This is a genomic window from Rhizobium leguminosarum (assembly GCF_010668065.1).
Taxonomy (GTDB): Bacteria; Pseudomonadota; Alphaproteobacteria; order Rhizobiales; family Rhizobiaceae; genus Rhizobium; species Rhizobium leguminosarum_S.
The window spans coordinates 1-230,686 of record NZ_WUEN01000005.1 but is presented as its reverse complement, the minus strand read 5'-3'; the positions used below and the strand labels follow the sequence as shown (position 1 = coordinate 230,686).

The following is a 230,686-nucleotide window of genomic DNA, read 5'->3' as shown; positions in this document are numbered from 1 at the left end:
TGCGGTCGCAGCCGCTCAGCGACTTCAGCTTGTCGGCGGCCGCGCGGATCGAATCTTCCCAGGTTTCCAGCCTCGCCGGCAGTGCGTCGAAATTGAGCGCATCGCCGGTGCCACGATAGTCGAAGCGCAGGCTCGGCACGCCGATATCCGAGAAGTGCTCGGCCGCGACGCGGAAGAATTTGCGGCTGCACATCTCCTCGAAACCCCAGGGGCTGACGAAGAGCACGGCGGCCGAACGTTTCTTCACGAGCGGATTCTCAGGCATGAACAGCCCGATCGTGCCGTCGAAGACGACAGGCAGGGCAGCCTTGCGCCCCGCACCCTCGGCCGGTTCCAGCGAGAATTCGCCGGGCGCGACCTTGGCGCGATCGGGATCGCCGGGAAGCCGCGGCGCGATGAAATTGATCGCCTGGCCGACCGGTCGCCGCAGCAGGGACGGCATCTTCTCGAGAATGGAGCGCATGACTTCGACATCCTCGCCCGGCACGGCGCGCAGCACCCGGAGAGCTGCAAAATAGGCGAATGCGCCGGCGATGATCGCGCCGACCAATCCGGCCGGACCCTGGACGAATTCCAGCACGGAAGTCGCTCCGCAAGCACAGAGAACGGAGGCGAGCGTCACCTTCGTCAGGCTTGCGTAGAGACCCGAAAGCTGGGATCCGAATCCTGTCTGTCTGATCATCATCACCGACATCGCAACGAATACGAGGATGCGCACGAGTGCGGCACCCTCGGCCGCAAGCCTAGGTACGATCAGTAAACAACCCGCTACCATCAGTAGGCCACCTATCACACTGATGTTCAGGCGGGAGCGCGCCCTGTCCATCGACAGCAGATAGAGGCTGAGGATCTGCATGAAGGTATAGGCGGGCGCGACGAGCGCAAGCAGCGCCACCACCGTCCCGCTGCGGCGGAACGCTTCGCCGAACACGACGAGCACCAGTTCGCTGGAGATCGCGGCAAGCCCGAGGCTCATCGGCAGCACGATATAGGCCATGCTGCGGGTAACGGCGGTAAAGACCTCGACCGGCAATGTCGAATCGCCGCTGCTGTGCCGCCGCTCGGAATAATAGGGCAGCAGGCTGCCGGTCATCTGGATCGGCAGTTGCAGCGCGATATTGGCGATCGACAGACCGACGGCATAATAGCCGACCATTTCCACCGACCAGAACTGCTGCAGGAAGAGCAGCTCGAGCCGGTTGAGGAAAATGGAATCGATGATGAATTGGATCGACAGGATGACGGAGGAGGAGGCGAGATATTTCAGCGAGACCCCGCACCAGTCGCGCCGCGCCAGAAGGATCGGCAGTGTGGCGAAAAACAGCACGAGCTGGCCGAGCGCATAACCGACGAGAACGCCCTCGACGCCGTAGAAAACGGCGCCGACGGCAACGCCGGCAAGCTGCAAGATCGAGACGGCGACCGTCAGCTTAAAGAAGGCGCCCAGCTTCTTTTCGCCGATCAGGTAGAATTTGACGAAGGATCCGATCGCCTGGATGAAGAACAGCACCCCCGTGACCAGAGCGACGGATGGCGCGGTGTCGGCCCAGTGCATCTTTTCGGAGGTGAGGAAGAACAGCGCGTAGAGCGCCAGCAGCACGACGGTCGAGAACATCATGAAGCTGACGAGGATGGCGGCAAACCCCCGGCGGCGGCGCGCATCGAAGCCTTCCGCCGAAAGTTGCGGCAAGGTCTTCAGCAGCGTGATGCTGGAGCCGAGCTCGGCGATCGAGGCGCCGGTCACCACCAGCCAGAGCGAGAAGGCGACGATGCCGTTGGCTTCCGGCCCGAGCAGCCGCGCGGTTATGATCGATGACACAAAGCCCGTCAGAAGCAGCAGCATGCCTGCCGCCGCGTTCATCACCGAGTTTGCGATAATACCCTTCGACATCTGTCCATCCGTCAGGATCGGCCTACCGCCGCATACCCGCCATCTCTAATGCGAAAATGTTAAAATAAAGCGGAGTGACGACCTCAGCTTAGCTCGCCTGCATCGCCGGCAGCGTCTGAAGCGCCTTCTCGTAGCTGTTTTCTGCGAGGTAACGCAGCAGGAACTCCCGTGCCTTCTCGGCCTTCTCTCGTGCGCGCTCGGGTGTGCGGAAGATATCTTGCAGGTGCGCGGCGGCCGCTTCTGGAGAGGGATCGGCCCAGACCGCGCCTTCGAGCCCGGCAAATTCGGGATGGCTATCGACCACCGGAATGAGGGGAGAGGCAACCAGCCAGCTATTGTCGGGATCGCAGAAATCCACCGTGCCCGACCAGGCCGTGGAAATGACGGGCGTACGCTGCATGATCGCCTCGGCCACCGTCAGCCCGAAACCCTCGGAACGATGCAGCGAAAGATAGACGTCGGAACAGCGGATGAGGCCATTGATATCGGAATCCGACATCCTGTCGGTGACGATCCTGATCCGGGCATTGCCCTTAACCGAGGCGACCAGTTCGCGCAGGCCCTCATCCTTGTTGATATCGCCGCTGGCCTTCATCAACAGGAAGGCGCTGGGGCATTCGGCGGCAAATATCCTGAAGGCCTCGATGACGGCCTGCGGATTCTTCCGGTTGATCGAGGAGCCGGCGCTGAAGATGAAGCTGACGAGAAAGGCGTCTTCTTCGATGCCGAATTTCTGGCGCATGCCTTCCGTCGCCGGCTTCTCGGTGACGGGATGCGGAACGACGATGACCGGCGCCGCAGTGAGGGGCGCAATCGCCCGCCTGGTGAATTCCGACGGCACGAAGACGGCATTCATGTAATGCATCGCATTGCGCCACTCGGCCGGCACGACTTCGAGCTCCCAGGCGAAATAACCGATGTTGAAGGCGCGGGTGAAATTGGCAACGCCTTTCTTCAGGATGGCGCGCGGCAGCATCGGCGGATTGAGATGCCAGATCCGGCTCCCCGCAGGTTCGGTGGAGAGATGCGACGGCATCCATCCGGCGAAGGAATTCTCGTCAGGATGCGTGCTGACGTCGGAGAGCGAAATCGCCCGCCCAGCTTCCGACAATGCGCCGGCGCAGAGCCTTGCCGATTCGCCGACGCCGACCGCCATCGAGAGATAGCCGACGATTTCCACCGGCTTGCGCGGATTGAAGGCAAGACGCGACCGCGGGATCAGCCGCTGCAGGACATGGGCGCGCAGAAAGCGGTATATCGTTCTCAAATCACGGTCTTTCCCAATGGATCGGCACCATCCTTCGCAGCGGCGTCAGCCCTCGATTGCGACGCGATGCGAACTGCCTAGACTTCTGATTTCGCCCGCAGGCGGAATATCGCTTTCCACGCCGGACAGCGCGTGGAGCTTCACGCGCCGCATCGCGCCGGGGGCAAGGTGGAACCAGTCGTCGTCGGCCCGATAGCCTTCGACGTCGATATGCACAGATTGCGCCAGCCGGTCGGCCCTGAGGTCAACGAACCACTCGTTGCCGTCTCTGGTGAATGATGCTTCGATCCCTGCATCATGCAGCACCTTCCCCCGTCCGCAGGGGAAGTGGAAGCTCTCGGCGAGAATGGCGCCGTCCGCCAGCGAGCGCAGGCGCGCCACAGTTGCATCATGCGCCGGCGGCCCGAAACGAAAGGCATAGGTCGTATCGAAGAAGGCGCCGAACAGCGCGGTGCAGGCAAGGCGCTCCGTGTCTCTTGCCGCCAGCTTGAAGGCCCTGCTGCCGCTGACGACCTGCTGTTTTCCGCCGCGCAGGCAGACGACCTCGAGCTCGACATCGAGCGCTGCATCCGTCTCGTTGATGACATGCACGTCGAGACCGTTCGTTCCCTCGTCGGTGAAGACAACTTGCACCGGCCGGAATGCACGGCGCATCGCATACCAGACCGGCTTCGGCTCTCCGGTGGAGTCGATCACTCCCCAGCCGGGGCCGGGCAACAGATCCTGCAGCGTCCAGACGAGCGCGCCATTGCAGGCGGAGCCCTTGCGCCGCCATTCAGCAAAAGTCTCCTCGATCACCTCGCCGGTAACGGCGCGGGAGAGATCGAGATAGCGTTCCGGATCTTCGCGGCGCAGCTCAGCCGGATCGGAACCGTAGAGAAGCTGCAGGTAAAAGTCGCGAACATCCTCGAAATCCCACGATGCACTGCGGTCGCGGGGCACGCGGGCCTTCCACAGCGGGCTATGGACGGCGGGCACATCGAGATGACGCTGCAGCGTCCTTTGCTGCGGCACATGCGCGAAGGCGAGGCTTTCCGAGGCAAAACGCACATCGGCGCGGCGCGCATCGGCAATCGGCCGCATATAGGCGCCGACGCCGTAATAATGCGCAATACCGGCATTGGGCGAAAAGGGCATCGCTCCGCCATAGGGCGAGTTCGGCACATAGGGCACGTCGGGGCGCATGCGGGCGACGACCGCCGGGATGATTTCATCAGTGACCGGCCCGCTCCAGAATTCCGCCGGCAGGCCGAGCATTGCCGCCTGCTGGTGGACTTCGCTGCCGCCGCAGAGCACAGCCAGCGAAGGCGACGCCTGCACGCCGTGCAGGAATTCCTCGACCTCCGCATGCACGTGACCAAGAAAAGCCTTGTCGTTGCGTGGATAATCAAAATTGGCGAACATGAAGTCCTGCCAGACGAGCAGACCGAGTTCGTCGCAGAGCGTGAAGAAATCAGGCGTTTCATAGGCCATGGTGCCGCCGATGCGGATCATGTTCATGCCGGCTGCAGCGGCAAGCCGCAGGAACGGCTCATAATCCGCCCGCCCGCCCGGCAATCGCACGATATCGGCCGTCGTCCAAACGGCACCACGGCAGAAGATGCGTTCGCCGTTGACGAGAAGCGCGAAGTTATCGCCATCGGCACGACGGTCGACGTCGATACGCCGGAAGCCGGTCCTGCCGAGCGGATATTCCACCCCGTCGGAAACCAGCGTCAGCGCGTAGAGACGCGGAGCGCCATGCGTATGCGGCCACCAGGGCTCGATGTCGGAAAGCTTGAGGATAGCCGAGTAATGACTGTCGCCGACCTTTTCGAAGGGCTGCTCCATCCCACCGCAGCGCAGCAGCATTGCCGGATTCTCGGCATTGCTATGCAGGGAAACGCTGAGGCGGCCGACGCCACTCTCCTCCAATACGGCGCGGATGGAGACATTGTCGATCGAGACGGGATGACGCTGCACCATCGAAATCGGCCGCCACGGGCCGACGGCGTGGATATCGGGGCACCAGCCCGGCATATGGCCGAGCAGCGTCGTGCGGAAATTCTTCAAGCCCGCCGGCGTGATCATCTGCGGCCGCCAGCGAGCGCGCGGGCCTGGCTCCGACAAGCGGGGGCCGAGCGCCCGGAAGCACAGTGCCAGTTCGTCGCCGCCCGAAAGCGTCACCGGAATCTCGTGCGCCGTGAACATGCTCTCGGAAAACAGGATTTCCTGGCCGTTCAGGAAGACGTGGCAGAGCGTCGCCAGTCCTTCCAAACGCAGGATCGCGTCGCCGGGCTCGGCATCGAAAAGCCGGCAGAGATACCAGGCATCCCGCGTGTTGAGTGGCTCGGGATTTTCACGGTCGAAGAGCCCGGCTTTTTCGAGCGCTGCTGCGACGGTGCCTGGAACGGGTGCTGGAATGAACTGTGCGGAGAGCGGGATGTCGTGCGGCACGGCACAGGCGCCCGGCTCCGTCAGGATCAGGTTCCAGCCTTCGGAAAGTAGACTTTCCTCGGCACCGATGCTTGCCAAACGCCCCCGCATGGTCAGATCTCCGGCCTCAGATTCGCCCCGCAAGCGACGCCATCATGGAATCCCATGCATCGGCGGCCGGATCAAGTGCTGCCTGCAACGGCTCGAACTTCCTGCGGGTGACGGCGCGGGCAAGCTGGAACTGCACCGATTTCGCCACCTCCGAAATACGCCTGGCATGCTCGGCGGCAGCCGCGAATTCACCAGGGGAAAGCCAGGTGAGGTAATCGGCCGCCAGCTCGAAATTGGCGCCCACCTGGCGAAGCGTGTTGAAGGCGTATTTGTGGAAGAAGCCGAACGGCCGTTCCGCCACCGCTTCGACCTGTTGCGGAAAGACGCTGGCAAAGGCGCGGATCGGATTTTCTCGGGGACGCCGGGCAAAATGAAAGCCGGCAAGCCGCCGCGCGGTCGCGCGCAGATGCGCTTCGTCTGCCGGCCTTTCCGGGAACCGCGCAAATTCCGTGTAGGGCAGGAATGGCGGGTCGTTTTCCGTCAGATGCAGCTGGAACAGTCCGTCGAAATCCTCGCCTTCAAGACGGAAATAGCCGGCATTGTGGAAATAATCGACGCGCTTGGCCGCAACGTCCAGCCGATTGATCGCAACCGTCGTCTTGCCGTGCTCCTGCCGGTAGGCGGTGCCGCGGGTATCCGGCATGTAGAAGGAATCCATTTCGATCAGGCAGAGACGGGCCCGCGCGATCTGAACCTCGACATGGCGTTCGACACGGTCGTAGATGGCAAGTTCAGTCGCACGAATGCCGTAGAGCGCTTCGAGATCCTCGAGCGGCACTTTGAAGAAAGTGAACTGGTCGCCCTCGAAATCCTGCGTCAGGGTAAAACCCAGCATCGCCTCTGGCGTAACGCCTGATGTTGCCAGAACCTCGATCCAGAGATCGACATAACAATTGGTTTCCGGCCAGGCGCGCTCGCCGGAATGCAGCGCATGCGCCCGGTAGGTTTCCGGGTCGATTCCCGAAAATAACGACGTCATCGATTTGCTCAGCCCCACAGCGCTTTCCGTACGCTGGCCGGCCATTGCTTCACATCAAGCCCGTGATGATGGAAGAGGGCAAGGGCGATGCGCTCCAGTCCGAAGCCGACGCAAGCGGTGTGCGCGACACTGCCGTCTTCGAGATTGAGACCCCACTTCGTGCCGAAGGCATCCTGATGGTAGTTGAAGCTCATGCAGGCGGTCAGATTGGCAGCCGAGGTGATCGGGATCAGAAGCTCGAACTTCAGGTTCTGGTCGCGCTGATTATTGGCGAGCATCTTGCCGGCGCGGCCGAAGAACGGATCATTGGCAACGTCGATCGTCACCTCGAGGCCGACGGCCTTCATCATCTCGACGCCGCGATCCATCCAGCGCTGGCGGAAATCGGTGACGTGCAGCTCTGTGCCCATGCAGACATATTCGCGCATGCGGAACAGCTGCTGGCGGGCAGGATCTTTCGACGGCTCATGGCGGAAGCAATAGGATTGCAGGTCGAAGAGGCCGCCGGTCTTCGGCAGGTTGCCGCGCTTGGCGATCGTCGGATAAAGCGGATAGCAGGCAGCCGGCGTCAGCACGATGTCGGTCGCCTCCTGCCCCTTGGTCCAGTCTTCGCCGACTTCCATGCATTGCAGCAGGCTGACATGATCGAGCTCGCTGCCGCAGAAGCTGTGCACCGTGCCGGCGAGCTGCGGAAAGCTCTTCATGTAGCCGCTCTTCTCGAAGAAGGCGCGGTTCATGCCGGGCGGAAAGCGCATGGCTTCGGCACCATCGGCGCCGCCGAACGTGTCGATCAGGCGCTCGAAGGCAGCGATCACGTCTTCGAACTGGCCGCTGCGGCCGTAGAGCCCGTCGATGCCGGTATCGATCAGCAGACCGGATTCGAAAAGCCGGTCCAGAAACGAGGTCTGCATATCCATGACTGTCACCCCAGTAGGCTAGTGTCCTGCTTATGGACAAGAAGCATGCTCGACGTGTTGCCGAGGATGCGGTCATTCGAAATCATGAGCTGTGCGGAATGCGCGTCGCGCAGATGGCGTCCGAGGCTGAAGGGCGTGCCGTTCTTGTAGCCCATGATGCCGCAGATCAGCATGGCATGGTTGACGATTTCCAGGATCATCTCGGACGAGGCGATCTTGACGTTGTTCATTGCCACCGCAAATCCCATCGAAGACAGCCGGTCGGCATCGGCCTTGGCATCCTCATAGGCCTTGAGGCCGGCAACCACGTTGGATTTCACCATCTGCAGCAGGTTCGAAACCTCGGCGAGGCGCAGGGCACCCGGCGGCTGGGCATCCGGCGCCTTGCGGGCTGCGGCACGCACGAAAGCCTGGGCGCGCACAACGGCGTCGACGGCGATGCCGTACCAGACGCCGCTCCATAAGAGGTGCGAGGAGGCAAGCATGGACTGCGCCGCGATCTCCGCGAAAGGCTTCGGCAGGATCTGGCAAGCCGGCGCTTCGCCCTTGAACAGGAAGCCGTCGGAGCAAGTGCCGCGCATGCCGAGCGTATTCCAGACATGCGTTTTCTCGAGCGTGTACTGGTCCTTGAGGAAGGCCGTCAGCACCTGATCGGAGGAAGCCGCCTGCGCGTGGGCACGCGAGGTGATAAGGATGGCGTCGGCGTGCGAGCCATAGGAAATGACAGTCGCATCCTTTTCGAGGCGGCACGTGTCGCCATCGACCTCGACCGCGCAGATGCTGTTGCGCAGATTTCCGCCGATACCGCCTTCAGTGGTGGCGGATGCGATTAGCTGCTGTTCGGCGGCGATGCGGCGCATGAAACCGCGATGCCATTCGCTGTCGACGCCATGTTCAACGAGGCTCGACAGCTTGATGTGGTGCATGGCGAAGACCATGGCGCTTGCGGCGCAGGCCTGGCCGAGCATCGAGCACAATTCGGCGATCTCGGTGATCGAGGCGGATTCGCCGCCGAGATGGCGCGGCACCTGGATGCCGAGCAGCCTTTCGGCCTTCATCGCATCGACGGCTTCCCGAGGGAAGCGGGCTTCGGCATCAACGGTATCCGCGTATTTCGCCGCGATTTCGGCGACACGGGTCACCCTTGTGACAAGACCGTCCTGCATGATCTTGACGGGGAAATTCATCAGGCGACCTTCCGGCTGTCCCGGATGAGATCGACGGTCCTGGCGATCGCCGAGATGCTCGCGAAGGATTTGCGGTTCAGGAGATTGTCGGGAAATTCGATGTCGAAGGCCTCTTCAAGGCCAAGCATCAACTGCACAGAAGCAAAGGACGTCAAACCTGCCGCATAAAGATCGGCGTCGTCGGCGACCTGGTCGATCGACCCAGGAAGCTTGCCGAATTTGGCTACGAGGTCGCGGATTGCCTTATTCATCCCATCACTCCAAGATTCTCATGATCCCGAACCGGCGTTCATCGCCTTGTCATGAGCGTTCTTTTAGTGCGGAAAACAGAACATTCCGCTAATTTATTGAGTTAAATATGACTGAGGCTCACAGTTAGGATTTTAGCGATCATTCCCGCACCGTCGTAAACAACCACCTTATATCAATGACTTAAGGTAATTTCGATACTGCGACACACTCTGGTTTGTGCCGTGGAGAGTACAGAAATGACACGCAAAACGCCGCGTTTTGTCTCAATCGGCCGGCGGATAAGAATGCTCGTTGCCGCGATAATCGGTGACGGAATAACATCCGTCGCCTGTCGCCCGGATCGCGCTCCCACTGACGACCGCCTTGCCGTGACCGCCTGGGATATCGAGGATATAGGCCGGCTGGCAGAGACCGGAAATCCGCCCGCGCAGCGCCGCGACGATCTCCTGCCCCTCCTCGATCGTCACTCTGAAATGACTGGTGCCGGGCGCCAGATCCGGATGATGGAGGTAATAGGGTTTGACGCGGATTTCGACGAAGGCCTTCATCAGCTTCGCCAGCACGTCGGGATCGTCGTTGACACCCTTGAGCAGCACCGACTGGCTGACCATGGCGATGCCGGCATCGACGAGGCGGCCGCAGGCCGCCCGCGCTTCCGGCGTCAGTTCGCTGACATGATTGGCGTGCAGCGCCACATACACCGTCTTGCCGCTCGCCTTCAGCGCGGCGATCAGCGCCGCATCGATCTTCTCGGGGTCGACGACCGGAACACGCGTGTGGAACCTGATGATCTTCACATGTGCAATGCCGGCAAGCGCTTCCATGATCTCGCGGAGCCGGCGCGGCGAAAGCACCAGCGGATCGCCGCCGGTGAGGATGACCTCCCAGATCTCCTCATGACCGCGGATATAATCGAAAGCGGCCTGCATCGCCGCCGCATCGAGCGTGCCGAGGCCCTGCGGCCCCACCATTTCGCGCCGGAAGCAGAAGCGGCAATAGACTGGGCAGACATGCACGGCTTTGAGCAACACACGATCGGGATAGCGGTGAACGATGCCTTCGACGGGGCTGTGGGCATGATCGCCGATCGGATCGGCGCGTTCTTCCGGGGCGATCGTAAGTTCGGCTGCATCGGGCACGAATTGCCGAGCGATCGGATCATCGGGATCGGCTCGATCAATGAGCCTGCTGATCGCAGGCGTCAGCGCAACCGCGTAACGCGCCGCCACCTCCTCGAGCGCTTCGCGATCGGCAGGCGCGACCAGCCCCGCCTTCACAAGATCGTCGACGCTCTTGATCGGTTTGACGACATTCATCTTCCAACCTCCGCCACCGGCGCCCAGAGCACCTGGTCGATGCGCGATGCTCCCGTCGCCAGCATCACCAGCCGGTCGAAGCCAAGCGCGATACCGCTTGCCTCGGGCATCAGCGACAGCGCGGCGAGGAAATCCTCGTCGATCGGATAGGTCTCGCCGTAGACCCGCGCCTTCTCGGCCATCTCGATCTCGAACCGTCGCCGCTGTTCGGCAGCGTTGGTGAGTTCGCCGAAGCCATTCGCAAGCTCGACGCCGCAGGCATAGAGCTCGAAACGCTCGGCAACTCTAGGGTCGCGTGCCGAGGGACGGGCAAGGGCTGCCTCCGAGACCGGATATTCGTCGAGGATGGTGATGCGGCCGAAACCGAGATGCGGCTCGATCTTTTCGACCAGCACCCGGCTGAAGAGATCGGCCCAGCCGTCGTCATCGGCAACACGCATGCCGACGCGCTTCATCTCGGCGGCCAGATGGTCGCGATCGGTCGAACCGTCGGCGGCGACCGAGGCGAGAAGATCGATGCCGGCATGACGCTCGAACGCTTCGGCAACGCTGATTCGCTCCGGCCCGGCGAAGGGATCGCTCTCGGCGCCGCGATAAGCAAGCTTCCCGGTCTTCACCGTCTCAGTCGCCAGCGCCAGGATCCGCACGCAATCCATCATCAGGCTCTCGTAGCTTTCGCCGGCCCGATACCATTCGAGCATGGTGAATTCGGGATGATGCAGCGGCCCGCGCTCGCGGTTGCGATAGACATGGGCAAAACACGAGATGCGCTCCTCGCCCGCCGCAAGCAGCTTCTTGCAGGCGAATTCCGGCGAGGTGTGCAGGTAGAACGGTGCCTTTTGCCCATCCGTCGTCAGCGCTTCCGTCGCGAAGGCATGCAGATGCGCCTCGTTGCCGGGAGAGACCTGCAGCACCGCCGTATCCACCTCGATGAAATCCTCGCGCGCGAAAAACCCGCGCAACGCCGCCTGGATCGCATTGCGTCCGATCAGGAACGGACGGCGGTCGGCATGCACGGACGGGGTCCACCAGGGGGACGCTTTCGCCGAAGAGTTCATTCCAAGCTTTCTTCGCCGGAGAGGCCGGTATGGGGGGTGGCTATTTCCCGGATTTTAGGTTAGTTGCGCCCCAAAGAAAAACATTTGCGTCTTCGGAGCGTCTCGGCAGTCATCTACGACGCCGAAAGCCGAGTTACAAGGAAGTCTTATGGTCAAGGTCATCGCCTCTTCGGTCCGCAAGGGCAACGTTCTCGATGTCGACGGCAAACTCTACGTCGTTCTCACCGCCCAGAACTTTCATCCGGGCAAGGGCACGCCGGTCACCCAGGTCGACATGCGCCGCATCGTCGACGGCGTGAAGGTTTCCGAGCGTTGGCGCACCACCGAACAGGTCGAGCGCGCCTTCGTCGAAGACGTCTCCTTCCAGTTTCTCTATGAAGACGGCGAAGGCTTCCACTTCATGAACCCGGCGAGCTACGATCAGGTCGTCGTCGATGTCGCCACGATGGGTGACGACAAGGCTTATCTGCAGGAAGGCATGTCCTGCATCCTCTCGATGCATGAAGGTATTGCGCTGGCGCTCCAACTGCCGCGCCACGTCACGCTCGAAATCATGGAGACGGAACCGGTCGTCAAGGGCCAGACGGCATCGTCCTCCTACAAGCCGGCGATTTTGTCGAACGGCGTGCGCGCCATGGTGCCGCCGCACATCAATGCCGGCACCCGCGTCGTCATCGCCACGGAAGACAATTCCTACGTCGAACGCGCCAAGGACTGATCCTGGTTTCAGCCTATCGAAGAGGCCGGCTCACGCCGGCCTTTTTTGTATCCGCGTCTCAACTAAATAGTCAGAGCATGATGTCGTCCGAAAACCGCACACACTTTTGCGCGACATGCTTTAGAGATGCGGGTTGCGCGGCCGGTATTTCTTGACGAGCTTCTGGTTGATCTCGGCAGCACCCGGCATGTTGGCGCTGAGATAAATTGGAGCATCGCCGGATTTGGAAAGCTCCGAGGCGACTTCGGCGAAGATCGCATTGATCACCGTCACCCCGACCGCCGTCGAGACTGGCCCAACCCGAAGCCCCGTGCCTTCGAGATCGATAACGGCGTCACCCGGTGGCAGCCCGTTGTCGAGCACCACATCGGCCACGTCGGCGAGCCGCCGGCGGCCATTGGCGATCGCTGAGGAGTAGGCGATCGACGTGATGGCAATCACCTTTGCGCCGATTTCGCGCGCATAGTCGGCGGCCTCGATCGGCGCGGCGTTCACGCCCGAATTGGAGGCGATGATGATGACATCGCCCGGCTGCATGCCGTAACGCTCCAGCATCGGCCGCACCAGGCCCTGCGTGCGCTCATAGACCGAACTGATGACCGCGCCCTCATGCAGCATGGCCGAGCCGACGAGTACCGGCACGGTGAAGGCGAGCCCGCCGGCACGATAGTGCACCTCTTCCGCCAGCATATGCGAATGGCCGGTGCCGAAGACATAGACGCGCTTGTCGCCGCGGGCAGCATCGAGGATGACGGCTGCTGCCTGCGCCATCGGCTGGGCAAGCGTCTGCTTCAGTTCTTCCAGCCGACCGATAAGGTTTGAGAAATAGGCATCGGTAATGTCGGTCATCCCACTTCTCCTAGAGCATGTCGCGCAAAAGTGTGCCGCGGTTTTGCGATAACGACATGCGTAAAAACAAAGATCTAAAGCGCGAAGAGCGAATCTGAAAGATCGCGACGCGCCTTAGCGTTCAGGCCGCTTCGCCGCTGAGCCAGGTGGCGGTGACGGCAAGCGCATCGGTGAGATGCACGAGATCGGCACGCGCGCCCGGCGAGAGATGGCCGCGATCGCCAAGCCGGAGGAACCGGGCCGGATAAAGGGTCGCCATACGCAAAGCCTCGGCGAGCGTCAGGTCGAGATAGGTGACGCCGTAACGGATCGTCGAGATCATGTCGACATCGGAACCGGCCAGCGTACCGTCGGACAACACCAGCTTCGAGCAGAAGCCGCCCCTTTCGCGCCGGACGGTGCGCCCGTTCAGCGTGAACGAATCCTTCTCCGACCCGACGAGCGACATCGCGTCGGTGACGAAAAACAGCTTGCCTTCGCCGCGTTTGGCGCGCAGCGCCGTGCGCAGGGCCTTCGGATCGACATGATGGCCGTCGGCAATAATGCCGCACCAGGTCGAGGGATGATCGATCGCCGCGCCGACGAGACCGGGCGCCCGGTGTCCCAACTGGCTCATGGCATTGAAGAGATGCGTGACGCCCCGCGCGCCGGCATCGAAACGTTCTTCTGCCGCCTCGCTCGAACAATCGGAATGGCCGATGCTGACGGTGACGCCGGCTTCCGCAAGCTCGCGCACCTGGGCAACCGTCACCTGCTCGGCGGCCATGGTGACGAGCAGCGTGCCGATCGCCTCGCGCGCCCGGATGAAGGCCTTGACATCGCGGCCCTCCACCGGCCGCATCAGTTCGGCCAGATGCGCGCCCTTGCGCGCAGGCGCCAGATGCGGGCCTTCGAGATGCAGGCCGGCGACGCCGCGGTTCATTTTCACCGCCTCCTTGGCCGCCTCGATGGCGGCAATGGAGGCCTCTGATGTATCGGTGATCAGCGTCGGCAGCAGCGACGTCGTGCCATAGGGTCGGTGCCCGCCAGCGATAATGTCCATCGAGGCAACGGAAGGCTCGTCGTTCAGCATCCGCCCGGCACCGCCATTGACCTGCGCATCGATGAAACCGGCCGACAGAACGCCGCCGGCAAGCGTCACCACTTCGCCGTCCGGCAGATCATTTCTGGCAGCGATCGCTTCGACGCGGCCGCCGGCAACGATGAGGGCCTTGTCGTCATGGAAGCGCTCGCCGTCGAAAATGCGGGCGCCGAGGAAGATCTTTCGGGCCATCAGACCGTCTCCGTCACCTTGAGCAGGTTTGCCGGCTTGTCGGGATCGAAGCCCTTGCGGCGCGTCACCGACTCGATCAGCCGGTAATAGACAAGCAGCGACACCAGCGGATCGACGAGGCCGTTGCCCGTCGTCGGTACGCGCAGATGGACGCCAGAAAGCGGCTGCGTCGAGAAGCCGACGGTGGTGGCGCCGAGTTTCTGCAGGCGTTCCAGCGCCTGCACATTGTTGGCGAAGGCCGCGTCGTCAGGCGCAAAGGCGACGATCGGGAAGCCCGGCTGCACCAGGCGCATCGGACCATGCATCAGTTCCGCCAGCGAGAAGGCCTCGGCATGCAGGCCGGAGGTCTCCTTGGCCTTCAACGCCGCTTCGAGCGCGATCGCAAAAGCCGGGCCGCGGCCGGCGGTATAGAGCGAGGTCGCGTTGAAGAGCACTTCCTCGGCTGCCGCCGTGTCGATGCCGGCAGTTGCCGAAAGCGCCTCCGGCAGCTTGCCGAGCGCGGCCTGCAGATCGGGCGCGCCGCCGATCGCAGCCGTTACCCCGGAAAGGGCTGCGACCGAGGCGATGAAGGATTTTGTCGCAGCGACACTCTTTTCGGCACCGGCATTGAGGCCGAGAACGATATCGGCCTGTTTCGCAAGCGGGCTGTCGGTGACGTTGACGACGGCGATTGTCGTCGCTCCGCCCTTCTTCGCTGCGTCCTGCAGCGCGACGATGTCGGGGCTGGCACCCGACTGCGAGACGGTGAAATGGACACCGCCCTTCAGATGCAGCGCCGCGCCATAGACCGAAGCGATCGACGGGCCGACCGAGGCGACCGGCACGCCACAGGTGATCTCGAACAGATATTTGAAAAAGGTGGCGGCGTGGTCCGAGGAGCCGCGCGCCGCCGTCGTCACCACGCTCGGGCGGGCGGACGAAAACAGCCGGGCGATCTCGGCAAAGACCGGTTTTTCCTTTTCGAGCAGCGTGGCCACCACCTCGGGCGATTGGCCGGCTTCCTGCAGCATCAGTGACTGGTTGTCATTCATAGGTCATCTCCGATTCTCAATTCGGCAACGAAATCATAGGCATCGCCGCGATAATGCGAGCGGGTGTATTCGACGACGCGTTGGTCTTCCAGGCGCGACACACGTTCGATCAGGAGCGCCGGCGCGCCTGATTTGACGTTCAGGATCGCGGCTGAGGACGGGTCGAGCGTGACCGCCGTCAGCCGCTGCAGCGCGCGCACGGGCCTGTGGCCGCTGGCCGTCAGCGCATCATAGAGCGATCCCTCGCCGCCGGCATCGTGCCCCAGGAACTTGATAGGCACCACGGCGCGTTCGATCGCCAGCGGCAGGCCGTCGGCAAGGCGCAAGCGGTCGAGTCTCAGCACCGGCTCGTCGCCGCCGAGACCGAGTAGGAAGGATTCCTCCGGCGACGGCGTGTTGACCGCCCGCGACAATATCCGTGCGGCCGGCAGACGCCCGCGCGAACGCATGTCGGCAGAGAAGGAGGAAAGCCGCCACAGCGACTGTTCCATGCGTTCCACCCGGCTCGATACGAAAGTACCGCTTCCGTGGCGCGATTCCAGTGCGCCGGATGCCATCAGATCGCGATAGGCGGTGCGCACGGTGACACGGCCGAGCTTCAGAGCCTCGGCAAGGTCGCGCTCGCCCGGCAGCGCGGTGCCGGGCTTCAGCAGCCCTTCCTGAATGAGGCCGGTCAGCGTCTGCGCCAGCCGCTTGTAGAGCGGCCCGGTCAGCGCCTCGTCACGCAGGCCGCGGCTGTTCAGTTCCGCTATCAGACTGGTTCTATCCATGGGCACACAATAGAACCTATATAGAACCAATCGGCAAGGCAGAATCGAGCGCGGAACGAAAAAACCCTCGCCGACGGACCGGCAAGGGTTTCATAGCGCTCAAATTTGACAGCCGTGCGTCGACAGCGCCGCGCGTTTAGAAAACGCGCGGCGCTGGAGGATGCTCAGTTCTTGGTGAAGATATAATCCGTTTCCTGGCGCAGCACTTCGCCGGGGCGCAGGACCGCATTCGGAAAACCTTGGTGATTGATGGCATCCGGCCAGATCTGCGTCTCCAGGCAGAAGCCGGCGAATGGGCCGTATTTGCGCCCGCCGATGCCGGGCACCGCGACATCGAGCTTGAAGCCGGCATAGAACTGCACGCCTGGCTCCGTGCTACGCACTTCCAGCGACACACCGGAATACAGGCTGCGGGCAAGCGCGACGCTCCGCTTGGCGGTACGCTCGCCCGACAGGCAGAAATTATGGTCGTAAAACGCTTGTTGGCTTCCGACGAAACGCCTCATCGGCGCCATCTCGCGGAAATCGAATTCCGTGCCCTCGACGGGACGGATCTCACCGGTCGGCACCTGCTTCTCATCGGTCGGCAGATAGTGATCGGCTGCAATCATGATGTCATGGCCAAGTGCATCTTCGCGGCCGTCGAGGTTGAAATAGGCGTGCTGGCAGACATTGGCGAGCGTCGGCTGGTCGCTGGTCGATTCGTAGGTGATCGACAGTTCACCATTGCCATGCACCCAGAACGTCGCCTGGATGGTGCAATTGCCGGGATAGCCGGCGCGGCCATCGGGATCGACGATCTTCAGCACCACGCGGTCGACGTCATGCTCGACGATCGTCCAATTGCGTTTGGCGATATTGTCGCTGCCGCCATGCAGATGCGTGACGCCGTTTTCATTCGGCTCGAGCTGATAGTCCTTGCCGTCAAGCGTGAACCTGCCGCCGCCGACGCGGTTGGCGCAGCGGCCGGGCGTCGCGCCGAAGTAGGACGAATAAAGCAGATAGTTGTCGAAATCGTCGAAGCCGAGCTGCAGCGGCGCATCATGTCCCTCGAGACGCAGATCCTGGATGACCGCGCCCCAGCTGATGATCTTGGCCGTCAGCCCGCCGCCCTTGATCACGACGCGATAGACGGTCTCGCCCGCCTGCGTCTGCCCGAAAACGTCCCGCTCCAACTTATCCGACATGATCGACCGTCCATTCTGTCCCTGCTGAAAATTCCTCAATTCGGAATCGATTTGAGGAATGTGCAGCGATTGAAAGTGTGCATTGCACGTCCGACGAAGACGCGCGGTGTGGTAGGCTTCAGGACAGGAACCTGCCCGGATTTGCTTCGATCCGCAACCGGCGGATCAGAAAGAAAAGCCGCAGCAGTGGTGCGGCGGCATCGGCTCCCGGCGCGATCGGCAACGGTCAGAGATCGGTGCCGATCTCTTCCACATCAAAGGGCGTCGTCTGGTAGATTTCGTTGATCCAGTTGCCGAACAAGAGATGCGCATGGCTGCGCCAGCGGTTCTGCGGCGCAAGCGCCGGATCGTTATGCGGGAAGTAATTGTGCGGCATCTTGATCGGCACGCCGGCATTGACGTCGCGGAAATACTCGTCGGAAAGCGAGGTGGAATCATATTCGACATGGTTGAACATGTAGAGCCGCCGGCCTCTCTTCTCGTGCACGAGGCAGACGCCCATTTCGCTGGACTCCATCAGGATCTCCAGGCTTTCGGATGTCTCGATATCGGCGCGGCGCACTTCGGTCCAGCGCGACACCGGCACCTCGAAATTGTCGGAAAAGCCGTTGAGATAGATCGAGGAAGGCTTCAGATTCCGGTGGCGGTAGACGCCGAAGGCCTTCTCTTTCAGCTCGTATTTCGGAACGCCGTGAAAATGATAGACCGCCGCCATCGCGCCCCAGCAGACGTTCATCGTCGAATGGACATTCGTTTCCGTCCAGTCGAGAATCTCCTGCATCTCCGGCCAATAGGTGACGTCCTCATAGGGCAAAAGCTCGATCGGCGCCCCGGTGATGATGAAACCGTCGAACTTGCGGTGCTTTACCTCTTCCCAAGTCTGGTAGAAGGCAAGCAGATGATCCTCAGACGTATTCTTCGCCTTGTGGCCGCCGATACGGACAAGCGACAGCTCCACCTGCAGCGGCGAGGCGCCGACGAGACGGGCCATCTGCAGCTCGGTCTTGATCTTGTTCGGCATGAGGTTGAGCAGCCCGATCTGCAACGGTCGGATATCCTGACGGATCGCCAACGTCTCGGTCATCACCCGCACACCCTCCTGAACGAGGGTTTCGAAGGCGGGCAGCGTATCGGGGATCTTGATGGGCATTGCGGTCACTCGATCAAAAACAAAAAACCGGCGGCGACAAAAATCGCTACCGGTCCGCACGCGGCCCTTTAGCGACTTTTTTAACGTGGCTGCAAGCCGGCCGGCCAAATCACCACGGAGGCCTTAATTAGACCCAGTCTGATTGCGAATCAACTGGCGAATACATGCAGGAGAAACTCATGCAAGCATCATCACACTTTAATGACTGATAGAATCTGTTGATAGACCGGTAACGCCACCATGTTATTTATAGGGGCATGGGCGATTTGGAAAAGCGTAATGGCAGATAAGATCGAGAGGAGGCTGGGCATCGGAAGGCAGGATAGGGTAGGGTATGATTTAAGCCTGACATATCGCCTCGGCGTCATGTTCTCAGCATTCTGGAATTCGGAAGTGCGTGGCAAGGTGCTGTTTCTGGCGACCGTGCTGATCCTCGTCATCCTGGCGACATCCTACGGCCAGGTGATTTTGAACGAGTGGAATGCTCCTTTCTACGACTCGCTGGAGCGCCGCGACCTCGGCGAATTCTTCCACCAGCTCGAAATCTTCGCGATGATCGCCGGCACGCTGCTGCTGCTCAACGTGCTGCAGGCCTGGCTGAACCAGATGACCGCGCTCTATATGCGCGAAGGCTTGTCGCGCGATCTGGTTGACCAGTGGCTGAAGCGCAAGCGGGCGCTGCGGCTTGCCTCCAGCGGCCTGATCGGCGTCAATCCGGACCAGCGCCTGCACGAGGATTCCCGCAACCTCGCCGAAAGCACGACAGGACTGGTTCTCGGCCTGCTGCAGTCGACCATTCTCCTGGTGAGCTTCATCGGCGTGCTCTGGGAGCTTTCGAGCGGCTTCATCTTCCGCATCAGCGGCCACAGCTTCTCCATTCCGGGCTACATGGTCTGGGCGGCGATTTTCTATGCCGCTTCCGCCTCGGTGCTGAGCCAGGTCGTCGGCCGCAAGCTGGTGAAGCTCAATGCCGACCGTTTTTCGAAAGAGGCCGAACTTCGCTTCACGCTGATGCATGCCAATGAGAACATGCCGGCAATTACCGTTGCCCGCGGCGAGGAGAACGAGCGTCGGCGTATCAACACCGATATCAGCTCGGTCCTGACAGTCGTCAAGCGGCTTGCCATGGCCAATACCAATCTCACCTGGGTTTCGGCCGGCTATGGCTGGCTGGTGATCGTCATTCCGATCATCGTTGCCGCTCCCGCCTATTTCTCCGGCGGTCTCACCCTCGGCCAGCTGATGATGTCCGTCGGCGCCTTCAACCAGGTCAACACGGCGCTGCGCTGGTATGTGTCCAATTTCGGCCCGATCGCCGAATGGCGCGCCACGCTGATGCGCGTCACCGATTTCCGCCAGGCGCTGGTCGAGATGGAAGAGGACTTCGACCTGAAGGACAGCATCGCCTATGAAAACGCCGCGCCCGGCACGCTGACGCTGAAGGACGTGGTGATCGTCGCCAAGATCGGTGAAGACATCGAGGAATGCGGCGGTTTCCGTCTGCGTGAAACCGATGTCGTGATCAAGGCCGGCGAAAAGATCATGATCAACGGCGATCACAGCGTCAATCGCAAGCTGCTCTTCCAGGCGATGGCCGGCCTCTGGCCGTGCGGCAGCGGCACGATAGGCCTGCCGCCAATCGACGATATGCTCTTCGTGCCGCAGGTTGCCTATGTTCCCGGCGGCACGCTGCGCGAGGCGCTGGCCTTTCCCGAACGTCCCGAAGCCTACGAGAAAGCCGACGTCGAGGCGGCCCTCGACAAGGTTGGTCTGCATTCGCTGATCGCAAGGCTCGAAACCCGCGCCCGCTGGGACAAGCTGCTCGACAGCGACCAGCAGAAGGCGATCGGATTTGCCCGGCTGCTTCTCGTGCGCCCGCGCTGGATCATCTTCGACGAAGTGCTGGAAGGCATGGAGCCGGAATTGCAGGAAACAATGGCCAAACTTCTCACCTCGATGCCCGAAAGCGGCATGATCTATATCGGCCGCTCCGAGGCCTATCTCGAGGCGCTGAGGCCGCGCGTGCTGCATCTGCAGGCGCTGCCGTCAGCATCCGAGGAGCCGCCTGCCGTCCAGACCGGCGCCAGCGCCAGTGCGGGCGCTGCCGCCGTGCCCGCGCCCGCGCTTTAATGCATGCCGTCCAAAAGTGTGGAGCGGTTTTGGGATGTCGGCATGCATAAGACGAGGATTTGAGCCGCTGGTCACATCGGCGGTATGACGCCGTTGAGGCCGACGGCGATCTGGCTGGCCGAGATGCTGCCATCCGCCGCCTTCTCGCCGGTGACGACGACGCCGGCACCGGCCTTCATATCATCCTTGGTCGCAGGCGCCAACGTCACGATCGGCGTGCCATCGGCAATCGTGATGGTCTTTTCCTTGCCCTGATAGGTCAGCGTGATCGTGTGGCCGTCGACGGACTTGACGGCGTTGCTGACAGTCGCGTTGGTCATCTGGCTGTTCGGCTGCGCATCCCAGGGACGGTTGCCCTCACCGGTTCCCTTCATCGACGCCGGAAAGATCAGCACCTCGATCGCCCCGTCCGGGCCCGTGCCCTTCGGAAGCGAAGCGACGCCAACGAAATCGCCGGGTTTGATATCCTCGACGGAAGCTTTTTTGATGCCGCCGACCTTCCAGCCGGCTTTCAGCGCGACCGTCGCATCGCTGCCCTCGCGCGTCTTGACGACCAGCGTATCGCCACTGAGGCTTTCGATTGCGCCGCGAACACGAATGCGCTGGGCATCCTGCGCCTGTACGGCTTGCGACAAGGCAAGCGCGACGAGGCTGCCGGCAGTAAGTGCTGTGAAACGGGAATGAGGCTTGCGAGACATATGACTTTTCCTTGTCGCCATTGCGATCGGCAATATCCCCGGCTGCCGGACGGCACCTTATGCCGCAGGACGACACACTGACGAATCAAGGAAAAGTGAGCCTTCAGGTCTGAGAAAATCTCAGCCTTCCAGCTCTTCCCGCAGCATTTCGAGCTCCAGCCACTCCTCTTCCATGTCAGTCAGGCTGGCGCGCAGTTTTTCCATCTCGCCGGCAAGCCGGTTGAAGGCTGCGGGATCGCGCGTGAAAAGATTGGGATCTGCCATCACCTGTTCGCGCTTGGCGATTTCGGCTTCGGCCTTCGCCATTTCCTTTGGCAGGTTTTCCAGTGCGAATTTCTGCTTGAAGGAGAGCTTGACCTTCGCGCTGCCTGAAGCTGTTGCTTGCTGGGTCTTCGGCTTCTCCGCCGCCTTCTCGGCCCTCTTACGCTCCTCGAGCGCGCCCTTGCGCTGTACAAGCATGTCCGAGTAGCCGCCGGCATATTCGATCCAGCGACCATCAGGCGCATCCGGCACGGCCGGTGCGATCGTCGAGGTCACGGTGCGGTCGAGGAAATCGCGGTCGTGGCTGACGAGAATGACGGTGCCGGGAAAGCCGGCGACAATCTCCTGCAGGAGATCGAGCGTTTCGATATCGAGATCGTTGGTCGGCTCGTCGAGGATCAAGAGGTTCGTCGGACGCGAAAGGATGCGCGCCAGCATCAGCCGGGCGCGTTCGCCGCCGGAGAGGTTTCTGATCGGCGTACGCGCCTGTTCCGGCTGGAACAGAAATTCCTTCATGTAGCCGGTGACATGGCGCTGCTCGCCGTTGACCAGCAGGTTTTCGCCGCGCCCATCCGTGAGATAGTTGGCAAGCGTATCCTCGGGATCAAGATCCTCGCGTTTCTGGTCGAGCGTCGCAATCTCAAGATTGGTACCGAGCTTGACGATGCCGCTATCGGGTGAAAGCTGCCCGGTCAGCATCTTCAGCAGCGTCGTCTTGCCGGCGCCGTTCGGCCCGACCAGACCAATGCAGTCGCCGCGATGCACGCGGATCGAAAACGGCGTGACGATTGCCCGCTCGCCGAAGCTCTTGGTGATCTTGTCGGCCTCGATCACCAGCTTGCCGGATTCCTGCGCGTCAGAAACCGTCGCCTGCACCGTGCCCTGCGGCCCCTTGTGGCCGCGATAGTTCGAGCGCATCGTCTGCAGCTCGCCAAGACGGCGCATGTTACGCTTGCGCCGCGCCGTGACGCCGTAGCGCAGCCAGTGCTCCTCGCGCTCGATCGACTTGCCGAGCTTGTGCTGCTCCAACTCCTCGGCCTCCAGCACCTGATCGCGCCAGGCTTCGAAATGCGCAAAACCTCTGTCGAGCCGGCGCGAGGTGCCGCGGTCGAGCCAGACGGTTGCCGTCGAGACTCTTTCGAGGAAACGCCGGTCGTGCGAGATCAGCACCAAGGCGCTGCGCGTCTTTTGCAGCTCGCCTTCCAGCCATTCGATGGTCGGCAGGTCGAGATGGTTGGTCGGTTCGTCGAGCAGAAGAATGTCCGGCTCCGGCGCCATAACCCGGGCAAGGGCTGCGCGCCGCGATTCGCCACCGGACAGCATTCTGGGGTCTTCATCGCCGCTCAGACCGAGATGCGACAGCAGATAGGTGACGCGATAGGGGTCATCGCCCGGCCCGAGGCCCGCCTCGGCATAGGCCTGCACCGTGTTGAATCCGGCAAAATCCGGCGCCTGTTCGAGATAACGCACCGTCGAGGACGGATGGCGGAAGACCTCGCCGGACTGCACCTCGACCAGGCCGGCAGCAATCTTCAGCAGCGTCGATTTTCCCGACCCGTTGCGCCCGACGAGACAGATTTTGTCACCGGGCTCGATCTGCAGGCCAGCACCCGCCAGAAGCGGTGCGCCGCCAAAGCTCAGGAAGATGTCGTCGAGTTTCAGAATGGGAGGGGCCAAAAATCAGACTCCGGAAAGATCATAGGGCCGGGCGAGCACGATTGCCCGGCCGCTGCGGAGCGAAAAGCGAATCTTGCCTTCCGCAACATTGGAAATGGTGCGCGACGAGCCGAAAGGCAGATGGAAATCTGCCAGCGGATAACGCGCATTCTCGATGGTAAGCCCTCTCAGCTCGCTGAATCCGGGCACGGAAAACAGGCTGCCTTTGGGAAGGTCCAGTTCGATCGTACCAGCAACCAGCGGCACCGCCTCTTCCTTGCCGGAGGTCAGCAGTACGTCAAAACCCTCTTCCGCCAAGCTGACGGCCGATAGCAGATGTTGAAGCGCATGGTCGGAACGTTCGCCGCCGAGCGCGCCGGCCAGGATCAGCCGCCGCGCACCCCGCGCGATTGCTTCCGCAACTGCGATTTCACCGTCCGTCGCCGCCTTCGCTGCCGGATAAGGCTGTTTCGGCACATCGGGAAATGCATCCGCGAGATCATCAGGCGTCGAATCGAAATCGCCGACCCAGAGCTCCGGCGTAATACCGAGTGCTGCCGCATGCCGCATGCCGCCATCGGCCGCAATAAAGCGGCTGTCTTCGATGGCATCGCGCAGGCGCTCCGTCAGGCTGAGTTCGCCGCCAAGGAGAATGGTGAAGGTGGATTGGCTCATGGGCATTGCCCTTAGCGCAAACGAGGGGTCGAGGGGAAGGGCCGGCGAACGCCGGCGTCTGCCTCAGCCCGGCGTATCCTTGTCGCGCGACAGGAAAACCGCCTCGTAGCCGCCGATGAAGCGCTCGAAAAGCGCTGCGAAGCGCTCGACATCCTCCTGTGGCCAGTCGGAAACGATCTCGGAAATGATCGCAAGCTTCTGCGCGACGATCTCGGCAAGCAGATCCTGGCCGACCTCGGTCATGACGACGACGATCCGCCGCGCATCGGCCTGCGAGGCCTCGCGGCGCAGCACGTTACGCCCGACCATGTCGGCCACCACCCGGCTTGCCCGTGACGGATCGATGCGCAGCATCTCCGCGATCATGCCGACCGTGACCTCGCCGGCAGGCTGCGCCCTGCGCACGGCATCGAGCACGTCGAGATGCGAAAGCTCAAGGCCCGGTGCAGCACTCTGGATCGCCAGCCGGCCGATCAGCCGCCGCCCGGTCATCAGCCGCATGCGCGCCATGCTCCGGCCGATACGCGGCACGTTTTCACGATCCGGCTCGGCCGGCTCCGCAGAAGGGGTCTTGGTCAGGACGTCGCTCATCACAGGACCATAACAGAGCCGATTCAAAAATTGAATATGCCGATGTCATTAATGTGCCATTGACAACTATATGCTGTTAGCACATAAAAGTGCGTCAACCCGGAACGATGCCTCCCATGGACATGCAACTCGCGCCTGCGCCGCTCGTGACGGATCCTCGTCGCCGGCTTATCCTCTTCTTCTTCCTGATGACCGCCATGTTCATGGCGACGCTTGATAATCAGATCGTCTCCACGGCGCTGCCGACGATCGTCGGCGAATTCGGCCATCTCGAGCGCTTCGGCTGGATCGGCTCGGCCTATCTCCTGTCGCTGAGCGCCGTCATGCCGGTCTACGGCAAGCTCGGCGACCTGTTCGGCCGCAAATACGTGATGATGACGGCGATCATGATCTTCACTGTCGGCTCAGCGGTCTGCGGCCTTGCGGTCTCGATGAATACGCTGATCGCCGCCCGTGTGCTGCAGGGCCTTGGCGGCGGCGGCATCATGGTATCGATCTTCGCCGTCAACGCCGACCTGTTCGAGCCGCGCGAGCGGGCGCGCTACCAAAGCTATTCCAGCCTCGTGCTGATGGCATCGGGCGCGATCGGCCCGGTGCTCGGCGGTACGATGAGCGATCTCTTCGGCTGGCGCTCGATCTTTCTCGTCAACGTGCCGATCGGTTTCATCGTGCTCACCGGCCTTGCCTTCATGCTGCCGTACCGCAAACCGCATCGCCGCCCCAAGATCGATTATGCCGGAGCGCTTCTGCTTGCCATGACGACGACAAGCATCGTGCTTGCCACCGACAGCAGTGAACTGTTCGGTGCATTGATTTCGCCTGAGAGCATCGGCATCGTCATCTTCGGCGTCGTCTGCGCCGTCACCTGGGTGTTCGTCGAGCGCCGCGCGCCCGAACCGATCGTTCCCCTGCAGCTGTTTCGCAATTCGACCTTCAGCCTGCTCCTGGTGATCTCGATCATGGGCGGCGCCATCGCCATCGGCATGGTCAATTATCTCGCCCTCTTCCTGCAGACCACGACCGGCCTTTCGCCGTCTGCCGCCGGCCTGCTCTTCATCCTTCTGACCGGCGGCCTCGTCTGCGGGTCGCTTTCCGCAGGCCGCATCATCTCGAAGACGGGGCGCTACAAGCCCTTCGCCATCGCAAGCCTCACCTGCAGCGCCATCGCCTTTGCGCTGATGTCGCAGATCCACGCCGGAACGCCGATCGCCTTCATCGGCGCGGTCATGATGCTGCACGGCATCGGCATCGGCCTTGCCCAGCAGGTTCCCGTCATCGGCGTGCAGAATGCGGCACCCGCTCGCGACGTCGGCGCCGCCACCGGCTCGGTGACGCTGTCGCGCATGGGCGGCGCCTCGATCGCCATTTCCATCTACGGCGCCATCATCGCCTCTGAGCTCGGCAAGGTCGGCGTCTCCATTCCCGGCGTCGCCGATATCAAGCAGCTGACGCCGAAAATGATGGCCGCACTTCCCGAAGCGAGCCGCCAGGCCGTCGCCGATACCTATGCCGCCGCTTTCTCGCCGCTCTTCATGACTTCCTGCGCCATTGCGCTGATCGGCCTTGCTGCCGCCATCATGCTGAAACCCGTGCAGCTGCCCCGCGCCGGCGAGACGACGAAGCCGCAACCGGCGACGGCAGAAGCCGCCGAATAGTCGAATCGTTACCTGCGAGAGAATGCTTCATCAGGAGGCGTTCCCTCTCGATGCCTATATCAAGGGTTGCAATTTTCTCGTAGGACTGTCGCTATCGAGCCGGTTGCTTCAATCGGGCCGTTCTTTTTCCGCGCCGTCGACGAATCTCGGCTTTGTGACGGAACTTTCGCCATAATTTCATCCGAGCGAAAGGAAGCCTTAATGCCTGAGGCTTGCTAAAATGCAACGGCGCCACATTTAAACAGAGTCTCGCTATGCAACCGATGCGTAAATCAGCTACAGCAACGACTTGTATCGGCCGATTGTGCAGCGCGAGATCAGGGGTGCGCACCTGTTGAGTTCCCCTTGCCACGGTCGGTCCGAATCTGCGGCAAACCGGCAAAACAGCGACATGATGCGGAGAAACAGACTGGACAGCTTGACGACGTGGAAATCCCCCGCGCTTTCCAGTGATGCCATCTCCGCGCCGCGGCGCTTCGCGCGTCGCATGATGCTGCTTTCGACCCTCGCAATGGCGCTGAATGGCTGTCAATCGCTGATCGACCAATCCTATCAGCCCAGTGTTTCGCCTTCTTCCAATCCGCAGATCGTCGACGAGGTGCAGAAGAACGATCCGCGCGCGGCGATGGGCGCCCGTGAGCATCCGCGCATCGTGGCTAGCTATGGCGGCGAATACAAGGACGCCAAAACCGAGCGCCTCGTCGCCCGCATCGCCGGCGCGCTGACGGCGGTGTCGGAAAATCCGAGCCAGTCCTACCGCATCACCATTCTGAATTCGCCGGCGATCAACGCCTTCGCGCTGCCGGGCGGTTATCTCTACGTTACCCGCGGCCTGCTCGCCCTTGCCAACGACGCCTCGGAAGTCGCCGCCGTGTTGTCGCACGAAATGGGCCATGTGACGGCAAACCACGGCATCGAGCGTCAGAAGCGCGAAGAGGCTGAGGTCATCGCCAGCCGCGTCGTCGCCGAGGTCCTCTCCAGCGACATCGCCGGCAAGCAGGCGCTTGCCCGCGGCAAGCTGCGGCTCGCCGCCTTCTCCCGCCAGCAGGAGCTGCAGGCCGATGTCATCGGCGTGCGCATGCTCGGCGAAGCCGGCTACGACCCATATGCCGCCGCCCGGTTCCTCGATTCGATGGCCGCCTACAGTCGCTTCATGTCGGTTGATCCCGAAGCCGACCAGAGCCTCGACTTCCTGTCGAGCCATCCGAATTCGGCCCAGCGCATCGAACTTGCCCGCACCCACGCCCGCGCCTTCGGCCAGGAAGGCTCGGTCGGCGACAAGGGTCGCAATTATTATCTCGACGGCATAGACGGACTGCTCTACGGCGACAGCCCGGAAGAGGGCTATGTGCGCGGCCAGACCTTCCTGCATGGCGGTCTCGGCATCCGCTTCGACGTGCCGCCGGATTTCCACATCGACAACAAGGTCGAAGCGGTGATGGCCACCGGCCCGAACGACATTGCCGTCCGCTTTGACGGCGTCGCCGACAATCAGAACCAGAGCCTCACCAACTATATCTCCAGCGGCTGGGTGACCGGCCTCGACCCGTCGACCATCCAGCCGATCACCATCAACGGCATGGAAGCAGCCACCGCGCGCGCCAGCGCCGACCGCTGGGATTTCGATGTGACCGTGATCCGCAACAATTCGCAGATCTTCCGTTTCCTGACCGCCGTGCCGAAAGGCAGCGGCGCCCTTGAGCCAACGGCGAATGTGCTGCGCGCGAGTTTCCGGCGCATGACGCCGGCAGAGGCCGCCTCGCTGAAGCCGCTGCGCATCCGCGTCGTCACCGTTCGGCCGGGCGAGAACATCTCGACACTCGCCGCCCGCATGATGGGCACAGACCGCAAGCTCGATCTCTTCAAGCTCATCAACGCCCTGCCCACGGGTGCAGCCGTTGCAACAGGCGATCGCGTCAAGATCATCGCCGAATAAAAAAGGCCCGGCTTGCGCCGGGCCAGTCTGTGCTGCTGGAGGGGATAAACATCTGGCGCAAAACTGTGCGGCGGTTTTGCGACAATGACCGAAAGCGCGACGCGCTTTCGGTTCAGGCGTAGGCCGCCATATGCGGATCGGCGCTGACGAGCGCGCTGCGAAGTTTCTCCATCGCCCGGCTTTCGATCTGACGCACGCGCTCCTTGGAAATGCCGAGATCGGCACCGAGCTCTTCGAGCGTGGCACCATCTTCCGCCAGTCGCCGGGCGCTGATGATCTTCATCTCGCGTTCGTTGAGATGTTTCAGCGCCGAGGCGAGCCAGACGCGGCGGCGCTCGCCGTCGATCATGTTGGACACCTGCTCGTCCGGCAGGGGATCGTCGCTGACGAGGAAGTCCATCTTCTCCGCGCTCTCGGCATCGCCGGAGACCGAAGGCGCCTGCAGCGAGGCGTCGTTGCCGGAAAGCCTGGCATCCATCGTCTGCACATCCGAGAGGCTGACGCCGAGGGCCGCGGCGATTTCCTGGTGAATGGATTGCAGCGTCAGCTGCGTGTCGCCCTTGGCGAGCTTGGCGCGCAAACGGCGCAGATTGAAGAACAGCGCTTTTTGCGCCGAACTCGTGCCGCCGCGCACGATCGACCAGTTGCGCAGGATATAATCCTGGATCGACGCCCTGATCCACCAGCTTGCATAGGTGGAAAAACGCACGTCGCGTTCCGGCTCGAAGCGGGCGGCGGCCTCGAGCAGACCGACATAGCCCTCCTGCACCAGATCGCTCATCGGCAGGCCGAAATTGCGGAACTTGCCCGCCATGGATATGACAAGGCGCATATGGGCCATGGCGATCTGGTTGCGCGCGCCGCGGTCGTCGTGATCCTTCCAGCGGGTGGCGAGATCGTGCTCTTCCTGACGAGCGAGATAAGGCGCGGCCATCGCGATTTTGATCATGCGCCGATCTGCAGACATGTTCTTCATTTCGATCTCCCGAAACAGGCCTCTCGCCCTGAAATGAACAATAAAACTCATCTTCCGGAACATCGCTGTCCGGATTCAATGGGGTTCTGAATGCATAAAAACCTCGCCCCTGGACTTTTCAGGGGGAGGCCCTACTTTTCATCATGTGCCGGTAAGACGGCTGGGCAGGATCTGTTTCTTCACCTTGCCGGATGGGCAATATAGAAAAGGCATGATCCGCTCCTCATCGAACATTGACGGAATAGCAGTTCGCCCGTGAGGCCATTGCCCGACGAGCAGTCCGCAATTACGTGTGATAAACGCGGCAGTCGGGAAAAAGTTCCAATAAAAAAACCCGGCTCGAAGGCCGGGTTTTTTGACAGAAAAACAGGGTCGCTTTATGCGGCTTCGTCCTGTGAATCGTCTTCTTCGATCGCCTTGCCGCGCTTCGGACCCTTGTTGAGATTGGTCTCGACGAGGCGGACGGCTTCGGTTTCCGACATCTTGTTGACCGCGGCGATTTCGCGCGCCATGCGGTCGAGCGCAGCTTCATAAAGCTGGCGCTCGGAATAGGACTGTTCAGGCTGGTTCTCGGCACGATAGAGATCGCGCACGACTTCAGCGATGGAAATCAGGTCGCCGGAATTGATCTTGGCATCATATTCCTGGGCGCGGCGGGACCACATGGTGCGCTTGACGCGCGCCTTGCCCTGCACGACCTTCAAAGCACGCTCGACGAAATCCGTTTCCGAAAGCTTGCGCATACCAATGCTCATCGCCTTCGCGACCGGAACCTTCAGACGCATCTTGTCCTTCTCGAAATCGATAACGAAAAGTTCGAGCTTCATGCCGGCAACTTCTTGCTCTTCGATAGCGGTGATGGTACCGACGCCATGAGCGGGGTAGACGATCGATTCACCGGTCTTGAAGCCGTGACGTGCTGTAGAAGGTTTTTTCTGCTGAGTCGTCATTCTATTCAAAAACTCCCTGTTACGCTTCCGGCGGCGGCCGGAGCCGGGTCAGTCAGGCCCGGGTGAGACGGTAGTATCCGTCGGGTGACTTCACTCTGGTCCCATCGGGCAAAAGCAAAGACTTCTTGCGCACGATCTTGGGACCCGGCGCTCAAAGCGTTGATATGTCACGGAAACCGTGTACGGATTTGTTTTGCTTTCGTGATGGTTTTGGGCATGCGTTATGCCACAAATGGAACAGTAGACGAAACCTATCATAAAAATATGAGGAAATCAATAATTTGCTTCGCTTGAGTCATGCGGGCAACACATGTCACCCATATGCCTCACGCAGCTTTTAAAACGTTTTGCCCTACGGTCGCCCGAATCCGGAGGCCGAATGTGAGCGCTGTCTCAATCGCCGGAACCGGGCTTCTCCGAAAAATACTTCTCGAATTTTCCGGTCTCGCCATCCATGTCCTTGGCCTCGGGCAACGGGTCCTTCTTGACCGTGATATTCGGCCAGATCGTGGCATATTCGGTGTTGATTTTCAGCCATTTGTCGAGGCCCGGCTCGGTATCGGGCTTGATCGCCTCGGCGGGACATTCAGGTTCGCAGACGCCGCAATCGATGCATTCGTCAGGATGGATGACGAGGAAATTCTCGCCCTCATAGAAGCAGTCGACAGGGCAGACTTCCACGCAATCGGTGTATTTGCACTTGATGCAATTGTCGGTCACGACATAGGTCATGAAGAACTCCAGGATTTCCATGCGGATGGGGCCGGGCAACCTGGAACGTCGCGCCTATCCCCGTGCCGGAGGAAAGCGTGAGCAGGCTTGGGAGGCAAGCACGCTTCCGGCAGGTTGTCAGTGCACTATCGGCTTTAGCGCCGGATTTCAAGGATAAACGATCTGCAAAAGCCGCCGCCGCAGACAGAGTTTTCTAATCCTCGTCCGACATCAGCCTGTCGATCGCACGCCTTTCCTTTTTGGTCGGACGGCCGGCGCCGGTCGCCCGGATCGCCTGCTCGTAGGGCGTGAGACGTTTTGCCTCATCAGGCGGCGGGGATTGATCGTCGTAGAGCAGCCGCGCCTCCTCGTAAGGACCCCGCCGCTCGCCGGCAAGGCGCACGACGAGAACGACATCGCGCCGCTCCAGCGTCAGCTCGATACGGTCGCCCGGCTTGACCATCTGGCTCGGATGGCTGCAGCGCTCGCCGTTGATGCGCACATGGCCCGATTGGATATGGCTCTGCGCCACCGAGCGTGACTTCGCCATGCGCGCGAAGAACAGCCACTTGTCGATGCGCTGGCGCGAACCGCTTGTCGGCTGCGTCTCCCCGCTCATGACTACTTCTTCATCTGCTCCTTGAGAGCTGCGAGCTTGGCGAAAGGCGAATCCGGATCGATCGGCTTCTCCTTGCGGGGCGGCTTGGCCTCGAAGCGCAACGGCTGCGAGCCGCCACGATTGTTGTTGCGGTCGTTGCGATCGTTACGCTCGCCGCGATCCTTGCGATCGCCACGGTCCTGCCGGTCGCCGCGCGGCTGGTCGCCCCGTGGTTGGTTGTTGCGGTCGCCTCTTGCCTGCTGCGGCCGGCCACCATCGCGACCGCCGCCTTCCTTGCCACGATTCTGGCGATTGTTGTCGCGGCCGTCGCCGCCGCGATTGCCCTCGCCGCCTTCACCACCGCCCGGCCGGCGATTGCGGTCGCCGCGCTCCTGGTTTTGACCTCGCTCCTGGCCCTGGCCGCCACGGCGTTCGCCATGCCCACCGCGCGCCTGGCGCTGATTGTCGTTGCGGCCGCCGAGACGCCACAGAAGAACCGGCTTCGGTTCCGTCGGCTCGCCGGCTTCCCCAGGAGCAGATCCTGCTTCCTCGGAAGCCGATACCGCTTCCGCAGGAGCGGAGGTTTCTTCGGCAGCTGAGGCTTCCGCGGCAGCGGGTGCCTCGATCGGTTCGGCCGGAGGGGGGCTTTCGACCGCTTCCGTCACGGGCGCGTCGGCGACCGCCGAAGCCGCCTCGATTGCGGATGGCTCGGCAGCAGTCTCTTCCGCGGCGCCGTCGGCATCGTCGTGATCGGCCTTCTCGGCTGTCTCTTCCGCCGGCGTTTGTGCGCTGGCGGCAGGCACGGAGGCCGCATCCTGCGCCGCAAGATGGACTGATGCTTCTTCCGCCTTCACGGCATCGGCGCGATAGCCGAGACCCTTGAGGATTTCTTCCATGTCCTCGAGCGTCGCCCCGAGGATCGACAGCATCGCCGTCGTCGTCGTGAAGCGGCGGCCGTCATAGGCGCCCTCCGGACGGTTATTCTGACCGGGCTTCCACTGCAGCAGCGGACGGATGATATCGGCAAGCCGTTCCAGGATGTCGATGCGCACGGCACGCTTGCCAAGGAAACGGAAGCCGGCGAGCTTGTAGAACATCCGCTCATAGCTCGGATCGGTGACCACGGAGGTGCGGCCGGCGGCAAGCACCGGAATGAGATCGCCGTAGCCCGGCTTGTCGAGACCGTCGTTCTTCAGCGCCCAGAGCAGCGTGATGAGTTCGGCCGGCGCCGGCTTCAGAAGTGCGGGAACGAAGATATGATAGGCGCCGAAACGCACGCCGTAGCGGCGCATGGAGGCACGGGCCTCCTGGTCCAGCGACTTCACCTCCTCGGTCACGTCGCGGCGGAACAGCACTCCGAGATTCTCGACGAGCTGGAAGGCAAGCCCCTTGGCAAGACCCTGCAGGTCCTCGGCGCGCGACAGGTCGTCGAGCGGCTTCAGCACCGTGCTGATATGATGATTGACGAAGCGCTCGATGCGGGCGGCGACGTGATCGCGGGCATTGCCCGTCAGTTGTTCGTCGGCCAGCAGGATCACGCGCGGACGCATGATGTGATCGCTGCCCGAAAGCCGCGCCACCGGGTCGCCCAGCCAACGGATCAACCCATCCGAACCGATCACGAGATCGCTGTTGCCGGCAGCATGCATCCGGGCCGCGCGGGCTTCGAACTCGAGCCCGAGCGCCTTCTGCGACGCGGCCTGAACCGCCTTGGCATCCGGTCCGTCCGTTCCCGCCACCGGCGTGAAACGGAATCCGCTCAACTGCCCTACATGATGTCCTTCAACGAAGACATCGCCATTCACACTGATTTCAGCTTCCAGCATCGCATTCTCTCTCAGGCGCTTCATGAGCACAGATGTCCTGCGATCAACAAAGCGTTTCGTCAACCTTTCATGTAACGCGTCGGACAATCGATCTTCGATTTCCCGCGTCTTTTCCTGCCAGTGTGTCGGATCGGCAAGCCAACCGGGCCGATTCGAAACGTAGGTCCAGGTCCTTATCTGCGCGATTCGCGCCGAAAGCGTGTCAATTTCGCCATCTGTTCGATCGGAGCGATGAACCTGCTCCGCAAGAAACTGCTCATTCACCGTGCCATAGCGGACGAGATCGGAAAAGAGGGTCGAGATAAGATCGGCATGTTGTGCTGGGGTGATACGCCGATAGTCGGGAAGCGCGCAAGCCTCCCAGAGTTTTTCGACGCGCGCCGGCCTGTCGGCGAGGTTGATGACCTCGGGATAACGCGAAAGCTGTTCGAGCGCCTGCTGGTCGACCGCAGGCAGCGCCCGCGTCAGCCCCGGCACGCGCGGCCCCGCCTCAAGGCTGGCGCGCAGCGACGCGATTGAGGAGAAGTCCATCTCCGTCGTCCGCCACTGCAAAACCTTGACGTTGTCGAATTCGTGTCCTTCGATGCGCTGCACCAGCTCGTCGTCGAAGGGCGAGACTTGCCCGGTGACGCCGAAGGTCCCGTCCCGCACATGCCGCCCGGCGCGCCCGGCGACCTGGCCGAGTTCGCCCGGATTGAGATTGCGGAACTGGTAACCGTCGAATTTCCGGTCCTGGGCAAAGGCGACGTGATCGACATCGAGGTTGAGGCCCATGCCGATCGCATCGGTCGCCACCAGATATTCGACGTCGCCCGCTTGATAAAGCGCCACCTGCGCATTGCGGGTGCGCGGGCTGAGTGCGCCGAGCACGACCGCAGCGCCGCCGCGCTGCCGGCGGATGAGCTCGGCGATGGCATAGACCTCGTCGGCGGAGAAGGCGACGATGGCCGAGCGCTGCGGCAGCCGTGTGATCTTCTTCTGCCCGGCATAGAAAAGATGCGAAAGCCGCGGCCGCTCGACGATAGTGATGCCGGGCAAGAGCTGTTGCAGGATCGGCCGCATCGTCGCCGCACCGAGCAGCAGCGTTTCCTCGCGGCCGCGAAGATGCAGGATGCGGTCGGTGAAGATATGGCCGCGCTCAAGATCGCCGGCGAGCTGTACCTCGTCGATCGCGACGAAGGCGGCTCTGGTCTCGCGCGGCATCGCTTCGACAGTGCAGACGGAAAAACGCGCATTGGGCGGCGAAATCTTTTCCTCGCCGGTGACCAGCGCCACGTTGTGCGCGCCAACCTTCTCGACCACCCGCGTATAGACCTCGCGCGCCAGCAACCGGAGCGGCAGGCCGATGACGCCCGTCCCGTGCGCGACCATGCGCTCGATGGCATAATGGGTCTTGCCGGTATTGGTCGGCCCGAGCACCGCGGTCACACCGCGTCCACTCAGAATCATCGGCTGCGAAGTCAGAGTCATGGGTCCATGCAAATGAGGCGGGGTGGCCCCAGGAAAATCTTGGCTCCCGATGGAAGCTGGACAACACATGGACAGCTGCCGCCGCAAACGCAAGGGCAGATTTCAAAATGCCTAGGGGATTACGACCTTTGCGAGTCCCATGGAGCGCCCGAATTTCCGATTCGGAACAGCGTGAGAACGAATCAGCGACGAATCGGTGACTCCAGCTGGTTCAGCTTTTGTTCACGGCTAAGTATTGATTTTGAATCACTTTTTCCCACTAGATGCTGAATCATGAGACTCTATCTTGTTCGCATTCTCGCCATCGCGAGTGACCGATTCCCGCCGATCTTGAACAGGCGAAAATCCGCCCGAAATTAACCTCTCGACCAAAGCCGGAACGAATCGGAGACGAATCGATGACTCCGCCGTTTTCGCCTTTCGTTCGCGGCCACATCTGGTAGCGGCTTCGGGTGCGGGCGCTAGATGCGGATCGGCGGCAAGGGCCTTCATTCCACCTCGCCGCACCGGCATTAATCTTTCGGGAGCCGGATTCAGATCGCGTTAAACTGCGGCAGCCGATACGGGTGCCGAGTGCAGGCGCCGATCAAAGAGGGAACGAATCGCTGACGAATCGGCGACATCACGATTTTCCCGCTTTGTTCACCGCAACATATTGTATTTAAATGATTTTTTAACCATGCAGGTGATTTCCCGCAATGGTCGAATTCGACCGATGCTGCCGACCATTTGTGAAAGCGGCCGTGCTCCTCAGAAAACCGCAAACAAGGTTTCGTCACATTTCGAGAGCTTAGCCGGGAACAAAAATCGCCAATAAGTGTTTCTCGTCCATTCGAATTGCAGATGAAATGAAGGGAATACACCATGCTCGGCACGATACTTCTTGTTATCCTTATTCTGCTTCTGATCGGAGCCCTGCCGAATTGGGGTTACAGCCGTGGCTGGGGCTATGGACCTTCTGGCGGTTTGGGGCTAGTTCTCGTGATTATCATTATCCTTGTACTCATGGGCCGCGTCTAAAGGCCTACTAACCTGGGGAGTTACGACATGATGAAGAAGATTGTTCTTATTGGTGCCCTCGTCGGCGCCTTGGCATCCTGCACCGCGACCGAGCAAGGTACGGCGATCGGCGCCGGCACCGGCGCGGTTATCGGCGGTGTCGTTACCAACAGCTGGGGTGGTGCCGCCGTCGGCGCCGTTGCCGGCGGCCTGACCGGCGCTCTGATCGGCCAGTCGGTCGAACGACGCGGCTACTGCGTCTATCGCGACCGCTACGGCCGCCGCTACGAGGCTCGTTGCCGCTGATCGGCAAAAGCATATCGGACTCCCAACGGGCGCTTCAGCGCCCGTTTTCTTTTGGCCTGCCGCATCCGTCAACGAGACGTTGACAATCGGTTGCGAAAGTCAAACCTACCGCCGCCCAACGGGCAGGCACATATTTCCTTCACGAGCGCAACGGACAGGCAGAGCCGCCCGGCGCACCGGAAAGGAAACGCTTCCATGATTCATATTTTGCTGAATTCCCTCGTCGCCGTTCTCATCGCATCGGCTTTCCTGACGACCGCGATATCAGCTCTCAGCACCGATGATCCTTCGCTGCGCAAAGTTCCGGCCAGAGTTCGGCCACAGCGACGTCCGAACACAGACCGCCGCTCTTGATCTTCCCGAAAACGCACCACTACTCCGGTAACAAACCGGCATCACGAGAGACGTCCAAAAACAGCGATAGCGCGTCCTGTCGGACGCGCTATCGCTTTGAATCTAATCTCTACTGTCGACTCGAAGGCAGAAATACCTAGGCGAAGAACTGTCCGCCGTTGGCCGTAATTGTCGAACCAGTGATGAAGCCGGCGTCGTCGGAGACGAGGAAGGTGACGCAGCGCGCGATCTCTTCCGGTTCGCCGAGACGACCGACGGGGATCTGCGGAATGATGCGTTCGTTCAGCACCTTCTCCGGCACGGCAAGCACCATTTCCGTTCCGATGTAACCGGGGCAAATAGCGTTGACGGTGATGTTCTTATTCGCCCCTTCCTGGGCCAGCGCCTTGGTGAAGCCGAGATCGCCCGCCTTGGCCGCCGAATAGTTCACCTGGCCCATCTGGCCCTTCTGCCCGTTGATCGACGAGATATTGACGATACGGCCGAAGCTGCGGTCACGCATGCCGGTCCAGACCTGATGCGTCATGTTGAACAGGCCCGTGAGGTTGGTATTGATCACCTCGTGCCACTGCTGCTGCGTCATCTTGTGGAACATCGCGTCGCGGGTAATGCCGGCATTGTTGACGAGGATTTCGACTGGGCCGATCTCGCTTTCGACCCTGGCAATTCCCTCGCCGCAGGCGAGGTAATCCGAAACATCCCATTTGAACACCGGAACGCCGGTAACGTCGTGGAAGGCTTTGGCCTTCTCGTCGTTGCCGGCATAGCTGGCGGCGACCCTGTATCCGGCATTTTTCAGTGCCATGGATATTGCCGCGCCGATGCCGCGCGTACCCCCGGTGACCAAAGCCACTCTGCTCATGTTCCGCTCCCCTTTTGTTTTTTGCCCCGCCGCTCGGCGGGATCTTCAATCAAACATGGATCGTATGCTATTTAAAGCGCTTCAAAGCACATGGCCACACCCATGCCACCGCCGATGCAAAGCGTGGCAAGACCCTTCTTCGCGCCGCGGCGCTTCATTTCGAACAGCAGCGTGTTGAGAACGCGCGCACCCGAGGCGCCGATCGGATGGCCGATCGCGATCGCTCCGCCATTGACGTTGACGATCGACGGATCCCATCCGAGATCCTTGGTGACGGCGCAGGCTTGCGCCGCGAAAGCCTCGTTGGCTTCGACGAGATCGAGATCGTTGACCGACCAGCCGGCCTTCTCGAGCGCCTTGCGCGAAGCCGGGATCGGTCCGGTGCCCATGATCTGCGGATCGACACCCGCCGTTGCCCAGGAAACGATGCGGGCGAGCGGCTGGATGCCGCGCCGGACTGCCTCGGCTTCGCTCATCAGCACCGCCACAGCGGCACCGTCGTTGAGGCCGGACGCGTTCGCGGCCGTGACCGTGCCGTCCTTGTCGAAGGCCGGGCGCAGCTTCCCCATCGCCTCTATCGTCGCGCCGTGACGGATATATTCGTCGGCGTCGACCGTAACGTCGCCCTTACGTGTCTTGATCACATAGGGGATGATCTCGTCGGTAAAGCGGCCGGCCTTCTGCGCCGCCTCGGCCTTGTTCTGCGAGCTGACCGCGAACTGATCCTGGTCGTCACGCGAAAGCTGCCACTGCCGCGCGACATTCTCGGCGGTGATGCCCATGTGGTAGCCGTGGAAGGCGTCGGTCAAGCCGTCCTTGATCATCGTGTCGATCATCTTCATGTCGCCCATCTTGACGCCGCCGCGTAAGTGCGCGGCATGCGGCGCCATCGACATGGATTCCTGGCCGCCGGCAACGATGATCTTGGCATCGCCGGTGGCGATCTGCTGCATGCCGAGCGCGACCGCGCGCAGGCCCGAGCCGCAGAGCTGGTTGACGCCCCAGGCTGTCGCTTCCTGCGGAATGCCGGCCTTCATCGCCGCCTGGCGGGCCGGGTTCTGGCCCTCGCCGGCGGCAAGCACCTGGCCGAGGATCACCTCATCCACCTCGCCGGCATCGACGCCGGCGCGCTCGAGCGCGCCCTTGATGACGGCCGCCCCGAGCTCATGCGCGAGGACCGTCGCGAAAGCACCGTTGAAGGCGCCGACTGCTGTTCGCCCTGCACTGGCGATGACGATGGATGGATTGCTCATGGGGACGCTCCTCGTTTTCGTCTCACTTACATAAGTCGAAACTGGCAAAGCTTGGAGCACAAGTCAAACGCGAAGACCGGCCGCCGTCATTTTTAGGCAAAGCCCGTCAAAGCCCGATTCATCTGCTCTGTTAAAGGTTTGCCGCATCGCACAAAGAGATTGTCACCGGGCTTCTTTTGCGTTTACAGTCTCAAATGGAGGAATATCCATAAATCAGACGGGGGTTCAGGAGACTGATATGGCGAAGCATGAGGGTCAGATCGTTATCAAGAAGTACGCCAATCGCCGCCTATACAACACAGGCACCAGCACCTATGTGACGCTGGAAGACCTGGCGGAGATGGTGAAGAAGGGCGAAGAATTTAACGTACAAGATGCAAAAAGCGGAGATGACATCACCCATTCGGTGCTGACCCAGATCATCTTCGAACAGGAATCGAAGACCGGCAACACATTGCTTCCGATCTCCTTCCTGCGCCAGCTCATCACCTATTACGGCGACCAGATGCAGATGGTCGTGCCGAGCTTTCTCGAACATTCAATGCGCTCCTTCACCGAACAACAGGCCCAGATGCGCGAGCAGGTAAACCGCGCCTTCGGCGAAACGCCGCTCGGCAAGAACCTGCAGTTGCCGATGCAGATGGTCGAGGACCATGTTCGCCGCAACACCGAGCTGTTTCAGCAGGCGATGCAGATGTTCTCGCCCTTCATGACGCCGCCAGCCAAGGAAAGCCGCAAGGCCGAGGCCAAGGATATCGACGAGCTGAAGGAACAGCTCCGCGCCCTTCAGAACAAGCTCGACAACCTATAATCCGATCGAGACGTCCCGCCCGGCGCTCCGGATCGACACGGCAAAACCGCCGATGACATCGATCAGAGCGATCGTCATCAAAATGAAGAAGACCTGCGTCGCAGCATCCCGGACGAGCAAAAACTCGACCAGGAATGCGATGAACACCAGCATCGACAGCATGTGGTTGACGAGATTGCCGGGACCGGTTCTGGTCGCTTTGAGGATTTCGAAGAACAGCACGACAAGTGCGATGACGATGAAAAGATCGCCGAGAGCCATGCTCCAGATCGCGCCCGAGATCATCGACAGCACGATGATATCATGTTGCAGTGCCGGAATGCCGCCATCGCCCATCAGGCCCAGCATCGCAAGATTGTAAAGAATAAACGGGATAATCATTAGGGGCATGGCGGCTATCATCGGCAATCTCCCAGCGCATCATGGAAGAATACTGCCGCAAACCCTTACCCCACCGCAAGTCATTGCAAATATTATATTGTCGAAATGCAAAAGGCCGGCATGACGCCGGCCTTGAAACTTCGATCGGACAAGCCGAATCGGGAAATTATGCACTTTCCTTCGGCGTCAGAACCTGGCGGCCGCGATACATACCGGTCTTCAGGTCGATATGATGCGGGCGGCGCAGTTCGCCGGAGTTCTTGTCTTCGACATAGGTCGGAGCCTTCAGGGCGTCTGCCGAACGGCGCATACCGCGCTTGGACGGGCTTGTTTTTCTCTTCGGTACAGCCATTTCTCTTACTCCACTTGCGGGCAAAACATTCCCACGGCCACACCGGCGGCCGAAACGGACATGTCGCGATTTCGGAATTTGGCGCGCTTATACATGCAAGGGGTGACCTTGACCAGTCCCCATGCGTATTTTTTGCAAAGCCGATGATTCCAGGCTCAGACTTCGTCTTCCGGCACGATCCAGGGCTCGGCGCGGGCCGCCTCTTCCCATTTCCGCCAGGCCGGATGCGCCTTCATGGTCTCCATATAGGCCAGCGTATCGTTTTGGCTGACGAGATCATAGATTTCGAACCGGTTGACGACAGGCGCAAACATCGCATCCGCCCCGCTGAACGCGCCAAACAGAAACGGTCCGCCGGATTGCTGCAGGAGGTCGCGCCAGATCGTCTCGATGCGGCTGATATCGGCGTCGACACCGTCCGGCAACGCGATCTTGCCCTTCGGCCGGCGGATATTCATCGGGCAGGCACCGCGCAGCGCCCGGAAGCCCGAAAGCATTTCCATCGAAACCGAACGGGCGAGCGCCCGCTCGGCGCGATCCCTCGGCAGAAGGCCGGCGTCCGGATAAAGCTCGGCGACATATTCGATGATCGCCAGCGATTCCCAGATCTTCAATGCACCGTGCTTGAGAAGCGGCACCCGCCCGGTCGGCGAAATCGCCTTGATATCGGGATTGCCACCAGGATAGTCGAAGGGGATCAGAACCTCCTCGAAATCGACGCCGGCGCCCGTCAGCGCCATCCACGGCCGGAACGACCAGGAGGAATAATTCTTGTTGGCGATATAGAGTGTCGGTCTATCCATGGGCCTCTCCCGTTCAGGCTTCAAAATCGAAGATCAGCAATTCGTGGAAATGGTTCATGTCCTCGAACACGCAGAATGCCGGCGGGGTCAGCTCGAAAACAGGGGCCTTGCGGCGGACATCGTCGGCCACATTGTCGAGCATTGCCTGCCAGCGCGGCAAGGCTTCGTCCTCCAACCGTTCAATCGCATAGGCGAAGGTCATGTGGAACTTATACTCGTCATGGTTCGGCTGGCGATAGCCCAGAAGCTCGGCCAGCGCATTGCGCCAGGCGCGCATGACCTTGCGGTCGTTCTCCGTGGCCCCGTCGACGAGCAGGCCCGACGGGCGAGCTTCGACGATGGCGACCTTGAAGGGATCGGCCATCGAGAAGCCTTCGAGCCGGGCCGCCATCAGCGCTATCATGTCGTCGATCGGCGCATCGAGAGGGAGATCGCCCGGCCAGCAATCCTGCCGGCGCCTGGTCTCGATGACACCTTCGAAAAGCGTCATGTGAATGCTTGATATCGGCGTGAAGAGGAACTGCGGGGCTTCGGGCATCGCCAGATATTTCTCACGCGCCTCGATCAGCACCGCTTGCGTCTGCGAACCCTTCTCGAGATGGCAAACGATGGTGTTGCCGGCTTCCGGCAGAAAGCCGCCGACCTTGCGATAGCGGCTGCCGAGATGGGTGGGCGGGATCGGATTATGCGTCTTCGAGTAAAGGAGAAGCTCGGGCGAAAACGTCGTGATGGTCATGGGCGACTCGGGGGCTCTGGTTGGACTGCATTCGCCCATATGGCAGAACCAAGAATGTCAGATGACACTTGCCGCTCTAACTATATAATTTAGAACAGGATTCAGATTTTGGGCGGATCGGCCTAAAATCATCCTGTTCTAGCGACAAGTTCTGATCTCAGTCATAGATGCACTTGATGTAATCGCCCGAACCTTGTGCGCGTCTCTCGATCACGCCGGCGAGCCGGCGAAGACCTCGTCCGGGCTTGCCGGCATTGCGGTCGATGGGGTTCGGCAGCGAGACGGCAAGCAGCGATGCCTGGCGCCGCGTCAGCTTCGAGGCCGGCACCTTGAAATGGTGTCGGGCCGCCGCCTCGATGCCGTAGATGCCGGGACCCCATTCGGCGATATTGAGATAGATTTCCATCAGCCGCCGTTTCGACAGGACGAAATCCGTGGTCACCGCGAGCGGAAGTTCCAGCGCCTTGCGTACGAAGGAGCGGCCGTTCCAGAGGAAGAGGTTTTTCGCCGTCTGCATCGGGATCGTGCTGCCGCCGCGCGTCGCCTGACCTTTCAGCGTATCCTCGACCAGCATGCGCATTTCCGCCCAGTCGACGCCGCCGTGAAAGCAATATTGCCCGTCCTCCGACATCATCACCGACTGCACCACAACAGGGGCGATGTTATCAAGCGACACCCATTGTCTGTCGTAACCACGCAGCAGCACGAGATCGCGCAGCATTAGTGTCGAGACGGGATGAATGAACGGCAGCAGATAGAAAAAGATCAGCGCATAGGGAAGGATCAGCACGATCAGCACGGCAAGAACAATGCGTTTCAACACACGCCTGTCTTCGAACCATCGCCGACGAGCCGGCATGTCGACGCTGTCCTCTCTCTCTGGCGCTATATCCAATGTCCCCAGTCCGATTTCGCTCCTGTCGTTCTCATAACGCCTGTGCAGAGCTTATGCCAGAGTGCGCGGCGAATCTTGCTGCCGCCATCGACAATTCCGTTGCAAGCCCGGGGGCGCTCATGCCAAACAGCGCCCATGGACGCGAACCCGGACACTTTCGAGACGAGGCTGAAGAACAACGCCCGCGACATCGAGGCGCTGCTCGACGCATTGCTTTCACCGAGTGCCCTTTCCGATGAAATCGCCAGGCCCGAGAGGCTGCGCGATGCCATGCATTATGCTGTGCTCAACGGCGGCAAGCGGCTGCGCCCGTTTCTCGTCGTCGAAAGTGCAGCCCTTCTCGGCGGCGACGCTGAGGCGGCACTTCGCGTCGGCGCCGCGCTCGAATGCGTCCACTGCTATTCCCTCGTGCATGACGACCTGCCGGCCATGGACGATGACGACCTGCGCCGCGGCAAACCGACGGTACACATCAAGTTCGACGAAGCGACGGCGATCCTTGCCGGCGACAGCCTGCTGACCTATGCCTTCGACATCATCGCCGCGCCGGAAACGACCCTTGCCGATACGAACAAGGCATCGCTGGTGCTGGCCCTTGCCCGCGCAGCCGGTCTCGGCGGCATGGCCGGCGGCCAGGCGCTTGATCTCGCGGCGGAAAAGCAGGCCCCCGAAGAGGCCGGCATCATCCGCCTGCAGGCGATGAAAACAGGCGCGCTGATCCGCTTCGCCTGCGAAGCCGGCGCCATCATCTCGGCAAGCCTGCCGGAAGATCGCCGCCGCCTGCGCGCCTTCGGCGAAAAGATCGGCCTTGCTTTCCAGCTTGCCGACGACATTCTCGACCTGACTTCGGATGCGGCGACCATGGGCAAGGCGACCGGCAAGGATGCGGCCCGCGGCAAGGGAACGCTTGTGGCCCTGCGCGGCATGGAATGGGCCGAGACCCAGCTCCGTGAGCATGTCCGCGATGCCGAGGCGCTGCTGGCCCCCTATGGCCCCCGCGCCTCGACCCTCATCGCTGCAGCGCATTTCATCGCCGACCGGAAGAGCTGACCCCAGCAGGTCAGGCTGCCAGTATCTCCTGGAGAGCGGAGACCAGACGGGCACACTCGTCATCCGTGCCGATGCTGATCCGCAGGAAGTCCGAAATACGCGGCTTGGCAAAATGCCGGACGAGAATGCCGCGCTCCCGCAGAGCGGCTTGAAATGCTGCGCCAGAACGGCTTTGGTGCCTTGCGAAAACGAAATTCGCCTGGGACGGCAGAACCTTGAAATCCAGCGCTTCGAGTTCCCTAACAAGGCTTTCCCGGCTGGCGATGATGTTCCTTCGGCCTGTCTCGAACCACGCCTCGTCCTTGATCGCTGCCGTCGCGGCAAGCTGCGCCAGACGATCGAGCGGATAGGAATTGAAGCTGTCCTTGACCCGCTCCAGCGCCTCGATCAGCGGCCGCTGCCCCAGCGCAAAGCCGATGCGCAGACCGGCAAGTGAACGGGACTTCGACAGGGTCTGGATCACCAGTAGGTTGGGATAGGTTGAAACGAGCCCGGCGGCGCTCTCACCGCCGAAATCGATATAGGCCTCGTCTATGACGACGACCGCATCCGGATGGGCGGCAAGAAGTGCCTCGATGCCGGTGAGCGGCAGGGCAATGCCGGTCGGCGCGTTCGGATTGGGGATGATGATCGCGCCGCAAGGCCTGTCGTAATCGTCCAGCCGGATCCGGAACCCATCGTCAACAGGCACCTCGATCGCTTCGACGCCGTATAGCAGGCTATAGGTCGAATAGAAGGCGTAGGTCACATCAGGATAGAGAAGCGGCCGCTCATGTTTCAGCAGCGCCTGGAACGCATGCGCGAGAACCTCGTCGGAGCCATTGCCGACGAATACTTCCTCCGCCGTCAGGCCGAAACGGGCCGCGATCGTCTCGCGCAATTCCGTGGCAGAGGGATCGGGATAGAGCCGCAGACGATCGTCCGCCGCCTCCCGGATCGCCTCGATCGCCTTCGGAGACGGCCCGTAAGGATTTTCGTTGGTATTGAGCTTGACCATGTTCGCGATACGGGGCTGCTCGCCCGCGACATAGGGCCGAAGCTTGCTGACGATTGGCGACCAGTACTGGCTCATCCGAACTTGCGGGCGGTCATTCCGCCGCCGTCCGCTGGCCAAAACGCTTCTCGATATAGTCGACAACAAGCGCCTCGAAATCGGCGGCGATATTAGGACCGCGCAGCGTCAGCGCCTTCCTGCCGTCGATGAAGACGGGGGCGGCCGGCGTTTCGCCAGTGCCCGGAAGCGAAATGCCGATATCGGCATGTTTGCTTTCGCCCGGCCCGTTGACGATGCAGCCCATGACGGCGACGTTCAGCGCCTCGACTCCGGGATATTTCTCGCGCCAGACCGGCATGTTCTTGCGGATGTCGTTCTGGATGTTCTGGGCAAGCTCCTGGAATACCGTCGACGTCGTACGTCCGCAGCCCGGACATGCCGCAACCACGGGTATGAACTGGCGGAAGCCCATGACCTGCAGGATTTCCTGCGCCACCTGCACTTCGCGCGTGCGATCGCCGTTCGGCTCCGGCGTCAGCGACACGCGGATCGTATCGCCGATGCCGTGCTGCAGCACGAAGCCCATCGCCGCCGACGAGGCGACGATGCCCTTGGTGCCCATGCCGGCTTCAGTCAGGCCGAGATGCAGTGCATGATTGGAGCGTTCGGCGAGCATGGAATTGACGGCGATCAGGTCCTGCACCTGGCTGACCTTGGCCGACAGGATAATGCGGTTGCGCGGCAGGCCGATCTCTTCGGCAAGGGCTGCCGACAGCAGCGCCGACTGCACGATCGCCTCGCGCGTTACCTGCCGGGCCGAAAGCGGGGACCCGGCTTCGGCGTTCTGGTCCATCAGGGCCGTCAGCAGATCCTGATCGAGCGAACCCCAGTTGACGCCGATGCGCACCGGCTTGTCATAGCGGATCGCCATCTCGATAATCTCGGCGAACTGCTTGTCCTTCTTGTCCTTGAAGCCGACATTGCCGGGGTTGATGCGGTATTTCGCCAGCGCTTCGGCACAATCCGGATGATCGGCAAGTAGCTTATGGCCGATATAATGGAAGTCGCCGATCAAGGGCACGTCCATGCCGAGGCGCAGAAGCCGCTCGCGGATCTTCGGCACGGCGGCCGCACTCTCGTCGCGGTCGACGGTGATGCGCACCAGTTCCGACCCCGCCCGGTGGAGAGCGGCGACCTGCGCGACGGTGGAATCAATATCGGCCGTATCGGTGTTCGTCATGGATTGCACAACGACCGGCGCCCCGCCGCCGACGATGACGCCGCCGACATCGACGGCAACGGAAGCGCGGCGCGGTTTCGGATCAAAATCGGCGGCTGAAGACATGGAGAGTTCTTGCACCCCTAAAAACAGTGCTTTTCAGGTGGATCAAGGCCGGCTGCTTGTCAACCGCCCCTGATATCACTTTTGTTGGGAGGCGGCTCAGTGACCGCCTCCGGAGGTCTCATCGGCATAATGGGCCAGGTTGGACAGCAGCAGAACGACGATGAGCAGCACCGGCAGCGCCATGAAAACGACGGCAAAGCCGATATGCTCGGCGACGAAGCCGATCAACGATGGCGCAACCAGCATGCCGGAATAGCCCATGGTCGTGACCACCGAGATGGCGATGCCGGGCTTGAGGCCGGGTATGTTGCCCGCCGCCGAGAAGGCGATCGGCACCATGTTGGAAATGCCGATACCGCAAAAGGCAAAGCCCAGGATGGCAAGCTCGGCATTGGGCGCCAGACCTGCAAGCAGCATGCCGACAATGGCAAACAGCGTGCAGATGCGCAGCGTCTTGACGCCGCCCAGACGGTCGCGCACCAGGTCGCCGGCAAAGCGCATAGCTGCCATGGTCCCCGAAAAGGCTGCGAAACCAAGGCCGGAAAGTGCCACGGATGCACCCATTTCCTGCCGAAGATAAAGCGCGCCCCAATCCAGAACCGCGCCTTCCGGCACCATGCTGAACAGCGCCATCAGTCCGAGCAGCCACGGCAGCGGCACCATCGGCAGCTTCGTCTTTTCCTTCTTGGTGTCGGGATGCGGCGGATCCGCAAGGATCATCGGCCAGGCGACAGCAACGAAAATTGCCGCCAGCACCGTCGCCAGTTGCGCATGGCCGAGAATGCCGAGCTTGGAGATCACGATGCCGCCGAGACCGGAGCCGATCAGTCCGCCAAGGCTCCAGAAAGAGTGGCAGGACGACATGATGGCGCGGCGCATGGATTTCTCGACCGAGACCGCATTGGCATTCATCGCCACATCCATTGCGCCGATGAAGCCGCCGAACAGGAAGAGCGAGATCGCCCCGGTGAGCACATTTGGCGAGAGCGTCAATGCCAGCAGCAACGGCAGCACGCAGACAGCCAGGACTTGAACGACGATACGCGAGCCGTGTTTGGCGATCTGCGCACCGGCGATCGGCATCATGACCAGCGAGCCGACGCCGAAGACGAGGATCATCAGCCCAAGTTCGAACTTGGTCAGCGCCAGACGCTCGGCAAAATCCGGGATCTTCGGCGCCCAGCAGCCGACGACAAAACCGTTCATGAGAAAGAGCAGGGAAACCGCCGCTCTGCTTCTGGTAATGAAGCCGCTCCGGGCTTCCGGCGCACTTACATGACTGTCCATTTCGGTCTTTCCTCATTGCCGGGCTTGCTTGGCCCGGTTTCCCTAAACTCTATGACGTCGCCTCAGTTCGTTTTCTCGGCGAGAACAGTCCTGCATCCGCGTTCGCGGTAACGGGCGAGAATGTCCGGATCGGCATCGTGCTCGACGACCAGGCATTCGCAATGGGCAACCGGCAGGATGCTATGGGGGGCGGCAGTGCCGAATTTCTCCGAGGTTGCAGCCACCAACACCCTTTTGCTCCTGGATGTCGCAAACCGCTTGAACTCCGCATCCTCGAAGCCGAACACCGTGATGCCGGCCTCGAGATCAACGCCACAGGCGCCGAGAATGCAGAGATCAGGCGAAATCTGCTCCATGTCCCGCAAAGCCTTGGCGCCGAGCGCACCGCCCGTCTGCCGATCCACCATTCCTCCGATCAGGATGACGTTGACGGCAGGCTTCTCGATCAGCGCTGCGGCAATCGCCGGCGCATTCGTCGCAGCCGTCAGTGCAAGTTCGGCCGGCAATGCGTTGGCAATCGCCAGATTGGTGCTGCCGGCATCGAAGAACACGGTCGAGCCGGCGGCAATCTGCTTTGCTGCAGCGCGCGCCAGCGCCTGTTTCCGGTCAGCGGCAAAGCCGATGCGCTGCGTCAGGCTTCCGTGTGCCGGCGAGACCGGCAATGCACCGCCATAAACTCGCTCGCAGAGCCCTGCCGCCGCCATCTCGCGCAGATCCCGCCGTACCGTATCCTCGGAAACACCGAATTCGAGCGCCAGCTCGGTCGCCAGCACGCGGCCATTCAGCCGCAGCCTCTCGGAAATCACGCCTTGGCGCTCTCGTAACAAAAAATCCTGCATGTTCCTACCGGATCGAGACCTCATAAAACCGAAAACGTGCATAACCGCTTATGATCATGCAGGCAATATGCACGGTCACACGTTTTCTGACGTTTTGAAATAAAGCTCCACCGCCAGAGCAAATATGCCCTATTGACCGGTCCGAGAGGCGGGAATATCGATTGGACATTCCCGATTCCCGCCGGCATATCCGCCACCTGGTGTGTTCTCCCCGTGAAAAACTCCGTCAGCCTGGGCATCCTGCTCACGACCGTCGCCTATATGGCGTTCACCTTCCATGACGCGATCATCAAGATCCTGGTTTCAAGTATCCCCGTCTGGCAGATCCTGTTTTTCCGCAGTCTCACCATCCTCGTCGGTTGTCTCGCCTATGGTCGCGGCAAGCTCGTCCATCAGACGATTACATCACCGATCATCAAGCCGATGATCGCCCGCAGCATCCTTCTGCTCTGCGCCTGGCTTTCCTATTATTCCGCCGCGAGCCGCCTGCAGCTTGCCGAAGTGACCACGCTTTATTACGCCGCACCTGTCGTCGGCACCTTGCTTGCCTGGTTCATCCTGAAGGAGAAAGTCACGCCAGCGCGTTGGCTGGCCGTCGGCGTCGGCTTCGTCGGTGTCCTCATCGCCTGCAATCCGATCGGTCTCACCATCTCCTGGCCGGTCTACCTGGCGCTGCAGGCGGCCGTGCTCTGGGCCTGCGCCATGGTGCTGCTGCGCAAGACCTCGCTGCACGAAAAGACGATTATCCAGCTCGCCGTTTCCAACGTCTTTTTTCTTGTCATGACCGGCGTTGCCGTTCTCTACACTTGGCAGACACCCGATATGACGCAGCTCGCGCTTCTCATCGCCACCGGCGTCGTTGCCGGCTGCGCGCAGTTCGCCCTTTTCGAAGGCATGCGCCAAGCGCCCGTCTCCGTGCTTGCGCCATTCGAATACAGCTCTCTCATCTGGGCCTTCCTCCTGGGGTATCTGATCTGGGCCGATATCCCCACGCCCAATGTGGTCGTCGGCGCGGCGATGATCCTCGGCGCCGGATTAATCATCATCGTCAGCGAAAAACTGCGCCGCCGCATCGCGGCCTGATGCCTGTTTCTGCAGGTTTCATGGTTCGAGCGGCCGTTTGAGAAAAATATTTGCAGTTGCTGCTTTTATTCGCAGTTTTCTACGCTTCCTGCGCCATAATTTTCTGCCAACTATCCCCATCCGATAACAACCTCCCAAGGATGGATAAAACAATGAACTGGTTGAAAACCGTCGCCGCCGCCGCCCTCATTCAGGCTGCAGCCCTCCTGCCTGCCCATGCCGGTGAAAACCTCGCCGCCATCAAATCGGCCGGCGTCTTCAAGATCGGCACCGAAGGCACCTATGCGCCTTTCACCTATCATGACGAAAGCGGCAAGCTCGTCGGCTTCGATGTCGAGATCGGCGAAGCGATCGCCGCCAAGCTCGGCGTCAAGGCTGAGTTCGTCGAAGGCAAGTGGGATGGCCTGATCGCCGGCCTCGATGCCAAACGCTACGATACCGTCATCAACCAGGTCGGCATCACCGAAACCCGTAAGCAGAAATACGATTTCTCCGAGCCTTATATCGCCTCCAAGGCCGTGTTGATCGCCCGCGACGGCGACGACAGCATCAAGTCCTTCGCCGACCTGAAGGGCAAGAAGGCCGCCCAGTCGCTGACCAGCAACTTCGGCAAGCTCGCAACCGAAGCCGGTGCCGAACTCGTCGGCACTGACGGTTTTGATCAATCGATCCAGTTAGTGCTGACCAAACGCGCCGACGCCACGATCAACGACAGCCTCTCCTTCCTCGATTTCAAAAAACACAAGCCGGACGCGCCGGTGAAGATCGTCGCCGAGCAGGAAAATGCCGATTACTCCGGCATCATCATCCGCAAGAACGAGCCGGAGCTTCTGGCCGAAATCAACAAGGCGCTTGCCGACATCAAAGCCGACGGCACTTACAAGAAGATCGCCGACAAATATTTCGGCCAGGACGTTTCCAAGTAAGCTTCGTTCAAGAAAAAGTCCCCTCCCCAACCCCTCCCTACAAGGGGGAGGGACTTTGGCGGCGGAACGCCTCATCTCCAAATAACCGTTTCGGCCTGCCGCTCGGTCGCGATTTCTTGCGAGGCGGCACCTAGATAAGTCCCTCCCCCTTGTGGGGAGGGGTTGGGGAGGGGTATTTCGAGTATCACGACCCAACCGACGAGAGGGAACCCCCTTGCCGCACTGGCTCCAACTGATGGCGGAATCGCTACCCTCGCTCCTCTGGGCGGGGTTGATCTTCACCATTCCGCTGACCCTGCTATCCTTCGCCTTCGGGCTGACGCTCGGGCTCGCCACGGCGATCGGCCGGCTCTTCGGGCCGATGCCGCTTTCGGCCGTCGCGCGCTTCTATGTCTGGGTCATCCGCGGCACGCCGCTGCTCGTCCAGCTCTTTGTCATCTTCTACGGCCTGCCGAGCCTCGGCATCCTGCTCGATGCCTTTCCCGCCGCCCTCATCGGTTTCACGCTGAATATCGGCGCCTACAGCTCCGAGATCATCCGCGCCGTCATCTCTTCGGTGCCCAAAGGTCAGTGGGAAGCGGCCTATTCGATCGGCATGAGCTGGCGCCAGGCGATGAGCCGCACTATCCTGCCGCAGGCCGCCCGCGTCGCCGTGCCGCCTTTGTCGAATACCTTCATCTCACTGGTCAAGGATACCTCGCTTGCCGCCGCGATCACCGTACCGGAACTCTTCCAGGCCGCGCAACGCATCGTCGCCACCACCTACGAGCCGCTGATCCTCTACATCGAGGCGGCGCTGGTCTATCTCGTCCTGAGCTCCGTCCTCTCGCAGCTGCAGGTGCGGCTGGAACGCCGCTTCGCGCGGTATGGCGGCATGCTGGAGGCAAATGCATGATCGAGCTTTCCAACATCGAAAAGCGCTTCGGCGATGCCGTCATCCTCAAGGACATCAGCATCCGCATCCCCGAAGGCAGCGTTACCGCGCTCGTCGGTCCTTCCGGCGGCGGCAAGAGCACGCTGCTGCGCTGCATCAACCTGCTCGAAATTCCGACCGCCGGCTCCATCCGCCTCGGAGAGGAAACGCTGGCCTTTGCACCGGGCAAACGAACGAGCTGGCCGGCGATCCAGAAGATCCGCCGCCAGACAGGCATGGTCTTCCAGAACTTCCAGCTCTTTCCGCATCAGACCGCGATCGAGAATGTCATGGAGGGCCTGGTGACGGTGCTGAGATGGCCGAGGGAAAAGGCGCGCGAGCGTGCGATGGAATTGCTGACCAAGGTCGGCATGACCGACAAGGCCGATGCCTGGCCTTCGACGCTGTCGGGCGGCCAGCAGCAGCGCGTCGCAATCGCCCGTGCCCTGGCGCCCTCGCCGAGCGTGCTTCTCTGCGACGAGCCGACATCCGCCCTCGATCCCGAGCTTTCGGCCGAAGTGGTCGATGTGCTGGGCAAGCTTGCCAGCGAAGGCACGACGATGGTGATGGCAACCCACGATCTCCGGCTCGCCTCGAAGATCGCCAATGACGTGGTTTTCCTAGAAGCCGGCAGCGTGGTGGAAACGGGCAGCGCCAAGGCGATCTTCAGCGCGCCGGAGCGCGAACGCACCAAGCGCTTCATCTCGACGATCAACGCCGCCCATACTTACGATATTTGAGCTAGAGCATGATGCCGAAAAGTGTGAGCGGTTTTCGGACGACATCATGCTCTATTTCTTTGATTTAGATCCGGATTCAGATTTTAGGCCGACTTGGCCTAAAATCATCCGGATCCAGTGCCGGGATGCGAACATCCCGGCTGGCTGGAACTCCAATCAGGAGGCCGTGACAACGGCACGCGCCGCCTTCAGCGCATTGCCCCACCAGATAAGCTGGTCGAGCTGGTTCTTCGCCGCTTCGTTGAGATGCGCGTAATCGCTGAGGCTCTTGCCTTCCTTGAGGACGCCGAGATATTCGCCAAGCGCGATATGCACGCCGGTTTTCACCGAAGCCGCACCCATTTCCACGAAGATCAGCCGGAGATGCTCGACCGCACGTGCGCCGCCGACGCCGCCGTAACCGACGAAGCCGACCGGCTTGTGGATGAACTCGCCGAGGTCGATGGCGTTCTTCAGAACCGCCGTTGGAGCGTGATTGTACTCGGCGACGGTGAAAATGAAGCCGTCGAATTCACGCAGCTTCTTTTTCCAGCGCTCTGCCGTCTCGCTTTCAGCGGTCGTGGCACGCTGCTCACCGAAAAAATGCATGGGGTAGTCGAGCAGGTCGAGAACCTCGACCTCGATGTCCTGCCGCTCGGCGGCGATAGCGGCAATCCACTTGGCCGGATGCTCGGCAAAACGGCCAATACGCGTGCTGCCGACGATGACGGCAATCTTCAACTTGCTCATGGATATCATTTCCTGATGGGTCTCGGGGGCGGATGGTGGGAGCGCAAGTTTATGAGAAAGCCTCCGCGCCGGGCAAGGCGCGAAGGCTTCGAAAAATCAGCTTTTTGACAGGCCGATCGTACACAATCGAGTGAATGGAACCCGCTCACAAAGTCGTCTGATGGGCGCCTTCAACCTGCGTAGACGACGAGCAGGTCCTTGGCATCGATCTGATCGCCGGCCCGCACCAATACTTCGGAAATCGTCCCATCCTTTTCCGCATGCAGCGCCGTTTCCATCTTCATCGCCTCGATCGAGACGAGCACGTCGCCGGCATTGACGGCCTGGCCGGGCGAGACGAAGACACGGCTGATGACACCCGGCATCGGCGCGCCGACATGAACGGCATTGCCCGGTTCGGCCTTGCGGCGGACGGCGGCACCCGTCGCCCCATGGGCCCGGTCCGGCACCTTGATGCGGCGCGGCTGGCCGTTGAGCTCGAAGAAGATGGTCACCATGCCCTGGCTGTCGGTGGCGCTCATCGCCTGGTTGACGATGACGAGTGTCTTGCCGCGCTCGATATCCGCAAACAGCTCCTCGCCATCCTTGAGACCATAGAAATAGGCGGGCGTCGGCAGCACCGAGACCGGGCCGTAGGTATCGGAGGCGAGCGCGAAGTCGGTGAAGACCTTCGGATACATCAGGTAGGAGGCGAATTCGAAGTCGCTGACCTCGCGCTCGAGTTTCGTCTCGATGACTTTGCGCTCCGCATCGAGATCGGCCTCCTTGAGCAGCGAGCCAGGGCGCACGGTATAGGGCTTATCGCCCTTCAGCGCCTTCTTCTGCAGCGCTTCGGGCCATCCTGACGGCGGCTGGCCGAGATCGCCCTTCAGCATCGAGACCACAGATTCCGGGAAGGAGACTTCCTTGTCAGGGCTGACGACGTCGGCAACCGTCAGGTCCTGGGACACCATCATCAGCGCCATGTCGCCGACGACCTTGGAAGACGGCGTCACCTTGACGATATCGCCGAACATCTGGTTGGCGTCGGCATAGGCCTGCGCCACCTGATGCCAGCGGGTCTCGAGGCCGAGCGAGCGGGCCTGTTCCTTGAGGTTGGTGAACTGGCCGCCCGGCATTTCATGCAGATAGACTTCGGATGCCGGGCCCCTCAGATCGCTTTCGAAGGCGGCATACTGGTTGCGCGCCGCTTCCCAATAGAAGGAGATGCGGCGGATCCATTCCGGATCGAGGCCCGGATCGCGCTCCGTACCGCGCAGCGCTTCGACGATCGAGCCGAGACAGGGCTGCGAGGTATTGCCGGAAAGCGCATCCATCGCGGCATCGACGGCATCGACGCCGGCATCGACGGCGGCAAGAACGGTTGCGGCCGCAATACCCGATGTATCATGCGTGTGGAAATGGATCGGCAGGCTGGTCGCCTCGCGCAGCGCCTTGAACAACACCTTCGCCGCGGCCGGTTTCAGGAGACCAGCCATATCCTTCAGCGCGATGATATGGGCGCCCGCCTTTTCCAGCTCGACGGCGAGGTCGGTGTAGTATTTCAGATCGTATTTCGGCCGGGCCGAGTTCAGGATATCGCCGGTATAGCAGATCGCCGCCTCGCAAAGCTTGTTCTCCTCGGCAATGGCATCCATCGAGACGCGCATGTTCTCGACCCAGTTCAGGCAGTCGAAGACGCGGAAGAGATCAATGCCGCCCCTGGCCGCCTGGCGGACGAAATATTTGACGACATTGTCGGGATAATTGGTATAGCCGACGCCGTTGGCGCCGCGCAGCAGCATCTGCAGCAGAAGGTTCGGCGCGCCCTCGCGGATCAGCGCCAGGCGCTCCCACGGGTCCTCCGTCAGAAAGCGCATGGAGACGTCAAAGGTCGCGCCGCCCCAGCATTCGAGCGACAAAAGGCCTGGCAGCGCATGCGCATAGGTGTCGGCAATGCGGGCGATGTCATAGGTGCGCATGCGGGTGGCGAGCAGCGACTGGTGGCCGTCGCGCATCGTCGTGTCGGTCAAAAGCACGCGCTTTTCGTTGCGCATCCATTCGCCGAATTTCTTCGGGCCGAGCGTGTCGAGGAGCTGCTTCGTACCGTCCTTGACCGTATTGCCGTTGGCGTAGGGAACCACCGGCTCGGCAGCGTTTTCCAGCGGCCTCGGCCTATCCTTGGCTTCGGGATGGCCATTGACGGTGACGTCGGCGAGATAGGTGAGCAGCTTCGTGGCGCGATCCTGGCGCTTGACCTGCTGGAAGAGTTCCGGCGTCGTGTCGATGAAGCGCGTCGTGTAGCTGTTATCCCTGAACTTCGGATGGCCGATGATCGCTTCGAGGAAGGTCAGGTTGGTTGCCACGCCGCGAATGCGGAATTCGCGCAGCGCCCGGTCCATGCGGGCGATCGCTTCGGACGGATTGGGCGCCCATGCCGTGACCTTGACGAGAAGCGGATCGTAAAAGCGGGTGATGATCGCGCCCGAATAGGAGGTGCCGCCGTCGAGGCGGATGCCGAAACCGGACGCAGAGCGATAGGCGGTGATGCGGCCGTAATCCGGAATGAAATTATGCTCCGGATCTTCCGTGGTGATGCGGCACTGCAGCGCATGGCCGTTGAGACGGATATCCTCCTGGCGCGGCACGCCCGATTCCGCCGTGCCGATCGCAAAGCCGTCGAGAATGTGGATCTGCGCCTTGACGATATCGATGCCGGTGACGACTTCGGTCACCGTATGCTCGACCTGGATGCGCGGATTGACTTCGATGAAGTAGAATTTGCCGGTATCGGCATCCATCAGATATTCGACGGTGCCGGCGCCGATATAATCGGTCGCGGCTGCGATCTTCAGCGAATAGGCGGCGAGTTCCTGGCGCTGCGCCTCAGAGAGATAGGGCGCCGGCGCGCGCTCGACGACCTTCTGGTTGCGGCGCTGGATCGAGCAGTCACGCTCGAAGAGATGCACAACATTGCCATGCGTATCGCCGAGAACCTGGCTTTCGACATGGCGGGCGCGCTCGACGAGCTTTTCCAGGTAGACCTCGTCCTTGCCGAAGGCCGCCATCGCCTCGCGCTTGGCTTCCGTCACCTCGCGGGCGAGATCCTTTGGATCGCGGATCGCGCGCATGCCGCGCCCGCCGCCGCCCCAGGAGGCCTTCAGCATGACGGGGTAACCGATCCCGTCCGCCATCTTCGCCACTTCGGCCATGTCCTCCGGCAGCGGCCCGGTGGCCGGCACCACGGGAACGCCGACCGAGATCGCCAGGTTGCGCGCCGCAACCTTATTGCCGAGCTGGCGCATCGTATCGGCCCTCGGGCCGATGAAGATGATGCCGGCCTTGTTGCAGGCATCGACGAATTCGGGGCTTTCCGACAGCAGGCCGTAGCCGGGATGGATGGCATCGGCGCCGGAGAGTTTCGCAACGCGGATCACCTCCTCGATCGACAGATAGCTCTCGATCGGACCCATGTCCTTGGAAAGATGCGGGCCGCGGCCGACCTGGTAGCTCTCGTCCGCCTTGAAGCGGTGCAGCGCCAGCTTGTCCTCTTCCGCCCAGATCGCCACGGTTTTTATTCCAAGTTCGTTGGCCGCACGGAACACGCGGATGGCAATTTCAGAGCGATTGGCAACGAGAATCTTGGAAATGGGCAAAACGGTCTCCTCAGACGTTCAGACGCGGGAATGCTGCACCCGCGAAGGAAATTCTTAACTTCTTGTCACAGAAAGTTCAATTTATCTTGCGACTGCGAAATGCAATTTTTCGACATTCTAACTTATCAGGCCATGACGGAAGGCAAGCGCTACCGCCTGCTGCCTGTTTTTCGCCTTCAGCTTGTCCTGCAAGCCGTTCATATACCAGTCGACGGTGTGGTTTGAGATCTTCAGCATCTTGCTGATCTCCATCGAAGTCATGCCTTCGGCGAGATAATGCAGAATTTCCATCTCGCGCCGCGTCAGCGGCGTGTCGGCCGGCAGCACGATTTCCAGTGCCTGCGCCTCGCCTTTCAGATCGAGCAAGCGCCAGAAGGCCTTGCGCGCCACCGCCTCCAGCAATGCGATTTCCACCGGCGACAGCTCAATCGGCTTGCCGGCGAGACTAAGGCTGGCGAGAATGCCGTTGCGTCCGTGGATGGGAAAGATGTAGCCATCCTCCAACCCGTGCCCGAAGGCATCGACCATCATCTGCTCCATGCGGCGATGATAGGCGTCCTTGCGGAAGGCGGCCATCGCCTCCCGCCAGCGGAAAGGCCGCTGCGCATGAGCGAGATAGCGCACCATCGGATCGATCAGAGCATATTTTTTCGCGGTATATATCTGCGGCCATTGTTCCGGCCAGCGGCCGGCAAGCGCCGCAGCCCAGGGCTCCGGATTCTGCTGCATCGGGGTCTGCGGCAAATGGCGTGGCAGACCGTAATATTCGAAGCCACAAACGTGGAGGATCTGCTCCAGCTCGGTGACGACGGCTTCAGGATTTGAGCATTCTTCCAGAATTACAAGCAATTGAATTAACGAATTAATATTCACAAAAATGCCCCTTGCCCGGACCTGATGCCCGCATGAGGCCGTCGGCGGCTGGTCAAACTGGTCGCGAAACGGTCTTCAATAAATGCAGTCTGTAATTTTAATGCTGCGCTAAACATTTAATAAAATGCAAGCGCAAATTGTCGCGAGATATAGCCGAACGGCAATTTCGGCGCCATGGCCATCTCGTCGCGTCCTGCAATAGTACGATCGTATCAATCATCACATCGGTTGAACCCTGAATACTCCGTTAATCGCCCGTTCAGGTAGCCTTTTGTAGCATCGCATCATCCCGTTTTCGCAGATGCACAAGAGGTTCGACGTGACGCTATTCAAGGTCTATGCAAGAGCTCTGCGCTATCTTGGCGCCTACAAGCTGCGCGTATCCCTGGTCGTTGTCGCAAACATTGTTCTTGCGACGATCACCATCGCGGAGCCGATCCTGTTCGGTCGCATCATCGATGCGATTTCGGGCAAGGGTGAGGTCAAGCCCATCCTCTTCATGTGGGCGACTTTCGCCGTCTTCAACACCATTGCCTTCGTTCTGGTGGCCCGCGAGGCCGACCGGCTGGCCCATGGCCGGCGGGCGACGCTGTTGACGGAAGCCTTCGGCCGCATCATTTCCATGCCGCTTGGCTGGCACCATCAGCGTGGCACCTCCAACGCGCTGCATACATTGCTGCGCGCCTGCGAGACGCTGTTTGGCCTCTGGCTGGAATTCATGCGCAACCACCTGTCGACGGTCATCGCGCTTGCCCTTCTGATACCGACCGCAATGTCGATGGACCTGCGCCTTTCCGCCGTGCTCATGGTGCTCGCCATCGCCTACTGGCTGATCGGCCGCGTCGTGATGAGCCGCACCAAGGACGGCCAAGCTTCGGTCGAGAACCATTATCACACCGTCTTCTCGCATGTCAGCGACTCGATCAGCAACGTTTCTGTCCTGCACAGCTACAACCGCATCGAGGCCGAAACCAGAGCGCTGAAATCCTTCGCCGACCGTCTGCTCGAAGCCCAGTATCCGGTGCTCGACTGGTGGGCGATCGCCAGCGCACTGAACCGCATGGCGTCGACCATCGCGATGATGGTGGTTCTGATCATCGGCACCATCCTCGTCCAGGCCGGCCAGCTGCGCGTCGGCGAAGTCATCGCCTTCATCGGCTTTGCCAACCTGTTGATCGGCCGTCTCGACCTGATGCGCCAGTTCGCTACGCAGATTTTCGAGGCCCGTTCCAAGCTCGAGGAATTCTATGCGCTGGAAGACTCGGTGCGTGAACGTGAAGAGCCCGCAGGCAACGGCGAGATCAAGGACGTCAGCGGCGCAATCGAATTCCGCGACGTCTCCTTCGGCTTCGGCAACAGCTCGCAGGGTCTGCATAACGTCTCCTTCTCGGTGAAGGCAGGCCAGACGGTCGCGATCGTCGGCCCGACCGGCGCCGGCAAGACGACGCTCGTCAACCTGCTGCAGCGCGTCTACGATGCCCAGGGCGGCAAGATCCTCGTCGATGGCACCGATATCACCAAGGTGACCCGCAAGTCGCTGCGTCGCCACATCGCCACCGTCTTCCAGGATGCGGGTCTGCTGAACCGTTCGATCAGCGACAATATCCGCCTTGGCCGCGAGGGTGCCAGTGAAGAGGAAATGCGCCGTGCGGCCGAAGCCGCCGCTGCTTCCGATTTCATCGAGACCCGTGAGGATCGCTACGATACGCATGTCGGTGAACGCGGCAACAAGCTCTCCGGTGGCGAGCGCCAGCGCATCGCGATCGCCCGCGCCATCCTCAAGGACGCGCCGATCCTGGTGCTCGACGAGGCGACCTCGGCGCTCGACGTCGAGACCGAAGCCCGCGTCAAGGCCGCGATCGACAATCTGCGCCAGAACCGCACCACCTTCATCATCGCCCACCGCCTGTCGACGGTCCGCGAAGCCGATATGGTGCTCTTCCTGGATGACGGCCGCGTCGTCGAACAGGGTAGCTTCGACGAACTCAGCCACAGCAACGGCCGCTTCGCCGCCCTGCTGCGTGCCAGCGGCATCCTGACGGACGAAGAAGTCCGCAAGGCTCATGCGACCGAAGCAGCCTGATCTGTTCGGTTCGGGTTGAAGAAAAAGGCCGGAAGGGCAGTGCCCCTTCCGGCCTTTTTTTGTTTGCCAGAGCCCCTGGAGCGGCGCCTTACCATGCGATACCCCCTCTGCCCTGCCGGGCATCTCCCCCACAAGGAGGGAGATCGGCAAGGAGCTTGCCTCCCCGTAAAGCATCAACCGTCCTAGCTGCCGTGCCAAATCGCCTTCAGTTTAGATTCATATAACGGCCAGTTGTTTGGGGAAGCCGTCGCACTCAGCCAATCTCCCCACTTGTGGGGGAGATGCCCGGCAGGGCAGAGGGGGGCGACCACGGCACGCCGCCGCCTATACTCCAGGCTAACAAAAAGGCCGGAAGGGCAGAGGGGGGTATCACACGCAGCAACGTCTCCGCTTCCCAAGGCCGATTGATCACCTCGCCGATCTTCCCTAACCTTCGCCAGTCAACGGAGCATAGGGAGAAAACCCATGAAGGTCCTGCGCATCGTCGCCAATATCCAGGCAGAGGATATCACCCTGGCCCGGCGCTTCTATCAGGATATCCTCGGTCTTGACGTCATCATGGATCACGGCTGGATCACGACATTCGGCGCGGCGCGCTCGATGAACGTTCAACTGAGCATCGCCAGTGAAGGCGGTTCCGGAGCGGAGGTGCCGGACCTCTCGATCGAGGTTGATGATCTCGATGCCGCTTTCGAGGCGATGTCGGCCTCAGGCTTCCCGATCGAGTACGGCCCGGCCGACGAGCCCTGGGGCGTCAGACGCTTCTATGTCCGAGATCCCTTCGGCAAGCTGGTGAACATCCTCATGCATAGAAATTGAGCCGACGGCCATCGGCCACCGGCTCTTTCATGTCGGGCAAATCCGAGCCCTATTTCCGATCGTTCTGGCGATAGGCATTTGCCGTTCTGCCAATGCGGACGGGAACGGGGATAGAGGCGGTATCGGTGACGAGTTTCCCCTTGAGCCTGCCCTGCTGGCGCTTGCGTTCGAGATAATAGGCATAGGCGAATTGTATCGCGATCCCTGTAATCACGAAGAGCGGACCGACCAGTTGGTCCTTGTTGGTAATGTAGAGCACCACCTGGCCGATCATGGCGAGGATCGTGCCGGCGACGAAGATGTTCAGCGAATGGCGGCCGAGGATCGTCAGCGGATGGTCCGCAGGACGGCGCAGGATACGCGAGAGGGCCGGGATGCTGATGACGAGATAGGTCAGCGCCAGCACGTGCAGCAGCCGCGGCAGCGACAGGAAGGTCTTGTCGAAACCAGTGATAACAGTCGGCAGGCCGAGTGCTGCCAGCGAGTTGCCGAAAATCCAGAGATGGCCGGTCACCCAAATGAAGGACAGCACGACGTAACCGGCAGCGACCGTCAGCAGCAGCGGATGCTGCGGGATGGTGCCGCCACGCTTGATATGCAGCATCGAGACGATGCCGATCGCAAACAGGAACTGCCAGGAGAGCGGATTGAGGAACCAGTAGCCCTCGATCAACATGTTGTGCGGCGCCACCTCATAGATGCCCGCAAGCAGCCAGACCGTGGCCGATACGCCGAGCGCCAGCCAGGGGCTGCGCGCATTCAACAGCAGGATGATCGGCACGATCAGCATCAGCGCGCCATACATCGGCAGGATATTGTTGTAGCCGATCTGGTGGCCGAGCAGCAGCAGCGCCGGAATGCCTTCCTTCAGGTTCATCAGAACCGCCAGGATATTGATTTCGACCAGCAAGCCCGGCCGATGGAACAGCCAGGCACCGCAGATGAAGAGCGCCAGCGTCATGAAGGTGGTGATCATATGGGCGAGATAGAGCGTGAAGGCGCGCTTTACCGCCTTGATCGCCACTGTGAGCCGGTTGCCCGGCTGGAAGCGGGATCCATAGGCAAGGCCGACGGCGATGCCCGAGATCAGCACGAAGGCTTCGGCGGCATCGGAGAAACCGAAATTCTTCGTCGTCACATATTCAAAGATTTGTCCGGGAACATGATTGATGAAGATCATGATCAGCGCCACGCCGCGCAAGACGTCGAGCCTCGTGTCACGCACTGGCGCAGCTGCGGATAGGGAGCTGCGCCCCGTGACGATGGCTTGGGTCGGCGTGCTTGCCATTGGTCTCTCCTTATTATCCGATTTGCAAACGCGACGACGGCCAAAAGGGTTCCCTTTTGGCCGTCGCGAATCGCCGTGTTTTTCAGCGTGGAGAACGCTGTTATCCGAGCGGATATCCCTCTTCGGGATCGGTGACTTCGCGGCCGTTGATCGACAGAGTGTAGCCGCTGTCATTGGACGCTTTTGAGACCGAAATGCGGTATTTGCCGCCGCCTTGCTCCACCTCTGCCGCAAAACCGTCCCATTCCGACGGGAGCGACGGGCGCACATAGAGCCGACCGTCCTTCAGTCGGATACCGAGGATGCCCTCGACGGCGGCGCGGTAGAGCCAGCCGGCTGACCCGGTATACCAGGTCCAGCCGCCGCGTGACGTATAAGGCTCGTTTCCGTAGACGTCGGCCGCCACGACATAGGGTTCGACGCGGTATTGCTCCGCTGAAGCCTTGTCGAGCGCATGGGTGATCGGATTGAGGATCTGGAAGCAGCGGAAGGCATCGTCGCCCCGCTTCAGCTCCGCCAGCGCCATCACCACCCAGGTCGCCGCATGGGTATATTGCCCGCCATTTTCACGCACACCCGGCGGATAGGCCTTGATATAGCCGGGATCCCTGGCGGAATTGACGAAAGGCGGCGTGAACAGCCGGATGATGCGGGCATCCTCGTCGACCAGCTGATCGAGCACCGCATCCATCGCCGTAACTGCGCGGGCCGGATCGCCCTCGCCCGACAGCACGCTCCAGGACTGCGCGATCGAATCGATCCGGCATTCGGGGCTTTCCCTGGAGCCGAGCAGTGCACCATCGTCGAACGTGCCGCGGCGATAGTAGCCGCCATCCCAGGCCGCGGTTTCGAGTGCCTTCTTCAGCTCGGTGAGATGCGCCGACCAGCGCTCTGCGCGGGCCGTGTCGCCGCGCTCTTCGGCATAGGGAACGAAGGAGCGCAATGCCCCCGCCAGAAACCAGCCGAGCCAGACGCTGGTGCCGCGCCCGCCGATGCCGACGCGGTTCATGCCGTCGTTCCAGTCGCCGCCGAGGAACAGCGGCAGGCCGTTTGCCCCCTTGCGGACGATAGCGAGATCGAGCGCCAGCGCCGCGTGTTCGTAGACGCTCGCCTTGTCCTCGGAAATTTCCGGCTTGTAGAACGAGTCGTGCTGGCCTTCGAGCAGTACCGGCCCTTCCAGGAAGGCGATCTCCTCATCGAGGACGTTTTTGTCGCCGGTGACGCTGCAATAGTGATGGATTGCGTAAGCGAGCCAGACGACGTCGTCCGAGATCAGCGTGCGAACGCCCGCACCCGTTCCCGGCAACCACCAATGCTGGACATCGCCTTCACGGAATTGCCGCGAAGCGGCATTCAGGATCTGCCGGCGGGCAAGCGAGGGTTCGTGCAGCACGAAGGCCAGCGTGTCCTGCAGCTGGTCGCGGAAGCCGAAGGCGCCGCTTGCCTGGTAGAAGGCGGTGCGGGCCATGATGCGGCAGCCGAGGCTCTGATAGGGCAGCCAGGTGTTGACGAGATTGTTCATCCCGCGATCCGGAGTCGATATCTGCAGCCTGCCGGTGAAATCCCGCCAGAAGGCGCGGTTTGCCTCGACGGTCTCGTCGAACGAAGCCTTGCGGATATCGGCGATAACAGTGCGCGCTTCTTCTTCCGTCGGGGTATCGCCGAGGAAGAAGGTGAAGTCGCGCTCCTCGCCGGCGCCGAGCTCGATGTCGATCGCAAGCGCCGCGGCCGGATCACCGTCGAGTTCGGTCGCGCCGGAAAGGGCGGCGGCGGAAATGACGGCCTGCGGTGCCTGGATCGTCCCCGCCTTGCCGATGAATTCGCGCCGGCTTGCCGAGAAACTCGAAAGCGTCTCGCTCGCCGCAAAGAAGGCAGTACGGTTGGAAAAATCGATACTGTAGGGATTGGTGGCAAACAGCGCCCCCGTCTCCTCATCATGGCTCGACAGGATGAAAGGCACCGTGCGTCCCGGATTGCTGCCGAGGATCCACTCGACGTAACCATAAAGACGCAGCTTGCGACTGGTCGACCCGGTGTTGCGCAAGCGCAAGCGCTGCAGTTTCACCGGCTTTTCGCGGTCGATCGTCTGCGTCAGCTCGAGCGCGATATCGTGCTGAACGCTGGAGAAGACGGAATAGCCGAGCCCGTGGCGGGCCTCAAAACGAATGTCCGGCCGGCGGGAAAGCGCTGCGAACGGCGTCATGACAGCACCGCTGTCCAGATCGGTGAGATAGAACGCCTCGCCCGAACGGTTGACCACTGCATCGTTCGACCAGGAGGTCAGCTGATAGTCGCGCGAATTGACGCTCCAGGTGAAGCCCGAGCCCTCGGCCGACACGTGGAAGCCGAAGCTGTCGTTGGAAATGACATTGATCCAGGGCTGCGGCGTCGCATGACCTCCAGGCAGCCGAACGACATATTCGCGTCCGTCGCGGGCAAAGCCGCCGATGCCGTTCCAGAAGTCGAGATCGCCTTCCTCCTCGATGACGACGGCGGGCACAACAGGTGGTGGCACCGGCGCAATACGCTTGACCGGCGCCTTGTTGCGCTCGGCCCGTTCCATCTCCTGCAGTTCCTCCTTGGAGGGTGCAAACAGCGCGACGGCGCGATTGATCTGGTCGACCACCTTGCCGTTCTTGGTGTGCAGCGTGACGCGGGAAGCCGCGATCAGCGCATGGTAGGTACTTTCCTCCATCAGGTCCTTGCGAACCGCAAAAATATGCTGGCGCAACCCGTCGGCCTGGCCCATGCGGCGGACGTTTTCGCACATGGCGTCAAGCGCATGCTGCATGTCCTGCGCATAGGACGAAGCGCGTTCGTTCATGATGACGAGATCGGCGGTGACGCCCCGCGAGCGCAGATATTCCTGCGCCAGCAGCGCCTCGCGGGCGATGTCGAGATCCATGTCGTCGTTGATGCGCAGCGTGAAGATCGGGAAATCGCCGGAGATCGCCAGCGGCCAGAGCGCCGATTGCGACTGCAGGCCGGCCTCGACAGTCGCCTCGTCCTTGCGCAGTTGCATGTCGGGATAGACGAGATAGCGCCCGAGATGCTGGAAGGCGGCCGCCTGCTGGGAGGTGACGCCGACATGGCGCATCTGCACCTGCGTGCGTGTCCAGGCCTGGACGAGCTCGTGGGTGAAGGCGTCGGGATGACGATAGCGATTGACCGCCTTGTCGACTTCCTCGCGGCTTGGCGCCGCAATCGTCCAAAAGATCACGCTGACTTTCTTGCCGGCCGGTACGCGGACGGTGCGACGCAGCGACATGACGGCATCAAGCATGAAGCCGTCGCTGCCGGAAAGCGTCGCGCCCGGATCGAAGGCCGCCGCATCGGCAAGGCTGCGGCCACGGCCGATGAACTTGCGCCGGTCGGTCTCGAATTCGGTATGGCGGGTGTCGCCGGCATTGTCGACGATCAGATGTGCGATGCTGATGTTCGGCTCGTTCGGGTCGCGCTTGTTGCGTTCGGCGCGGATCACGTCGCCGCGCTTGCCGATCTCTGTCTTGACGAACATGCGGGCGAATGCCGGATGCGCGTTGTCGGTATCGTCGGAGGTGATCACCGGTTCGAGATAGGAGGTGACCTCGATGAAACGGTCCTCCGTGCCCATGTTGAGCAGCGTGACGCGGCGGGCTTCGGCATCATGCTCGGTCGCGACGATGCACTCCACCTCGCTTGTGAGGTCGCCGACGATCTTGGTGAACTGCGCCTTCTCGTCGGCGAATTCGACCTTGATCTTTTCGCCTTCGACGCCCTTCGGCTCTGATGTCGCTGACCACCATTCGTTGGTGGCGGTATCGCGCAGGAAGATGAAACTGCCCCAGCGGTCTTCAGTCGGATCAGGCTTCCAACGGGAAACGGAAAGATTGTTCCAGCGGGAATAACCGGCGCCCGTCGCCGTCAGCATCAGCGAATAATGGCCGTTCGACAGGAACACGAGTTCGCGGTCGCGCGAAGCCGGATCGCTGATCTTCCTGAGCTCCGGCCGCAGGAGATCGTCCTGGATGCTGGCCGGTGTGTCGGATTCATGCTTGCCGCTCATGACCGGAATGTCGCGCGGCGCCTTTTCCTGCAGCAGCAGCTCCGCTGCCTCGATGACGGGATCGGCGTGGAAGAGCTCGCGCAGATGACCGTTGAAGGCGACGTTGGCGACCGCCGCGATCGACATGCCGTGATGGTGGGCATAATAATTGTAGACCACGGCGCATTTCTTGCCTTCCGGCACGCGCGTCGGCGTGAAGTCGACGGCGTCGTGGAAGCCGAACTTGCCGAGCGCACCGACCTTGCGCAGTCTCTGTAGGTTTTCCAGCGCGGCCGGCGGGTCGTACTGGGCGGCAAGCAGCGAGGCATAAGGGGCGATGACGGCATTGTGGCCGAGACCGCGCTTCAGGCCGAGCGTCGGCACGCCGAAATTCGTGTACTGATAATTGAGGTTATGGTCGCGGGCATTGAAGGCCGCTTCCGAAATGCCCCAGGGAATACCGAGCTTGCGGGCGTAATTCATCTGCTCGACAACGACCAGATTGTTCGTCTGGTTGAGGATCCCCCCACCGCGCTCCTGCATGACGAGCGGCGGCATCAGATATTCGAACATCGAGCCGGACCAGGAAACCAGCGCGCCGCGCGACCCCACAGGCACGACCTGGCGGCCGAGGCGGTACCAGTGTTCCGTCGGCAGGTCGCCCTTGGCGATGCCGAAGAGGCTGGTCAGGCGGCATTCCGAGGCGAGAAGGTCATAGCAGGCCTGGTCGAGTTCACCGCTTTCGACGCGATAGCCGATCGACAGCAGACGCCGCTCCGGCCGGAACAGGAAGCCGAAATCCATCGAGAAGGCGAGATCGCGCGCCTTGTCGCGCAGCGCCACCAGCCGCGGCCTCAGCGCATCGACCTTGGAAAGATCGAAGGTGCTGTCGGAAATATGCGCCTCGCAGACCTTCACCAGCGATGCCGCCCACAAGGTGACCTCTTCGCTCTGCTTTGACTTGACCTCATGGTCGAGATTGGCGGCGAGCTTCTCGATATCGCGCGCGAGAACAGCGAGATTGATGATGCGGATCGAGGCGAATTCGTGCTCGCGCTTGACGGCGGCAAGCGCGTTCTGGAAGCCGACAATGCGCTCCTCCAGGCGCCGGCGCAGCGGGCGCACGGTCTTGCGATCGTCGGGCAGGTCCGCCAGCACTTCACCGAGAATGCCGGCCGTGTCGCCGACGCCGTCGAGATTGCCCTGCATATGAGCGGACGGCGCCTCGGCCCAGTTGCGGCAGGCCGACGAAATGGCGATCAGATGGCCGGCGAGATTGCCGCTGTCGACAGCCGAGACATAACGGGGACCAAGCGTCTGCAGCGTATCGGTGTGGTACCAGTTGAACAGGTGACCGCGGAATTTCTCCATTTTGTCGATCGTCGCGATCGTCTGCTCCAGCCGCTCGAGCGTCTCCTCGAAGGAGAACCAGCCGAAATGCCGGCCGGAAACGACGGAAAGCAGATAGACGCCGATATTGGTCGGCGAGGTGCGCGCCGCGATAATCACATGCGGCGTTTCCTGGATATTGTCCGGCGGCAGATAGTTCTGCTCGGCCGTCGTGAAGGTCTCGAAATAACGCCAGGTGCGCCGGGCGATCTTGCGCAGTTCGCTCGACACGGAATCGGCGACCTCGAGCCGGTCCTCGGTCTCCGCCGACTGGCTGACATACCAGGCGACAACAGGCGACAGGATCCACAGCAGCGCGAAGGGAATGCCGACGAGGAAGGCGTTGTCGCCGGGAAGGGCAGCAAAACCGAGCGCCAGCAGTGCCAGCACCGGCGCATGCCACATCGCCTTGTAATAGGAGATCAACGTACCCTGGCCGCCGGCCTGAACGCTGGCGGCGGTCCGCCACTGCAGCATCAGCTTGCGGCTGACGAACAGGCGGTAGAGCGAACGGCCGATGGCATCCGCCATCATGCAAGCCGAATCGGCGATGAAGACGATGCGCAGCGCAACCTGCGCATTGGCCGCCGTGATATCGGCCCAGACCGTATAGAGATGAGCGCGGGCGATGATATCGCTGGTGCGCGGGATGATGCCGTTGATGAGCGACAGCGTCGGCGCGACAAAGAGGCAGAAGATCAGCAGAATCTGCCAGATGAGCGCGCCGAGCGGCCCCATGAAATACCAGCCGAGCACCGAGGCGAAGAACCAGGCGATCGGCGTCAGCGAGCGGCGCAGATTGTCGAACATCTTCCAGCGGCCGAGTGCCGTGACGCCGTATTTCGGATTGAACATGTAGGGGAGAAGCTGCCAGTCGCCACGCGCCCAGCGATGCTGGCGCGAGGTTTCCACCTCGTAGCGGATCGGGAAATCCTCCACCAGTTCGAGATCTGTGACGAGCGCGCAACGCGCCATCGAACCTTCGAGAAGATCGTGGCTGAGCACGGAGTTCTCGTCGATCCGGCCCTTCAGCGACGCTTCGAAGGCGTCGACATGGTAAAGGCCCTTGCCGGTGAAGGTGCCTTCGCCGGCGAGATCCTGATAGACGTCGGAAACGGTGAAGACATAAGGATCGAGGCCGCGGTTGATCGAAAAGACGCGCTGGAAGACCGACGCGTCCTTGCCCGTCGTCAGCGACGGAGTGACCCGCGGCTGCAGCACACCATAGCCGCTTTCGACGCGGCCGGTTTTCGGGTTGATGACCGGGCGGTTGATCGGATGATAGAGCTTGCCGACGAGCTTGGTGACGGCATCGCGCATCAGGCGCGTATCGGCATCGAGCGTCATGACATATTGCACATTGGCCGGCACGGTATTGGCGCCCGGCAGGTAGGTCGTGTCGCGGTCGCCGCGCAGAAGCATGTTCAGCTCGTGCAGCTTGCCGCGCTTACGTTCCCAGCCCATCCAGACGCCTTCCGAGGGGTTGTAGAGGCGGCGGCGATGCAGCAGATAAAAACGCGTCTTGCCGTCATAGGCATAGCGAGCGGAGAGATTGGCGATCTCGCGCCTAGCATAATCGAGAACCTCGAGATCGGCAGGCGTTTCCTCGGCCTCGCTGTCTGGCCAGTCGCTGAGCATCGCGAAATAGATCTCGCCGCGCGGATTGGCGAGATAATGAACCTCGAGATTGCGCACGTGGTCGTCGACACTGTCGCGGTTCGAGATCAGGCAGGGCACGACGAGCAGCGTGCGCGCATCTTCTGGAATGCCTTCCTTGAACTCGTAGCCGACGAGGCGCGCCGGCGTCACGAAGAAGGACAGCAAGGTGTTGAAGAGGCCTGTCGCCCCCTCCGACGCCGGCACTGAGAACATGATCAGCAGCAGGGCGATTTCGACCGCACCCATTCCGGCATTCGCCATGAACTTGCCGACGATCGCCATGGCGATGATGGTCAGCAGCATGACGGGCACGGCAATCGCCAGCCAGTTGAACCGGCGCACGGCGCGCACGAAATGCTGGATGACCGTCGGGCGATAATTCGCCCGCGCCTCGAGCTTCGGCCGCTGCGCGCCCGACAGGAAGCCGCCGACATTCGGTTCATGCGGCTGCGGCTCGTCGGAGGCCTTGGCGGCATCGGTCATGTCGAGCGCCAGCTGGGCGATTTCCATTTCCGACAGCGGCGAGCGCTTGGCCAGCTTCTCGATCTGCTTGCGATATTTGTTGCGCGAGCCGGAATCGAGGATGCCGTAATCCGAATGCTCCCAGAGCAGCTTGTCGACATGGCTGACCTGCTCGACCCAGACCGACCATTCGGCATCGTCGATCTCGCGAAGGCTGCGGATGATGTTGCCCATCGTCACGTTGCCGGAGGAGAGCCGGCTGTGTTCGGCCGTCGTCGCCTCTTCGGTGTTGCGGCCGAGCTCTTCCAGCCGCTCGTCGAGCCAGGTGATCGCCAGGCTCGATGTTTGCGAGCCGTCGCGCAAGCGATAGAGGAACTGCGTCGAGAAGGTATTGTCCTCGGCAAGCGGTTCCAGCGTCTTCAGATAGGCGGCTGCCCCGGCCGGGTCGGTCAGGCGCACCAATTCGTCGGCCGCCTCGTTGGCGCGGCGGCGCAGCCGGCGGCTGGCTTCGACACGGCTCGAAATGCGGCGAAGGTTTTCCACGAGCACGTAGCGCACGAGAGAGGGCAACGCCCAGAGTTCGCCGATCCTGAGCGTCTCGCTGGCCTGGAAGCCGTCGACCAGCGCCGTCAGACTTTCCTGCGAGATCGTGCTGTGGGTATGGGCGACATAGAGCCAGGCAAGCACGAGGGTCCGCGGCACCTCGACGCCGCCGACGACCATGGTCGGCAATTCGCGATAGAAGCGCCGGGGGAAGTCGCGCCGCACCTCCTGGATCGCCTCTTCGACGATATAGTGATTGTCCAGCAGCCATTCTGCCGCCGGCGTGATAGTCTCGCCGGCCTCGACGTCGGTCGCCGTGGTCCGGTAGACACGCAGGATTTCCTTCTCGTTTTCCTTATGGCGCGCGAAGAAATCGAAGGGGGCGAAAGCCGGCAGCTGGTCGACGCCGTTGCGGGCGACCGCATCGCCCATCGCCTTGATGTCCTCGATCGACAGATAGGTCGAACGGATCGAACCGTTGTGATCGATCTGCTTCATATCGGGTTCGCGCGGAAGGCTCGGAGAAAGATGAGAAATAGACATGGGTTCGGTTCTGGATCCAAACGAAGTTATGGCTGTTTTGCTCAGCCTTTTGCACTGCTTATCATGACTGCTACATGAACGGAGCCCTATTCTTCAAAGATCGATGAAGCCGGGGTGAACGACACTCGGGCCAAGCGATGCAAACGGGCTAATCCCTGTTCAGGACGTGACCCGACGGGATCAAGACCATCGATACCCTCTCCGCGACAGCCATGTCGAAAACTTGGACATCCTCGGGAAAATTCAAGTCAAGAGGCATGCGCCGCCGCCCGGCGAGCTTGTCTGGGCAGTGGAAATGACGAAAATGCCGGCACCTGGTTCCGGCACTGCAAGAGCTCTTCGATTTCAGACAAACAAAGGGCGCATGATCGCCTGACCATGCGTCTGGCGGCGGTTTGGGCGGTTGTAGCCCATGCCGCTTCCGCTCGAGATCAAGGTCGCTCGGGCATGTTTTGGATGGCGTGAAAAAGTACGGAAGAATGATCGGGATCGGAATGCCGATCACCATAATAAAATGCCTCTCGTGACCATTCTCCTTTTGACGTTTGAGTGTCAGGAGAATGCCGAGACAAATTAAATGTTCCGGAATTCGATAAAGGCGGAAACCGCCGCAGCGCCGGCATCTGCCGACGCTTGATCACGCCGGATTACCCGACGACGCCGCAAACCATGGCGACGACGAACAGAAATGCCGCGGTGAAGATCGCGCCATGAAGCATCGTCTGAAGCCTGTGGCGCGTGGTGAGCGGCTTCTTGGTCGGTACGGAACCATATTGGTTCACGTGAGCATGCGAAATACCCAGATCTGCCATATGTCGCCTCCGTTGTTTCTCGTGCGGCCGGTTGTGCGGCTCGCGCTTATATTCTTATTTTCTCTATCAAGTAGGTAGAGATAAATTTCCGTCCAGAGCGAGCGGAAGAGAAAATTCAACCAGCCCTTTTAGCAGAGCGTGCGCCATGCCCAGATCAACGAGCGCTCGACGGCGTTCTCGGTCTGCGACGGGTTGGAGGAAGTCTCGATCAGCCGACGGTCCTTTTCCGCAGGAATGGATGCCGAAATCTGTTCCCGGCGATCGGCTTTAACAGGAGGATCGAGGTAACCCATGGTCATCCCACCGAGAAAGAACATGCAATCAACCTCCATCGATCACGAAAGCTAACAAACGTTAACGGGATCATGACAGAAGCAAGGCAGCTGTCAATAGTCTAGTCGAATGGTCGTCTTTTAGGGAAGCATTATCCTTAACGCCGCCGCCGGTCTTTTCCTTTCAATGGTTTGAAAAGATTGGCTTTCAGGCTTTGACAAAACCCTTGCTCGCGATCATCAAATTTCTCGTATAGTCCTCGTGAACCGCGCCTTGCGCCAGTTCCTGCGAGCTCAGCCGCTCGACGACGGCGCCGTTGCGCATCACGGCGAGCCTTTCACACATATGGGTGACGACCCCGAGATCATGGCTGACCATCACGAAGGTGAGCTTGCGGTCGCGTCGGATCTCTTCCAGCAGGTTCAGCACTTCGGCCTGCACCGAGGCGTCGAGCGCCGATGTCGGCTCGTCAAGCAGCAGGATCGACGGTTCCACGATCAGCGCCCGGGCGATCGCGACGCGCTGGCGCTGGCCGCCGGAGAGCTGGTGCGGGTAGCGGAAACGGAAACCATTGCCGAGGCCGACCTCGTCAAGCGCGCGGGCGATCCGCTTCTCGCTGTCGGCGATGCCGTGGATCGCAAGTGGTTCGAGCAGAAGCCGGTCGATCGTCTGACGCGGATGCAGCGAACCATAAGGATCCTGGAAGACCATTTGCACGCGCCGATAGAAGACTTTGCTGCGTTTCGAACCCTTCAGCGGCTCGCCATCGATGTTGATCGCGCCGCCGCTGACCGGCGCAAGTCCGGCAACGGCCCGCAGCAAGGTCGATTTTCCCGACCCGGACTCCCCGACGAGACCAAAGGATTCGCCGCGTTCGACAGTGATGCTGACATTCTTCAAGGCATGAAAATGGTCGTAAACGACACTGAGATCGTCGACTTCGAGAGCTGCGCTCATGCCGCCCACTCCGGCTTGCGGTCGAGCACCGGCAGCGGATGACGGTTCGCGCCGATCTCGGGCATGCAGTTCAGCAGCCCCTGCGTATAGGGATGCTGTGCATGTTTGAGATCGGCTGCCGCCAGCTCCTCGACGATCTTTCCGGCATACATGACGATGACGCGATCGCAGAAGGAAGAGACCAGCCTCAGATCGTGGGAGACGAAGATCAGCCCCATGCCGCGCTCGGACACCAGTCTGTCCATGATCCTCAGCACGTCAAGCTGCACCGTCACGTCGAGCGCCGAGGTCGGCTCGTCGGCAATCAGCAGTTCCGGTCCGGCAATCAGCATCATGGCGATCATCGCGCGCTGCCCCATGCCGCCCGAGACCTCGTGCGGATGCAGATCGAAGACGCGTTTCGGGTCGCGGATCTGCACCGCTTCCAGCATGGCGAGCGCGCGCTCGCGCGCCTCCGCCTTGCCGACCCTCTCATGCGTGCGCAGCGTTTCGCAGATCTGCCGGCCGATCGACATGACGGGATCGAGCGAATATTTCGGATCCTGCAGGATCATGGCGATGCGCTTGCCGCGCAGCCTGCGCCTTTCGCCGGCAGACGCATTGATGAGATCGATGCCGTTGAAATTAAGCCTGTCGGCCGTGACGATGCCGTGTTTCGGCGTCAGGCCCATGATTGCCCGTCCGGTCTGCGACTTGCCGGAACCGGATTCGCCGACGATCCCAAGCCTTTCCTTGCCGAGCGTGAAGGAGACGCCGCGCACGGCCTCGATCACGCCGGTGCGCGTGGGGTAGCTGACCTTGAGCTTGTCCACCGTCAGAAGTGTCGTCATTGGCCACTCTCCTTCGGATCGAGCGCGTCGCGCAGGCCGTCGCCGAGGAGATTGAAGCCGAGGCTGACGATGAGGATGGCGATGCCGGGCATCGCCGCGACCCACCATTGATCGAGGATGAAGCGCCGTCCCGAGGCGATCATCGCACCCCATTCCGGCAGCGGCGGCTGTGCCCCCAGGCCGAGGAAGCCGAGACCGGCCGCCGTCAGGATGATGCCCGCCATGTCGAGCGTCACGCGCACGATCAGCGAGGAAATACAGAGCGGCATGACATGGCGCACGATAATGCGAAGCGGCGAGGCGCCCATCAGCTTCACCGCCGAAATATAGTCGGAACGCCGGACCGTCAGCGTCTCGGCGCGCGCAATGCGGGCATAGGGCGGCCAGGAAGTGATGGCAATCGCGATGATCGCGTTCTGGATGCCGGGACCGAGGGCTGCGACGAAGGCGAGCGCCAGCACCAGCTTCGGAAAGGCGAGAAAGATATCGGTGATGCGCATCAGCGTCGCATCCACCCAGCCTCCGGCATAACCGGAGACCGTGCCGACAATCAGCCCGACCGGCGCCGAGATGACGGCGACGAGCACGACGACGAGCAGCGTCAATCGCGATCCGTAGATCAGCCGCGAATAGATATCACGGCCCTGGTCGTCCGAACCGAGCCAGAATTCCCCCGTGCCGGGCGGCAGCAGCCGAGCATTGCGCAGATCGCCGACAACGGGATTATGCGTGGCGAGCACATCGGCAAAGGCGGCGATGAAAAGCAGCGCCACGATGATCAGCAGGCCGACGACGGCGAGCCTGTTGGCCGTAAACTGCCGCCATGTGACATAGGTGCGGCCGAGGCGGGCCTGCAGGCGCGATTGCGGCCGGTCGGAGAGCAGCCATTCGCGGCGGCTCATCGGCTGGGATGGGTTGGCGGGAACCGTCATCGGTTTCGCGTCCTCGGGTCGAGCGTCCGGTAAAGAAGATCGGACAGAAGGTTGATGCCGATGAAGACCGTACCGATGACGATCGTGCCGCCGAGTACGGCGTTCATGTCGGCGTTCTGCAGCGAATTGGTAATGTAGAGCCCGATGCCCGGCCAGGAAAAGACGGTCTCGGTCAGCACCGATCCTTCGAGCAGGCCGGCATAGGAAAGCGCAATGACGGTGACCAACGGCACGGCGGCATTGCGCAGCGCGTGGCCCCATATCACCCGCGTTTCCGAAAGCCCCTTGGCCCGCGCGGCAACGATATATTCCTGGGAAAGCTCGTTCAGCATGAAGCTGCGCGTCATGCGGCTGATATAGGCGAGCGAGAAATAGCCGAGCAGCGAGGCGGGCAGGATGATGTGGCGGAAGACATCATAGAAGACGTCCCATTGCCCCTGCCAGGCGCTGTCGAGCAGGTAGAGGCCGGTGATCGGCGTGAACGTATATTCGAAGACGATGTCGATTCGGCCGGGAAAGGCCACCCAGCGCAGCCGCGCATAGAAGATGACCAGCGAGATCAGTGCCAGCCAGAAGATCGGCACCGAATAACCGACGAGACCGACGACGCGCACCACCTGGTCGGCGATGCTGCCGCGGCGCACCGCTGCGAGAACGCCGAGCGGTACGCCGACGAAGGCGCCGATCAGCGTTCCCAACGTTGCGAGCTCGATTGTCGCCGGCAGGACACGGCGGATATCGACCATGACAGGATTGGTCGTCAGCACCGAATTGCCGAAATCGCCGGACAGTATGCCTTTGATATAAAGGAAAAATTGCTGATAGAGCGGCAGATTGAAGCCCATTTCCTGGCGTACGCGCTCGACGACATGGTTGGGCGCGCGGTCGCCAAGAATGGCGAGCACGGGATCGATCGGCACGACGCGGCCGATGAAGAAGGTGACGGCCAGCAGGCCGAGATAGGTGGTGACGGCGGCAAACAAAAACCGCCCTAACGCCTTTGCAAAGGCCCTAGCACGGCCCTTTCGGGGCCGCGCCTCCTGCGTTGTGTCGACGGTGCTCAAGCGACCAATCCTGCCGGACTATTCCTTGGCGATCGGACCGACGAAATTGGTGTCAAAGCTCGGACCCAGCTTGAAGTCCTTCACGCTCTTGCGGTAGCCAGCCACCTCGGTCTGCTGGAAGATGAAGACGAAGGGGCTGTTTGCCAGATACTTCTTCTGGATGTCCTGATAAATGGCGGCGCGCTTGGCGGCGTCGCGTTCCAGAAGGGCTGCCTTGGCTTGCTTGTCGAGTTCCGGCGCTTCCCAGGTGTTGCGCCATGCGAGCGTCTTCACCGTGCCGGCATCGGAATTGTCAGGATTGCCGGTAAAGGTGTCGGCATTGGAATTCGGGTCGAAATAGTCCGAACCCCACTGGCCGATATACATGTCGTGCGTACGCGCGCGGTACTTGGTCAGCGTCTGCTTGCCGTCGCCGGGGATGATTTCCATCTTCACCCCGGCCTGCGCCAGCGTCTGCTGCATCGATTCGGCGATACCGGTCACCGGCTGGCTGTTGCGTACGTCCATGGTGATCGAGAAACCGTCGGGGACGCCGGCCTTGGCCAGCAGTTCCTTGGCCTTGGCGACATCGAGCTTGTAGGGATTCTCATCGAGTGCGCCGAGCTGACCCTTTGGCAGGAAGGTCTGATGGATCTCGCCGATACCCTTGATCAGCGTTGCGCTGATCGCATCGTAATCGACCAGATATTTGAAGGCTTCCTGGACTTCCGGCTTCTTCAGGTTCTCGTTCTTGTTGTTCAGGCTGACATAATAGATCGTGCCCTTCGGCGCACTCGTTGTCGCGAGATCTGCATTCTTCGAAACCGCGTCGATATCGCCGGGCTCGAGATTGCGCGCGATATCGATATCACCGGCTTCGAGCGCCAGGCGTTGGGCAGCACTTTCCTTCATGTAGCGGTAGATAACGCGGTTGAGCTTTGCCTTGTCGCCATAATAATTGTCGTTGCGCTCCAGCACGACGACTTCGTTGGCGCGCCATTCGCGCATCTTATAGGGGCCGGAGCCGGCATAGCCGGTCTTCAGCCATTCATTGCCGAAGTCGTTGTCGTATTTGTGGTCGGCATCGGGCGTCACCGCCTTCACATGCTCCAGCACCAGCTTCTGGTCGACGACGGAAGCGACCGTTGCCGTCAGGCAATTGAGCACGAAACTCGGCGCATAGGCCTTGTCAACCGTGAAGACGAAGGTGCCGGCATCGGCCGCCTTGGCCTTTTCCGTGACGTTGTCGCCGGTCAGGCCGAATTGGGTGAGGATAAAGGCCGGGCTCTTGTCGAGCTTGACGGCACGCTCGAACGACCAGGCGACGTCTTCGGCGGTGATTGGGTTGCCGGAGGCGAATTTCAGGCCTGACTTCAGCTTGAACGTATAGGTAAGGCCGTCATCGGATACACTCCAGCTCTCGGCCAGATCGCCCTTCACCTTGGACGTGTCGTCCATGTCGAGACGGACGAGCAGGCTGTAGCTGTTGGTAGTGATTTCGGCCGTCGAAAGCTCGAAAGCCTCGCCCGGATCCATCGTGATGATGTCGTCGATGGCGAAGCCCTCGACCAGCGTGTCCTTCGGCGTCTCGGCAAAGGCCGAGGGTGCGGCCATCATCAGCAGTGAAAGCGCAGCTCCCGCGGAAAGCATGCGGAAATTGCGGTTGAGCTTGGTCATCATCATGGTCTGTTCCCCTGTTTTTTGATTGGATATGAAAGGCTTAGGCGTGGTCCTCCCGCCAAGCCTGAGCCAGAATGCGAAGCCAGTTTTCACGGGCGAGTTTTGCCAGGTCGGCATCAGCATAGCCAACCTCTCTGAGAGCGGCAATCAGCTTCTGATTGCCGGCTGCATCACCGATTTCCTCGGGAATGGTGGCTCCGTCAAAGTCCGATCCGAGCGCCACGCAGTCGATGCCGATGCGGTTCACAAGATAGTCGATGTGGCGGATCATGTCGGCAAGCGGCGTATCACTGTCCGAGCGGCCGTCGGCACGCAGCATGGCGGTGGCATAATTGATGCCGACGAGCCCGCGGCTTTCGCGGATCGCATCGAGCTGCCTGTCCGTCAGGTTGCGCGCGACCGGCGTCAGGGCGTGGGCATTGGAATGGCTGGCGACCAGCGGCTGGTCCGTCTTCTTCGCCACGTCCCAGAAACCCTTCTCGGTGATATGGGCAAGGTCGATCAGGATACCGAGACGATTGCATTCCCTGACCAGCGCGAAGCCGGCATCGGTGAGGCCCGGCGCCGTATCCGGCGACATTGGGAAGGCGAAGGGCACGCCGTGACCGAAGACATTGTGCCGGCTCCAGACCGGCCCGAGCGACCGCAGCCCTGCCGCGTAGAATACCTCGAGCGCCGAGAGATCGGCGCCGATCGCCTCGCAGCCCTCCATATGCATGACGGCGGCGAAAATGCCGTCCGCCATAGCGCCGCGGATATCCTTCACCGTCCGGCAGAGCCGCCAGGCGCCGGCCTGGTCGAGCCGCAGCGCGATCGCCGCCATTTCATTGGCGATGGCAAGGGAAGGCAGCGGATCGAGAGGGGCCGCCATCGGCGTCACATAGCGGCCATCGGCATCCGGATCGGCGAAGACGAGATCGCCCGAAGGAATATAGATGGCGCAGAGACCGCCTGAAAGACCGCCCTCTCTCGCCCGATGCGCATCGATATGGCCGACCGTCGTGCCGTCTGCGAATTCCGCGATCGGGTCGCTGCCGTCTTTTGAATGTGTCCAGAGTCGAAGGAGAACGTCGTTGTGACCGTCAAATACGAATTGCATCTGTCTTCCTGCGCTGCCCTACTGCATAATTCCTTAAATCGGAATCGATTTAAGAATAAAATTATGCAGCATTCAAAGTGCTACAGCGTCCTTTGCGCGTCTTTTCAGACGCGCGGCGCTGTAGAGGGCGAATGAAGCGGCAGAATAGAAAAGCTGACGGAATTCGCCACTTCTTTTTTTAGAAATCCGTCGGCGCCGAAAATGAAACGGGGGCCGAAGCCCCCGCAAAAACCATCGGATCATACCGCCAGAGATCAGTGCTTGCGGCGTTTCTTCTGTCTGTAGACGTCGATGACGACAGCCGCGACGATGATGAGGCCCTTGACGATCTCCTGGTAGTAGGCGTCGATCCTGAGGAACGTGAAGCCGGAGGTCATGACGCCGAGGATGATGGTGCCGATGACGGTGCCGGTGATGCGCCCGACACCGCCGGTGAGCGAGGTGCCGCCGATGACGGTCGCAGCGATCGCGTCGAGTTCATATCCGACGCCCATGCTGGCCTGTGCGGTTTCAGCACGGGCCGCCGTGACGATACCGGCAAGGCCGGCGAGCAGTCCGGCAATCACATAGACCTTGACGAGATGCGCCTCGATGTTGATGCCGGAAACACGCGCGGCCTGCGGGTTCGCGCCGATGGCATAGGTGAACTTTCCATAACGCGTATAGCGCAGCGCAATGTGAAAGATCAGTGCAACGACCAGGAAGACGACAACCGGCCAGGCTTTCGTTCCGATGAAATGAAACTGTTCGGTGATCCCGGAAACCGGCTGTCCCTTCGTATACCACTTCGCGACACCTCTGGCCGAAACGAACATGCCAAGCGTGGCAATGAACGGCGGGATCTTCGTGTAGGCGATGAGTGCGCCGTTCGCGAGGCCGGCGGCCGCCCCGATCAGCAGACCAACGACGATCGGCACGAAAGCCGGCAGGTCGGTCAGCGAGGGAAAAACGGCCCGCCCCCAGGTCGAGGACTGGGCGAAGCTCGTTGCGATCATCGCCGTCATGCCGACGACCGAACCCGACGAAAGATCGATGCCGCCGGTAATGATGACCTGGGTGACGCCGACGGCGATGATGCCGATGACGGAGACCTGCAGGATCATGATCGTCAGACGCTGCGAATTCATCAGGAAGCTTTGGCCGATGAACATCCAGCCGAGCACTTCGTAAATGAGCGCGATGCCGACGAGCACGAGGAAAATGCTGAGTTCCGTCGGTATGCGCCGCCGCCTTTGCCGGGTTGCGAGCGGAGCCGCGCCCTCTGCTGCCTTGGTAGTCATGTCAAACCTCCCTTGGGCGATCGCCGTCTACGCATCACTGCGCAGCCAGCTCCATCACCTTGATCTGCGTTGCTTCGTCGCGATTGAGGAAACCGGTCACGCGTCCCTCGTGCATGACCATGATGCGGTCGCTCATCCCGAGAACCTCGGGCATCTCGGACGAGATCATCACCACCGCCACACCGTCTCGCGCCATCTCCGTGACCAACCGGTGGATTTCCGCCTTGGCGCCGACATCGATGCCGCGCGTCGGCTCGTCGAGGATGAGGATGCGCGGATTGGTGAGAAGCCAGCGCCCGATCAGCACCTTCTGTTGATTGCCGCCCGAGAGATTTTCCACCCGCTCATAAAGATTGGGCGTTTTCACGCGCAGCTTTTTTGCCATGTCTTCGCAGGTTGCCTCGACGGCGCCCTGCTGCACGAAGCCGCCCTTGACGTATCTGTCCTGCAGAACGGCGATCTGCATGTTCTCGAGAATATCGAGGATCAGCAGGCAGCCGGTATCTTTCCGGTCTTCGGTGAGGAACGCCATCCGATTGCGGATGGCCTCGGTCGGCGAAGAAATGGCCACCGGTTTGCCGTAGAGTTCGATCGAGCCGGAACTTGCCGGCGTCACCCCAAACAGCGTCTCGGCGACATTCGACCGGCCGGAGCCGACGAGGCCGGCCACGCCGAGGATTTCGCCGGCCCTGACTTCGAAGGAGACGTTCTTGAAGACGCCGTTGAGACACAAATCCTTGACGGAAAGCATGACCTCGCCGATCGGCACCTCTTCCTTGGGAAACATCTGGGTGATCTCGCGCCCGACCATCATGCGGATGATGTCGTCGCGGGTGACGTCGGTCGAGGCATGCGTGCCGATATATCGCCCGTCACGGAAGACGGAGAACTCGTCGGCGATCTCGAAAAGCTCGTTCATCTTGTGGGTGATGTAGACGATGCCGATGCCCTGGGCCTTGAGGTCGCGGATGATACGGAAAAGATGCTCAACCTCGCGCTCCGTCAGCGCCGAAGTCGGCTCGTCCATGATCAACACGTCGGAATTATAGGAAACCGCCTTGGCGATCTCGACCATCTGCCGGTTGGCGACCGACAGGAACCGGACCTCGATATCAGGATCGATTGCGATATTGAGCCGAGTAAACAATTCCTCGGTCATGCGGTGCATCACGCCGTGATCGATGAAACCGAGGCGGTTCTTCGGTTCGCGGCGAATCCAGATATTTTCTGCGACCGTCATGAACGGCATCAGGTTCAGCTCCTGATGGATCATGGCAATGCCGTTCTCCAGTGCGTCGAGCGGAGATTTCAGCTGGATCTCGATCCCTTTCAGGCGAATATCGCCCTTGTCGGGCGTATAGATGCCAGCGAGGATCTTCATCAACGTCGATTTGCCGGCGCCGTTTTCGCCCATCAGCGCATGCACGGAGGCGCGCTTCAGCCGGAACTGCACGTCGTCAAGTGCGACGACACCAGGAAATTCCTTGCGGACACCCTCGGCGCTCAAGAGATATTCCGCATTCGGGACTGCGCCGCTCGCGCGCACGGCGGCCATGGTTGTCGGGCTGACGGCCATATCATCTCCTCCGGATACGGGTAAGCGAAAAGGATGCGGGCAAAGCCCGCATCCTGTGTAGCATTCGCCTCAGTTCTTGGTGACGAAGTCCTTGACGTTAGCAGGCGTGACGAGCTGGAAGGGAATGTAGACCTTCTTTTCGATCTTCTCGCCCTTAGCGAGCTTGAGCGCTGCATCGAGCGAGCCCTTGCCCTGGCCGGCGGCATCCTGGAACACCGTGACGTCGAGATCACCCGCCTGCATGGCGGCAAGCGCGTCCTGCGTGGCGTCGACACCGCCGACGACGACCTTGGTCATATCCTTGCCGGCCGCCTTCAGCGCCTGGATGGCGCCGATCGCCATTTCGTCGTTGTTGGAGATCACGGCGTCGAATTCAATGCCGCTGGAGAGCCAGTTGGTCATCAGGTCGGCGCCCTGGGTGCGGTCCCAGTTGGCGGTCTGCTCTTCGACGATCTCCAGACCCTTGCATTCATCCGTCTTGATGACGTCATGGATGTCCTGCGTCCGCATGCGCGCAGCCTGGTTGGAAAGCTCGCCCATGATGACGACGGCCTTGCCCTTGCCGCCGAGAATACGGCAGATTTCCTTGGTTTCCAGCGTGCCGGATTCCAACTCGTTGGAAGCAACGAAGGCCTGATTGTCCGGCAGCGTGTCGACGTTGACGGGCTCGCGGTTGACATAAACCAGCGGAATGCCGGCATCGGCGGCGAGCTTCGACATTGCCGTGGTCGCATCGGTATCGACGGGGTTGACGATGATTGCATCGACCTTGGAGGCGATGAAATTCTGGATCTGGCTCTGCTGCTTGGAAACGTCGTTTTGTGCGTCTTCGACCTGCAGCGTCACGCCGCTCAGTGTCTTTGCATAATCGGTCATGCCGTTGCGCAGAACGGTCAGGAAATTGTCGTCGAATTTCGCCATCGAGACGCCGACCGTTTCTGCGTGAGCGGCCGTCGACATGACGAGCACCATCGCAGTGCCCAGGATAAACTTTTTCATTTTCACTTCCTCCACAAAGCGGTGCCCGGCTGCACCCTCCTCACGCCGGAGCTCCAGGCATTTGCTCTGAAGCCGCAATTCCCCGCGCCACCTCTCCCGCGGCGCTCCGCAAAACGGAACAAACAAACCGTCAAATCTGTTCTGCGGAATATTCATTCCATTTTCTGGGAACGACGTCAAGTATCTTTAGCGGCGACGAGATATGGAGGAGAGCGCAAAGCCATGCGGGCTTCACGACCGACGCCCGCATTCCCTCTGTTGTGAAAGACGAAACGAGCATCCATCTATGGGAGGGTCGAAGACGGGCTCACGGCCACAGACGCCCTCGACCTCTCGCCGCGACCCAATCATTTGAAGATTTTGGAGACAGGACAAATGTCCATTTCGATGTATCGCCTCACCGTTCCGATGTTCCAGCGCGGCCTCGCCAGCCTGAAAACCTACCTCGACAAGGCAGAAGCCTATGCGAAGGAAAAGAATATCGATCCTGCAATATTGGTCGCCGCTCGCCTGGCGCCCGATATGCTGCCGCTCTCCGGCCAGTATCAGCGCGCCAGCGACACCGGCAAATTTGCGCTCGCCCGCCTGACCGCGACCGACGCCCCGAAATTCGAGGACAACGAAACGACATTCGACGACCTGCGCGAGCGCCTGGCAAAGACCGAAGCCTATCTCGCCGGCTTCTCGGCGGAAGCACTGGAAGGCACGCAAACCCGCCAGATCACCCTGCCGGGAAAGAGCGGTATCGTGCTGCCGGGTGACGAATATATCGCCACCTTCGCCCTGCCGAACTTCTATTTCCATGTCGCGATGGCCCACGCCATCCTGCGTAGCCAGGGTGCTCCGATCGGCAAGCGCGATTATCTCGGTTGAGTGATTGAGTGAATATCAGGGCCGGTGCGTCACCGGCCCTCTTTCCGTCAGCTCGGTATAGGCGAGCGTCTGATCGAGATGGCGTGCTCGGAGCGACAGCAGCTTCTCGGCATAGTCGAGCCGTATCGCCGCATAGGCTGGATCCGCCGCGACATTGTCGAGTTCCATCGGATCGTCGGCAAGATTGAAGAGCAGCGGCGGCAAAGCGGTAAAATGCACATATTTGAACCGCGCGTCGCGGATCACCGCGAGATTGCATTCGTTGGACCGCAGCCGGAAATGCCGCTCGGCCTCGCCATGCGCAATGTCGCGGAAATCGAATTCCCAGAATGCCGCATCCCGCCAGCCTTGTCCGCTCGCACCCCTGACAAACGGCATCAGCGACCGGCCATCGAGCCCGTTCTTCGCTTCGATGCCGAGCCTTTGGCAAAGTGTCGGAAAAATATCCGCAGCGCTGGTGAATTTTTCGACGACCCCACCCGCAGCACTGCTTGCGGGATCGCGGATCACCAGCGGAATATGATAGCTGCCGTCGAAGAAGCCGCCCTTGCCGAGCATCCAGTGATCGCCCGCCATCTCGGCGTGGTCCGAGGTGAAGACAACAAGCGTATCATCCCAGGCGCCCGCATCCTTGAGAGCCTGCCAGATGCGGCCGAGCTGCGCATCGACCTCTGATATCATGCCGTAATAGATCGCCCGGATCGCGGCGAAGTCCTCACCGTTCCAGCCGCTGAGCGGCCCCGTTGCACCGTGGATGAAGTTGCCCTTGTCAGAGCGTGGCATGGCATAGGCGAGATAGGGATGACCGTCCTCTTCCGCTTCGCGGTTTGCCGCGCGTGCAAAAACCGGTCCGTCCCCCGGCGTGAACATGCGGTTGAACGGCTCCGGCACGGAGAATGGCGGATGCGGACGCAAGAAAGAGATATGCGCAAACCACGGCCTGTCCTGTTCGCCCACCCAGCGAATGAACTCGCCGGCCAGGAACGCCGTCTGGGTCTCGTCGCAGGAATAGGCCGGCGCCGCATTTGAAATGTCGCCTGCTTCCGCGCCGACGGGAATATGGATATCGCGGCTGACGGCATCCGCATGGCCACGGGACCTGAGCCAGGAGAGCCATTGCTTCTCATGCTCTGGCAGAAGCTGGCGGGCGGTAAACCCCGGCAGCACGCCTTCATAACTCGTCAGATGCGGATCGCCGGCATCCATCCCGCGCGGATCGGGCGCCGTATCCGTGTAGCCGAACAGCGTCGGGTCGTATCCCGCCCGCCGGGCGGCCAGCGCCAGATTGTCGAAGCGGGCATCGAGCGGCGAACCGTTGCGGCAGACGCGGTGGTTCATCTGATAGAGACCGGTATAGAGCGTGGCCCGCGCCGGCGAGCAGGGTGCCGCGCCGGCATAGTGCCGCCGGAAGAGCGTGCCTTCGCGCGCCAGCGCATCGACACCAGGCGTCTTTACGCAGGCATGACCGACAGCCGACAGGCAATCGCCGCGCCACTGGTCCGCCGTGATCAGCAGGATATTCGGCCGGCGAGCTTTCTTGATGCTGGTTGGCTCAATGCTGGTTGGATTTTGCATGCCAGTCCCAGGCGGAGCGGATGATCTCGGACAGATCATATTGCGGCACCCAGCCGAGCACGTCGCGCGCCTTGTCGTTGTTGGCGACCAGTGTATGCGAATCGCCTTCGCGACGGCCGATATATTCGACCGGGAAAGGCCGGTTCGAAACGTCCTCGATCGCGCCGAGCAATTCCTTGACTGTCGTGCCGGTGCCGGTGCCGAGATTGAGCGCGACGGAATCGCCGCCCTTCAACAGATATTCGACGGCGCGCACATGCGCATCGGCAAGATCGAGCACATGGATATAGTCGCGCACACAAGTGCCGTCACGGGTCTCATAATCGCTGCCGAACACCTTGAAACCCTGACGGCGGCCGAGTGCCGCGTCGATCGCCAGCGGTATCGCATGCGTTTCCGGCTGGTGCCATTCGCCGATCCGGCCCTCGAAATCGGCGCCGGCCGCATTGAAATAGCGCAGCACCACCGAGCGCAGGCTCCTGTACTGGTCGTAATCGGCAAGCGCCTGTTCGACGATATATTTCGTCCGTCCGTAGGGATTGATCGGCACCTGCCGGTGCGTCTCGTCGAGCGGCACGCTCTGCGGCAGGCCGTAGGTCGCGCAGGTGGAGGAGAAGACGAAGGCGTTGATGCCGGCCGCCTGTGCCGCCGAAAGCAGCGTCAATGTACCGATCACATTGTTCTCGTAGAAGGAAACCGGGTCCTTGACCGATTCGCCGACCTCGATCAGCGCCGCGAAATGCAGGATCGCCGCCGGCTTGTGTTTGGCCAGCACTTCATCCAGCCGGGCGCGATCGCGAATATCGCCTTCCTCGGCCGGCCCCCATCTGACGAACTCGCGATGGCCGTTCGAAAAATTGTCGAAGACGACAGGCGTATAGCCCTTGTTCGCCAGGTCGAGGCACGTATGCGAGCCGATATAGCCGGCGCCGCCGACAACAAGAACCGTTTCACCTGCCATGCACCACCCTTTTTTTTATTGAGAGATGGGAGAAACCTAGACGAGATACACGTCAATAAAAAGAAGGAACTGCGATCGACGTCAACGGGCAATACGTCAAATGCCGAAGCCACGCTCGACCGGTGCGATCCGCCGCCTGCGCAATTTGTGCCGGATCAGGAAGAAGCATTAATTATTCGCGTGATTTGCATAGCCGCCCAATCTAAGGGGCTTGCACCACCATATGATGATCAACGGTCTGCAGCCATCAGGCAGGGAGAGCGCGAATGAGGAAGGCATTGGTCGTTTGGGGCGGCTGGCAAGGCCATGAGCCGGAGCAATGTGCCGATATCGTCGCCGATCTCTTGCGCGAGGATGATTTCACGGTCGAGGTGACCGGCGATCTCGGCGTGTTCGGATCTCCGACGCTGGCGAAAGCCGATCTGCTGGTGCCGATCATTACCGGCGAAAAGCTTGAGAAGGAGCATGCCGCTGGCCTCGTCGAAGCCGTGCGCGGCGGGCTCGGACTTGCCGGCCATCACGGCGCGCTCGCCACGTCCTTCAAGGAAAGCGCGCCTTTCCGCTATATCTCCGGCGTCACCTGGGTCGCCCATCCCGGCAACATCATCGACTTTCGCGTTGCCGTCACCCGCCAGGACGATCCGGTCATGGAGGGCATTCCCGATTTCGACTATCGTTCGGAGCAATATTATCTCCATTACGATCCGACCGTCGAAATCCTCGCGACCACCACCTTCACCGGCGCCTACGATCCGGCGGCCCGCAATGTGGTGATGCCCGTCGTCTTCAAGCGCCATTTCGGCGCCGGCCGCATCTTCTATTCCGCCCTCGGCCATGTCGCTGCCGAATTCGACCATCCCTATATGCCGCTCATCCTGCGGCGGGGCCTGAACTGGGCCGCACGCCAGTAACGTCTGAACGAGCCGCACGCCGCGGATGAGGATCGGCAACGATATCCGGGCGATGTCGGCGGCTAAAGAACGCGCATTTCAGGCTGGAGGGCAGCCTCGCCTGATCGGCCTGCATGGGGCGACCGCTTGCCGATCCTCCGCCCGCGCCATAATTTGCCCGGATGCAGGATCGCTTCTCTTTCTTCCCCGCCACCGCCGACCGCCTGGCCGATATAGAAGCGGTCCTCGACGATTGCGCCGACGGCCGGAATTGTCGCTGCGCCTACTGGTATCTCCCGAATGCCGACTGCAAGGCAGGATGGGGCGAGGGAAATCGCAACTGGTTCCGAAGCCTACTCACCGAACCGCGCCCGCCCGGCATTCTCGGCTATCATGAGAACGAGCCGGCCGGATGGTGCGGTGTCGCGCCGCGCACCGTATTCGATCGGCTGCGCCGCTCAAAACCCTTTGCGCCGGTCGATGACAAGCCGGTCTGGTCGATCAATTGCTTCATCGTCCGCAAGCCGTTCCGGCGGCAGGGTCTGTCGCGATTGTTATTGAAACACGCCGTTGAATTCGCAAGCGCGAACGGCGCCGAATGTCTCGAAGCCTACCCTGTCGATCAGGCAGCCCGTGCTTCGAACGGAGCCGGGCTCTATCCGGGAACGCTATCGATGTTTCTGGATGCCGGTTTCGTCGAAGTTGCAAGACGCCTGTCGGCAAGACCTGTGGTCCGCCTGGAATGCCGCTGAATATTTCGGCAACCCAGGGATTGATAAATACGGCCTAGCGAGCTGCCTTGATCTGCCGGTCGTTCTCGACGGCCGGCGCCGCCTCGTCATAGATCCGCATCAGCCGCCCGGCCGCCTTCAGCTTCTCGATGAGATCGTTCCCATCAGGCGAGGCTTTCGTCAGCTCCAGCTGCTCGAACTCCCTCAGCGCCTGCGCCCAATGGCTTTCCCCACGCCCATCCGGCCTGCCTTCCGATTCCCATAGTGAATAAGCGCGCTGGCTGACCCAGGCGTCTTTATTATGACTCATAATCAACCCCAGCGAGAAATTTGGAAGCAATATTCGACAGCCAACAAGGTGCCAAAACCGGCTTTAGGAGTCGTTACGAGGCAGCGTTAGTTTTTAGCTAATACCAAGGTGCCAAGGGATTATCCCGTGCACACATTTCCAGGCCTTGGCCTCGTACCGCCTCCAGGATAGGGTCATCGCAGAAACGACAGCGATGACCGATGGCAGCCAAGACGACACTCAATGCGAAGAATCTCGAATCCCTTGGTGCGCAGCGCCTTGCCGAGCTGCTGATCGAGATCAGCATGGGCAGTGCTGCCCACAAGCGACGGCTTCGAATGGAGCTTGCCGGCAATCACGGAAGCGTCGAGGTGGCGCGTGAAGTGCGAAAGCGGCTTGCCAGCATTGCCCGCGCCCGCACCGTCATTAACTGGCGCAAAGTGAAAGCGCTGAAGAGCGATCTCGAAACCCAGCGCAAGACGATTGCAGAGACGGTTGCCGCCGATGATCCCCAGGAGGCGTTCGAACTGATATGGCAGTTCCTCGCACTGGCGAATCCGATTTTTGAGAGATCCAGCGACAGCAGCAGTTCTCTCATCCAAAGTTTTCATCAGGCTTGCGACGATGCTGCCGCAATCGCCGCGTCCACCAAGATCGACTCCAATGTGCTGGCCGACAAGGTGTTCAAAGCCGTGCAGGACGATGATTACGGCCAGTACGACAACCTGATTGCGGCGATGGCGCCAGCTCTCGGCAAGGATGGTCTCGATTACCTGAAAACGCTCTTCGTCCAATGGTCCAAGGAGCCGAAAGACAAGCCGGCTAATGACAAGCGCGAGGTCATCGGCTGGGGCAGTGCAGGCCCCCTTTACGAAGATGAGATCTACGGCACGCACCAGGATCTGACGGTGCGCATAGCCTTGCAGGAAATTGCCGATGCCCAGGGCGATGTTGATGACTACATCGCTCAGCAACCCGAGAAAACGCGCAAGATGCCGATGATTGCGGCCGACATCGCCAATCGCCTGGTCTCGGCGGGCCGGGCGGAGGAGGCACTTGAGATGCTGAATGAGGTCGATGCGACAGGCCAGGCCGGCATGCCATTCGAATGGCAGCTCGCGCGCGTCGAGACGCTCGAGGCCCTGGGGCGGCGAGAGGAAGCTCAAACCTATAGATGGACGTGCTTCGAGCAGTCGCTGCACGATCAGCATCTCCGCGCCTTCCTCAAGCGACTGCCGGACTTCGATGATCTGGAGGCAGAGGAGAAGGCATTCGCTTATGCCCAGGCTTTCCCGGAGGTCCACCAGGCGCTTACATTTTTCCTGAATTGGCAGGCACCCGCCGAGGCAGCGAAACTCGTGATGAGGCGGAAGGCGGAACTGGATGGCAATCTCTATGAGCTGATGCCGCCGGCGGCCGAAGCTCTGGCGGAGAAACATCCGCTTGCGGCAACCATCCTCTTGCGCTCCATGATCGATTTCGCGCTCGATAGCGGCCGGTCCAGCCGCTATAAGCATGCGGCGAGGCATCTTGCGGACTGCGCATCGCTTGCGCCTCATATCAATGACTTCGGCAACACAAGATCCCATGACGCCTATGTCACAGAACTCAAACGTCGGCACGGCAAGAGGCATGGCTTCTGGAGCCAGGTGACCTAAGTCGCTGCGGATGCTTTACCTTCAGAGAGGAATTTCATGACGACCATTTCCTGGCATGCAGATCCGCTCACTTGGGGCAACGGACCCCGCATCTTCGAAGCCTTTCTGGAACCGACTTGCCCCTATTCGGTCAAAACGTTCAAAAAGCTCGATGACCTGCTGAGCCAGGCCGGCGAAGACAAGATCACCGTGAAGATCCGCCTGCAGTCGCAACCTTGGCATATGTATTCGGGCGTCCTCGTCCGCTGCATCATCGCAGCCTCGACGCTGGAAGGTGGCAAGCAGACAGCAAAGAAGGTGATGGCTGCCATTGCCGCCCATCGCGAGGAGTTCGAATTCGAGCGTCATGCCGGCGGCCCGAATATGGATGTGACGCCGAACCAGATCATCGAACGCCTGGAAGCCTACAGCGGCGTCAAGCTGAAAGAAGCCTTCGCAATCCCGGATCTCGACCGGGAAATCAAATGGCACTGCAAATATGCCCGGCAGAACGGCATCCATGTCTCGCCGACCTTCATGATCGACGGGCTGGTGCAAGCCGACATGAGCAGCGGTGACGAGGTTGAGGTCTGGGCGAAGAAGGCGCTGGGCAACTGACGCTGGCTGAGCGACAGAAACTATCAAGGTGAGCCGTCTCGCCGATGCCCTTATTGTGTTCGCATGGGGGATGGAGTCAGTAATCAATCTGGGCTAATTGCTTTTTAAGGCATTGCTGATGAACTGCCGTCATGACAAAGCCGCCCCGCAAGCCTTCCAAGCCGCTGCTCGGTGAAGCCTACGAGCCGCTCCGCAGCCGACCGCGCCGGCGGCGAGATCCCGCTCAGCCTAATCTTCCTCTCGATAATCTTCCTCTCGATCCGATGACGGCGCGTATCGCGCCGCGTCGGGGGTCGGGGAGGACACGGTTCAGATGACCGACGACCCGAAATTGAATCGGGCCGAAGGTCAGCAATGTCAGCAGCAGACGACCGACCGGGACATGGTTGCTCGCAACTACCTGAGCCTCAACACGGCGATCTTGCTGGGAATCCTGTTTATTGCGATCGTCTTCAGGTTCCACAAGATCACCTTGCCGCTGGTCGACGGCTTCAGCTGGCGCGAGATAAGCACTGCAATGATGGCCGACAATTTCCAGCAGCGCAGCTGGAACATCTTCTTTCCAGAGGTCAGCTGGACCGGGCCCGGACCAAGCTATCAGGGCCGCGAGTTCCAGATCGTCAGCTATCTCACAGCCTTGCTCTACCAACTCTTCGGCTGGCACGACTGGTTCGGCCGCGTGGTTGCGGCATTCTTCGGTCTGGTGACGGTGTTTTCGCTACACAGGCTGACGGCGCTATGCTGGGGCGAGATGCACGCCCACGCGGCGGCGCTGGCCTACGCGCTGATGCCGGCGGCGATCATGATCGACAGCTCGTTTCTTCCCGATCCCGCGATGCTGGCCTTGGTCACTCTTGGTGTCTGGCTGTTCGCCAAATACTGGGCCGGCGGCAGCGGCTGGCTCCTGCCGCTCGCCACGGTCAGCTTCTCGCTCGGCGTGCTGTCGAAGCCGCCAGGCATCGCTGCCGGCGCCGCCATCTTCTATCTGATGGTCTGCTGGATTTTGGAGAAGAAGCGAAAGCAGGCGACCTGGGTTTTCCTGTCGGGGCTTTTGAGCCTGGCCATCATCTGCGCTTACTTCAGCTGGGCGATTTACCTCGGCCGCAGCTACCCGCCGTTTCATGTCGCCGGCACTGGCGGCTATATCTGGGATTACGGCTTCTGGACATATGTCAGGGACAGGTTCTACTTCAAATCCTTATGGAACACCTCGGTCTTGTGGTTCTACGGCTATCCGTTCCTGGTGCTGCTGGCCGTCGGCTTGTGGATACCACTCAGCCGCGCCGAAGACCCGAAGCAACGCAGCCTTTCGGCCATTCCCTATGTCTGGCTGACTGCGGCCATCATCCTCTATCTGGCGGCGGCGGGCGAGATCACCAGCAACGTATGGAACTTTCACATCTTCCATGTGCCGATCGCGATGTTCTGCGGCCACGGCGCGCTTCTTCTGGCAACGCTTGGGTCGAGAACCGTTCTGACGCCGGCGGTGGTGCTTCGCTCGATCTTCATCGTGGCCATCGCGCTTGCCTGGTCGACCTTGCCCCTCGTCAGAACGATGAAGAAGCCAATCGCCATGAACGGCAAGCTGCTTGGCGAGGAACTGGCGCGGTTGGCGCAACCGGGCGACCTTGTCGTCGCCATCGCCCCTGAGGTCGGCGATCCCGTCGCAGTCTATTACAGCAGGGCGCGCGGCTGGGTGTTCCCGCCTGGCGGAGGTGATGCGGAATGGTCGAAATTCGCTGCGGATGACGCCACCGCGATCGCGCAGATCGAGGAACTGCGCGCACAGGGCGCCGATCTGTTCGGCGTGGCCAAGAATGCCACCGACAAGGAGGGCCGGCTGTTCATCGAGCATCACGATGGGGTCATCGACTATCTGGACAGGACCGCAACCAAACTTGCGGATTTGAATAATTTGCTGATCTATAGAATCACCCGTCCATGAGCACCGTGACAGCCTGGCTCATGGGCCTTCAACCTCATCACGCCCGGCACTTTCGCGGTGAAGACGATCGCGTTTTTTCCTCACCTATATCTTGGGTGCGCTGCGCTTCTGCAATGGGCGACGTGGTGCACGGCCGTTTCGGCGCCGGCCGCAATCCGTCGCGCAACGCTCACATCAAGCGCCGGGCTGCAGCATATGGCTCTGACGAGCGCGGCTTGAGCCCGCGCGGCGTGTCAGCGCAGATGATCAAGGAGACAGCCGATCTCGACGTCCGCTTCTACGCAGGCTTCGCCGAAGATCGAAAGATAGAGGGAGGACGCGGACACCCATTACGGTCGAAGGCCGAATGGCGGAGAGGGTGGGATTTGAACCCACGATACCCTTGCAGGTATGCCGCATTTCGAGTGCGGTGCATTCGACCACTCTGCCACCTCTCCGCGGTCTGGTCGGCGCTTGTTCGGCGCGGGCGTTCTCATAACGGGCAAATGACAGGCTGGCAAGCCGAAAAGTCGAAGCATTCCATCCTTTTGCCTTGACACCTTTTTGTCACTCGCGTATCTCGGCTGCGCAATAGGTTTGGAGAAATCCGCGCCTTAGCCGTCCCGCGCTCGCGCGGGGCTTCACCGGCAGGAAGAGTTCGAGGATTAGACCTCTGAAATCCCTGCTTAACTTCGACTGATAAAAAGACAGCCACCTGCTGGATTAGCGGGGAGCGCTGGAACGAACATGAAAGGATAAAAAATGTTCGCAGTCATCAAGACCGGCGGTAAACAGTACCGTGTGGCAGCCAACGACGTGCTGACCATCGAAAAGCTGGAAGCCACCGCTGGCGACTCCATTGAATTCACCGAAGTGCTCGTGATCGGCGAAGGCGCCGACGCTGCGATCGGTGCGCCCTTCGTAACCGGCGCCTCTGTCAAGGCAGAAGTCGTCGAACAGAACCGCGGCAAGAAGGTCATCGCCTTCAAGAAGCGCCGCCGTCAGAATTCGAAGCGTTCGCGCGGCCATCGTCAGCATCACACGGTCGTCCGTATCACGGACATCGTGGCTGCCAAGTAAGATCAACGGGACAAGGTTTAAAGGAGAACTCCAATGGCACACAAAAAAGCTGGCGGTTCATCGCGCAACGGTCGCGATTCTCAGTCCAAGCGCCTTGGCGTGAAGAAGTTCGGCGGCGAAGCCGTCATCGCAGGCAACATCATCGTGCGTCAGCGCGGTACTGAGTGGCATCCGGGTTCCAACGTCGGCCTCGGCAAGGATCACACGATTTTTGCGCTTACCGCCGGCAATGTGAACTACCGAACCAAGGCCAACGGTCGCGTCTACGTGTCTGTCATGCCGAAAGCGGAAGCAGCGGAATAAGCCGGTAGCGCTCAAAAACAGCCGGCGTCTCATCGACCCGGCTGGCCGTATCAGGTTCAGTCTAGAAAACAGGGGAGATGGGGCGCCATCTCCCCTTTTTCTTTACCCCTCAAGGAGGACTGAACCATGCAAGGCGAATTGTTAAGGGTAGACCAATCACGGTCTCCCCAGGAAGACCAGCGGTCTTCCACGGAGCGGCTGAGGCCGGAACGGTTAAGGACCGATTGCCCTGTCTTGTTATCGGAAAGGCTCGTCATGCGCGCGCCCCACGAAGAAGACATCGACGCCCTTGCCCATCTCGCCAATAACGCCAAAGTCGCCACCATGGTATCGCGTATGCCGCACCCTTATACCGCCGATGATGCTGCTGACTTCGTGCGTCGCACGAAAAATGGCGAGATTGGCAAGTGCGTCTATGCGATCACCAAGGCCGAAAACGGCGCCTTTATCGGCTGCTGCGGCGTGGAACCGCAGACAGACGGCAAGACCGTCGAGATCGGCTATTGGCTGGGCGAGCCCTATTGGAACAAGGGTTATACGACCGAGGCCTGCCACGCCCTGGTCGATATGGTGTTCAGGACCCGTCAGGACGTCGATCAGATCGACGCCCGTTGCCGGGTAATGAACGTCGCCTCGCGCCGCGTCATCCAGAAGTGCGGCTTCCAGTTCCAGGGTTCGGGGCTCGCCGCCTCGCTGGCGCTCGGCAGCAACGTGCCGGTCGAATGGTACAGGCTCGACCGCAAGACCTGGATGTCCCTCAGAAGCTGGGGGAACATCGCATGAGCACGACTGCGCTGCAAAGGCCTGAGGTCAAGCCGATGATGCCCGGCCCCGCGCCTGTTATCTCGACCGCCCGGCTGACGCTCCGCCCCCATAGGCTGAGCGATGCGCCTGATATCGCGGAATCGCTCTCCGATTTCGCGGTCACGCGCATGCTGTCCCGCGTACCCGCGCCGTTCGACCGGCAGGATGCGCTGGACTGGCTGATCCCGGTCACCTCGGGCACCCTGCCCGACTGGCCGCTGGCGATTACCGGCAAGGACGATGTCCATATCGGTAACGTCTCGATCGAGTTGCGCCACGGCCGCTGGCACCTCGGCTACTGGCTGAACCGCTATTACTGGCGGCGCGGCTATATGAGCGAGGCGGTGACGGCGATCATCGAGCGCTTTTCGCGCCGCATGCCGGAGACGCCGATCCATTCCGGCGTCTTTGCCGACAACCCGGCTTCGCTGCGACTGCAGGAGAAGCTCGGTTTCCACATGACGGGCTGCGGCGAAATCTATTGTTTCGCCCGCAACACCATGGTGTCGCACATCGAAACCGTGCTGCAGCCTGGCATGCTGCAGCCGCGGAAGGTCGCCTGATAGAGCATGATGCCGAAAAGTGTATGCGGTTTTCGGACAACATCATGCTCTAGGACTAGAAAGGAGACGCCGCCATACAGGTGGCGTCTCCGTCAATCACCGATCTCGACCCAGACGGGGAAATGGTCGGAGCCGACGGACAGCGTATCGATCCGGGCGGATTTCAACCGGCTCTCCAGGCCGCAACTGACGAAGCAGTAATCGAGATGCATGCGTTTGCCGTGATCTTCGGGATCCATCCAGCTGTAGCTCTCCGGAGAGTAAGCCTCCAGCGCCGCAAAAGCGTCGACCGGCGTACCGATCCTCGCCACGCGGCCGTAATATCCGCCGCCGGCACCGGCAAGCGCGCAATATTCCGGCGATTCCGGCTCCAAATTGAAATCGCCCATGATGACGTAATCCTCCGGCAGCGGCGGCTCCGGCAGATCAAATTCGCCACCCCCGGTCAGCGATCCACCCTCCTGGACGAAGGCATTGATACGCGCGTTCAAGAATTGCAGCTGGCGAATGCGCTCGTCGGCGGAGACATGGTCGAGATGGATGCAGTAGACGCGGATCGCACCGCCGGGTGCGGCGATCACCGCCTCGGTTGCGCCGCGCTGCAGGTTGATCATGCCGATCGTCCGGCTGCGCGGCAGAAGCAAAGTCCGTGTCGAGAGGATCGGCCAGCGCGACAGCACCATGTTGCCGAACTGGAAACGGGTCCCGCGCACCGGCTGGAACCCGCCGTCATCAGCTTCGACATGCATGTCGCAGGCTGGCCCATACACCCAGAAATAGTCGGGAAAGAAGGCTGCAACATCGGCCACCATGTCGGCAAAACCGTTGCGGGAAAATCCGCGGGTCACCTCCTGCAGCGCGATGACATCGGCCCCCTCGAGACTCCGGGCAATGCGCGCCAGATCGTATCTGCCGTCGAGACCGAAGCCGTACTGTATGTTATAGCTCGCGAAATTCACGATAATCTTTGACCTCCGTCGGAACCGCCTATATCGAATGGGCCAAGACGGGCCGTCCAACCGCCACTGAATATTGGAAGTAAAATGAAATTTCTCGACGAAGCAAAGGTCTATATCAAGTCCGGGGACGGCGGCGGCGGCAGCGTTTCCTTCCGGCGCGAGAAATTCATCGAGTTCGGCGGCCCTGACGGAGGCGACGGCGGACGCGGCGGCGACGTCTGGGTCGAGGCCGTTAACGGCCTCAACACGCTGATCGATTTCCGCTTTCAGCAGCATTTCAAGGCGACGATCGGCACCCATGGCATGGGCAGGAACCGCACCGGCGCCAATGGAAGCGACGTGACGCTGAAGGTTCCGGTCGGCACCCAGATCTTCGAGGAGGACCAGGAAACGCTGATCTGCGACCTGACCGTGGAAGGCCAGCGTTACTGCCTCGCCCATGGCGGCAACGGCGGCTTCGGCAACGCCCACTTCAAGACCTCGACCAATCAGGCGCCGGATTGGGCCAATCCCGGCCTGCCCGGCGAAGAAAAAACCATCTGGCTTCATCTGAAACTGATTGCCGATGCCGGCCTCGTCGGCATGCCGAATGCCGGCAAGTCGACCTTCCTTGCCGCTGTCACCCGGGCCCGGCCGAAGATCGCCAACTATCCCTTCACCACGCTGCATCCCAATCTCGGCGTCGCCACCATCGACGAGCGGGAATTCATCCTTGCCGACATTCCGGGCTTGATCGAAGGCGCCCATGAAGGTGTCGGCATCGGCGACCGTTTCCTCGGCCATGTCGAGCGCACCCGCGTGCTGCTCCACCTCATCTCCGCCCAGGAGGAAAAGGTCGGCAAGGCGTATAAGACGGTCAAGCACGAGCTCGAAGCCTATGGAAACGATCTGACCGACAAGGCGGAGATCGTGGCGCTGTCGCAGATCGACGTGCTCGATGATGCCGAACTGAAGAAGAAGACCAAGGAATTGGCCAAGGCCTGCGGCAAGACGCCGTTCCAGATTTCGGCCGTCACCGGCAAGGGCATGACCGAGGTGCTGCGCGCACTCCGCGACATCATCGTCGAAGCCAATACCGAGGAGAAGCCGGCCAAGGTGCCGAAGCTGCGCCATCGCGACATGGTCGTCACCGATGAGGGCGAGGACAAGGGTGGGGACGAGGGCGATGACCAGCCGTAAGCCGCTTGGCCGCTACCGCCGCATCGTCATCAAGATCGGATCTGCGCTTCTGGTCGACCGCAAGGCCGGGCTGAAGAAAGCCTGGCTCGACGCCATGTGCGCCGATATCTCCGGCCTGAAGGCCAAGGGCATCGATGTGCTCGTCGTCTCTTCGGGCGCAATCGCGCTCGGCCGCTCGGTGCTCGACCTGCCGTCAGGCGCGCTGAAGCTGGAAGAAAGCCAGGCGGCGGCGGCCGTCGGGCAGATTGCGCTGGCGCGCGCCTGGTCGGAAAGCCTGTCACGCGACGAGATCGTCGCCGGCCAGATCCTGCTGACGCTCGGCGATACCGAGGAGCGCCGCCGCTATCTCAATGCGCGCGCCACCATCAATCAGCTTTTGAAGATCGGCGCCGTGCCGATCATCAATGAAAACGACACGGTTGCCACCAGCGAGATCCGCTATGGCGACAACGACCGGCTAGCCGCCCGCGTCGCGACGATGACCGGCGCCGATCTGCTCATTCTTCTCTCCGATATCGACGGTCTCTACACCGCGCCGCCGCATCTCGATCCGAACGCAACGTTCCTGGAAACGATTGCTGAAATCACCCCGGAGATCGAGGCAATGGCCGGAGGCGCGGCCTCCGAGCTTTCGCGCGGCGGCATGCGTACCAAGATCGATGCCGGCAAGATTGCGACGGCATCAGGCTGCGCCATGATCATCGCTTCCGGCAAGACCGACAACCCACTGTCGGCAATCGAAAACGGTGCGCGTTCCTCCTGGTTCGCGCCATCTGGCACACCCGTTACCGCCCGCAAGACCTGGATTGCCGGGCAGCTGCAGCCGGCCGGCGAACTGCATGTCGATGACGGCGCCGTCGCGGCCCTCGGGGCCGGCAAGAGCCTGCTTCCAGCCGGCGTTCGCAGCGTTTCCGGCCTCTTCAGCCGCGGCGATACGGTGGCGATCATCGGCCCGGCCGGCCGCGAGATCGCCCGCGGTCTGGTAAGCTACGATGCCGACGACGCCCGTCGGATTGCCGGCCGCAAGTCGGCGGAGATCGAAGCCATTCTCGGTTATGCCGGGCGCGCCGCCATGGTCCATCGCGACGACATGGTAATGACCGCGCAGATCGGATCGAAATCGGAAAGGCAGAAGAAGGACGCGAGCTATGCTTGATACCGTTGCGCCAGACCCTGACATTGACGTGCTGATGAACGACATCGGCCGCAAGGCAAAGGCTGCCGCACGACCGCTGGGCTTTGCGTCCACCGAGGCCAAGAACAGCGCGTTGAACGCCATGGCCGATGCGATCCTGGCGAATAAGACGCATATTCTTGCCGAGAACGCCAAGGACCTGAAAGACATCGAAGGCACCGATATGCTCGCTTCCTTCGTCGACCGGCTGACATTAAACGACAAACGCGTCGCCGAAATGGCCGAGGGAATCCGCGCCATCGCTGCCCTTGCCGATCCGGTCGGCGAGGTTATCGCTGCCTGGGACCGGCCGAACGGGCTGAAAATCAAGCGCGTCCGCACGCCGCTCGGCGTCATCGGCGTGATCTTCGAAAGCCGGCCGAACGTCACCGCGGATGCCGGCGCCCTTTGCCTCAAGGCGGGCAATGCCGTTGTCCTGCGTTGCGGCTCGGATTCGCGCCGTTCATCGCAGGCTATCCATGCGTGCCTGGTCGAGGGCCTGAAGGCGGCGGGACTTCCAGAGCATGCTATCCAGCTCGTGCCGGTCACCGACCGCGCCGCGGTCGGCGCCATGCTGCGCGGCTTGGACGGGGCGATCGACGTCATCGTGCCGCGCGGCGGCAAGAGTCTGGTTGCCCGCGTGCAGAGCGAGGCTCGTGTGCCGGTTTTTGCCCATCTCGAAGGCCTTTGCCACATCTATGTCGATGCCTCGGCCGATATCGAGATGGCGAAGAGGATCATCGTCAACGCCAAGATGCGCCGCACCGGCATCTGCGGCGCGGCCGAAACCCTGCTCGTCGATGGCGCCGCGATCGGCACGCATCTGACGCCGCTGCTCGAGGTTCTGACGGAGGCCGGCTGCGAGGTCCGCGCTTCGCCGACGGTGCTGAAGGTCGCCCCCGGCATGAAGCCCGCGACCGAGGAGGACTGGTCGACCGAATATCTCGACGCGATCATCTCCGTTGCCGTCGTCGACGGCATATCGGGCGCCATCGCCCATATCCAGACATATTCCTCCAACCACACCGAGGCGGTTATCGCCGAGGACCCTGCCGTCGTCGCGCGTTTCTTCACCGAAGTCGATTCGGCAATCCTGCTGCACAATGCCTCGACGCAGTTTGCCGATGGCGGCGAGTTCGGCATGGGTGCGGAAATCGGCATCGCCACTGGCAAGATGCATGCCCGTGGCCCCGTCGGCGTCGAACAGCTCACCTCTTTCAAATATCGGGTGCATGGTGCCGGACAGACGCGGCCCTGACGTGACGACCGAGAATGTGGACCGGCACTATCTCCGCATGCCGCACAGCGAGCGCGGCATGGTCGTGGGTCTGTTCGGCGGTTCGTTCAATCCGCCGCATCAGGGCCACGCCCTCGTCGCTGAAATCGCCCTCAAGCGGCTCGGCCTAGACCAGCTCTGGTGGATGGTCACCCCGGGCAATCCGCTGAAGAGCCGCAACCAGCTCGCTCCGCTTGCCGAGCGCATTGCCGAAAGCGAGCGCGTTGCCGCCGATCCGCGCGTCAAGGTCACCGCCTTCGAACAGACACTCGGCACCAGCTACACCGCCAACACGCTTGCCCGCGTCAAGGCGCGCAATCCGCATGTGCATTTCATCTGGATCATGGGCGCCGACAGCCTGCAGACCTTTCACAAATGGCAGAAATGGCAGGAGATTGCCCGCACCTTCCCGATCGCGGTGATTGATCGGCCGGGCGCGACGCTCTCGTTCCTGTCCTCGAAAATGGCCAGGACCTTCGATTTCGCCCGTGTCGATGAGGATGACGCGCGTGTTCTCTGGAAGAAGCGTGCGCCGGCCTGGACCTTCATCCACGGACCGCGCTCCGGCCTGAGTTCGACGGCAATCCGCAACGGCTCGTCGCACAGCGACGCCGAATAGCCCAATTTTCAGAAGATCCCGAAAACGAGAAAGCCCGACGGGGGAGGAGATCCGTCGGGCTTATAAACTCGATCGACAACTGGGAGGAGGAGTGTTGTCGACCCTATCGAACGGCTATGGGAGGAGGAGAAGCCGTTCGATGAGTGTGTTGTAGCATATTTCGCAGGAAGATGAATATCGATTGGTGCATTGCAGCAATGCATTGCGTGCAATCCTGCACAGTCTTGTGGCTTCGGCATTGCCGTTTTTCTTAGCAGAGACCGACGGGGCATGCGCCGCCGCCGGGAGACCTTGCGGTTTGCCAACCTGTCGCTCGGGTATTTCCACCCTATGGATCTCACGCTGCGGTTCAAGCCATGCACTTCAACAACGCGTAACTATGGGGTCGTTGCGGACACCGCAGTCCAATACGGTTATATTTTCCTGGATATATCCCTAGCCAAGATGCCTCGCCCGTTATATTCGTCGCAATATTTCGAACTCCGGGGAATGAATTATGCAGAACCGCCGCCGATGGATGAAACTGGCAACCGCCGCGATCGCAGCCCTCTGGCTTGGCGCAGCAGCGCTTCCGGCGCCTGCCGCCGCAGCCGAAAAACTTACAGTCTTTGCAGCGGCGAGCCTCAAGAATGCGCTCGACGCCGCCAACGCCGCCTGGGCAAAGGAAAGCGGCAAGGAAGCCGTCGCCTCCTATGCGGCGAGCGGCGCGCTGGCCAAGCAGATCGAAAACGCGGCACCCGCCGATATCTTCATCTCGGCCGACCTCGCATGGATGGACTACGTCGCCGACAAGAACCTGATCAAGGCCGATACGCGCTCCAACCTGCTCGGCAACAAGATCGTGCTCGTTGCCGAAAAGGCCAAGGCAAAGCCGGTCGAGATCAAGCAGGGCTTCGATCTTGCGGGGCTCCTCGGTGACGGCAAGCTTGCCATGGGTGAACCGAAATCGGTTCCGGCCGGCAAATACGGCATGGCCGCGCTCGAAAAGCTCGGCGTCTGGAAATCGGTCGAAACCAAGGTCGCCGGCGCCGAAAGCGTGCGCGCTGCCCTTGCCCTCGTTTCGCGCGGCGAAGCGCCTTATGGCATCGTCTACCAGACGGATGCCGCAGCCGATAAGGGTGTCGCCGTCGTCGGCACCTTCCCCGCCGAGTCCCATCCGCCGATCATCTATCCGATTGCAATCCTTGCCGAGAGCAAGAACCCGGATGCATCAGCCTATCTCGATTTCCTGAAATCCGACAAGGCAGCCGCCTTCTTCACGGCGCAGGGTTTCACCATCCTGAAATGATTGAGAAGTTGAGATGATTGCGGAATCGACAGTGACCGCTTAGCGTGAAGACTCAATAAGGCGAGCCGCAGATAGCAGTCTGGTTCGTGCCGATGTTGCCCCTCACCCCAACCCTCTCCCCGTAAACGGGGCGAGGGGACGTGCCCAGCGAGACGTTAGCGAGGGACGGAGAGGTTGCGGCTATTCCCCTTCGCCCCGCGAGCGGGGAGAAGGTGCCGGCAGGCGGATGATGGGCAGGCATCGGGTGATGCCGGATTTCCAGGGAGACCATCGCATTTGAACATATTGGGCTTGAGCAATGAGGAATGGACAGCGATCCTGCTCAGCCTGCGCGTCTCGATTGTCGCCATGTTGGCAAGCCTGCCCTTCGGCATCCTCGTCGCCCTGCTGCTTGCCCGCGGCCGCTTCTGGGGCAAGTCGGTGCTGAACGGCGTCGTTCACCTGCCGCTAATCCTGCCTCCGGTCGTCACCGGTTTCCTTCTCCTCATCCTGTTTGGCCGCCGCGGTCCGATCGGCAGCCTGCTCGACCAGTATTTCGGCATTGTTCTCTCCTTCCGCTGGACGGGCGCGGCCTTGGCCTGCGCCATCATGGCCTTTCCGCTGATGGTGCGCAGCATCCGCCTGTCAATCGAGGCGGTCGACCGTAAGCTGGAAGAGGCGGCAGGAACCCTCGGCGCCGGTCCTGTCTGGGTTTTCCTGACAATCACCCTGCCGTTGACCCTCCCCGGCATCATCGCCGGTATGATCCTCTCTTTTGCCAAGGCGATGGGCGAATTCGGCGCGACGATCACCTTCGTCTCCAACATTCCGGGCGAAACCCAGACGCTGTCGGCGGCGATCTACACCTTCACCCAGGTGCCGGGCGGCGATGCCGGCGCGCTGCGCTTAACGCTCGTCGCCGTCGTTATTTCCATGGCCGCCCTGCTCGCCTCCGAATTCCTCGCCCGTCTCGCCGGCCGGAGGATCGACCCGGAATGACGCTGATCGTCGAGGCAAAACAGAGGCTCGGCGCCTTTTCGCTCGATGCCGCCTTCACCTCCGAGCGCGGCGTCACCGCGCTGTTCGGCCGTTCCGGCTCCGGCAAGACCTCGATGATCCGCATCATCGCCGGCCTTGCCCGCCCGGACGAAGGCCGCGTCGTCCTCGACGGCGAGCCCCTGACCGAAACCGCAACCGGCATTCTCGTCCCGAAACATCGCCGCCGCTTCGGTTATGTCTTCCAGGAAGCGCGGCTTTTCCCCCATCTCAGCGTTCGCGCCAATCTGTTCTACGGCCGATGGTTTGCGGCGAGAACGGCGCGCGGCGAGAGCTTCGACCACATCGTCGACCTGCTCGGCATCGAGACGCTGCTGGAGCGCAGCCCCTCAAAACTTTCCGGCGGCGAGAAGCAGCGCGTCGCCATCGGCCGCGCGCTTCTCTCCTCGCCCCGCCTGCTGTTGATGGACGAGCCGCTCGCCGCCCTCGATGAGGCGCGTAAGGCCGAAATCCTGCCTTATCTCGAGCGATTGCGCGACGAAACCGACATACCGATCGTCTATGTCAGCCACTCGATCGCCGAGGTGGCGCGGCTGGCAAACCAGGTCGTCGTCATGCGTGACGGCAAGGTGGAAGCGACAGGCCCCGCCATCGACATATTGAGCCGCCCCTCCACCGCCTCCGACCGGCGCGAGGCAGGCGCACTACTGGAAGGCACGGTGGAAAGCTTCGATGCGCGACACTATCTATCGACGGTCGCGTTGAAATCCTGTCGGCTCCATATTCCGGGCGCGGCCCTTGCGCCCGGCAAATCGGTCCGCATCCGCATTCCCTCCCGCGATGTCATGCTGGCGACCGCAAGGCCTGAGGGGCTCAGCGCGCTGAATATCCTGGAAGCAAGGATAGACGGGATGTCATCGACCGAGGACGGAACGGTGGAAATCCGGCTCGATTGCGGCGGCGATATCATTCTTTCCCGGATCACGACACTGTCCTGCGAGCGTCTGGATCTTCGACAGGGAAGGGCGATCTTCGCCATCATCAAGACAGTTGCCCTGGAGGCCTGATCAGCCGCGCTCGCCCTGCTGCAGGTTGCGCTTGGCCTCGAGCCAGGCGAGGTCCTCAGCAAGGCTGGTCCGCACCGTCTTTTCCATCCGGCGGAAACGCTCGAGCAATTCCTCGCCGAACGGCGTCAGCGCCGCGCCGCCGCCCTTCTGCCCGCCGCGCTGCGATTCCACCACCTGTTCGTTAAACATCCGGTTCATCTCGCTGACCAGCAGCCACGCCCGCCGATAGGACATGTCCATCGCCCGCCCGGCCGCCGAGATCGATCCAGTCTGGCGGATATGCTCCAGCAGTTCCATCTTGCCATGGCCAAGACGATCCTCGTCCGGGAAGCTGATTCGCAGGACGGGCACGAGTGTTTTTGCGGCTGAGTCGGTCATTGAATCTGGAGATCGTGGAATTTGCCGCACTTTACGCTGCGGCATGGAAACTGTACACCGCCCGCACGAGGCCACCCCGAGCAGCCAAATACTTCAATTCGAACGGCAGATCGGATTTTCGGCCGTTCTGTACCTTAGCATGTCTTGAAACATTAATGGTTTGATGCCTATCTTAACCATGATCCGGTCGCGATCGGATCTGTGTTGTGCATAGTTTGTCATTCCAGGAAAGGGAAAGCACTGACAACAGTACACGCCAAGGGAAAAACGCTCGCCGTTATCCCGAAGAGTGCGGAACGTGGCGCCGATGCCGCCGCCCGTGCCCTAGAAACCGTCCTCGCCAGCCTCGAGGACTCCAAAGCTGAAGATATCGTCACCATCGACATTGCCGGAAAATCGGCGCTGGGAGACTACATGATCGTCGTCTCCGGCCGCTCGAACAGGCATGTCATGGCGATCTCGGATCACCTGCTCACCGACCTGAAGGACGACGGCCTCGGTACGGCCCGCGTCGAAGGTCAGGAAGGCGGCGATTGGGTCCTGATCGACACCGGTGACATTATCGTGCATGTGTTCCGTCCCGAAATCCGCGAGTTCTACAACATCGAAAAGATGTGGGCGGCTCCGGATATGGATGAAGAAACACGGCACTAACAGGCAAGCCGGCATTCTGTCCGGCGCCTGAGACGTGGCATTGGCTGGCCGGCAAACAGATAAGCCGGCCGGTGGCGCGGTGTGCGCCCGATGTGCCGCATGAGCGGGAGCGGATGAAATGCGAATAGGTCTTTTTGCGGTGGGACGGCTGAAGTCCGGCCCGGAAAAGGATCTTGCCGCCCGTTATTTCGACCGTTTCGCCAAGGCCGGCCCTGCCGTCGGCCTCGAATTGACCCGCGTTGCCGAAGTTGCCGAAAGCCGGGCCTCCAATGCCGAGACCCGCAAGCGTGAAGAGGCGGCGATGCTTCTGAAATCGCTTGGCGATGGCAGCATCCTCATTCTTCTCGATGAACGCGGCAAGGCGCTCGACAGCGAAGCCTTCGCAAACCTGCTCGGTTCCTATCGTGACCAGGGCAAGCGCGAGCTGACCATCGCAATCGGCGGTGCCGACGGCCTCGATCCCTCCCTTTACGACCGCGCCGATGCCACGCTGTGCCTGGGCAAGATGACCTGGCCGCACCAGCTCGTGCGCACGCTGATCGCCGAGCAGCTCTATCGTGCCGTCACCATCCTGTCTGGTCACCCCTATCACCGCGTCTGATGCCGCATCGGCCTGATGTGTCGGTAATCGCAATGTCACGCAGCCGTGTTTTGCTAGGCAGCCCGTTCTCCTTCAAACTTTCTGGCAAAGCGCACCAAATCAGCTTAGTCTCCGCGCGATTTGAGAAAGTGCCCCAACACGCATGACGAGAGCATCCACCAGGCGACACCGCATGATCCTGCCGGCTATCGCGGCCGGCGTCGGTGTGGCGGTGATTGTCATGTCGGCAAACCCGTTCATCGTCCGGGCGCAGGATGCCGCGCCCGAGGCGGCACAATCCGCACCGCAGCCGGCAGCCGAGCCCGCGCCACCGCCCGATCCGGCGGCCGAACTTGCCGCCAAGCGTGATCAGACCCGTGCCGAACTCGAAACCCTGTCGAAAACGATCAACCTCTCCACCGACAAGGTGAGCGCGCTTCAGCAAAGTATCGCCGATCTCGAAAAGAGCACGGAAAGCATCCGCCAGGCACTGATCGATTCCGCTGCCCGCCGCAAGGCGCTCGAAAAGCAGATCCTCGAAAGCGAGAAGAAGCTTGCCGATCTCGGCGTCAAGGAGGATGGCATCCGCCGTTCTCTGCACGAGCGCCGCGGCCTGCTAGCCGAGGTGCTGGCAGCGCTCCAGCGCATGGGCCGTAACCCGCCGCCCGCTTTGCTCGTTACCCCCGACGATGCGCTCGCCTCCGTGCGCAGCGCCATTCTGCTCGGCGCCGTCGTGCCCGGCATCCGCAAGGAGACCGACAAGCTTGCCGCAGACCTCGCAAGCCTCGCCGCATTGCAGACCGCAAGTGCTGCCGAGAAGACCTCGCTGACCGGGACGATGACTGATGGCATCGAGGAAGAACGGCGCATGGACCTGCTGCTTGCTGAAAACGACAAGCTCAGCCGCAGCAACGCCGCCGAACTCGGGGCCGAAAGGAAACGTTCCGAGGAGCTGGCGGGCAAGGCGACCAGCCTTGAAGGCCTGGTCGCCTCGATGGAATCCGAGATCGCATCGGTGCGGGATGCCGCCGCTGCCGCCCGTCAGGCGGAGGAGAACCGCAAGCTGCTGACGGACGAGCAGCGCGCCCAGGCCAAGGCGCTCGCCGACAGCGGCGTGCCCGATAAAAACCGCATTGCGCCCGCATATCCCTTCGGAGAATTGAAGGCGAAATTGGAGGTGCCCGTTACGGGCGATATCCTGCGCCAGTTCGGCGATGCCGACGGCACCGGGCACGAGGCCATGGGAATGACGGTCGCCACCAATCCAGAGACAGTGGTGACGGCGCCTGCGGATGGTCTGGTGGTTTTCGCCGGTGTATTCCGCAGTTACGGCCAGATGATTATCCTCGACGCGGGCGATGGATACCATCTGGTTCTCTCGGGAATGGATACGATCAATACCCGTCAGGGAAAATTCGTTTTCTCCGGCGAGCCGCTTGCCGTGATGGGCGCGAAAAGAGTGGCAAGCGCAACTGCATTGGCGCTGGAAACGAACCGGCCAACGCTTTACATTGAATTTCGAAAGGACGGTAAACCGGTCGATTCCCGGCCGTGGTGGACCGCCAAAGACACTGGAAAGGCACGCAATGATTCGTAGGGCTTCTCTTGTTCTGGTCGGCGCATTGATGGGTGCGACCGCAATGAGCGTCATTTACTCGGCGGGTGTGCCGGCAGAAGCGGCCGGATCCTCGACCTACAAGGAACTTTCGGTTTTCGGAGATGTCTTCGAGCGTGTGCGTGCGCAATATGTGACGCCGCCTGCGGAAGACAAGCTGATCGAGAACGCCATCAACGGCATGCTCTCCTCGCTCGATCCGCATTCGAGCTACATGAATGCGAAGGACGCCGAGGACATGCGCACCCAGACCAAGGGTGAGTTCGGCGGCCTCGGCATCGAAGTCACGATGGAAGACGAACTCGTCAAGGTCATCACCCCGATCGACGATACGCCCGCCGCCAAGGCCGGCGTTCTCGCCGGCGACTACATCTCCGAGATCGACGGCCAATCCGTGCGCGGCCTGAAGCTGGAAGATGCAGTCGAGAAGATGCGCGGCGCCGTCAACACGCCGATCAAACTGACGCTGATCCGCAAGGGTGCCGACAAGCCGATCGAGCTGACGATCGTCCGTGACGTCGTCGCCGTCCAGGCAGTCAAGTCGCGTGTCGAGGACGATGTCGGTTATCTCCGCATCATCTCCTTCACCGAGAAGACCTATCCCGACATGGAAAAGGCGATCAAGAAGATCAAGGACACCGTTCCGGCCGACAAGCTGAAGGGTTATGTTCTCGACCTGCGCCTCAATCCGGGCGGTCTGCTCGACCAGGCGATCAACGTCTCCGATGCCCTGCTGCAGCGTGGCGAAGTCGTTTCGACCCGTGGCCGTAATCCAGATGAAACCCGCCGCTTCAATGCCGGCCCGGGCGACCTGACGGATGGCAAGCCGGTGATCGTGCTGATCAACGGCGGTTCGGCTTCCGCATCGGAAATCGTCGCCGGCGCTCTTCAGGATCTGCGCCGTGCTACCGTTCTCGGTACGCGCTCCTTCGGCAAGGGCTCCGTCCAGACGATCATCCCGCTCGGCGAAAACGGCGCGCTGCGCCTGACCACGGCGCTCTACTACACGCCGTCGGGCCGCTCGATCCAGGGCACCGGTATCACCCCCGACATCAAGGTCGAGGAGCCGCTGCCGGAGGAACTGCAGGGCAAGATGGTGACCGAAGGCGAATCCAGCCTGCGAGGCCACATCAAGGGCCAGAGCGAGACGGACGAAGGTTCGGGCTCCGTTGCCTACGTCCCGCCGGACCCGAAGGACGACGTTCAGCTGAACTACGCGCTCGACCTTCTGCGCGGCAAGAAGACCGATCCGGCCTTCCCGCCGAACCCGGACAAGGCCGTCGTCGCCAAGTGATCGATCAACTCAAGGCCGGGCACTCGCCCGGCCTTGACCCTTTATGCTGTTTCCCGGTTTTGGAGCGGGCGAAAAATTGGGAACGGACCTGCATGCGCCTTTGGGCCGCAACCGCAAAACCGGCAGCCGGCGCCCAGGTATCCTGCGCCTCGGCCGTATCGCCGCCAGTCTCTGCCTTTTTGCGATAGGCGGCTTTTCCCTCTATACGGCATTTCGCGGCGATGAGTTCGAACGCACCAAACCGCCGGCGAACGAACAAGCCGCAACACCCCCTGCCAATACTCCTCAGCCGCCGACGGCCACCACGGGCCAAGCGGCAGACGGTATGCCCCGCGCCGACCCGCGCTCGGGCGCCAATGTCGAGCAGATGGTCACCGGCGACGGCTCGGTCGTCACCAAATACAGCCCCCGCCCGCGCGACGGCGGCGGGCCGGTGCTGGTCGACGCCATGCAGATCGGCCAGGATCCGCGCATGGCAGCCCAGCCCAATGAAGCACTGCTCGAAGAGACGCCTTTTGGCAGGCTGCCGATCGTCGGCCCCGATGGCCGGCGGCCGATGGATCAATATGCTCGCCCCTCGTCCGGCGCGCGCGGCGTCCGCATCGCCATCGTCGTCAGCGGCCTCGGGCTCAGCCAGACCGGAACGCAGCGCGCCATCGCGAAATTGCCGGAAGAGATCACCTTCGCTTTTGCCGCAAGTGGCAACAGCCTGCAGCGCTGGATGCAGGAAGCCCGCCGCGGCGGACACGAGATACTTCTGCAGGTGCCGCTTGAACCCTTTGATTATCCGGCAAACGATCCAGGCCCGGAAACGCTGCTGACCACGAAACCCGCTGCCCGCAACATCGAAAACCTGCACAAGGCGATGGGCGAGATCACCAACTATACCGGCGTCATGAATTATCTCGGCGGCCGTTTCCTGTCTGATGCCGCCGCCATGGAACCCGTCATGCGCGACATCGGCAAGCGCGGGTTGCTGTTTCTCGACGATGGCACATCGGCGCAGTCGAAGACGGCAGCGATCGCCAAGGGAGCCGAACTGCCCTATGCCTTCGCCGACCTGCAGCTCGACGGCCAGCTCGATATCAACGCCGTCCTGAAGAAACTCGACGAGCTCGAGCGCATCGCCCGCAAGAATGGCCAGGCGATCGGCGTCGCCTCGGCTTTCGATGAGAGCGTTGACGCCATCGCCAAATGGAGCGAGGAGGCCGCGATGCGCGGCATCGAGATCGTCGGCGTTGCCGCCCTTTCCAACGACCCCCGGAATCCTTGAGAAGAATCCTTGAGATGGATCCTTGAGAGGAATCCCTGAGAAGAATCCCAGAACGGAGAAGAAGATGAGCCAGGCGACCGTGAAAGCCGAGGATCTGCCCTACCGCCCCTGCGTCGGCGTGATGATCCTGAACCGCGATGGCCTCGTCTGGGCCGGGCGGCGCATCTCTGACGGCAATTCCGAATATGATGGCTCGCCGCAGCTCTGGCAGATGCCGCAGGGGGGCATCGACAAGGGCGAGGATCCATTGGACGCCGCCTACCGCGAGCTTTACGAGGAGACCGGCATCAAGACAGTGACGCTGCTTGCCGAAGCGAGACACTGGATCAACTATGATCTGCCGCCGGCACTGATCGGCATCGGGCTGAAGGGAAAATTCCGCGGCCAGACGCAGCGCTGGTTCGCCTTCCGCTTCGACGGCGACGACAGCGAGATCGCCATCAACCCGCCGCCTGGCGGCCACGAGCCGGAATTCGATGCCTGGGAATGGAAGCCGATGCAGCAACTGCCGGGGCTAATCGTACCCTTCAAGCGCGCCGTCTACGACCAGGTGGTGGCCGAGTTCCAGCACTTGGAAACGCTTCAATCGGAAGACTGATCAAGGCAGGATGACCGCCTCCGTTTGCGCTCAGATTGGGCACACCGGCCGCCATGGGCGGCCGGTATCTCGTTCGAATATTATTCGACTTCGTTGGCAGAATCGGCGTTGAGCTGGCCGTATTTGCTCTCGCCGATTTTCTCGAGCAGGTCGATCTGTGTTTCGAGGAAGTCGATATGACCTTCCTCGTCCGCCAGCAGCTCCTCGAAAAGTTTCATGGAAACATAGTCGCCGGCGTCATGACAGATATCGCGCGACTTTTTGTAGGCCGCGCGGGCGTCGTACTCGCCGGCAAGATCTGCTTCCAGAACTTCCTTGACGTTCTGGCCGATGCGCAGAGGTGCAAGGGTCTGCAGATTGGGATGGCCTTCAAGGAAGATGATGCGTGCAACAAGCCGATCGGCATGGTGCATCTCTTCGATGGATTCGGCGCGCTCCTTCTTGGCGAGCTTGGTGTAGCCCCAGTCCTCAAGAAGACGATAATGAACCCAGTATTGGTTGACCGCACCGAGTTCGAGGAACAACGCCTCGTTAAGCCGCTCGATGACCTTTTTGTCGCCTTTCAATGTCCGCTCTCCTGTTTTCCTCATGGAATTGTTTCAAGCGGGACATGAAATCAAATATTTCGGCCTCCGTCGAGTGGCGACGGGCGTGATACTCCTCGGTTGTCTGGATAATGAGGTCGACGACGTTGGGGAAACAGCCGCAGCAACGGCCGCGTTTCTCCATGGCGTGGTAGACTTTCGCAGGCACGATAAGCTGCCAACAGTCTTCATCGAGAAGGTTGGTGATAACCTCCCGGATTTCTTTATCGGTTATATAATTGCAGCTGCAGACGAGCACGTCTTCATTCCAAACATGACACTGACTATCGTGTTTTCTGCTAAAGAAGATGGTGGCTGTCAAGAAAAAATTCGAGTCCCGCAGCATCAAACAACGGTGTCCGGTGAGGCCTTCATGCATATCGTCCGGGATTATGCAGCGGTTTCAGGATGATGACGCCATAAGGCAAATGAAGGCGCGCCGCATGGTCTTGATCGGTGCAATGCATTTTTAATGAAAGTTGCGTCCGCGCGGCATCACCTCGGCGGTTTCCGCCGCGCCCGCATGGCGGCCTGTGGCAACCATCCGTTTTTCCAGCTCGGCCCTCTCCTGCACATTTACAAGCTTTTTCTGCCGCTGATCGGCGCCCGGCCTCAGCACCTCGTCTGCCCGCTCGCAGACGCCGAAACGCCGGGCCTCGCGTTGCAGGATACCCAGCGCCGGCGTCATGTCCTCGATATGCTCGACGACGGTATGGATCACCCCGCTCTGGCTTTGCAGCCTGCCGCGGATTTTCACCAACCGGGCGCCCATCACGACCGAGCGGTATTTGTCGAACATTTTCGACCAGACGATCGCATTGGCCACGCCGGTCTCGTCTTCCAGCGTCATGAAGATCACGCCTTTGGCCGAACCCGGCCGCTGGCGCACCAGCACGAGGCCCGCGATCGTCACCCGCTTTCCGTTCGCGACTTTCAACAGATCGACATTGCGCGTGATGCCGGCCTTGCGCAATTCCTCACGCAGGAAGGAGACGGGGTGCGCCTTCAGCGACAGCGAGAGATAACGATAGTCCTCGATGACCTGCTCTCCGGGCAGCATTTCCGGCAACTTCGCTACAGGCTCGGCCTGGAGGTCGACATGACGGACCCGCTCGAAAAGCGGCAGTTCCTCAGTAGCACTCCTCACATCCAGCGCCCGCACCGCCCAGAGCGCGTCGCGTCGTGACAGTTTGAGGGATCGGAACGCATCGGCATCCGCCAGTCGCTCGATGACCGATTTCTGCAGACCGGACCGCAGCCAGAGATCACGCACCGAACTGTAGCCTTCGCCTCGATGGCTGACGAGCCGTTCCATATCGTCTGTCGAGAGACCCTTGATCTGCCGGAAGCCGAGCCGCACCGCATGCCGGGTCTTGATGATCTCGCGCATCTCATAATGCCGAAAATCGACGGCATTCCGATCGAAAGCGGCCTCTTCCAGACCGCAATCCCAGTTCGATTCATTGATATCGACCGGCAGGATTCTTACCCCGTGCTCGCGTGCATCCCGCACCAGCTGCGCCGGCGCATAAAACCCCATCGGCTGGGAGTTCAGCATCGCCGCGCAGAAGACATCGGGATAATAGGCCTTGAGCCATGAGGAGGCATAGACGAGCAGCGCGAAGGAGGCGGCATGGCTTTCCGGAAAACCATATTCACCGAAACCTTTGATCTGATTGAAACACTGCTGCGCGAATTCCCGGGCATAACTCTTTGAGACCATTCCCTCGATGAACCGCTTTTCGAAGTTACCGATCGTACCCGTTCTCTTGAATGTCGCCATCGCTCTGCGAAGCTTGTCGGCTTCCGCCGGCTTGAATCCTGCCGCAGTGATGGCGATCTGCATGGCCTGTTCCTGGAACAGCGGCACGCCGAGGGTTCTTTCCAGAACCGTTTCCAGCTCCTTGCTCGGATATTTGATCGGAATGTTCTTGGCCCGCTGCTCCCGGCGCTTCAGATAGGGATGCACCATGTCGCCCTGGATCGGTCCTGGCCGCACGATCGCCACCTCGATGACGAGATCGTAAAACACCTTCGGCTTGAGACGCGGCAACATGCTCATCTGCGCCCGGCTTTCGATCTGGAAGACGCCGAGCGTATCGGCCCGGCCCATCATCTCGTAAACCGGCTCGCCTTCGTCCCCGTGCTCCTTGTTACCGAGGTCTGCGAGCGTCTTCTTCACATCGTAATGCAATTCAAGCAGCGAAAAGGCCTTTCGCAGACAGGTCAGCATGCCGAGCGCCAACACATCCACCTTGAGGATCTTGACGTTGTCGAGGTCGTCCTTGTCCCACTCGATCATGTAGCGATCCGGCATCGCCGTCTTCATGATCGGCACCACCTCGTCGAGCCTGTCCCGCGTGATGACGAAGCCGCCGACATGCTGGGTGAGGTGGCGCGGGAAGCCGAGAAGCTCGGAGGCATATTTCAGCACGTTCTGCGTCACCGGATCTTTGATGTCGAGGCCGGCAGCTTTTGCATCCCGTTCGGAAAGATTGTCCTCCGACCAGCCCCAGACGAGGCTGCTGATCGCCGACTGGACATCCTCCGACAGCCCAAAGGCCTTGGAAACCTCGCGGCCGGCCGAGCGCGTACGGTAGGTCGTCACCCCCGCCGTCAGCCCAGCATGTTCTATGCCGTATCTTTTATAGATGAACTGGATGACCTCTTCGCGTCGATCATGCTCGAAATCAACGTCGATATCCGGCGGTTCGTCGCGATCCATCGAAATGAAGCGGTCGAAGAGCAGTGTACTTTTTTGAGGGTCGACTTCCGTTATCTCGAGGCAATAGCAGATGACCGAATTTGCCGCCGATCCGCGCCCCTGGCACAAGATCTTAAGTTCATAGCGGGCGTGCTGGATGATCCTGTGCACCGTCAGGAAATAGGAGGCATATTTCTTTTTTTTAATGAGATCGAGTTCATACTCGATTTGCGGCGCCACCTTGGGCGGGATACCCTTGGGATAGCGTCTTGCCGCTCCCGCTCTCGTCAGCCTTTCGAGAGTCTCCTGCGGCGTTTCGCCGGGATCGTTTTCTGGCGGATAATTGTGCTCCAGTTCCTTCAGCGAAAAGGTCAGCCTGTCGAAAAATACCTGCGTATTTTCGATCGCACCAGGATAGTCCCGGAAGATCCGGATCATTTCACGTGAATCCTTGAGGTAGCGTTCGGCATTCGGCGCCAGCAAGAATCCGGCTTGCGCTATCTGTACATGCTCCCGGATCGCGATCACGATATCCGAAAGCGGCCGGCGTTCGGGATGATGATAAAGCGGCTGGTTGGTTGCAATCAGCGGCACGCGGTTTCGAGCGGCGAGCATGGAAAACACCGCAAAGACCTGCCTGTCGCGACCGTCATAGGCTGGCGCCAGCGCCATAAAAAAGGCCTTGCGGAAGCGTCTGCGAAACCGTTCCAGATAATCTTCCAGCGTCGACTGACCCGCCTGATGATCGACAAGGGTGCGATCCGGAACAAGGGCAAGCATCATCTCGTCCCCCCATTCCATGAGTTCCGCTTCCGTCAGGATGCAGCTTCCCTTGACCGCTTCCTCCTTCAGATTGCCGGCGGTGAGAAGACGGCAAAGGTTCGCCCAGCCTCGCCGGTTTTGCGGATAGGCAAGGATATCAGGCGTTCCGTCGGAAAAGACGAGACGAGCGCCCGGCTGAATCCGGATAGGATCGAGGATCTCCTCCTCTTTTCCTTCCTTCTTCGCCTGGGCCAGAATCTCGTCCCTGTTCTTGTATCTCTCCTCAAGCTGCTCCGCCTGCGCATGCGCTCGCACCACGCCGGCAACCGAATTCCGGTCCGCAATCCCGAGGCCCCCGAGCCGTAGACGAGCAGCCTGTACGACCATCTCCTCAGGGCCAGAGGCGCCTTCAAGAAACGAGAAATTCGTCCTTGTGCCGATCTCGAAGAATGCGCGCGCGGTTGTCATGCGAACACGCCATGCATGAACCAGCGAGGATCAAGCGCCTGACCATAAAAGCCCCGCCGATAGATCCAGAAGCGATGTCCGGTCTCGTCCTCGATGCGGAAATAGTCACGCGCCTCGGCATCACCCCCATCGATCCACCATTCCATGGCAATCCGTTCCGGTCCTTCACTTCTCGCCACCTGATGCTGCATGCGCCGCCAGCGGAAGATCTGCGGCGGACCATCGGGCACTTCGGCAAGTATGGTCTCGACGGGCTCCGGCGTTGCAAAGAGCCGCAGCGGGCGCTCTTCGCGGAAAGGAAGCTGGATGTCCTGCGCTGCCTTCCGCCTGGGAAGGCTCTCCATCACAGGAACCGTGATGACGGCGCGTTCCGGCACATGGCTCTCGCGGAGCTGAAAGCTTTGCAGGCAATCCGCACCAAGCCGGGCCGAGACCCGGTCGACGAAGGTCGAAAGCGAGATCTCTCCCTGACGGTCGCCCTCGAAATCACCCTGCGCCTCGTTGAAGGGATCGTGCCGCAACACATTCAGCCGCAGGATCTCGAAGCCATAGCCGGCATCGAGATCATCATAGACCGCCTGCAATCGCTCGGAAAAAAGCCCGGCGATGAACTTTGGTTCGCGAAGCGGCTGCGAAGCGCCGACGGAGATACGAAAGACCCTGCCGTCGACGCGGAACAGGACCAGTTCGAACACCCGTCCGCCAGCCCCCCGCGCCTCCAGCGACGGCTGCAGCGATAAGGCGACCTGCCTGGTGACGGCAAGGATCTGCTCTTCCGTCCCGATGGGCTCGATCAGCCGGCTTTCGGCCGAGAGGCTGGCAACAGGACGCCGGGGCGAGACCGGCTCCTCTTCACGTCCCAGCGCCTGGTCGAGACGCAGAAGCAGCTCCGGGCCGAACCGGCGGGTCAGCGGCGCTCGCGGCGCATCGATGACGTCGCCGATATATTTCAGACCGAGCTTCTTCAGGGCATCGACGGTTTGTCCTTCCAGCCGCAAGGCTGCAACCGGCAAGGACATCAGCACATGTTCCGTCTCTTCGTCCTCAATCACGCCGCCTTGCCCGAAGCGGGACGCGGCCCAGGAAAGGCCGGGCGACGATGAGACCGCGCCGCGAGCATCGAACCCCATATGAAAAAGCCGCGACAGCACATCCCTAAGAAGCGCCTTTTCACCGCCGAAAAGATGGGCGCAGCCGCTAATGTCGAGAAACAGGCCGTCCTTGCCGTCAAACGCCACCAGCGGCGTATAGCGGTCGCACCAGTCGGCAATTGCCTCCAGCAAGCGGCGGTCGGCCGCCGGATCCTCTTCCGCGACCTCGAGCATCGGGTACATGGCGCGCGCTTCGGCAACGCCCAGCTCCTTCTTCAGCCCCAGCCTTTCGGCCAACTCGTCCAGTGCCGTCAGCCGCATGGCATTGTTGAGCTTGCCGGAACAGACGATAGGCGGCGTCTCAGGACGCCCTTTCGAACGCCAGGAGAGCCCCCATCGCTTGCGGGCGATGCGGTCGGTTGGCAGATGCGGGAAGCTGAGCGCCAGAATGCGCTGACTGTTCGCCTGGAGGACGAACGAGGTTTGGTTCGGCGATAGGGAGAAATTCGCGTTCATGGGTGTTCCACTCCAGAAGAAAGGAGAGCGGGGCCGGATTGCGGCTCTTCTCCAGCGTGACATGGAAAATCGGATTGCCGAGGCTGCCGGAAAGTGTCGATCCATCCGGCAACGGCCGCAGAGCGGACGGGGCCGGTTCGACATGCAGGCGGAAGGCCGCACTGCTTGCCTCCTCCGTTCCGGCCTGGCGGACAAGAAAGAGCGGACGGCGGGCAGCATGCGCCCTGAGACTGAGCCGGCGGCTTTCGGTCAGGCCGAAATGGACGGGATTGCCCCGCACTTCGAAGATGACGGCCGAGAAGGCAGCGCTTTCCACCGCCACCTCCGCCAGCCAGAGCGCCTCGTCCAGCTTGCGCGGGGCGGCATGGAGAAACCGCTCCGGGCTCAGCCCGAAATCCCGAAGTCCGGGAGCATAGGGACGGCCGGCCTCCAGCGTGCCGACGGCATCGCCGATCCAGAGCAACGGCAGAAGGCGGCCGGCATCCGCCTCCCGTTTTTGCAGTCGCGCGGCAACAGCCATCGCCAGCCCGCTTGCAGCACCGGCATCGCGAGACAGAGCCGAGCGGAATTCGGTGATCGCATCGAGCGGCAGGCCGCCTTCCAGCGCCCCGTCGAGAAACTCCACCCCAAACGGCAGGGGCGGCAGCGTGCGCTCCTGGCGGGTCTTACGTCCTTCCGCCAGGGCTTCCTGTTCCGCTGCGGCAAGCGCCGGCGCGGGCCTTCCCTCTAGTCTGGCGATGGTTTCGCGGAGCGCAAAAAGCCGCTCGCGCGCCAGGGCGTGCTGCGCCATGGCGTTTCTCCGATCCGTCTTGTTCCTGTTATGTTCTTATAGATTCCAGAGAGCTAATGAAGAGTCAACGGCCATTTTCTATGAAAATATTCCTGCCTTTGATTCCGCACTCGAAAATCGGCGATAAAGGTTCTATATGGGCCCGCAAAGGAAGGAATATTCATGGCCCGCATAGACCAGAGCGATGATTGGCGGGACCGCCATGCGCCGACGATCAGCGCCTTCGAGTCGCTGGCGATGGAGGCCTACAGCCATCTCCCGGATGAATTCCGCCAGCTGACGACCAACCTCACGATCGAGATCGAAGATTTCCCCGATGACGACGTTTTCGAGGACATGGCGCTGGAAACCCCTTTCGATCTGCTCGGCCTTTTCGAGGGCAGGGGCATTTCCGAACGTTTCACGGTGGAAACCGGCGAGATGCCGAACCGCATCCGCCTCTACCGCCGTCCTATTCTCGACTACTGGGCTGAGAACGACGAGACGCTCGGCGATATCATCACCCACGTCCTGATCCACGAGATCGGCCACCATTTCGGGCTGAGCGACGATGACATGGAGCGGATCGAGGCAAGTGCCGAGGAAGCCGCCGAACGATAGAGCGCCGCGCGTCCAAGGACGCGCTAAGGACGCTCTATCACTTTCAATCACGCATAATCCTCACTGCTCGGAGAGCTTCATCTCAGGATCGTAGTCCTTGCCTTCGACATGCTTGACGACGGCCTGGCCGCACTGCATCGCACCGGTTGCGGCATTGAAGGCATAGCTCGGCGAGCCCTCCAGCGACCAGCCCTTGTTGAGGGCGGCGGTGACCTTGTGGCAGAAGGAAGCATCGTCGGGACCGGTCAGGAAGCGGTAGAGTTTCATCACATCGTCTTTCGTGCTGCAGCCTGGCGGGCTGCGATCAGGCGGGCTTTATGGACCAGACTTTCCGCCTGGACAAGATGCAGCCGCTCGACCATCCGCCCGCCTGCATTGATGACGTTCAGCCCATCGGAGGCGGGGTCGGCAAAGGCTGATATGATCGCCTCCGCTTCCGCAATCGCTGCCGGATCCGGACCGAAATGGCGGTTGGCGGGCTCGATCTGCGCCGGATGGATCAGCATCTTGCCGGCAAAGCCCATGGCCCGGCCCTGCAGACATTCGGCATCGAAACCCTGCTCGTCCCTGAAATCGTTGAAGACGCTGTCGATCGCATCGAGCCCATAGGCACTGACCGCAAGGACGACCTGCATCAGCCAGGGCACGAGATAGCTCCGCCCCGGCTGCGGCAGCACGCCGGTTTCCTTGCGCAGGTCGTTGAGCCCGACGACGAGACAATCGAGCCGTGAGCCCGCCGTGCGCCCGGCTTCGGCGATACCAGCCGCATTCAGGATGCCGCGTGGTGTCTCGATCATCGCCCAGATGCGCAGATCTTCCGGTGCATCGGCCTCGGAGAGAAGGTCACTGAGCGCCATGACATCCTGCGGTTCGTCGACCTTCGGCAGCAGCACGGCATCGGGACCAAGCGCCGTCACCAGCTCCATGTCCGCCAAGCCGAAATCGGTGGACAGACTGTTGATGCGGATGATCCGCTCCTTGCCTTGGAGCGGCCGAGCCGAAAAGAAATTCCTCAGGGTTTCCCGTGCTTCCACCTTCTTTTCCGGCGCCACGGAATCCTCGAGATCGAAGATCACCGCATCGCAATCGACAGCATGGGTTTTTTCGAGGGCGCGGGGGTTGATGGCAGGCACGCTCAACACCGAACGGCGCAGGCGGGCGGAGCGGGTCGTGGGGTTTCGGCTCATGGCGAATTAGTGCCAAGCTTTGAAAGCCGAAGCAAGCAGCCCACCCCAGAACATCGAGCAGAACAACAAAAAGCCATGCTTGCCTTGCAGAGAGGAAAGAGAAGGACCACATTCCTTTCCGAAGAAAGGTCTCTAACCATGCAGAACATTCGCTCCATCTTCCTCATGCTTGCCGGCGCCACCGTTTTCGTGGCCATGCTGCTTTTCACCTTCTCGGTGACGCTCGCCGTCGGCGGCATCCTGACCGTGCTCATGGTCGGACGTGCGCTTTCGATGAAGATGAAGCCCGCTCCCGTCCGCGCTAAGGCAAATAACGGCCAGCGCGAGATGCGCGTGTGGAACGACGGCCGCGGCACGATCATCGATCTCTGATCACCTTTTCGCTGAAAATTTTGGTTCGCTAAAAAATTTCGGCCGACACTGTCGGATCACGCTTCCATGTTACGTCCTTGAAGCAGCCAGGCATTCAGCCGGCGCTCAAAAACGAATGGAGGATAAGCATGGATGCGACGACAGAGAGCAACCCGACCAAGATGCCACCGGTCAAGAACGGCCTGCTGCCCTATCTGACGGTCGGCGGCGCGGTGAAAGCTGCGGAATTCTACAAGAAGGCTTTCGGCGCCGAAGAGGCATATCTCGTGCCGGTCGACGAGAGCGGCAGAACGATGCATGTGCATCTCTACATCAACGGCAGTTCCCTGATGCTGTCGGACGCTTATCCCGAATACGGCCATGCCTTCAAAGGCCATGAAGGTTTTGCCATCCAGCTGGTGATCGATGATATCGATTTCTGGTGGGATCGCGCGGTTGCCGCCGGCGCCGAAGTCGTCATGCCGGTCGAACTGATGTTCTGGGGCGACCGCTATGGCCAGCTTCGTGATCCGTTCGGCGTCCTCTGGGGGTTGAACGCACCATCCAAATAAGGGGACAGGCGCAATCGGCGGACCGCGCGAAACGTCGCGTGGCCGCCATCTGTGAAAGATTCTCCTTCATTTCGGCGAAAAACTGGACTAGATGCAAATTCAGGAAGTAGATTTGCTGAAATGGAGCATGGGTCATGGATAAATTCGTGAAGCTCACGGGCGTTGCAGCGCCCTTGCCGGTCGTCAACGTCGACACCGACATGATCATTCCGAAGGATTATCTGAAGACGATCAAGCGCACCGGCCTCGGCACCGGCCTCTTCGCGGAGGCTCGTTATAACGAAGACGGCTCAGAAAACCCGGATTTCGTGCTGAACAAGCCGGCCTATCGCGATGCCAAGATCCTGGTTGCCGGCGACAATTTCGGCTGCGGCTCCTCGCGCGAGCACGCGCCCTGGGCGCTTCTGGATTTCGGCATCCGCTGCGTTATTTCGACCAGCTTCGCCGATATTTTCTACAACAACTGTTTCAAGAACGGCATCCTGCCGATCAAGGTCAGCCAGGAAGACCTCGACAAGCTGATGGACGACGCCTCGCGCGGCTCCAACGCCGTCCTGACCGTCGACCTCGAAAATCTCGAGATCACCGGCCCCGATGGTGGTTTGATCAAGTTCGATCTCGACGAGTTCAAGCGCCACTGCCTGCTGAACGGCCTCGACGATATCGGCCTGACGCTGGAAAAGGGCAAGGCGATCGACAGCTTCGAAAAGAAGAACGCCGCTTCGCACCCCTGGGCAGCCTGAGCCCTATCCAATCGGTTACCGATCAAGCCGGCTTTTTGCCCGGCTTTTTCTTGGTGTGGGTCAAAGAAACTTCTCTTTCCAGGCCCTGAGTTTTTCGAGCGACACGCCGATGCCGCCGCAGACTTCGATAAGCGGATTGTCGAAGCGCTGAAGCAGCCCGGCATGCACATCGGCAACCGCAAGGGCCGCACCGCAAGCCGGCTCGACCAGAATGCGCTGCGCATCGGCAAATTTCAGGCAGGCGGCAACGGCATCGGCGTCGCTGACGAGAACACTTTCGATCGGATGCTGCTGCGGCAGGTCGAAGACATGCTCCGCCACCTGCCGCGCGCCGAGCGAATTGGCAATCGAGGTAATGGCGGGAAGGGTGATACGCTCATTCGCCTTGAGGCTGGCATGGAGCGAAGCCGCCCCTTCCGTTTCGACGGCGATAACAGGCACATCGGAAAGCCCGTTGCGCTTCAACCCCTCGACAATACCGGCAAGCAGCCCGCCACCGCCGACGCTGGTGACGACGCAATCGAATTTTGCCCCTTTCGCCACCACCTCGTCGATCAGCGTGGCATGGCCATCCCACAGAAGCGGATGGTCGAAGGGGTGCACATAGGTTGCCTTGCGGCTCCGGGCGAGTTCGACCGCATGAGCATTGGCCTCATCGAAAACCGAACCATGAACGAGGACATTCGCGCCCGTTGCGGCAATCGTCTGCCGTACGTCGGCCGCCGTCGTCTCCGGCACGACGATCGTGACCGGCACACCGACCGCCCGGCCGGCATAAGCGGCCGCAATGCCGGCATTGCCGCCGGAAGCGCAGAAGATTTCGCGCGCCCCATTTTCCACCTCATGCTGGCAAAGCCGGCCAACGCCGCGCAGCTTGAAGCTGCCGGAAGGCTGCAGCGCATCGAGCTTGAGCCAGAGCGGTTTGCCGCTGGCGCTGTAGCCAAGTGCGGTCTGGAGCAAGGGCGTGTCGAGGTGGAGGGGTGCGAAAGGCATGGGAACCATCCAGGATAAAGATAGGGTCATCGTTCTAATCCGTTTGCGGACACAGGAGCAACCGTCGCGGCTCGGAGCGAAGCGTACCGATTCACCGCTTCTGTCGCTTGAAATGCCCATTTCCGGGGTCTAAGAAACCGCAACTTGTTTTTCCCAGGAGGGTTTCATGACAGCGCGCAATCTTTTCCTGTTGCCGGGCGACGGCATCGGTCCCGAGGCCATGGGCGAGGTCCGCAAGATCATCGCCTATATGAACGAGGCGATGAATGCCGGTTTCGTCACCGACGAAGGCCTTGTCGGCGGCTGCGCCTATGATGCACATGGCGCTGCCATCTCGGAAGCCGACATGCAGAAGGCGCTTGCCGCCGATGCCGTTCTGTTCGGCGCCGTCGGCGGTCCGAAATGGGATAGCGTGCCTTACGAAGTGCGCCCGGAAGCCGGCCTGCTGCGCCTGCGCAAGGATCTGCAGCTCTTCGCAAACCTGCGCCCCGCCATCTGCTATCCGGCCCTTGCTGCGGCCTCGTCGCTGAAGCCGGAGCTGGTCGAAGGCCTCGATATCCTGATCATCCGCGAGCTGACGGGCGGCGTCTATTTCGGCGAGCCGAAGGAAATCATCGACCTCGGCAACGGCCAGAAGCGCGGCATCGACACGCAGGTCTACGATACCTACGAGATCGAGCGCATCGCCGGCGTCGCCTTCGAAATGGCCCGCACGCGGCAGAATCGCGTCTGCTCCATGGAAAAGCGCAACGTCATGAAGTCGGGTGTGCTCTGGAACCAGGTGGTAACCGAGACGCATAAGGCGAAATATTCCGACGTCCAGCTCGAACACATGCTGGCCGATGCCGGCGGCATGCAGCTGGTGCGCCAGCCCAAGCAGTTCGACGTCATTGTCACCGACAACCTCTTCGGTGATATGCTCTCCGACGTCGCCGCCATGCTGACCGGTTCGCTCGGCATGCTGCCGTCGGCCTCGCTCGGCGCGCCCGACGGCAAGACCGGCAAGCGCAAGGCGCTCTACGAGCCTGTGCACGGCTCGGCCCCTGATATCGCCGGCAAGGGCATCGCCAATCCGATCGCCATGATCGCCTCCTTCGCCATGTGCCTGCGTTACTCCTTCAATCTGGTGAAGGAAGCCGACGATCTGGAAAAGGCGATCGCCAACGTGCTCGACAAGGGCATTCGCACCGGCGACATCATGGCCGATGGCGCAAGGCAGGTCGGCACCGTCGAGATGGGCGATGCGATCCTCGCCGAGTTCAAGACGCTTTCCGCCTGATATTTCACGTGAAACAGTATCCAGCCCTTCGCATCGCGCATGCGGAGGGCTTTTTTCATTGAGGGCGGTGAAGCGCGTCCCGCTTGGTGGAATTATCCGAAACGGACTATTCTCAGCCACAATCTCGTGTATTTTTGCGCCGGATTTTAACGGGCGCATAATCCCGAAATCGGAAGCGATTTTCGACAAAGGATCATGCGTCAATTCAAAGTAATAGAGCGTCCTTAGCGTGTCCTGTTCGACGCGCGGCGCTCTGGGAAAAATTCGAACGGACGACGAAATGCGGGCATTTTGGGCTTCCCTGGACAGGCGCTGGCGCCGGAGCGCCGTCGGCATGCCGCCTTTGCGCTGGCAGGCCTGCCTCTTCGTCACGCTCAATGCCGTGATCCTTTCGATGCTGCTCTTCGACGCGCCGATCGGCGCCAGCGAAGTTCCCGCGCCGGTGAAACACCTCGGCGAGATGCTGACCGGTTTCGGTGATTCCGCCTGGCTGATCTACACCAGTATCCTGCTGTTCTTTCAGGGCAGGGCAGGCTACAAGCTTGTGAAGACGGCGCGTTCCAAGGCGCAGGCGCTGTATGTCAGCTGGATCGGTGCTTATCTCTTCTTCACGGTCGTCTTCTCAGGACTTCTCGCCAATCTGCTGAAACGTGCGATCGGCAGGGCGCGTCCCGATCATTTCCACGACTACGGCATGTTTTCCTTCACGCCCTTTTCGGGCCATTCCGCTTTCGAAAGTTTCCCGTCCGGCCACTCCACCACGGTCGGTGCCTTCTTCGCCGCCTTCGCCCTGCTATTTCCACGCTACCGCGTTGCCTTCATCGCCTGCGCCATCTGGCTCGGCATGACGCGTGTCATGGTCGGCGCCCATTATCCGAGCGATGTCATCGCCGGCCTCGCCTTCGGCGCCTGGTTCTCACTGCTGACGGCGATCGTCTTTGCCCGCTGCGGCCTGCTCTTCAAGCTGGCGCCGGACGGCTGGCCACTCTCGAAGCAGCTGTTTCGCTCGGCATAACTCCTTAAATCGGAATCGATTTAAGGATAAAATTATGCAGCAATTCAAAATATTACAGCGTCCTTTGCGCGTTCGAAAAGACGCGCGGCGCTGTAATATGGAAAAGCCCGGCGCCTTGTCAGCGCCGGGCCTTTTTTCTCAAGCAAGGATTGGCCTCAATCCACCGCTCAATCCATGGCGTGGATATCCCTGTTCTTCGTTTCCGGCAGGAAGATCAGGCCGATCACCAGCGTGATCGTCGCAAAGACGATCGGATACCAGAGACCGTAGTAGATATCGCCGGCGGCCGCGCTCATCGCGAAGGCCGTCGCCGGCAGCAGGCCGCCGAACCAGCCGTTGCCGATGTGATAGGGCAGCGACATGCCGGTGTAGCGGATGCGGGTCGGGAAAAGCTCGACCAGCAGAGCGGCGATCGGGCCGTAGACCATCGTCACATAGAGGACGAGGACGAACAGCACGGCGATCGTGCCGATCCAGTTGACGCGAGCCGGATCGGCGACCATGGCGAAGGTGCCGCCATTGGCGATGTTATAGACCACCATGTCGGTGACGCCATTGGCCTCATCCGCGGTCAGCAGCTTGGTCTCGACCAGCTTCGCCGCCGGTACGGTTTCCTTCTCGCCGGCGCGCACGGCATCGGCATTGAGCGACAGTTCCGGATTTGCTGCGATGAAGGCATCTAGCTTGGCATCCGGCACCTTGACGGCACCGCGCTTCAGCGGATAGCCGGCATCGTGGAGCGCGATGTTGACGCTCTTTTCGAAGCCGGCGGTCATCCCTTTGGCCTTGTCGCCAGCAGCGACGACATCGAAGCTTGGGATCGTCGCGTTGCCGACCTTCACCGTTGCCGGCTGTCCGGCGGTGCCGGGCACCACGTCGTAAGGCACCGAGTTCCTGGTCAGGAATGCCGTCGCCACGTCGCAAGAGCTGGTGAACTTCGCCGTGCCGGTCGGGTTGAACTGGAACCTGCAATCCGCCGGATCAGCTGTCACCGTTGCCCGAATCGAAGCCTGCGCTTCGGCAAGCGCCGGGTTCGCCGTCCAGGTCATCGCCTTGAACAGCGGATGATAGGTCACTGCCGCAATGAGAAGGCCTGCCATGATGATCGGCTTGCGGCCGATCTTGTCGGAGAGGCCGCCGAAGATGACGAAGAACGGCGTGCCGAGGAGAAGTGCGATGGCGACCATGACATTGGCCGAGAACAGGTCCACCTTCAGCACGTTCTGCAGGAAGAACAGTGCATAGAACTGGCCGCCGTACCAGACGACCGCCTGGCCCATGGTGGCGCCGAGCAGCGCGATGATCGCGATCTTGGCATTTTTCCATGTCCCGAAGGCCTCGGTCAGCGGCGCCTTGGAGCCCTTACCTTCCGCCTTCATGCGCTGGAAAGCCGGCGATTCGTTCATCTTCAGGCGGATCCAGACGGAAATGCCGAGCAGGACGAACGAGAGCAGGAACGGAATGCGCCAGCCCCAGGCGGCGAACTCAGCCGCACCCATCAGATATTGAACAAGGACGATGACGATCAGCGACAGGAACAGGCCGAGCGTCGCCGTCGTCTGGATCCATGAAGTGAAGTAGCCGCGGCGTCCGTTCGGCGCATGTTCGGCGACATAGGTTGCCGCACCGCCATATTCACCGCCCAGCGCCAGACCCTGGAGCAGGCGAAGCGCGATCAGGATGATCGGGGCTGCGATACCGATCGTGGCGGCACCCGGCAGGATACCGACGAGGAAGGTCGACAGACCCATGATCATGATCGTCATCAGGAAGGTGTATTTACGGCCGACGAGATCGCCGAGACGGCCGAACACCAGCGCGCCGAAGGGGCGGACCAGGAAGCCGGCGGCAAAGGCGAGCAGCGTGAAGATGTTACGCGTTGCCTCGGGATATTGGGTGAAATAGGTCGCGCCTATATAGGTGGCGAGCGAACCATAGAGATAGAAATCGTACCATTCGAAAACGGTGCCAAGCGAAGAGGCGAAGATAACCTTCTTCTCCTCGCCGGTCATCGGAGCGGCCTTCGCGCCGTCGATGCTTGCGACATTTGCCATTGTCTGTCCTCCACAGAGTGATGATCAACGCGCGCGGTCTACTTCTCCTCAAAGCATACCCCTGGCCGCGACACGCCTGACGGGAGTGTGCCAGAAACGACAGATCAAAAAGAGAGAGGCTTTCGGATTATGACTTTAGTCTAATGGCGTCACGCTTTGTCATGCACATCAAGCTCTCCGCCGCCCGTGACGATAGAGCTGCCGGAAGTTTGAAAGAAGGTTTCACAGCGATTTGTGATGTGGATCCGTTATGCTCTTAGCGCCTGCGCCGGCGATTGCCGGTAGGCGAGCACTGCCGGCAGCGCTGCGAGAATTGTGGCAAAGGCAAGCAGCACCGCCGCAAGCCCGGCGTCTTCACGGGCGAAGCCGACCGGCATGGTGATCCCGCTCGTCTGCGAGAACATGCCGGACAAGATGAGGGCCGCGGCATAACCAAGCGCGAATCCAAGTGCGATGCCGACCGCCACCAGGAAAAAGAATTCAAGCCAGACGATACCGAAAATTGCGCCGCGCGGAGCGCCGAAGGCCCTGAGTGCACCAATCTGACGGCGGCGCTGGCCGATATGGATGACCGTGACCAGCACCAGCGAGGCTGCGACGAGAGCTTGCGCGCCGGAGGCGACCGCAACGAGGATCTGTTTGGCGTCACCGAGCGTGGCGTAGAGATTGGTCAGTACCTCGCCGGGAAAGACGGCGACGGTATTGCCGCTGCGATAGTCCTGCCGCAGCTTGTAGGCATCGGCAATCGTCTTCGGCTTGACCAGAATGGCGGGAAGGCCGGGAGCGCCCGCAGTCCAGCTCTCATCAAGCGCGGCATCCGGATCGGCTTCCCCGTGATGCTCATGCCCACCGTGATCAGCGCCGGCTTTTTCATGCTCATGACCATGTTCAGCGCTATCCGTGCCAGACGCCACTTCATGCTCGTGCTCGCCGTCCCCCGCATGTTCCTCCGCCTCCATGCCATGGATGTGCCAGACGGCTTGGATGGGAACGAGAATCGCCCGGTCCCAGGCGGTGCCGGTCGGCCGCAAGCGGCCGGCGATATGATAGATGAGCTCGGTATGGGTCTCGCCGCCCTCTTCCAGCGACCCGTGCATCGGCTTGATCTCGCCGCCGAGCGACAGCTTAACAGCCGCGCCGATCACAGCTTCGCCCTCGCGCGCAAAAATCTTGCCTTCGGCCAAGCCGCCGCCGGACAGGTTCTGCGCCAGCATGGTCGTCGTGCCGATGATCGGATAGCCGGAGAAGGAATCGCCGAAGCCGATCGGAGCTGCCCAATCGACCCGTGGATCGGCGGCAAGCTTGCCCAGCACTTCGCCCGGCATCAGTGGCAAAGGCGAGGGCTGCAGGAAGACGGAGGACAGCACGAGCTGCGTCTCGCTGCCGCCAGCGCCGATGACAAGATCGAACTTGTCGGCAGCGCGTGCGGTGCCGAGACGAAGCGCCCGCTCCTGCAGCACGACAGAAACGCCGAGCGCGGTCGCAAGCGCCACCAGCAGCACGACCACCAGCGATCCCGCCCAGAGGCGACGAAGATCGGAAAGGATGAAGCGGATCATGCAGCTTCTCCCGCCGTTGCCGCGGAATCTTCGCTGATCCGGCCGGAACCGAAGGTGATGCGCCGATCGAGGCGGCCGGCCAAGCGCTGGTCGTGTGAAACGACGATCAGCGTGCTGCCTTCGGCAATGGCCAGATCGAGGATGAGATCGCCGACCGCCTCGCCGCTTTCGGCATCGAGGCTTGCGGTCGGCTCGTCGGCGATGATGACGCCGGGCTTACGCAGCAGCGCCCTGCCGATCGCCACACGCTGCATCTCGCCGCGCGACATGGTTTCGATCTTCTGGCCGGGGCGGGAAAGACCGACCGTGCTCAAAAGTGCATGCGCCCGCTCGATGACATCAGCCGTGGCAGCACCGGCAAGCCGCGCCGGCAGCAATACGTTCTCCAGCGCCGACAGGCCGGGGAAGAGATGGAACTCCTGCATGACCAGGCCGATATTGACGGCGCGGAACCGATCCCGCCGGCTTTCTGAAAAACCCGCGATATCCTCGCCGTTCCAGCGGATGCGGCCTTGCCGTGTCCGCTCCAGCCCGGCAACAATATTGACGAAGGTGCTCTTGCCGGAGCCGGACGCGCCTGTAATGGCGACCCTGCTGCCGGCATCGATCGACAGGCGGCCGATCGCCAGTGCCGGCGAGGACAGGCCCGGGAAGGCAACGGTCAGGTTTTCGATATCGAGAGCGAGCATATCGGTTCAGGCGGCGGAATATTCGGCCTGGCGGATCCGCAGCAGGCTGACGAAGCCCGTGTCCGGATCCGTCCACGAACCGTATTCAAGCGTACCGCGCACTTCGATCGTCTGGCGCGGCTGCACGAAGGTCTGCTTCTCACCGAGATAGACGACGACGATATTGTCCGGCCAGTCCGCATCCGAGGAGCAGAAGGGGCAGAGCGACATCGGCACCTCGGTGAGCACGAAGAACTGGGCCTCGGCCTTCAATGGCGGCGCCATGAAACCTTTCATGCTGATCCCTTTGCCGGCAAGGCGCTTCACCTTGTCGGAGAATTCGAGGCCGAGCACGCCGAACTTGCCGTAAAGCTCATCGAAGCTGATCAAGGAATCCGCAGCAGAACTCGGGCGAGCAACAGCGGCAAAGGCCAGTGTGCCGATGGCGCCGATCAGGCCGCGGCGGCTGAGATGCAGTGAAGGGAGCTTTTCCATGGCGATCTCCAAGAAATGAAGTCCCGGCCGCTGAGCGGCCGGGACCATGATCGATGAAAGAGGCAAAGCCGACAAGCGGCCTGGCCGGATCGGCAGATCAGTTCGTCTGCTTGGCGCCGAGAGCGAAGGTGTCGGCGAGCACGCGATAGACGTCGCTCTGTTCCATATAACCATGGAAAGCTTCAGCGCCCGGACCAGCCGATTGCAGGACGACGTCGTCGGCTGCGTGGACACCACTATCGCCGCTCTTCGGAATATTGCCCTGAACGAAGACCGCGCCGGGAACATCCTTATACTGCTCGTTGGCGACATATTCCTTCTTTTCGTTCTGGACAGCCGGAACGAACGGACCATCGAGCTTCGGACGGAAGGTCTCGTAGTGATCGGGGCCATTGTTGGCACTCAGGAACAGGCGGCGGCTGACGTCGACCTTATCGGGATAGCCGTCGCCGTTTTCGTCCTTGTAGTTCGGGAAGCCGGCTTCGGCATAGGTCCCGACCTTTTCGCGCATTTCCGTGCCGGGCTTTTCATCATCGACGGTACCGATGATCGATACGCCATGCGTGTGGTCGCCGGTGACGACGATCAGCGTGTCCGGATGGGCCTTCTGGAATTCGCGGGCAACGCCGATGGCCTGGTCGAATTCGATGGTTTCGTAGACGGCACGATCCCAATCGAGCGGATGGGACATTTTGTCGATCGAGGAGCCTTCGACCATCAGGAAGAAACCATCAGGATTCTTCGAGAGGCGGTCGAGCGCAACCTTGGTCATGGCGACGAGGCCCGGCTGGTTCGGGAACTTGTCGACGGTGCCCTTCTTCAGGAACTCGCGATCAAGCGTGACGTCCATATTGCCGGTGTGGAAGAGACCGAGGAGATTGCCTTCAGCCGATGCATTGGCTGCGAGCTCGTTCTTGTCGGTCGCAAGCTTGTAGCCGGCATCCTGGAACTGCTTGATGTAGTCCTGGTTGTCCTTGCGCTTGGAACCGGCGACTTCCTTGCCGAGGAAATAGGCCGAGCCGCCGCCGAGGAGGACTTCCGGCTTGACGTCGAGCAGCATGCCGACGACGTCGGCCTTGTCGTTGCGGTTGCGGGTGTGAGCAACGACCGCAGCCGGCGTGGCGTCTTCGACCTCGGCCGTTGCAACGATGCCGATCGACTTCTTGGTCAGGCGGCGAACGGCTTCTGCGAAGGTTTCAACACGCGGATCATCGAGGGAGGCCGGCGTACGGTCCGCATAAACGCCGATCGCGTTGACGGCCGTCTTGTGACCCGTCATGTAGGCCGACATGGTGTTGGCCGAGTCCGTATCGACGGCATTCGTCGCCGACGTGCCGATAAAAGCCATACGCTCGAGATCGTCCATATTCAGGCGGCCATTCGCCTTACCTTCGGTCATGCCCTTGGACATGATGCGGGCAGCGGTGCGATGCGCAACGGAAAGGCCGTCACCCAGCAGGAAGATGATGTTTTTTGCCTTCGGCTGGGCCGCTGTTTCGTAAACGTTCCAGGTGACGGACTTCGTTTCGTCGCCGGCAGCGACTTCGATCTTGTAGTCGCCAGGAGCGGAAATCTTCAGGCCGCGCAGCAGGATAGCGGAACCGAGAGCCTTGTCATCCTTGCCCTTTTCCAGTTCGACGAACTGCGCCTCGCCCCCAAGCACGGTCTTGTAGTCCTGGCCGTTGACGGTGATCTTCACGTCTTCGGGCTTGACCTGCTTGTTGAACTCGACCTTGAAATCGAACGGCGAACCGGTAAGGATCGTCGCGCGATCAAGCGGATAGACCGTCGTCGCCTGAGCGGCGCCCGCAAGGATGGTGGTGGCCGCAAAGGCGGCAAGAAGCGTACGCATGGAAAACCCCCGTTTTCGTTGCAGACATTAACAACCGCGCCGGGATACCTGCCGAGGGTGACAGCGGCATGACAAAACGTCGCAGCATTGCGGCCGCCGCTTTCGCCTGCCGGCTCTGAGCGCAAAAACCTTGACTCCTGTGGAAAACCTTCTAAGAGCAACAGCGGAAAAGGAATCTCCATGGTTCGCGACGAACACGCCATTGCTGATCGCAGTGACCGGGCACGAGTTGCCGGGGTGGACATTGCCGTTCCGGTTTCTTCCAAAACCAAGGCCAAAACGACGACGAAAACCGTCTGACGTCTCTGGCCTGCCGCTCTCTCCCCGGCTCGGCTGGGGACAGGAAGACGCGATTAGTCGCGCCTTTCCCCTCACCGGACAAGAGGAGAGAAGAGAAAGAGAGCTTGAGAAATGGGTTTCAAAGTAGCAGTTGCGGGAGCGACCGGAAATGTCGGCCGGGAGATGCTCAACATCCTCTCCGAGCGAGGCTTCCCCGCCGATGAGGTCGTGGCACTCGCCTCCTCGCGTTCGCAGGGCACCGAGGTTTCCTACGGTGACCGGACGCTGAAGGTCTCCAATCTGGAGAATTACGATTTCTCCGATACCGACATCTGCCTGATGTCGGCCGGCGGCGAGGTCTCCAAGAAGTACTCGCCGAAGATCGGCCAGCAGGGCTGCATCGTCATCGACAATTCCTCGGCCTGGCGCTACGACGCCGACGTGCCGCTGATCGTGCCGGAAGTCAACCCGGATGCCATCAGCCAGTTCACCAAGCGCAACATCATCGCCAATCCGAATTGCTCGACCGCCCAGCTGGTGGTGGCGTTGAAGCCGCTGCACGACTTCGCCAAGATCAAGCGTGTCGTCATCTCGACCTACCAGTCGGTCTCCGGCGCCGGCAAGGACGGCATGGACGAGCTCTTCAATCAGACACGCGCCGTCTTCGTCGCCGATCCGATCGAGAACAAGAAGTTCACCAAGCGTATTGCCTTCAATGTCATCCCGCACATCGACGTCTTCATGGAGGACGGCTACACCAAGGAAGAATGGAAGGTGCTGGCCGAAACGAAGAAGATGCTCGACCCGAAGATCAAGGTGACCTGTACCGCGGTGCGCGTGCCGGTTTTCATCGGTCATTCGGAATCGGTCAACATCGAATTCGAAAACGAGATCACCGCCGACCAGGCCCGCGACATCCTGCGCGATGCACCGGGTTGCCTCGTCATCGACAAGCGCGAGGATGGCGGCTACATCACGCCTTATGAATCCGCCGGCGAGGATGCGACCTACATTTCGCGCATCCGCGAGGATGCGACGGTCGAAAACGGCCTGAACATCTGGGTGGTCTCCGACAATCTGCGCAAGGGCGCTGCGTTGAACGCCATCCAGATCGCCGAGCTGCTCGTCAATCGTGGTCTCGTCAAGCCGCGCAAGCAGGCTGCCTGATACCATTTGTAAACCATAATATGCTAAAGCCCTGCTGATGATGAAGGCAGGGCTTTTTGCCGAGCCGTAGGCGCCCCTATCCATAAGCGCTTACTAAAAGGTGATCGTGACAAGATCGCCTTCGGCTGGCATTCTGCCCGGCGTCAGGCCAAGCTATGCCACCCGAAACCATGAAGCGGTTTTGGGACAAAGACATGGATAGAACGAAGATTTTAAGCGCGTCGCATGGTTCCAATCGGCCGCGGCGCGTTTCAGCAGACCGGAGCGGGGTTTCTCATGCGCATGACAACATTCCTTCTGGCCGCGTTTACGGCAGCCGGCGTTCTCCACGCGCTGCCGGCAGCGGCCCAAGGCGCCCAATGCGGCAATAATAGCAGCGGTTTCGGTGCATGGGTCGCCGACTTCAAGCAGGAAGCGGCGGCAAACGGCGTCAGCCGCTCGGTCCTCGACCGCGCCTTCGCCAATGTCAATTACAACAGGCCGACGATTGCCGCCGACCGCGGCCAGAAGAGCTTCAAGCTCTCCTTCGACGCTTTCATGCAGAAGCGCGGCGGTGCCACGATCATCTCCCGGGGTCGCAGCATGAAGGCAGCCAATCAGGCGCTTTTTGCCTCGATCGAGCGCCGTTACGGCGTTCCGGCCGGCCCGCTGATTGCGATCTGGGGCATGGAGACCGGTTTCGGCAGCTATATGGGCAACCAGCATACGCTGTCGGCTGTTTCGACCCTTGCCTATGACTGCCGTCGTTCGCAATATTTCACCGACCAGCTCTATGCAGCACTCCAGCTCGTCTCCGAGGGTTATCTGAGCCCGCAGGCCAAGGGCGCTGCCCATGGTGAAATCGGCCAGACGCAGTTTCTGCCGCGCAATGTCGTGCGCTTCGGCGCCGACGGCGACGGCAACGGCCGCGTCGACATGGTCGGTTCCCGCGCCGATGCACTGGCCTCGACGGCGAATTTCCTCAAGGGCCACGGCTGGCGCGCCGGCGCCGGCTATCAGCCGGGAGAGCCTAATTTCGTCGCCATCCAGGGCTGGAACGCCGCCAGCGTCTACCAGCAGGCGATCGCCTATATCGGTCAGCAGATCGACGGCAAATAGGGCCGATAGAATACGCCAAAACGCCGCTGCGATATGCGGCGTTTTTCATATTCGGGAATCAAAGCCGCCGCCGGACGCCGTCTTGCGTCGCTCCTCCTGCACCGGGGCCTGGATGATTGGTCCCGAGACGACGCAATTGCGGCCGGAGGCCTTGGCGGCGTAAAGCGCCAGGTCGGCGCGTTTGACCAGATCCTCGAAGTTCCGGTTGGTGGCTTCATTTGCCCGTCCGGCGCATCCGAAACTTGCCGTCACCTTGAGAACATCGCCGCTCGGCAGGGGGATTTCCGCCGCCTCGATCGCCAGCCGCACACGCTCGGCAACCATTGCAGCATCGTCAGGCGTCGAATCCGGCAGAAGCGCCAGGAACTCCTCGCCGCCATGGCGCACCAAGAGATCGAAGGAACGAAAATTCTCACGCGCGACGCCCGCGACATGCCGGAGCACGGCATCGCCGGCGTCATGCCCGTGAAGGTCGTTGATCTTCTTGAAATGATCGAGGTCGAACAGCACGACGGAAATCCAGCGTGATCCGTGCTCGGCCTGTGTGAGAAGTGCGGATGCGGCGACCTCGAAGCCGCGCCTGTTGTAAAGGCCGGTCAGAAGATCGGTCTGAGCGGCGCTGCGCAACTCGCCCACCAGCGTCTCCCGATCCTGGGTCAGCCGGTCGATCAGGCGCAGGCCCTTTGCCGCCAGCAGCAGCACCAATGTGGCGAGTATCAGCAGGCCGGCACACAGCGCCAGGATCCGTGTCAGGTGTATGTGCGAGCGCGTCGAAAGGCTTTCGCCGGTCTCGTGAATATCCTTTGCGGCCTCGATCATCTTCTGCTGCAGGAAGGTCATGCGCTCGCTCTGCGCGGCGGCCCAGACGTCATGCACGGCGGGTGTCGGCCGCGATCCGGCGAGAATGGCATCGGTGATCGCATTCGCCTTTACCTGGCTGCTGCGGCCGAGATAAGCAACGATGTGGCGCACGACCGGCGCGGAGGAATGGAAAACCATGTGATCCATGCCTTCGCCGAGCATGACCTTGCCCTGTACGAAAAGCTCCACCGGCAATCTGGCGGAAGCCCCTTGGTTGAGATAACGGGTGCCGATCCCGGTGATCAGCCTTTCGCCGTAATAGGTCAGCAGGATACCCATCAGCTGGTTGGATTTCTCAAGCAGCACCGGATCGCTGATCAGCGGCGAAAGCGCATCGACGACAGCAAGCTGCTTGAGAGCCGCATACCAGTAGATGGAACCGGGATCACTGCCGGTATAACGCCCCTGGTCGACGGCGCTGCGCGCCGCGACGATGCGGCTGTAGGCAAGGCTGAGAATCGATAATTCGCCGACGAGTCCCTCGTCGAGCGCATCGCGGGAGGGCAGGCTGGCATAAAAAGCGTGGCGTTCGCGATCGAGTGTCACCCGGCTTTGCTGCATGTCGATGGCAGTCCTGCTGCTGGGGTCTGCGAGGTAGCGGCGGGTGGCGCCGATCTCAGTCAGAATCTCCGTGGCGGCGATCGACCCGCCACGGGCAAGCACATCGGCGAACTGCCGGTCCTTTTCGAGGTTCCAGTATTGATTGACCGAAGAACGTATGACGACGACGCCTTCAATGAGCATGAAGACGAAGGGCAGCATGATAGCGGCCAGGATAACCCTTTTGATGGTTTCGAACTTCATCGCCAATCGCCACGGTGATCAAAACGTCGGTCGTGCGCGACCAATTGACGGCGAGCTTAACAACAATCCTTAAAAAACTGATAAACTGGCATGTCCCTAGATTTCGGGACGAATGAAGTCGCGTGTCTCGGCGTCCATGACCCAGAGTTCACCGGTCGAAATGTCGAACCAGGCACCGTGGAGATGAATCTTTCCCGCCTCCTCGAGCGCCTTGATATCGGGAAAGCTTCTGAGATTGTTGATCGAATTGCGGATGGAGACACGCTCCAGCGCCGTCTGCCGCTCGGCGGCCGTCATCACGTCGTTGCTCTGGATCTGCTCGGCAGCGGGTTTGACCAGCGACATCCAGCGGCCGATGAAATCGCCGGGCGACAATGGCTCGGCATTCGGATCGAGTGCTGAGCGGATGCCGCCGCAGCGGCCATGGCCCATCACGACGATATCCGAGACCTTCAGCACCTGCACGGCAAATTCGAGTGCGGCCGAGGTCGAATGAAAATGACCGTCTGGCTCGTAGGGCGGCACCATGTTGGCGACGTTGCGGATGACGAAGAGCTCGCCCGGGCCGGCATCGAAGATCAGCTCGGGTGCCGCGCGAGAGTCCGAACAGGCAATGACAAGCGTATGGGGATTCTGACCGTTTTCGGCCAGCTGCCGATACCTGTCCCGGGCGTCGGCATAACGCCCGTTCATAAAGTTGCGATAGCCGTCCAGAAGGGGATTTGGAAAACGCTGCATGCTTCTGGATTAGCGCGCGCCGAAGACAAGATCAACTGCTGCACTGCAAAATGAGCATATTGGCAGATGCGTCATTTTTTCCGCCGCTGCACCGGGTGCACAAGGCGGCGCATCTGCACCATGGCCATCGGCGTCGAAAGACTGGAAGCATCGCTTGCCAGCATCAACTCGTTGCTGCCGCGCTTGACGGCACGCGCAAGCACCTCGAAGACGCTGGCGGTGGCAAGCTGCAGCGCCTTTTCGTCCTCGATCCCGGAAAGCAGGCGCGACAGGAAGACGGCGGCGATGAGGTCGCCGAGACCATTCGGCGGGTTCTCGACAACACGATGCTCAGCAAGAAGCGCGTGACGGCCGGAAAGATAGAGATTGCCGGTACCACCCGCCATCATCGGCACCGCCGAAGTGACGAGCATGCGCGATGGTCCGAGCGCGAGCGCAGCCTCCATGATCGCGCTGTTGTCTTCGAGGGCTGCCCCCGAAAGCCATGCGAGCTCGTAGCGGTTCGGCGTTGCGAGCGAGGCGAGCGGAATGAGATGGTCGCGAATGGCCTCAGCGGTCGCTTCCGGCACGTAAAGGCCGCCGAGATCGCCCATGACGGGATCGCAGACATAGAGCAGCTCGGGATTGTTTTGCCTCAGCGCACCGATCAGCCGGGCGACGGAGCGCGCCTGGGCGGCATTGCCGAAATAGCCCGAGAGCACCGCCTTGACTTCGCCGATCCAGGGCGCGCGGATCAGATCGTCGATCGCCGCATCGAAATCCGTTTCCGCAAAAGTCAGCCGCGTCGAGCGGCCGTGGCCGGGATGCCAGGGCAGCACGATGGTCGGCAGGGCCCAGACCGGATGACCGAGTGTCTCCAGCGCAAAGACGGCTGCCCGGTTTCCGACCGAGCCCCGCACCACATGGCTGGAAATGACGATGACTGCGCCCGCTGCATTTTCCGACATGATATCCAAGATCCGAATGATGACCGCGTTTGATGATCTTTTTGACGCCACGCTGTCAACCATTCTTCATGCGGGCGTGGAAATGTTCGGCGCAACGAAAAACCGGAAGACGGGACTTTCGCTTACGCTTGGCGAAGAAAGCGAAAAATCTCTTATGATATCTCGTTTCCAGCGCCAAAAAAGCGTCAAAACAATCCTTCGGACCTCTCTTTTAGAGATTTTTTCGAAGAATCTTCTGCTAGCTTGCGAAAAATCAGACATTGAGGGAGGCGATCCATGGCTGCCAGAAACAATCCGAAACGGGAAAAGCAGATCGAAAGCGCGCGCAAGATCGCCAAGGCGACAGGCGAGGCGCATCTCGATCCGGAAATTCTCTTCGGCCGGGCAAGCAATGACGATCTCGAACTCTATACGCCGGAAATGCTGGCGCTCTCCGCGGTGCATTCGGCAAAGGAACTTGCTGCCTGGAACGGCAAAGCGCCCCGCGTCGGCATCGACACGATTGCCGATGTGACGCCTGATGGCATCGCCGTCTCGGTGCTTTCAGTCACCGACCAGAACATGCCTTTTCTGTTTGAATCGGTCATGGGCGAAGTGACGAGCACCTATCGCGATCTGTTCATGGCCGTGCATCCCATCCTGATCATGGAAAAGGGCAAAGCGCCGGCGATTTATTCCGCCGATCACCCGAGCGATCCGGCCAACCGCGTCAGCCATATCCAGCTTCATATTGCGCCCCTCAATTCCGCCCAGGCCACCGATCTCGTCAAACGCATCGAAAAAGTCCTCGAACAGGTCCGCCTGTCGGTTTCCGACTGGAAGCCGATGCTTTCCAAGATCGACGGAGTGATCGCCGAGCTTGCGGCCAATGGCGCCGGCCGGAAGAAGGTCGATCGCGACGAAGCCGTCGCTTTCCTGACCTGGCTGCGCGATGAGAATTTCACTTTCCTCGGCATGCGCGAATATGTCTATTCCGGCAAGGGGACCAATGCCAGGGTCGAACGCGACAAGGGTGCTGGCCTCGGCATCCTTTCCAATCCCGATGTTCTGGTGCTGCGCACCGGCAAGGACGCCGTGACGACGACGCCTGAGATCCTTGCCTTCCTCGACGGCCCCGACTTCCTGATCGTCACCAAGGCGAATGTGAAATCGATCGTCCATCGCCGGGCTTATATGGATTATGTCGGCGTCAAGCGCTTCGACGCGGAGGGCAACGTCACCGGCGAGCTGCGCATCGTCGGCCTTTTCACCTCGACGGCCTATACCTCGCTCGCCTCGGAAATCCCGCTGCTGCGTTCCAAGATCGAGAAGGTGAAGGAACATTTCGGTTTCGACCCGATGAGCCATTCCGGCCGCATGCTCGACAACACGCTGGAATCCTATCCGCGCGACGATCTTTTCCAGATCGACACGACGCTGCTTGCAAATTTTGCCGAACAGATCAACGACTTGGCCGATCGGCCGCGCGTCCGCGTCCTGCCGCGCATCGACCATTTCGACCGCTTCGTTTCGGTGATCATCTACGTGCCGCGCGAAGAATATGACTCGATCGTCCGCGAACGGATCGGCACCTATCTGAAGACTGTCTATGACGGCCGTGTCTCCGCCTATTACCCGGCTTTCCCGGAAGGCGGCGTGGCGCGCGTGCATTTCATCATCGGCCGCTCGGGCGGCAAGACGCCACGCATTCCGCAGGCAAAGCTCGAGCAGGTGATCCGCGAAATCACGGCCCGCTGGGACGACCGTTTCGAGGCGCTGGCAGGCGCCAAGGCCCCGAAGATATCCGTCGACCAAGCCTTCCAGGATTCCTTCACGCCGGAGGAAACCGTGGCTGACCTCGCCGATATCGGTGCCTGCGCCGCCGGCGAGCCGCTGCGCATTCAGTTTTACCATCGTCAGGAAGAACAGGGCCGCACCCTTTCCTTGAAGATCTTCCACGCTGGTGGCCAGCTGGCGCTGTCGCGCCGCGTGCCGCTTCTCGAGAATCTCGGCTTCAATGTCGTCAGTGAACGCACTTTCGACATCGGGGTGCCGATCGCCGATGGAGAAAAGAAACTCGTCGTGCTGCACGACATGGAGCTCGAGGCCCGCAATGGCGGCGAGATCGATCTGCAGCGTTACGGCGCCGCCCTCGAGGAAGGCTTCGTCGCCGCCTTCGCCGGCACGATCGACAATGACAGCTTCAACCGTCTGATCCTTTCGGCCGGGCTCTCGGCGCGCGAGACGAACGTGCTGCGCGCCTATGCGCGTTATCTCCGCCAGGCCGGCATCGCCTATTCGCAGGATTATATTGCGACGACGCTCGACAAATATCCTGGTGTCGCCGCCGCTATCTTTCGTCTCTTCCATGACACGCTCGACACCAGGCTTTCGGAGAAGGCCCGCGTCAAGAAGCTTGCCGAACTGCACCAGGCGATCGAGGCCGAGCTTGCCGAGGTGCCGAGCCTCGACGACGACCGTATCCTGCGCCGCTACGTCAACATCGTCGATGCGACGCTGCGCACCAATTATTTCCAGAAGAACCCGGATGGCTCGCCGAAACCGATGCTGGCCTTCAAGCTCGATCCGCATCTGGTAGACGGGCTGCCGCAGCCGAAACCCTTCCGCGAGATGTTCGTCTATGGCGTCGAGGTAGAAGGCGTGCACCTGCGCTTCGGCAAGGTGGCGCGCGGTGGCCTGCGCTGGTCGGATCGCGCCGAGGATTACCGCACCGAGGTGCTCGGCCTCGTCAAGGCGCAGCAGGTCAAGAACGCCGTCATCGTGCCGGTCGGCGCCAAGGGCGGCTTCTATCCGAAGAAGCTCCCCATCGGCGGCAGCCGCGACGAGATCTTCAATGCGGGCCGTGAGGCTTACAAGACCTATATCCGCACGCTGCTTTCGATCACCGACAATATATCGGGCGCCGATATCGTCCCGCCGAAGGATACCGTCAGGCTCGACGGTGACGATCCCTATTTCGTCGTCGCCGCCGACAAGGGCACCGCGACCTTCTCCGACACCGCCAATGCGCTGGCGCAGGAAGCCGGCTTCTGGCTGGACGACGCCTTTGCCTCCGGCGGCTCGGCCGGTTACGACCACAAGAAGATGGGCATCACCGCCCGCGGCGCCTGGGAAACCGCGAAACGCCATTTCCGGGAAATGGACATCGACATCCAGACGACGCCCTTCACCGTCGCCGGTGTCGGTGACATGTCCGGCGACGTCTTCGGCAACGGCATGCTGCTCTCCCCGAAGATCCGGCTCATTGCCGCCTTCGATCACCGCGACATCATCATCGATCCCGACCCCGATATGGAAAAGACGCTGACTGAGCGCCAGCGGCTCTTCGACCTGCCGCGTTCAAGCTGGCAGGATTTCGACAAGAGCGTTCTGTCGAAGGGTGCGATGATCATTTCGCGCGCAGCGAAATCGGTCACGCTGACGCCGGAAGCGGTTGCCGCGATCGGCATCGACAAGGCCGTGGCCACGCCCTTCGAGATCATGACGGCGATCCTGAAGAGCCCTGTCGACCTGCTCTGGTTCGGCGGCATCGGCACCTATGTGAAAGCGCCGTCCGAAACCGACACCGAAGTCGGCGACCGCGCCAACGACCCGATCCGCATCACCGCGGTGGAGGTGCGCGCCAAGGTGATCGGCGAGGGCGCAAATCTCGGCGTTACTCAGAAAGGCCGCATCGCCTACGGTCTGAAGGGCGGGCGCTGCAATTCCGACGCCATCGACAACTCGGCCGGCGTCAATACCTCGGACGTCGAGGTCAATATCAAGATCGCGCTGGCAGCCGCCATGCATGACGGACGCCTGACGCGCGCAAAACGCGACCAGCTTCTTTCCTCGATGACCGGCGAAGTGGCGACCCTGGTGCTGCGCAACAACTACCTGCAGTCGCTGGCGATCTCGCTGACGGAACGCAAGGGGACGGCAAACGCCTTGGAGCTCGGCCGCTTCATGAGCGTGCTCGAGGGCGCCGGCCAGCTGAACCGCAAGGTCGAGACGCTGCCGGACGAGCAGACCCTGGCCGAGCGGTATACGGCCGGCAAGCCGCTGACGCGGCCGGAAATCGGCGTGCTGGTATCCTATGCCAAGATCGTGCTCTTCGATGCGCTGGCCGCAAGCGATCTGCCCGACGATCCCTATTTCATCGCGACGCTTTCGAATTATTTCCCCGTGAAAATGCAGAAGTCGAATGCCGGCGATATCGCCGGCCACCGCCTGAAGCGCGAAATCGTCGCGACCGTGCTTGCCAACGAAGCGATCAACCGCGGCGGGCCGAGCTTCACCGTCGCCATGATGGATGCAACGGCGGCTTCGGCACCGGAAGTGGTGCGCGCCGCAATCGTCGCTAGAGACGGCTTCGACCTGACCAGCCTCTGGGCCGGGACGGACGCCCTGGACGGCAAGATATCAGGCGAGATGCAGAACCGCATCTACGAGGAGATCAGCCACAGCTTTATCGTGCTGACGCGCCTGCTGCTGAAAACGGGCATGACCAAGGCCGACATGGCAGAAGTGATTAGCCGGCTTCAGGCAGCCCTGAAGAAGCTGAAAACCGCCTTCGCCGGACAGGTGGCCGGCGAGGTCGCCGTGCGCCAGGCGGAGTACAGCCAGGCCGGCCTGCCCGAAAAACTCGCCGCCGACATCGCCAGCCTCCCGATCTTCGCACTGGTGCCGGAGATCATGCAGATCGCCGAGCGCACCGGCGAACCCCTGGTACGCGCCGCCGAGAACTACATCGCCGTGTCGCAGACCTTCCGTATCGGCAGGCTGCTGGCGGCGGGCGGGCGGATCCTCACCTCAGACCATTACGAGAATCTGGCGCTTGCCCGCAGCATCGATCAAATCGCCAGTGCAAGGCGCGACATCGTCATCTCGGCCCTTTCCGATCACGGCAAGGAAAAGCTTCCCGTTCAAGCCTGGCATGCGCAGGATCGTATCCGCATCAACCGTATCCTCGAGGAGCTTTCAACCCTCAGCGACGGCGGCGATCCCAATCTCGCGCGTATTACCGTTGCTGCCGGTATCCTGACCGATCTTGCGCGCGACCGGGTGAGGTGAGACAGTCCGCGTCAAAAGAAGGAGCGGATGTTGAATCGCATTGACTGGACAGGAACGCAACCGCCGAAGGCCACGGAGAAGGGCATCTGGGGGTGGATGTTCTTCGATTGGGCAGCACAGCCCTTCTTCACCGTGGTCACAACCTTTATCTTCGGACCCTATTTCGTTTCCCGCCTGACCGATGACCCGGTTTCCGCGCAGACGACGTGGAGCAACATGGCGACGATCTCCTCGGTGATCATCGCCCTTCTCTCACCCGTCCTCGGCTCGATCGCCGACCAGTCCGGCGCACGCAAACCCTGGATCGGCTTCTTCGCGATCATCAAGATCGCCAGTCTGTTCTGCCTGTGGTTCGCCGCACCGGGTTCGCCTGTTCTCTATCCCGTCATTTTCATGATCCTCGCCTCGATCTCGGCCGAGTTTTCGATCGTCTTCAACGATTCGATGATGCCGCGCCTCGTCGGCAAGCACGAGGTCGGCAGGCTCTCCAACACCGCCTGGGGGCTCGGTTATCTCGGTGGCATCATCGTGCTCATTGCCGTCGTGACGCTTTTGGCCGCCAGCCCTGAGACCGGCAAGACCATCCTCGGCCTTGATCCCCTGTTCGGCCTCGATCCTCAGACCGGCCAGGATGCACGGATCACCGGGCCGATCTCGGCCGTCTGGTATCTGATCTTCATCCTGCCGATGTTCTTCTTCACGCCCGATGTCGGCAAGGGTCTTCCCTTCGGCGCCGCGGTGCGCTCCGGCTTGCGGGAACTCAAAAACACGCTTGGCGAGCTCAGAGAGCGCCGCGGCATCCTGAAATTCCTCATCGCCCGCATGATCTATCAGGACGGCGTCAACGGCCTGCTGATCCTTGGCGGTATCTTCGCGGCCGGCATGTTCGGCTGGGCGACGATCGAGATCGGTCTCTACGGCATCATCCTGAATGTCATTGCGATCTTCGGCTGCCTGATCGCCGGCCGCATCGACAAGGGCGTCGGTTCGAAGGTGACCGTCGTCATCAGCCTCACCATGCTGCTTCTCGCCACCATCGGCATCATTTCGACGGGACCGGGCTACACCCTGTTCGGACTGATGCCGCTGCCGACGGCGGATTCCGGCAGCCTCTTCGGCACGGCGGCGGAGAAGGCCTATATCCTCTATGGCCTGCTGATCGGGCTCGCCTTCGGGCCGGTGCAGGCCTCGTCGCGCTCCTATCTCGCCCGCAGCGTCAACCTCGAGGAAGCCGGCCGCTACTTCGGCATCTACGCGCTTTCGGGGCGCGCCACCAGTTTCATGGCGACGCTGCTCTTCTCGCTGGTGACCTATATAAGCGGATCACCGCGGCTTGGAATGGCAACGCTGATCCTGTTCCTCGCCGGCGGATTGATACTCTTGATCCGCACACCCTATCCGGCCGATCGCGCATAGGGACGAACCTGCTGAGGAAGGGCGCCGGCCACCGCCGGCACCCGATCAGTGCCGGAAATGGCGCATGCCGGTGAAGACCATTGCGACGCCGTGTTCGTTGGCGGCATCGATGACTTCCTGGTCGCGCATCGAGCCGCCCGGCTGAATAACCGCCGTCGCCCCTGCGGCGATCATCGATAGAAGACCGTCGGCAAAAGGCAGGAAAGCTTCGGAGGCAACCGCCGAGCCATGCGTCATCGGCACGGCGAGGCCAAGCGCCTTGGCGGCCTCTTCGGCCTTCAGCGCAGCGATGCGGGCGGAATCGACGCGGCTCATCTGGCCGGCGCCGATGCCGGCCGTCTGGCCGTCCTTGGCATAGACCACGGCGTTCGACTTCACATGTTTGCCGACCTTGAAGGCGAACTTCATATCTTCCAGTTCCTGCGCCGTCGGCGCGCGCTTGGTGACGACCTTGAGTTCCAGATCCTCGACCATGCCGTTGTCGCGGCTCTGGACGAGCAGGCCGCCGGAAACGGTCTTTGCCGTCAGGCCCGCGACACGCGGATCGGGCAGGCCACCGGCAGACAACAGTCGCAGGTTCGGTTTGCGGGCAACGATCGCCTTTGCCTCCTCCGTGACATCCGGCGCGATAATCACTTCGGTAAAGAGCTTGACGATCTCTTCGGCAGTTTCGGCATCCAGCGTCCGGTTGAGGGCGATGATGCCGCCAAAGGCGGAAACGGAATCGCAGGCGAGCGCCCGCCGATAGGCCTCGACCAGGCTCGATCCGGTGGCGACGCCGCAGGGATTGGCGTGCTTGATGATCGCGCAGGCCGGCGCCTTCTCCGGCAGGAACTCGGCGACGAGCTCGTAGGCGGCATCCGTATCGTTGATATTGTTGTAGGAGAGCTGCTTGCCCTGGAGAAGAGCGGCCGTCGAAACACCCGGACGCTTCTCGCCGGTCACATAGAATGCGGCCTTCTGGTGCGGGTTTTCACCGTAACGCATCTCTTCCTTCAGCGCACCACCGATGACCCGGTGGCGCGGCGTGTCGATCGACAGCGCCTCGGCGAACCAGTTGGAGATCATTGCATCATAGGCGGCGGTACGGGCATAGGCCTTGGCGGCCATGCGCTGGCGGAAGGCGTAGGCCGTCTTGCCGTCATCTGCGGAAAGCTGCTCCAGCAGCTCGGCATAATCGGCCGGATCGGTCAGGGTCGTCACATAGGCATGGTTCTTGGCCGATGCGCGGATCATCGCCGGACCGCCGATGTCGATATTCTCGACGGTCGTCGGATAGTCGCCGCCGGCGGCGCGCACCTGCTCGAAGGGATAGAGGTTGATGACGGCGAGGTCGATGCCCTCGATGCCATGCTGTTTCATCGCTTCCTGGTGTTCACTGTCGTCACGGATCGCCAGCAGGCCGCCATGCACCGTCGGATGCAGCGTCTTCACACGCCCATCCATGATCTCCGGAAAACCGGTGATTTCGGAAACATCGGTGACGGCAAGACCGGCAGCGGCAATCGCTTTAAACGTGCCGCCGGTCGAAAGCAGGCGCACACCTCTGGCAGACAAGGCGTGGGCGAGGTCGACGATCCCGGTCTTGTCGAAGACGGAGATGAGCGCGGTCTTGATTTCGACCTTGTCGGGGGCGGGGATCTTCTTGGAAATGACGGCCATGAAACCTTCTCCGTTCGGGCCTCGGGAGGACATCCGCAAGGGATGTTCGCATGCTGGCGCCGCGTTAGCACAGCTTTGCCGCCGCGCAAACAGGCGTCAGCGCATGACGCCAAAAAGCACGAGCCATTTTTGGACGGCATCGTACTCTACTTCCTTGCTGTGGATGCGATCCCGATTTTGGCTGCTCGGCTCAAAATCATCCGCTTCTAGCCTTTGCGGGACAAAAACCAGCGGATTTCCGTCTTCTCGGCAAGATCGAAATCGATCTCGATCTGGTCCGAGCCGCAAATGCCGGAGCTGTCGGCAAAGAAGATATCCTCGGCGATCAGCACTTCATTGCCGGGTGCGGAAAACAGCCAGCTTTCGCCGTCCGGCGCCGTCAGCAGCACGGACTCCCCATCACTCTGATGCAGGACGATCGAAGGATGGATATGAAAACGGGCGACGGCCTTCAGCGGCTCGTCACTCTCATATCCTTCGCGGACGGCGAGCCGGTCGCGGCCGGTCACGATCGAACCTGCGGCATTGAGTGTCAGCTCGCGCTCGTGCAGCACCCCGAACACCCTGAGGTAACCGTCATGGCTGAGCTTGATGCCGTCGCGTCCGTCTTCGGTTTCGGCACGCTCGACGGTGATTGTCCTCACCGGTTCGGTGATTGCGTGGTTCAGGAAGGGCGAGGGCGAAAAACGGCTGGACGAGGTGTCGTTGAGGATGACGGTCGAATGTGCCGCCGTCGTGCGCGCCATCTGGACATAACGGTGCCCGGCAAATTTCGGCGAACCCGAATTGACGATGAAGCGATGGCGGCCGGACGACATCTCGAAGGAGAGGCTGCCGGCATGCACGGTGCGAAGCGCGCCTCCCGAAGGCGGCGTGCCGGTATCTGCAATAATCACCGTCTTGCCCCCCGAAAGCCGCTGATAGCGCGAATGCGGCAAAGCCTTGAATGGCTGACCGGCTGTCTCGTCATATCGCAGCACGGACATCAGCTCATTTGCAAGCGTCGAGGTCGCCCCGTTGAAGAGCGCCAGGTCTCCGTCCTGATGGCGAAAAAACCGCAATGCCGGATAAATGCGGTCTATGCCGGAGATCAGCTTCTGCGGCAGGTCATGGCCGAGATTGACATAGGTCTGCCGGAGCGGCAGCAGATCGAGCAGCAATTCCAGCCCGACGCGCGGATTGCGCGACACATGGCCACCATCCGGCAGAATCTGGCTATCGAATTCGCGGTCGAGCGCCTGCGCCGCCCTTCTGAGCGTAGAGGCGCGCGCCGGCATGGCGACGGAGGCCATGGCCAGCGCGATGCGCAGCCGAAACAACTCCAGGCCGCCGAGGGTGAACGGCGCCATCCGGTGCAGGAACCTCACCTGGAACGCCAGCGACTTCATGAAGCGGCGATAAAAGCCTCGGTCGGCGTTCTGCAGCACCACCGGCGAATGCGACAGCCAGGCGATAACGCGCTGGGCGGTGACGTCGGTTTCCCAGGCAATCCCCTCCATGCGACCGGCATGGATGGAAAGCCAGCTGTCGACGATCGCACGGGCGGCAGCCGAACTACGCTCCGTCTTGTTCGCCCGCATATGCCGCAGCCAGCCGAAGCTATGAAGACGGATCGCGAAGGGGCGTGAGGGCAGGGTGAAGGTGAAGGGCGACTTTTCGTTGGTTTCCAGCATGCGCCCGGCCAGGAGAAACCGTCCGTTGAGGATCTCGTCGGCCACATGCGGATCGATGCTGCGCAGATCGGTCGGCGCGACGATCAGACGCTCCGGCACCTTAATCGAATGACGAAAGAGCTTCAGGCGCAGCAACGCGACGCGGCGCAAGGCGCGCCGCCAAGCCTCCCGAACATACATGCTCGCAAAACGCCGACCGGACTGCATATTCTATTGTCTATTGACCCTCGTGGTTAAGAATAGGTGAAAAGTGGCCGATTTCATCGCCCGCAATGAATTAATTCGTGACAAAGTTCGAATATACGCACATTGACGCGTTTCACCTGAAATCATGCGAGCGGTTTTGGAGAACGGCATGCGTGACACGAGGCTATGACACCTCGTATAGGCCCAAGCCTTGCAATCAGGCCAGGCGCCGCAGCACCGCCGCATAAAAGCCGTCGAGGCCGGAGCCGATGCCGTCAGGCATTTTCAGCATGGTGGGAAGCGTGCGGAATTCGCCGAGCGGCGTGATCGCCGTCTCAAGGCCCGGCCAGTCACCGGCGCCGATCGGAACGCGCTCGACCGCATCCGTATCGGAAAGAACACGGGCGACGACGTCCTCACCCTCGACGGGATCGAGCGAACAATTCGAAAAAACCAGTGTGCCGCCCGGCTTCAGCAATGTCAGCGCATGACGCAGCAGCCGTTCCTGCAGCGCCGCCAGTCTGGCGATATCCTCAGGTCCCTTGGTCCACAACACGTCAGGGTGCCGACGTGTCGTGCCGGTGGAAGAGCAAGGGGCATCGAGCAGGATCGCATCGAAACGCTCAGTCGGCTCGAATGTCGTGAGATCTGCCGCAATCGTCTCCGCCTTGAGGCCGAGCCGATCGAGATTCGAGCGCAGCCGTCTCAGCCGGCTTTCCGACTGATCGAGCGCGGTGACCGCGCCGCCGGCAAGGATGAGCTGCACCGTCTTGCCGCCGGGCGCAGCACAGAGATCGGCGGCACGCCTGCCCGAGAGATCGCCGAAAAGCTTCGCCGGGATGCTTGCCGCCGCATCCTGCACCCACCACGCGCCCTCGTCGAAGCCTTCGAGCGAGGGGATGCCGCCGTCGAAGGCGGCGAGACGAATGCCGCCTGTGGGCAAAACAACGCCGTTCAGCCGCTTCGCCCAGCCTTCGGGGTCGGACTTGACGGTCAGATCGATTGCCGCCGGTTCGAGCTGGGATTCCGAAATCGCCAGCGCCGTTTCCCGGCCATAGGCCTTTTCCAGCCTGGCAATGAACCAGGCCGGCATCGGCGCGACCTTGCCGATGGCGTCGAGCACCTGCTCCTTCTCGCGGCCAAGCCGGCGGAGGATGGCATTGACCAGCTTGGCAAAACGGCGATTGCGTGGATCCAGATTGGCCTGCTCGACGGCGAGGTCGACAGCCGAATGATCCGGCACGTCGAGATAGAGAATCTGCGCCGCCCCGATTGCGAGCACGTGATGCAGCGCCCTTGCGCCCTCCGGCAGCGGTGAATCCAGCAGCCCGGCAATCGCGGCATCGATGCGCGGCAAATGGCGCAGCGTCGTGTTCAGGATGGCGCGGACGAGCGCCCGGTCGCTTTCGCCGAGCGCCCTATAGGCCGGATTGCCGTGTTCATGATCGAGAGCGCCGTCGAGCGGCAGCTTGCGGTCGACGACGGCAGCAAGAATTTTTGCCGCCGCGGCCCGGGCCTGCAGACCTGGCTTTGCCGGAGCAGATCGCTCAGTGGAGGGCTTATGCTTGCGGAATGGCTTCTTCGTGCCGTCTGAATTCAAGACCACGGACCTTTTGGCGGTTGCGAACCACCGCGACCAAGACCCGTATCCGGAACAGAGCGCGATTTGCGCGACGGATTAGCAGCACGAGCCGGCGACGTCGAGACATTCATGCCGCTTTGCGCCATGTCCTGCAGCGCGGCAATCCGGTTTTCCGTGTTCGGATGCGTGGAAAACAGATTGTCCATGCGCTCGCCGGAGAGCGGATTGATGATGAACATATGCGCTGTCGCCGGGTTGCGCTCGGCATCCTCGTTCGGCACGTGAGCAGCGCCGCGGGCGATCTTGCCGAGCGCCGAAGCGAGCCAGAGCGGGTTGCCGCAGATCTCGGCGCCGCGGCGGTCGGCCGAATATTCGCGCGTGCGGCTGATCGCCATCTGCACCAGCATGGCGGCGAGCGGCGCCACGATCATCGCGACGATGACGCCGACGAAGCCGAGCGGATTGCTGTTGTTCTCACGGTTGCCGCCGAAGAAGAAGGCGAAGTTGCCGAGCATAGAGATCGCGCCGGCAAGCGTTGCCGTGATCGTCATCGTCAGCGTGTCGCGGTTCTGAATGTGGGCCAGTTCATGCGCCATCACACCTGCGACCTCCTCGGCAGACAAGGCGCTGAGCAGGCCGGTCGAGGCGGCGACGGCGGCATTGGCGGGATTGCGGCCGGTGGCAAAGGCATTCGGCTGCGGGCTGTCGTAGAGATAGACCTTCGGCATCGGCAGGCCGGCATTGCGGGCGAGATCGCGCACGATCCGGAAGAATTCCGGCGCGTTGCGCTCGTCGACCTCCTGCGCGCGATAGGCCGAAAGCACCATGCGGTCGGAATTCCAGTAGGAGAAGAAATTCATGCCGGCGGCAATGACGAATGCCATCATCATGCCGGCCCGACCGCCGATCAGGAAGCCGACAAACATGAAAAGCGCCGTCATGAAGGCAAGCAACATGGCAGTGCGAACGAGGTTCATGGCGGATCTCCATCTCCGATTTCGGCGTCACAAGCTTTCAATCCCGGCACCGGCGCATTATGATTTGGTTATTCATCAGCGATTTTCAATATTTCCGGCAGGAGACGGCATGCAGGACGCCGATAACGACAACAGCGAAACGCCGACGGCCGAGGGATCGGAGCCGCCGCGCAAGATGCTGCCCCCGGCTGCCAGGCGCGCCCTTGCCGAAGCCGAAGAACGGCGAAAGAACCAGAAGCCACTGGAACTGCCGCCGGAGATCGGCGGCCGCGGCGGAGCCGAGCCGGCGCGCTTCGGCGATTACGAAATCAATGGCAGGGCGATCGATTTCTAAGCCAATATTTGTGTTGGCTTCCTCGGCCGCAGCAGAATGGAACCAAGACTCCGGCTAACGACATTTTGGCCGACAGGTATTTCAGCCGCATCCAGCGGGAGTGACCTCGCCGGCAATCTTCTTTCAGGGCTTCGCCCGTGAAGGGATACGGCAAACCAGGCATCGAATACGCGGAAGCAAGAGAGCCGCTCCGGAAGCCCTAAATGGGGCGGCCGGAGCGGCTCGACGTATCAGGCGGTCGCCTTGTTTTGCCGGTTGGCGATCAGATCGTCGACCACGGCCGGATCGGCAAGCGTCGAAGTGTCGCCGAGCGCACCGAAATCGTCTTCGGCGATCTTGCGCAGGATACGGCGCATGATCTTGCCGGAGCGCGTCTTCGGCAGGCCGGGCGCAAACTGGATCTTGTCGGGTGCGGCGATCGGGCCGATTTCGGCCCGCACATGTTTTACCAGTTCCTGGCGGAGCGTATCCGATCCCTCGTGACCGGACATCAGCGTCACATAGCAATAAATCCCCTGGCCCTTGATCGGATGCGGATAACCGACGACCGCGGCTTCCGAAACCAGATTGTGCGAGACGAGGGCGGATTCCACCTCCGCCGTGCCGAGCCGGTGACCGGAGACGTTCAGCACGTCGTCGACGCGGCCGGTGATCCAGTAATAGCCGTCCGCATCGCGCCGGCAGCCATCGCCGGTGAAATACTTGCCCTTGTAGGTGGAAAAATAGGTCTGGATAAAGCGCTCGTGATCGCCATAGACCGTACGCATCTGGCCCGGCCAGCTGTCGGTGATGCAGAGATTGCCGTCGGCCGCGCCTTCCAGCACCTTGCCTTCATTGTCGACCAGCTGCGGCTTGACGCCGAAGAACGGGGTCGTCGCCGAGCCGGGCTTCAGGTCGGTGGCGCCGGGCAGCGGCGTGATCATGTGACCGCCGGTTTCCGTCTGCCACCACGTATCGATGACAGGGCAGCGCTTGTCGCCGACGACATTGTAATACCACTCCCAGGCCTCGGGATTGATCGGCTCGCCGACCGTGCCGAGCAGCCGCAGCGAAGAGCGCGAAGAGCGCGTGACGAAGTCGTCGCCGGCACCCATCAGCGAGCGGATCGCCGTCGGCGCCGTATAGAAGATGTTGACCTTGTGCTTGTCGATGACTTCCCAGAAACGCCCCTGGTCCGGGAAATTCGGCACGCCCTCGAACATCAGCGTCGTCGCGCAGTTCGCCAGCGGCCCATAGACGATATAGGAGTGGCCGGTCACCCAACCGACATCGGCCGTACACCAGTAGACGTCGCCGTGGTGATAATCGAAGACATATTCATGCGTCATCGCCGCATAGACGAGATAACCGCCGGTCGTGTGCAGCACGCCCTTCGGCTTGCCGGTCGAGCCTGACGTATAAAGAATGAAGAGCGGATCTTCCGCCTTCATCTTCACCGGCGGGCATTCCGCCTTCACCGTGGCAATTTCCTGGTGATGCCAGAGGTCGCGGCCGGGCGCCCATCCGGTCTTGCCGCCGGTGCGGCGAACGACCAGAACCTTCTCCACGATCACGTGCTGGCGTGCCGCAATGTCAATTGCGGTATCGGTATTGTCCTTCAATGGCACCGGCTTGCCGCCGCGCAGGCCTTCGTCGCAAGTGATGACGAAGGTGGATTCGCAGTCGACGATGCGCCCGGCCAGCGCCTCGGGCGAGAAACCGCCGAAGACGACCGAATGTACCGCGCCGATGCGGGCGCAGGCGAGCATCGCATAGGCCGATTCCGGGATCATCGGCATATAGATGGTGACGCGATCGCCCTTCTTGACGCCGTGCTTCTTCAACACGTTCGCCATCCGGCAGACATGCTCGTAGAGCTCGTTATAGGTGACCTTCTTGTCGATATAGGGGTTGTCGCCCTCCCAGATGATCGCCACCTGGTCGCCATTCGTTTTCAGATGACGGTCGATGCAGTTGTAGGAGACGTTTGTCTGACCGTCCTCGAACCACTTGATCGAAACCTTGCCGGTAAAGGAAGTGTTCTTGACCTTGGTATAGGGCTTGAACCAGTCGATCCGCTTGCCGTGCTTGCCCCAGAACTTGTCCGGGTTCTCGACGCTTTCCTCATACCATTTCAGGTACTTTTCCTTATCGATCAGGGCGCGCGCCTTCACCGGCTTCGTGACCGGATAGATCTTCTCCGACATGCAACTCCTCCTCATGGGACATGCGACGGGCCGATTGAGCTAGGAAGGGCCCGGACTTGAAATCACGGCAATTCATAGCAGTTCGCATCGCCACGGCAATTAGACAAAGGTCATTTCATTTCGGAAGAATTGCAATTCTGCGACAGTGCGGTTATATAGCGCCATATTTCCCGGACATTGTGGTGACAATCCACGGACCGCGACCGGCGCGGACGATAGAAGGACTATATCCATGGCTCAAACACTGCTCATGCCGAAGGCGACAGCCATCTGGCTCGTCGACAATACGGCACTGTCTTTCGATCAGATCGCGCAGTTCTGCAAACTGCATCCGCTCGAAGTCAAGGCGATCGCCGACGGCGAAGCGGCGCAGGGCATCAAGGGCCTCGACCCGATCTCGACAGGACAGCTTTCCCGCGACGAGATTGCCCGCGCCGAGGCCAATCCGAACCACAAGCTGAAGCTTTCCGAACCGAAGGTGCGGGTGCCGGAATCCAAGCGCCGCGGTCCGCGTTATACGCCGGTTTCCAAGCGTCAGGACCGCCCGAACGCCATTCTCTGGCTCGTCCGCAACCATCCGGAGCTGAAGGACGCGCAGATTTCCCGCCTCGTCGGCACGACGAAATCGACGATCGAGCAAATCCGCGAGCGCACCCACTGGAACTCCGCCAACCTGGCGCCGATGGATCCGGTCACGCTTGGCCTCTGCAGCCAGATCGATCTCGACATGGAAGTGGAAAAGGCCTCCAAGGGCCGTCCGCTGCCGACCGCCGCCGAGCTTGGCGCGACGCTGCAATCGGCCCAGGACACCGAGCGCCTGACCCCGAGCTACGAGCGCGAGGAGGAAAAGGAAAAGGAAATCGACGCCGATGCCGTCTTCCGCAAGCTGAGCTCGCTGCGCTCGGCGCCGAAGGACGAGGACGACGATCAGTACTGAGACATCATGGATCTCATGAAAAACCCCGCCGGTATGAGCTGACCGGCGGGGTTTTTTGTTGCGGATGGCCTGTTTCGATTAGCTGCGGAACAGGGTGAGGATGTTCTGCGCCGAGCTATTGGCGATCGAAAGCGACTGGATGGCAAGCTGCTGCTGCGTCTGCAACGCCGTGAGCTTGCTCGATTCCTCCTCCATATCGGCATCGACCAGGCGTCCGACGCCGGAGTCGATCGAATCGTGAAGGCCGCTGACAAACGTTTCCTGCAGCTGGATACGGGTCGAGATCGAGCCGAGCGCCGAGCCGGCGGCGGTCATGGCGCCAAGAACCAGTTCAATACCGGCCAAGGCTGCGTCAAGCTGACCCTGGGTGAAACCGGTGATGTCGAGAGCATATATCGACGGCATGACGATGACGGTGCCGCCATAGGTTCCGTTGAAGGCCGTACCGATGATACCGCTGCTCGTCTCGATCGCACCGGTGCTGGTCATGCCGAAAAGCACGTTTCCAAGCGTGCCCGAATTGAGCACGTAGTCGGTCGTCTTGACTGAAACGGCATTGCTGCCATCACGCACGAAGGACGAAACGACGCTCTTCGTGCCGGAGGCGCCGGCAACCCAGTTTTCGCCGGAGAAGGACGCCGACTGGGCAATGCTGAGCAGCTGCTCCTGAAACTGGTCGAGTTCCTGCTGGATCTTCGTCTTGTCGACGCCCTTTTCCGTGGCGGCGACGATCTTGGCCTTGATTTCGCTGACGACATCGAGCGCGCTATCCATGGCCGAATAGGCGGTATCGACCTTGGCTGCACCAAGCCCGAGCGCGTCGGAGACGGCCGAAAGCGCCTTGTTGTCAGAACGCATGGTCGTAGCAATCGACCAATACGCGGCATTGTCAGCCGCCTTTTCGACACGATAACCCGATGAAACGCGACCTTGGGTGTCCTTGAGGCTATCGTTTACGCCGCGCAAAGTCTGCAGCGCTGCCATGGCAGCGTTGTTGGTGAGGATGCTTGTCATGATCCGTTCCACAATCGTTGAGAAAGGGGCAATCCGGACTAGGCCGGTAACGGCGACCGCGTCATGCAAAGCCTGCTATGCAAGCCATTGCCGTTAACAAATGCTTGCATCAACATGGTTAACAATTCCTCAATTAGGCTTACCGAAAGTTTAATTCACATCGGCAGGGAGCCTAAACCGCGGCCGCGCAGCGCCTCGGCAATTTCCTCTAAAATCGTTGGATCATCGATGGTTGCAGGCATTTTCCAGGGTATGCCGTCGGCGATCTTTTGCATGGTGCCGCGCAGGATTTTGCCGGAGCGTGTCTTCGGCAACCGGTTAACGGTGATGGCCGTTTTGAAGGCGGCAACAGGTCCGATCGAATCACGAATCATCGCCACGACCTCTGATTCGATCGCCATCGCATCACGGGAAACATGTCGCTTCAGCACCAGGAAACCACAGGGCGCCTGACCCTTCAGCGCATCGATCACGCCGATGACCGCGCATTCGGCGACATCGGGATGACGCGCACAGACCTCCTCCATCGCCCCTGTCGAGAGCCGATGCCCGGCGCAATTGATGATGTCGTCGGTGCGCGACATGATGAAGAGATAGCCGTCTTCGTCGACATAGCCGGCATCAGCCGTCTTGTAATAGCCGGGAAACTCATCGAGATAGGCCGAGCGAAAACGCTCGTCGGCGTTCCAGAGGGTCGGCAGGCAGCCAGGTGGCAGGGGCAGCTTCACGACGATATTGCCGAGCGTTCCCGCCTCGATCGGATGACCGGCATCGTCGAGCACCGCAATATCATAGCCGGGCATCGGCAGCGCCGGCGACCCGTGCTTGACGGGAAGGCCGCCGAGACCGAGCGGATTTGCGGCGATCGGCCAGCCGGTCTCCGTCTGCCACCAATGATCGATGACGGGTATGCCGAGCATGCGCTCGGCCCATTTCAACGTCTCCGGATCCGCCCTCTCGCCGGCCAGAAACAGTGCGCGCAAATCCGGCATGGGATATTGGCGCATCAGTTCACCGTCACCGTCCTCCCGCCGGATGGCGCGGAATGCCGTCGGCGCCGTGAAGAGCACCCGCACCTGATACTCTGAAACGATGCGCCAGAATGTGCCGGCATCCGGAGTGCCGACCGGTTTTCCCTCGAAGATCAGAGTGGTTACGCCTGATAGCAGCGGGGCATAGACGATATAGGAATGCCCGACGACCCAGCCGATATCCGAAGCCGTCCAGAAGACCTCGCCCGGCTTCAAGCCGTAGATATTCCGCATCGACCAATTGAGCGCGACCATATGGCCGCCATTGTCGCGCACGACGCCCTTCGGTTGGCCCGTCGTGCCCGAGGTATAGAGGATGTAGAGCGGATCGGTCGCCTTGACGGAGACACAGGCGATCTCATCGCCACGATGCTGCGCCACCGCCACCTCGAAATCCTGATCTCGACCGCTGACGAGATCTGCCCGAAGCTCCGGCCGCTGCAGCACCAGACAGTGCTTCGGCTTCGAATGCGCGATCTCGATCGCCTGATCGACCAATGGCTTGTAGGCGACGATGCGACCGGGCTCGAGCCCGCAGCTCGCGGTGATCACCAGCTTCGCACCGCAATCGTCGATGCGCGCCGCAAGTTCGCTGGCGGCAAACCCGCCGAAAACGACGGAGTGAACCGCACCGATGCGGGCGCAGGCGAGCATCGAAAAGACCGACTCCGGCACCATCGGCATATAAAGGATGACGCGATCGCCTTTGCCGATGCCTCGCTCGACCAACGCTGCTGCGATGGCCATCACCTCCCGAAGCACCTCATCATAGGTGAAACGGCGCTTTTCGCCGTTCATTGCGCTGTCGAAGATGACAGCTGTCTCGCCGCCGCAGCCGGCAGCCACATGCCGGTCCAGGCAATTGTGGCATGTATTGGTTTCGGCGTCTGGGAACCAGCGGCCATAGACGCCGTCATTGGGTGAAAAAATCCGCTCTGGCGGCTTGAACCAGTCGATGTCACTGGCCGCTTCGCGCCAGAAGGCTTCGGGATCGCGTTTCCAGGCCGCATAGGCCTGATGATAGCCGTTCCGCATCTGCTCCTCCCCAGGACATGCAAACCTCGATATCAATCTAGGCGGCATTAAGGGGAACAGGAAGCCCGACCAAAGCAGCGTTTCAGCGCGTACCGAAAATCGCTGACCCCACACGCACGCTGGTGGCGCCAAAGGCGATGGCTGTCTCGTAGTCGCCCGACATGCCCATGGAAAGTTTTTCGGCGCCGCATTTGAGCGCGAGCTTTGCCAGCAGGGCGAAATGCGGTCCGGGATTTTCCTCGGCCGGGGGAATGCACATCAAACCTTCGATCGAAAGGCCGAGTTCGTTGCGGCAGAGAGCGACGAAGGCTGGCGTGTCGTCTGGAGCGATGCCTGCCTTCTGCGGTTCGAGCCCGGTATTGACCTGGACATAGAGCCGCAGCGTCTTGGCTTGCCGCTTCATCTCCTCGGCAAGCGCGCGGGCGATCTTTTCCCGGTCTACCGTCTCGATGACGTCGAAAAATGCAACGGCATCCGCCGCCTTGTTCGATTGCAGCGGTCCGATCAGATGCAGCTCGATATCCTGATACTCTGCCTTCAGCGCCGGCCACTTGCCCTGGCTTTCCTGCACCCGGTTCTCGCCAAAGACCCGCTGCCCGGCTTCGATGGCCGGGCGGATCGCGTCCGCCTCGAAGGTCTTCGACACCGCGACGAGCTGAACGGAACCTGCCGGACGGCCTGCCGCGCGTTCCCCGGCCGCAATCCGTGATCGCACGTCGTTCAACCGCTCTTGAAGTTCCATCGTTCTGCCTCGACATACCAGCATGAAAGGATTGGCAATGAACTAACCAGCCAACCTGTGCTTGCCAAGACCCGCCTTCGCGAAATCGCTTGCGCGGGATCAAGATCGGACGCTTGCAGCGCCTGCAAAACTTGACGCTACGGTGGTTTCATGGTGAAGGTCTCGACCAACTCCCCTGATTTTCCGGAAATACGAATACCATGGCCACCGAACGTTATAATCCGCGCGATGCCGAGCCCCGCTGGCAGCAGAAATGGAATGAAGACAAGGTCTTCGAGACCGACAACGCCGATCCGCGCGAAAAATATTACGTCCTCGAAATGTTCCCCTATCCGTCGGGGCGCATCCATATGGGTCATGTCCGCAATTACGCCATGGGCGACGTCGTCGCCCGCTACAAGCGCGCCCGCGGCTACAACGTGCTGCATCCGATGGGCTGGGACGCCTTCGGCATGCCGGCGGAGAATGCCGCCATGGAGCGCGGCGTGCATCCCGCCTCCTGGACGTATCAGAATATCGGCTCGATGAAGGCGCAGCTGAAGGCCATGGGTCTTTCGCTGGACTGGAGCCGCGAATTCGCCACCTGCGACGTCGAATATTATCAGCACCAGCAGCATCTCTTCCTGGATTTCCTGGAGAAGGGCCTGGTCTATCGCAAGCAGTCGAAGGTCAACTGGGATCCTGTCGACAACACCGTGCTCGCCAACGAACAGGTGATCGATGGCCGCGGCTGGCGTTCCGGTGCGCTGGTCGAACAGCGAGAACTGACGCAATGGTTCTTCAAGATCACCGACTTCAGCCAGGATCTGCTGGACGCGCTGGATACGCTCGACCAGTGGCCGGAAAAAGTGCGCCTGATGCAGAAGAACTGGATCGGCCGTTCGGAAGGCCTGACGATCCGCTGGGAGATCGTGCCGGAAACGGCACCTGCCGGCGAGAGCGAAGTGACGGTCTATACGACCCGGCCGGACACGCTGTTCGGCGCTTCCTTCTTGGCAATCGCCGCCGATCATCCGCTGGCGAAGGATGCCGCCGCGAAGAACCCTGATATCGACGCCTTCTGCGACGAGTGCCGTCGCGCTGGCACCTCGCTCGCAGCACTCGAGACCGCCGAAAAGAAAGGCATGGATACCGGTATCCGCGTCCGGCACCCGCTCGATCCCTCCTGGGAGCTGCCGGTCTATATCGCCAATTTCGTCTTGATGGATTATGGCACGGGCGCGATCTTCGGCTGCCCCTCGGGCGACCAGCGCGACCTTGATTTTGCACGCAAATATGGCCTGCCGGTGGTGGCAGTCGTCATGCCGAAGGATGGCGATGCGGCAAGCTTCTCCGTCGGCGACACGGCCTATGACGGCGATGGCGTGATGATCAATTCGCGCTTCCTCGACGGCAAGACGACCGAGGAAGCCTTCAATATCGTCGCCGACCGGCTGTCGGCCGCTTCGCTCGGCAATGCGCCGCAGGGCGAACGCAAGGTCAATTTCCGTCTGCGCGACTGGGGCATTTCCCGCCAGCGTTATTGGGGCTGCCCGATCCCGGTCATCCATTGCGATGATTGCGGTGTCGTGCCGGTGCCGAAGGCGGACCTGCCGGTCAAGCTGCCCGACGACGTCACCTTCGACCAGCCGGGCAATCCGCTCGACCGTCATCCGACCTGGCGCCATGTCTCCTGCCCGAACTGCGGCAAGGATGCCCGCCGCGAGACGGATACAATGGACACCTTCGTCGATTCGAGCTGGTATTTCACCCGCTTCACCGCGCCCTGGGAAGGAAAGCCGACCGATCCGGAGGCGGCAAACCGCTGGCTGCCGGTCGACCAGTATATTGGCGGCATCGAGCACGCGATCCTGCACCTGCTCTATTCCCGCTTCTTCACCCGCGCCATGCGCGAGACCGGTCACGTCGCCGCCACCGAACCTTTCAAGGGTCTTTTCACCCAGGGCATGGTGGTCCACGAGACCTATAGCCGCGGCGCCGGCGCCGGCCGCGAATGGGTGGCACCCGCCGATATCCGCATCGACGAACTCGACGGCAAACGCCGGGCCTTCCTGTTGACGAACAATGAGGAAGTTGCGATCGGCTCGATCGAGAAGATGTCGAAATCGAAAAAGAACGTCGTCGATCCCGACGATATCATCGCCTCCTACGGTGCCGATACCGCCCGTTTCTTCGTTCTGTCTGACTCTCCACCGGAGCGTGACGTCATCTGGTCCGAGGCAGGCGTCGAAGGCGCCCATCGTTTCACTCAGCGTCTGTGGCGCCTGATTTCCGAAGCAGCGGACGCGCTCTCCGCCGTGGTACCAGCGCCGGCAACCGATGGGGAAGCCTTGTCGATCTCGCAGGCCGCCCACAAGACGCTGAAGGCTGTCGAGAACGACTATGACAAGCTCTGGTTCAACAAAGCCGTTGCCCGAATTTATGAACTGGTCAACGCGCTGGCCGCACCGATGACGAGGGTTGCGGCAGGCGAGGGTGATGCGACCTATCGCGCGGCGGTGCGCGATGCCGCCGAGATCCTGATTCAGCTTGTCTCTCCGATGACGCCGCATCTGGCTGAGGAATGCTGGACCGCGCTCGGCAATGAAGGACTGCTTGCCCGGGCAAGCTGGCCGCAGTACGACAAAAAGCTCGTCATCGAAAACGATGTCGTCCTGCCGGTACAGATCAACGGCAAGAAACGCGCTGAATTGACAATTTCTCGCGATGCAGATCAGAATGCCGTCACCGACGCCGTGCTGGATCTGGATGCGGTGAAGAACGCGCTGAACGGACAGGCACCGAAGAAGATCATCGTGGTTCCCCAAAGGATTGTAAACATTGTCGTTTGATATCGCTTGCAAGCTGGCCCGCAATGCCGGCATCGCCATGATCGTTGCCTCGGCGGCTTTTCTCTCCGCCTGCCAGGTCCGACCGCTTTACTCCGAGAGTTCCGGTGTCGTCGAAAAGCTTTCCTCGGTCGGCTTTTCCCCAGCAAGCAGCCGCGTCGAGCAGCAGGTGCGCAATCGCCTGATCTTCCTTGCATCGCGTGGTGCCGGTGAAGCGGTAAACCCGCAATATCAGGTTGAGATTCGCGCTACCACGTCTGTTGCCGACACACTCCTGACGGATTCGACGGATACGTCGCGCGCTGGCCGTGTGACCGTCAGCGTCACCTACACGCTGCGTTCGGCGACCGACAATCACGTCATCAAGGCCGGCAGCCGCTCTACCACCGCGCTGGTGGATTTTTCCGAACAGGAATTCGCCAAACAGCGGGCTATCCGCGATGCCGAAAACCGCGCGGCGGATCAGGTTGCGGAATTCGTGGGAGCCGATATCGCCGCTGCCCTCAGCCGCTGAGGGCGGAGATGTGGCAGAGATAAAATCCCACGAATTCGATACTTTCCTGCAGAAATCGGCACGGAACTATCGGATTTACGTCATCTACGGACCGGATCGCGGCCTTGTTTCCGAACGGGCAGGTCTGCTCGCCGGTAAGAGCGGTGTTGCTCTCGATGATCCCTTCTCGCTGACGAAACTCGATATCGGCGACCTGCAGAAAGACCCCGGTCGGTTGGTCGACGAGGTCCAGTCGATCGGTCTGTTCGGCGGTGAGAAACTGATCTGGATTCGCGGTGCCGCCAACGAGAAATACCTCGTCGATTCCCTGACGCTGCTGGCCGAAAAACCGCTCGAAGCCGCCTATCTGATCGTCGAGGCAGGTGACCTCAAGAAGGGTTCCCTGCTGCGTAAGACCGCGGAAGCCGCACGATCCGTCATGACGATCCCCTCCTACGCCGATGACAGCCGCGCCTTGAATGCGTTGATCGATACGGAGCTCAGTGCAGAAAAGCTCGGCATTACGCCGGCCGCGCGCCAGGCGCTGATCGCGTTGATCGGCGGCGACAGGATCGCTTCCCGAAACGAGGTGCGCAAGCTCGCTCTTTACTGCCGCGGCTTCGATACGGTCGAAGAACATCACGTTACCGAAATAATCGGCGACGCCAGCGCCATCTCAGTCGACGACGCGGTCGATGCCATCCTCGGCGGTGATCTCAACGCCTTTCTGCACGCCATGCAAAAGATCAGCAGCTCGAAAACTGCAATCTTTCTCGTGCTGCAGGCATGCCTGAAGCAATTTCAGCTTCTGGATTCGATGCGTGCCGAAATGGATGAAAAACGGCTGCAGCCACCTCAGATCATGCAGACGATGGGGCGGCATCTGCATTTCCGCCGCAAGCCGATCATCGAACAGGCGCTGCGCCAGTGGACCGCGGAAAGCATCGCCCGTGAATCCAATCGCTTACAGGCCGCTATTCTGCAAAGCAGACGGCGACAGGTGCTGGAGGATAGCGTCGCGATGCAAACGCTTCTGTCCACCACCCTTCAATCCAGCCGGAAATCCGCCTGACCAGCGCACGTCGGCCCAAAATCATGGGCGATTTTCGGAAAGCTTGATGCGTTGATTCCAGGAGTTGGAGCATCCTACGGCGCTCTAGCGCCTCTCGAGCAAGCGGCAGATTTCCTCGAGTTGCTCTAGCGACTTATAGGAAATTTTGATCTGGCCCCCGCTTGCCTTGTGATTGATCGCAACATCAAGGCCGAGCGCATCGGAAAGTGTCCGTTCCAGCGCCAGCGTGTCGGAATCTTTCTGATCTCGCCGCAAGGCCGCCTGCTGCGGCTCCGATTGGGCCTTGATATTGTTTTGCGCCAGCTTTTCCGCATCACGCACCGACATGCCCTTGGCAACGATCGTACGGGCAAGACCTGCCGGGTCGGATGTTGAAACCAGTGCGCGCGCGTGCCCAGCCGACAGGCTGCCGGCAGCAAGCAGATCGCGAACCGGATCAGGCAATTTCAACAGGCGCAACGAGTTTGCAACATGGCTGCGGCTCTTCCCGATGATTTCGCCGAGGTCGTTCTGGGTGTAGCCGTATTCCGCGATCAGCTGCTCATAACCCAGGGCCTCTTCGAGGGCATTGAGATCCGCGCGCTGCACGTTTTCAACAATGGCGATTTCCAGCGCCGTCTTATCATCCACATCACGGATAATGACGGCAATCTCGATCAGCCCGGCAAGCTGAGCTGCGCGCCAGCGTCGTTCGCCGGCGATGATCTCATATCGATCCCGCGACATCGTTCGCACAACAATCGGCTGAACGATACCGTGTTGACGAATGGAGCTTGCGAGATCATGCAGCTCCGAGTCATCGAAAAACCGACGGGGATTGCGAGGGTTACGGCTAACGAACTCGATCGGGATCATTCTGTCGGCGCTGATAGTCCGCTCTGCTTCCACCGGGACAGGCTGATCCATTTCACCAATCAGCGCCGCTAGGCCGCGGCCCAATCGCCTCTTTGATACATCGTCATTCATGATCTACACTCACCTACACCCTAAAATGATATCACGCGGCTAGTCTTTGGCGTTCTCGCTGGATGACCTCGGAGGCCAGCTGCAGATAGGCCTGACTGCCCGCGCACTTCAAGTCATAGAGAATAGCCGGCTTACCGTAGGACGGAGCCTCGGAAACCCGGACGTTGCGCGGAATTAACGTGTGGTAAACCTTGTCCCCGAGATGCGTACGCACGTCATTCACGACCTGCTGGGCAAGATTGTTGCGCGCATCGAACATCGTCAAGACGATACCCTGAATATCCAGACGCGGGTTCACTGTCCGCCGCACCTGGCTGACGGTCTCGAGCAGCTGGCTCAACCCCTCCAGCGCAAAGAATTCGCATTGCAGCGGCACTAGGACCGAATGCGCCGCCGCCATGGCATTCATCGTCAGCAGATTGAACGAAGGCGGGCAATCCAGAAGAATATAAGAAAACGCCATAGCTTCGGGCGAAGACAGCGCTTTCCGCAACTTGAACACCCGATCGCTCTGCTGCGAGATTTCCATCTCAAAGCCAAGCAGATCCATCGTCGAAGGGACGATAAACAGATTAGGAACTGCTGTTTCGAGGGTCACTTCGGGGATCCCGCGATCACCGACCATCAGATCGTAGGAGGACAGCTTGCGATCACGACGATCGATACCGAGGCCGGTGCTGGCATTGCCCTGCGGGTCGAGATCGACGATCAGGACGCGCTCGCCGATAGCAGCAAGCGCCGTTGCCAGATTGATTGCTGTGGTCGTCTTGCCAACGCCACCTTTCTGATTTGCGATGGTGATAATCCGATGTCGTTCGCCAGCCATTGCCGCAATATCCGATCTGTTAAACCAAGCGCCGGAGATTTGATACTTCTAAAATAACAGATTCCTGCTCGACGGCGCTCTTATGTTCTAACAGATCGAATTCCCACCGACCACGTGCTTTGTCAATTTCCCTCCGATAATCCCGGCCTTTATGAAAGAAGCCACGACAATTTTCCTTACCAAGCATCCAGGGGGATGAATATCCGATGAGCCCATCAAGATCCGTAAGGGCACGCGCTGAAATCGCGCCGCATTCACCAACCTCCGTATAAGCATCTTCGATTCGAATGCTATGGACGGTGCCGCGCGCATTTGTCTCCCGCAGCGCTGTCCGCAGAAACGCTGCCTTTTTATGGTTGCTTTCGACCAGATGGACCCATCCACCCTGCAGCTCGGCCAGAAAAATCGCCGTAATGACGCCAGGAAAGCCGCCCCCGCTGCCGAGGTCAGCCCAGGTAGTCGGTTGAGGATGAATCTGAAAGACTTGGCTGCTATCAGCGATGTGCCGGTGCCACAGATCATCAAGTGTCGACGGCGCCACAAGATTAATTGCTTTTGCCCACTTTTGAAACAGCGCTGCAAAGTGTTGCAACCGTTCCTGTGTTTCACGTGAAACACGCAAACCGTTTAATTCCATTCTGAAGGACTCTCAAATCTTGTAATCAAGCGCTATGGCGCTCGGCAGAGTAAAGTCGACGCAAGTGCACGAGCAGCAGCGCGATTGCCGCAGGTGTCATCCCTTCAACGATTGCAGCCTGGGCGATATTGAACGGGCGGGCAGTGCCGAGCTTGACCTTCAGCTCGTTCGAGAGACCGGACAGTGCGTCATAGTTGAAATCAAGCGGTATCTGCCGCTCCTCGTCCCGTTGCTGATCGGCAATCGCCGAGGCTTGTCGATCGAGATAAACCGAATACCCTGCCTCGATTTCCAGCGCTTCCGCGACTTTCCGTCCAATCATGCCGAGCTTCTCCGGCCAAACATGGCTAAGCGCGGCGAAATCATAATTCGGATAGGACAGTAAATCATACGCAGTTCGGCGCTGCCCATCGAGATTGATATTCAAGCCCGCGCGGCGCGCCTCATTCGGTGTAACCGCCAGCGACTGCAACAACGCCCGACTGGTTTCGATCTCTGCCTGATAGGATGTGAATCGCTGCACTCGCGCGTCGCTGACGCAGCCGAGCCGGATCGCCAGCGGCGTCAAGCGCATATCGGCGTTGTCAGCCCGCAACGTCAGCCGATACTCCGCACGCGATGTAAACATTCGATACGGCTCCGTAACGCCTCGCGACGTGAGATCGTCGATCATGACGCCAATATAAGAACTCGTCCGGCTGAAATGAAACGGATCCGAATCGCTGCTTCGCAACGCAGCATTCAGCCCGGCTGCTAATCCCTGTGCGGCGGCTTCTTCATATCCGGTGGTACCATTGATCTGGCCCGCCAGAAACAGGCCTCTCAGCCGTTTAACCTCCAGCGATGGAGCAAGCTCCCTCGGATCGACATGGTCATATTCGATCGCATAGCCCGGTTGCAGTATTCTTGCCGCTTCAAGGCCGGGGATCGTTTTGATGAAATCGGCCTGCACCTCCGCCGGCAGGGAGGTAGAAATCCCGTTCGGATAGACCGTGTCATCGTCCAGTCCCTCGGGTTCGAGAAAGACCTGATGTCCATCCCGCTCTCCGAATTTCACCAGCTTGTCTTCGATCGACGGGCAATAACGAGGCCCGACGCCCTCAATCTGCCCGGAATACATTGCCGAGCGCATGATGTTGTCAACAATGATGCGGTGGGTCGCTTCGGTCGTCCTGGTGACCCCGCATTCGATTTGTGGCGTGGTAATCGTATCTGTCATAAAGGAGAAGGGGACAAGCTCCTCGTCAGCTCCCTGTCGACCGACGGACTGCCAGTCGATCGTCTTTCCGTCCAGCCGGGCGGGTGTGCCGGTCTTCAGACGTCCCAGCCGCAGTCCAAGGCGGGCGAGGGTCGCAGCCAATCCGATCGACGGCGCTTCACCGACACGCCCGGCCGGTGTCTTTTCCGACCCGATATGAATAAGACCGCGCAGAAAGGTTCCAGTGGTCAAAACCACTGCCGGCGCTTTCAGGGTCCGACCATCCTTCATAATTACACCAGCAAGGCTACCATCGACAACGTCCAGATCAAACGCATCGCCTTCGATGATATCCAGGTTCGGCGTCGCTTCGATCGCCGCCAGCATTGCCAGGCGATAAAGCTTTCGATCGGCCTGCGTCCGCGGTCCTCGGACAGCCGCGCCTTTCTTCTTGTTAAGCATCCTGAATTGAATGCCTGCAACATCGGCGACGCGACCCATCAGCCCATCCATCGCATCGATCTCCCGAACAAGATGGCCCTTGCCCAGTCCGCCAATCGCCGGATTACAGGACATGACTCCGATCGTATCCCGCCTATGCGTAATCAGAACGGTTTTCGCCCCCAGCCGCGCAGCTGCGCTGGCAGCCTCCGACCCCGCATGGCCGCCACCGATCACAATCACATCGAAGACATTATCCGTCATTCAAGACTCCATATCCGGCAGGCGTTTCACGTGAAACCGTGCGGGCCTTTGGCTCTAAAGGTTTCACGTGAATCATTTGCCAATACAAAATTCGGAGAAGATCACCCCGAGCAATTGTTCGACATCCACTCGTCCGGTAATTCTGCCCAAATACTCAGCGGCAATTCGCAGCTGCTCGGTCCGCAGTTCAAGATTCACATCCGGCTGCGATATGGCCGCATCAACCGCCGCTAAACATTTCGCTAGCGAATCCTTATGCCGCTGCCGGCTGGGAATTGCCATAGACAGGCCGGCAAAACGGCTCTCGACGATGTTGCCGATCAACCTCCGTAGTTCCGGCAGACCGTCACCCGTCGCGGTGGAAATCTGCAGATCATACCGACTCGAAGCGACTTCGGTTAGATCCTTCTTTGTCCCGACAGTAACATGCGGAGAGGACTGCTCCAAGTCGTCGGGAATTAGCGGTTTCGTCATGTCGACCAGCAACAGGACAAGATCGGCGTCACGCAGTGCGACGCGCGCGCGTCGCACACCTTCCATTTCGACTTTGTCATCCGCCTCGCGAAGACCCGCAGTGTCATAGAGCTTGATCAGGTAACCATCAATATCGAGATCAACCTGCAGGACGTCGCGGGTGGTTCCGGCAATCTCCGTCACGATTGCGACGTCTCGACGCGCCAAAGCGTTCAACAGGCTCGATTTTCCAGCATTCGGAGCGCCGGCGATAACCACCTTGAAGCCGTCTCTGATGATCTCACCGGCCGAAGCCGCCGCCAGGTGATCCCCGATGTCGCTGCGAAGCTTCGCCATATCGGCCCAGACCGCATCCGATACCGACCCAGGAACGTCATCCTCGTCGGGGAAATCAAGCTCCGCCTCGATCAGCGCGCGGGCCTGCGTTAATCGTTCCGCCCACGAATCGTAAACTGCGGACAGCCCGCCTGCGCTATGTTCGACCGCAAGGCGCCTCTGCATTTCGGTCTCGGCGCCGATGAGATCGGCCAGCCCTTCTACCTCGACGAGATCAAGCTTGCCATTCTCGAAAGCCCGGCGGGAGAACTCACCCTCGACCGCCATCCGAACACCCGGAATATCGCCAAGCGCGTGAAACAGCGCCGCCAGCACGGCTCTGCTGCCGTGGATCTGCAATTCGGCAATATCCTCACCGGTAAACGAATTCGGAGCAGGAAAAAACAGCACCAGGCCGCTATCGATCGCCTGATTGTTACGAGTCCGAATCGTTCGGTGAGATGCATGCCGGGCTGCCGGAACAGATCCGACAAGCTTCACCAATATGTCTCTGGTCAGCGGGCCGCTGATTCGAACGACTGAAACACCCGACGGCAGGGCACCGCTCGATAGCGCATATATGGTATCATTCAACATGGCCATATCGCCTGGTTCATCGGTTGGAATCGAAATCGATTCCTCTCAAATAGAAAAGCTGGAGGCATCGTGACATGCCTCCAGCTTTAAAGGGGTGAATCCGGCTAAGGATTATGTGTTCATCGATTCGAAGAAGTCGGAATTGTTCTTCGTCTGCTTGAGCTTGTCGATCAGGAATTCGACCGCATCGGTCGTACCCATTGGAGCAAGGATGCGGCGGAGCACGAAGATCTTCTGCAGATCCTGGCGCGGAACCAGAAGGTCCTCCTTGCGCGTACCGGACTTCAGAATATCCATGGCCGGGAAGATACGCTTATCGGCGACCTTGCGATCGAGGACGATTTCCGAGTTGCCCGTGCCCTTGAATTCTTCGAAGATCACTTCGTCCATGCGGCTGCCGGTATCGATCAGCGCCGTCGCGATGATCGTCAAAGAGCCGCCTTCCTCGATGTTACGCGCCGCGCCGAAGAAGCGCTTCGGCCGCTGCAGAGCGTTGGCGTCCACACCGCCGGTCAGGACCTTGCCTGACGAGGGAACGACCGTGTTATAGGCACGGCCCAGGCGCGTGATCGAATCGAGCAGGATGACAACGTCGCGTCCGTGTTCGACAAGGCGCTTGGCTTTCTCGATGACCATCTCGGCCACCTGCACGTGACGAACGGCTGGTTCGTCGAAAGTCGAGGAGATAACCTCGCCGCGAACCGAGCGCTGCATGTCGGTTACTTCTTCGGGGCGTTCATCGATCAGCAGGACGATCAGATAGCACTCCGGATGGTTGGCGGTGATCGAATGCGCGATGTTCTGCAACAACACGGTTTTACCGGTACGCGGCGGCGCGACGATCAATCCACGCTGGCCCTTGCCGAGCGGCGCCACCAGGTCGATCACACGTGGCGACAGATCCTTGGTGGTGGGAATATCGAGTTCCATCTTGAAGCGCTCGTTCGGATAGAGCGGCGTCAGATTGTCGAAATGGACCTTGTGCCGGATCTGTTCCGGATCGTCGAAATTGATGGTGTTGACCTTGAGCAGCGCGAAATAGCGCTCGCCTTCCTTCGGTCCACGGATCGGGCCTTCGACGGTATCGCCGGTTTTCAGCGAGAAACGGCGGATCTGCGACGGGGAGATATAAATATCATCCGGGCCCGGTAGGTAGTTCGCATTGGGCGACCGCAGGAAGCCGAAACCGTCCTGCAGCACTTCGACGACGCCTTCGCCGATGATTTCGACATCCTGGCTGGCAAGCATCTTGAGGATCGCAAACATCAGCTCCTGCTTGCGCATCGTGCTCGCGTTCTCGACCTCGAGCGATTCGGCAAATGCCAGCAGATCCGTCGGGGATTTACTCTTAAGTTCCTGAAGCTTCATTTCAGCCATGAAGTGACCAATACTCTTTTTAATTTCAAAGGGGAAAGGCGATGTTGGGTCGTATTCGGTACCGCGAAAGGGCTCGCAGACGACTGAACTCTACACACATGCCACGTAGATGAGATGCGCGGAAAATAGCGACTCGCAATCGCTGCCGCAAGAGGGCTGCTTAAAATGAAGCAAATTTAACCTGAGGACGATTTTCCTCAGAACGGCTTCACCACGACGAGGATGACGATCAGGATCATCAGCACTGTCGGGGCCTCGTTCATGAACCGCCAATAACGCGCCGAGCGGCGATTTTCATCCCGCTCGAACGCTCCGACGGCGCGGCTGAAGAACATATGAACAGCGGTCAGCAATACGACGAGACCGATCTTGGCATGCAGCCAGCCGCCCTGGAATCCGTAAACCGACCAGGCGAGATAGAGGCCGAAAATCCACGTCAACATCATCGCCGGAGTCATGATGATTCGAAGCAGCCGGCGCTCCATTACCTTGAAGGTTTCCGACTGCACCGAACCCGGCTCCGCATCGGTGTGATAGATGAACAGCCGCGGCATATAGAACAGCCCGGCCATCCACGAAATGACTGCGATGATGTGTAGCGCCTTGATCCAGAGGTAGAGATTATCGGGGTTCCACGCAAAAAGCCCGATCGCCATCAGCGCAAAGAAGGCCAGCGCAAAATGAGCCCGGCGCCGGGCGTAAGCGCCAGATCTGCGATCGGTCTGTTTTTCCATCGTCACGCCCCGCCTCGCACGCGATCCACCAGCAGACGCACATGCTCGGGGTCGGCCTGCGGTGTAATGCCGTGACCGAGATTGAAAATCAGCGGACCATTGCCGAGATGCTGCAGAATATCGTCGATGCCGTCTTCCAGCGCCCGGCCGCCGGCAACGACACGCATCGGATCAAGGTTGCCCTGAACCGGTCCATCCTTTTGAAGTTCGGCGGCGAAGGCCAGCGGGACCGACCAGTCGAGGCCGATCGCATCTGCGCCGGTCTTCTGGCGATAGGTTTTCAGCTGGTAGCCGGCGCCCTTGGCAAAAGCGATGATGCGAGCATGCGGCCGTTGTGATTTGACCGAAGCGATCATCCGCGCAACCGGCCTGATCGCGAACGCCTCAAACTCCTTCTCGCCGAGAACACCTGCCCAGGAATCGAAGATCTGCACGGCATCGGCGCCGGCATCGATCTGGGCGACGAGATAGTCGGCCGATACGTCGGCAAGCAGCATCAGCAGATGCTCGAAAGCGCGGGGATGCCTGTAGGCGAAGAGACGGGCAGGGGCCTGATCCGGCGTGCCGTGACCGGCGATCATGTAGGTCGCTACCGTCCATGGCGCGCCGCAGAAACCGAGCAGCGTCGTCTCCGCTGGCAGTTCTTCACGCAGCCGCCGTACCGTCTCCAGAACCGGCCTGAGATAATCGACAACCTCTTCGCCGTTCAAACTGCCGATCCCGGCTTCATCGATCGGATCCATCTCCGGGCCATGGCCCTCGGTGAACCGGACATTCCGCTTCATTGCGTCTGGAATGACCAGGATATCGGAAAACAGAATGGCCGCATCGAAGCCATAGCGGCGGATCGGCTGCAATGTCACTTCGACGGCATGGTCAGGTGTATAGCAGAGATCAAGAAAACTCCCTGCCTTCGCCCGCGTCTCCCGATACTCCGGGAGATAACGTCCTGCCTGTCTCATCAGCCAGAGGGGAGGAGGGGAGAGGCTCTCGCCACTCAAAACCCTCATGATCTTTCGGCGCGTATCGCTCAAGCGCTTCTTCCCTATAAAATAACAAAGATATTTTAAAAGGTTTCTATTTCTTAGAGTCGGTGACTATCAAGGATTAAAATCCATCCACCGCCGATGCCATTTGTCGCGCGCCTGCAAAACAACATTGGGAAGATTTGTCCATCTCGTCCAAATTTCGGGGAGAAGCCGAATCCGGAAATGATTCCAAATCCTTCCGGATCGGCAATTTATCTCATAGCTGTGGACAGGCTGTGGACGAGCTTTCAAGAAGCCCAGCCCTTCCCCATCGTCCACAGGGCTAACCGAAACCGTTCGGCAAAATCCGAAATGTGGATAAGCAGGCATGTTTTCCCTTGCCGGAGACTGCCTCGCCGCCGTAGCTCTGTTTCATCCAGTGTTTTCAACAGGCAGCGGAAAATAGCGTGGAGAACAGAACGAACTTCTTTCATCTGCATCTGATTTCTGACTCAACGGGAGAGACTCTGATCTCCGCCGGACGCGCCGCGTCGGCGCAGTTCAGATCGGCGCAGCCGATCGAACATGTCTATCCGCTGATCCGCAATCGCAAGCAGCTGCTGCCGGTTCTGCAGGCGATCGATGACGCCCCCGGTATTGTGCTCTACACCATTGTCGACCGGGAGCTTGCAAGCCTGATCGATGAGCGCTGCATCGAGATGGGCGTCGCCTCGGTGAATGTGCTGGAGCCAGTGATGAATGCCTTCCAGATCTATCTCGGCGCCCCGTCGCGCCGTCGGGTCGGAGCTCAGCATGTGATGAATGCCGGCTACTTCGCGCGCATCGAAGCGCTGAATTTCACCATGGATCACGATGACGGCCAGATGCCCGACGATTACAACGACGCCGATGTCGTGATCATCGGCATCAGCCGTACGTCGAAAACACCGACCAGCATCTACCTCGCCAACCGAGGCATCAAGACTGCGAACATTCCGATCGTCTATGGCGTGCCATTACCGGAGAGCCTCTTCGTCGCGAGCAAACCGCTGATCGTCTGCCTGATCGCCACCACCGACCGCATTTCCCAGGTGCGGGAAAATCGTGTGCTCGGGGTGACGCAGGGCTTCGATCGCGAACACTACACCGATCGCGCCGCGATTTCCGAGGAGCTGAAATATGCCCGCTCACTTTGCGCCCGTCATAACTGGCCGCTGATCGACGTCACCCGCCGCTCAATCGAGGAAACAGCCGCGGCAATCGTTGCCCTGCGGCCGAAGCTGCGCTAAGCGCTGACGAAAAGCCGGCACGCCGAGGAACCCATGACGCCGAAACTCATCCTTGCATCGTCGAGCCCCTTTCGCCGGATGCTGATGGAAAATGCCGGTCTGTCCTTCGAGGCGCATGCCGCAAGGATCGATGAACGGTCCGTCGAAGCGCCGCTGGAAAAAGCCGGCGCCAAGCCTGATGCCGTGGCCCTCGTCCTGGCCAGGGCCAAGGCGGAGGAAGTCAGCAGCCGCTTTCCGGATGGCCTGGTCATCGGTTCAGATCAGACAATGTCGCTCGGCGACAGCGTCTTCCATAAGCCGAAGGACCTGGCCGACGCGGCTAGCCACCTTCAAGCTCTCTCCGGCGTAGCCCACCGATTGAACAGCGCCGTCGCGATCGTCAGCGATGGCGTGGTCTTGTGGGAATATCTTGCGCATGCGGAATTGACGATGAGGCCGCTAACGGTGGAGTTCATCGACAGGCATCTGGCGCGGGTTGGCGAACGGGCGCTTTCCAGCGTCGGCGCCTATCAATTGGAGGGGGAGGGCATCCAGCTCTTCGAAAAGATCGAGGGTGATTATTTCACCATTCTCGGCCTACCGATGCTGCCGCTCTTAAAAAAATTGCGAGAACTCGGAGCAATCGATGGGTGATTCACGTGAAACATTGGGGCCGAAAGCATTTGTCACGGGCTTTCCCATCAAGCATTCGCGCTCGCCACTGATCCACGGATATTGGCTGAAGACGCTCGGTCTGCCAGGCAGCTACCGTGCCCATGAAGTGGCGCCCGAGGCTTTTGCCGATTTCATTCACTCGTTGAAGGATGGCAGTTCCGGCTTTACCGGAGGCAATGTCACCATTCCCCACAAGGAATTGGCGTTCCGGGTCGCCGACAAGCCGGACGCGCTATCGCAAGAACTCGGCGCCGCGAACACGCTCTGGCTGGAGGATGGCGCCCTGCACGCGACGAATACCGACGGTCGTGGCTTCATCGCCAATCTTGATGAACGCCATCCCGGTTGGGACCGGCATGGCACGGCCGTTGTCTTTGGCGCCGGCGGCGCCAGCCGGGCGATCATCCAGGCGGTCCGCGATCGCGGGTTCAAGGAGATCCACGTCGTCAACCGCACCGTCGAACGCGCGCGTGAACTCGCGGATCGTTTTGGCCCGCGTGTCCAGGCTCATCCGGCCGGGGCGCTTGCCGAAGTCATGAAGGGTGCCGGCCTCTTCATCAATACCACCTCGCTCGGCATGGACGGCGAGGCCGCGCCGCAACTCGATTTCTCGCCCCTTGCAGCCGATGCTGTCGTCACTGATATCGTCTATGTACCCTTGAAGACGCCAATCCTGGCCCAGGCGGAAGAGCAAGGATTTCCCGTCGTCGATGGTCTCGGCATGCTCTTGCACCAGGCCGTGCCTGGATTCGAGAAGTGGTTCGGCCAGCGTCCCATCGTCGATGCGGCGCTGCGTGCGCTCATCATCGCGGATATGGACGCACACTGATGCTGAAGATCGGTCTCACCGGCTCCATCGGAATGGGAAAATCGACGGCGGCAAAGCTCTTCGCCGATGCCGGAATCCCGGTGAATGATTCGGATGCCGTGGTCCACGATCTCTATGCCGGCGAGGCTGCACCCCTGGTGAATGCCGCTTTCCCCGGCACGATGAAGGATGGAGCCGTCGACCGGCGTGAACTCGGCCGCCAGCTCGCTCTTGATCCTGACGGCTTCAAACGCCTGGAAGCGATCGTCCATCCGCTGGTTCGCAAACGCGAGACGGAATTTCTGAAGCGACAACGCGCCGCCGGTGCCGACATGGTATTGCTCGATATTCCATTACTTTTCGAAACCGGCGCCGAGGCAAGAGTGGATGTCATCGTCGTCGTCAGCACTGATCCACAGATTCAGCGCCAAAGGGTGCTTGCGCGCGAAGGCATGACCGAGGAAAAATTCGACATGATTCTCTCACGCCAGACGCCGGACACGGAAAAGCGGCGCCGGGCCGATTATCTGATCGACACCAGTCACAGTATCGCGACGACGAGGGAACGGGTGTTCGAGATCGTCGCCGACCTGAAAACGCGGATTGCCAAGGGGGATTTCCGGAATGCGTGAGATCATCTTCGATACGGAAACAACCGGCCTCGACAACCGCGCCGACCGCATCATCGAAATCGGCGGCATCGAGCTCTTCAATCATTTCCCCACGGGCAACACGATCCATATCTTCATCAATCCTGGAGATCAGAAGGTTCATCCGGATGCGCTCGCCGTGCACGGCATTACCGATGAATTCCTGAAGGACAAGCAGCCTTTCGCGGAAGTCGCCGAACAAATCCTTACCTTCTTCGGCGATGCGAAGTGGATTGCCCATAACGCCACCTTCGATATGGGCTTCATCAACGCGGAATTCGCGCGGATCGGTTTACCGCCAATCCTGCCGGAACGGGTGCTCGATACGCTGTCAATGGCGCGGCGCAAACACCCGATGGGGCCGAATTCGCTCGATGCGCTTTGCCGGCGCTACGGCATCGATAATTCGCACCGCACCAAACACGGCGCGCTGCTCGACTCCGAACTGCTTGCCGAAGTCTATATCGAGATGATCGGCGGCAGACAGGCGGCCCTTGGCCTCGGCATGGTCGGCAAATCCAACCAGTCAGCTCGCGGTGAGATGGGGATGGAAGACGACGTAGTGATTGCCGCCGTGCTCGAGCGGCCCCGGCCGCTCGCCCCGCGCCTCAGCCAAACCGAGGAGCAGGCGCATGAGGCGCTCGTCGCCAAGCTAGGTGAAAAAAGCGTCTGGGCGAAATACGCCAACCTCGATTAAACCAGTCCTCAATTGAAAATGCCCGGGACCAGCCCGGGCATCCGCATTTCAGACAAGAAAAACCTGGTCAGTTCGGAACGGCCTGAACCTTGGCGCGGGCCTGTTCTTCGGCAACGCGCTGAGCGAACATCTGCGTGAAGTCGATCGGGTCGATCATCAGCGGTGGGAAACCACCGTTGCGAGTGACGTCGGCGATGATCTGACGGGCGAAGGGGAAGAGCATGCGCGGGCACTCGATGAAGAGAACCGGCAGCATGTGTTCCTGCGGGAAACCGGCAACGCGGAAAACGCCGCCATAGGTGAGTTCGGCATGGAAAACCGTCTTGTCGCCGTCCTTGGCTTCGGCATTCAGCGACAGCACGACATCGAAATCCGTATCGGAAAGCGGGTTGGCGTTGACGTTCACATTGATGTTGATCGTCGGCGCCTTGTCGCGGGCCTGCAGCGAACGCGGCGCACCTGGATTTTCGAAGGACAGATCCTTGGTATATTGCGCAAGGATCGAAAGGGTGGGGTTAGCCGCACCGTTGCTGTTGTTATCGTCTGCCATTGGCTTTTCCTCGAGGGGCATGGGAATGGTGCCGCCATCTAACATTTCAGGGAAGGGCTTACAACCCTGGGCGCTTGGCTCGGTTGATCAGCCGCAGTGCCTCAATCGCCAAGATGCTTGCCGGACCACGGCGAGTTGCGATCCGGCTCTCTATGATAGTCCTCCTCATCGAGATCGACCACTTTCGAGTTCGGCTTGCGGTCGCGGAAATCGGGTTGCGGACCGGAGGAAGAGCCGCCCTTGGCATTGACGACGACGAAGCGTTTGGCGATCGCCCGCCAGACGAGATCGCGCACCGGCGGAATGAGAATGAGGATCGCGATGATATCCGTGAGGAAGCCAGGAATGATCAGGAGCAGCGAGGCGATAACGTTCATCGCCGGCCGTAGCAGGTCGCGGCCCGGCATCACCCCATTTCGTCCTTCGCTCGACATGCGGCGCAAAATACCGATTCCCTGCCGGCGCAGCAGAACCACGCCGAGAACGAAACCCAGCATGACGAGAACAAGCGTCAGCCACAATCCGATAGCCTGGCCGACGACGACGAAACCGGCAATTTCGGCGAACGGCAGCAGCAGAATGAAGGCTGGCAGGATCGAAAAACGCATGTCGGTCATGTCCCGGGCTCGCCGGTCTCCTCTTGGCGCCGGCGAAGATGCCAGCGATCATTTGAATCATCTGTATAGGCAGACTATATGGGAGTACAAATCAGAGATGTTAACGGCGGCTGCGATACGATATGAGTTCGAACGACTTCATCACATTATTTTTCCTGGTAGCGGCTGTGCTGATTTTCTTTCAGCTCCGCTCCGTGCTCGGGCGCCGTACAGGAAATGAGAAGCCGCCGCGCGATCTCTATACGCCGCGGGATGCGGCTCCGGCCGAAGCCGCTGATGCCGGCAAGGTCGTAACGCTGCCGCGGCGCGATGCAACGACGGAGGATGAGGATCGCTTCGCCGCCATCGATGCTTTCGCGGCGCCCGGAACACCGCTCAACGAATCACTGCGTGCGCTGAACAAGGCCGATCCCGCCTTCAGCCCGAAGGAGTTTCTGAACGGCGCCCGCATGGCTTACGAGATGATCGTCATGGCCTATGCGGATGGCGACCGGAAAACGCTGAAGAACTTGCTGTCTCGCGAAGTCTATGACGGCTTCGATGCGGCGATCGGCGAGCGCGAAGCCCGGGGCGAGAAGGTGAAATCCACTTTCGTCGGCATCGACAAGGCTGAGATCACCCATGCGGAGACCAAGGGCAGCGAAGCACAGATCACCGTGCGCATTGCCAGCCAGCTGATATCGGCCACCTACGACAAAGCCGACGTTCTGATCGAGGGCGACGCCGAAAACGTCGCCGAGGTCAACGACGTCTGGACCTTCGCCCGCGACACCCGCTCGCGCGATCCGAACTGGAAACTCGTGGCGACCGAATCGGAACATGAGTGACCACGCATCGGACTTCGTCCTGCAGGCCATAAGCTTCGACACTCTGGAAGGCTGGAAGGATGATGATCCCTCCGGCCTTTTTGAAGTCATGCGAAGCTGCCGGCGGCAGATCACCGATGTCAAACCGTACCGCACCGGATCGCTGGGCCTGAGCTCGGAAGACCTGCTTCCGCTTCTCGCCGCCGCCGAAGATTTCACCCCGTCATCTCCGGCATCGGCGCGCGCTTTTTTCGAGATGCACTGTCGGCCCTTTCTGATTCGCCGCAACGACGGCAATTCCGGCTTAGTCACCGCCTTCTACGAACCTGATATCGACGTGTCTGAGCGTCCGGACGAAATTTTCCGTTTTCCTTTCTACCGGCGTCCGGACGATCTGATGGATCTCGATGACGCCAATCGCCCCGCCGGGCTCGACAAGGCCTATGCTTTCGGCCGTCTGCATGAGGGCCACGTCACTGCCTACCCGGACCGCCGCGCCATCGATCAGGGGTTTCTCGAGGGCCGCGGCCTCGAAATCGCCTGGGCGAAGTCGAAGGTCGATGTCTTCTTCGTGCATGTGCAAGGTGCTGCCCGCCTGCGTTATCAGGATGGTCGTATCGGCCGCATCACCTATGCCGCGAAGGCCGGCCACGCTTTCTCGGCGATCGGCAAGCTGCTGATCGAGCGCGGCGAGATCGATCGGGCGGAGATTTCGATGCAGGCGATCCGGGCCTGGCTGGCGCGCAATCCCGAGCGCGTCGATGAAGTGTTGTGGCATAACCGCTCTTATATTTTCTTCCGTGATGCACCGGTTGCCGATCCGCAGGCAGGTCCGATCGCCGCCGCCAAGGTGCCGCTTCTCGCCGGGCGCGCGCTTGCGGTCGACCGGATGATCCATACCTTCGGCTTTCCCTTTTTCATTCGCGCCGAAAGCCTCACCCATCTCGACCAGGGCCGGCCGTTCCGCAGGCTGATGCTGGCGCTCGATACCGGTTCGGCGATCGTCGGGCCGGCGCGCGGGGATATCTTCACCGGCTCGGGGGATATGGCCGGGGAAAGTGCCGGCACCGTCCGCAACGACGCGGATTTCGCCATCCTCATTCCCAATGCCGCCGCCGGAAGATTCGACTGATGGCCAGGGATCGCAAGCTGAGTGCGGATGAGAGGATCCTCTGGGGCAAGGTTGCCCGCAGCACGCGGCCGATGCCCGGCAAGGCGGGAGCGTTGACCGAACTCGATGCCTTTCTGGCCGAGGCCGAGGCGGCGGCCGAAAGGGAACAGGAAAAGCAGACGCCCACCATTCTCATGCCGCTGCAGCCGACAGCACCGTCAACGGCAAAGCCATCGGCCGGGGTGCATCACCCGCTGGAAAAGCCGGTCAAGCGGAAGATCGCCAAGGGCCGGCTGGCGCTCGAAGCGCGGATCGACCTGCACGGGTTGGTGCAGAGCCAGGCCCATGCCATCCTTCTCGATTTCCTGATCCGCGCCCACGAGCGCGGCATGCGCCATGTGCTGGTCATTACCGGCAAGGGCAGCTCCATGGGCAGCGAGGGCGCGCTGAAGCGGGCTGTGCCTCTCTGGTTCTCGAAGCCGGAATTCCGCTACCTGATTTCCTCCTATGAGTCGGCTGCACAGCATCATGGCGGTGAGGGCGCGCTCTACATTCGCCTGTCGCGACGGCATGGGGAAAGGCCATGACACCCTTCGGAGAGGCGGTTCGCAGGTTGCGGGCGCGTAAGGGCGTCTCGCAGAAGGAGATGGCGGAAGCACTGAATGTCTCTCCTGCCTATCTCTCGGCGCTCGAACATGGAAAGCGTGGTTTGCCGACATTCGATCTGCTGCAGCGCATCGCCGGTTATTTCAACATCATCTGGGATGAGGCCGAGGAACTGTTCCTGCTCGCCCGCTCTTCCGACCCGCGCGTCGTGATCGATACCTCCGGCCTGCCCCCCGAATATACCGAATTTGCCAACCGGCTGGCCCGTCGGATTCGCAACCTTGACAGTGCGGAGATAGGCCGGCTATCGGCTCTTCTCGAAAATGGCGGTAAAGGCGACGGAAAAGCGTCATAATCCCCTGTTTTATGCCTTGTTTTAGGGGCTTGCCATTGGGAACTGGGTTCAAAAAACCTATATACGAGAGTGAAGAAAGCCGGTGATTCGCAAGGCGCGCCGCAGCTTTACGACAACAGGGAAAATATCGACAGAATGAGCGATACATCCGCGACGGAAAACGGCGTAAGCACCGAATATGGCGCAGATTCCATCAAGGTTCTGAAGGGCCTCGATGCCGTGCGCAAACGCCCCGGCATGTATATCGGCGATACCGACGACGGCTCCGGCCTGCATCACATGGTCTATGAAGTCGTCGACAACGCGATCGACGAAGCGCTTGCCGGCCATGCCGACATCGTCACCGTCACCCTCAATCCGGATGGCTCGGTGACCGTCACCGACAATGGTCGCGGCATTCCGACGGATATTCACACCGGCGAAGGCGTGTCGGCTGCCGAAGTCATCATGACGCAGCTCCATGCCGGCGGTAAGTTCGACCAGAATTCCTACAAGGTTTCCGGTGGCCTGCACGGCGTCGGCGTCTCAGTCGTCAACGCGCTGTCCGTCTGGCTGAAGCTGAAGATCCGCCGTCACGACAAGATCCATGAAATGAGCTTCACCCATGGCGTGGCCGATGCTCCGCTGAAGGTTACGGGCGACGCGCCGAATGAGACCGGCACGGAAGTGAGCTTCATGCCGAGCACCGGCACGTTCACGATGACGGAGTTCGACTACGGCACGCTGGAGCATCGCCTTCGCGAACTCGCCTTCCTGAATTCAGGCGTCCGCATCCTGCTGACCGACAAGCGCCATTCCGACATCAAGCAGGAAGAACTGCGTTATGACGGCGGCCTCGAGGCTTTCGTCGCCTATCTGGACCGCGCCAAGAAGTCGCTCGTCGACAAACCGGTTGCCATCCACGGCGAAAAGGACGGCATCACCGTCGAAGTCGCGATGTGGTGGAACGACAGCTATCATGAGAATGTGCTCTGCTTCACCAACAACATCCCTCAACGCGACGGCGGCACGCATATGGCCGGCTTCCGCGCGGCGCTGACGCGCCAGGTCGTTTCCTATGCCGACAGTTCCGGCATCACCAAAAGGGAAAAGGTAACGCTGCAGGGCGAAGATTGCCGCGAAGGGCTGACGGCGGTTCTGTCGGTCAAGGTGCCGGATCCGAAATTCTCCTCGCAGACCAAGGATAAGCTCGTTTCCTCGGAAGTCCGTCCTGTTGTCGAAAGTCTCGTCAACGAGGCGCTGAGCACCTGGTTCGAAGAACATCCAAGCGAAGCCAAAATCCTCGTCGGCAAGGTCGTCGAGGCAGCCGCCGCACGCGAAGCGGCCCGCAAGGCCCGCGAGTTGACCCGCCGCAAGGGCGCACTCGATATCGCTTCGCTGCCGGGCAAGCTTGCCGACTGCTCCGAGCGTGATCCGACAAAATCGGAAGTCTTCCTCGTCGAAGGCGATTCTGCCGGCGGTTCGGCCAAGCAGGGCCGCTCGCGCGAGAACCAGGCGATCCTGCCGCTGCGCGGCAAGATCCTGAACGTCGAACGTGCCCGTTTCGACAAGATGCTGTCGAGCCAGGAAATCGGCACATTGATCACCGCGCTCGGTACCGGCATCGGCAAGGACGAGTTCAACGTCGAAAAGCTGCGCTACCACAAGATCATCATCATGACCGACGCCGATGTCGACGGCGCCCATATCCGCACCCTGCTACTCACCTTCTTCTTCCGCCAGATGCCGCAACTGATCGAGCGCGGTCATCTCTATATCGCCCAGCCGCCGCTCTATAAGGTCTCGCGCGGCAAGTCGGTGCAGTATCTGAAGGATGAGAAGGCGCTGGAAGAATATCTCATCAGCCAGGGCCTGGAAGATGCTTCGCTGAGGCTCGGCAGCGGCGAAGTACGCGCCGGCCAGGATCTGCGCGAGGTCATCCTCGATGCGCTGCGCATGCGCGCGCTGCTCGACAATCTCCATTCGCGCTACAATCGTTCCGCCGTCGAACAAGCGGCGATCGCCGGCGCGCTCAATGCCGAGCTCGCCAGCGACCCGGCGAGAGCGCTGGCGCTGGCAAACGAAGTGGCTGGGCGCCTCGACATCATCGCCGAGGAAACCGAGCGCGGCTGGCGGGGCGATGTGACAACCGATGGCGGTCTGCGCCTCGAGCGCATGGTCCGCGGCGTCAGGGAACTCGTCGTGCTCGACATGGCGCTGATCGGCTCCTCGGATGCCCGTCATATCGACCAGCTGACGGCACGCCTCAAGGAAATCTATCAGACGCCGCCGTCGCTGCATCGCCGCGAAGGCGACGTCGAAATCTCTGGCCCGCGCGCCTTGCTGGATGCGATCTTCGCAAGCGGCCGCAAGGGCCTCACCATGCAGCGCTACAAGGGTCTTGGCGAAATGAATGCCGAGCAGCTCTGGGAAACGACGCTCGATCCGAACGTGCGCTCGCTGCTGCAGGTCAGGGTCAATGATGCCACCGATGCCGATGGCCTGTTTGCTCGCCTGATGGGCGATGAAGTCGAGCCGCGGCGCGAATTCATCCAGGAGAATGCGCTGAGCGTTGCAAACCTCGATATCTAATTGATATTTCAGGAATAAATAGCCCCGCTATCTTTAGGACGGCGGGGCTTTCGTTTGCCCGATATCTGCTTGACCCTTGGCTTCGCTCAATTCGCGACGAAGCGCCCATTGAAGGCGATCTCCGAGAGCGGCTTGCGCTGGCTAGGGATTTCGCGCGCCTGATTGCGTTCGGAAAGAACGCTCTTGTCGGCCAGGCGGCCGATGGCGACGCCTGCTTCGACCCGGTATCCCTCGGGAATGGCGAAAGCCTGCCTGATTTCTTCATGCTTGATGCCGCCCATGCCATGGGCGTAAAGGCCGGAGAGGCGCGCCTGGATCGCCAGATGCCCCCATGCTGCACCGGCATCGAAGGGATGGGTGTAGCTCGGCTTTTCCTCAGCTGAGCCGGCAGCCCCGGTAAAGGCGCGCGACACGACGAAGATCAGCGCCGATGCGTTCCTGGCCCATTCCTGGTTGGAATCGTTGAGCAAAGCGACGAATTTCTCCCAATGCTCCGAACCCTTGAGGCCATAGATGAAGCGCCAGGGCTGGTGGTTGGCCGAGGACGGCGCCCAACGGGCGGCGTCGAGCAGACCGAGCAGCTGCGTCTCCTCGATGATTTCGCCGGTGAAGGCGCGCGGCGACCAGCGGTCGAGAAACATCGGATCGATTGGATAGTCGGATTCGCGGTGATTGCTCTTCGTCATGCTTGTTCCACGGTTTGGGGCAGAAAATTTGGATCGGGGGCTGGGCTTAGTCCGACCAGACGATGTCGAGTTCTTCGCGAAAGGCGAAGCGCTTCAGATGATCGTCAATGACGTGCTGCATCCTTTCCTGTTGCGAGGGATCGGCGACGGAAAGTGTCATGGTCAGCGCCGCATCGTCGGCCGCAAACGTTACCTCGGCCGTATCGCTGAACGGCACCCGGCCCTTCAGAGGATCAAAATCGACGCTGAACTTGTGACTCCAGTGTTTGCAGAGCTGCTGGAGGTAGCGGCTTGCATGTTCGGTCCGCACAACGGCCTTCGAGAGATGCATTTCGAACTCCACGTCATTTTGTATAGCAGAGACATATTTCCTGCTTCACCGGCTTGGCAAGCGCAGCATCGTCGCAGTTTGGGTGTACAGACTGTCTTCATAAAAGCGGCCTCACGCCGGCGTCCAAGCAGGATAATGAACCATTTCGTCAATCGATCGGGGGAGGTGCGCATGCTGGTGAACGGAAAATGGACGGAAGACTGGCAGCCCGTTCAGGCAAAGGACGAAAAGGGCGGCTTCGTCCGCCAGACCTCGAGTTTCCGCAATTGGGTGACCCCGGATGGCAGCGCCGGGCCGACCGGCGAAGCCGGCTTTGCAGCCAGCGCCGGCCGTTACCATCTCTATGTCGCCTATATCTGCCCCTGGGCCTCGCGCACCCTGATCGGCCGCAAGCTCAAGGGCCTGGAAGACGTCGTCTCCGTCTCGGTCGTCGAGCCGCTGCTGGGCAAGCAGGGCTGGCGCTTCGGTGATTATCCCGGCGCGACGGAGGATCACGTCAACGGCGTAACCTATATGCATGAATCTATACCAGGGCAGCACCCGATTTCACCGGCCGGGCCACCGTGCCGGTTATCTGGGACAAGCAGAAAAAGACCATCGTCAACAATGAATCCGCCGATATTCTGCGTATGCTGAACAGCGGCTTCGGCGGTCTGGCAAAAAATCCGATCGATCTTTACCCGGCGGAGAGGCGTACCGAGATCGATGCTTTCAACGATCGCATCTATCCTGCCCTCAACAACGGTGTCTACCGCGCCGGTTTCGCCACCACGCAGATCGCCTACGAAGAAGCCTTTGCCGATGTCTTTGCCTGCCTCGACTGGGTCGAGCAGCAGTTCGAGGGCCGGTCTTTTCTCTTCGCCGATCATCCCACCGAGAGCGATATCCGGCTTTTCGTAACGCTCGTGCGCTTCGACGTCGCCTATCACGGCATCTTCAAATGCAATCTGCGCCGGCTTTCCGACTATGCCAATCTGCGCGCCGTCTGCCGCCGAATGCTGGATTGGCCGGGCATCGGTGAAACGGTGAATCTCGATCATATCAAGCGTGGCTACTATTCGATCGAAAGCCTCAATCCGACGAAGATCATTCCCTCCGGCCCGGATCTGGCGGAAATTTTTAGAGCATGATGCCGAAAGATACGGGCGGTTTTCGGCAGAAAATCATCCGAATCGCGGCAAAGCCGTACCGCTTCCCGACAAAGCCGTAATGACACCGATGAATAATTCGTTCATAGGTGGCTGCAAATCCGTTTTCGATGAGGAGGAATTCCATGAAGCTGATGCGTGTTGGCGAAGCAGGGAGTGAAAAACCAGCACTTCTCGATGCCGATGGCAAGATCCGCGATCTCTCCGGTCATGTCGCCGATATTGGCGGTGAAGCGATCGGACCGGCAGGCCTTGCAAAGATAGCGGCGATCGATCCGACGAGCCTTCCGGAAATCGCACCTGGCCGCATCGGTGCCTGCGTCGCGGGCACTGGCAAGTTCATCTGCATCGGCTTGAATTATTCGGATCATGCTGCCGAAACCGGTGCGACCGTGCCGCCCGAGCCGATCATCTTCATGAAAGCAACATCCGCAATCGTCGGACCGAACGACAATGTCATCATTCCCCGCGGTTCGGAAAAGACCGATTGGGAAGTCGAGCTCGGCGTCGTCATCGGCAAAACCGCCAAATATGTGACGGAAGCCGAAGCGCTGGATTATGTCGCCGGTTATTGCGTTTCCAATGACGTTTCCGAGCGCGCTTTCCAGACTGAGCGTTCCGGTCAGTGGACCAAGGGCAAATCCTGCGACACCTTTGGCCCGATCGGCCCCTGGCTCGTGACCAAGGATGAAATTCCCGAACCGCAGAACCTCGGCATGTGGCTGACGGTCAACGGCCAGAAGATGCAGAACGGCTCGTCGAAGACGATGGTTTACGGGGTTGCCTTCCTCGTCTCCTACCTCAGCCAGTTCATGTCGCTGCACCCCGGTGACGTGATCTCGACCGGCACGCCTCCGGGCGTCGGCATGGGCCTCAAGCCGCCGCGTTATCTCAAGGCCGGCGACGTGGTCGAACTCGGCATCGAAGGTCTCGGCACGCAGAAGCAGACCTTTGTAGCGGATCGTTAACGACCCTTCTTGCTGAGAAACTTAAGTTTTCAGGTCGATTATGATGCCGCAGGTCAATTCTACGGCATTTCTTGTGTGGGTCTGGTACGCCCATGTTGCTGTGCAACAAAAACCTGTTAGTCTGCGCGACGTGCCCGCGTTACGAAAAGAGTCGATGCCTCTCAATCGGTGTCATCTTTTCGATAGAGAAAGGTGGCGCCTTCCAATGTTTTATCAGCTTTATGAATTGAACCATGCCGCCATGGCGCCGTTTCGCGCCGCGGCCGATATCATGCGATTTGCCTATGCCAATCCGATGAACCCGTTCTCCCACACGCCGTTCGGCCGGACGATGGCGGCAAGTCTCGAAATGTTCGAACGCACGACGCGCCGCTACGGGAAACCGGAATTCGGACTGAAGCAGACGACGATCGGTGACAAGACGGTTTCCGTCCGCGAAGAGGTCGTCTGGTCGCGACCCTTCTGCAATCTTCTGCATTTCGCCCGCAGTGTTCCAGCCGTCCGCGGCAATGATCCACGCATTCTGATCGTCGCGCCGATGTCCGGCCACTATGCCACGCTGCTGCGCGGCACGGTCGAGGCGCTGCTGCCGAGTGCCGATATCTACATCACCGACTGGATCGACGCCCGCATGGTGCCGATGACGGAAGGCACGTTCGATTTCGACGATTACGTCGACTACGTCATCGAGATGCTGCATTTCCTTGGTCACGATACGCATGTCGTCGCCGTCTGTCAGCCTTCCGTTCCGGTGCTGGCAGCCGCTGCCGTGATGGAAGAAGCCAGGGATCCGCTATCGCCGGCGTCGATGACGCTGATGGGCGGCCCGATCGACACGCGCATCAACCCGACGGCGGTCAACAAGCTCGCTCAGGAGCGGTCGCTGCAGTGGTTCTCCGACAATGTCATCATGAACGTGCCTTGGCCGCAGCCGGGTTTCATGCGACCGGTCTATCCGGGATTCCTGCAGCTTTCGGGCTTCATGTCGATGAATCTTGATCGCCACCTCGTCGCGCATAAGGAGTTCTTCATGCATCTCGTGAAGAACGACGGCGAGCCGGAAAGACATCGCGATTTCTACGACGAATATCTCGCTGTCATGGATCTGACCGCCGAATTCTATCTGCAGACGGTGGAGGAGGTCTTCATCAAGCATTCGCTGCCGAAGGGCGAACTGATGCATCGCGGTAAACGCGTCGATCCATCAGCAATTCGCAACGTGGCGCTGCTGACCGTCGAAGGTGAGAATGACGATATCTCAGGGGTCGGCCAGACAAAGGCGGCGCAGACCATCTGCGTGAACATTCCCGAAGATATGCGCATGCACTATCTTCAGCCGGATGTCGGCCATTATGGTGTTTTCAATGGTTCGCGTTTCCGCCGCGAGATCGCGCCGCGCATCATCGATTTCGTCCGCCAGCATTCGCGTTCTGCCGTTAAGCCTCCGGTCCCGCGTGTCATCAAGGGCGGCCGGGCGGGCTGAATCATGGATAGCTGAATTAGCAAAACGGATTCAAGGCCTTGTCCGATTTCGCGGGCAATCGTCTTGAAGGCGGTTATTGCGGTAACCACATCGATTTCAGCGTTCGGTATTCTGCCGGGCGCGGAAAGCGAGGGATACCCGCACGATGAACCAGTCAGCATTGCTTCGACCGGATTGGACTCCGGCTACCATTGCCCTGATGATTCTCGGCTTCATGGTTTTCTGGCCTCTGGGTCTTGCCATGCTTGCCTACATCATCTTCGGCGACCGTCTGCGCGGCTTCAAGCGTGACGTCAACCAGGCGACCGATGGCTTCTTTGCCTCCTGCCGCCGCCCGCATGGCCGTCACCGCCCGCATTTTTCGACCGGCAACGTCGCCTTCGACGACTGGCGCAAGGCCGAACTCGACCGGATGGAGGAAGAGCGCCGCAAGCTTGACGAAATGCGCGAGGAATTCGACTCCTATCTGCGCGAGCTCCGCCGCGCCAAGGATCAGGAAGAGTTCGACCGCTTCATGCGTGACCGCAGGAACGCCAAGCGCGATGACAACGGTCCGGTCGCAGAATATCAGACGCCGTAAACGCCTGAACGATGAATTGATGACCGGCATCTCGCGATGCCGGTTTTTCCATGTCCGCCCTTCCGCCGATCATTTAGATTTGCCGGCGAATCGTATAGAAAACACGCATGTTCTCGCTTCTGAAAACAAGGTCGAAGGCGCTAAAGCCGGCTCCGCCCGAAATGCGGACGCTCGACGTCGCCGGCCGGCTCATGCCGCTGACGATCAAGCAGCATGACCGGGCGACACGCATCACGCTGCGCATCGAACCGGGTGGCCGCGCCTTGAAGATGACGGTGCCGAAAGGCCTTGCAGCGCGTGAGGTCAATGCCTTCCTCGATCGTCACCAGGGGTGGCTGCTCACCAAGCTTGCCAAGTTTTCGACCGATACCGGTCTGCGCGACGGCGGCGAAATCCTCCTTCGCGGCGTTTCCCATCGCATCCAGCATAGCGGCAGCTTGCGCGGGCTGACGGAGGCGGTGTCCATAGACGGCATCCCGGTGTTGCGCGTCAGCGGCATGCCGGAACATGTCGGACGGCGCATTGCGGCCTTTCTCAAGAAGGAGGCCCGCGCCGATCTCGCAAGACTGGCGACGATGCACGCCGCAACGATCCGGGCGCCGATCCGCTCGATTTCGATGAAGGATACCCGCAGCCGCTGGGGCTCGTGCTCGTCGGAGGGAAATCTGAGCTTTTCCTGGCGTATCGTCATGGCGCCGCCTTCGGTGATCGATTATCTCGCCGCCCATGAGGTCGCCCACCTCAAGGAAATGAACCACGGCCCGCACTTCTGGGCCCTCTGTCGTAAGCTTTGCCCCGGTATGGAGGAGGCGAAGTCCTGGCTCAAGCGGCATGGCAGCCAGTTGCATGCCATCGATTTCGACTAGCGCATAACCCCGAAAACCGGAATCGATTTTTCGGAAAGCATTATGTGCAGATTTAAAGTGATAGAGCGTCCTTTGGACGCGCGGCGCTCTAGCCGAGAGCCGCGCTAAATTCAGTGTCCGTCGCAAATTGGCTCGACTCTTTCCGCATTTCGTGTCACTTCGCTGCCATGAGACCGGATATCAAGATCTGTGGTTTGAAGACGCCTGAGGCTGTCGATCGCGCGCTGAAGCGCGGCGCGACGCATATCGGTTTTATCTTCTTCGAAAAGAGCCCGCGCTACATCGAGCCGGACCTGGCAGCAAAACTGGCCGAACCTGCGCGTGGCAAGGCGAAGATCGTCGCCGTCGTCGTCGATCCAACCAATGACGAACTCGACGAGATCGTATCGTTGTTGAAGCCGGATATGCTCCAGCTTCATGGTAACGAGAGCCCCGAACATGTGCTGACCATAAAGGCGCTCTATGGTCTGCCTGTGATGAAGGTCTTTTCGGTCCGCACGGCAGACGATCTGAAGCGCGTCGAGGCCTATATCGGCATCGCCGACCGTTTCCTCTTCGACGCCAAAGCGCCGAAGGGTTCGGAACTGCCTGGCGGCAACGGTATTTCCTTCGATTGGAGCCTTCTCAGCTGGCTTGACGGTAGCGTCGACTACATGCTTTCCGGCGGGTTGAACAAGGACAATGTCGCGGAGGCGCTTTTCATCACCAAGGCACCGGGTATCGACGTCTCGTCGGGAGTCGAAACTGCGCCTGGCGTGAAAAGCGTCGCGAAGATCGATGAATTTTTTGACGCGGTCGAAAAGGCGAATGCGCCGATGATGGCCTCAGGGAGTTGAGAGTGAACGAGACGCCTAAACCGAATTCCTTCCGTTCCGGCCCCGATGAAGATGGCCGTTTCGGCATTTATGGCGGTCGTTTCGTCGCCGAAACGCTGATGCCGCTGATCCTCGACCTGCAGGACGAGTGGAACAGGGCAAAGAACGATCCGGCATTCCAGGCCGAATTGAAGCATCTCGGCGCGCATTATATCGGCCGCCCGAGCCCGCTCTATTTCGCCGAGCGGCTGACGGCCGAACTCGGCGGCGCCAAGATCTATTTCAAGCGCGAAGAGCTGAACCATACCGGCTCGCACAAGATTAACAACTGCATCGGCCAGATCCTGCTCGCCAAGCGCATGGGCAAGACCCGCATCATCGCCGAAACCGGTGCCGGCCAGCACGGCGTCGCCTCCGCGACCGTTGCCGCCCGCTTTGGCCTTCCCTGCGTTGTCTATATGGGCGCCACCGACGTCGAGCGTCAGGCGCCGAATGTTTTCCGCATGAAGCTGCTCGGCGCGGAAGTCAAGCCGGTTACGGCGGGCAGCGGCACGCTGAAGGACGCCATGAACGAGGCGCTTCGCGACTGGGTCACCAATGTCGAGGATACCTACTACCTGATCGGAACGGCAGCCGGTCCGCATCCCTATCCGGAGATGGTCCGCGATTTCCAGTCGGTGATCGGCATCGAAGCGAAAGAGCAGATGCTGGCAGCCGAAGGCCGTCTTCCGGATCTCGTCATCGCTGCCGTCGGCGGCGGTTCGAACGCCATCGGCATTTTCCATCCTTTCCTGGATGATCCCTCTGTCAAGATCGTCGGCGTCGAAGCCGGCGGCAAGGGCCTGCAGGGCGACGAACATTGCGCCTCGATCACTGCCGGTTCGCCGGGCGTGCTGCACGGCAACCGCACCTACCTGCTGCAGGACGGCGACGGTCAGATCAAGGAAGGCCATTCGATTTCGGCCGGTCTCGATTATCCCGGCATCGGCCCCGAACATTCCTGGCTGAACGATACCGGCCGTGTCGACTATGTGCCGATCATGGATCACGAAGCGCTCGAAGCTTTCCAGACCCTGACCCGCCTCGAAGGCATCATCCCGGCGCTCGAGCCCTCGCACGCGATTGCCGAGGTGATCAAACGCGCGCCGACGATGGGCAAGGACGAGATCATCCTGATGAACCTCTCCGGCCGCGGCGACAAGGATATCTTCACCGTCGCTAAGATTCTGGGAATGGGACTGTAAGACATGACCGCACGCATGGACAAACGCTTTGCCGAGCTGAAGGCCGAGGGCCGTCCGGCGCTTGTGACCTATTTCATGGGCGGCGATCCCGATTACGACACCTCGCTCGGCATCATGAAGGCGCTGCCGGAGGCAGGCTCCGACATTATCGAGCTCGGCATGCCCTTTTCCGATCCGATGGCCGACGGCCCGGCGATCCAGCTGGCCGGCCAGCGCGCCCTGAAAGGCGGCCAGACGCTGAAGAAGACGCTGCAGCTGGCGGCCGATTTCCGCAAGACCAATGATGCGACGCCGATCGTGATGATGGGTTACTACAACCCGATCTATATTTACGGCGTCGAGAAATTCCTCGACGACGCGCTCGCCGCCGGCATCGACGGCCTGATCGTCGTCGACCTGCCGCCCGAGATGGATGACGAACTCTGCATTCCGGCCATCCGCAAAGGCATCAATTTCATCCGCCTGGCGACGCCGACGACGGATGAGAAGCGCCTGCCGAAGGTACTGAAGAACACTTCAGGCTTCGTCTACTACGTCTCCATGAATGGCATTACCGGTTCGGCGCTGGTTTCGGGCGCGGTCGAGCGTATCAAGCAGCATACCAAGCTGCCCGTCTGCGTCGGCTTCGGCGTCAAGACGGCGGAACACGCAAAGGTCATCGGCGGTTCGGCCGACGGCGTCGTCGTCGGCACCGCGATCGTCAATCAGGTTGCGACCAGCTTGACGCATGACGGAAAGGCAACGGCGGACACCGTTCAGGCGGTTGCCACGCTGGTGCGCGGCCTTTCCACGGGAACACGTTCGGCGCGCCTTGTTGCTGCCGAATAGTTTGCCCACACTGGAAAAAGTTTATCAGGAGTATTCGAGTTGAACTGGATCACCAACTACGTTCGCCCGCGGATCAATTCCATGCTGGGCCGTCGCGAAGTGCCGGAGAACCTCTGGATCAAGTGCCCGGAAACGGGCGAGATGGTCTTCCACAAGGACCTGGAAGGCAACAAATGGGTCATTCCGGCGTCCGGTTATCACATGAAGATGCCGGCCAAAGCGCGCCTTATCGATCTTTTCGACAATGGCGAGTTCGAATCGCTGCCGCAGCCGAAGGTCGCGCAGGATCCGCTGAAGTTCCGCGATTCGAAGAAATATAGCGATCGCCTGCGCGACAGCCGCCTGAAGACCGAACAAGAGGATACGATCCTCGCCGGTGTCGGAAAGGTGCAGGGACTGAAACTCGTGGCCGTTGTGCACGAATTCAACTTTATCGGCGGTTCGCTCGGCATGGCCGCCGGCGAGGCGATCGTCAAGGCTTTCGAGCGTGCGACGTCTGAAAAGTGCCCGTTGGTGATGTTCCCCGCTTCCGGCGGGGCACGCATGCAGGAAGGCATCCTGTCGCTGATGCAGCTGCCGCGCACGACCGTTGCCGTAGACATGCTGAAAGAATCCGGCCAGCCCTATATCGTCGTGCTGACCAATCCGACGACGGGTGGCGTCACGGCCTCCTATGCCATGCTTGGCGATATTCATCTGGCCGAGCCCGGCGCCGAAATCGGCTTTGCCGGCAAGCGCGTGATCGAACAGACGTTGCGTGAAAAACTGCCCGAAGGCTTCCAGACCTCCGAATACCTGCTGGAGCATGGTATGGTCGATATGGTCATCAAACGTCACGATATTCCGGAAACGCTGGCGCGCCTCTTGAAGATCCTGACGAAGAAGCCGGTTTCGGCAGCGAACGACATCAATGGCGGCGCGATTGCCCTGGCGGCGAGCGCCTGATAACCGACAAGCAGGCGGGGTGCCGAATTGATACCCAGAGGCCAAACCGCGGTGAGTGAGGCAGCGCAGGAGATCGACAAGCTCATGGGATTGCATCCCAAGGGTTTTGATCTGTCTCTCGATCGCATCACCCGTCTTCTCGATGTGCTCGGCAATCCGCACAGGAAACTGCCGCCGGTGATCCATGTCGCCGGCACCAATGGCAAGGGGTCGGTCACCGCCTTCTGCCGCGCCCTGCTCGAAGCCGGCGGCTACAGCGCCCATGTCCACACCTCGCCGCATCTCGTCAATTGGCACGAGCGTTATCGCATCGGCGTCAAGGGCGGACGCGGACAGCTTGTCGACGACGCCGTCTTTGCCGAGGCCGTGCGTCGCGTGGCCGATGCCAATGCAGGACAGCACATCACTGTCTTCGAAATCCTGACGGCGGTCACCTTCATCCTGTTTTCCGAACATCCGGCCGATGCCGCGATCATCGAAGTCGGTCTCGGCGGCCGGTTCGACGCCACCAATGTCATTTCCGATCCGGCCGTCTCGGTGATCATGCCGATTTCGCTGGATCACCAGCCCTATCTCGGCGACAGGGTCGAGCTGATCGCGGCCGAAAAGGCTGGCATCATGAAGCCGGGATTTCCCGTTGTCATCGGTCATCAGGAATATGACGCCGCACTCGACGTGCTGATGTCGACGGCCGAACGGCTGCATTGCCCGAGCACCGTCTTCGGGCAGGATTTCATGGCGCATGAGGAATATGGCCGGCTCGTCTACCAGGACGAGTTCGGCCTTGCCGACCTGCCGCTGCCGCGCCTTCCCGGCCGCCATCAATATGCCAATGCCGCCGCCGCCATTCGTGCCGTCAAGGCGGCGGGTTTCACCGTCACCGAGACGATGATGGAAAAGGCGATGAGTTCGGTCGAATGGCCGGGCCGGCTGCAGCGTCTGAGCGAGGGCCGGCTGCTGTCGCATGCGCCGGCCGGCGCCGAGATCTGGATCGATGGCGGGCATAATCCCGGTGCCGGTGAAGTGATCGCCGAAGCCATGGCCAATTTCGAGGAACGCCAGTCTCGGCCGCTTTTCCTGATTACCGGCATGATCAGTACCAAGGATCCGGTCGGCTATTTCAAGGCCTTTACCGGCCTGGTCGAGAAGGTTTTCTGCGTGCCGATCCGCGGCAGCGAAGCGATGATCGATCCCGTGATATTGTCAAATGCCGCTTATGATGCCGGTTTGGTTGCCGAACCGATGTTGACGGTCGGCGATGCGCTGGAAGCGATAAAAGCTGTTCTCGATCCGGAGGCATTGCCGCCGCGCATCCTGGTCGGCGGCTCTCTCTATCTCGTCGGTGACGTGCTTGCCGACAACGGCACGCCGCCGAAATGAAGGCTGCGAAATGAAAAAGCCCGGTCGAGCCGGGCTTTTTCGTCAATGTGAAATAACTTCGTCGATATCAATCAGGCAGCGCTCGAAATCCAGTTCGAAAGGGCCGTCTTCGGCTTTGCTCCGACCGAGATATCGGCAACTTCGCCGCCCTTGAAGATTGCAAGGGTCGGAATGGAGCGCACACCGAACTGTGCAGCGAGTTCCGGGTTCTCATCGATATTCAGCTTGGCGACCTTGACCTTGCCTTCCATCTCGACGGCGATTTCTTCGAGGCTCGGAGCAATCATCTTGCACGGGCCGCACCATTCGGCCCAGAAATCGACCACGACGGGTTCTGCGGATTCCAGAACTTCCGACTGGAAGTTATTGATATCGACTTTCACGGTAGCCATGGGCTGCTCCTTTAACGGAATTGGGTGTTGAACCACATGTGATGGTGCGGTGCCGAATTTTCAATGTCCGGTATTTCACTTTGTCTTGACCGCTGCAAGCGCCAAACCGAGCGCCTTTTCGCTCAGCGTGAAGAGCGAGGCGTTCTCGGTATAGACAAGCATGCAATCGATACGCTTATCAGGATAGAGCGGCGTCAGGATCTCGCGATAGATCGCCAGCTGCGCCCGGTGCGCGAAGGGGATAGCTTCTTCCGTTGTCGGCGGCACCCGATTGGTCTTGTAGTCGAGAATGACGACGCGATCGGCAAGGACGGCAAGCCGGTCGATGCGGCCGGAGACGGCATAGCGCCGATCTTCGAGCGTCAATGTTCCCATGATCGAGACCTCGGGTTGGGCCTGCGCACCGAGGACAGCCTGCAGGCCTTCCTCGTCCAATAGTTTCAGAACCGAATCGACAAGCTTGCGCCGTTCGGCTTCCGGCCAGAATCGAGCTGCCCGTTCAGCATAGCGGCTCGCCGCATCAGGCCGTTCGCCAAGTGGAATTTCGGGAAGTGCCTGCAGCATGCGATGGATCAGCCTGCCTTTTTCCAGCGAACGATCGCTGCGCTCCTTTTCGCCGAACAGCGGCGAGACGACCAGCAGACCGCCCTCGTCTTCATCGATGATCGTCCCGGCGCCGGAAGGGCTGAGCGGCCGGGGCAGCTCAGCCTGCGGCGGCAATGGCCGCAACAGGCCGTCCGGCAAGGTCTCCTCGCTGCCGCGCTCTTGGCTGCGATCGATACGCTCGAAGCTTCGTTCCACCCGCGGCACGCGCCATTTGATGCCCGGCCACTCCCCATCGGGACCGGAGAATGTGGTCGCCTCCACATGCGGATGGTCGTCTCGCAGTGCCGTCGAAATCATCATATGCCAGGTGTCGTTGTTCACACGCACGCCACGATAGCCGCAGACGACCAGCCGGTCGGCGGCACGCGTCATGGCGACATAGAGCAACCGGCGATATTCCTCTTCCGCCAGCATCTGGATACGCGCGGCATCGTCCTGGGTCAGCGAATTGGCGAGATCGGAGACAGGAACCCAGACGGACATCGGCGGCTCGTCGGGGCTGGTCTCGATCAGGCGAAGCTTCGGCAGATGGGTATGGGTGAAGGCCTTCGAACCGCCGTCGACAAGGAAAACGATCGGTGCTTCAAGACCCTTGGAGGCATGCACCGTCATGATCCGCACCTCGTTGCGCCCCTTGTCCTGCTCGCGCTTCATTACCAGGGCTTCGAGCTCCAGCGTCGAGATGAAGGATTGCAGCCCGGGAAGGCCGGAGCTCTCATGGTCGAGCGTGAAGGTCAGGAATTCGTCGAGGATATCGCTGACTTCGGTGCCGAGGCGGGCAAGGAATTGCCGCCGCCCGCCATAGCTGCCCAGCACGCGCGCATAGAAATCGTGAACCGACAGGCTCCTGGACTGCCGGAGAAACAGCTCGAGCCTCTCGACGGCAGCGCGAAAACGTTCGGTGCCATCGGCGGCGAAGCTTTTGAGATGGCTCCAGACGCTTTCACTGTCGCCGCGCAATGCGGCGATCGCAAAGATGTCGTCCTCGGAGAGATCGAAAAGCGGGCTCTTGAGCACGGCGGCGAGCGAAAGATCGTCTTCCGGCAGAAGCAGGAAACGGCCGAGCGCCAGCAGATCCTGCACGGCGATATGGCTGGTCAGCACCAGCCTGTCCGCACCGGCGACCGGAATATCGCCGCGACGCTTCAACGCGCGTGTCAACGCATTGACGAAGGCGTCGCGCTTGCGCACCAGCACCAGGATGTCGCCGGCCTCGATCAGGCGCTCCTTGCCTTTGTCGACGATCGTTTCGCGGCCGACAAGCGTGCCGATCGAATGGGCGATCCGCCGTGCGAGGATCGCGGCCGGCGCACTTTCCGGCGTCGCATCGAAGGGCGCCGTCCAGTCCTCCTCCTTCACCACCGCTTCCGGCGCAACCATCTCCCAGAGATCGACGGCGCCGGGATGTCCGATGCGGCTGGAACGATGCACGACCGGTTCGCCGAGCGCGCTGAGGCCGCGCGCGTTCTCGGGTGTCTTGAAAATGTGGTCGACCGCCTCGAGCACGTCGGCGGTCGAGCGGAACGACAGCGGCAGCCGCACGGAGGAAAAACTCTGCCCGCTATCGGAAACGCGCCGCCGCGTCCGGTCGCTCTCCTCAGAAAAACGCTCGGGCCTTGCCCCCTGGAAGGAATAGATCGACTGCTTTTCGTCGCCGACGGCAAAAAGCGTGCGCACGATCGGCCGGGCGCTTTCGCCGGAGAAGAAATCTTCGGCGAGCGACTGGATGACGCTCCACTGGATCGGGCTGGTATCCTGCGCCTCGTCGACGAGGATATGATCGATGCCGCGATCGAGCTTGTAGTGGATCCAGGGGCCGACGCCACTTTTTGTCAGCAGGTCGGCGGTGCGGGTGATCAGATCCTCGAAGTCGAGCTGGCTGCGCTGCTTCTTCAACTCCTCATAGTCGTGATTCAGCCGATCGGCGAGCACGAGCGCTGCATGTGTGGCGCCGTACATCCGCATCAGTTTCAGCCGGTCGCGGCTTGCTGCGACATGCGCGCGGGCAATGGCGATGGCCTCCGCCAGCTGCGGTGCCTCGGCAAGCATGGCCTTGACGAAGAATTGCGAGTCCGCCTTGGGCTCGCCCTTCACGGTCAGAAAGATTTTCTCGAGAAATTGCGCGCGCCTTGCGTCATCGGGCTCCCGCCCGGCGAGCCTGAGGCCATAGGCAACCTCCTGCGCCTTCGCACCGCCCTTCTGGTCGGCAAGCGAAAGATAAAGCTCCAGCGTACCGCCCGAAAGCTCCGGCAAAGGCCAATATTGCGCTGCGATTCTGTCTTCCGTGTCGCCGACGGCAAGGCCGAGCCTTTTGCGCAGGACCTTCTCCACACCTCCTTGCTGTTCGGCCGTCGCGGTGAAACGACGAATGGCATTGCGGTTGGCGACGATGTCGCCGAGCAGGTTCTCCAGCCCGGATTCGTCGCCGAGATTGAGCACGTAGGCGAATGCCTCGGCAAGGGCGCTGTCTTCGTCAGGCGCGGTTGCCGTCAGCAGCGCCCGGCGCGCATCGGAAAGCAGCGCCACCGCCGCGCGATCGTCGAGAACCGAGAAATGCCCGGCAACGTTGGCTTCCAGCGGGAACTGATGCAGCAGTGCCTCGCAAAAGGCATGGATCGTCTGGATCTTCAGTCCGCCGGGTGTCTCCAGCGCCTTGGCAAACAGCCGGCGTGCCTCGGCAAGCTTCAGTCCGTCGGGAGCCGTGCCTTCGATCTGTGTGATGCGCCGGCCGAGGTCCTCATCGTCAAGCACCACCCATTCCGCCAGCCGTTCGAAGACGCGGTTCGACATTTCCGAAGCCGCGGCCTTGGTGTAGGTGAGGCATAAAATGGCGGAAGGCCGCGCGCCTGATAGCAGCAGCCGGATGACGCGCTGTGTCAGCACATGCGTCTTGCCGGAACCGGCATTGGCCGAGACCCATGCTGAACGCAGCGGATCGGAGGCAATCGCCTGCTGGATCGTCGTCCAGCCGATCCAGGCGCCCGGATCGTCATCGTTGGGAAGGGCGGTCACATCACTCATCACCGCCCTCTTCGGTTTCGGCCGTCGACCATTCGGAGACGCGGGCAAGATGATCGTAGTCGCCGCCGAAATCGAATTGCTGGGCCGGGATCAGCCGCGAGGTAAAGCCTCTTTCGCTGGATTGCAGCAACCCCACGAATTTGACCAGCTGGTCGATCGATTCGGCGGCGAGATCCATCGCCGATTTCGCCTTGTCGCTGCGGGCCGAGCTCTCGTTGTTGACGGTATCGACTTGAAAGCGGCTTCCCGGACGCAGACGTACATAGAGAAGGTCCTGCGGCACGAGGCTGCCGGCATCGCGAAAAGCGCCGGCGCTCAACGCCGACGCTTCAAGCGCAAGCTGGGGATCGAGAAGCACGCGTGCCTGCGCCGGCGAGGGATTGTAGCCAGTCTTGTAGTCGATGATGTCGGCCGAGTGTGGTCCTGTTATGTCGATCCGGTCTGCAACGCCGGTGAGCCGGATATTGATCGGCTCCAGCTCCATACCGCCCCGTACCTCCGTCAGCGTTTTCAGGATGCCATGCCGGCGTCCAGCCTCCCATTCGAGGAAGGCGCGGGCCACCGCGCGAAAACGCGGCCGCCACACGGCATCGATATGCGGTGGCAGCTTTTCCATGTCGAAAAGCTCGGAAAGGACGTGCTCCATCGCCGCTGCCGCATCCGGCGTGCCGGCGATATGGGCTTCGCGGATGAACCGGTCGATGATCTTGTGGTAGAGCGTCCCGCGTTCGGCCGCCCCTGGATCGCGATTGAACGGGTCGACGGGGTCGAGCCGCAGGATGCGACGGGCATAGATGGCATAGGGATCTCGGCGCAGCCGGCCGACTTCGCTGAAGGAATAGGATTTCGGCTGCAGCGCCAGCGGCGGTTTCGGCGTGGGGCGTTGCGCCGGCGCTTGGACCTCTCCTCGATCGATGAGAGCGGCCCATTGGAGAAACCGATCACCGCGAGCGCTCAATTCCGCTTCGAACGCCTCTCCGCCGAGCGCCAGCAGCCGCTGCAGCCAACGCGAGGCAACGGTCGGCGTCGAGCCCTGGCGCAGCGCGCGCGAATAGATCAGATGGCATGTGCCGTTTGCCATCTCGAAATCATGTGCCAGCTGGCCGATGCGCCGCTCCGGCGGCTCGAGGCCGATTTCCGTCTTCATCATTCGCGGAATGAAGGGATTGTTGGCGGTCTGTCCCGGCCAAGTGCCTTCGTTCAGGCCGCCGAGGATCAACGTATCGACGCTCTGCAGGCGGGCTTCCAACGTGCCGAAGATGAAGAGGCGGGGATGGCTGAGCGCCCGTGGCTTCACCGCATGACCGGCGGCAAGGGCTGCCATGATGTCGATCCATTGCGGTCCGTCGGCCTCCATCTGGCCGTCCGTATCGATCACTTCACCGAGCAGGGCGGCGAGGGCATCTCCCGCTTCGTTCGACCAGAGATCAGCGAGATTGCCTTGCGGATCGACTGCGACCGCTTCAAGCGAACGGCCGGTGCGCTCCGCCCATTCGGACAATGTGAAGCGCGCGGTTCTTCCACGATCTTCCGGCCGATGCCGCATCAGCGCCGAAGCCAGCGGCTCGGTCGCTTGTGCGACCCGGCGGGCAAGGTCGTATGCGGCGTCGGCGGCCTCAGGCGAAAGCGCTTTTCGCCATTGCGGCGCGTGCCTGTCCAGGGCCTGTTCGGCAAGTTGGTGCCTGAGCAGCGGTTCCAGCGTGCTGATATCCACCTCTGCCACGCCGCCGCGCAGTGCCAGCAGCTCGAGCGCCTCGGTAGCGGAAATCAATGCACCGCGCTCCAGGCCGAAGCGGGCAAGCGGATGTTTGAGCAGCGAGACGATCCCCACCGGATCGCCCGGCCGCAGCGCTGCTTCCAGCAGCAATTGCAGCAAGGTGCCCTGCGGCATGGCCGAAAGCGGTGTGCCCGCCGAATCGTCGGCGAGGATGCCGAAGCGGGAAAGCTCGGCCATCACCCGCCGAGCGAGATTGCGGTCCGGAGTGATGAGGGCTGCCCGGCTCTCGCTGTCCTGTCCCGGTCTTTCCAGCGCCAGCCGGAGCGCGATGGCAATCGCGGTTGCTTCCTCGCGCTCATTGGCGGCTTCAATCAGCGAGACATCAGAGAAGGCCGAAGACAGCGCGCCTGCCGGCAGGTCGGTTTTCCAAGCTCCCCAGTCACTGGTCGCCTCCGCCGGAGCAAGGGCCCGCGACAGGATTTCGGCGCGCCGGTCAATATCGGCCTCCGGTCTGTCGAGGAGCGTGACGTCGGCTCGCGTCAGCTTCAGCCGCTTGAGCAGCAACGACAGACCATATTGCGGATGGCTCCGGCTTGCCGGATTGGCATGTTGGCCGGGCGCCGGTTCCGGCGCGACCATCTGCCAGTGCTTTTCGGGCATGGAGAGATCGAGGCCCGGAAGCACGATCACGCCTTCCGGCAGATGGGCGACGGCGGCGATGAGATCGGCGGTGGCGGGAACGGAACCCGTCGAACCGGCGATGATGATCGGTCCCGCGGGTTTCGTCGCCGAAAGCCGGCCTGCTTCGGCCCGGAGAATGGCGTTTCTGTGCCGCGCCGGCGAGGATTTGCCGAGTTCGGAAAGCCGCTCGGGCCAGAAGGCACTGGCGATCTGCAGGAACTCCGCCGTCAGCTGCCACCAGGCGGCATAATCGCCGGTATCGAGTTTAGACAGCTCCGACCAGTCGAGATCCTCGGTCTCGATGGAATCGATCAGCTCGGCAAGATTGCGGGCGAGCCAGATCGCATCCGCCGGGCTTGCCGGCGCGACGAGCGGCGAGTCCGAGTGAATGTGGCGGACGATCTCCGGCAGCTTGTTTCGCCAGGCAAGGATCAGGCGCGCCAGCTCCAGCAGGCGGGCGGTATTCGACAGCGGCTGGGCGAGATCGATCGTTGCCGGCAGCGCCTCGTCGAAATAGCCACTATCGTCATCGGTTTCGCCGAGCGGACGGATGACGGGGAGGATCGCCGAGCGGCCGCCGAGCAGGTCGACGAATTCGGACCGCAGTACACGCACGGCGCGCCGGGTCGGCAGGTAGATCGTGACTTTGGCAAGCGATAGCGGATCATCGGCGTCGTGCCGGAAAATCGGCGTCAATCGGCCGTCGCAAACTGTCGTCGCCAGCGTTTTCAGGAAGGAGAGGCCCGCCGGGATCGTCAGGATGCGTGGCTGGTGCCGCTCCGCCATGGCTTAAGCAAACGTCCGCAATCGCCGGATCGTTTCCTCCGCCTCGCCGATTGCCTCCGGCGTGCCGACCGTCAGCCAATGGCCTTCGAGCACCATGCCGAAAAGCCGTCCACGTGCGATCGCCTTGTCGAAATAGATATTGAGGTTGAAGGCATCCTTCGGCGCATCGTCGAACAGCGACGGGTTCATGGCGATCGCGCCGGCATAGACGACGGGATTGGACGGATCGTCGCGATAACGCGTCAGCCGGCCATCGGACGCAAGACTGAAGTCGTTCTTGCCATTGTGACCCGTCGTATCCTCGATCCCGACGCAAAGCAGCGCCATATCCATGCGTTTGGCATCGAAGAATCCGGCTAAGCGTTCCAGGTTCGTCGGCCGCCCCGGCTGTTCGCCGATCCAGAAGAGATCGGCATTCATGACGAAGATATTGTCGCGGTTAAGCAGCCTCAGCCCCTTCGCCAGGCCGCCGCCGGAATTCATCAGTGCGTCCCGCTCGTCCGATATGACGATGTCGAGGCCGCGATAATTCCCGAGATGGTCGAGCATCTGGTCGGCGTGATGGTGAACGTTGACGACGGCGCGTTCGACGCCGGCCGCCACCAGCGAATCCAGCGCGTAGTCGATCATCGGCTTGCCGTCGATCTTCACCAGCGGCTTCGGGATCTTGTCGGTGATCGGGCGCATGCGGGTTCCGAGACCCGCGGCCAGTACCATGGCTTGTCTGATGGTCATTCTGATCCGAAACTTATGATTCGCTCTGGCCTATTCCAGCCCTTGCGCACCAATCGCGCAAGGGGGCAAGCGTTTCATGCTCGAGCGCGACGTTCAGATAGGAAAGCGTGCGCGGCATGTGTTTCAGATAGCCCGGCTTGCCGTCGCGCTGCAACAGGCGCACCCAAAGACCGGCAAGCTTGCAATTGCGCTGCGCCGACATGATCGCCCAGGCCTTCATAAATCCGGCTTCGTCGAAACCGCGCTCCGCGCGGCGAAGCGTCAGATAATCATCCATCAGCTGCCGGAAGAGGTCCGGCTCGATCGTTACGCGCGCATCCTGGACGATCGACGCAAGGTCATAAGCCGTCGGGCCGATCATCGCGTCCTGGAAGTCGATCAGGCCGATCTTGCGAATACCGCTTTCATGTTCGCGCCAGATGATGTTCGGCGAATGGAAGTCGCGCAGCAGCAGGCTCTTCTCGGCCGTTGCGAGCTCGTCGATGAGTGCATCCCAGATCGCCAGATATTCCGCCCGTTCGGCTTCCGTTGCGGGTGCGCCCTGGCGCTTCCAGGGCAGGTGCCAGTCGAGCACCAACCGCACCTCCATCTTCATCGCCGTGCGGTCGAAATCAGGAATATGGTGGATATGGCCCTTTCCAACGGGGATGTCCTGCGGAAATTTCAGGGCGTGCAGCTTGGCCAGGCAGGCGACGCTTTCGCGATAGCGTTCTATAACCGGCTGTCCGTGGATATCCAGCACGCCTTCGCTGCCGAGATCTTCGATCAGCAGGATACCCTTGTTATAATCCACCTTGTAGACTTCGGGCGCCGCAAAACCATCCTTGCGCAGCGTATCGGCGATCGCCACGAAGGGATAAGCGTTTTCGGCAAGATGCGCGACTTTGGGATAGGGTTTGCCGTCGAGAACCGGCGGGCCTTCAGCAAGCGGCGGCCAGTCCATCAGGATGATGCGTTGGTTCCCGGCTTGCGGATAGATCGCCTCATAGGCGCGCAGCGAGGCGTCGCCGGTCAGGAAGCGGCGTCTCGCTTCGGGATAACCTGCACCGTCAAGGAAATCGCGGATCGCCAGGACACGGCGGATGCGTGTATTTTGCGCGCCCGCGGCTCTGATTGTCGCCCGACGGCCATTGACCTCATGTTCAAGTGTCAGCGCGATGCGCTCCGCGGGCAGTTCGCTCTCCGCCATCTCAGGCCATTCGACGAGACAGATACCGTTCTGCAGGGCCTCGTCGAAGCCAAGCTCTGTCAGTTCGGCGGCATCGCCGAGCCGGTAGAGATCGAAATGCGAAACGGCGATGCGCAGATCGTAGGATTGTACCAGCGTGAAGGTCGGGCTCGGGACCTCGAGCCCCTCGTCATCGGCGATGGCGCGCAGGATCGCGCGGGCGAGCGAGGATTTCCCCGCGCCGAGATCGCCGGAAAGGGCAAGGCAATCGCCGGCCTTCAGGGCCAGCGCCAGGTCCTCGCCGAGGCGGATGGTAGCCGCCTCGTCTTTCAGGAAAAGCGAGATCGTATCGCTGGTCGTCATTCGGCGGCGGCGGAATGCGGGACATCGACCGAGGGGATACGGCAGACGACGGTCGTGCCCTTGCCCGGCTCGCTGTCGATCGTCACATCGCCATGATGCAGACTGACGAAGCTGTCGACGATCGAGAGGCCGAGGCCGGCGCCGCCGCGTTTGCCGCTTTTTGCCCCCGTGGCAAAACGGTCGAAGACGGTCGCGATCATATCAGGTGAGATGCCGGGGCCGCGATCGCTGACGGCGAAGACGAAATCCGTGCCTTCGCGATGGCATTCCAGCGAGATTGAGGTGCCTTCGGGCGAGAAATTCGCCGCATTGGACAGAAGCTTCAGAAGGATCTGCTTCAGCCGCTGCGGATCGGCAACGATCGAGCCGAGATAGGCGGGTGCGGTGATTTCAAGCGCGACGCCGCTTTCGTGGAGGCGATCGGCAATCTGCATCGAGACGTCGTCGAGCAGATCGTTGAGATCGATATCCGCATAATTGAGGCGCATGATGCCGGCATCGACGGTCGCAAGGTCGAGAATATCGTTGACGAGCGTCAAGAGAACCGAGGACGAGGTCGAGATGTGGTCGATATATTCGGCCTGCCGTTCGGTAAGCGGCCCGACGCCCGGCGTGCGCAGGAGATCGGTGAAGCCGATGATGTTGGTCAATGGCGAGCGCAGTTCATAGGAAACGTGCTGGACGAAATCGTTTTTCAGCTCGTCGGCCTTGCGCAACGCTTCGTTCTTCTCGGTCAGCGCGCGCTCGGCACGCACGCTGTCCGTCATGTTGACGAAGGTCAGCATGGTCTGCGCGTTCGGTAGCGGGATGACGGCATAGTCGAGCACGAGGCCGGAGAAGAGTTCCAGCGTTCCCTGGCCCGAGCGGCGTTCGTCGTCGAAGCTGGTGATCAGTTCCGCGAAGGTCTTCCAGCCGTCCGGCCGATCATAGGACGGGGCGCAGGCCTCGCCCAGCGCACGGATATGGGTGCCGGGCTTGGCTTCGGTTTCGGTGATCCCCCAGAGCGCACGGAAGGCCGGATTGGAAAGGCGGATGCGTCCATCAGGACCGAACACCGCCACACCTTCGGAAAGGTGGTCGATCGTTTCGCCCTGCACCTTGACCAGCGTGTTGTAGCGCGTTTCGAGATCGACCTGCTCGGTCAGGTTTTCGAACACCCAGGTGGCGCCACCCTGCGGATGGGCGGTCGCAAAGACCCGCAACGTCTGCCCGTTTGGCAGGTGCCAGAGATCGGATTGCGTGTCGAGCGCGCGATAGACGGAAAGCGCGGCTTCCTTCCAGCTTTTCCAGTTGAGCTGGTCCGGCAGCTTCTTGGCCGCCCGCAGCCGCTCGAGCAGCTCGCTATTATCAGGCCGGCCTTCGAGGAAGGCGATATCCAGCTCCCAGAGCGCGACGAAGGCCTGGTTGTAGAATTGCAGCCGGCGGTCGCCGTCGAAGATGGCAACCGGCGTGGCGAGATGGTCGAGCGTTTCGGCATGGCTCTTCAGCGTCCGTTCCAGCTCGGCGCGCACTGCCTCTATGTCGGACACATCGATCGCGATGCCGGCCGAGCCGCCGGGAACCCTGACGTCGACGACGTCGAAGAATGTGCGGTTGCCGTGCACGACCGTCGAGATCTTGTCGTGGAAGGGCGATTCCGGCGTCGTCGTCGCGCGAATGCGTTCGCGCGCGACGGTCGTCAGCATCTCGCGGCCTTCATTGATCGCCTGCTGCGGCGATCGCGCTTCGACCGCCTCGCCATAAGCCTGGTTGACCCAGGTGAGGCGGCCCACCGGATCGCGCTGCCAGGCCGGCATGTCGATGGCGTCGAGCATGGTCTGGAAGGCCGAGATCGAGGTCATCAGCCGGTCGCGTTCGATTCTGAGCTCTGCGAGCTCGGCGCGCAGATTGTTGAGCGCCACAAAACGGACGAAAGCACGCCCGCCGGAAACCCGGCCCTGCGCCTCCAGGATTTCATCGCGGATGGTTTCGACCACCATGTCGAAGCTTTGCGCCTCGTCGCGCAGCCGGTCGATCGCCTTTTCCAGCTCGGAAGCCGAACGTGACTTCAGCCACAGGCCGAAGGCCAGGAATTCGCCGTCCTGCGGCGCGCCGGTTTCAGGCGGAAGCTGGCCGAGCAGTTCGGGGCGCGCATTGCCGTCCCAGATGACGATCCGCCGGTTCTTGTCGGCGATCAGAGCCTGGTATTGCGAAATGCGCTGCTGGGCATCGGAGAGCGCCGAGCGGATTTCCCGGCTCTCGTTTTCCAGGTTGCCGCGCTGGCGCACGAGCCACAGCGTCGACAGCAGGGCTGCCGATATGACGCCGATGACGACGGAAACACCGATCACTTGCGAGGATGTGAAGAGGTGAGCCGTGGCCGCTGCCTGCTGCTCCGCCTGTGCCAGGGCCGGCCGCGCCAGCGCGGCGAGCGCCGTGCCGGCCGCGCAGCTTTTCAGGAAGCGCGCCAATGGTCCGTGCTCTTGCTTTACGGCCTCGTGTGCCGTTGCAGATTGATATCCTTGACCTGCCATGAGCGGGCGGCGATCGGCGCGAGCGCCATCATCCACCTGACCGGGCAGGCTGCTTTTCATTTCCGACATCCGCGGTATGTCTCCGTCCTTCAATGTGCCGCATTACGACAAGACATCCCATTTTCGCAGCGGTCGGACTGGGTCCGGCGCCACGAATCAAGTCTTAAAACAATACTTCGGATGGGAATCGGCGGGAAGGGAGCGCCCAAAAAATAAGCCGCGGCATTTGTCAATGCCGCGGCTTCTACATCTTGTGGATATTAACGATCAGATCAATATCTGTAGTGGTCGGACTTGAACGGTCCCTTCGGCGAGACGCCGATATAGGCAGCCTGTTCCGCAGAAAGCTCAGTCAGCTTCACGCCGAGCTTGTCGAGATGCAGGCGTGCGACCTTCTCGTCGAGATGCTTCGGCAGGATATAGACCTGGTTGGAATACTGGTCGGGCTTGGTGAAAAGCTCGATCTGCGCCAGCGTCTGGTTGGTGAACGAAGCCGACATCACGAAGGACGGATGGCCGGTGGCGTTGCCGAGGTTGAGCAGACGGCCTTCGGAAAGAAGGATGATGCGATTGCCCTTGGGGAATTCGATCAGGTCGACCTGTGGCTTGACGTTGGTCCACTTGAGATTGCGCAATGCAGCGACTTCGATTTCGTTGTCGAAGTGACCGATATTGCCGACGATCGCCATATCCTTCATCGCCCGCATATGGTCGATGCGGATGACGTCCTTGTTGCCGGTGGTGGTGATGAAAATATCGGCCGAGGAAACGACGTCCTCGAGCAGAACGACTTCATAACCGTCCATAGCAGCCTGCAATGCGCAGATCGGATCGGCTTCGGTCACCTTGACGCGGGCGCCGGCGCCGGAGAGCGAAGCGGCAGAACCCTTGCCGACGTCGCCGTATCCGCAAACGACGGCAACCTTGCCGGCCATCATGACGTCGGTGCCGCGGCGGATGCCGTCGACCAGCGATTCCTTGCAGCCATACTTGTTGTCGAACTTCGACTTGGTGACCGAGTCGTTGACGTTGATCGCCGGGAAGGGCAGCAGGCCCTTCTGGCTGAGCTGGTAAAGGCGGTTGACGCCGGTCGTCGTTTCCTCGGTGACGCCCTTGATCGCGTCGCGCTGCTTGGTGAACCAGCCAGGCGAAGCGGCAAGGCGCTTCTTGATCTGTGCGAAGAGGATTTCCTCCTCTTCGGAATGCGGGTGAGACAGCACGTCCTCGCCGGCTTCTGCGCGGGCGCCAAGCAGGATGTACATGGTGGCGTCGCCGCCGTCATCGAGGATCATGTTGGAAAGACCGCCATCGGCCCACTGGAAGATCTTGTCGGTGTAGACCCAGTAATCTTCGAGCGATTCGCCCTTGATGGCGAAGACAGGCACGCCGGAAGCGGCGATCGCGGCAGCGGCATGATCCTGCGTCGAGAAGATGTTGCACGAGGCCCAGCGGACTTCGGCGCCGAGCGCGACCAGCGTCTCGATGAGCACGGCCGTCTGGATAGTCATGTGCAGCGAGCCGGTGATGCGCGCGCCCTTCAGCGGCTTTGTCTGGCCGAATTCGGTGCGGCAGGACATCAGCCCCGGCATTTCGGTTTCGGCGATCGTAATTTCCTTGCGGCCGAAATCCGCAAGCCCGATATCGGCGACGACATAATCTTTTTCAGTGCTCATAGAGGTCTCCAGGCTGAAAAACGTCTCAAAATTGGCGCAGGCGCGAAGGATGACCCACGTGCAAGCGCACGGCATGTCCGCCGTTTAGCAGGCTTCGCGGGTGATGGCAATAAGGATATAAAGAAGTCTTTATATGTTTATATGAACGCGATCGGAGCTCACATCTCCTCGCCGAACCTGTTCTGGATCAGCTGGTCCAGGGCCTCCAGCGCTTCCTCGGCCTGGCTGCCGCTCGCCGAAACGACGACGCTCGAGCCGGGGCTTGCCGCAAGCATCATCAGGCCCATGATGGAGGTTCCGCCGACCGTCATTCCATCCTTGGAAACGGTGATGGCGGCATCGAAGGTCTCGACCATCTGCACGAATTTGGCTGAAGCGCGCGCATGAAGACCGCGCTTGTTGATGATGAGGAGTTCCCGGGAGAGCGATGTCATAAATGCCCGTTATTTTCCGCTGAGCACGCGGCTCGCGACATTGATATATTTCCGCCCGGCTTCGGAGGCCTCCACCAGCGCCTTCTCCATGTTGTTCTCGCCGCGCACCCCGGCAAGTTTGATCAACATCGGCAGGTTGACGCCGGCAATGACTTCGGTATGGCCGCTGCTCATGACTGATATGGCGAGATTGGACGGCGTGCCGCCGAACATGTCGGTCAGGATGACGACGCCATGGCCATCATCGGCACCGGAAACGGCTTCCAGAATGTCCTGCCGTCTCTGGTCCATGTCGTCTTCGGGGCCAATACAGACCGTCTCGATGAATTTCTGAGGACCGACGACGTGCTCGACAGCATGACGAAACTCTTCAGCCAGCTTGCCATGAGTGACAAGCACAAGTCCGATCATGATATTACTGCTCCCATATACAAACGGTGGCCCCAATATCGCAATGCAGCAATTACGTCCACCGGTGGGGGCACATCTTGGCTATGAAAAGCCGAAGTGCAAGATAAAAATGCGAATATATAAGGCAGATTGACCAATCCGGAAGGCCTCAGCGCCCGATATCCGGCACTTTTGCCATCAGGATCGCAAGGGGTGAGGAAACGCCTGTGAGCAACCGCAATGCGGGAAGCGAAAAACCGGCGGCAAGGCTCACTATTTCGCCCTCGGGAGGCACCCGGTCTTCACCGGTAGCGCTGCCCGGAAGCACGGCATAATGCATGGCCGCTCTTGGAATATGGTCCTGACGAACGATGCCGGTGCCGCGAAGTTCGATCAGCCCGGTGATCGACGGCGGGCACGTGGCGATCACCGCGCCGGCCTCTCTTGAGAGAAGAACCTGGTCGTCGGCGACCAGCGCCGTGAAAAGCCCGAGCCGGCGCGCCTCGGTCATGCAGGTGAAGGCCAGCATCGATTTTCCCCAGCCGGAGGGGCCGCTGAACAGCAGCCCCGTCTTACCGACGACGATCGCCGTCGCATGGACGTTGAAACCTGCCTCGGTCATGCTGCGGCGCCGATTGGCAAAGAGAGGATGAAGCGCGCGCCGAGTATATGCCCGCTCTCGGCATCGGTGATGTTTTCGGCTCTCAGCGAACCGCCATGCGCTTCGGCGATCTGCCGGCTGATCGAAAGGCCGAGCCCCGAATTCTGGCCGAAGCCTTCCGCCTCCGGCCGGTCCGTATAGAAGCGCTCGAAGATACGGTCGATATTTTCCGCCTGGATGCCGGGGCCGTTGTCTTCGATAGTGGTGACGCAGCGCGAGCGTGTCCGCACCAGCCGCACGATAATCTTGCCGCCCTTTTCCGGCACGAAAGAGCGGGCATTCTCGATCAGGTTGGCGATAATCTGGCCGATGCGTAGATCGTGGCCGTTGACGACGAAGCGCGTCTTGACGTTCGGCTTGCGTTCGATCGCATATTCGATTTCCACCTGCTTCTTGGTGCTTCTGACCTGACGCGAAACCTCGATGAGGTCGCGCAGCAGCACCTCCATGTCGACGGAGCCGGCATCGACGCGTGCGAGTTCGGCGTCGAGACGGGAGGCGTCGGAGATATCGCTGATCAGCCGGTCGAGGCGGCGGACATCGTGCTGGATGACGTCCATCAGCCGCTTCTTGGAATCGTCGGATCGGGCAAGCGGCAGCGTTTCGACGGCGCTGCGCAGCGAGGTCAGCGGGTTCTTGAGCTCGTGGCTGACATCGGCCGCAAAACTCTCGATCGAATCGATGCGGTCGTAGAGCGCCGTCGTCATCTCGCGCAATGCGATCGAAAGGTTGCCGATTTCATCCTGGCGGGCAGAGAAGTCGGGAATTTCCTCACGCGTCTTGGCGCCGCGGCGCACACGGATGGCCGCTGCCGAAAGACGGCGCAGCGGATTGGCGATGGTCGACGACAGCACCAGCGAAAGCAGCACGTTGACGAGTGTCGCCACGCCGAAGACGCGCATGATGGCAAGCCGCTCGGCATGGACGATATTGTCGATGTCGCCCGCCTGCGTCGACAACAACAGCACGCCGAGCACGGCGCGGAAGCGCTGGATCGGCACGGCGACGGAAACGATGAGTTCACCTTTTTCGGTGGTGCGCACGACTGCGCCGCGCACGCCGGTGAGCGCGTTCATCACTTCGGGATAGATCGAGCCGTCGCCGCCCGGCGCTTCCTTATAGAGCGGCAGATTGCCGGGCTGTAACGCCTTGTTGAACAGGGTGGCGAACCACTCGCTCCAGGTCTGTTTCTCTTCCTCCACCGGCGGCAGGTCGAAGCGCAGCACCTGGCCGCGCGAATAGAGATGGCGCGAATCGAGCAGCAGGTTGGCATCGGCGTCGAAGATGCGGGCGCGGGTGCGCGTCGGAGAGATCAGCCGGCGCAGGACCGGCGCGACCTTTTCGGGATCGATCGGGAATTCAAGGTCCTCGTCGTTCGGCACCGGGGTGATGCTCTGGCCGGCTTGCAGCTCGAGCAGCTTTTGCGGATCGATGGTGATCGAGTTCGTATCGACCGACGCGGAGGCCGAAACGGCGCCGGCGATGATTTCGCCCTGCGTCAACAGGCTTTCGGCCCGGGCGTCGATCAATCCCTCGCGGAACTGGTTAAGGTAGAGGATGCCGCCGACGAGCACCACCAGCGCGACGAGATTGAAGAACAGGATGCGCCGCGTCAGGCTCGAAAAGACGGCATTGCCGAAGATGCGGCGGATCAGCGTGAAGGGATGCGACCAACGGCGGCCTCGGACGCGACGGGTGCTCACGCCCTCCGCATCGTCCAGATCCCTTTCCTGCACCAACTGTGCCAATGACAGGCCCTTTCGAAGGGCGGGGCCGGATGGACCGGCCCGCAGCCCTCAACATTTCCGACAGCGCCGCGCGTCTTTTCAGACGCGCAAAGGACGCTGCGACATTTTGAACTGCTGCATAATTTAATCCTTAAATCGATGCCGACTTAGGAGATTATGCAGGAGCGCGTTGCGCCGCTCGGGGCTCAGGCTGCTTCGCGGAAGCGGTATCCCACTCCGTAGAGTGTTTCAATCATATCAAAGTCGGTGTCGACCATCTTGAATTTCTTGCGCAGCCGCTTGATGTGGCTGTCGATGGTCCGGTCGTCGACATAGACCTGTTCATCATAGGCTGCGTCCATCAGCGCGTCGCGGCTTTTGACGACGCCGGGGCGCTGCGCCAGCGAATGCAGGATCAGGAATTCGGTCACCGTCAGCGTCACGGCCTCGCCTTTCCAGGTGCAGGTATGGCGTTCCTGGTCCATGACCAGCTGCCCGCGTTCCAGCGAGCGGGCCTGCTGCACCGCGCCGGTCTTCGGCGCGCCGGTGGGGCTGGTGCCGGCAGCGGCGGCTTCGCGGCTTGACGCGCGGCGCAGGACGGCGCGTACGCGCTCCACCAGCAGACGCTGCGAAAAAGGTTTGGTGATGAAATCATCGGCACCCATCTTCAGGCCGAAGAGTTCATCGATCTCCTCATCCTTGGAGGTGAGGAAGATGACCGGAATATCCGACTTCTGCCGCAGGCGGCGCAGCAGTTCCATGCCGTCCATGCGCGGCATCTTGATGTCGAAGATCGCCAGCTGCGGCGGTCGCGCCAGCAGGCCGTCGAGCGCCGAAGCACCGTCCGTATACGTCTCGACCTTATATCCTTCGGCCTCCAGTGCGATCGACACCGAGGTGAGGATGTTGCGGTCGTCATCAACGAGCGCGATTGTCGGCATGGTGTTGGTCTCCGTCATCAGTGCGCAATCTCCCGGATTTGCTCTCCCCAGGCGGTCTCAGTGACCGGATGCGCTTATGGAGGATAAAGGTGGAACAAATTGTGGCAAAGATAAAGGGGAAGATTGTCGTAAAATTCGCGAGCAATCTTAGGTAGTGCGTCCGAATCTTTAAACGCGATCTATTCAAACGATTTAAAATTAAGACGATAAATTTAAATCGATTAATTGTTTGATATCACTGCATTTTCTCAAGTTTTCCATCTTGTGTTTTAAAATTTCTACCCGTATTTTCGCGATTAGTTTTAACGGCAACGAGCCTGAGTGAAGGGAACTAGCCATGGAAATGTTCGGAGTTCATAACCCGGCAATAGAGCTGGCAACGGTTGGATTGGGCGGCGCAGCCAGCGTTCGCTACAACTTTTCCGCCGCCGCGCTCTATGAAGAAGCGATCCGCCGGGGCGAAGCCGAACTGACCGCTCAAGGCGCACTGCGGGCTATTACCGGCCAGCACACCGGCCGTTCGCCGCGCGACAAGTTCGTCGTTCGCGATATCAATACCGATGGCGAAATCTGGTGGGACAACAATAAGCCGATCTCGCCGGAGCATTTCGCCGTGCTGCGCGACGATATGCTGGCGCATGCCGCGGGCAAGGAGCTTTTCGTCCAGGATCTCGTCGGTGGCGCCGAGGAAGGTCATGCTCTGCCGACCCGCGTCGTGACCGAATTCGCCTGGCATTCGCTGTTCATCCGCAATCTGCTGATCCGCCCTGACACTGCAGCGCTGTCCGGCTTCGTGCCGAAGCTGACGATCATCGATCTGCCGAGCTTCAAGGCCGATCCGGCCCGCCACGGCTGCCGTTCGGAAACGGTGATCGCCTGCGATCTCACCAACGGTCTCGTCCTCATCGGCGGCACCTCCTATGCCGGCGAAATGAAGAAATCGGTCTTCACCGTGCTCAACTACCTGCTGCCGGCCAAGGGCGTGATGCCGATGCACTGCTCGGCCAATGTCGGCCCGGACGGTGACGCGGCGGTCTTCTTCGGCCTTTCCGGCACCGGCAAGACGACGCTTTCGGCCGATCCGGCCCGGACGCTGATCGGCGATGACGAACACGGCTGGAGCGAAAACGGCATCTTCAACTTCGAAGGCGGCTGCTACGCCAAGACCATCCGCCTCTCGGCCGAAGCCGAGCCGGAAATCTATGCGACGACGCAGCGCTTCGGCACCGTGCTGGAAAACGTCGTGCTGAACGAAAGCCGCGAGCCGGATTTCGACGACGGGTCGCTGACAGAGAACACCCGTTGCGCCTATCCGATGGACTTCATCCCGAATGCTTCGGAAACGGGCCGTGCCGGGCATCCGAAGACGATCATCATGCTGACCGCCGATGCCTTTGGCGTCATGCCGCCGATCGCCCGATTGACGCCTGATCAGGCGATGTATCACTTCCTCTCCGGCTACACCGCCAAGGTGGCCGGCACCGAAAAGGGTGTCGTCGAGCCGGAAGCGACCTTCTCCACCTGCTTCGGCGCTCCTTTCATGCCGCGGCATCCGGCCGAATATGGCAATCTGCTCAAGGAGTTGATCGGCCGTCATGGCGTCCAATGCTGGCTTGTCAATACCGGCTGGACCGGCGGCGCTTATGGCACCGGCAAGCGCATGCCGATCAAGGCGACGCGTGCGCTTCTCGCTGCCGCACTCAGCGGCGAACTTGGACAGGTCGAATTCCGTGCCGACACGAACTTCGGCTTCGCCGTGCCGGTCTCCGTCGACGGTGTCGATGGCAGCATTCTCGATCCGCGCTCGACCTGGGCCGACAAGGCAGCCTATGACGCGCAGGCCGAAAAGCTGGTCTCGATGTTCATCGCGAACTTCGCCAAGTTCGAAAATCATGTCGACGGCGGCGTCCGCGATGCCGCCCCCGGCGTGAAGGTCGCTGCCGAATAGGCAGATCAAACCTCTGACTCACGTGAAACCCGGCATCGCGAGATCGCCGGGTTTTCCATGTCACAGCCGATATTTTCAATTCGCCGCCGATGTGAGATAGAACGCCGCATGGCCAGCGACGCGCTTTATATCGATGACAGGATCACCATCGCCGGATGGGAGCTGACGGAACAGTTCGTTCTGGCGGGCGGTCCCGGCGGGCAGAATGTCAACAAGGTCTCGACCGCGGTCCAGCTGTTCTTCAACATCGCGAATTCGCCGTCCCTCAATGATCGTGTCAAAACCAACGCGATCAAGCTCGCCGGCCGGCGTTTGTCGAAGGATGGCGTGCTGATGATCGAGGCGAGCCGGTTTCGCAGCCAGGACCGCAACCGCGAGGATGCGCGCGACCGGTTGAAGGAACTGATCCTCGAGGCTGCCAAGCCGCCGCCGCCGCCGCGCAAGAAGACAAGGCCGACCAAGGGTTCGGTCGAACGCCGCCTGAAGGAAAAATCCGGTCGCTCGGAAGTCAAGAAGATGCGCGGCCGCCCCGGCGGCAGCGGTGAGTGACATGCCGGAGCTCTTGAGCGGCATCCGCCATCTCCCCGGTTACCTCGACCGAGCGCGTCAGGAAGCATTGGTCGAGGTGATCCGTACCGTCGTCGCCGAAGCGCCGCTTTATGTGCCCGCCATGCCCGGCACCGGTAAGCCGATGTCCGTGCGCATGACCAATTGCGGGCCGCTCGGCTGGGTGACGGACAAAGAGCGCGGCTATCGCTACCAGCCGACACACCCGGCAACCGGCAGACCCTGGCCCGATATGCCGCAGCAATTGCTCGATATCTGGAATGACGTTTCGGGTTACGACAAGCCGCCGGAAGCCTGCCTCGTCAATTTCTACTCCGACGAAGCGCGCATGGGCTTGCATCAGGACAAGGACGAACAGGATCTCAAAGCTCCGGTCGTCTCGATCTCGCTCGGCAACAGCTGCCTCTTTCGCGTCGGCGGCCTCAGCCGCAATGATCGCACGCTATCTTTCAAGCTTTCGAGCGGTGATCTGGTGGTGCTGGGCGACGAGGGGAGGCTGTGTTTCCATGGCGTCGACCGCATCCATCCGGCGACGTCGACGCTGCTGAAGAATGGCGGCCGCATCAATCTGACGCTTCGCCGCGTCAATCCCTGACTAGAGCAATTCCAGCAAAAGTGCGCAGCGGTTTTGCGTCCGGAATTGCGTAGAAACAAAGCGATAGAGCGTTTCCGTGATTCGGAGAAAAACGGAAAGTCTCTAACGACCGCCGCTATAGTTTTCGCAGCGCGACCTGTTCGATCAGGTGATCCTTGCCCTTTTTCAGGATGAGATCGGCGCGTGGACGCGTCGGCAGAATGTTCTGCCGCAGGTTCTTCAGGTTGATGTTTGCCCAAAGATCCTCGGCGATTTCGAGCGCTTCCGCGTCGCTGATCGAGGCATAGCGATGGAAATAGGAATTCGGATCGCGGAAGGCGGTCTCGCGCAGCCGCATGAAGCGCGTGACATACCAGTTGTGGATCTCGTCTTCGGCGGCATCGATATAGATCGAGAAGTCGAAGAAGTCGGAGACCATCGGCACGATCTTGCCGCCGGCCGGCAGGTCGCGCGATTGCAGCACATTGATGCCCTCGAAGATCAGGATGTCGGGCCGGTCGACGAGCTTGTATTCGTCCGGCAGCACGTCGTAGACGAGGTGCGAATAGCTGGGCGCCTTCACATCCGGCCGCCCGGCCTTGATCGCCGAGAGGAAGCGCAGGATCGCACCCGTGTCGTAGCTTTCCGGAAAGCCCTTGCGCTGCATCAGCTTTTCCCGCTGCAGCACGGCGTTCGGATGAAGGAAGCCGTCGGTGGTGACGAGATCGACCTTCGGGCTGGAAGGCCAGCGCCCCAGGAGCTCCTTGAGGATACGGGCGGTGGTCGATTTTCCCACGGCGACCGAGCCGGCGATGCCGATGACGAAGGGCGTCTTCGTCACATCGGACAGGCTGAGGAAGCGGTTGCGCTGTTCAAACAGCATCTGCGAGGATTCGACATGTGCCGAGAGCAGCCGCGACAGCGACAGATAGATGCGCCGGACCTCGTCGAGATCGATCGGATCGCCCATCGAACGCAGCCGTTTGACCTCGTCGCTCGTCAGCGTCAACGGCGTGTCGGCGCGGAATTTCGCCCATTGTTCGGAAGAGAAGAAGTGGTAGGGCGAATAGGATTCCGACTGGAAGTGATCCAACGTTTCCGGCACCCCGATAATCTCAGTCGCGATACTCATGAACTCTGCCGGCTGGCCTTTTCCTTGAGGCCGGACTGCGCGGTTCTGCGCTCGAGCTCGGCCATGACATTCTCTAACGGTATTTCAGCAATCTTCAATACGACCAATAGGTGATAGAGCACATCGGCAGCCTCATAGGTCAGATTGTCGCGGTCGCCGGTCACCGCCGCCATCACGACCTCGATCGCCTCTTCACCGAGCTTCTTTGCCGCTTTCGGCTGGCCGGCGGCCACGAGCTTGGCTGTCCAGGATTGCTCCGGCGAGGCTTTCGATCGTTCTGCGACGATGCTTTCGAGATCGGAAAGGGAAAATCCGCTCATAGGTCCGCTTTCAAGGTTCAGTCGAGACGCATGTCGATGCCGCACTTCGACATATAGTGCTTCGCTTCGCTGACGGAATAGGTGCCGAAGTGGAAGATCGATGCGGCAAGCACCGCATTGGCATGGCCTTCCTTCACCCCGGCGACGAGATCGTCGAGATCGCCGACGCCGCCGGAGGCGATCACCGGCACGCGCACCGCATCGGCGATCGCCCGCGTCAGCTCCAGATCGTAGCCGACCTTTGTGCCGTCGCGGTCCATCGAGGTGACCAGCAGCTCACCGGCGCCGCGCGCCACCATTTTCTGGGCGAATTCGACCGCATCGATGCCGGTCGCGTTGCGGCCGCCATGCGTATAGATTTCCCAGGCGCTGAGATTGTCGCCACCGACCGCCTGCGTGCGCCGGCGTTTGGCATCGATCGAAACAACGATGCACTGGTCGCCGAACTTGTCGGCTGCCTCGGTGACGAAGTCGGGATTGCTGACGGCTGCCGAATTGATCGAGACCTTGTCGGCACCGCACAGCAACAGCTTGCGGATATCGGCGATGGTGCGCACCCCGCCGCCGACCGTCAGCGGCATGAAGCATTGATCGGCCGTGCGCGACACGACATCGAAGATCGTCTCGCGATTGTCCGAGGAAGCGGTGATGTCGAGGAAGCACAGTTCGTCGGCGCCGGCCGCATCATAGGCCTTCGCGGCTTCGACGGGATCGCCGGCATCGACGAGATTGAGGAAGTTGACGCCTTTGACGACACGGCCGTCCTTGACGTCGAGGCAGGGAATGACACGGGCCTTGAGGGTCATTTATGCGGTCTCCTTGGTCCGGGCCGCCTTGATCAGCGCCAGCGCTTCCTTGGGGTCGATACGGCCGTCATAAAGCGCACGGCCTGAAATCGCCCCTTCTAGCTTTCGCGCATCGGGCTCCAGCATGCGTCTGACATCGTCGAGAGAGGCAAGGCCGCCCGAGGCGATGACGGGAATGGAAACGGCGTCGGCAAGTTCCAGCGTCGAAGTCCAGTTGATGCCGGCCAGGATGCCGTCACGGTCGATATCGGTGTAGATGATCGCGGCGACGCCGGCGCCCTCGAATTTCCTGGCGAGCTCGATGATACCGAGTTCGGAGGCTTCCGCCCAACCCTCGACGGCCACCTTGCCGCCCTTGGCATCGATGCCGACGGCGACACGATCAGGAAATTTCCGGCAGGCCTCGATGACCAACGCCGGATTTCTGACCGCGACGGTGCCGAGAATGACGCGCCGCAGTCCGCGCGACAGCCAGGCCTCGATATGATCGAGGGTGCGAATGCCGCCGCCGAGTTGCACGGGATTGTCCGTTGCCTTCAAGATCGCTTCGACGGCATCGCCATTGGCCGAATGTCCCGCAAAAGCGCCGTCGAGATCGACCACATGCAGCCATTCGAAACCCTGATCTTCGAAGGATCTCGCCTGGGCGGCCGGATCGGTGTTGTAGACCGTCGCCTGCTGCATGTCGCCGAGCTTCAGGCGGACGCATTGGCCGCCTTTCAGGTCGATCGCGGGAAAAAGGATCATGTCGTCTTACGTCCGTAGAGTGGTCGGTACCATCAGCGCATTCCACGCATCTACGATATCCGATTGGAAAAAGACAGCGGCAATGGCCGCCGCGCCGAAAAGCAGAAGGAGGAGCAGGGTGACGGCAAAGCCGGCCCGGACCTGACGCCAGAAGCCCAGGCGCCTCTTGATCGATTTCTCGATGTTTCGTACCTGGCGCAACGCATCGCTGTTGACGGCGGTCAGCCGGATCTGCGGCTCCATCGCCTCGACATAGGTTTCGGCATAACTCGAAAGGATCTGCGAGGCGCGGTCGCGCAGCGTGTTGCGCAGGTCGGTCGAGAGATAATTGCTGTTGACGGCGGCAAGCTCGGCCTCATCGGGCGAACGGCCGGCATTTCGCTTGCGATGGCTGAGAACGAAATCGCGCTTTTGCCGCTCGTAGAGTGCGTAGGCGAGCAGGCCGATCAGATCGTCCTCACCTTCGATATAGAATTCCAGCACGGCCTCGGCGATATCGCCGGCGCTGACCCCGTTTTGCCGCCGGCTCGAACCGTCGTTTGCGGGGAAAGATTCATGGATCATCGGTCCAGCCTTTCTTTCAGCGCCTTGGCTGCGTTGGAAAGCGCCTTCCTGTGGATGGCTTCGTCGACACGGCGGATGACTGTGCCGCCGGGAAGCTTGATATCAGAAAAGGGGGGCAAGCCCTCCCTGGAGGGCCGCAACGTGTAGAACACCTTGCCTGATTTCCGTGAAGCCGGCATCGAGCGCACTCCTGTTCCGCCGTTTCCATACTAGAACAGGATGATTTTAGGCCGGTTCGGCCTAAAATCTGAATCCTGTTCTACATTATACAGTCAGAGCATGATGTCGTCCGAAAACCGCTCACACTGTTCGGCATCATGCTCTAGGGAAATAAGGCGCCTGTATTAAAAGCCAGCCCTTGGAGAAATTCCAGCAAAACCGTGTAGCGTTTTGCTTCGGGATTGGGTGAACAATGCTTGACGGGTTCGGGCGCTACGGGTTCCAGCGCAGAAAATTGGCGATCAGGGCCAGGCCGAGCTTCTGGCTCTTTTCCGGGTGAAACTGCGCTCCGACCATGTTGTCGCGCCCGACGAAAGCGGTCATCGGACCGCCATAGTCGGCCGTCGCAATAACATCCTCGGCGTTTTCGGCGGCAAGATGGTAGGAATGCACGAAATAGGCGTGCAATCCCTGCGACCCCGTCGGAATTCCTTCGAAGAGCGGATGTTCGCGCTTCAGGTCGAGCGTGTTCCAGCCGATCTGCGGGATCTTGAGTGCCGGATCATCCGGCGTCATCTCGACGACGTTACCGGGAATCCAGCCGAAACCGTGCGTCACGGTCTTCTCGAGGCCGCGCGAGGACATGAGCTGCATGCCGACGCAGATGCCGAGGAACGGCCGCGCCTTCTTCTCGACAGCCTCGATCAGCACCTCGGCCATATCAGGCACGGCATCGAGGCCGCGCCGGCAATCGGCATAGGCGCCGACACCGGGAAGCACGATACGATCGGCTGCGGCAACATCCTCCGCCCTGTCGGTGAGATCGATATGGGCATCGATGCCAGCTTCGTGGGCGGCACGCTCGAAAGCCTTGGTCGCCGAGCGCAGGTTACCGGAGCCATAGTCGATAATCGCGACGCGCATCGTCAGCGTCCTCCATCAAAACCAAAGAGACCAAGCGATGTTGCATCGCCGTGCGGGACATTCGGACGGGCCTTGTTCTGCCAGTCCGGTGCCGCGGCGTCGTCACTGGTTGCGATAGCCGCCCTGTCCGAAAAATAGACCTGCTCAGCAGTGCCGATCGTATCGGCCGCAATGAGTGCGTCTTCGTTCCAGCCCTTCGCAGCAAGGTTGCGGACACGGAAATTCTGGCCCTCGAGACCGACCAGCATATTCACGCCCAATAGGATTGCCGCTCCCGCCGGCCCGAGGCCGGGTTCGTCCATCAGCGCACCACCGATCCCCTGTAGCAGAAAGGCCGCGGCCGCATGCAGCCAAAGCCGATGCGCCAGCAGCCAAATCCATGGAAACAGGAAGCCGAGCAGCGTGAAGCCGTCACGGATGGTTCGCGTCTCATCGGCCGTGGCGCTCGTGCCGCCGGGCGGTGTCAGGAAGATATAGCTGGATGTCATTGCCGCTGCTCCCTTGAAGGGCTCAGACGAGCGTGCCCTTGGTCGAGGGAACACGGCCTGCCTGTCTCGGATCGATCTCTGTTGCCGTGCGCAATGCACGGGCAACGGCCTTGAAGCATGTCTCGGCAATATGGTGGTTGTTGGCGCCATAATGGTTGAGAATATGCAAGGTGATGCCGGCATTCTGGGCGAGTGCATGGAAGAATTCGCGAACGAGCTCAGTGTCGAAAGTGCCGATCTTCGGCGCGCTGAAGGCGACATTCCAGACGAGGAACGGCCGGCCGGAAAGATCGACCGCAGCCTTGGTCATCGTCTCGTCCATGGCGAGATCGATCGAAGCGTAGCGGGTGATCCCGCGCCGGTCGCCGAGCGCCTTGGAGATCGCCTGGCCGATGGCGATGCCGGTATCTTCGACCGTATGATGGTCGTCGATATGCAGGTCGCCCTTGGCATCGATCTCCATGTCGATGAGGGAATGTCGCGAAAGCTGGTCGAGCATATGGTCGAAGAAGCCGACGCCCGTCGAGATCGTCGATTTGCCGGTGCCGTCGAGATTGACGGAAACGGAAATCGAGGTTTCGTTGGTCTTGCGGGAAACGCTGCCCGTGCGGCTTGCTGCGGTCTCGGCCATATGGCCCTCCATCGGGAATAAGGCCGTTCCTTATCAGGCGCATCTGGAAATATCCAGAAGCCGGGCAAGAGAAAAGCCGGCCCATTTGCAATCGGCGCCAGTCCACTTACATAGGGCTCAACAGGGCCGGCATGCGGCCCGGCAGACAGGTGTTTTATGACAACAATCATTACAGTTCGAAAAGGCGGCAAGGTGGTGATGGCGGGCGACGGCCAGGTGAGCCTCGGCCAGACCGTTATGAAGGGCAATGCCCGCAAGGTGCGCCGTATCGGCAAGGGCGAAGTCGTCGCCGGTTTCGCCGGCGCCACCGCCGATGCCTTCACCCTGCTAGAAAGGCTTGAAAAGAAGCTGGAGCAATATCCCGGTCAGCTGATGCGCGCTGCCGTCGAGCTCGCCAAGGACTGGCGCACCGACAAGTACCTGCGCAATCTCGAAGCCATGATGCTCGTCGCCGACAAGTCGATCACGCTGGCGATCACCGGCAATGGCGACGTTCTGGAACCGGAGCACGGCACGACGGCGATCGGTTCCGGCGGCAATTTTGCCCTCGCCGCCGCCCTCGCACTCATGGATACCGACAAATCGGCCGAGGAGATCGCTCGCCGTGCTCTCGATATCGCCGCCGACATCTGCGTCTACACGAACCACAATGTCGTGGTGGAATCGCTGGATGCCGAAGGCTGAACCCTATGCCTTCCGGCCGCTTGCCGCGGTTGACCTGCCGCTCCTCGCCATATGGTTGGAAAGCCGGCATGTCAGGCGCTGGTGGAGCGATCCGGCCAAGGCTCTGGCTTCGATGGAAAAGCATATCGATGCGGCCTCCGTCTCGTGCTTCATCGTCACGCTGAATGGAAAGGACTTTGCTTTTATCCAGGCGGCCGATCTCGACGGCGTGGACGATGAAGCGCTCGCCGGTCAGCCGAAGGGCACCTACGGCATCGATCAGTTCATCGGCATCGAGGAACTCGCGGGCAAGGGTCATGGACCGGCCTTTATGATAGGGTTCTGCGATATGCTCTTCGCAAAGGGCGCGCAGCGGATCCTGGTCGATCTGCATCCTGACAATGCATTCGCAATCAGAGCCTATACCAAGGCGGGCTTTCAAGGACTTGGCGAAACAACGACTAATTACGGCCGGGCGCTGTTGATGGCCCTGGACCGCCAGGAGAATGATACGCAATGACCACTTTTTCCCCCCGCGAGATCGTTTCCGAGCTCGATCGCTATATCATCGGCCAGCATGACGCCAAGCGCGCCGTTGCGATTGCGCTGCGCAATCGCTGGCGCCGCCAGCAGCTCGATCCGAGCCTGCGCGACGAAGTCATGCCGAAGAATATCCTGATGATCGGCCCGACCGGTGTCGGCAAGACGGAAATCTCCCGCCGTCTGGCAAAGCTCGCCGGCGCACCTTTCATCAAGGTGGAAGCCACAAAGTTCACCGAAGTCGGCTATGTCGGCCGCGATGTCGAGCAGATCATCCGCGACCTCGTCGAGGTCGGCATCGGCCTGGTGCGCGAGAAGAAGCGGGCCGAAGTGCAGGCCAAGGCGCATGTGAGCGCCGAGGAGCGCGTTCTCGATGCGCTGGTCGGCACGACAGCATCGCCTGCCACGCGCGAAAACTTCCGCAAGAAGCTCCGGGACGGCGAACTTGACGACAAGGAAATCGATATCGAGGTGGCCGATGCCGGTTCTGGCATGGGTGGCTTCGAAATTCCCGGCATGCCGGGTGCCAATATCGGCGTGCTGAACCTGTCGGAAATGTTCGGTAAGGCGATGGGCGGCCGCACCAAGAAGGTCCGCACCACAGTCAAGGCCTCGTATAGTGACCTGATCCGCGACGAATCCGACAAGTTGATCGACAACGAAGTGATCCAGCGTGAAGCCGTTCGCTCCACCGAGAATGACGGTATCGTCTTTCTTGACGAAATCGACAAGATTGCAGCCCGCGACGGCGGCATGGGCGCCGGCGTTTCGCGCGAAGGCGTGCAGCGCGACCTCTTGCCGCTCGTCGAAGGCACGACGGTTTCGACCAAATACGGGCCTGTGAAGACCGACCATATCCTGTTCATCGCCTCCGGCGCCTTCCATGTCTCCAAGCCTTCGGATCTTCTGCCGGAACTTCAGGGCCGCCTGCCGATCCGTGTCGAATTGCGTCCGCTGAACAAGGATGATTTCCGCCGGATCCTGACAGAGACGGAAGCAAGCCTCATCCGCCAGTACCGCGCTCTGATGGAGACGGAAAGCCTGAGCCTCGAATTCACCGACGACGCGATCGACGCGCTTGCCGATGTCGCCGTGCATCTGAACTCCTCCGTCGAGAACATCGGCGCACGCCGTCTGCAGACGGTGATGGAGCGGGTGCTGGACGACATTTCCTACAACGCGCCGGATCGGGGCGGGACGGCCGTGACGATCGATGCCGCCTATGTGCGCGAACATGTCGGCGATCTCGCACAGAATACCGATCTCTCGCGCTTCATTCTGTGATATCGGCGCACCGCTTCATGTCTTTCCCGGCATGAATGACGGATTGTGGCGAACGCGACTCTCGACAACGGGCCTTTTACTTTCTACTGCATAATTCCCTAAATCGGAATCGATTTAGGGATAAAATTATGCAGCAATTCAAAGTCCTACAGCGTCCTTTGCGCGTCTGACAAAGACGCGCGGCGCTGTAGTGAAGGCCCGTTTTGTTTTCGCTCGGCTTTATTCGGCCAAGATTCTGGTCCAGGCAGCCGCATCACAAACAGGACGATGGAACGGACGGGATAACGGATCGTGCGACGCCTTTTGACAAGCCTTATGATTGCCGTTGCCCTGGTGAATTCGGCGCCTGCCTTCGCAATGCAGACGGTGCCGGCGGGCAATCGTCATGCCGAGCAGCCCGATATTCCGGGCGCTTCCATCCGGCGGACCAAGGGCACCAAGAGCAGCTTCGATCTGAAATACGAAAAGGTTCATGAGCTTCTGGCGACCGATCGCGAGCTGATGAGCAAGATCCGCAAGATTTCCAGCGCTTACGGCATCAATCCCATCCATGTCGTCGGCGCGATCGTCGGCGAACACACCTATAATGTCGATGCCTACGACCGGCTGCAGGCCTATTATGTCAAGGCTGCCTCCTACGCCGGAGAAAGCTTCCGCTTCTCCTATGATGGCGAAAGCGTCGACGAATTCGTGGCGCGGCCGCAATTTTCCGAATGCAAGGGCAAGAGCGATTCCTACACGCTCTGGTCCTGCCGCGAAGATGTCTGGGAAACCGATTTCCGCGGCAAGACGGTGGGTGGCACGAGCTTTCCCAACAACCGTTTCAGCGCGGTCTTCTTCCAGCCCTTCTATGCCGGCCAGACCTTCGGCCTCGGCCAGGTCAATCCGCTGACCGCGCTGATGCTCTCCGATCTCGTGACCCGCGTGTCCGGCTATCCGAAGCTGAACGAGAAGAGTGCCGGCGCCGTCTACAGGGCCATCATGGATCCCGATATCTCGCTCGCCTTCGTCGCGGCCTCGATCCGCAGGTCGATCGACGATTACAAGGAGATCGCCGGCATGGATATCTCGGGCAATCCCGGCCTGACGGCGACGCTCTATAATGTCGGCAATTCGCGCCAGCGCGCCGCAGCACTTGCTGCGAAGAACCGCGGCGCCGGTGCGACCGTCTGGCCGGAAGAGAATTATTACGGCTGGCTGATCAACGACAAGCTGGACGAACTCAAGGGCCTGCTCTAGCTTCAAGCTTGCCGGGAAGGCCTAGATCTTCCCCGAAAGGCTTTTACGATGGACATGCGTCCGGACCCCTTCGTCCCGCCAGCACCGCTGCCGCGTACCGTGCCGCCGAGCCGGCTGGAAATCATTCGCATCATCCTGCGCAATCCGCTCGAACTCTGGGGCGAGCCATCCTACACGCTGCCCTGGATCCGCACCAATTTCTTCGGCCAGAGGACGCTGATCGTCAATGATCCCGGCCTGATCAAGCACGTGCTGGTCGACAATGCCAATAATTACCGCATGTCGGATGTGCGCCAACTCGTCCTGCGTCCGATCCTCCGCGACGGCCTTCTGACCGCCGAAGGTCCTGTCTGGAAAAGATCGCGCAAGGCGGTGGCGCCTATTTTCACTCCCCGCCATGCCCAAGGCTTTGCCGGGCAGATGCTGCGCCAATCCGAAGATTATGCCCGCAAATATGAGGGCGCAGGCGAGGCAGGCGCAATTTCCGATATCAGCACCGATATGACCGAGCTGACCTTCGCAATTCTGGCTGACACATTATTTTCAGGCGAAATCGTCACATCGAGCGGCCATTTCGCCGACGACGTCAATGAACTCCTGCATCGCATGGGCCGGGTCGATCCGATGGATCTGATGCGCGCTCCGTCCTGGGTTCCACGTGTGACACGCATCGGCGGCCAGAAGGTGCTGGAGAAATTCCGTGCCATCGTGCGCAACACGATGGATATGCGGCTCGCAAAGATGAAAGCGAATCGCAGCACAGCGCCCGAGGATTTCCTGACCCTGCTCCTGGAGCAGGCCGGTCCCGAGGGGCTGACCAAAGAAGAGATCGAAGACAATATTCTGACCTTCATCGGCGCGGGGCATGAAACCACAGCCCGGGCATTGGCCTGGACGCTGTATTGCGTATCGAACAGCCCGCATATCCGCGAGGCGATGGAAGAAGAAATCGACGCAGTGCTCGCCACCGGGGCCGAACCTGTGAAATGGTTGGATATGATGCCGCAGACGCGCGCCGCCTTCGAGGAGGCTTTGCGCCTTTATCCGCCAGCGCCATCGATCAATCGCGCCGCCATATCAGATGATTCCTGGACAAGCACCAAGGGCGAGCGGGTCGAGCTTGAGGCCGGCGTCACGGTGCTGATCATGCCCTGGACGTTGCATCGCCACGAACTTCACTGGGACAGGCCGCGCGCCTATATGCCCGAACGCTTCCTGCCGGAAAATCGCGGCTCTATCGGCCGCTTCCAGTTCCTGCCTTTCGGCGCCGGCCCGCGTGTCTGCATCGGTGCAACATTTGCGCTTCAGGAGGCAGTGATCGCCCTTGCTGTCCTGATGCATCGTTATCGCTTCGATTCCACCGATCAGACCAATCCCTGGCCGGTGCAGAAGCTGACGACGCAGCCGCAGAACGGACTGCCGATGCGCGTGATGCCGCGCATAATTTCCACGAAGGCATAAATCTTTCGAATTATTGCAGAATTGACTGTGAATGAAAGCCGGGCAAAGTGGCAGCATTCAAAAGTCGTTGCCAGGGAGAATGTCGCATGAGCCGCGTTGATAAGAACGGTCTTGCCGTCGAAACCGTCCTTCATGATTTCCTCGTCAAGGAAGTGCTGCCGGGTCTGGCGGTCGATGCGAACGTGTTCTTTGCCGATTTTTCGGCGATCGTCCACGATCTCGCCCCGAAAAATCGTGCGCTGCTGGCAAAACGCGACGAGCTGCAGGTAAAGATCGACGACTGGTACCGCCGGCATGGTGCCCCGGCGGATATGGACGAATACCAGTCCTTCCTCCGTCAAATCGGCTATCTCCTGCCTGAGGGATCGGACTTCCAGGTTTCGACCGAAAATGTCGATCCGGAGATCGCCTCGATCGCCGGTCCGCAGCTCGTCGTTCCCGTCATGAACGCCCGTTACGCCTTGAACGCCGCCAATGCCCGCTGGGGCTCGCTCTATGATGCGCTTTACGGTACGGACGCCATTCCCGAGAGCGATGGCGCCGAGAAGGCTAAGGGCTACAATCCGAAGCGCGGCGAGAAGGTCATCGCCTGGGTGCGCGATTTCCTCGATACATCAGCGCCGCTGCAGGATTGCCGCTGGAAGGACGTCGGAAGCTTCGCCGTCAAGGATGGAGCGCTGGTCGTCAGATCGATAGATGGCGAGCAGGCCATGCTGACGGACGGCAAGCATTTTGCGGGCTATCGCGGCGATGCCGCTGCTCCGACGCATATTCTCCTGAAGAACAACGGCATTCACATTGAAATCGTCATCGATGCGGCGACGACAATCGGGAAAGCCGATCCGGCTCATATTTCCGATGTCTGGCTGGAATCGGCAATCACGACGATCATGGACTGCGAGGATTCGATTGCCGCCGTCGATGCCGAGGACAAGGTCGTCGTCTATCGCAACTGGCTCGGCCTGATGAAGGGCGACCTGCAGGAAGAGGTGGCAAAGGGCGGAACGAGCTTCATCCGCACGCTCAACCCGGATCTGCAATATGCTGGCCCGGATGGTACCGCCTTCGAGGTGCACCGGCGCTCGCTGATGCTGGTGCGCAATGTCGGCCACCTCATGACCAACCCGGCGATCCTCGACCGCGACGGCAACGAAGTGCCCGAGGGAATCATGGATGCTGCGATCACCGGCCTGATCGCGCTTTACGATATCGGCCCCTCCGGCCGGCGGAAGAATTCCCGCACCGGCTCCATGTATGTGGTCAAGCCGAAGATGCATGGGCCGGAAGAGGTAGCCTTCGCCGTCGAAATCTTCTCGCGGGTCGAAGATGCGCTTGGCTTACCGCGCAACACCATCAAGATGGGCATCATGGATGAGGAGCGCCGCACGACCGTCAACCTCAAGGAATGCATCCGTGCCGCCCGCGAGCGCGTCGTCTTCATCAATACCGGCTTCCTTGATCGCACCGGCGACGAGATCCACACCTCGATGGAAGCCGGCCCGATGATTCGCAAGGGCGACATGCGCCAGGCGGCCTGGATTTCCGCCTATGAGAACTGGAACGTCGACATCGGCCTCGAATGCGGCTTGTCCGGCCATGCCCAGATCGGCAAGGGCATGTGGGCGATGCCGGATCTGATGGCGGCAATGCTCGAACAGAAGATTGCCCACCCGAAGGCGGGCGCCAACACCGCCTGGGTGCCATCGCCGACGGCGGCGACCCTGCACGCCACCCATTATCATCGGGTCAATGTCGCCCGTGTTCAGCAGGGGCTGAAGGATCGCGCCCGCGCCAAGCTTTCCGATATCCTCTCCGTGCCGGTCGCGGTGCGGCCGAACTGGACGCCGGAGGAGATCCAGCGCGAGCTCGACAACAATGCCCAGGGCATCCTCGGCTATGTCGTGCGCTGGGTCGATCAGGGCGTCGGCTGCTCGAAGGTGCCCGACATCAACAATGTCGGCCTGATGGAAGATCGCGCGACGCTGCGCATTTCGGCCCAGCACATGGCGAACTGGCTGCATCACAAGGTCGTCACCGATGCTGAGATCGTCGAGACGATGAAGCGCATGGCCGCCGTCGTCGACCGGCAGAATGCGTCGGATCCCGCCTACCGGCCGATGGCCGGCAATTTCGATGATTCGATCGCCTTCCAGGCCGCCCTCGACCTCGTCCTCAAGGGTAGGGAACAGCCGAACGGTTATACCGAGCCGGTGCTTCACCGCCGCCGTCGCGAACTCAAGGCGAAGCAGGCCGCGTGACGGAGAATACGAAAAGGCCGCCGAACGACAGTTCCGGCGGCCTTTTTTATACCGAATTCGATTATTAGCTTACTGAATGACGACGACCTTGGACGTGCCCTTGCCCGGACGGACGCGGCTGTAGAGATCGATGACATCCTGGTTCATCAGACGAATGCAGCCCGAGGAAGCGGCGGTGCCGATGGAGGCCCATTCCGGCGTGCCGTGCAGGCGGAAGAGCGTGTCCTTGCCGTCCTCGTTGAAGAGATACATGGCGCGCGCGCCGAGCGGATTGCTGAGACCCGGACCCATGCCGTCCTCGACGTACTTGGCGAGATCAGGCCGGCGGACGGCCATTTCTTTCGGCGGGTGCCAGTTCGGCCATTCCTGCTTCCAGGCGACGTAGGCGGTGCCGGCCCATGCGAAGCCCTGCTTGCCGACGCCGATGCCGTAACGCATCGCCTTGCCGTTGGCCAGGATGTAATAGAGGAAGCGCTCGCGCGTGTTGACGATGATCGTTCCGGGACGCTCTGTGGTCTGGTAGCTGACGACCTGGCGGCGGAACTGCGGCTTGACCCTGTCGATCGGGATCGCCGGTAGGGAGTATCCGGCATCCTTCGTCAGGCCATAGGCGTCATTGAAGATCTGTGCCGTCTGGACCGTCGGGCCTGCGCCCTTGTCGTCGACGGATGCGCTGTGTGAGGTCGTCGAGCAACCGGCCAGAGCGAATGTCGCCAGCAGGCCAAATACAGGGAATGCATTGCGGATGCGCATGGATGACTCTTGAAGTTTTGGGGCAAGGAGAACGGTCTTTCGACCATCGTTGATTATGGTTTATTTTCGATTAACTTGCGCTTTGCAAGGCTACTGCAGCGCGACAAATTCGTCTGCCGCGCAAATTAGAAGCGCATGGTTTTTTTGCAACAACACGCCAGCCCCTCTGATGGTTATCCATGACGATTTTGAGCGTTTACAATAACAATCCGTTAATCGATGGCCGGCAGTCGGACAGGGCCATGATGGTGCGGCGCGGAACGCAGATATTGCTGCATGAAATGCGCCACGCCGTGCTGCCTGAACTGCCGCTGGCCAGCGGTCGCCGCGCCGATCTGATCACTCTTTCTGAAAAGGGCGAGGTCTGGATCATCGAAATCAAGACCTCGATCGAAGATTTCAGAGTAGATCGCAAATGGCCGGAATACAGGCTGCATTGCGACCGCCTGTTCTTCGCGACTCACCAGGATGTGCCGTTGGAGATCTTTCCCGAGGAATGCGGACTGTTCCTGTCGGATGGTTATGGCGCCCATATGATTCGCGAGGCGCCGGAACACCGCATGGCGCCGGCCACGCGCAAATCCGTCACGCTCAACTTCTCGCGTGCCGCCGCGCAAAGGCTGATGATGGCCGAATGGGCGAACGGAAAACCGTTCACCGTGGATGATGTCTAATGGGCGCGAGGTGCGCGTCTATTTCGGCGCGCGTTTGGCAAGGATACGCTGCAGCGTCCGCCGGTGCATGTTGAGCCGGCGCGCCGTCTCGGAAACATTGCGCTCGCACATTTCATAGACCCGCTGGATATGCTCCCAGCGCACCCGGTCGGCCGACATCGGATTTTCGGGAAGCTCGGCCTTTTCACCCGGCCGCTGCGTCAGCGCCGAAAACACGTCGTCGGCATCCGCAGGCTTTGCGAGGTAGTCGACGGCGCCGAGCTTCACGGCCGTGACCGCCGTTGCGATATTGCCATAGCCGGTCAGCACGATGATCCTGGTGTCGTCGCGCCGCTGGCGGATCGCCTCGATGACGTCGAGCCCATTGCCGTCGCCGAGCCGAAGGTCGACCACCGCATATTTCGGCGGCCGGCCTTTCGATTTCGCAACGCCCTCCGCCACTGATTCGGCCGTCTCCACCTGGAAGCCGCGTGTCTCCATCGCCCGCGCCAGGCGGCGCAGGAACGGCCCGTCGTCGTCGACGATCAGCAGGCTGGCGTCGGGACCGATATGGTCCTCATCCGACGCGGCGAAATTGTCATGATTCTGTTCTGTCATCGTCTCGGTCCCGACGGTTGAACGCCCGATCTGCGTCAACCGCTTATATCCTGTTTATGCCGACAAAGTCATTTTGTCGAATTTGCGTCGATCAGCATGCGCGGCCATTCGATCCGGATACGCGCGCCCGCACTTTCCGGATCGCGGTTCTCGAAAACCAGCGACGCGCCCGAGCGCTCCAGCAGCGTTTTGGCGATGAAAAGCCCGAGCCCGAGGCCGCCTGCCGTATCTTCTTTCTGCCGCTTCGTCACATAGGGCTCGCCGATCCGCGTCAGAATATCGGGCGCATAACCGTTCCCGTCGTCCTCGATGACGATCAGCACTTTGTCGTGATCGTGCTCGACGGTAACGATCACTTTCTCTCGCGCATAATCGACGGCATTTTCGATCAGATTGCCGAGCCCGTACATGATGCCGGCATTGCGGTCGGTGACCGGCTCGCCCTTGCGCGGGCTCTTTTCGATGAGCTCCAATCTGATGCCGAATTCCCGGTGCGGCGCGACGATCTCCTCGATCATAGAGGAAAGCGGCAGCCGGCGCATATGCGCCTCGCCTTCGGAGGAAAGCGTCGTCAGCCGCCGCAGGATGTCGCGGCAGCGTTCGCTCTGGCTGCGCAGCAGCATCACGTCCTCGCGGAAACGATCGTCATTCTTAAGCTCCCGCTCCATTTCCTTGGCGACGACGCTGATCGTCGCAAGCGGCGTGCCGAGCTCATGGGCGGCCGCCGCCGCCAGCCCGTCGAGCTGCGACAGATGCTTTTCCCGCTGCAGCACAAGTTCGGTCGCAGCCAGCGCATCGGCAAGCTGGCTCGCTTCCATCGAGACCCGATAGGCATAGAAAGCGGCGAATGCCATGGTCGAGGCGATCGAGCACCAGACACCGAACTGCATGACGTTGTGCACGTTGATCTCGACGCCGTCGAACCAGGGGAGTGGAAAGGGCGAAAAGGCAAGCACCGTGATGCAGACCATCGCAACGCCGATCAGCGCGGTGCTGTAGCGAATCGGCTGCGAGGCAAAGGAGATGATAACAGGCACGCAGACGAGCGCTGCGAAGGGATTGGCAAGGCCGCCGGTGATGAAGAGCAGCGCGCAGAGCTGCAAAAGGTCGAAGCCAAGCAGCGCAAAGGCGGCAGGCGGTTCCAGCCGATGCGTCGGCGGATAACGGATCGTCAGGTAGAAATTCACCCAGGCAAGGGCGGCGATCAGCGAAGAACTGGCAACCAAAGGTAAGGGAAATTTCAGCCAGAAGGCAACGATGAAAACCGTCAGCGCCTGTCCGCCGACGGCAAGCCAGCGCAGCCGCACCAGTGTCTGCAGGCGCAGCCTGCGGCTGTTATGCCGGTCCTCCAGCGTATAGCCTTCCGTCTTGTCGATCATGCCAGGCTTGTCGATCATGCCGAGGGCTCCTTGAATGGCCTCATGTACCACGCGGTTTTGCCCGTGTCGTTGGCAACGCATCCTCCGGCCGCTCCGGCCACGGATGCCGGGGATAGCGCCCGCGCATATCGGCACGTACATCCCTCCACGAGCCGGCCCAGAAGCCCGGCAGGTCGCGTGTCGTCTGGATCGGCCGGTGCGCCGGCGAGGTGAGTTCGAGCAACAGCGGCAGGCGGCCACCGGCAATGGCCGGATGCTGCTTCAGTCCAAACAGCTCCTGCACGCGGATCGTCAGCACCGGCTCCTCGCCCTCATATTGGATCGGATGCCTTTGGCCGGTCGGCGCTTCGAAATGGGTCGGCGCAAGCCGGCTAAGGTCGCGCTGCAATTCGTGCGGTACCAGCGACATCAGTCCGTTCGAAAGCCCGGCTGCCGAAATCTCCGAAAGGCCGCGGGCCTCCGTCTGGAAGGGTGCGAACCAGTCGTCGAGCCGGGAAAGCAGGGCATCATCGCTGACATCGGGCCAAGGCTCGCCGATCGTCCTGTGGAGGAATCCGATCCGCTCGCGCAACTGCACCGCCTCCTTCGAGAAGGAAAGCTGATCGAGCCCCAGCTCGCGTACCCCCTCCACCAGCGCCTGGGTGACTGCTGCCCCGGAAGGGCGCGGCAAGGGCGTCTCTTCGAAGACGATCGCGCCGAGCCGGGTTGCCCGCCGCGCCCGGATTTGCCGGCTCTGCCGGTCGAAGAATGTCTGGTCGCCGGTTTTGATCTCACCGGGCAACTCGGCTTCGATATCGCCGCGTGTCACCTCGGCTGCCGCCAGAACCCGCGCCTGCGCCGCCCGTCCGGTCAGGTCGGCAATCACCAGCATCTGGCTGCCGGCCAGCCTCTCGGTTTCCGGCAGCTCTGCTCCGCGCCCGTTCGCCATCACGAACCGCCCGCGTCCGCCGCGCTGAAGTGCTATTCGATCCGGGAACGCATGCAGCAGCAGCTGGCCGGCCAGCGCCGGCGCCGCTGAGGCAACCGTGTCGAGGCCGCTCGCCAGCCGTCCCGCCAGCCGCCGCGAGGCCTCGGCTCTCTCGCCCCGCTCGGCCTTGAAGCGTCGCAGCCGCTCCTCGATATCGACACTCGTTCCGCCAAGCCCCTGTTCGGTGAGAAGCACGGCGATCATCGCCGCATTCCGGGCGTGTCCCGCTTCTCCGGCCGAGACGACCATGGCGGCAAGCCGCGGCGGCAAAGCGAGATCGCGCATCACCTTGCCGCGCGCTGTCAGCGCTCCGTCCTTGTCGAGCGCGCCAAGCTGGCCAAGCAGCACCCGCGCTTCCCTCAGCGTCGTTTCCGGCGGCTGATCGACAAAGGCAAGGGATGCCGGATCTTGAACGCCCCAATGCGCGAGGTCGAGCACCAGTCCCGAGAGATCGCTGGAAAGGATCTGCGGCGGGGTGAAGGCCGGCAGTGCCGCCGTCTGTCCCTGGTGCCACAGCCTGACGGCGATGCCCGGTTCCGTTCGTCCGGCACGGCCGGCCCGCTGATCGGCGGAAGCCCGCGACACGCGCACCGTCTCCAGTCGCGTGATCCCGGTCGACGCCTCGAACACCGGCAGGCGCTGCAGCCCGCTGTCGATCACGATCCTGACACCGTCGATGGTGATCGATGTTTCGGCGATCGATGTCGCAAGCACGATCTTGCGCGTCCCCTGGGATGCCGGCCGGATCGCCGCATCCTGTTCCTTCTGGCTGAGATTGCCGTAAAGCGGCGCAATCAGCGTTTCGGCTCCGAATCGTCCCTGCAGGCGTTCGACGGTCCGGGTGATTTCCGCCTGGCCGGGCAGGAAGGCGAGGATCGAGCCGGCCTCATTGGCATGGGCATCGAGTATTGCCCGCGTCACCGCATCCTCGATACGTTCGCCGCCCGGCCGATCCTGGTAACGGATATCGATCGGAAAGCTGCGCCCCAGGCTTTCGATAACAGGTGGATGGTCGAGCAAGCCGGCCACGCGTTCGACATCGAGGGTCGCCGACATGACCAGGATGCGCAGATCCTCGCGCAGCGCCGACTGGACGTCGAGTGCCAGAGCGAGTCCGAAGTCTGCGTCCAGCGAACGCTCGTGGAACTCGTCGAAGATCACCACCGAGACGCCGTTCAGTTCCGGATCGTCGAGGATCATCCGGGCGAAAACCCCTTCGGTCACCACCTCGATCCGTGTCGCTGCCGATATCCTGTTGTCGAGGCGCATGCGGTAGCCGACCGTCTCGCCGACCTGTTCGCCGATGAGCGATGCCATCCGGCTTGCCGCTGCCCGTGCCGCCAGCCGCCGCGGCTCCAACAGGATGATCTTGCCGTCGCCGCGCCAAGCCTGGCCAAGCAAGTAAAGTGGCACCAGCGTCGTCTTGCCGGCGCCGGGCGGGGCGGAAAGAACAGCGCGTTTTTGCTTTTCCAGCGCGGCAGCGACGGCCGGCAGGACATGTGAAACCGGAAGCTCCGGCAAGGATGCACTGATTGTCACTTTTGGCCCGTCACGGTCTCATAGGCAAGGATGGCGCCGGCGAGATCCTCCAACGCCGCACCCACCGACTTGAACAGCGTGATTTCTGCGTCATGGCTTCGTCCGCCATGGGCGCCGCTGACGAGTTCCGCAAGCTCAGCCCTGATGTCGCCTTCCTTCAGCACGCCGCTTTTCAGCGGCTGGACGATGTCGCCTGCCTCGGCGAGGGCGCCGGCGCGGGTGTCGACATAAACGGAGGCACGGCGGATGGCCTCGTCGTCGCTTTCGCGCATGCTCGGCTTGAAAGCGCCGACGAGATCGAGATGGGCGCCTGGCTTCAGCCATTCGCCTGATATCAGCGGCGCGCTGGAAAGCGTGGCGCAGGAAATGATATCGGCTGTCCGCGCTGCGGCTTCAGCATCCGTGACCGCCTCGGCATTCAGGCCGAGCGCCCGGGCTCCGGCTGCAATCTTTTCCGCCGCTTGCCCGTTGCGGCCCCAGACCCGGTACCTCTTGATCGGTCGGGTCGTGCCATGGGCAAGCATCAGGTTGAGCGACAGCCGCCCGGTTCCGCAGACGAGCAGCTCTTCCGCGTCGTGGCGGGCGAGATGACGGGCCGCCAGCGCCGATGCTGCAGCCGTCCGCCGCGCGGTCAATTCGCCGCCGTCGATTGCGGCAAGCATTTCCCCGGTAGCGCCGGAGGAAAGAAGATAGGTTCCGAAGATCGCCGGCAGGCCCCGCCGCACATTGCCTGGAAAGACCGAGACCGTCTTTACCCCGGCATAGCGTCCGGGAACCCAGGCCGGCATCAGGAGCAATGTGGCGCTCTCCTCATCCGGCACCTCCATCTCATGGTGATGACGCACCGGCATCACGCATTCGCTCTGGAACATGCGGGCGATCGCCTCGATCAGTTCCGGCCAGGGCAAGGCCGCGCGCGTCTGTTCTTCATCGAGGACAAGCATTCTTCACTCCGCGGGATCTTTCTTCATCGCCAAACTAGCGAGTGAAGCGTGGCATAGGCAAGCACCCTGGAATTCCGCGTCAGGCGCCCCATATAAGGCTCATCTCCCTCGCCGAAGCCTTTCCTTCGGGATTCGGCAAAAACGAATCTCAAAAACCGTCCGATCGGGTGGTGGATTTGCTCGTTTTTGGAGGCAGGCAGTAAAAGCCCTTCATTTTCAACCTGTTACAAAAATGTCAAAAAACTTTGGTTGGGTGTGTTGACTGTTTTGGTTGGTTAGTTCTATAAGCCCACTCACTGAACGAGGGCGGCGGCGCTGCTGGCGACGAAGTCTTTCGTTCTAGTGAAACTCAAGCGGATTGGCGATTGCTGGTTTGTGTTCTGGGCGCGAGTTTGGAACG

The 230,686-nt window shown here is 61.0% G+C and carries 200 protein-coding genes, 1 tRNA gene, 1 pseudogene and 1 riboswitch (1 of these 203 cut by a window edge); of the genes and pseudogenes, 83 read left to right on the top strand and 119 right to left on the bottom strand.

Annotation, left to right across the window (positions count from 1 at the left end):
* From GR198_RS16355 to epmA, 9 genes are all read right to left on the bottom strand, one after another.
* Nucleotides 1–1,891 carry the 5' portion of an oligosaccharide flippase family protein gene (locus GR198_RS16355; RefSeq protein WP_164026339.1) on the bottom strand. It extends 1,421 nt beyond the left edge of the window, so the window shows 1,891 of its 3,312 coding nt (coding positions 1–1,891); its start codon is at nucleotides 1,889–1,891; its stop codon lies beyond the left edge, outside the window.
* Between the two features lie 88 nt (nucleotides 1,892–1,979).
* Entirely contained in the window at nucleotides 1,980–3,158 is a 1,179-nt protein-coding gene (locus GR198_RS16350) for a glycosyltransferase family 4 protein (RefSeq protein ID WP_164053233.1), read from the bottom strand.
* Between the two features lie 45 nt (nucleotides 3,159–3,203).
* Complete coding sequence (locus tag GR198_RS16345) at nucleotides 3,204–5,684, bottom strand: glycoside hydrolase family 2 protein (protein ID WP_164069258.1); 2,481 nt, start codon at nucleotides 5,682–5,684, stop codon at nucleotides 3,204–3,206.
* Nucleotides 5,685–5,700: 16 nt separating this feature from the next.
* Nucleotides 5,701–6,663, bottom strand: a complete 963-nt coding sequence (locus tag GR198_RS16340) for a DUF1839 family protein (RefSeq protein ID WP_032983817.1) — start codon at nucleotides 6,661–6,663, stop codon at nucleotides 5,701–5,703.
* 8 nt (nucleotides 6,664–6,671) lie between these two features.
* A complete protein-coding gene (locus GR198_RS16335) occupies nucleotides 6,672–7,580 on the bottom strand; it encodes an amino acid--[acyl-carrier-protein] ligase (RefSeq protein WP_029870847.1) in 909 nt (302 codons plus the stop codon).
* 5 nt (nucleotides 7,581–7,585) lie between these two features.
* Nucleotides 7,586–8,767, bottom strand: coding sequence for an acyl-CoA dehydrogenase family protein (locus GR198_RS16330; protein WP_029870846.1), 1,182 nt, complete (start codon nucleotides 8,765–8,767; stop codon nucleotides 7,586–7,588).
* Nucleotides 8,767–9,018: an acyl carrier protein gene (locus tag GR198_RS16325; protein WP_003543737.1), complete on the bottom strand. Its 252-nt coding sequence runs from the start codon at nucleotides 9,016–9,018 to the stop codon at nucleotides 8,767–8,769. The genes GR198_RS16330 and GR198_RS16325 overlap by 1 nt, the downstream gene beginning before the upstream one ends.
* A gap of 264 nt (nucleotides 9,019–9,282) precedes the next feature.
* On the bottom strand, nucleotides 9,283–10,335 hold the full coding sequence (locus GR198_RS16320; protein WP_029870845.1) for a lysine-2,3-aminomutase-like protein: 1,053 nt from the start codon (nucleotides 10,333–10,335) through the stop codon (nucleotides 9,283–9,285).
* Entirely contained in the window at nucleotides 10,332–11,393 is a 1,062-nt protein-coding gene (gene epmA / locus GR198_RS16315; protein WP_029870844.1) for an EF-P lysine aminoacylase EpmA, read from the bottom strand. The genes GR198_RS16320 and epmA overlap by 4 nt, the downstream gene beginning before the upstream one ends.
* Nucleotides 11,394–11,541: 148 nt before the next feature.
* Here epmA and efp point away from each other — a divergent pair, with 148 nt between their 5' ends.
* Nucleotides 11,542–12,111, top strand: coding sequence for an elongation factor P (gene efp / locus GR198_RS16310; RefSeq protein WP_012759420.1), 570 nt, complete (start codon nucleotides 11,542–11,544; stop codon nucleotides 12,109–12,111).
* 120 nt (nucleotides 12,112–12,231) lie between these two features.
* Here efp and GR198_RS16305 read toward each other — a convergent pair whose 3' ends face one another.
* The 6 genes from GR198_RS16305 to metA form a co-directional block, all read right to left on the bottom strand.
* Nucleotides 12,232–12,960, bottom strand: a complete 729-nt coding sequence (locus GR198_RS16305; protein ID WP_029870843.1) for an SIS domain-containing protein — start codon at nucleotides 12,958–12,960, stop codon at nucleotides 12,232–12,234.
* A 121-nt stretch (nucleotides 12,961–13,081) separates the two neighbouring features.
* Nucleotides 13,082–14,233, bottom strand: a complete 1,152-nt coding sequence (gene nagA / locus GR198_RS16300) for an N-acetylglucosamine-6-phosphate deacetylase (protein ID WP_029870842.1) — start codon at nucleotides 14,231–14,233, stop codon at nucleotides 13,082–13,084.
* A complete protein-coding gene (locus GR198_RS16295) occupies nucleotides 14,233–15,264 on the bottom strand; it encodes an SIS domain-containing protein (protein ID WP_027668523.1) in 1,032 nt (343 codons plus the stop codon). The genes nagA and GR198_RS16295 overlap by 1 nt, the downstream gene beginning before the upstream one ends.
* Nucleotides 15,261–16,034: a GntR family transcriptional regulator gene (locus GR198_RS16290; RefSeq protein WP_003543751.1), complete on the bottom strand. Its 774-nt coding sequence runs from the start codon at nucleotides 16,032–16,034 to the stop codon at nucleotides 15,261–15,263. Before GR198_RS16290 ends, GR198_RS16295 begins: the two co-directional genes overlap by 4 nt.
* A gap of 164 nt (nucleotides 16,035–16,198) precedes the next feature.
* The gene (locus GR198_RS16285; RefSeq protein WP_029870841.1) at nucleotides 16,199–17,221 is read right to left on the bottom strand and encodes an aldose epimerase family protein; all 1,023 of its coding nucleotides are present in this window, start codon (nucleotides 17,219–17,221) and stop codon (nucleotides 16,199–16,201) included.
* 226 nt (nucleotides 17,222–17,447) lie between these two features.
* Nucleotides 17,448–18,371, bottom strand: coding sequence for a homoserine O-acetyltransferase MetA (metA, locus tag GR198_RS16280; RefSeq protein WP_029870840.1), 924 nt, complete (start codon nucleotides 18,369–18,371; stop codon nucleotides 17,448–17,450).
* 48 nt (nucleotides 18,372–18,419) lie between these two features.
* Nucleotides 18,420–18,497: riboswitch (SAM riboswitch) on the bottom strand.
* A gap of 114 nt (nucleotides 18,498–18,611) precedes the next feature.
* On the opposite strand from metA, the gene GR198_RS16275 reads away from it, so the two are divergent.
* Entirely contained in the window at nucleotides 18,612–20,501 is a 1,890-nt protein-coding gene (locus GR198_RS16275) for an ABC transporter ATP-binding protein/permease (protein ID WP_172643794.1), read from the top strand.
* Nucleotides 20,502–20,572: 71 nt separating this feature from the next.
* Here GR198_RS16275 and GR198_RS16270 read toward each other — a convergent pair whose 3' ends face one another.
* The 4 genes from GR198_RS16270 to GR198_RS16255 all read right to left on the bottom strand — a co-directional run bounded on the left by GR198_RS16270 (nucleotide 20,573) and on the right by GR198_RS16255 (nucleotide 24,382).
* Nucleotides 20,573–21,199 carry a hypothetical protein gene (locus tag GR198_RS16270; RefSeq protein WP_029870838.1) on the bottom strand — a complete coding sequence of 209 codons (627 nt, stop codon included), beginning with the start codon at nucleotides 21,197–21,199 and terminating at the stop codon, nucleotides 20,573–20,575.
* 120 nt (nucleotides 21,200–21,319) lie between these two features.
* The gene (locus GR198_RS16265; RefSeq protein WP_029870837.1) at nucleotides 21,320–23,137 is read right to left on the bottom strand and encodes an ABC-F family ATP-binding cassette domain-containing protein; all 1,818 of its coding nucleotides are present in this window, start codon (nucleotides 23,135–23,137) and stop codon (nucleotides 21,320–21,322) included.
* A gap of 3 nt (nucleotides 23,138–23,140) precedes the next feature.
* Nucleotides 23,141–23,797 carry a thiamine diphosphokinase gene (locus tag GR198_RS16260; RefSeq protein ID WP_029870836.1) on the bottom strand — a complete coding sequence of 219 codons (657 nt, stop codon included), beginning with the start codon at nucleotides 23,795–23,797 and terminating at the stop codon, nucleotides 23,141–23,143.
* A gap of 57 nt (nucleotides 23,798–23,854) precedes the next feature.
* Complete coding sequence (locus tag GR198_RS16255; protein ID WP_026158935.1) at nucleotides 23,855–24,382, bottom strand: MarR family winged helix-turn-helix transcriptional regulator; 528 nt, start codon at nucleotides 24,380–24,382, stop codon at nucleotides 23,855–23,857.
* 116 nt (nucleotides 24,383–24,498) lie between these two features.
* Here GR198_RS16255 and GR198_RS16250 point away from each other — a divergent pair, with 116 nt between their 5' ends.
* Both GR198_RS16250 and GR198_RS16245 read left to right on the top strand, forming a co-directional pair.
* On the top strand, nucleotides 24,499–26,037 hold the full coding sequence (locus tag GR198_RS16250) for an MDR family MFS transporter (protein ID WP_029870835.1): 1,539 nt from the start codon (nucleotides 24,499–24,501) through the stop codon (nucleotides 26,035–26,037).
* 391 nt (nucleotides 26,038–26,428) lie between these two features.
* Nucleotides 26,429–27,973: a M48 family metalloprotease gene (locus tag GR198_RS16245; RefSeq protein WP_029870834.1), complete on the top strand. Its 1,545-nt coding sequence runs from the start codon at nucleotides 26,429–26,431 to the stop codon at nucleotides 27,971–27,973.
* 112 nt (nucleotides 27,974–28,085) lie between these two features.
* Here GR198_RS16245 and GR198_RS16240 read toward each other — a convergent pair whose 3' ends face one another.
* The 5 genes from GR198_RS16240 to GR198_RS16220 all read right to left on the bottom strand — a co-directional run bounded on the left by GR198_RS16240 (nucleotide 28,086) and on the right by GR198_RS16220 (nucleotide 34,504).
* On the bottom strand, nucleotides 28,086–28,949 hold the full coding sequence (locus GR198_RS16240) for an RNA polymerase factor sigma-32 (RefSeq protein WP_012759432.1): 864 nt from the start codon (nucleotides 28,947–28,949) through the stop codon (nucleotides 28,086–28,088).
* Between the two features lie 377 nt (nucleotides 28,950–29,326).
* Complete coding sequence (locus GR198_RS16235) at nucleotides 29,327–29,899, bottom strand: CarD family transcriptional regulator (protein ID WP_003543775.1); 573 nt, start codon at nucleotides 29,897–29,899, stop codon at nucleotides 29,327–29,329.
* Nucleotides 29,900–30,292: 393 nt separating this feature from the next.
* Nucleotides 30,293–30,631 carry a ferredoxin FdxA gene (gene fdxA, locus GR198_RS16230; RefSeq protein ID WP_003543777.1) on the bottom strand — a complete coding sequence of 113 codons (339 nt, stop codon included), beginning with the start codon at nucleotides 30,629–30,631 and terminating at the stop codon, nucleotides 30,293–30,295.
* 193 nt (nucleotides 30,632–30,824) lie between these two features.
* Nucleotides 30,825–31,229: an RNA-binding S4 domain-containing protein gene (locus GR198_RS16225; RefSeq protein ID WP_029870833.1), complete on the bottom strand. Its 405-nt coding sequence runs from the start codon at nucleotides 31,227–31,229 to the stop codon at nucleotides 30,825–30,827.
* Nucleotides 31,230–31,231: 2 nt separating this feature from the next.
* Nucleotides 31,232–34,504 (bottom strand): helicase-related protein, encoded by a 3,273-nt coding sequence (locus GR198_RS16220; RefSeq protein WP_029870832.1) that lies wholly within the window; start codon nucleotides 34,502–34,504, stop codon nucleotides 31,232–31,234.
* A gap of 864 nt (nucleotides 34,505–35,368) precedes the next feature.
* On the opposite strand from GR198_RS16220, the gene GR198_RS16215 reads away from it, so the two are divergent.
* Together GR198_RS16215 and GR198_RS16210 are read left to right on the top strand one after the other, a co-directional pair.
* Entirely contained in the window at nucleotides 35,369–35,524 is a 156-nt protein-coding gene (locus tag GR198_RS16215; RefSeq protein WP_007632343.1) for a DUF3309 family protein, read from the top strand.
* Nucleotides 35,525–35,551: 27 nt separating this feature from the next.
* Entirely contained in the window at nucleotides 35,552–35,809 is a 258-nt protein-coding gene (locus GR198_RS16210; RefSeq protein WP_003589657.1) for a YMGG-like glycine zipper-containing protein, read from the top strand.
* Nucleotides 35,810–36,299: 490 nt separating this feature from the next.
* Here GR198_RS16210 and GR198_RS16205 read toward each other — a convergent pair whose 3' ends face one another.
* Together GR198_RS16205 and GR198_RS16200 are read right to left on the bottom strand one after the other, a co-directional pair.
* Nucleotides 36,300–37,025, bottom strand: coding sequence for a beta-ketoacyl-ACP reductase (locus GR198_RS16205; protein ID WP_003543794.1), 726 nt, complete (start codon nucleotides 37,023–37,025; stop codon nucleotides 36,300–36,302).
* Between the two features lie 71 nt (nucleotides 37,026–37,096).
* On the bottom strand, nucleotides 37,097–38,278 hold the full coding sequence (locus GR198_RS16200) for an acetyl-CoA C-acetyltransferase (RefSeq protein WP_028742653.1): 1,182 nt from the start codon (nucleotides 38,276–38,278) through the stop codon (nucleotides 37,097–37,099).
* A gap of 238 nt (nucleotides 38,279–38,516) precedes the next feature.
* Between GR198_RS16200 and phaR the strand changes: the two genes are divergently transcribed.
* The gene (phaR, locus tag GR198_RS16195; protein WP_029870831.1) at nucleotides 38,517–39,089 is read left to right on the top strand and encodes a polyhydroxyalkanoate synthesis repressor PhaR; all 573 of its coding nucleotides are present in this window, start codon (nucleotides 38,517–38,519) and stop codon (nucleotides 39,087–39,089) included.
* Here the strand turns inward: phaR and GR198_RS16190 are convergent.
* The 5 genes from GR198_RS16190 to mtgA form a co-directional block, all read right to left on the bottom strand.
* Nucleotides 39,084–39,491 (bottom strand): hypothetical protein, encoded by a 408-nt coding sequence (locus GR198_RS16190; protein ID WP_003543801.1) that lies wholly within the window; start codon nucleotides 39,489–39,491, stop codon nucleotides 39,084–39,086. The genes phaR and GR198_RS16190 overlap by 6 nt on opposite strands.
* Nucleotides 39,492–39,636: 145 nt before the next feature.
* Complete coding sequence (gene rpmF / locus GR198_RS16185; protein ID WP_003543812.1) at nucleotides 39,637–39,822, bottom strand: 50S ribosomal protein L32; 186 nt, start codon at nucleotides 39,820–39,822, stop codon at nucleotides 39,637–39,639.
* Nucleotides 39,823–39,977: 155 nt separating this feature from the next.
* Entirely contained in the window at nucleotides 39,978–40,625 is a 648-nt protein-coding gene (locus GR198_RS16180; protein ID WP_164069257.1) for a glutathione S-transferase family protein, read from the bottom strand.
* A 13-nt stretch (nucleotides 40,626–40,638) separates the two neighbouring features.
* Entirely contained in the window at nucleotides 40,639–41,361 is a 723-nt protein-coding gene (locus tag GR198_RS16175) for a DUF1868 domain-containing protein (protein ID WP_164069256.1), read from the bottom strand.
* A 157-nt stretch (nucleotides 41,362–41,518) separates the two neighbouring features.
* Nucleotides 41,519–42,256, bottom strand: a complete 738-nt coding sequence (mtgA, locus tag GR198_RS16170; protein WP_017989804.1) for a monofunctional biosynthetic peptidoglycan transglycosylase — start codon at nucleotides 42,254–42,256, stop codon at nucleotides 41,519–41,521.
* A 135-nt stretch (nucleotides 42,257–42,391) separates the two neighbouring features.
* Between mtgA and GR198_RS16165 the strand changes: the two genes are divergently transcribed.
* Nucleotides 42,392–43,306, top strand: coding sequence for a polyprenyl synthetase family protein (locus GR198_RS16165; RefSeq protein ID WP_017995510.1), 915 nt, complete (start codon nucleotides 42,392–42,394; stop codon nucleotides 43,304–43,306).
* 10 nt (nucleotides 43,307–43,316) lie between these two features.
* Here the strand turns inward: GR198_RS16165 and hisC are convergent, their stop codons facing one another.
* From hisC to GR198_RS16145, 4 genes are all read right to left on the bottom strand, one after another.
* Nucleotides 43,317–44,378 (bottom strand): histidinol-phosphate transaminase, encoded by a 1,062-nt coding sequence (gene hisC / locus GR198_RS16160; protein WP_164069255.1) that lies wholly within the window; start codon nucleotides 44,376–44,378, stop codon nucleotides 43,317–43,319.
* 16 nt (nucleotides 44,379–44,394) lie between these two features.
* Nucleotides 44,395–45,645 (bottom strand): flavodoxin-dependent (E)-4-hydroxy-3-methylbut-2-enyl-diphosphate synthase, encoded by a 1,251-nt coding sequence (ispG, locus tag GR198_RS16155; RefSeq protein ID WP_003543839.1) that lies wholly within the window; start codon nucleotides 45,643–45,645, stop codon nucleotides 44,395–44,397.
* 96 nt (nucleotides 45,646–45,741) lie between these two features.
* The gene (locus GR198_RS16150) at nucleotides 45,742–46,932 is read right to left on the bottom strand and encodes an MFS transporter (RefSeq protein ID WP_164069254.1); all 1,191 of its coding nucleotides are present in this window, start codon (nucleotides 46,930–46,932) and stop codon (nucleotides 45,742–45,744) included.
* 62 nt (nucleotides 46,933–46,994) lie between these two features.
* Complete coding sequence (locus GR198_RS16145; RefSeq protein ID WP_164069253.1) at nucleotides 46,995–47,771, bottom strand: DeoR/GlpR family DNA-binding transcription regulator; 777 nt, start codon at nucleotides 47,769–47,771, stop codon at nucleotides 46,995–46,997.
* 213 nt (nucleotides 47,772–47,984) lie between these two features.
* On the opposite strand from GR198_RS16145, the gene GR198_RS16140 reads away from it, so the two are divergent.
* The 4 genes from GR198_RS16140 (at nucleotide 47,985) to GR198_RS16125 (ending at nucleotide 51,433) form a co-directional block, all read left to right on the top strand.
* Nucleotides 47,985–48,854 (top strand): DMT family transporter, encoded by an 870-nt coding sequence (locus GR198_RS16140; RefSeq protein WP_164069252.1) that lies wholly within the window; start codon nucleotides 47,985–47,987, stop codon nucleotides 48,852–48,854.
* 152 nt (nucleotides 48,855–49,006) lie between these two features.
* Nucleotides 49,007–49,780: an amino acid ABC transporter substrate-binding protein gene (locus tag GR198_RS16135; protein WP_011653981.1), complete on the top strand. Its 774-nt coding sequence runs from the start codon at nucleotides 49,007–49,009 to the stop codon at nucleotides 49,778–49,780.
* Nucleotides 49,781–49,994: 214 nt separating this feature from the next.
* On the top strand, nucleotides 49,995–50,675 hold the full coding sequence (locus GR198_RS16130; RefSeq protein ID WP_130853453.1) for an amino acid ABC transporter permease: 681 nt from the start codon (nucleotides 49,995–49,997) through the stop codon (nucleotides 50,673–50,675).
* Nucleotides 50,672–51,433: an amino acid ABC transporter ATP-binding protein gene (locus GR198_RS16125; protein WP_164069251.1), complete on the top strand. Its 762-nt coding sequence runs from the start codon at nucleotides 50,672–50,674 to the stop codon at nucleotides 51,431–51,433. The genes GR198_RS16130 and GR198_RS16125 overlap by 4 nt, the downstream gene beginning before the upstream one ends.
* Nucleotides 51,434–51,589: 156 nt before the next feature.
* Here GR198_RS16125 and GR198_RS16120 read toward each other — a convergent pair whose 3' ends face one another.
* From GR198_RS16120 to GR198_RS16110, 3 genes are all read right to left on the bottom strand, one after another.
* Nucleotides 51,590–52,162, bottom strand: a complete 573-nt coding sequence (locus tag GR198_RS16120) for an NADPH-dependent FMN reductase (protein ID WP_164069250.1) — start codon at nucleotides 52,160–52,162, stop codon at nucleotides 51,590–51,592.
* 170 nt (nucleotides 52,163–52,332) lie between these two features.
* Nucleotides 52,333–55,797, bottom strand: a complete 3,465-nt coding sequence (gene pyc, locus GR198_RS16115; RefSeq protein ID WP_164069249.1) for a pyruvate carboxylase — start codon at nucleotides 55,795–55,797, stop codon at nucleotides 52,333–52,335.
* Nucleotides 55,798–55,914: 117 nt separating this feature from the next.
* Complete coding sequence (locus tag GR198_RS16110) at nucleotides 55,915–56,670, bottom strand: helix-turn-helix transcriptional regulator (protein WP_164069248.1); 756 nt, start codon at nucleotides 56,668–56,670, stop codon at nucleotides 55,915–55,917.
* A 319-nt stretch (nucleotides 56,671–56,989) separates the two neighbouring features.
* Here GR198_RS16110 and GR198_RS16105 point away from each other — a divergent pair, with 319 nt between their 5' ends.
* Nucleotides 56,990–58,753 (top strand): glucan ABC transporter ATP-binding protein/ permease, encoded by a 1,764-nt coding sequence (locus GR198_RS16105; protein WP_164069247.1) that lies wholly within the window; start codon nucleotides 56,990–56,992, stop codon nucleotides 58,751–58,753.
* A gap of 465 nt (nucleotides 58,754–59,218) precedes the next feature.
* A complete protein-coding gene (locus GR198_RS16100) occupies nucleotides 59,219–59,572 on the top strand; it encodes a VOC family protein (protein WP_164069246.1) in 354 nt (117 codons plus the stop codon).
* A gap of 49 nt (nucleotides 59,573–59,621) precedes the next feature.
* On the opposite strand, the gene GR198_RS16095 is transcribed toward GR198_RS16100, so the two are convergent.
* The 13 genes from GR198_RS16095 to GR198_RS16040 form a co-directional block, all read right to left on the bottom strand.
* On the bottom strand, nucleotides 59,622–60,860 hold the full coding sequence (locus GR198_RS16095) for an OpgC family protein (protein ID WP_164069245.1): 1,239 nt from the start codon (nucleotides 60,858–60,860) through the stop codon (nucleotides 59,622–59,624).
* Nucleotides 60,861–60,960: 100 nt separating this feature from the next.
* Nucleotides 60,961–69,480, bottom strand: a complete 8,520-nt coding sequence (locus GR198_RS16090; protein WP_164069244.1) for a GH36-type glycosyl hydrolase domain-containing protein — start codon at nucleotides 69,478–69,480, stop codon at nucleotides 60,961–60,963.
* A gap of 647 nt (nucleotides 69,481–70,127) precedes the next feature.
* Complete coding sequence (locus tag GR198_RS35410; protein ID WP_003543858.1) at nucleotides 70,128–70,292, bottom strand: hypothetical protein; 165 nt, start codon at nucleotides 70,290–70,292, stop codon at nucleotides 70,128–70,130.
* A gap of 128 nt (nucleotides 70,293–70,420) precedes the next feature.
* Nucleotides 70,421–70,609: a hypothetical protein gene (locus tag GR198_RS16085; protein WP_003543859.1), complete on the bottom strand. Its 189-nt coding sequence runs from the start codon at nucleotides 70,607–70,609 to the stop codon at nucleotides 70,421–70,423.
* 163 nt (nucleotides 70,610–70,772) lie between these two features.
* On the bottom strand, nucleotides 70,773–71,522 hold the full coding sequence (locus GR198_RS16080) for an ABC transporter ATP-binding protein (protein ID WP_164069243.1): 750 nt from the start codon (nucleotides 71,520–71,522) through the stop codon (nucleotides 70,773–70,775).
* The gene (locus GR198_RS16075; RefSeq protein ID WP_011653992.1) at nucleotides 71,519–72,352 is read right to left on the bottom strand and encodes an ABC transporter ATP-binding protein; all 834 of its coding nucleotides are present in this window, start codon (nucleotides 72,350–72,352) and stop codon (nucleotides 71,519–71,521) included. Before GR198_RS16075 ends, GR198_RS16080 begins: the two co-directional genes overlap by 4 nt.
* A complete protein-coding gene (locus tag GR198_RS16070; RefSeq protein ID WP_003543863.1) occupies nucleotides 72,349–73,284 on the bottom strand; it encodes an ABC transporter permease in 936 nt (311 codons plus the stop codon). Before GR198_RS16070 ends, GR198_RS16075 begins: the two co-directional genes overlap by 4 nt.
* Entirely contained in the window at nucleotides 73,281–74,348 is a 1,068-nt protein-coding gene (locus GR198_RS16065; RefSeq protein ID WP_164069242.1) for an ABC transporter permease, read from the bottom strand. The genes GR198_RS16070 and GR198_RS16065 overlap by 4 nt, the downstream gene beginning before the upstream one ends.
* Nucleotides 74,349–74,366: 18 nt before the next feature.
* A complete protein-coding gene (locus tag GR198_RS16060; protein ID WP_164069241.1) occupies nucleotides 74,367–76,010 on the bottom strand; it encodes an ABC transporter substrate-binding protein in 1,644 nt (547 codons plus the stop codon).
* A gap of 37 nt (nucleotides 76,011–76,047) precedes the next feature.
* Entirely contained in the window at nucleotides 76,048–77,106 is a 1,059-nt protein-coding gene (locus GR198_RS16055) for a dipeptidase (protein WP_164069240.1), read from the bottom strand.
* Between the two features lie 254 nt (nucleotides 77,107–77,360).
* A complete protein-coding gene (locus GR198_RS16050) occupies nucleotides 77,361–78,386 on the bottom strand; it encodes an ABC transporter permease (protein WP_011653996.1) in 1,026 nt (341 codons plus the stop codon).
* Nucleotides 78,387–78,420: 34 nt separating this feature from the next.
* The gene (locus GR198_RS16045; protein ID WP_011653997.1) at nucleotides 78,421–79,962 is read right to left on the bottom strand and encodes a sugar ABC transporter ATP-binding protein; all 1,542 of its coding nucleotides are present in this window, start codon (nucleotides 79,960–79,962) and stop codon (nucleotides 78,421–78,423) included.
* Between the two features lie 69 nt (nucleotides 79,963–80,031).
* The gene (locus tag GR198_RS16040; protein ID WP_029874671.1) at nucleotides 80,032–80,961 is read right to left on the bottom strand and encodes a sugar ABC transporter substrate-binding protein; all 930 of its coding nucleotides are present in this window, start codon (nucleotides 80,959–80,961) and stop codon (nucleotides 80,032–80,034) included.
* A gap of 375 nt (nucleotides 80,962–81,336) precedes the next feature.
* On the opposite strand from GR198_RS16040, the gene GR198_RS16035 reads away from it, so the two are divergent.
* Nucleotides 81,337–81,834, top strand: coding sequence for a DUF1993 domain-containing protein (locus GR198_RS16035; RefSeq protein ID WP_164049096.1), 498 nt, complete (start codon nucleotides 81,337–81,339; stop codon nucleotides 81,832–81,834).
* A gap of 15 nt (nucleotides 81,835–81,849) precedes the next feature.
* Here the strand turns inward: GR198_RS16035 and GR198_RS16030 are convergent, their stop codons facing one another.
* Both GR198_RS16030 and galE read right to left on the bottom strand, forming a co-directional pair.
* Nucleotides 81,850–83,409, bottom strand: a complete 1,560-nt coding sequence (locus GR198_RS16030) for an alkaline phosphatase family protein (protein ID WP_029874669.1) — start codon at nucleotides 83,407–83,409, stop codon at nucleotides 81,850–81,852.
* The gene (gene galE, locus GR198_RS16025; RefSeq protein ID WP_029874668.1) at nucleotides 83,387–84,370 is read right to left on the bottom strand and encodes a UDP-glucose 4-epimerase GalE; all 984 of its coding nucleotides are present in this window, start codon (nucleotides 84,368–84,370) and stop codon (nucleotides 83,387–83,389) included. The genes GR198_RS16030 and galE overlap by 23 nt, the downstream gene beginning before the upstream one ends.
* Before the next feature lie 266 nt (nucleotides 84,371–84,636).
* On the opposite strand from galE, the gene GR198_RS16020 reads away from it, so the two are divergent.
* Both GR198_RS16020 and GR198_RS16015 read left to right on the top strand, forming a co-directional pair.
* The gene (locus GR198_RS16020) at nucleotides 84,637–85,281 is read left to right on the top strand and encodes a ThuA domain-containing protein (protein ID WP_029874667.1); all 645 of its coding nucleotides are present in this window, start codon (nucleotides 84,637–84,639) and stop codon (nucleotides 85,279–85,281) included.
* A gap of 161 nt (nucleotides 85,282–85,442) precedes the next feature.
* Entirely contained in the window at nucleotides 85,443–86,012 is a 570-nt protein-coding gene (locus GR198_RS16015; protein ID WP_164069239.1) for a GNAT family N-acetyltransferase, read from the top strand.
* A 34-nt stretch (nucleotides 86,013–86,046) separates the two neighbouring features.
* Here the strand turns inward: GR198_RS16015 and GR198_RS16010 are convergent, their stop codons facing one another.
* Complete coding sequence (locus tag GR198_RS16010) at nucleotides 86,047–86,301, bottom strand: DUF2934 domain-containing protein (protein WP_018448355.1); 255 nt, start codon at nucleotides 86,299–86,301, stop codon at nucleotides 86,047–86,049.
* A gap of 200 nt (nucleotides 86,302–86,501) precedes the next feature.
* Here GR198_RS16010 and GR198_RS16005 point away from each other — a divergent pair, with 200 nt between their 5' ends.
* From GR198_RS16005 to GR198_RS15995, 3 genes are all read left to right on the top strand, one after another.
* Nucleotides 86,502–87,938: a DUF6880 family protein gene (locus tag GR198_RS16005; protein WP_029874665.1), complete on the top strand. Its 1,437-nt coding sequence runs from the start codon at nucleotides 86,502–86,504 to the stop codon at nucleotides 87,936–87,938.
* A 36-nt stretch (nucleotides 87,939–87,974) separates the two neighbouring features.
* Entirely contained in the window at nucleotides 87,975–88,535 is a 561-nt protein-coding gene (locus tag GR198_RS16000) for a DsbA family protein (protein WP_029874664.1), read from the top strand.
* A 313-nt stretch (nucleotides 88,536–88,848) separates the two neighbouring features.
* Nucleotides 88,849–90,480, top strand: coding sequence for an ArnT family glycosyltransferase (locus tag GR198_RS15995; protein WP_029874663.1), 1,632 nt, complete (start codon nucleotides 88,849–88,851; stop codon nucleotides 90,478–90,480).
* Nucleotides 90,481–90,827: 347 nt separating this feature from the next.
* On the opposite strand, the gene GR198_RS15990 is transcribed toward GR198_RS15995, so the two are convergent.
* Nucleotides 90,828–90,917: transfer RNA gene (locus GR198_RS15990), tRNA-Ser, on the bottom strand.
* A 304-nt stretch (nucleotides 90,918–91,221) separates the two neighbouring features.
* Between GR198_RS15990 and rplU the strand changes: the two genes are divergently transcribed.
* From rplU to GR198_RS15970, 4 genes are all read left to right on the top strand, one after another.
* Nucleotides 91,222–91,539, top strand: a complete 318-nt coding sequence (gene rplU / locus GR198_RS15985; RefSeq protein ID WP_003543907.1) for a 50S ribosomal protein L21 — start codon at nucleotides 91,222–91,224, stop codon at nucleotides 91,537–91,539.
* Nucleotides 91,540–91,572: 33 nt separating this feature from the next.
* Nucleotides 91,573–91,842 carry a 50S ribosomal protein L27 gene (rpmA, locus tag GR198_RS15980; RefSeq protein ID WP_003543909.1) on the top strand — a complete coding sequence of 90 codons (270 nt, stop codon included), beginning with the start codon at nucleotides 91,573–91,575 and terminating at the stop codon, nucleotides 91,840–91,842.
* 126 nt (nucleotides 91,843–91,968) lie between these two features.
* On the top strand, nucleotides 91,969–92,625 hold the full coding sequence (locus tag GR198_RS15975) for a GNAT family N-acetyltransferase (protein WP_003543911.1): 657 nt from the start codon (nucleotides 91,969–91,971) through the stop codon (nucleotides 92,623–92,625).
* On the top strand, nucleotides 92,622–93,209 hold the full coding sequence (locus GR198_RS15970; protein WP_029874662.1) for a GNAT family N-acetyltransferase: 588 nt from the start codon (nucleotides 92,622–92,624) through the stop codon (nucleotides 93,207–93,209). The genes GR198_RS15975 and GR198_RS15970 overlap by 4 nt, the downstream gene beginning before the upstream one ends.
* A 92-nt stretch (nucleotides 93,210–93,301) precedes the next feature.
* On the opposite strand, the gene GR198_RS15965 is transcribed toward GR198_RS15970, so the two are convergent.
* A complete protein-coding gene (locus GR198_RS15965) occupies nucleotides 93,302–94,168 on the bottom strand; it encodes an endonuclease/exonuclease/phosphatase family protein (protein ID WP_029874661.1) in 867 nt (288 codons plus the stop codon).
* A gap of 84 nt (nucleotides 94,169–94,252) precedes the next feature.
* Between GR198_RS15965 and obgE the strand changes: the two genes are divergently transcribed.
* The 7 genes from obgE to modC all read left to right on the top strand — a co-directional run bounded on the left by obgE (nucleotide 94,253) and on the right by modC (nucleotide 101,746).
* A complete protein-coding gene (obgE, locus tag GR198_RS15960) occupies nucleotides 94,253–95,347 on the top strand; it encodes a GTPase ObgE (RefSeq protein ID WP_130686937.1) in 1,095 nt (364 codons plus the stop codon).
* Nucleotides 95,334–96,503, top strand: coding sequence for a glutamate 5-kinase (proB, locus tag GR198_RS15955; protein WP_164054652.1), 1,170 nt, complete (start codon nucleotides 95,334–95,336; stop codon nucleotides 96,501–96,503). The genes obgE and proB overlap by 14 nt, the downstream gene beginning before the upstream one ends.
* Complete coding sequence (locus GR198_RS15950) at nucleotides 96,496–97,779, top strand: glutamate-5-semialdehyde dehydrogenase (RefSeq protein ID WP_164069238.1); 1,284 nt, start codon at nucleotides 96,496–96,498, stop codon at nucleotides 97,777–97,779. The genes proB and GR198_RS15950 overlap by 8 nt, the downstream gene beginning before the upstream one ends.
* Nucleotides 97,754–98,416: a nicotinate-nucleotide adenylyltransferase gene (locus GR198_RS15945; protein WP_077977989.1), complete on the top strand. Its 663-nt coding sequence runs from the start codon at nucleotides 97,754–97,756 to the stop codon at nucleotides 98,414–98,416. Before GR198_RS15950 ends, GR198_RS15945 begins: the two co-directional genes overlap by 26 nt.
* Before the next feature lie 496 nt (nucleotides 98,417–98,912).
* Nucleotides 98,913–99,704: a molybdate ABC transporter substrate-binding protein gene (modA, locus tag GR198_RS15940; protein WP_164069237.1), complete on the top strand. Its 792-nt coding sequence runs from the start codon at nucleotides 98,913–98,915 to the stop codon at nucleotides 99,702–99,704.
* A 276-nt stretch (nucleotides 99,705–99,980) separates the two neighbouring features.
* The gene (gene modB / locus GR198_RS15935) at nucleotides 99,981–100,682 is read left to right on the top strand and encodes a molybdate ABC transporter permease subunit (protein WP_011654024.1); all 702 of its coding nucleotides are present in this window, start codon (nucleotides 99,981–99,983) and stop codon (nucleotides 100,680–100,682) included.
* Nucleotides 100,679–101,746: a molybdenum ABC transporter ATP-binding protein gene (gene modC, locus GR198_RS15930; RefSeq protein ID WP_164069236.1), complete on the top strand. Its 1,068-nt coding sequence runs from the start codon at nucleotides 100,679–100,681 to the stop codon at nucleotides 101,744–101,746. The genes modB and modC overlap by 4 nt, the downstream gene beginning before the upstream one ends.
* Here the strand turns inward: modC and GR198_RS15925 are convergent, their stop codons facing one another.
* Nucleotides 101,747–102,124 carry a winged helix-turn-helix domain-containing protein gene (locus GR198_RS15925; protein WP_164054667.1) on the bottom strand — a complete coding sequence of 126 codons (378 nt, stop codon included), beginning with the start codon at nucleotides 102,122–102,124 and terminating at the stop codon, nucleotides 101,747–101,749. It lies immediately after the preceding gene.
* A 210-nt stretch (nucleotides 102,125–102,334) separates the two neighbouring features.
* Between GR198_RS15925 and rsfS the strand changes: the two genes are divergently transcribed.
* The 6 genes from rsfS (at nucleotide 102,335) to GR198_RS15895 (ending at nucleotide 108,138) form a co-directional block, all read left to right on the top strand.
* Nucleotides 102,335–102,778, top strand: coding sequence for a ribosome silencing factor (gene rsfS / locus GR198_RS15920; RefSeq protein ID WP_032984631.1), 444 nt, complete (start codon nucleotides 102,335–102,337; stop codon nucleotides 102,776–102,778).
* A gap of 118 nt (nucleotides 102,779–102,896) precedes the next feature.
* On the top strand, nucleotides 102,897–103,379 hold the full coding sequence (gene rlmH, locus GR198_RS15915) for a 23S rRNA (pseudouridine(1915)-N(3))-methyltransferase RlmH (RefSeq protein WP_029874652.1): 483 nt from the start codon (nucleotides 102,897–102,899) through the stop codon (nucleotides 103,377–103,379).
* A gap of 172 nt (nucleotides 103,380–103,551) precedes the next feature.
* Nucleotides 103,552–104,955, top strand: coding sequence for a murein hydrolase activator EnvC family protein (locus GR198_RS15910; protein WP_029874651.1), 1,404 nt, complete (start codon nucleotides 103,552–103,554; stop codon nucleotides 104,953–104,955).
* Nucleotides 104,945–106,267, top strand: coding sequence for a S41 family peptidase (locus GR198_RS15905; protein ID WP_003543943.1), 1,323 nt, complete (start codon nucleotides 104,945–104,947; stop codon nucleotides 106,265–106,267). The genes GR198_RS15910 and GR198_RS15905 overlap by 11 nt, the downstream gene beginning before the upstream one ends.
* 76 nt (nucleotides 106,268–106,343) lie before the next feature.
* The gene (locus GR198_RS15900; RefSeq protein ID WP_164069235.1) at nucleotides 106,344–107,540 is read left to right on the top strand and encodes a divergent polysaccharide deacetylase family protein; all 1,197 of its coding nucleotides are present in this window, start codon (nucleotides 106,344–106,346) and stop codon (nucleotides 107,538–107,540) included.
* 64 nt (nucleotides 107,541–107,604) lie between these two features.
* Nucleotides 107,605–108,138, top strand: a complete 534-nt coding sequence (locus GR198_RS15895) for an RNA pyrophosphohydrolase (RefSeq protein ID WP_164069234.1) — start codon at nucleotides 107,605–107,607, stop codon at nucleotides 108,136–108,138.
* Nucleotides 108,139–108,218: 80 nt separating this feature from the next.
* Here GR198_RS15895 and bfr read toward each other — a convergent pair whose 3' ends face one another.
* The 5 genes from bfr to GR198_RS35825 form a co-directional block, all read right to left on the bottom strand.
* Nucleotides 108,219–108,704, bottom strand: a complete 486-nt coding sequence (gene bfr / locus GR198_RS15890; protein ID WP_164069233.1) for a bacterioferritin — start codon at nucleotides 108,702–108,704, stop codon at nucleotides 108,219–108,221.
* On the bottom strand, nucleotides 108,670–109,068 hold the full coding sequence (locus tag GR198_RS35830; protein WP_080658240.1) for a (2Fe-2S)-binding protein: 399 nt from the start codon (nucleotides 109,066–109,068) through the stop codon (nucleotides 108,670–108,672). Before GR198_RS35830 ends, bfr begins: the two co-directional genes overlap by 35 nt.
* Nucleotides 109,069–109,191: 123 nt before the next feature.
* Nucleotides 109,192–112,656 carry an error-prone DNA polymerase gene (locus tag GR198_RS15880; RefSeq protein WP_164069231.1) on the bottom strand — a complete coding sequence of 1,155 codons (3,465 nt, stop codon included), beginning with the start codon at nucleotides 112,654–112,656 and terminating at the stop codon, nucleotides 109,192–109,194.
* Complete coding sequence (locus tag GR198_RS15875) at nucleotides 112,653–114,098, bottom strand: Y-family DNA polymerase (RefSeq protein WP_312876453.1); 1,446 nt, start codon at nucleotides 114,096–114,098, stop codon at nucleotides 112,653–112,655. Before GR198_RS15875 ends, GR198_RS15880 begins: the two co-directional genes overlap by 4 nt.
* Before the next feature lie 10 nt (nucleotides 114,099–114,108).
* Nucleotides 114,109–115,053 carry an ImuA family protein gene (locus GR198_RS35825; protein WP_246711103.1) on the bottom strand — a complete coding sequence of 315 codons (945 nt, stop codon included), beginning with the start codon at nucleotides 115,051–115,053 and terminating at the stop codon, nucleotides 114,109–114,111.
* A gap of 162 nt (nucleotides 115,054–115,215) precedes the next feature.
* Between GR198_RS35825 and GR198_RS15870 the strand changes: the two genes are divergently transcribed.
* A complete protein-coding gene (locus GR198_RS15870; protein ID WP_003543974.1) occupies nucleotides 115,216–115,653 on the top strand; it encodes a metallopeptidase family protein in 438 nt (145 codons plus the stop codon).
* A 60-nt stretch (nucleotides 115,654–115,713) separates the two neighbouring features.
* Here GR198_RS15870 and GR198_RS15865 read toward each other — a convergent pair whose 3' ends face one another.
* Together GR198_RS15865 and GR198_RS15860 are read right to left on the bottom strand one after the other, a co-directional pair.
* A complete protein-coding gene (locus tag GR198_RS15865; protein ID WP_029874645.1) occupies nucleotides 115,714–115,920 on the bottom strand; it encodes a DUF1737 domain-containing protein in 207 nt (68 codons plus the stop codon).
* Nucleotides 115,920–116,840 (bottom strand): HpcH/HpaI aldolase/citrate lyase family protein, encoded by a 921-nt coding sequence (locus tag GR198_RS15860; RefSeq protein ID WP_029874644.1) that lies wholly within the window; start codon nucleotides 116,838–116,840, stop codon nucleotides 115,920–115,922. Before GR198_RS15860 ends, GR198_RS15865 begins: the two co-directional genes overlap by 1 nt.
* A 138-nt stretch (nucleotides 116,841–116,978) precedes the next feature.
* Between GR198_RS15860 and GR198_RS15855 the strand changes: the two genes are divergently transcribed.
* From GR198_RS15855 to leuD, 3 genes are all read left to right on the top strand, one after another.
* On the top strand, nucleotides 116,979–117,212 hold the full coding sequence (locus tag GR198_RS15855; protein ID WP_025396469.1) for a hypothetical protein: 234 nt from the start codon (nucleotides 116,979–116,981) through the stop codon (nucleotides 117,210–117,212).
* Between the two features lie 128 nt (nucleotides 117,213–117,340).
* Entirely contained in the window at nucleotides 117,341–117,763 is a 423-nt protein-coding gene (locus GR198_RS15850) for a VOC family protein (RefSeq protein WP_062939945.1), read from the top strand.
* Nucleotides 117,764–117,897: 134 nt separating this feature from the next.
* Nucleotides 117,898–118,506, top strand: a complete 609-nt coding sequence (leuD, locus tag GR198_RS15845) for a 3-isopropylmalate dehydratase small subunit (RefSeq protein ID WP_012759503.1) — start codon at nucleotides 117,898–117,900, stop codon at nucleotides 118,504–118,506.
* Nucleotides 118,507–118,566: 60 nt separating this feature from the next.
* Here leuD and GR198_RS15840 read toward each other — a convergent pair whose 3' ends face one another.
* On the bottom strand, nucleotides 118,567–119,499 hold the full coding sequence (locus tag GR198_RS15840; RefSeq protein WP_164025896.1) for a pyridoxal-phosphate dependent enzyme: 933 nt from the start codon (nucleotides 119,497–119,499) through the stop codon (nucleotides 118,567–118,569).
* 166 nt (nucleotides 119,500–119,665) lie between these two features.
* Between GR198_RS15840 and leuB the strand changes: the two genes are divergently transcribed.
* Entirely contained in the window at nucleotides 119,666–120,778 is a 1,113-nt protein-coding gene (gene leuB / locus GR198_RS15835) for a 3-isopropylmalate dehydrogenase (RefSeq protein ID WP_003543987.1), read from the top strand.
* Nucleotides 120,779–121,058: 280 nt separating this feature from the next.
* Entirely contained in the window at nucleotides 121,059–121,793 is a 735-nt protein-coding gene (gene lpxE / locus GR198_RS15830) for a lipid A 1-phosphatase LpxE (RefSeq protein WP_029874640.1), read from the top strand.
* A 167-nt stretch (nucleotides 121,794–121,960) separates the two neighbouring features.
* Here lpxE and GR198_RS15825 read toward each other — a convergent pair whose 3' ends face one another.
* The 5 genes from GR198_RS15825 to GR198_RS15805 all read right to left on the bottom strand — a co-directional run bounded on the left by GR198_RS15825 (nucleotide 121,961) and on the right by GR198_RS15805 (nucleotide 128,421).
* The gene (locus GR198_RS15825; RefSeq protein WP_029874639.1) at nucleotides 121,961–123,847 is read right to left on the bottom strand and encodes an MFS transporter; all 1,887 of its coding nucleotides are present in this window, start codon (nucleotides 123,845–123,847) and stop codon (nucleotides 121,961–121,963) included.
* A 248-nt stretch (nucleotides 123,848–124,095) separates the two neighbouring features.
* Nucleotides 124,096–125,406 (bottom strand): ABC transporter permease, encoded by a 1,311-nt coding sequence (locus GR198_RS15820; RefSeq protein ID WP_029874638.1) that lies wholly within the window; start codon nucleotides 125,404–125,406, stop codon nucleotides 124,096–124,098.
* On the bottom strand, nucleotides 125,403–126,095 hold the full coding sequence (locus GR198_RS15815) for an ABC transporter ATP-binding protein (protein ID WP_029874637.1): 693 nt from the start codon (nucleotides 126,093–126,095) through the stop codon (nucleotides 125,403–125,405). Before GR198_RS15815 ends, GR198_RS15820 begins: the two co-directional genes overlap by 4 nt.
* A 6-nt stretch (nucleotides 126,096–126,101) precedes the next feature.
* On the bottom strand, nucleotides 126,102–126,569 hold the full coding sequence (locus GR198_RS15810) for a hypothetical protein (protein WP_029874636.1): 468 nt from the start codon (nucleotides 126,567–126,569) through the stop codon (nucleotides 126,102–126,104).
* Between the two features lie 97 nt (nucleotides 126,570–126,666).
* Complete coding sequence (locus GR198_RS15805; RefSeq protein WP_164049113.1) at nucleotides 126,667–128,421, bottom strand: alkaline phosphatase; 1,755 nt, start codon at nucleotides 128,419–128,421, stop codon at nucleotides 126,667–126,669.
* Nucleotides 128,422–128,508: 87 nt separating this feature from the next.
* On the opposite strand from GR198_RS15805, the gene GR198_RS36250 reads away from it, so the two are divergent.
* The 3 genes from GR198_RS36250 to GR198_RS15790 all read left to right on the top strand — a co-directional run bounded on the left by GR198_RS36250 (nucleotide 128,509) and on the right by GR198_RS15790 (nucleotide 130,965).
* Nucleotides 128,509–128,721 (top strand): hypothetical protein, encoded by a 213-nt coding sequence (locus GR198_RS36250; protein WP_164049114.1) that lies wholly within the window; start codon nucleotides 128,509–128,511, stop codon nucleotides 128,719–128,721.
* Between the two features lie 111 nt (nucleotides 128,722–128,832).
* The gene (locus tag GR198_RS15795) at nucleotides 128,833–129,867 is read left to right on the top strand and encodes an aspartate-semialdehyde dehydrogenase (protein ID WP_003543997.1); all 1,035 of its coding nucleotides are present in this window, start codon (nucleotides 128,833–128,835) and stop codon (nucleotides 129,865–129,867) included.
* A gap of 276 nt (nucleotides 129,868–130,143) precedes the next feature.
* Nucleotides 130,144–130,965: a lytic murein transglycosylase gene (locus GR198_RS15790; protein ID WP_029874633.1), complete on the top strand. Its 822-nt coding sequence runs from the start codon at nucleotides 130,144–130,146 to the stop codon at nucleotides 130,963–130,965.
* Nucleotides 130,966–131,010: 45 nt separating this feature from the next.
* On the opposite strand, the gene GR198_RS15785 is transcribed toward GR198_RS15790, so the two are convergent.
* From GR198_RS15785 to pdxY, 3 genes are all read right to left on the bottom strand, one after another.
* A complete protein-coding gene (locus tag GR198_RS15785; protein WP_164069229.1) occupies nucleotides 131,011–132,630 on the bottom strand; it encodes a GGDEF domain-containing protein in 1,620 nt (539 codons plus the stop codon).
* Nucleotides 132,631–132,726: 96 nt separating this feature from the next.
* A complete protein-coding gene (locus tag GR198_RS15780; RefSeq protein ID WP_017962600.1) occupies nucleotides 132,727–133,368 on the bottom strand; it encodes a carbonic anhydrase in 642 nt (213 codons plus the stop codon).
* Nucleotides 133,369–133,439: 71 nt separating this feature from the next.
* Nucleotides 133,440–134,315: a pyridoxal kinase PdxY gene (pdxY, locus tag GR198_RS15775; protein ID WP_164069228.1), complete on the bottom strand. Its 876-nt coding sequence runs from the start codon at nucleotides 134,313–134,315 to the stop codon at nucleotides 133,440–133,442.
* Nucleotides 134,316–134,591: 276 nt separating this feature from the next.
* Between pdxY and GR198_RS15770 the strand changes: the two genes are divergently transcribed.
* Nucleotides 134,592–139,367, top strand: coding sequence for an NAD-glutamate dehydrogenase (locus GR198_RS15770; protein WP_164069227.1), 4,776 nt, complete (start codon nucleotides 134,592–134,594; stop codon nucleotides 139,365–139,367).
* Between the two features lie 27 nt (nucleotides 139,368–139,394).
* Nucleotides 139,395–140,783 carry an MFS transporter gene (locus tag GR198_RS15765; protein ID WP_164069226.1) on the top strand — a complete coding sequence of 463 codons (1,389 nt, stop codon included), beginning with the start codon at nucleotides 139,395–139,397 and terminating at the stop codon, nucleotides 140,781–140,783.
* Between the two features lie 45 nt (nucleotides 140,784–140,828).
* On the opposite strand, the gene purH is transcribed toward GR198_RS15765, so the two are convergent.
* From purH to htpX, 4 genes are all read right to left on the bottom strand, one after another.
* A complete protein-coding gene (gene purH, locus GR198_RS15760; protein ID WP_164069225.1) occupies nucleotides 140,829–142,445 on the bottom strand; it encodes a bifunctional phosphoribosylaminoimidazolecarboxamide formyltransferase/IMP cyclohydrolase in 1,617 nt (538 codons plus the stop codon).
* 206 nt (nucleotides 142,446–142,651) lie between these two features.
* Nucleotides 142,652–144,325: a heparinase II/III family protein gene (locus tag GR198_RS15755; protein WP_029874627.1), complete on the bottom strand. Its 1,674-nt coding sequence runs from the start codon at nucleotides 144,323–144,325 to the stop codon at nucleotides 142,652–142,654.
* A gap of 196 nt (nucleotides 144,326–144,521) precedes the next feature.
* Complete coding sequence (locus tag GR198_RS15750) at nucleotides 144,522–145,910, bottom strand: RsmB/NOP family class I SAM-dependent RNA methyltransferase (RefSeq protein ID WP_164069224.1); 1,389 nt, start codon at nucleotides 145,908–145,910, stop codon at nucleotides 144,522–144,524.
* Complete coding sequence (gene htpX / locus GR198_RS15745; RefSeq protein WP_164054635.1) at nucleotides 145,901–146,863, bottom strand: zinc metalloprotease HtpX; 963 nt, start codon at nucleotides 146,861–146,863, stop codon at nucleotides 145,901–145,903. Before htpX ends, GR198_RS15750 begins: the two co-directional genes overlap by 10 nt.
* Nucleotides 146,864–146,972: 109 nt before the next feature.
* Between htpX and GR198_RS15740 the strand changes: the two genes are divergently transcribed.
* Complete coding sequence (locus GR198_RS15740) at nucleotides 146,973–147,197, top strand: DUF1674 domain-containing protein (protein WP_025396485.1); 225 nt, start codon at nucleotides 146,973–146,975, stop codon at nucleotides 147,195–147,197.
* Nucleotides 147,198–147,427: 230 nt separating this feature from the next.
* Here GR198_RS15740 and acs read toward each other — a convergent pair whose 3' ends face one another.
* Nucleotides 147,428–149,383 carry an acetate--CoA ligase gene (acs, locus tag GR198_RS15735; RefSeq protein WP_029874624.1) on the bottom strand — a complete coding sequence of 652 codons (1,956 nt, stop codon included), beginning with the start codon at nucleotides 149,381–149,383 and terminating at the stop codon, nucleotides 147,428–147,430.
* A gap of 232 nt (nucleotides 149,384–149,615) precedes the next feature.
* Here acs and GR198_RS15730 point away from each other — a divergent pair, with 232 nt between their 5' ends.
* Nucleotides 149,616–150,320 (top strand): DUF1013 domain-containing protein, encoded by a 705-nt coding sequence (locus GR198_RS15730; RefSeq protein ID WP_032984599.1) that lies wholly within the window; start codon nucleotides 149,616–149,618, stop codon nucleotides 150,318–150,320.
* Nucleotides 150,321–150,398: 78 nt separating this feature from the next.
* On the opposite strand, the gene GR198_RS15725 is transcribed toward GR198_RS15730, so the two are convergent.
* From GR198_RS15725 to GR198_RS15715, 3 genes are all read right to left on the bottom strand, one after another.
* Nucleotides 150,399–151,334: a flagellin N-terminal helical domain-containing protein gene (locus GR198_RS15725; protein ID WP_029874623.1), complete on the bottom strand. Its 936-nt coding sequence runs from the start codon at nucleotides 151,332–151,334 to the stop codon at nucleotides 150,399–150,401.
* Between the two features lie 155 nt (nucleotides 151,335–151,489).
* Entirely contained in the window at nucleotides 151,490–153,400 is a 1,911-nt protein-coding gene (locus tag GR198_RS15720; RefSeq protein ID WP_164069223.1) for a propionyl-CoA synthetase, read from the bottom strand.
* 82 nt (nucleotides 153,401–153,482) lie between these two features.
* Nucleotides 153,483–154,142 (bottom strand): YggS family pyridoxal phosphate-dependent enzyme, encoded by a 660-nt coding sequence (locus GR198_RS15715; protein ID WP_029874621.1) that lies wholly within the window; start codon nucleotides 154,140–154,142, stop codon nucleotides 153,483–153,485.
* Between the two features lie 200 nt (nucleotides 154,143–154,342).
* Between GR198_RS15715 and leuS the strand changes: the two genes are divergently transcribed.
* Genes leuS through holA form a run of 3 tightly spaced genes read left to right on the top strand, consistent with a single transcriptional unit; the run spans nucleotide 154,343 to nucleotide 158,535 of the window.
* The gene (leuS, locus tag GR198_RS15710; RefSeq protein ID WP_029874620.1) at nucleotides 154,343–156,973 is read left to right on the top strand and encodes a leucine--tRNA ligase; all 2,631 of its coding nucleotides are present in this window, start codon (nucleotides 154,343–154,345) and stop codon (nucleotides 156,971–156,973) included.
* Nucleotides 156,963–157,484, top strand: a complete 522-nt coding sequence (gene lptE / locus GR198_RS15705) for an LPS assembly lipoprotein LptE (RefSeq protein WP_029874619.1) — start codon at nucleotides 156,963–156,965, stop codon at nucleotides 157,482–157,484. Before leuS ends, lptE begins: the two co-directional genes overlap by 11 nt.
* A gap of 10 nt (nucleotides 157,485–157,494) precedes the next feature.
* Nucleotides 157,495–158,535, top strand: a complete 1,041-nt coding sequence (holA, locus tag GR198_RS15700) for a DNA polymerase III subunit delta (RefSeq protein WP_029874618.1) — start codon at nucleotides 157,495–157,497, stop codon at nucleotides 158,533–158,535.
* 84 nt (nucleotides 158,536–158,619) lie between these two features.
* On the opposite strand, the gene GR198_RS15695 is transcribed toward holA, so the two are convergent.
* The 8 genes from GR198_RS15695 to hemE form a co-directional block, all read right to left on the bottom strand.
* Nucleotides 158,620–159,501 (bottom strand): ParB/RepB/Spo0J family partition protein, encoded by an 882-nt coding sequence (locus GR198_RS15695; RefSeq protein WP_029874617.1) that lies wholly within the window; start codon nucleotides 159,499–159,501, stop codon nucleotides 158,620–158,622.
* Between the two features lie 31 nt (nucleotides 159,502–159,532).
* A complete protein-coding gene (locus tag GR198_RS15690; RefSeq protein ID WP_164069222.1) occupies nucleotides 159,533–160,327 on the bottom strand; it encodes a ParA family protein in 795 nt (264 codons plus the stop codon).
* 19 nt (nucleotides 160,328–160,346) lie between these two features.
* On the bottom strand, nucleotides 160,347–160,964 hold the full coding sequence (gene rsmG, locus GR198_RS15685; RefSeq protein WP_029874616.1) for a 16S rRNA (guanine(527)-N(7))-methyltransferase RsmG: 618 nt from the start codon (nucleotides 160,962–160,964) through the stop codon (nucleotides 160,347–160,349).
* 25 nt (nucleotides 160,965–160,989) lie between these two features.
* The gene (gene mnmG / locus GR198_RS15680; protein WP_164069221.1) at nucleotides 160,990–162,867 is read right to left on the bottom strand and encodes a tRNA uridine-5-carboxymethylaminomethyl(34) synthesis enzyme MnmG; all 1,878 of its coding nucleotides are present in this window, start codon (nucleotides 162,865–162,867) and stop codon (nucleotides 160,990–160,992) included.
* Between the two features lie 72 nt (nucleotides 162,868–162,939).
* Nucleotides 162,940–164,259 carry a tRNA uridine-5-carboxymethylaminomethyl(34) synthesis GTPase MnmE gene (gene mnmE, locus GR198_RS15675; protein ID WP_029874614.1) on the bottom strand — a complete coding sequence of 440 codons (1,320 nt, stop codon included), beginning with the start codon at nucleotides 164,257–164,259 and terminating at the stop codon, nucleotides 162,940–162,942.
* A gap of 105 nt (nucleotides 164,260–164,364) precedes the next feature.
* The gene (rho, locus tag GR198_RS15670) at nucleotides 164,365–165,630 is read right to left on the bottom strand and encodes a transcription termination factor Rho (protein WP_012759538.1); all 1,266 of its coding nucleotides are present in this window, start codon (nucleotides 165,628–165,630) and stop codon (nucleotides 164,365–164,367) included.
* A gap of 197 nt (nucleotides 165,631–165,827) precedes the next feature.
* On the bottom strand, nucleotides 165,828–166,364 hold the full coding sequence (hemJ, locus tag GR198_RS15665) for a protoporphyrinogen oxidase HemJ (RefSeq protein WP_029874613.1): 537 nt from the start codon (nucleotides 166,362–166,364) through the stop codon (nucleotides 165,828–165,830).
* Nucleotides 166,365–166,366: 2 nt separating this feature from the next.
* Nucleotides 166,367–167,398, bottom strand: a complete 1,032-nt coding sequence (gene hemE, locus GR198_RS15660; protein WP_029874612.1) for a uroporphyrinogen decarboxylase — start codon at nucleotides 167,396–167,398, stop codon at nucleotides 166,367–166,369.
* 401 nt (nucleotides 167,399–167,799) lie between these two features.
* On the opposite strand from hemE, the gene GR198_RS15655 reads away from it, so the two are divergent.
* From GR198_RS15655 to dnaQ, 5 genes are read left to right on the top strand one after another with little or no spacing between them, the layout of a single operon-like run.
* Entirely contained in the window at nucleotides 167,800–168,621 is an 822-nt protein-coding gene (locus GR198_RS15655) for a pyruvate, water dikinase regulatory protein (RefSeq protein WP_011649834.1), read from the top strand.
* 33 nt (nucleotides 168,622–168,654) lie between these two features.
* On the top strand, nucleotides 168,655–169,254 hold the full coding sequence (locus GR198_RS15650; RefSeq protein WP_029874611.1) for a Maf-like protein: 600 nt from the start codon (nucleotides 168,655–168,657) through the stop codon (nucleotides 169,252–169,254).
* Nucleotides 169,247–170,104 (top strand): shikimate dehydrogenase, encoded by an 858-nt coding sequence (locus GR198_RS15645; protein WP_164069220.1) that lies wholly within the window; start codon nucleotides 169,247–169,249, stop codon nucleotides 170,102–170,104. Before GR198_RS15650 ends, GR198_RS15645 begins: the two co-directional genes overlap by 8 nt.
* Nucleotides 170,104–170,715 (top strand): dephospho-CoA kinase, encoded by a 612-nt coding sequence (coaE, locus tag GR198_RS15640; protein ID WP_029874609.1) that lies wholly within the window; start codon nucleotides 170,104–170,106, stop codon nucleotides 170,713–170,715. The genes GR198_RS15645 and coaE overlap by 1 nt, the downstream gene beginning before the upstream one ends.
* Nucleotides 170,708–171,430: a DNA polymerase III subunit epsilon gene (gene dnaQ / locus GR198_RS15635; protein WP_164025924.1), complete on the top strand. Its 723-nt coding sequence runs from the start codon at nucleotides 170,708–170,710 to the stop codon at nucleotides 171,428–171,430. Before coaE ends, dnaQ begins: the two co-directional genes overlap by 8 nt.
* Nucleotides 171,431–171,497: 67 nt before the next feature.
* On the opposite strand, the gene secB is transcribed toward dnaQ, so the two are convergent.
* Together secB and GR198_RS15625 are read right to left on the bottom strand one after the other, a co-directional pair.
* Nucleotides 171,498–171,980, bottom strand: a complete 483-nt coding sequence (gene secB, locus GR198_RS15630) for a protein-export chaperone SecB (RefSeq protein ID WP_003544086.1) — start codon at nucleotides 171,978–171,980, stop codon at nucleotides 171,498–171,500.
* A gap of 101 nt (nucleotides 171,981–172,081) precedes the next feature.
* Nucleotides 172,082–172,588: an FxsA family protein gene (locus tag GR198_RS15625; RefSeq protein WP_032984621.1), complete on the bottom strand. Its 507-nt coding sequence runs from the start codon at nucleotides 172,586–172,588 to the stop codon at nucleotides 172,082–172,084.
* A gap of 131 nt (nucleotides 172,589–172,719) precedes the next feature.
* On the opposite strand from GR198_RS15625, the gene GR198_RS15620 reads away from it, so the two are divergent.
* From GR198_RS15620 to gyrB, 5 genes are all read left to right on the top strand, one after another.
* The gene (locus GR198_RS15620) at nucleotides 172,720–173,424 is read left to right on the top strand and encodes a Tim44/TimA family putative adaptor protein (protein ID WP_003544090.1); all 705 of its coding nucleotides are present in this window, start codon (nucleotides 172,720–172,722) and stop codon (nucleotides 173,422–173,424) included.
* Nucleotides 173,417–174,535, top strand: coding sequence for a murein transglycosylase A (gene mltA, locus GR198_RS15615; RefSeq protein ID WP_164069219.1), 1,119 nt, complete (start codon nucleotides 173,417–173,419; stop codon nucleotides 174,533–174,535). Before GR198_RS15620 ends, mltA begins: the two co-directional genes overlap by 8 nt.
* Entirely contained in the window at nucleotides 174,535–175,101 is a 567-nt protein-coding gene (locus tag GR198_RS15610) for a Smr/MutS family protein (RefSeq protein ID WP_164069218.1), read from the top strand. Before mltA ends, GR198_RS15610 begins: the two co-directional genes overlap by 1 nt.
* Nucleotides 175,098–175,475 carry a helix-turn-helix domain-containing protein gene (locus tag GR198_RS15605; RefSeq protein WP_003544097.1) on the top strand — a complete coding sequence of 126 codons (378 nt, stop codon included), beginning with the start codon at nucleotides 175,098–175,100 and terminating at the stop codon, nucleotides 175,473–175,475. The genes GR198_RS15610 and GR198_RS15605 overlap by 4 nt, the downstream gene beginning before the upstream one ends.
* A gap of 135 nt (nucleotides 175,476–175,610) precedes the next feature.
* Nucleotides 175,611–178,046, top strand: coding sequence for a DNA topoisomerase (ATP-hydrolyzing) subunit B (gene gyrB / locus GR198_RS15600; RefSeq protein WP_113546780.1), 2,436 nt, complete (start codon nucleotides 175,611–175,613; stop codon nucleotides 178,044–178,046).
* Between the two features lie 86 nt (nucleotides 178,047–178,132).
* Here gyrB and GR198_RS15595 read toward each other — a convergent pair whose 3' ends face one another.
* Nucleotides 178,133–178,732 (bottom strand): nitroreductase family protein, encoded by a 600-nt coding sequence (locus GR198_RS15595; RefSeq protein ID WP_164069217.1) that lies wholly within the window; start codon nucleotides 178,730–178,732, stop codon nucleotides 178,133–178,135.
* 46 nt (nucleotides 178,733–178,778) lie between these two features.
* Nucleotides 178,779–179,063, bottom strand: a complete 285-nt coding sequence (locus GR198_RS15590; protein ID WP_164025930.1) for a DUF2218 domain-containing protein — start codon at nucleotides 179,061–179,063, stop codon at nucleotides 178,779–178,781.
* Nucleotides 179,064–179,234: 171 nt separating this feature from the next.
* On the opposite strand from GR198_RS15590, the pseudogene GR198_RS15585 reads away from it, so the two are divergent.
* The 10 genes and pseudogenes from GR198_RS15585 (at nucleotide 179,235) to GR198_RS15540 (ending at nucleotide 189,320) form a co-directional block, all read left to right on the top strand.
* Nucleotides 179,235–180,193 (top strand): annotated as a pseudogene (locus GR198_RS15585) (glutathione S-transferase family protein).
* Nucleotides 180,194–180,336: 143 nt separating this feature from the next.
* Complete coding sequence (locus GR198_RS15580) at nucleotides 180,337–181,179, top strand: fumarylacetoacetate hydrolase family protein (protein ID WP_164025933.1); 843 nt, start codon at nucleotides 180,337–180,339, stop codon at nucleotides 181,177–181,179.
* A 205-nt stretch (nucleotides 181,180–181,384) separates the two neighbouring features.
* Entirely contained in the window at nucleotides 181,385–182,662 is a 1,278-nt protein-coding gene (locus GR198_RS15575) for a polyhydroxyalkanoate depolymerase (protein WP_017989872.1), read from the top strand.
* A gap of 145 nt (nucleotides 182,663–182,807) precedes the next feature.
* Nucleotides 182,808–183,242 (top strand): DUF2852 domain-containing protein, encoded by a 435-nt coding sequence (locus GR198_RS15570; RefSeq protein ID WP_017962639.1) that lies wholly within the window; start codon nucleotides 182,808–182,810, stop codon nucleotides 183,240–183,242.
* Between the two features lie 107 nt (nucleotides 183,243–183,349).
* Complete coding sequence (locus GR198_RS15565) at nucleotides 183,350–184,108, top strand: M48 family metallopeptidase (protein ID WP_164069216.1); 759 nt, start codon at nucleotides 183,350–183,352, stop codon at nucleotides 184,106–184,108.
* A 167-nt stretch (nucleotides 184,109–184,275) separates the two neighbouring features.
* On the top strand, nucleotides 184,276–184,944 hold the full coding sequence (locus tag GR198_RS15560) for a phosphoribosylanthranilate isomerase (protein WP_024322892.1): 669 nt from the start codon (nucleotides 184,276–184,278) through the stop codon (nucleotides 184,942–184,944).
* Nucleotides 184,945–184,946: 2 nt separating this feature from the next.
* Entirely contained in the window at nucleotides 184,947–186,167 is a 1,221-nt protein-coding gene (gene trpB / locus GR198_RS15555) for a tryptophan synthase subunit beta (RefSeq protein ID WP_164025935.1), read from the top strand.
* Nucleotides 186,168–186,170: 3 nt separating this feature from the next.
* Entirely contained in the window at nucleotides 186,171–186,995 is an 825-nt protein-coding gene (gene trpA / locus GR198_RS15550) for a tryptophan synthase subunit alpha (protein WP_164069215.1), read from the top strand.
* A gap of 39 nt (nucleotides 186,996–187,034) precedes the next feature.
* Complete coding sequence (accD, locus tag GR198_RS15545) at nucleotides 187,035–187,940, top strand: acetyl-CoA carboxylase, carboxyltransferase subunit beta (RefSeq protein ID WP_164050392.1); 906 nt, start codon at nucleotides 187,035–187,037, stop codon at nucleotides 187,938–187,940.
* Nucleotides 187,941–187,967: 27 nt separating this feature from the next.
* Complete coding sequence (locus GR198_RS15540; RefSeq protein ID WP_204337137.1) at nucleotides 187,968–189,320, top strand: bifunctional folylpolyglutamate synthase/dihydrofolate synthase; 1,353 nt, start codon at nucleotides 187,968–187,970, stop codon at nucleotides 189,318–189,320.
* 71 nt (nucleotides 189,321–189,391) lie between these two features.
* On the opposite strand, the gene trxA is transcribed toward GR198_RS15540, so the two are convergent.
* The 12 genes from trxA to GR198_RS15480 all read right to left on the bottom strand — a co-directional run bounded on the left by trxA (nucleotide 189,392) and on the right by GR198_RS15480 (nucleotide 207,128).
* Nucleotides 189,392–189,712 carry a thioredoxin gene (gene trxA / locus GR198_RS15535; protein WP_003544118.1) on the bottom strand — a complete coding sequence of 107 codons (321 nt, stop codon included), beginning with the start codon at nucleotides 189,710–189,712 and terminating at the stop codon, nucleotides 189,392–189,394.
* A 75-nt stretch (nucleotides 189,713–189,787) separates the two neighbouring features.
* Nucleotides 189,788–193,339, bottom strand: coding sequence for a double-strand break repair helicase AddA (addA, locus tag GR198_RS15530; protein ID WP_164069214.1), 3,552 nt, complete (start codon nucleotides 193,337–193,339; stop codon nucleotides 189,788–189,790).
* The gene (gene addB, locus GR198_RS15525; protein ID WP_164069213.1) at nucleotides 193,332–196,523 is read right to left on the bottom strand and encodes a double-strand break repair protein AddB; all 3,192 of its coding nucleotides are present in this window, start codon (nucleotides 196,521–196,523) and stop codon (nucleotides 193,332–193,334) included. The genes addA and addB overlap by 8 nt, the downstream gene beginning before the upstream one ends.
* A 3-nt stretch (nucleotides 196,524–196,526) precedes the next feature.
* Nucleotides 196,527–197,258, bottom strand: coding sequence for a nucleotidyltransferase family protein (locus tag GR198_RS15520; protein ID WP_164069212.1), 732 nt, complete (start codon nucleotides 197,256–197,258; stop codon nucleotides 196,527–196,529).
* Between the two features lie 13 nt (nucleotides 197,259–197,271).
* Nucleotides 197,272–198,789 carry a tRNA (adenosine(37)-N6)-threonylcarbamoyltransferase complex ATPase subunit type 1 TsaE gene (tsaE, locus tag GR198_RS15515; protein ID WP_138332001.1) on the bottom strand — a complete coding sequence of 506 codons (1,518 nt, stop codon included), beginning with the start codon at nucleotides 198,787–198,789 and terminating at the stop codon, nucleotides 197,272–197,274.
* Complete coding sequence (locus GR198_RS15510; protein WP_164069211.1) at nucleotides 198,786–201,371, bottom strand: sensor histidine kinase; 2,586 nt, start codon at nucleotides 201,369–201,371, stop codon at nucleotides 198,786–198,788. Before GR198_RS15510 ends, tsaE begins: the two co-directional genes overlap by 4 nt.
* Nucleotides 201,372–201,574: 203 nt before the next feature.
* Nucleotides 201,575–202,975 carry an adenosylhomocysteinase gene (gene ahcY, locus GR198_RS15505; protein ID WP_003544127.1) on the bottom strand — a complete coding sequence of 467 codons (1,401 nt, stop codon included), beginning with the start codon at nucleotides 202,973–202,975 and terminating at the stop codon, nucleotides 201,575–201,577.
* 158 nt (nucleotides 202,976–203,133) lie between these two features.
* Nucleotides 203,134–203,409: an HPr family phosphocarrier protein gene (locus GR198_RS15500; RefSeq protein WP_003544133.1), complete on the bottom strand. Its 276-nt coding sequence runs from the start codon at nucleotides 203,407–203,409 to the stop codon at nucleotides 203,134–203,136.
* Between the two features lie 9 nt (nucleotides 203,410–203,418).
* Complete coding sequence (locus tag GR198_RS15495) at nucleotides 203,419–203,820, bottom strand: PTS sugar transporter subunit IIA (protein ID WP_003544139.1); 402 nt, start codon at nucleotides 203,818–203,820, stop codon at nucleotides 203,419–203,421.
* Nucleotides 203,821–203,968: 148 nt separating this feature from the next.
* On the bottom strand, nucleotides 203,969–204,421 hold the full coding sequence (locus GR198_RS15490; RefSeq protein ID WP_029874591.1) for an HPr kinase/phosphorylase: 453 nt from the start codon (nucleotides 204,419–204,421) through the stop codon (nucleotides 203,969–203,971).
* Complete coding sequence (locus tag GR198_RS15485) at nucleotides 204,418–206,208, bottom strand: sensor histidine kinase (protein WP_029874590.1); 1,791 nt, start codon at nucleotides 206,206–206,208, stop codon at nucleotides 204,418–204,420. Before GR198_RS15485 ends, GR198_RS15490 begins: the two co-directional genes overlap by 4 nt.
* A gap of 185 nt (nucleotides 206,209–206,393) precedes the next feature.
* Nucleotides 206,394–207,128: a response regulator transcription factor gene (locus GR198_RS15480; RefSeq protein WP_003544146.1), complete on the bottom strand. Its 735-nt coding sequence runs from the start codon at nucleotides 207,126–207,128 to the stop codon at nucleotides 206,394–206,396.
* Nucleotides 207,129–207,465: 337 nt separating this feature from the next.
* Between GR198_RS15480 and GR198_RS15475 the strand changes: the two genes are divergently transcribed.
* The 3 genes from GR198_RS15475 to GR198_RS15465 all read left to right on the top strand — a co-directional run bounded on the left by GR198_RS15475 (nucleotide 207,466) and on the right by GR198_RS15465 (nucleotide 210,238).
* The gene (locus GR198_RS15475; protein WP_029874589.1) at nucleotides 207,466–209,076 is read left to right on the top strand and encodes a phosphoenolpyruvate carboxykinase; all 1,611 of its coding nucleotides are present in this window, start codon (nucleotides 207,466–207,468) and stop codon (nucleotides 209,074–209,076) included.
* 108 nt (nucleotides 209,077–209,184) lie between these two features.
* Nucleotides 209,185–209,625 carry an alternative ribosome rescue aminoacyl-tRNA hydrolase ArfB gene (gene arfB, locus GR198_RS15470; RefSeq protein ID WP_017962656.1) on the top strand — a complete coding sequence of 147 codons (441 nt, stop codon included), beginning with the start codon at nucleotides 209,185–209,187 and terminating at the stop codon, nucleotides 209,623–209,625.
* 1 nt (nucleotide 209,626) lies between these two features.
* Nucleotides 209,627–210,238 (top strand): alpha-ketoglutarate-dependent dioxygenase AlkB family protein, encoded by a 612-nt coding sequence (locus GR198_RS15465; protein ID WP_017989885.1) that lies wholly within the window; start codon nucleotides 209,627–209,629, stop codon nucleotides 210,236–210,238.
* Nucleotides 210,239–210,353: 115 nt separating this feature from the next.
* Here the strand turns inward: GR198_RS15465 and coaA are convergent, their stop codons facing one another.
* The 9 genes from coaA to hisB form a co-directional block, all read right to left on the bottom strand.
* Entirely contained in the window at nucleotides 210,354–211,349 is a 996-nt protein-coding gene (coaA, locus tag GR198_RS15460) for a type I pantothenate kinase (protein WP_029874588.1), read from the bottom strand.
* Nucleotides 211,346–211,669, bottom strand: coding sequence for a phosphoribosyl-ATP diphosphatase (locus tag GR198_RS15455; RefSeq protein WP_029874587.1), 324 nt, complete (start codon nucleotides 211,667–211,669; stop codon nucleotides 211,346–211,348). Before GR198_RS15455 ends, coaA begins: the two co-directional genes overlap by 4 nt.
* 17 nt (nucleotides 211,670–211,686) lie before the next feature.
* Entirely contained in the window at nucleotides 211,687–212,475 is a 789-nt protein-coding gene (gene hisF / locus GR198_RS15450) for an imidazole glycerol phosphate synthase subunit HisF (protein WP_011649867.1), read from the bottom strand.
* Nucleotides 212,476–213,222 carry a 1-(5-phosphoribosyl)-5-[(5-phosphoribosylamino)methylideneamino]imidazole-4-carboxamide isomerase gene (gene hisA, locus GR198_RS15445; protein ID WP_029874586.1) on the bottom strand — a complete coding sequence of 249 codons (747 nt, stop codon included), beginning with the start codon at nucleotides 213,220–213,222 and terminating at the stop codon, nucleotides 212,476–212,478.
* Between the two features lie 6 nt (nucleotides 213,223–213,228).
* Nucleotides 213,229–213,786: a hypothetical protein gene (locus tag GR198_RS15440; protein ID WP_027667947.1), complete on the bottom strand. Its 558-nt coding sequence runs from the start codon at nucleotides 213,784–213,786 to the stop codon at nucleotides 213,229–213,231.
* On the bottom strand, nucleotides 213,783–213,965 hold the full coding sequence (locus tag GR198_RS15435; protein ID WP_003544173.1) for a hypothetical protein: 183 nt from the start codon (nucleotides 213,963–213,965) through the stop codon (nucleotides 213,783–213,785). The genes GR198_RS15440 and GR198_RS15435 overlap by 4 nt, the downstream gene beginning before the upstream one ends.
* Before the next feature lie 253 nt (nucleotides 213,966–214,218).
* Nucleotides 214,219–214,869 (bottom strand): imidazole glycerol phosphate synthase subunit HisH, encoded by a 651-nt coding sequence (gene hisH / locus GR198_RS15430; RefSeq protein WP_029874585.1) that lies wholly within the window; start codon nucleotides 214,867–214,869, stop codon nucleotides 214,219–214,221.
* A gap of 2 nt (nucleotides 214,870–214,871) precedes the next feature.
* A complete protein-coding gene (locus tag GR198_RS15425; protein WP_029874584.1) occupies nucleotides 214,872–215,357 on the bottom strand; it encodes a DUF2628 domain-containing protein in 486 nt (161 codons plus the stop codon).
* Nucleotides 215,358–215,379: 22 nt separating this feature from the next.
* Nucleotides 215,380–215,988, bottom strand: coding sequence for an imidazoleglycerol-phosphate dehydratase HisB (gene hisB, locus GR198_RS15420; RefSeq protein WP_003544176.1), 609 nt, complete (start codon nucleotides 215,986–215,988; stop codon nucleotides 215,380–215,382).
* A 156-nt stretch (nucleotides 215,989–216,144) separates the two neighbouring features.
* On the opposite strand from hisB, the gene hslV reads away from it, so the two are divergent.
* From hslV to GR198_RS15390, 6 genes are all read left to right on the top strand, one after another.
* Nucleotides 216,145–216,672, top strand: coding sequence for an ATP-dependent protease subunit HslV (hslV, locus tag GR198_RS15415; RefSeq protein WP_017962666.1), 528 nt, complete (start codon nucleotides 216,145–216,147; stop codon nucleotides 216,670–216,672).
* Nucleotides 216,659–217,171: a GNAT family N-acetyltransferase gene (locus GR198_RS15410; protein WP_029874583.1), complete on the top strand. Its 513-nt coding sequence runs from the start codon at nucleotides 216,659–216,661 to the stop codon at nucleotides 217,169–217,171. Before hslV ends, GR198_RS15410 begins: the two co-directional genes overlap by 14 nt.
* Complete coding sequence (hslU, locus tag GR198_RS15405; RefSeq protein WP_011649875.1) at nucleotides 217,168–218,475, top strand: ATP-dependent protease ATPase subunit HslU; 1,308 nt, start codon at nucleotides 217,168–217,170, stop codon at nucleotides 218,473–218,475. The genes GR198_RS15410 and hslU overlap by 4 nt, the downstream gene beginning before the upstream one ends.
* Before the next feature lie 291 nt (nucleotides 218,476–218,766).
* Entirely contained in the window at nucleotides 218,767–219,714 is a 948-nt protein-coding gene (locus GR198_RS15400; protein WP_027667943.1) for a DUF1402 family protein, read from the top strand.
* Nucleotides 219,715–219,762: 48 nt separating this feature from the next.
* Nucleotides 219,763–221,175: a cytochrome P450 gene (locus tag GR198_RS15395; protein WP_029874581.1), complete on the top strand. Its 1,413-nt coding sequence runs from the start codon at nucleotides 219,763–219,765 to the stop codon at nucleotides 221,173–221,175.
* An 86-nt stretch (nucleotides 221,176–221,261) separates the two neighbouring features.
* Nucleotides 221,262–223,433, top strand: a complete 2,172-nt coding sequence (locus tag GR198_RS15390; RefSeq protein ID WP_164069210.1) for a malate synthase G — start codon at nucleotides 221,262–221,264, stop codon at nucleotides 223,431–223,433.
* Between the two features lie 69 nt (nucleotides 223,434–223,502).
* On the opposite strand, the gene GR198_RS15385 is transcribed toward GR198_RS15390, so the two are convergent.
* The gene (locus tag GR198_RS15385) at nucleotides 223,503–224,186 is read right to left on the bottom strand and encodes a L,D-transpeptidase (protein ID WP_029874579.1); all 684 of its coding nucleotides are present in this window, start codon (nucleotides 224,184–224,186) and stop codon (nucleotides 223,503–223,505) included.
* 179 nt (nucleotides 224,187–224,365) lie between these two features.
* On the opposite strand from GR198_RS15385, the gene GR198_RS15380 reads away from it, so the two are divergent.
* Nucleotides 224,366–224,860, top strand: a complete 495-nt coding sequence (locus tag GR198_RS15380; RefSeq protein ID WP_012759589.1) for an MmcB family DNA repair protein — start codon at nucleotides 224,366–224,368, stop codon at nucleotides 224,858–224,860.
* Between the two features lie 18 nt (nucleotides 224,861–224,878).
* Here the strand turns inward: GR198_RS15380 and GR198_RS15375 are convergent, their stop codons facing one another.
* From GR198_RS15375 to GR198_RS15360, 4 genes are all read right to left on the bottom strand, one after another.
* Nucleotides 224,879–225,457, bottom strand: a complete 579-nt coding sequence (locus GR198_RS15375; RefSeq protein WP_025396545.1) for an ActR/PrrA/RegA family redox response regulator transcription factor — start codon at nucleotides 225,455–225,457, stop codon at nucleotides 224,879–224,881.
* Nucleotides 225,458–225,525: 68 nt separating this feature from the next.
* The gene (locus GR198_RS15370) at nucleotides 225,526–226,854 is read right to left on the bottom strand and encodes an ActS/PrrB/RegB family redox-sensitive histidine kinase (protein ID WP_029874578.1); all 1,329 of its coding nucleotides are present in this window, start codon (nucleotides 226,852–226,854) and stop codon (nucleotides 225,526–225,528) included.
* A gap of 22 nt (nucleotides 226,855–226,876) precedes the next feature.
* Nucleotides 226,877–229,342, bottom strand: a complete 2,466-nt coding sequence (gene hrpB, locus GR198_RS15365) for an ATP-dependent helicase HrpB (RefSeq protein ID WP_164069209.1) — start codon at nucleotides 229,340–229,342, stop codon at nucleotides 226,877–226,879.
* Nucleotides 229,339–230,286: an ornithine cyclodeaminase family protein gene (locus GR198_RS15360; protein WP_164025981.1), complete on the bottom strand. Its 948-nt coding sequence runs from the start codon at nucleotides 230,284–230,286 to the stop codon at nucleotides 229,339–229,341. Before GR198_RS15360 ends, hrpB begins: the two co-directional genes overlap by 4 nt.
* Between the last annotated feature and the right edge of the window lie 400 nt (nucleotides 230,287–230,686).

Coding starts and splice junctions, on each gene's coding strand:
- GR198_RS15820 (WP_029874638.1), bottom strand. CDS start 125,406: ATGATCCGCTTCATCCTTTCCGATCTTCGTCGCCTCTGGGCGGGATCG.
- coaE (WP_029874609.1), top strand. CDS start 170,104: ATGCTGAAGATCGGTCTCACCGGCTCCATCGGAATGGGAAAATCGACG.
- GR198_RS16090 (WP_164069244.1), bottom strand. CDS start 69,480: ATGTCTATTTCTCATCTTTCTCCGAGCCTTCCGCGCGAACCCGATATG.
- GR198_RS35825 (WP_246711103.1), bottom strand. CDS start 115,053: ATGGCGCAGCACGCCCTGGCGCGCGAGCGGCTTTTTGCGCTCCGCGAA.
- GR198_RS16080 (WP_164069243.1), bottom strand. CDS start 71,522: ATGAGCGCAGCTCTCGAAGTCGACGATCTCAGTGTCGTTTACGACCAT.
- GR198_RS16345 (WP_164069258.1), bottom strand. CDS start 5,684: ATGCGGGGGCGTTTGGCAAGCATCGGTGCCGAGGAAAGTCTACTTTCC.
- GR198_RS16050 (WP_011653996.1), bottom strand. CDS start 78,386: ATGACTACCAAGGCAGCAGAGGGCGCGGCTCCGCTCGCAACCCGGCAA.
- GR198_RS16330 (WP_029870846.1), bottom strand. CDS start 8,767: ATGAATTTCCCCGTCAAGATCATGCAGGACGGTCTTGTCACAAGGGTG.
- GR198_RS16260 (WP_029870836.1), bottom strand. CDS start 23,797: ATGCCCATGAGCCAATCCACCTTCACCATTCTCCTTGGCGGCGAACTC.
- modA (WP_164069237.1), top strand. CDS start 98,913: ATGCAGAACCGCCGCCGATGGATGAAACTGGCAACCGCCGCGATCGCA.
- GR198_RS16085 (WP_003543859.1), bottom strand. CDS start 70,609: ATGTTCTTTCTCGGTGGGATGACCATGGGTTACCTCGATCCTCCTGTT.
- GR198_RS15605 (WP_003544097.1), top strand. CDS start 175,098: ATGACACCCTTCGGAGAGGCGGTTCGCAGGTTGCGGGCGCGTAAGGGC.
- GR198_RS15795 (WP_003543997.1), top strand. CDS start 128,833: ATGGGTTTCAAAGTAGCAGTTGCGGGAGCGACCGGAAATGTCGGCCGG.
- GR198_RS15895 (WP_164069234.1), top strand. CDS start 107,605: ATGAGCCAGGCGACCGTGAAAGCCGAGGATCTGCCCTACCGCCCCTGC.
- GR198_RS16125 (WP_164069251.1), top strand. CDS start 50,672: ATGATCGAGCTTTCCAACATCGAAAAGCGCTTCGGCGATGCCGTCATC.
- GR198_RS16010 (WP_018448355.1), bottom strand. CDS start 86,301: ATGAGTCATAATAAAGACGCCTGGGTCAGCCAGCGCGCTTATTCACTA.
- GR198_RS15950 (WP_164069238.1), top strand. CDS start 96,496: ATGCTTGATACCGTTGCGCCAGACCCTGACATTGACGTGCTGATGAAC.
- GR198_RS15730 (WP_032984599.1), top strand. CDS start 149,616: ATGGCTCAAACACTGCTCATGCCGAAGGCGACAGCCATCTGGCTCGTC.
- efp (WP_012759420.1), top strand. CDS start 11,542: ATGGTCAAGGTCATCGCCTCTTCGGTCCGCAAGGGCAACGTTCTCGAT.
- GR198_RS15865 (WP_029874645.1), bottom strand. CDS start 115,920: ATGAAACTCTACCGCTTCCTGACCGGTCCCGACGATGCTTCCTTCTGC.
- GR198_RS15385 (WP_029874579.1), bottom strand. CDS start 224,186: ATGCGCATCCGCAATGCATTCCCTGTATTTGGCCTGCTGGCGACATTC.
- GR198_RS16075 (WP_011653992.1), bottom strand. CDS start 72,352: ATGACGACACTTCTGACGGTGGACAAGCTCAAGGTCAGCTACCCCACG.
- GR198_RS16190 (WP_003543801.1), bottom strand. CDS start 39,491: ATGATAGCCGCCATGCCCCTAATGATTATCCCGTTTATTCTTTACAAT.
- GR198_RS16240 (WP_012759432.1), bottom strand. CDS start 28,949: ATGAAGAACATGTCTGCAGATCGGCGCATGATCAAAATCGCGATGGCC.
- GR198_RS15645 (WP_164069220.1), top strand. CDS start 169,247: ATGGGTGATTCACGTGAAACATTGGGGCCGAAAGCATTTGTCACGGGC.
- GR198_RS16015 (WP_164069239.1), top strand. CDS start 85,443: ATGCAGGATCGCTTCTCTTTCTTCCCCGCCACCGCCGACCGCCTGGCC.
- tsaE (WP_138332001.1), bottom strand. CDS start 198,789: ATGACGACCAGCGATACGATCTCGCTTTTCCTGAAAGACGAGGCGGCT.
- hisC (WP_164069255.1), bottom strand. CDS start 44,378: ATGAGCCAGTACTGGTCGCCAATCGTCAGCAAGCTTCGGCCCTATGTC.
- hemJ (WP_029874613.1), bottom strand. CDS start 166,364: ATGGAAAAACAGACCGATCGCAGATCTGGCGCTTACGCCCGGCGCCGG.
- GR198_RS15690 (WP_164069222.1), bottom strand. CDS start 160,327: ATGGCTGGCGAACGACATCGGATTATCACCATCGCAAATCAGAAAGGT.
- GR198_RS15480 (WP_003544146.1), bottom strand. CDS start 207,128: ATGCCGACAATCGCGCTCGTTGATGACGACCGCAACATCCTCACCTCG.
- metA (WP_029870840.1), bottom strand. CDS start 18,371: ATGCCCATCAAGATCCCCGATACGCTGCCCGCCTTCGAAACCCTCGTT.
- GR198_RS15500 (WP_003544133.1), bottom strand. CDS start 203,409: ATGACATCGCTCTCCCGGGAACTCCTCATCATCAACAAGCGCGGTCTT.
- dnaQ (WP_164025924.1), top strand. CDS start 170,708: ATGCGTGAGATCATCTTCGATACGGAAACAACCGGCCTCGACAACCGC.
- GR198_RS15870 (WP_003543974.1), top strand. CDS start 115,216: ATGGCCCGCATAGACCAGAGCGATGATTGGCGGGACCGCCATGCGCCG.
- hisF (WP_011649867.1), bottom strand. CDS start 212,475: ATGACCCTCAAGGCCCGTGTCATTCCCTGCCTCGACGTCAAGGACGGC.
- trxA (WP_003544118.1), bottom strand. CDS start 189,712: ATGGCTACCGTGAAAGTCGATATCAATAACTTCCAGTCGGAAGTTCTG.
- GR198_RS15440 (WP_027667947.1), bottom strand. CDS start 213,786: ATGATCCATGAATCTTTCCCCGCAAACGACGGTTCGAGCCGGCGGCAA.
- GR198_RS15975 (WP_003543911.1), top strand. CDS start 91,969: ATGCAAGGCGAATTGTTAAGGGTAGACCAATCACGGTCTCCCCAGGAA.
- GR198_RS16200 (WP_028742653.1), bottom strand. CDS start 38,278: ATGAGCAATCCATCCATCGTCATCGCCAGTGCAGGGCGAACAGCAGTC.
- GR198_RS15880 (WP_164069231.1), bottom strand. CDS start 112,656: ATGACAACCGCGCGCGCATTCTTCGAGATCGGCACAAGGACGAATTTC.
- GR198_RS15425 (WP_029874584.1), bottom strand. CDS start 215,357: ATGACATCCAGCTATATCTTCCTGACACCGCCCGGCGGCACGAGCGCC.
- rho (WP_012759538.1), bottom strand. CDS start 165,630: ATGGCTGAAATGAAGCTTCAGGAACTTAAGAGTAAATCCCCGACGGAT.
- GR198_RS15575 (WP_017989872.1), top strand. CDS start 181,385: ATGTTTTATCAGCTTTATGAATTGAACCATGCCGCCATGGCGCCGTTT.
- GR198_RS35830 (WP_080658240.1), bottom strand. CDS start 109,068: ATGCTGCGGGACTCGAATTTTTTCTTGACAGCCACCATCTTCTTTAGC.
- purH (WP_164069225.1), bottom strand. CDS start 142,445: ATGGCCGTCATTTCCAAGAAGATCCCCGCCCCCGACAAGGTCGAAATC.
- GR198_RS15395 (WP_029874581.1), top strand. CDS start 219,763: ATGGACATGCGTCCGGACCCCTTCGTCCCGCCAGCACCGCTGCCGCGT.
- proB (WP_164054652.1), top strand. CDS start 95,334: ATGACCAGCCGTAAGCCGCTTGGCCGCTACCGCCGCATCGTCATCAAG.
- GR198_RS16070 (WP_003543863.1), bottom strand. CDS start 73,284: ATGACGGTTCCCGCCAACCCATCCCAGCCGATGAGCCGCCGCGAATGG.
- addA (WP_164069214.1), bottom strand. CDS start 193,339: ATGAGTGATGTGACCGCCCTTCCCAACGATGACGATCCGGGCGCCTGG.
- rsmG (WP_029874616.1), bottom strand. CDS start 160,964: ATGGAATTAAACGGTTTGCGTGTTTCACGTGAAACACAGGAACGGTTG.
- GR198_RS15855 (WP_025396469.1), top strand. CDS start 116,979: ATGCAGAACATTCGCTCCATCTTCCTCATGCTTGCCGGCGCCACCGTT.
- leuS (WP_029874620.1), top strand. CDS start 154,343: ATGGCCACCGAACGTTATAATCCGCGCGATGCCGAGCCCCGCTGGCAG.
- GR198_RS16135 (WP_011653981.1), top strand. CDS start 49,007: ATGAACTGGTTGAAAACCGTCGCCGCCGCCGCCCTCATTCAGGCTGCA.
- GR198_RS16205 (WP_003543794.1), bottom strand. CDS start 37,025: ATGAGCAGAGTGGCTTTGGTCACCGGGGGTACGCGCGGCATCGGCGCG.
- htpX (WP_164054635.1), bottom strand. CDS start 146,863: ATGAACCTCGTTCGCACTGCCATGTTGCTTGCCTTCATGACGGCGCTT.
- GR198_RS16340 (WP_032983817.1), bottom strand. CDS start 6,663: ATGACGTCGTTATTTTCGGGAATCGACCCGGAAACCTACCGGGCGCAT.
- GR198_RS16175 (WP_164069256.1), bottom strand. CDS start 41,361: ATGACCATCACGACGTTTTCGCCCGAGCTTCTCCTTTACTCGAAGACG.
- GR198_RS16165 (WP_017995510.1), top strand. CDS start 42,392: ATGGACGCGAACCCGGACACTTTCGAGACGAGGCTGAAGAACAACGCC.
- GR198_RS15625 (WP_032984621.1), bottom strand. CDS start 172,588: ATGCGTTTTTCGATCCTGCCAGCCTTCATTCTGCTGCTGCCGTTCGCC.
- GR198_RS15475 (WP_029874589.1), top strand. CDS start 207,466: ATGGAAATGTTCGGAGTTCATAACCCGGCAATAGAGCTGGCAACGGTT.
- GR198_RS15805 (WP_164049113.1), bottom strand. CDS start 128,421: ATGCGTACGCTTCTTGCCGCCTTTGCGGCCACCACCATCCTTGCGGGC.
- GR198_RS15580 (WP_164025933.1), top strand. CDS start 180,337: ATGAAGCTGATGCGTGTTGGCGAAGCAGGGAGTGAAAAACCAGCACTT.
- rpmF (WP_003543812.1), bottom strand. CDS start 39,822: ATGGCTGTACCGAAGAGAAAAACAAGCCCGTCCAAGCGCGGTATGCGC.
- obgE (WP_130686937.1), top strand. CDS start 94,253: ATGAAATTTCTCGACGAAGCAAAGGTCTATATCAAGTCCGGGGACGGC.
- mnmG (WP_164069221.1), bottom strand. CDS start 162,867: ATGACGGATAATGTCTTCGATGTGATTGTGATCGGTGGCGGCCATGCG.
- GR198_RS15810 (WP_029874636.1), bottom strand. CDS start 126,569: ATGGAAAAGCTCCCTTCACTGCATCTCAGCCGCCGCGGCCTGATCGGC.
- GR198_RS15620 (WP_003544090.1), top strand. CDS start 172,720: ATGAGTTCGAACGACTTCATCACATTATTTTTCCTGGTAGCGGCTGTG.
- arfB (WP_017962656.1), top strand. CDS start 209,185: ATGGCCAGCGACGCGCTTTATATCGATGACAGGATCACCATCGCCGGA.
- GR198_RS15560 (WP_024322892.1), top strand. CDS start 184,276: ATGAGACCGGATATCAAGATCTGTGGTTTGAAGACGCCTGAGGCTGTC.
- GR198_RS15490 (WP_029874591.1), bottom strand. CDS start 204,421: ATGACCGAGGCAGGTTTCAACGTCCATGCGACGGCGATCGTCGTCGGT.
- GR198_RS16005 (WP_029874665.1), top strand. CDS start 86,502: ATGGCAGCCAAGACGACACTCAATGCGAAGAATCTCGAATCCCTTGGT.
- GR198_RS15390 (WP_164069210.1), top strand. CDS start 221,262: ATGAGCCGCGTTGATAAGAACGGTCTTGCCGTCGAAACCGTCCTTCAT.
- GR198_RS15695 (WP_029874617.1), bottom strand. CDS start 159,501: ATGAATGACGATGTATCAAAGAGGCGATTGGGCCGCGGCCTAGCGGCG.
- GR198_RS16275 (WP_172643794.1), top strand. CDS start 18,612: ATGTTATTTATAGGGGCATGGGCGATTTGGAAAAGCGTAATGGCAGAT.
- GR198_RS16060 (WP_164069241.1), bottom strand. CDS start 76,010: ATGATGATGACCAAGCTCAACCGCAATTTCCGCATGCTTTCCGCGGGA.
- GR198_RS15860 (WP_029874644.1), bottom strand. CDS start 116,840: ATGAGCCGAAACCCCACGACCCGCTCCGCCCGCCTGCGCCGTTCGGTG.
- GR198_RS15925 (WP_164054667.1), bottom strand. CDS start 102,124: ATGACCGACTCAGCCGCAAAAACACTCGTGCCCGTCCTGCGAATCAGC.
- GR198_RS15790 (WP_029874633.1), top strand. CDS start 130,144: ATGCGCATGACAACATTCCTTCTGGCCGCGTTTACGGCAGCCGGCGTT.
- GR198_RS16210 (WP_003589657.1), top strand. CDS start 35,552: ATGATGAAGAAGATTGTTCTTATTGGTGCCCTCGTCGGCGCCTTGGCA.
- GR198_RS16295 (WP_027668523.1), bottom strand. CDS start 15,264: ATGAATGACAACCAGTCACTGATGCTGCAGGAAGCCGGCCAATCGCCC.
- nagA (WP_029870842.1), bottom strand. CDS start 14,233: ATGGCCCGAAAGATCTTCCTCGGCGCCCGCATTTTCGACGGCGAGCGC.
- GR198_RS16180 (WP_164069257.1), bottom strand. CDS start 40,625: ATGGATAGACCGACACTCTATATCGCCAACAAGAATTATTCCTCCTGG.
- GR198_RS16335 (WP_029870847.1), bottom strand. CDS start 7,580: ATGGATATGCAGACCTCGTTTCTGGACCGGCTTTTCGAATCCGGTCTG.
- secB (WP_003544086.1), bottom strand. CDS start 171,980: ATGGCAGACGATAACAACAGCAACGGTGCGGCTAACCCCACCCTTTCG.
- ahcY (WP_003544127.1), bottom strand. CDS start 202,975: ATGAGCACTGAAAAAGATTATGTCGTCGCCGATATCGGGCTTGCGGAT.
- GR198_RS16145 (WP_164069253.1), bottom strand. CDS start 47,771: ATGCAGGATTTTTTGTTACGAGAGCGCCAAGGCGTGATTTCCGAGAGG.
- GR198_RS15905 (WP_003543943.1), top strand. CDS start 104,945: ATGATTCGTAGGGCTTCTCTTGTTCTGGTCGGCGCATTGATGGGTGCG.
- leuB (WP_003543987.1), top strand. CDS start 119,666: ATGACAGCGCGCAATCTTTTCCTGTTGCCGGGCGACGGCATCGGTCCC.
- GR198_RS16250 (WP_029870835.1), top strand. CDS start 24,499: ATGGACATGCAACTCGCGCCTGCGCCGCTCGTGACGGATCCTCGTCGC.
- GR198_RS16000 (WP_029874664.1), top strand. CDS start 87,975: ATGACGACCATTTCCTGGCATGCAGATCCGCTCACTTGGGGCAACGGA.
- GR198_RS16290 (WP_003543751.1), bottom strand. CDS start 16,034: ATGGATAGAACCAGTCTGATAGCGGAACTGAACAGCCGCGGCCTGCGT.
- rpmA (WP_003543909.1), top strand. CDS start 91,573: ATGGCACACAAAAAAGCTGGCGGTTCATCGCGCAACGGTCGCGATTCT.
- GR198_RS15595 (WP_164069217.1), bottom strand. CDS start 178,732: ATGACGAAGAGCAATCACCGCGAATCCGACTATCCAATCGATCCGATG.
- GR198_RS16100 (WP_164069246.1), top strand. CDS start 59,219: ATGAAGGTCCTGCGCATCGTCGCCAATATCCAGGCAGAGGATATCACC.
- GR198_RS15610 (WP_164069218.1), top strand. CDS start 174,535: ATGGCCAGGGATCGCAAGCTGAGTGCGGATGAGAGGATCCTCTGGGGC.
- GR198_RS16035 (WP_164049096.1), top strand. CDS start 81,337: ATGTCCATTTCGATGTATCGCCTCACCGTTCCGATGTTCCAGCGCGGC.
- GR198_RS15740 (WP_025396485.1), top strand. CDS start 146,973: ATGCAGGACGCCGATAACGACAACAGCGAAACGCCGACGGCCGAGGGA.
- GR198_RS15910 (WP_029874651.1), top strand. CDS start 103,552: ATGATCCTGCCGGCTATCGCGGCCGGCGTCGGTGTGGCGGTGATTGTC.
- hisH (WP_029874585.1), bottom strand. CDS start 214,869: ATGCGCGTCGCGATTATCGACTATGGCTCCGGTAACCTGCGCTCGGCG.
- GR198_RS16040 (WP_029874671.1), bottom strand. CDS start 80,961: ATGAAAAAGTTTATCCTGGGCACTGCGATGGTGCTCGTCATGTCGACG.
- GR198_RS15840 (WP_164025896.1), bottom strand. CDS start 119,499: ATGCCTTTCGCACCCCTCCACCTCGACACGCCCTTGCTCCAGACCGCA.
- GR198_RS15720 (WP_164069223.1), bottom strand. CDS start 153,400: ATGCGGAACGGCTATCATCAGGCCTATGCGGCCTGGAAACGCGATCCC.
- GR198_RS15590 (WP_164025930.1), bottom strand. CDS start 179,063: ATGCATCTCTCGAAGGCCGTTGTGCGGACCGAACATGCAAGCCGCTAC.
- GR198_RS15815 (WP_029874637.1), bottom strand. CDS start 126,095: ATGCTCGCTCTCGATATCGAAAACCTGACCGTTGCCTTCCCGGGCCTG.
- GR198_RS15370 (WP_029874578.1), bottom strand. CDS start 226,854: ATGATCGACAAGCCTGGCATGATCGACAAGACGGAAGGCTATACGCTG.
- GR198_RS15850 (WP_062939945.1), top strand. CDS start 117,341: ATGGATGCGACGACAGAGAGCAACCCGACCAAGATGCCACCGGTCAAG.
- GR198_RS15495 (WP_003544139.1), bottom strand. CDS start 203,820: ATGATCGGACTTGTGCTTGTCACTCATGGCAAGCTGGCTGAAGAGTTT.
- hisB (WP_003544176.1), bottom strand. CDS start 215,988: ATGGCCGAGACCGCAGCAAGCCGCACGGGCAGCGTTTCCCGCAAGACC.
- GR198_RS15970 (WP_029874662.1), top strand. CDS start 92,622: ATGAGCACGACTGCGCTGCAAAGGCCTGAGGTCAAGCCGATGATGCCC.
- GR198_RS16215 (WP_007632343.1), top strand. CDS start 35,369: ATGCTCGGCACGATACTTCTTGTTATCCTTATTCTGCTTCTGATCGGA.
- GR198_RS15725 (WP_029874623.1), bottom strand. CDS start 151,334: ATGACAAGCATCCTCACCAACAACGCTGCCATGGCAGCGCTGCAGACT.
- gyrB (WP_113546780.1), top strand. CDS start 175,611: ATGAGCGATACATCCGCGACGGAAAACGGCGTAAGCACCGAATATGGC.
- GR198_RS16045 (WP_011653997.1), bottom strand. CDS start 79,962: ATGGCCGTCAGCCCGACAACCATGGCCGCCGTGCGCGCGAGCGGCGCA.
- GR198_RS15435 (WP_003544173.1), bottom strand. CDS start 213,965: ATGCCGGCTTCACGGAAATCAGGCAAGGTGTTCTACACGTTGCGGCCC.
- galE (WP_029874668.1), bottom strand. CDS start 84,370: ATGGCAGGTGAAACGGTTCTTGTTGTCGGCGGCGCCGGCTATATCGGC.
- GR198_RS15715 (WP_029874621.1), bottom strand. CDS start 154,142: ATGGAACTTCAAGAGCGGTTGAACGACGTGCGATCACGGATTGCGGCC.
- GR198_RS15780 (WP_017962600.1), bottom strand. CDS start 133,368: ATGCAGCGTTTTCCAAATCCCCTTCTGGACGGCTATCGCAACTTTATG.
- modC (WP_164069236.1), top strand. CDS start 100,679: ATGACGCTGATCGTCGAGGCAAAACAGAGGCTCGGCGCCTTTTCGCTC.
- GR198_RS15465 (WP_017989885.1), top strand. CDS start 209,627: ATGCCGGAGCTCTTGAGCGGCATCCGCCATCTCCCCGGTTACCTCGAC.
- GR198_RS15455 (WP_029874587.1), bottom strand. CDS start 211,669: ATGAGCGGATTTTCCCTTTCCGATCTCGAAAGCATCGTCGCAGAACGA.
- GR198_RS15380 (WP_012759589.1), top strand. CDS start 224,366: ATGACGATTTTGAGCGTTTACAATAACAATCCGTTAATCGATGGCCGG.
- addB (WP_164069213.1), bottom strand. CDS start 196,523: ATGGCGGAGCGGCACCAGCCACGCATCCTGACGATCCCGGCGGGCCTC.
- GR198_RS15375 (WP_025396545.1), bottom strand. CDS start 225,457: ATGACAGAACAGAATCATGACAATTTCGCCGCGTCGGATGAGGACCAT.
- GR198_RS16325 (WP_003543737.1), bottom strand. CDS start 9,018: ATGAATAAGGCAATCCGCGACCTCGTAGCCAAATTCGGCAAGCTTCCT.
- GR198_RS16270 (WP_029870838.1), bottom strand. CDS start 21,199: ATGTCTCGCAAGCCTCATTCCCGTTTCACAGCACTTACTGCCGGCAGC.
- hslU (WP_011649875.1), top strand. CDS start 217,168: ATGACCACTTTTTCCCCCCGCGAGATCGTTTCCGAGCTCGATCGCTAT.
- GR198_RS16150 (WP_164069254.1), bottom strand. CDS start 46,932: ATGGACAGTCATGTAAGTGCGCCGGAAGCCCGGAGCGGCTTCATTACC.
- acs (WP_029874624.1), bottom strand. CDS start 149,383: ATGTCGGAGAAGATCTATCCGGTCACGAAGCCGGTGAAGGCGCGCGCC.
- GR198_RS15570 (WP_017962639.1), top strand. CDS start 182,808: ATGAACCAGTCAGCATTGCTTCGACCGGATTGGACTCCGGCTACCATT.
- GR198_RS16225 (WP_029870833.1), bottom strand. CDS start 31,229: ATGAGCGGGGAGACGCAGCCGACAAGCGGTTCGCGCCAGCGCATCGAC.
- rlmH (WP_029874652.1), top strand. CDS start 102,897: ATGCGAATAGGTCTTTTTGCGGTGGGACGGCTGAAGTCCGGCCCGGAA.
- leuD (WP_012759503.1), top strand. CDS start 117,898: ATGGATAAATTCGTGAAGCTCACGGGCGTTGCAGCGCCCTTGCCGGTC.
- GR198_RS15765 (WP_164069226.1), top strand. CDS start 139,395: ATGTTGAATCGCATTGACTGGACAGGAACGCAACCGCCGAAGGCCACG.
- GR198_RS16030 (WP_029874669.1), bottom strand. CDS start 83,409: ATGCAAAATCCAACCAGCATTGAGCCAACCAGCATCAAGAAAGCTCGC.
- GR198_RS15825 (WP_029874639.1), bottom strand. CDS start 123,847: ATGGCAAATGTCGCAAGCATCGACGGCGCGAAGGCCGCTCCGATGACC.
- GR198_RS16255 (WP_026158935.1), bottom strand. CDS start 24,382: ATGAGCGACGTCCTGACCAAGACCCCTTCTGCGGAGCCGGCCGAGCCG.
- lpxE (WP_029874640.1), top strand. CDS start 121,059: ATGCGGGCATTTTGGGCTTCCCTGGACAGGCGCTGGCGCCGGAGCGCC.
- GR198_RS15785 (WP_164069229.1), bottom strand. CDS start 132,630: ATGAAGTTCGAAACCATCAAAAGGGTTATCCTGGCCGCTATCATGCTG.
- ispG (WP_003543839.1), bottom strand. CDS start 45,645: ATGTCTTCAGCCGCCGATTTTGATCCGAAACCGCGCCGCGCTTCCGTT.
- GR198_RS15410 (WP_029874583.1), top strand. CDS start 216,659: ATGCCGAAGGCTGAACCCTATGCCTTCCGGCCGCTTGCCGCGGTTGAC.
- pdxY (WP_164069228.1), bottom strand. CDS start 134,315: ATGTCGGAAAATGCAGCGGGCGCAGTCATCGTCATTTCCAGCCATGTG.
- epmA (WP_029870844.1), bottom strand. CDS start 11,393: ATGAACTCTTCGGCGAAAGCGTCCCCCTGGTGGACCCCGTCCGTGCAT.
- GR198_RS15770 (WP_164069227.1), top strand. CDS start 134,592: ATGGCTGCCAGAAACAATCCGAAACGGGAAAAGCAGATCGAAAGCGCG.
- mnmE (WP_029874614.1), bottom strand. CDS start 164,259: ATGGCCATGTTGAATGATACCATATATGCGCTATCGAGCGGTGCCCTG.
- fdxA (WP_003543777.1), bottom strand. CDS start 30,631: ATGACCTATGTCGTGACCGACAATTGCATCAAGTGCAAATACACCGAT.
- GR198_RS15510 (WP_164069211.1), bottom strand. CDS start 201,371: ATGTCGGAAATGAAAAGCAGCCTGCCCGGTCAGGTGGATGATGGCGCT.
- GR198_RS16285 (WP_029870841.1), bottom strand. CDS start 17,221: ATGTCGGATAAGTTGGAGCGGGACGTTTTCGGGCAGACGCAGGCGGGC.
- GR198_RS15650 (WP_029874611.1), top strand. CDS start 168,655: ATGACGCCGAAACTCATCCTTGCATCGTCGAGCCCCTTTCGCCGGATG.
- GR198_RS15360 (WP_164025981.1), bottom strand. CDS start 230,286: ATGCTTGTCCTCGATGAAGAACAGACGCGCGCGGCCTTGCCCTGGCCG.
- GR198_RS16120 (WP_164069250.1), bottom strand. CDS start 52,162: ATGAGCAAGTTGAAGATTGCCGTCATCGTCGGCAGCACGCGTATTGGC.
- GR198_RS16095 (WP_164069245.1), bottom strand. CDS start 60,860: ATGGCAAGCACGCCGACCCAAGCCATCGTCACGGGGCGCAGCTCCCTA.
- GR198_RS16020 (WP_029874667.1), top strand. CDS start 84,637: ATGAGGAAGGCATTGGTCGTTTGGGGCGGCTGGCAAGGCCATGAGCCG.
- GR198_RS16305 (WP_029870843.1), bottom strand. CDS start 12,960: ATGACCGACATTACCGATGCCTATTTCTCAAACCTTATCGGTCGGCTG.
- GR198_RS15565 (WP_164069216.1), top strand. CDS start 183,350: ATGTTCTCGCTTCTGAAAACAAGGTCGAAGGCGCTAAAGCCGGCTCCG.
- GR198_RS16220 (WP_029870832.1), bottom strand. CDS start 34,504: ATGACTCTGACTTCGCAGCCGATGATTCTGAGTGGACGCGGTGTGACC.
- rplU (WP_003543907.1), top strand. CDS start 91,222: ATGTTCGCAGTCATCAAGACCGGCGGTAAACAGTACCGTGTGGCAGCC.
- mltA (WP_164069219.1), top strand. CDS start 173,417: ATGAGTGACCACGCATCGGACTTCGTCCTGCAGGCCATAAGCTTCGAC.
- GR198_RS15945 (WP_077977989.1), top strand. CDS start 97,754: ATGGTGCCGGACAGACGCGGCCCTGACGTGACGACCGAGAATGTGGAC.
- GR198_RS16235 (WP_003543775.1), bottom strand. CDS start 29,899: ATGACGACTCAGCAGAAAAAACCTTCTACAGCACGTCACGGCTTCAAG.
- GR198_RS35410 (WP_003543858.1), bottom strand. CDS start 70,292: ATGGCAGATCTGGGTATTTCGCATGCTCACGTGAACCAATATGGTTCC.
- trpA (WP_164069215.1), top strand. CDS start 186,171: ATGACCGCACGCATGGACAAACGCTTTGCCGAGCTGAAGGCCGAGGGC.
- GR198_RS15995 (WP_029874663.1), top strand. CDS start 88,849: ATGACCGACGACCCGAAATTGAATCGGGCCGAAGGTCAGCAATGTCAG.
- phaR (WP_029870831.1), top strand. CDS start 38,517: ATGGCGAAGCATGAGGGTCAGATCGTTATCAAGAAGTACGCCAATCGC.
- GR198_RS15755 (WP_029874627.1), bottom strand. CDS start 144,325: ATGCAGTCCGGTCGGCGTTTTGCGAGCATGTATGTTCGGGAGGCTTGG.
- GR198_RS15520 (WP_164069212.1), bottom strand. CDS start 197,258: ATGACCATCAGACAAGCCATGGTACTGGCCGCGGGTCTCGGAACCCGC.
- GR198_RS16055 (WP_164069240.1), bottom strand. CDS start 77,106: ATGCAATTCGTATTTGACGGTCACAACGACGTTCTCCTTCGACTCTGG.
- GR198_RS16320 (WP_029870845.1), bottom strand. CDS start 10,335: ATGAATGTCGTCAAACCGATCAAGAGCGTCGACGATCTTGTGAAGGCG.
- GR198_RS16245 (WP_029870834.1), top strand. CDS start 26,429: ATGATGCGGAGAAACAGACTGGACAGCTTGACGACGTGGAAATCCCCC.
- hslV (WP_017962666.1), top strand. CDS start 216,145: ATGACAACAATCATTACAGTTCGAAAAGGCGGCAAGGTGGTGATGGCG.
- coaA (WP_029874588.1), bottom strand. CDS start 211,349: ATGAGTATCGCGACTGAGATTATCGGGGTGCCGGAAACGTTGGATCAC.
- hisA (WP_029874586.1), bottom strand. CDS start 213,222: ATGATCCTTTTTCCCGCGATCGACCTGAAAGGCGGCCAATGCGTCCGC.